This is a genomic window from Paraburkholderia sabiae, assembly GCF_030412785.1.
GTDB classification, from domain to species: Bacteria; Pseudomonadota; Gammaproteobacteria; order Burkholderiales; family Burkholderiaceae; genus Paraburkholderia; species Paraburkholderia sabiae.
Genome location: NZ_CP125295.1, coordinates 3,102,529 through 3,332,431, shown reverse-complemented (window position 1 = coordinate 3,332,431; position 229,903 = coordinate 3,102,529). Strand labels below are relative to the sequence as shown.

Genomic DNA, 229,903 nt, shown 5'->3' with positions numbered 1-229,903 from the left:
TAATGCGGCGATTATTAAATTTCAATCGGAATTAGTAAGGTACTGTGAACTATTTTCTTCAGAGGGAAGTCCGGCAACTATTGCGTGCTTAAATCACCGGGTGCCGGAAAATAGTGCCAGCGAGTGAGAATAATTATCGCGCCAGATGCCTAGTCCTTTTCCGACAAGCGATCGGCCATTCGAACTACGCGTGCACAGCGGAGAAAGCGCTTCCACACGATCATTCGAACGTACGGTCATGCTTTAAAACGTTTTACTCGTACAAAAACCGGTCGTTTGAATCACAGATAAAATCGCGTTTCAAAGATAAATGACTTCGGAGCGGCTCGAATAAATAATATTAATCATACGTGCGGGCCGCGGATTAGCCCGGGTCCGTAAAAACCACGAACTCCGGGGGTGTTGTAAAAACCCCGATTTCATCCGAAACCGCGCGGTTGCAATCAGGTCGCGTGCATCGAATACCGCCCATAAAAGCCCCGCCGTTCGCGCCCCTTCTCGTCATGGCGATTTTCTCCGTGCTATTTTTCTACCCGTCAGGCTGCGCGCGAGATGCAGCCGGCCGTTCGAACAGGCGACATCTGCAGCGGCAGAAGCTTCGCCGCCTAACAATGACAGGGCACAGGAAATGGACCGCTTCGAGGCAATGGAGATCTTCACTCGCGTGGTGGACGCGAACAGCTTTTCAAAAGTATCTGAAATGCTCGACCTGCCGCGCGCAAAAGTGAGCAGGACGATTCAGGCGCTGGAGGAGCATGTCGGCGTGCGCCTGCTGAACCGTTCGACGCGCCAGGTCAGCGTCACGGAAGACGGCGCGCTGTTTTACGAGCGATGCGTGCGCATTCTCGCCGAAGTGGCCGATGCCGAGTCGTCGCTGTCGAACAAGCGCGAGAATCCGGCGGGCACGATTCGCGTCGATACGTCGGGCACGCTGGCGCGTGCGTTGCTGCTACCTGTGCTCGACGATTTCTATCAGCGCTTCCCCGAGATCGACGTGCGCCTCGGTCTCGCGGACCGCAACATCGATCTGATCCAGGACGGCGTGGACTGCGTGATCCGCATGGGCATGCTCGAAGAGTCGAGCCTCGTGGCGAAACGCATCGGCAGTTCGCGGATCGTCACGTGCGCGTCACCCGCGTATCTGGACCGGCATGGCGTACCGAAGACGCTCGAAGAACTCAGCGAGCATCAGGCCGTGAATTACGTGTCGGCGCGCACGGGAAGAACGTTTCCGTTCGAGTACAACGTCGGCGACGAAGTGGTGAAAGTGCAGATGAAGAGCGTGCTCGCCGTCAACGATGGCTCCGTGTACATCAACGCGGGCGCGCTCGGTCACGGCATCATCCAGCCTTCGCGTTTCATGGTGGCCGAGCTGATCGAGCAGGGCGCGCTGCGTGAAATTCTCACCGACTACGACAGCCCGACGACACCGCTGTCGGTCGTTTACCCGCATCGCCGCAATCTCAGTTCGCGGCTGCGTGCGTTCGTCGACTGGGTGTCGGAGATTGCGCACAACAATCCCGATCTGCGCATCAAGGACTGACGCGCGCGCTTGCCTGCTGCGCGGATACACGCAGCAGGCGTGACCCTTCACACGCTTTTCATGGGTTCGGCGGGATGCGGCGCGTCTTCGAATGCGCCCCAGATCGACTGATCGTAGTTGACGATCGAACCCGTCATCAAGCCCGATTCAGCGCTTGCCAGAAACGCGACGGCGCGCGCCGCTTCGGCCGGATCGATCAGACGGCCGAACGGTTGCGCCGCGGCGGCCTGTTGCAGCCAGTCGTCGGCGGCACCGTGATATTCGCGCTGAATGCGATCCTCGCCGTCCGACGCCATCCAGCCCAGATTCAAGCCGTTCACGCGAATGCGATTGCGTAACAGCGCATATGCGGTGTTTTGCGTGAGCGTCGCGAGCGCGCCTTTCGACGCGCAATACGCGGAGATAAACGGCTGTCCCGCCTTCGCCGACATCGAGCCGATATTGACGATCGTGCCTTCGATACGTTCACGCAGCATCACGCGTATCGTCTCCTGCATCAGAAAGAACGGCGCGCGCACATTGGTCGCGAAGATGCTGTCGAACAGCGCGGGATCGGTGTCGAGTATCGTGCCGCGATCCGTCATCGCAGCCGCGTTCACCAGGACGTCGACACGGCCGAAGTGTTGATCGGCGGAGGCCACGACGTTGCGGCAATCGTCGACATTCGCGAGGTCCGCCTGCACGAACACGACCTTTGCGCCGTGCGCTTCACCGATCCGGCTGAGTTCGCGCGCTTTCGCTTCGCCTTTCTCTTTCGCGCGTCCGCAAATGACGATGCCGCGCGCGCCGCGCTCGACGAACAGCGCGGCTATCGCTGCGCCCAGACCTTGCGAACCGCCCGTGACGATGGCGACTTTCGAATCGAATGGCTTCATGCACTGTCTCCGTCAATGTCGTACTGCAATGGTTAGTGGATATCTCGGCTTGATGCGTCGATTGCGTCGATGCGATGATGGTTGCCATGCCGACCACAACGAATCCGACCATGTCCGATACACGCCGCCGCAAGACGAGCATGAGCGATATTGCCCGCGCTGCGGGTGTCAGCGAAGCGACGGTCGATCGGGTGTTGAACGGACGAGGTGGCGTGTCGCGCGACAAGGAAACGCGGGTGCTCGAATGGGCGCGCAAGCTGAAGATCGATCGCGCGCTGGAAGCGGTGTCGGTGCGCTGGTTGCGTATCGCGATTTTGTTGCAGCAGCCTGACGCGCAGTACTACGTGCATCTGAAGCAGGGCTTCGAGCTCGCGCAAAAGACCTTCGAAACGCAGCGTGTGATTTGCGCCGTCACGTACTTCGACAGCCTCGAACCGCAGGCTGTCGTCGAGACCATTGAACGCGCGACGCGCAAGGCCGATGCGCTCGTGATCGTCGCGTACGAGCATCCGGACATCACGGCAGCACTGCGCCACGTGAGCCACAGAATGCCTGTAATCACGCTGGCGAGCGATCTGCCCGGCACGGGCCGGCTCGCGTATGTCGGCATCGACAATCGCTGCGCAGGACGCGTAGCAGGCGAACTGATGGGCCGCTTTCTCGGCGATGCAGGGGGCAAGGTGCTCGTGATGACAGGCATGCATGACTTTCTCGGCCATGAAGAACGCGAAAGCGGATTTCGTTCGGTGCTGCGGCGGCGCTTTCCGAGTTGCGACATCGTCGAAACGGTGGAGAGCCGTGAGCAGTCGTCGCTCACGGAAAGCCTCACGCGCGATGCGTTGCGCCGTTATCCCGATCTGCGCGGCATCTATAACATTTCTGTTGGCGACGAGGGCGTCGGTACCGCGCTGCGCGCGGTCGACCGTGTGCACAAGACCGTGCTGATCGGACACGAACTCAACGACACCTCGCGGCGTTTGCTGATCGAAGGCGTGCTCGACGCCGTGCTCGACCAGAACCCGATCGGCGAAGCGTTGCATTCGATCGAAGTGATCCTGCGTCACTATCATCGCGATCCCGGCGTGACGTTGTCGCAGCAGATTCCCGTGACGGTGCTGCTGCGCGAGAATCTGCCGCTTACGGATTAGCCGCTAACGCGGGCGCGTTTTCGTGCGCGACTTCATCCCACAGATCGAGTATCCATTCGCGCATCAGCAGCGATTCGGCCCAGCGGTCGGTCGTATCGTTGCCGTCGCGCCCGATGATCGCGTATGGCTTCGGACCGAGTTCGCAGGTGAAGACGAGCGTGTCGTCGGGACCGGCTCGCTCGCGCCATGACGCGAAGCCGTCGCGCCACCAGCGCAGAAACAGATCGACCCACATGCGATGCGGCTCGAAGGAAATCTCGATCTGCACCTGCTCGCGGCTCGCGACGCGCCCATGAAACGCCCACGAATGAGCGATGATTCGTTGCATCGCGGCTTCGTTTTCTTCGTTCACCGGCCACGCGAATTCGCGGCCCACAAGGTAGTGCGACAGATCGCCGAGCAGACGCAGATCGGGGCGTTCATCGAGAAGATCGAGCGTGAAGTGCAGATCCGTCGTCATGCGGTCGCGGTGCGTTTCGATGTAGACGGGAATGTCCACCTGTTCCGCGAGCCGCTGCCAGCCGTCGATCAGTTCCAATGCATCACGGAGCCGACGCGGCCTCACGTCCGGCTGCAAGTCGATATGGTGCGCGCCGAATTCGACAGCGTGTTCGAGAATCGGGCGAAGGTCGTCGACGGTGCGCGGAAAGCATTGCGCTTCCGTTTGCAGGCCATATTGCGCGAGCATTTGCGAAAGACGCTGTGCATCTTCTCGCGATCCATACGACGTGCTCACGCCTTCAAAGCCCGCTTCCGCGATCATCGCGACGTTCTCTTCGAGCGAGCGCTCGAAGCCGTCCGTATGACGCCGCTCCATCGCCCACAACGATTGATACACCGCGAGCCGTTGCGTCATACCGCCTCCGCGGCGACGAGTCCCTTGAGCTTGACGTTGCGATCTTCGAGTTGCATCGGATCGATGCACGCGCGCTGCCCGATCAACGTCTGCGCAACGCGCACGTCGCGTGCGATCTCGGCGACCTTGCCGACGCCGCTTGCACCGACCAGCACGCCGTCGCGATCGAGTGCAAAGAAAATGCGTGACGTGTCGCCTGTTTCGCGCACGACGCTTTGCACGCCGAACGCGGGCATGCCGGCAATCTGTATCGTCATGTCGTACTGATTCGACCAGAACCAGGGCACTTCCGAATACGTTTCGCCGCGTTCGAGCATGTTACGTGCAACGATGCGCGCGTGGTCTTCCGCGTTCTTCCAGCATTCGAGCCGCATGCGGCGCCTGAAAAGACGATGCGGAAAGGAGCACACGTCGCCCGCTGCAAAGATATGCGGATCGTTCGTGCGCAACGTGTCGTCGACGGCGATGCCATCCGCGACATCGATGCCCGCCGCTTCCGCCAGTTCCGTGCGTGGCTTCACGCCGATGCCGACCACGACGCAATCGCAATCGATCTGCGTGCCGTCCTTGAGCTTCACGCCTGTTACGCGCGTGCTACCGAGCAGGCGTTCGATCTGCGCGCCGAAATGAATCTGCACGCCCATCTGCCGATGCCGGTCGATCAGATAGCCCGCGACCACTTCGGGCACGGCACGCATCAACGCACGTGATCCCGCTTCGATGACAACCACTTCGCAGCCGCGCGTCACTGCGGACGCCGCGACTTCGAGTCCGATGAAACCCGCGCCGACAATTGCAATGCGCCGTGAAGGTTGCAGTTCTTCTGCGAGCGTGTTCGCGTCGCTCGCGGTGCGCAGCAGATGCACGCCTTGCAGATGCGCGCCGGGCACGTCGAGGCGTCTCGGTTCGGCGCCCGTCGCGATCAGCAGACGCTGATAGTCGATGCTGCGTCCATCGTGCAACACGACCTTGCGCGCACCGCGATCGATGTGCTGCACGCACGCGTCGACGCGCAGATCGATACGCTTGTCGTGATAGAACGCGTCGTCGTAGAACGCGCATTGCGCCGTGCTGCGATCGCCAAGCAGCACGGCTTTCGACAGCGGTGGCCGGTCATACGGCGCTGAGCCTTCGTTGCCGAGCAGCGTGATCTCGCCTTCCCAGCCGTTCTCGCGCAGTGCGGCGGCAGTGCGCACGCCGCATTGGCCTGCGCCGACAATCACCATCGCGGGCTGTGCGCTCATGATGCGTCCTGCACGGGAAGGCCGAGCAACACTTTGTCGTTTTCGACGCGCACAGGGTAAGTCTTCAGATGCACGCATACCGGTGCGCTTTTTGCCTTGCCGCTCGGAATGTCGAAACGCCCCTGATGCAGCGGACATTCGATCTCGCGATTCACGACGAAGCCATCCGCGAGATGCGCATGTTCATGCGTACACCAGCCATCCGATGCATAGAAGCCTTCAGCGATGCGATAAACCGCGTAGCTCGCGCCGTCGTGATCGAAGCGCATCACATCTTCTTCGTCGATATCGTCGGGCGCGCAGGCGGTAATCCAGTGAATCTTTGCATTCGTTTCGACGCTCATGGCTATCTCCTCCAATTTTTTGTTCGACCGGTCAGGCAGCGGGAATGCTTCGCTCGATCACATGGGTCGCGTCCGTGCGTTGTTTCCACAGCGCAGGAAGCATCTCGCGATACGCGGCATACACGCTCGGATAAGCGGGCGGCAATTGATCCTTGATCGCTTCGTGCAAACGTGGCAGCGCATGGAACGGCACCATCGGCAGCAGATGATGTTCGAGGTGATAGTTCATGTTCAGATAAAGAAAGCGGAACACGAAGTTGGTGTGCACGGTGCGCGTGTTCAGCCGATGGTCTTTCACGTTGACGGCAAGACCGGCATGCTGCGTGAGCCCGAGCAGTTGATGCAACCAGCCGCCGTAGAAGCGCGGTGCCCAGACGAACATCAGCGGCAGGAAGCTGTGCAGCGCGATCGCGAGTGCAATCGTGCCGATCACGACGGCCAGATAGATGCGGCACGACCAGATCATTTTCGGCTTTTCGCTGGCGGGCAAGAATGCGTCGGTGGCGGCATCGACGCGGCCGAATGCATGACGCACGATCTTTTTGATTTCGAGCGTGCAGCCGACCAGCCCAAGAAAATCCGCGATGATGGGCAGCACTTTCGTCGGACGCGTCACCTGGATCTCCGGGTCGCGTGTCTGGAAGTACGTGTGCGTGTGATGGCGCGCATGGCTCCAGCGCCACCAGTAGCCTTCGCGGATCGTCATGAACGACGACAGGTGATAGAACGCCTCGTTGATCCAGCGCGTCTTGAACGGCGTGCCGTGCGACAGTTCATGCCAGCGCGCGTCGCTCGAAGAATAGATCGTCCCGTACGCGAAGAACGCGGGCACGGCCCACCATGTGCCCCATGTGAACGCCGCTATCGCGCCCGACGCGATGAGCAGCACGAACCACGGCACGAAGTTGCGCAGGCCGGCTGCGTCGTCGCGCTTCATCAGTTCCTTGAGCACCGCGCGCGGGATGCGCGGCTGATACCACTGCTCCGCAATGCGTGCGTCGAAGGATGGATCGCTGGGGCCGGGTGCTGCGGTGCTGCCGCCGTCGACGGCAGAAGTCGAGGACATGAGGCGTCTCCTTCATGCTTTGTGATTGCGGGATTTCCTTCAGCCAGAAGCCTCAGGAACACATTCCGTTTGCACAAAGATAGTTGAAGGAGGGCGAAGCCTCACGTCGAAAAATGATGGATTTCCATCAAGTCGCGCCGAGCTTCGTCTGGCTCGGAGCCAGATGGGGCTTTAAGGGCGCAGCAGATCGTATCCGCCGAACACGATGACGCCGCTCAATGCGATGAGGGCGACCGAGTGCTGGCCGAAATAGAGAAGGGCGGCGGCGGACCACGTGGTCAGACAAAAGGCGGCAATGCTTTTCATGCTGGTACTGCTCTGCTAGAGAACAACTGGGATTTACGGGTTTTCCCTGTATATCACAGTTAAGCAGAGTGCATACGCTGTGCCGCCCGACATGAAAAACGGGCGACGTGGCCCTTTCAAGCCACGTCGCCCGCGTATCGGAGTGCGTGCAATCAGAAGATGTTGCGGATCCCCACCGACACGCCCGTCTGGTTCGACGTGCCCGGCAGTTCGACCGTCGCTGCGCCCGTGACCTTGTTGAAGTCGACGGTGCCATACACTTCCGTGCGCTTCGACAACGCGTATTCCGCCACGGCCACGCCCGTGTAGCGGTTGCCGCTGCCCGTCGCGCCGCCGCCGATCGCTGCGTTCTTCATGTGGTCGTAGTAGAACGCGCCCGTCAGCAGCAGCGCGGGCGTCGCTTGCCACGTCACGCCTGCGAACGGACCGTCGTCCTTGCGGCCCGAGCCCTTCAGGATGTCGACGCCGAGCGTCAGGTCGCGCTGCGAGAGCGTGCTGTCGACAAAGCCCGTATCGTCCTTCGAATGCAGATAGCCGACGTAGATCTTGGTCGTGCTGAACGCGTAGACGGCATTCGCGTTGTAGATGGTCTGCTTGTTGTTCGAGTTGTCGCTGTTCTGCTGCACGCCGGCTGCGATGCTCAATGCGCCGAACGAGTACGACGCGGTGAAGCCATACATATTGCCCGCACCGAGGTGGCCCGGAATCTGGCCGGAGAAACCGTTCGCGCCCGTCGAAGTCGAGTTCGTGCCGAACGAGTACATCGCCTTCACGTTCAGACCGCCGAACTTGCCGTCGTACTTCACGGCGTTGTCCGCATAGAGACCCGCGCCGAGTGCAACGGGCAGCCATGCGTTTTCGAAGTAGTTGCCGACGGTCAGAGGATCGTACGTGTCGCCGAGCACGTCGAACAGCGGCGTCTTTTGACGGCCCAGCGTGACCGTACCGTACTGGCTCGACAGACCGACATAAGCCGCGCGATTGAAGAGGCGCTGGCTATCCGACTGGGCGCCGCTTTGCAGATCGATACCGCTTTCCAGCTGGAAGATTGCCTTCAGGCCATTGCCGAGATCTTCCGCGCCTTTGATGCCGAAACGGCTATTCGTGATCGCGCCGTTGGTCATGAAGAGGCGGCCGTCGTTGCTAGCATTCGAATGCGTGAGATAACGGATGCCGACGTCCGCGACGCCGTATAGCGTCACCGAGCTTTGAGCGAATGCTGTCTGGCAGGCAAGGGCGCATGCCGTCGCGCCGAATGCGGCCACTGTCCGAGTGAATTGCTTGGTCATGGGTGTTGTCTTTTCATATGTTGAGAACACTGCATGAGCTTGTTGTTTTTAACGTGTGAGCCCGTGCAAACGGGCCTCATGCAGGCAGGGCGGACTTTTATCACATCAATTTGCACTACGCCGCGAACATGACAAGAGTGTTGCATTCATGCCTAAAGCGCGATTCCCGTCGCGTTTATGCATAACGAAAGAGGGCGGCCCTAAGGCCGCCCTCCGAGAACATCGATAAAGACCTGGATCGCTTATGCGCGGTCGATCGAGTATTTGCCCGGACCTGTCACGAACAACAGCAGCAAGCCACCGATGATGCTGATGTTCTTGTAGAAGTTGATCATGTTGATGTACTGCTCCATGCCCGTTTGCGTCCAGAAGTGATGGCCGATGAACGCGGTGCCGAGCGTATAGAGCGCAAGCAGCAACGCCAGAGCGCGCGTCTTGAAGCCCACGGCGATCACCACACCGACAATCAGTTCCATCACGATCGCGATCACGGCGGCCAGTGCCGGAACGGGTGCGCCCGTCGACGCCATGTATTGCTCGGTGCCTGCAAAGCCCGTGAGCTTGCTCCAGCCAAACAGCACGAAAAGCACTACCAGCAGCACGCGTGCGACGAGCAGCAGTGCATCCTTGCGTTGTTCGATAAACGTGTTCATGTTCAATCCTCTTTCAATTCGATTCAGTTCAATCCGGCAGGTCTAAGGCGCTCTTTGCTCAGGACCACAGTTCCGACACTTCGTTGTTGCGCAGGTCGAACACGAGTACTTCCGCGTCGTTGCCTTCCGTGAATTCGAGGCGTCGCTCATTGCGAATACGCGCACCGTCGCCTTCATTCAGTTCGACGCCGTTCACCTTCACGCTGCCGCGAGCCACATGCACGTATGCATAACGATCGGCGTCGATATCGACGCCTGCCGTTTCATTGCCGTCGAAGAGGCCGGCATAGACACGCGCGTCCTGACGCAATTCGAGCGAGCCATCCTTGCCATCCGGCGACAACACGAGGCGCAACGTGCCGCGCTTCGCTTCCGTCGAAAAGTTCTGCTGCTGATAACGCGGCGTCGCGTTCTTCACCGACGGTGCGATCCAGATTTGCAGGAAGTGCACAGGGTCGCTCGGCGAGTGATTGAACTCGCTGTGCGCGACGCCCGTGCCCGCGCTCATCAGCTGCACGTCGCCGGGGACGATCACGGAGCCCGTGCCCATCGAATCCTTGTGTTCCAGCGCGCCTTCCAGCACGTACGAGAAGATCTCCATGTCGCGGTGCGGATGCTTGCCGAAGCCACGGCCCGGGGCCACGCGGTCGTCGTTGATGACGAGCAGATCGGAGAAGCCGACCTGCTTCGGGTCGTAGTAGTTCGCAAACGAGAACGTGTGACGCGAGCTGAGCCAACCGTGTTCGGCGCGTCCGCGGTCGCTAGCCTGGCGAATGTCGATCATTTCTCTTCTCCTGTTTATTGAATTGCGTTTGCCTCTCGCGACACCGGCGACGCCGTTGTCTGAAGCAGTGATGAAAGTGTAGGTCAATCAGGGCGGCTATAATCTGCGTCAAACAGGAATCACTGTCACTATTAAGTTGACAATTGAGGCGGAAGACCATGCAGCTGGACGACCTGAGAATTTTCGTCACCACCGTCGACGCGCGCAATTTCACGGCAGCCGCCAACCGGCTGCAACTGTCGAAGCAGTTCGTCAGCCGCCGCGTGATGGCGCTCGAAGCGAGCCTGGGCGTGCGCCTGCTCGTGCGAAACACGCGCAAGCTCGCGGTGACCGACCTCGGCTACGAGTTCTATCAGCGCGCGACGCGCATCCTCGGCGAAGTGGAGGACGCGGAGCAGGCGATGACATCGGGCCGTTCGGACCCGCGCGGGCTGCTGCGCGTCAGTGCGCCGATGTCGTTCGGGATGATCCATCTGTCGCCGCTCGTCGCCGCGTTTCTGAAGGCGAATCACGATGTGCGCGTGGACATGGAACTGAGCGATCGGGTTGTCGATGTGGTTGGCGAGGGCTTCGACATGGCGCTGCGCATCGGCACGCTCGCCGACTCGACGCTGATTGCGCAAAAGCTCGCGGAAATACGCATGGTCGCGTGTTGCAGTCCCGCGTATCGCAAGGCACGCCGCCCACCTGCGACGCCCGACGATCTCGCGCGTCACGCGTGTCTGCTCTATGGACAGGAAGGGCGCAGCGGCTGGGAGTACATCGTCGATGGTACGAGCAAGACGATCGAAGTGCACGGCCCGCTGCGCGTGAACAACGGCGAGGTGATTCGCGATGCCGCTATCGCGGGGCTCGGCATTGCGCGTCTGCCGGAGTTCATCGTGGCCGATGCACTGGCGAGCGGCAAGCTCGCCGAAGTACTCGGCGATTACGTCTCGCCGCCGTTGACGCTTTACGCGGTGTATCCGCAGCATCGGCAGGCTTCCGTGACGATACGCGCGTTCACGCAGTTCCTGCGCGACCGGTTCGCCAAGGCGATAAGCCGCTAACACGGCGTAATGCACAGGCACGCAATGGCCTGTTACCGCGCCAGCAACAATGAATGTTTTCGCAGATAATGCGCGTACCTTGCGGGCGCCAGCGTAAATATGCACGCTCACGCATATTTGCGGCGCGCACCAGCAGGGCGGATTCAATCAGATAGACCAAAGAGGGACAAACGTGGAACCTACCGAACCGGCCGGCCGTTCATGGCTCTGGCTCATCCTGCTGATCCCCTATATCGCGCTGCTGTGGCTGCCTTTCTATAACGACACGCGCCCTTCATTCGCGGGCTTTCCTTTCTTCTACTGGTATCAGTTTCTGTGGGTTCCGCTCACGTCGCTGCTGATCTACGTCGTGTACCGGGGCATTAAATGAGCGATCTGAACCCTGTGAACCCGGTCGCGATGACCGTCTTCATCGCCTTCTTCGTGCTCGTCACCGTGATGGGTTTCATCGCCGCGCGCTGGAAAGCGGGCGATCTCACGCAGTTGCATGAGTGGGGCCTCGGCGGCCGTCAATTCGGCACGATCATTTCGTGGTTCCTCGTCGGCGGCGATTTCTATACGGCGTACACGGTGATCGCGGTGCCCGCGCTGGTGTACTCCGTCGGAGCATATGGCTTCTTCGCGCTGCCTTATACGATCATCGTTTATCCGTTCGTGTTCGCGGTGATGCCGAAGCTGTGGACGATCGCACATGCGAAGAACCACATCACGGCAGCGGACTACGTGCACGGCGAATACGGCGGCAAGTGGTTCCCCGCGGCCGTCGCGCTGACGGGCATCGTCGCAACGATGCCGTATATCGCGCTGCAGTTGGTCGGCATGCAGGTCGTGATCAAGGGACTCGGCGTGTCGGGCGAAGCACCGCTCGTGATCGCGTTCATCATCCTCGCGCTCTATACGTACACGAGCGGCCTGCGCGCGCCCGCGATGATCGCGTTCGTCAAGGACATCATGATCTATATCGTCGTGATCGCGGCGGTGTGGCTGATTCCTGTGAAGCTCGGCGGCTACGGTCACGTGTTCGATGCGGCCGACCAGTACTTCCAGGCGAAAGGCGGCGCGACGGGCATCATCCTGAAGCCGACGCAATTCACCGCGTATGCATCGCTCGCGCTGGGCTCGGCGCTCGCGGCCTTCATGTATCCGCACACGATGACGGCCGTGCTGTCGTCTTCGTCGGCGAAAACCGTGCGCAAGAACGCGATCTTCCTGCCCGCATACACGCTGCTGCTCGGCCTGATCGCGCTGCTCGGCTATATGGCGATTGCAGCCGGCATCCACGTGAAGTCGGCTTCCGACATCGTGCCCGCGCTGTTCGGCACGCTGTTCCCGTCGTGGTTCGTGGGCTTCGCGGCTGCGGCCATTGCGATCAGCGCACTGGTGCCTGCTGCCATCATGTCGATCGGCGCAGCGAACCTGTTCACGCGTAACCTGTGGCGCCCGATCGTGTCGCCGAACATGGCGCCTGCTCAGGAAGCATCGACGGCCAAGATCGTGTCGCTCGTCGTGAAGTTCGGCGCGTTGCTGTTTATCGTGTTCCTGCCGACGCAGTACGCGATCGATCTGCAACTGCTGGGCGGCGTGTGGATTCTGCAGATCTTCCCGGCCATCGTGTTCTCGCTGTATACGCGTCGTCTGAACACGCCGGGGCTGTTCCTCGGCTGGCTGGTCGGCATCGTGCTCGGCACGGGGCTCGCGATTTCGCAAGGCCTCAAGCCGGTGTTCGCGCTGCATGTCGGCGGCTCGACGTGGCCGCTGTATATCGGCCTGATCGCACTGGTCGTGAATATCGTCGTGACGTTTGTCGTTTCGATGGTCACACCGAAGCGCGCGCACGCCTGATAACGTCGCAGCTTTACAGTTCGGCCGAACCCGTCCGCGCAAAGCGGTGCGGCTTCGGCCGATTTCATTTGTGCATCACTTACGTGCCCGATTCTTGCAAAACGCCTGGACGTCCACGCTGTTTTGGTAGGATGCAGCCTTTTCAGCCGATGGTGCGTTAGCGTGAGACAGTCGATACTGTCGTTTTTCCAGAAAGTATCCGCCGGGGCGTGGGCCCACGCGAAGCCGCTCGTCATGAGCGCGTTGCAACGTTTGCGTCATCCGACATGGCGCGGCGTCGGGTTGTCGATTGCCGCGATTCCTGCACTCGTCGTGCTGTACGTGCTGATCCTGATTCCGTTCACGCCTGGCATCGGAGACATTCGCAAGGCGAAGATCGAGCAGCCCGCGCAGATCTATTCGGCGGACGGCAAGCTGATTGCCGAGTTCAAGCCGACCAACCGCGTGTGGATGAAGCTCTCGGACATCTCGCCGCACGTCGTCGATGCGCTGATCTCTACTGAAGATCACCGCTTCTACGAGCATCACGGCATCGACTTCAGGCGCACTGCGGGCGCCGCGTTGCATACGTTCTCGGGCGACCGTCAGGGCGGATCGACGATCACGCAGCAGCTCGCGCGCAATCTCTATCCCGACGACATCGGCCGCGCACCGACGCTCACGCGCAAGATCAAGGAAGCGATCACGGCCTTTAAGATCGAAGCGCTCTATACGAAGAGCGAGATTCTCGAAACGTATCTGAATACGGTGCCGTTTCTCTACAACGCGTACGGCATCGAAATGGCGGCGCGCACCTATTTCGACAAGTCCGCCGACAATCTCACCGTGCTCGAAAGCGCGACGCTGATCGGCATGCTGAAGGGCAACAGCTATTACAACCCGGTGATCAATCCCGAGCGCGCGCTGGACCGCCGCAATATCGTGCTTGGGCAGATGGTGAAATACCAGCGTCTTTCGCAGGCGCAATTCAATTCGCTGAAGGGCAAGCCGCTGCGCGTCGATTTCGAACGGCAGACAGAGCCGCCCGGTCCCGCGCCGCATTTCGCGCAGCAATTGAAGAAGTGGCTGATCGCATGGGCCGATGCGAACGACTACAACATCTACTCCGATGGACTCGTCGTGCGCACGACGATCGATGCGCGTCTGCAAACCATGGCGACCCAGGCGCTCACGTTCCAGGGCAATCAATTGCAGTCGATTGCGAATGCAGCGTGGAACGCGCGCAGCGCGTGTTCCGGCCATCAGGACGTGTTCAATGCGTTCATTCGCGAGACGCCCGAATACCATAGCGCGAAAGATTCGGGCATGAGCGATGCCGACGCGCTCAAGCATCTTTCTGCCGATCATGCGTTCATGAAGACGCTGTGCGAGAGCAAGACGCGTGTGCAGGCCGCGTTCGTCGCGATGGACCCGCGCAATGGCCAGATCAAGGCGTGGGTCGGCAGCCGCGATTTCACGCAGGATCCGTACGATCACGTGTCGCAGGCGCGTCGCCAGCCGGGCTCGACGTTCAAGCCGTTCGTGTATGGCGCGGCCTTCGAGCAAGGCGCGAAGCCCGACGATACGTTCCCCGATCAGGCCGTCGAAATTCCGCTGGCAGGCGGCGAAATCTGGCGTCCCAGCGACGAAGACGCGCCGAGCGGCCGTCCCATTACGCTGCGCGATGGTCTCGCGTATTCGCGCAACCGTATCACTGCGCAACTGATGGAATCGGTCGGTCCCGCGAAGGTCGCGCGGCTCGCGCGTGCGATGGGCGTGCGCGAAAGCCCGCTCGATGCGGTGCCTTCGCTGGCGTTGGGCACGAGTCCTGTGACGTTGAAGGAGATGGTGTCGTCGTACGGCACGATTGCCAATGAGGGCGTGTATATCGCGCCGATGCTCGTCACGCGGATCGAAGACCGCAAGGGCGAAGTGCTCGCCGAGTTTCAGCCGGCGCATGCCGATCGCGTGATGCCGATTGCGAGCGCGCAAACCCTGGTCGATGTGATGCGCTCTGTCGTCAACAAGGGAACGGGCTCGGCGATTCGCACGCGCTTCGGCATCCGCGCTGATGTGGCGGGCAAGACGGGCACGACGCAGGACAACGCGGACGGCTGGTTCATTCTGATGCAACCGCAACTCGTGGCGGGCGCGTGGATCGGCTTCAACGACAGCCGCGTGACGCTGCGCAGCGACTACTGGGGACAAGGCGCGCATAGTGCGCTGCCGATCGTCGGCGACTTCTTCCAGCGTTCGCTGCGCTCGCGTCTGATCGATCCGCGCGTGAAGTTCGCGGAAGAGCCGCCGCCCGGCATGTTCGACACGCTGCGTACGAAGCTGCGGGCATGGATGGGGTATCTGTTCACGTCGTCGAGCAAGCCTGAGACGACTGCGCCGGCGGCGCGCCCGAAGCCGCGTCCTGCGCCCGCAGCGCCTGCCGTGCAGAATGCTTCGCCCGTTGCTGACGCATCTGCGCCGACGGACATCGAGCCGCCGCAGATCATTTCGCCTGCCGCATCGCAGCCGCCAATCCTGCCATTGCCGGGTGAAGCCAGTGCGCCTGCTGCTGCGAGTAGCGAAGCGCAAGCGCCCGCGTTTGCGTCGACGCCTGCCGCAAGTCCCGCGAGCGTGCCTGCATCACAGCCTTAAGCCAAAGCTCATTTCTTCGCCTTGCGTTTAGGCGAAGAAGTGGGCGCAGGCGGCGCGGAAGGCTCGACGATCGGATACGTGTGCGGCGCGTAGTAGCGTCCTATCGGTTCGCGTCCATTGAACTTCTCGAAGTACTCGTGCCAATAGTTGGCGGCAGCCCATATCGCTTCCGGACATGACGCTCGCGATTCGAGCCCCGGCGTCAGGTCGAAATTCGCGGCGGCGCAGACCGTTTCGATCATGCACGTCGACGGCAAGCCGTAGTTGTCGTGCAGCGGATTGGGCGTGCGCGCTGCGCCCCACGCATACGCGAGCCAGCGCAACACGTGTTCGAGCGCATCGAGCGTCGCGCGCGACTGCTGGAAGCTCGACACTTTATCGACCACCTTCGCTTGCGCAACCGGCAGCGCGATGACGGCGATATTCGGAAAGCGCGTCGTATCATCGAAGTCTGTTAAAGGCCGCGCGACCACGCCATTCACGCGGGCTGCAAACGCAGGTCCTTCCGGCTGGTGCAGCGGCACATGCAACGCTTCGGCGTTCTTGAGCGTCGCGCCGCCGAGCCGCACGAGTATCGATTCGGACCAGAACGACGGCAGCATGTCGTGCCGCAGATGCGATTGCGCGATGCGCACGCGAAACGCCAGCGTATCGCTGCCGCCTAGCAGCACGACGTAAGTCCATTCGTCGGGCCCGCCTGCCTGCATGTCGCGCACGGCGCGTTCGCCCCATGCGGTATTGCTTTCGCCGTCATTGCGCTCGAACTGCGTGAATTGCGGATTCGATTGCGTGGTGGTCGATCGAACGATCTTCAGCATGCTTATGCCTCGTCGTAGTTACGTTCCAGTTAGCGTGCGCGCAATTCGAAGCGCGTCGTGGATACCGATTGCGAAAGCGCTTTGTCGCTGGAAATGCCGTAGTACATGACCTGCATATCGACGCCGCTGCCCACGCGCGTGAACGACAGGATCGCGACCTGATCGCCGCGTCGGCCGAATTCCGATTTCAGCGTGAAGCGATGATTCAGTCCGAAGCGATCGGGCACGTCTTCAGGATCGGCATGACGCGGCCACGCAGTGCCGCCGCCGAAAATACCTTTGACCGAATTGGCCGCTTCTTTTGCGGTGTCGAGAAACGGCGTGCGTATCAGCCGCGACGGCGACGCGATCACTTCGTAGAGCATCATGTTCGTCTGCAGGTCGTGACCCGATGCGACGCGTCCCCAATGCACGTCGCCCGTGATGTAGGCGACGGGAATGCCGTTGTCCGCAAGCCGGCCGAGAGTGGCTTGCAGCACGTCGAATTGCGCGTAGTTCGGCATTTCGGCATCGAAGGTCTTCTTGCGCCAGTTGCTTTCGGGCGGATCGATGAAGAGCGCTTGCCCGGACGCGAGCAGTCCGACTACGGGTTGCCCCGCTGCGTGTGCAGCGATGAGATCGTTTTCCCATGTCTGCATGGCGGCCACGGCTTTAGGGCCCATCAACGATGTGAACGTGCTGTCGCGATCGCATCGCATATCGACGAAGAGCATCTTCAACGGTTCGACGTCGAGCCGGATCGCGCCGCCCGCACCGCCTGGCGCACCGCCGATCTGATAGTCCTCGTAGAGCGCGCGCGCCGTGTCGCCGAGCAACTGGCGCGACGCATCCGTCCACGTGTCGGGCAACTGCTTCTGCGCAAACGGATAGTTGTTCCAGAACTCGTGATCGTCGGGAATGCACACGACGGGCGCGCGCTCCAGCACCGATTGCAACCCCGGCACGCGCAACGCGCCGGAGAGCCAGTTGAGGTAGTACTTGTTCGCAAGCAACCGCGCGCGGTCCGGGTTCTGATCGGGCACGCGCTGCGTGAGGGGCAGGTCGAGATACACCTGATCGCCCGCGAGCACGGTCAGATGCGGTTGCACCTTGATCTGCGAGACGATCGTACCCAGCAATCCGTCGATATCTTCCGGCTGCGAATAGCAAGACGACAGCAGGATATTGAAGCTGCCGTCCATCAGCGTCGGGACTTCTTTGGGTAAAGACGTGCTCGCGAATTCGAACTGTTCACCGCCTGCATCGACACGAATCTGACGTGGCCGCGATTCGTCCGGCACCTTGAAACGCAAGACGCATTGATGATTGATGGGCTGGCCCGCGTCGTCGACACTGAAATCGCGGATAGGAGAGAACTGCGGCGGGTCGAGTGGAGCCGACACTTGCCGGTCGATCGAAACCTGCGGCACGGGCGGCACCGCGACGCCGAACATGCCGACCCATAGCTGCAGCAAACCGGGCCCGCTGGCTTGCACATAAGCCGTCAATAGCATCGGCGCCCCCAGGCATTGTTATTCGTGAGCGTCATCGTCTTTATCGTCGTATGAAAGCCGTTTGTATGATTCGAATAAGACGAGGCTAGTCGATACAAACTGAATTGCAACCGGAAAACAGCGAGGCGTCGTCGTGCCTGGCGACCCTGCTTATGCGAAACGCTCTTGCTGGAGAATGCGGATCATCGAATGGGCATTGCGTTGCGCCGCGTCTTCAAAGCAGTTGTTGAAGACCACATGCGTTCGCCCCGCGCGCTTTGCGATCTCGCGCACGGGCAATGCGATCTCTTCCAGCTCCCGGTCCGTGTAGTCGTAGTTGAAGCGGCCCGCTGCCGTCGTGCTGCCGCTCCATGTCTCCGCGTTGCGGCCATGCATGCGCACGATCACCAGTTCCGGCGACGTCGCCTCCCATACCGTATGCGCGCGGTTTGTCACGTCGGGCGCGTCCATCACCACATGCACGAGACCGTGTTCGCGTTCGAAAGCGAGCGTCGATTCGCGGTGTCTGTCGTCGAACCAGCTGGCGTTGCGGAATTCGAATGCCGTCAGATACGACGCCATGCGGTCGGCGCAGTGCCGCACGTGCGCGTTGTCGCGCGGCGCGGTGGAGATCCACGGCGCGAACTGAAACAGCACGGCGCCGAGCTTGCCTGCTACGCGCAGCGGTTCGAGTGCCTCGAAGAAGCGCCGCCACATCTCGTCGATGAGATCGGGCGGCATGTCGCGGTAGTAGAGATTGCGTTTGTCGTTCTGCGGGAGAAGCGGCTGGATATCCGGCGGGAAGACCTTGCGCTCCGTCTGATGTCCGGTGAAAAGCCGGAACGCCTTGACGTTGAACGTGAAGTCTCCGGGCGTGCGCTCGGCCCATAGCGCGCTGGTGGTGGCCGTGGGCATCGCGTAGTACGACGCGTCCACTTCGACCATCGGAAACTGGCTCGAATAGAAGCGCAGCCGCGCTTCAGCACTCGTGCAGCCCTTAGGATAAAAGCGCCCGGATTTGATGAGCGTCGCGTCCGTCCACGACGCCGTCCCGACTTCGATCGACATGGCCTGTTTCCCGTGCAAGTCAGTCCGGTCATCGTACTGCATGTGCGGTGGCTCCATCGGCGGGCGGCCGCGCGCCGCATTAGTGCAAACCCGGTTAAAGAAAATTTGCGCACGACCGTTATAGAAAGTGGAAGCCATTCGAAGATGCAGTCATTTCCATGCACGCGGATTGTCACGCGGCGGTCGGCGACGCAGAGTACATCCGGGCAATCGCCGTGCAGCGGAGCGCTGATTTTCGAATGGGTCCATCGGTGTGCGGCCTTCGGGCCGCGTTCCGTGCGTGTCTTCTACACGCGTCTGCAGATTGCGTCCGCTTCGTCTAACCAGATTTAAAGTGCTACGATGCCTGGGTGACGACGATGGAGGTGGAAATGGCAACCTATGCTATCGATGCCGTACGCATTAACCCTATGACAGACCGCGTCACCCACGTCCGTTGGGCTCTCGTCAATCCAAAAACGAATGAATGGCTTTCGCCGCATGAGATCGTCGAAGTCGCCGATGTCGTGACGGCAATTCATGCGGGCAATGCCGTGTGGTCGCTCTTTACGCTGGGCGGCATGAATCTGCTGGGGCCGAAGATCAAGACGGTCTCGCATGCCGACGGCCACGACGGCATCGATACCGACATACCGGATGGCCACGTCGAGAAGTTCATCGACGATCTGCCGCGCGTCTGACTGCTTCATCGCGCGATGTTCCGAGGGCATCGGCCCAACTTCCGTTAGCGCGCGAGCGCTGCGCATCCGGCATCGTGCGTTGCGGCTTTGCACAAAAGCCGTAATCGCGCGAGTCCACGCTGGTTCTGCGCCGTGCTCGTTCGGGCACTACATTCTTTTGCAACGGTCGATAATAGCGACTGCTGTTGCGCGCGATGCAATGCGCTTCGCTAAAGAAAACAACTCCGCCACCACTACCGCGCATGAGCCGGGAGACACTGTCATGACGCATATGTACGATGCGGGCCTCGCACGTCGTGAGGCCAATCATGTTCCGCTGACGCCGATCGACTTCATCGCGCGTGCCGCGGAAGTCTATGGCGACCGGCTCGCCGTCGTGCATGGCGACATCCGCCGCACGTGGCGCGAAACCTACGAGCGCGCGCGGTGTCTTGCGAGCGCGTTGCAACTTGCAGGCATCGGACGTGGCGATACCGTCGCGGCGCTGCTGCCCAATATTCCGCCGATGATCGAAGCGCATTTCGGCGTGCCGATGGCGGGCGCCGTGCTCAATACGCTAAACACGCGGCTCGATATCGCGTCGATCCTCTATATGCTGCGACATGGCGAGGCGAAGGCGCTGATCGTCGATACGGAATACGGTGAACTCGCGTTACGCGCCGCGCGCGAGTGTCCGCAATTGCGCATCATCAGCGTCAGCGATGCAATGCCCGCCGACGCTCGCTACTTTCCCAATGCGACCGACTACGAAGCGTTCCTGCAACAAGGCGATCCGCAATTCGCATGGACGCCGCCCGCCGACGAATGGGACGCCATTGCTCTGAACTACACGTCGGGCACGACGGGCGAGCCGAAGGGCGTCGTGTATCACCATCGCGGTGCGTATCTGAATGCGCTCAGCAATATCCTCGAATGGGATATGCCCAAGCATGCGGTGTATTTGTGGACGTTGCCGCTTTTCCACTGCAACGGCTGGTGTTTTCCGTGGACCGTCGCGGCGCGCGCGGGTGTCAACGTGTGTCTGCGCAAGTTCGATCCGAAGCTCGTATTCGAGCTGATTCGCCGCGAGCGCATCACGCACTATTGCGGCGCGCCCATCGTGCAGAGTGCGCTCGCGAATGCGCCTGCCGAATGGCGCGAAGGCATTGGGCATCGCGTGTCGACGATGGTCGCGGGCGCGGCGCCGTCGCCTGCCGTGATCGCCCGCATGAAGTCGATCGGCTTCGATCTGACGCACGTATATGGACTGACGGAAGTGTATGGGCCCGCGTCCGTCTGCGCGAAGCAGGACGCATGGGATGCGCTCGACGACGACGAGCGCGCGCGCCTCAACGCACGTCAAGGCGTGCGGTATCACCTGCAGGCGGCTATCGACGTGCTCGACCCCGACACGCTCGAACCCGTGCCGCGCGACGGCGAGACGATCGGCGAACTGATGTTCCGCGGCAACATCTGCATGAAGGGCTATCTGAAGAACGAGCGTGCAACGGAAGCTGCATTTCGCGGCGGCTGGTTCCATACGGGCGATCTCGGCGTGATCACGGATGACGGCTATGTGCGCATCAAGGACCGCAGCAAGGACATCATCATTTCAGGCGGCGAGAACATTTCGAGCATTGAAATCGAAGATGCGTTGTACCGGCATCCGGCTGTGTCGGTCGCGGCCGTCGTCGCGATGCCCGACCCGAAATGGGGCGAAGTGCCATGCGCATTCGTCGAACTGAAAGAGGGCATGGACGCTAACGCCGAAGAAATCATCGCGCATTGCCGTCAATTGCTCGCCGGATTCAAATTGCCTAAAGCGGTATTCTTTGGCGAATTACCGAAAACATCGACGGGTAAGATCCAGAAATTCGAATTGCGCGCACGTGTGAAGTCGTCGAGTGCGATCGATCAGGAGCCGGGAAAAACCTAGCATGCTTATGATGTGCGCGCGCAGTGCGTTCGTCGCAAACGTAGAGCCCATGCCGCTTTCCGCACATATCTGAGCGTGGCTTCGGCGCGCGATCGCGCAAAGGGATGCTAGAATCAAAGTAATTCAGGGAAGCGACCTTGGTTCTCAAGGTCGATGGCGAAATTCAGGTACGCATCGTGCGAGTTTTCGCCGCCATTCAATCCGTCGAATAGCGCCGACATCTTCTGTCGGCAGAAATGGCTGGATGCGTATTTAGGCTTCGCTGCCAGTGCGAAGCCTTTAATCTATTTAACGCGTGCTTATTGGGCAGCGTCATTCGAAACGTTATCGGCACGTTATGAAAGAGCGAGAGGAACATCGGACGCTCGACCTCGACGGTCAAGCGCGTGAGCGGCTGATCTTATGGATCCGTCGCCGTATGGAGGAATTCGGCATTACGCTCGATGCGCTCGAAGCGGCGCTTATCGCCGACGCCGCCGTGCCGAAATACCGCGATGCATTCGGCCACGAATGGGACGGCACGGGCGACCGTCCCGACTGGCTCACACGCGCCATCAACGCCGGTCAGGATATCGAGCACTTTCGCGTCTGAGCGCCGCTTACGCGAGCGCCTGTCTCTTTTGCGTTTCTGCTTTTCGTTCAGACGCCGCACGACTGTTTTCACGGAGACATCGTCATGTCCGGCACGACCATGCAGCAGACCGCTTATAGCAGCGAAGAATGGGCGACGCGGTGCGAGCTTGCCGCGCTCTATCGGCTCGTCGCGCATTTCCGCATGACGGATCTGATCGACACGCACATCACCGCGCGCGTGGCCGGTCCCGACCATCACTTTCTGATCAACCGCTATGGCGTGCTCTTTCACGAGATGCGCGCGTCGGATCTCGTGAAGATCGATCGCGACGGGCGCGTCGTCGAAGCCGCGGATAGCGTTGCTGCCGATCCGAAGCGTTATCGCGTGAATGCGGCCGGCTTCACGATTCATTCCGCGGTACACATGGCGCGTCCCGACATGCGCTTCGTGATTCATACGCATACGTCGGCGGGGTCGGCCGTGGCGGCGCAAAAGCAGGGCTTGCTGCCCATCAGCCAGCATGCGCTGAAGTTCTACGGCGTGCTCGCGTATCACGACTACGAAGGCATTGCGCTCGATCTCGGCGAGCGCGAACGGCTCGTTGCCGATCTCGGCACCTGCAATGCAATGATCCTGCGCAATCACGGCTTGCTGGCAGGCGGCAAATCGGCGGCGACGGCGTTTCAGGAAATCTACTTTCTCGAGCGCGCGTGCCAGATCCAGATCGATGCGCTCGCGGGCAATGCGGAATTGACGCTGCCGCCCGAGCACGTACGCAAGCTCACCGCGAGCCAGTTCGCGCGCGACGACGAAGAGGGCATCGCGGAACTCGCGTGGGAAGCGGCCTTGCGCCTCATCGACAATTCCGTTTCCGATTACCGCAGCTGATTGTCAAACGTCGCGCGCTAAAGCCGGAAGCGGGAGCGGGACGAAAAAAAGCCCGCGTCGAAGCGGGCATCCAAAAACTGCTCGGAGTTTCGTTGCGCGATTTGACTCGCGCAACGCATCCTAACGCTCATTTATGAACTGGCGATGAACCTTGCATAAAACGCTCGCGAGGTTCACATGCCGTGCATTGCATCACAGGTCGAAGAACACCGTTTCGTTCGGACCTTGCATGCGGATGTCGAAGCGATAGACGGCATTGCCCGCGTTCGATTCGCGCTTTGCGACGAGCGTCGCGCGGCGTTCGGCGGGCACGCTGGCGAGCACGGGGTCTTTGTCGTTCGCAGCGGCTTCGTCGTCGAAATAGACGCGCGTGAACGTATGCAGCAGCATGCCGCGCATCGTCACGATCACGTTCAGATGCGGCGCTTCGTCGGGCGACGCACGGCCCGGCTTCACCGTTTCGATGATAAATCGCTTCTGCGGATCCGTGCCCGTGCCGAAGCGCGCAAAACCGCGAAAGCCCGTCTTCGCCACTTCTTCTCGCGACGCCGGATAGCGGCCTTCGCTGTCCACCTGCTGCACTTCGATCATCGCATCGCCGATGATGGCGCCGTCGCCGTCGAACACCTGACCGACCACGGTGATGTGTTCGCCCGCTGCCTCGCGATCGGCCACAACACCCGTAAACAGGCTCTTCAGATCGAAGTTGTACTGCTGCGGGCACAGGCCATAGGCGAAGTACGGCCCGACGGTTTGCGAAGGGGTTTGCTTAAGCGTCGTCATGATTAGCGCTCCATCGGGGTTTCGTTCGGACCGCGCAGCACGATGTCGAATTCGTAGCCGAGCGCGTAGTTCTCTTGCGTCACGTCGAGCGTGAAGCGCGAAATCAGACGGTCGCGGGCGCCTTCGGGCGTGCCCTGGAAGATCGGGTCGTACTGGAGCAGCGGATCGCCGGGGAAGTACATCTGCGTGACGAGACGCGAGCCGAAATAATCGCCGAACAGCGAGAAGTGGATGTGATTCGGACGCCACGCGTTCGGGTGATTGCCCCACGGATACGCACCCGGCTTGATCGTCATGAAGCGATAACGGCCGTCGTTGTCGGTCAGGCAGCGGCCTGCGCCGAGGAAGTTCGGATCGAGCGGCGCGTCGTGCTGGTCGTTCTTGTGCACGTAACGGCCGGCGGCGTTCGCCTGCCACACTTCGACGAGCGTATTGCGTACCGGACGGCCACCTTCGTCGAGCACGCGGCCCGTCACGATGATGCGTTCGCCGAGCGGCTCGCCGTTCTTCGCGGCATTGCGCGTCAGGTCGTTATCGAGCGCGCCGAGATCTTCCGCGCCGTAGACGGGCACGCGCTGGTCGCGCAGGCGTTCTTTCAGGGGAATCAGCGGCAGCGTCGGGCCGCGCTTGACGGACGATCCATACGGCGCATGGACATAGGCGGGATGCGAGGGGAAGTCGCGCGGACTCAGAATGGAATCGTCCATCAGCTGTCTCCTTGGGGATTCGTTTATGGATAGTGGATGACGTGACTTTATAGAAGCGAAGAAGTTATGCAAAATGACGTTTTTTCGTATCTCGTATAACGATCCGTTATGCAACGAAGCCTCGCGGACAGCCGCGTCAAATTCCGGCATCTACAGTGCTTTCTGGCCGTCGCGCAGTTCGGCGGCGTGCAGAAGGCTGCGGAGAGCCTGTCGATCACGCAGCCGGCCGTCTCGAAGACGGTCGCCGAGCTTGAAGAAATATTAGGCGTGCGGCTCTTCGAGCGCGGCCGGCATGGCGCGGTGCCGACGCGCGAAGGGCAACTCTTCATGCCGCACGCGAGCGCCTGCGTGAGCGCGCTGCGCCAGGGCGTCGACCTGCTCGCGCGTGTGGAGGGCGAAACGGCTGCGACGCTCGATATCGGCGTGCTGCCGACCGTCGCCACGTCGCTCGTGCCGCCCGTGATGCGGCTCTTCGGCGAGCAGTGGCCGAACGCGATCGTGCGGTTCAAGACGGGTTCGAACACCGAGTTGCTGGAGCGCCTGAAAGCGGGCTCGATCGAATTCGCCGTCGGCCGGCTGGCCGATCCCGAGCGGATGGTCGGCCTCACGTTCGAGCAGCTGTACAGCGAGCCGCTGATCGCCGTCGTGCGCGCGGGGCATCCGCTGGCGTCGGGCGGGGCGTCGCCGGCTGCACATTTGCTCGATTTTTGCGTGGTCGTGCCGCCGTACGGCACGCTGATCCGGCAGTCGGCGGAAAGCCTGTTGCGCGCGTGGGCGGTGCCGCCGCTGTCGTCGTTCGTCGAGGTGCTGTCGGTGTCGGTCGGGCGCGCGCTCGCGCTGGAAAACGACGCCGTGTGGTTCGTGCCGCGCAGCGCAATCGAGTACGAACTGGCGCATGGCTTGCTGACGCCGTTGCCGTTGCCCGTCGCGGGCACCGAGGAACCTGTCGGTCTGATCCTGCGCTCGGATACGCAGCCGACGCCCGTTGGCCGCGCGCTGATCGAGGCCGTGCGCAAGGTTGCGCGCGAACGGCTCGCGCGCAATGCGCAGGGGCGCGCCGAAGAAGGACAGCGCGCGCGAGGAAAAACTGCGAAGGGCCGCGTGAAGGGCGGCGCGGCCAAAGAGACGAACGACAGCGCCGCGAAGCCATTGTCGGGCACATCGCGCCGATAGGTGCATCTTTGAACCGAATAGTACAAAATTGAGGGTTGCACGAGTGCCGCCGCGCGGTGTAAAACACGATGCGCGACGCCCCCGACCTGTTTGTCTGCCGAGTTGAAATCGCACGATCATGGAGATGCACATGCCCAGCGACCTGCCGACCCCTAACGACGCGCTCAAGGCCGTCGCGGACCCGGAGCACAATCCGCTCGGCACAGCCGGCATCGAGTTCGTCGAATTCGCGGCGCGCAACCCGCAAATACTTGCCGATACGTTCGTGAAGCTCGGCTTCAAGCCGATCGCGCGTCATATCAGCAAGGACGTGACGCTGTTCCGTCAGGCCGACATGAATTTCCTGCTGAATGCCGAGCCGGATTCGTTCGCCGAGCGTTACGCGGAAGAATACGGCGTCGGCATCTGCGCGATCGGCATTCGCGTCGCCGATGCCCAGCGCGCTTACGACCGCGCAACCGAACTCGGCGCGTGGTCGTTCGAAGGCGAGCGCATCGGCAAGGGCGAACTCACGATTCCCGCCATTCAGGGCATCGGCGATTCGCACATCTATTTCATCGACCGCTGGCGCGGGCGCGGCGGCCAGCAAGGCGGCCTCGGCGACATTTCCATCTTCGACATCGACTTTCGTCCGATCGAAGTCAGCACCGCGCAAGCCGATCTGAGTCACGTCGGCACGGGTCTCGTGGCCGTCGATCATCTGACGCAAACGGTCGGCGCGGGCCGCATGCAGGAGTGGATCGATTTCTATCGCGAGCTGCTCAATTTCCGCGAAATTCACGAGCTGCACGCGAACTGGCATGTGTCGGCGGAATCGCGCGTGATGGTGTCGCCGTGTGGCGCGATCCGCATTCCGCTGTACGAGGAAGGCACGCGCCGCACGAGCCTGATGCACGAGTATCTGCCCGATCATCCGGGCGAGGGCGTGCAGCACATCGCGCTCGCCACCGACGACATCTTCGCGTGCGTCGACCAGCTGCTGGCCAACGGCATCGAACTGGTCGAGCCGCCGGCTGCGTACTACGAGCAGATCGACGCGCGTTTGCCGGGGCATGGGCTCGATATCGAGCGCTTGAAGCGCGGCCGGATTCTCGTCGACGGCGAGATCGGCGCGGATGGCATGCCGCTGCTGTTCTTTCAGACGTTCGTGCGGCGCCGCGAAGGGGACATTTTCTTCGAGATCGTGCAGCGCAAAGGCCATCACGGTTTTGGCGAAGGCAATCTCAGCGCGCTCGCGCAGGCGCGTTCGACTTCATAAAAGACCCTGTTTTAGGCCTTACTTCTTCGATGTATTGCCGCCGCCCGCGTGCGGCAGATCGGCATTGGTCGCCATCCACAGCACTTCCGCGTCTTCGTCGCTCGTCGAGACGGCCGCATGACCTGTGCGGCTGTCGAAGTAGAGGCTGTCGCCCGCATTCAGATGCGTCGGCGCGTACAGCTCCGAGTACAGGCACACGCTGCCGCTAATCACATACAGAAACTCTTCGCCTTCGTGGCGGCCCCAGTCGTCGAACGCGTCAAGCGTGTGCGCCGTGATCCGGATGCGGAAGGGCAGCATCGCCTTGTGCGCGAGGTCCGTCGCCAGCAGTTCCATCTGATAGCCGCGATACGCGTGACGCTGACCGGCGTCCTTGCGCGTGAGCGCGCGCCGGCCGCTTGCATTCAGCTTCGGCGTCGAGCCGAACAGTTCGCCCAGATCGATCTTCAGTCCCACGACGATCTTTTGCAGCACGTCGAAGGTCGGCGACATCAGGCCGTTTTCGATTTTCGATAACGTCGAGCGCGACACGCCGCACAAACGGCTCGCTGTTTCGAGCGTCAGATCGTGGGCGAGCCGCGCGGCGCGCACGCGGCGGCCGAGATCGGACGTCGAGGATTCGGACGACTTGGTGAGCGAGGTATCCATGAATATGAGCGACTTGCGGGGTAAGACTTTTCGTGTTTCCGATCATAACATCCAGCATCTCGCGGACGTCCGTGCTGAAGGTGTCCGGGGCCATCCAGGCCTGCTTATTTCCGATCTGAAACGAATCTGGAGAGTGTGCCCGAAGCTGTGCTGCGCTGGGAAGTATCGCAGGCAAAAACCCGGGAAAACCCTCGTATTTTGCGATTTTTCAGGCACTGGCCGATCTCGCAAAATCATGTCGCAGCGCCGCTTGTCGACATAAATCACGGCGTGTATAGTTTCCGGACTTACTTTTGTTTCGTATCGGAAATAAGGGAATCAAGATGAACGCATCGAGCATCCTTGCCGATCTCGGCATCGCAGACGCAGCGCAAGCAGGCGATATCGCTGTCCACTCGCCCATCACGGGCGAACTCATCGGCCGCGTGGCCAGCCAGACGGCGGCGGACGTCGACGGCATTCTGTCCAACGCGAAGCAGGCCTTCGAGCAATGGCGCAACGTGCCCGCGCCGCGCCGCGGCGAACTCGTGCGTCTGCTGGGCCAGCGTCTGCGCGAGAAGAAGCAGGCGCTCGGCAGCATCATCACGCTGGAGACGGGCAAGATCCTGCAGGAAGGCCTCGGCGAAGTGCAGGAAATGATCGATATCTGCGACTTCGCGGTCGGCCTGTCGCGCCAGCTGTACGGTCTGACGATCGCCTCGGAGCGCCCGGGCCACCGGATGGCCGAATCGTGGCATCCGATGGGCACTTGCGTCGTGATCTCGGCGTTCAATTTCCCGGCGGCCGTGTGGTCGTGGAATGCGGCGCTGGCGCTCGTGTGCGGCAATGCTGTCGTATGGAAGCCGTCGGAGAAAACACCGCTGACGGCGCTCGCCGTCAACCAGATCCTCAACGAAGCACTGAAGGAATTCGGTGATGCGCCCGCGGGCCTGACAGCCGTCGTCAACGGCGGACGCGACGTCGGCGCGAAGCTGGTCGCGGACCCGCGCGCGTCGATCGTCAGTGCGACGGGCAGCACGGAAATGGGCCGCACGGTCGGCGTCGAAGTGGCGAAGCGCTTCGGCCGCTCGCTGCTCGAACTCGGCGGCAACAATGCAGGCATCGTCGCGCAGACGGCCGATCAGGAACTCGCGCTGCGCGGCATCCTGTTTTCGGCGGTCGGCACGGCGGGTCAGCGCTGCACGTCGCTGCGCCGACTTTTCGTGCACGAGAGCGTGTATGAGCAGACCGTCGAGCGTCTGAAGCAGCTGTACGCGAAGGTGCCGATCGGCAATCCGCTCGAAAAGGGCACGCTGATGGGACCGCTGATCGACAAGCAGTCGTTCGCGCGCATGCAGGAAGCGCTGCAACAGGCGGCAGCCGAAGGCGGCAAGGTGACGGGCGGCGAGCGCGTCGAAGTGAAAGGCTACGAGAACGGCTATTACGTGCGTCCGGCGCTCGTCGAAATGCCGTCGCAAACAGCCGTCGTGCTCAAAGAAACCTTCGCGCCGATTCTCTACGTGCTGCGCTACAAGGACTTCGACGATGCCGTCGCGATGAACAACGCAGCGCATCACGGCCTGTCGTCGTGCGTGTTCACGACGGACCTGCGCGAAGCCGAGCGTTTCCTGTCGGACTCGGGCAGCGACTGCGGCATCGCGAACGTGAACATCGGACCGAGCGGCGCGGAAATCGGCGGCGCGTTCGGCGGCGAGAAGGAAACGGGCGGCGGGCGCGAGTCCGGTTCGGATGCGTGGAAGGCGTACATGCGCCGCGCGACGAATACCGTCAACTACTCGTCGGCGCTGCCGCTCGCGCAGGGCATCGACTTCAACATCGGCTGATGTTTCGGCGCGGCGCGTTCGGCCTTCGTGTGCCGTAACGTGCCGCTGTCCGGTGTTCGATCCAATATCGCTTTTCAGCCCGTCGCGGACATGCGTTGTCCGCCGACCCGCTTCGTCTGAGGTGGCCTGTGAGTTCGAAAGTCGTCGTTGTCGGTGGAGGCGTGATCGGCAGTTCGATCGCGTATTTCTTGCGTCTGTCGGACCCGAGCGTCAGCGTCACGGTGATCGAACGCGATCCGACTTATGCGCGCTCGTCGTCGGCGTTGTCGGCGGCGTCGATCCGGCAGCAGTTCTCCACGCCGTTGTCGATCGAGATGTCGCTGTACGGCATCGAGTTCTTGCGGACGATCGGCGAACGGCTTGAGATCGACGGCACGAAGCCTTCCATCGATCTTCACGAAGGCGGCTATCTTTTCCTCGCGACGCCTGCGGGCGAAGCGACGCTGCGCGAGAATCACGCGCTGCAGAAGCGTCTCGGCGCGGACATCACGCTGCTCGACAGCACGGCGCTGGGCGCGCGCTTTCCGTGGCTCAACACCGACGATCTGAGCGCGGGCGCATTCGGCGAAACGGGCGAAGGCTGGTTCGACGGCTACGGTCTCGTGCAGGCGCTGCGCAAGAAGGCGCAGGCGCTGGGCGCGCGCTATGTCGCCGACGATGTGACGGCGCTGCATCGCGAAGGGCGGCGCGTTACGCACGTTTCGACCGCGAGCGGCGAGACGTTTGCGTGCGACGTCGTCGTCAACGCGGCGGGCGCGTGGTCGCGGCGCGTGGCGTCGATGGCGGGCATCGAGTTGCCCGTGTATGCGCGCCGCCGCAGCATCTTTAACGTCAGCTCACCGGCGAAGCTCGGGCCTTGTCCGCTGCTGATCGATCCGACGGGCGTGTATTTCCGCCCTGAGGGCACGTCGTTTATCTGCGGCACGTCGCCTTCGGCGGATAACGATCCCGACGATCTCCCCCTCGACGAAGTCGATCACGCATTGTTCGACGACGTGATATGGCCGACGCTCGCGCATCGCGTGCCGCAGTTCGAAGCGTTGCGGGTCGAGCATTGCTGGTCGGGCTATTACGAGTACAACGTGCTCGATCAGAACGCGATCATCGGCCACCACCCGGACATCGATAATTGCATCTTCGCCAACGGTTTCAGCGGCCACGGATTGCAGCAAGGCCCGGCGACCGGGCGCGGTGTCAGCGAACTGATTCTGCACGGCCGCTACACGACGCTCGATCTTTCGTCGCTCGGTTTTGCGCGCGTGCTGGAGAACCGGCCGATCGTCGAAAAAAACGTAGTGTGAGGCGGGCGCGTCACGTTTCGACGCGCTCTTTCGGTGCGTCGACGGCCTGCTGAACAGCGATGCGCTGTCCGGCCGTCCAGTACTCGGTGCGCACGCCGATCTGCTCCGACACGAACGGTCCGCCGCGTTTCGTCCGATAGTGCGCGAGCGCCTTGTAGACGAGCCCTTGCCCGAGCAGCACGATCGGGACATTGAGCAGCACCATCACGATGTTCATCAGATCGGACAACGCCCACAGGTTCGGCAATTCGAGCCCCGCCAGCACAGTCAGCGCGCCGAACGGCACGAACACGAGCGAACCGGCTACGCGAATGCCCGTGATGAACGTGTGGCTGCGCGAGATGAAGTTCGCCGAAATCTCCGCGAACGAAATCATGCCGAGCAGCGTGGTAAACGCGAAGAGCCCATAGCACACGCACATCACGATCTTGACGACGTGCGCAAGCGACGCGGGAACGAGCGTCTGCACGGAAGCCAGATAGACCGTGATCTTCGACGCGCGCACGGATTCCCAAGCCTGGCCGTCGATCGTGCCCGTCCACACGTGCGCCATCACGACGATGAAACCTGTCATCGTGCAGATCACCATCGTGTCGAAGAACACGCCGAGGCTTTGCACGAAGCCCTGTTCGCACGGGTGATCGTTGTCGGCGATAGCGGCGGCCATCGTAATCGTGCCTTGCCCCGCCTCGTTCGACATCAGCCCGCGCTTGACGCCTTGCGCGAGCGCCGTGCCGATCGCGCCGCCGAACAGTGCGTGCGGCGCGAACGCGCCGACGATCACCTCGTGGAAGAAGTACGGAATGAGCGGCAGGTTGATCAGGATGATGACCAGCGACATCAGGCAGAACAGGGTCGCCTTGATCGGCACGAGCACGTCGGTATAAGCGGTTACGCGCCGGATGCCGCCCATGATGATGAACGAGCACGCAACGACGAGGCTCGCGGCGATCACGTAATACACCGTCGACTGGCGCGCGAGGTGCGTGCCCGCGACGGTATCGGCGATCGTGCCGAGCGCGGTGAAGATGTTGAAGGTTTGCGGCGGCACGTTGAACAGCGCATACACGATGAACACCAGCGACAGGAATGTGCCGGCGATGCGCCGGTCGCCGAGAATGCGCCGCCCATAGAACGGCAGCCCGCCGACGAATTCGTCGTGTTTCTTTTCCTTGAAGAGCTGCGCGAGGACGGATTCCATGAAGGCCGTCGCCATGCCGAAGAACGCGGCGACCCACATCCAGAACAGCGCGCCCGGACCGCCGACGGAAATCGCGCCCGTAATGCCGACGATATTGCCGGGCCCCGCGCGCATCGCGAGACCGAGCATGAATGACGCGAGCGCGCTGACGCCCGTATTCGACGACTGACGGCGCAGCATGATGCGCACGATGCTGCCGATGTTCATCGTCTGCACGAAGCGCGTACGGATCGAAAAATAGATGCCGACGCCGACCAGCAACAGGATCGCAAACGGGAATTGTCCGAGTACGGGTATCCGCGCGTACGCGGCGAAGTTGGTCGGAAAGTCCCAGAGCAGATCCGAGATGGGGGCGATGAACGCAAAGAATGCGTTCACGGATCGGAAGAGATTCTCCACGCGGGCTTTCCTCTATCGCAGGCGTTCGAAATTCGAGATTGGCGTGAAAGGCGCGGTGGTTAAGAGTCGCGCGTACTGCCGTCGTGGGCTGCCATTATACGGATGTGTGGCACTCCTACGGACATGGCAAATGGGAGTAGGAAAAAGCGTCGTGTACGGCAGGCTAGAGTAGTTGTCTGAGCAGAGACATCGGTGCCGCGCCGTGCATCCAGACACGCGAGACGACGAACCACGCACCGGCCCACGACGCCGCGACGATGATCAGATCGCAATGCCCGCTATTCCAGAGATTCAGCGAATGACGCCCGACGAGCCACGGCACGCCGAGCGGATTCGGCCAATCGGCCAGCAGATGCATCACGCCGCCGCACGCGAAGCCGAAAGCCACGGCCGCCGCGGGATGATGCGGCATCGCGTGCCAGGAGAAGAACAGCGCCGCGAGCCAGCCGATGCCCCAATGCGTCGCCGTTCGATGCGTGATCCACAGACGTTTCCTGCGCGACCACCACGCCACTTCGAGCCAGTCCGGCGCGGTCGCGCCCGCCATGCCCGCCACGAACGCGAGCCACGCCCACATATGCAACGGACCTTGCGATCCATAGCGCGCGACGAGTGCTGCCGCGATGACGCCGGCCGCCCAGCCTGTCGCGTGATGTGCCTTGCTCGATGCCATTGAAGTCGCGCGTCGACGAGCGGCGCGATGAAACACGGGGCGGCCATCTTCGCAGAAGCACAGGCGAAAAAATAGCCCGCGAAACAGGCGGGCTATGGCTGCGGGTGTTGCTGTTACGAAGACTTACACATCAGGTCGTGCAACGTGCAATGGCAAAGCGCATTTCCTCTTCGGGCGGATCGTCGCCCGTGCCGCGCATGACCTTGATCACCGAGCCGCCGGACGAAGGCGTCAGCGTGATGAAATACGATCCGTTCGACGAAGAGCCGACGGTGAGATCGGTCACGCCGTTGTTCTTCGAGACGTGCACGCGCGACAGGCGGCTGTCGAGGCAACGCGCGATCTCCGACGCGGGCCGCGCCGACGATGCATACACCATCGGTTCGGAAGAAGCGCTGGCTCCGGGGCCGTGCGACGAACCGCACGCGGCGAGAATGGCGATGGGGGCGAGAAGAATCAGTCGTTTCATGGTCGTGTCGTCGGCGTCTGCGTGCTGCTGGGAACGTGGGCGCAAGCGAAGCGCGAGGCTTCGCGACGAAACCGCTTGCGCCGCCACGCTCATCCTTCGGATGAACTGTTAACGACTGCAAACTCGGCTTTGGCCCGAAGTATACAGACGCAAGGCTGATAAGGATGCGCATCGTGTTAGAAATTAATTCGAAGCGGATCGCCGCACACAACGACGGCTAGAAAGTATTCCTGTAGGCGAGGCCGAGCGTCGTGCCGTGCGCGTTGCGGTGATACATGATCGCCCAGTGCGTCAGCGCCGCGCCCGTCAGCGCGCCGAGCGCGTCCGCTGCAAGATCCTTGTAGGAAAAGCCATCGGTGGTGCAGGTGCCGTCGATCACTTCCTTCGCGAGGCCCGGCACGGCGCCGAGTAGCGTGCCGTAGATGACGGGATGCTGCGTGTCGCGCGCGACGTACGCGCCCAGCGCCCCGAACGGCGCGGATACGGCGAAGTGCTCGAGCTTGTCGGTGCCTGTCCAGCTGTCCGATGTCTGCATTCGCCAGCCGCTATGCGTGCCGCTGCATTCGAAAGCCGCGTGTGCGGCCGAACTCGCGGCAAGCATCAGGGCGAGCGCCCCCGCGTGTCTGATAGTCGTCATATGCTCTCCGTTGTGTTTTCTTGGTTCGCGCGCAATCTGTCAGAAAAATCCTGCACGCGTGAGCATTTAACGACAGAATGAATCGGATACTTAGTAAACCGAAAGAAAAGTGTCAACGAATGTGTCGATGGACGGCGACGTGCAGACATCGCGCAAAAAGAAACGCGCGCGTGCAAGGAGCACGCGCGCGTTTCTTTTTGCGTTGCCGGCGGCACAAGAGGCCGGACCGGATCGTCATCCGGACTGCGGCACCTCGCCGTCGTCAGGCTACGGCTTAGAAGCGGTGACGCAGGCCGACTGCGACAGCCGTCTGGTTTTGCGTCGACGACGGCGTCAGCGTGTTGATCGACGCGACGTTTGCGCCGAAGTTGCCGAGGCTACCCGAAGCGTGCTGGTAGACGCCTTCCAGGTACACGTCGGTGCGCTTGCTCAGCGAGTAGTCGCCTTGCAGCGAAACCGTGTGCCACTTCGGCGAGCCGTCGCCGTTCGAACCCGAAACCTTGCCGTCCGTGAACGTGTACGCAGCGGCCAGCGCCAGAGCCGGCGTCAGCGCGTAGCGGCCGTTGACTTCGTAGTTGTCCATGTGCAGGTTCGTGCCCGACAGACCGTTGATGAACGTGCCGCCGACATTCGCGCTCTGCAGGTTGTCGAGTTGCGTGTGCGTCCAGATCAGGCCGAGGGTCGCGGGACCGTACGTGTAGTTCGCGCCGACGCCGTACGTGCGTTGCGTCTGTGCGGCCAGTTGCGCTGCGCCGTTAGCGCCCGACGAGATCGCGCCGCCCGTGTTGTTGCTGCCTGCGTTGTTCAGTTGCAGGTAAGCCGCCGCGACGTTCAACGGACCGTTCTTGTACGATGCGCCCGCGCTCCATGCCCGGTTGTCGGAGAAGCCGTTCGCTTCGTTCGAGAAGCCGTACAGGCCGCCGAATTGCAGGCCGGCGTAGTTCGCGCTCGTGTACTTGACCGAGTTCTTGATCGAGAACGAGTTGTCGAGGTTGTCGTTGTCGAACGGGTGGCCGGCCAGGTTGTTGCCGTAGCCCGAACCTGCTGCCGACAGCGGCGCGAGGTAATCGACGACGGAGTCATATTGACGGCCGAGCGTCACCGTGCCGAACTGGTTGCTTTGCAGACCGACGTACGCCTGACGGTTGAACAGCGTGTTGCTTTCCTTGAAGCTGCCGTTGTTCAGGTTGAAGCCGTTCTCCAACGTGAAGATCGCGTGCAGGCCGTTACCCAGGTCTTCGCTGCCGCGCAGGCCGAAGTACGTGTCCGACACCGTGCCGCTGCCTTGCTGCCAGTTGCTGTGGCCAGCCTGGTTGTTCGTGTAGACGAGACCGGCGTCCAGCGTGCCGTACAGGGTGACGCTGCTTTGGGCGTTGGCCGATGCTGCGAAGGCGCCGAGAACGCCCGCGACGATAAGGGTTTTTTTCATGCTTTATAACTCCGAGACTTTGCGTGGAGATCGCAATACGGAACACGCGCTGCGATGCGTGCCGTCGATCCGGAGCGAAGTGTATTACTGATATTCCTCTGCTTACTTTCGTCTGACGCAACAATGCTTTCCAGAAAACGGAACAGATGAATTAACGCCGCTAAGTATTTTGCTTTTAAAGGATTTTTTGAAACCGGCGGCGATTGGCGAGCATGTTGTCAATCGACGGATTGTTGCAGTGGCGCGACGGTGACAGCGGAAAGTCAGGCGGGTTAACCCGCTGAAAACTGTTTTCAAGGGCTTTTGCAAGCATCTATTCATGCGATTTTTGGAAAGGTACTGTTCCAGCCGATGGTCTCGCCGAACCTGGATAGTGCTTATAGAATTCTTCTTGCCCCTTGACCAAGGGTTGTCTTTTTCATCTGTTTTTATTTAGCGGCCTCGGGCCGCTTTTTTTTGCCTTAATAAAAGCGAAGAGGTTTTGATCGAATAATCACAAAAGACTGTTTCATAAATCGATATCGAATTCGATTGAACTTTTTTATATTCGCACGGTAATGGAACTTGCCTTGTCCGTTCGTTATAGGCAGGCAGTCGGGGCGGTTCTGGCGCGGCGCGCGCGGGTAAAATGCGGTTTTTCGAGCCGCATGCGCGAGGCAGCGGCGCCAGACGAACCGTAAAGAAACGCAATGACCGACACGCTTCTCCCCGACACCGACGCAGCCAACGCGTCCGAAGCCGTACACGAAGACCGCCTGTGGCACGACAACGGCTGGACCGCGCGCGTCATCAAGAACGAAGACGACGACGGCTGGGCTGTCGAGATGATCAAGGACGGCGAGGCCGAACCCGCGCTGGTGGGCCCGTGGACGATGGGCCGCGACAAGAAGAATCCGAAGCCGCTGGATACGGGCGCGTTCAATACGCTGGTGAAGACGGCGTCGGAAGTCTTGCGCCGGCATGAGCAGCAACTGCACGCGCAGTTGCACAAGCGGATGAGCGTGGAATCCGGCGACGACACTGTCGAGGTGACGCTCGACATCGTGCCGGACGAAGACGATCCCTATGCGTTGCTCACCGCGTTCGACTCATTCGGCGAACAGCTCGCGCAAGTGAAGGTCGCGCCGAATTTCAAGCTGAGCCGGGCGAGCGCGGCGTCGTGGGTCGAGAACGAATTTCGTCGGCCCGGCTGACGCCGCTTGTTTCAACGCGACGCGTCAGGCGGACTTGTCCAGTTCCGCCTTGAGGCGCTCTGCAAGTGCGCGCAGTTCGTCGAGATCGGCGCGCTCGGCGGCGTGAATCTTGAGCGGAATGCCGTCGTGGCGCGGAATCACGTGGAAGTGCACGTGCGGCACGCTCTGGCCCGAAGCCGCGCCGTTCAGCTGCGCGACCATCATGCCCGGCGGGTTAAGGACGGCTTTGACGGCAAGCGCGACCTTGCGCGTCGTGCGGATGGCGGCGGCTGTCGCGTCTTCCGACAGTTCGAACAGTTCGGCGGCAGGCTCTTTCGGCAGAACGAGTACGTGGCCTTCCGCCTGCGGCATGATGTCCATCAACGCGACGGTGTGCTCGTCTTCGTAAATGCGGATCGACGGCAATTCGTCGCGCAGGATGCGGGCAAACGGGTTCTGCTGATCGTAGGGCATGAAGGGCTCCGGTGGTCAGATGCGATGGCCTCGTCGAAGGCCGTGCATGAAGATCCGGGGATTTTAGCCGACGCGCTTTCGCGTGGTGCGCGACTCGATGTTCCTTTCGCGGCAGGCACTTGCAAGCGCTGTGCTCAGGTTGTCCACATCCTTCTCCACGGAATCTGTGGACAACCTCGCAGTCAGTTCCGGCGCGAGAATGCGGTGTCCGGACGGAGCAAGCTTGAATGCACCGGATGCAAATCCAATCGCGTCAATGACTTGCGCTGGTCGTGCTCAGGTTGCCCACAGGCTTTTCCACGAATCTTGTGGACAACATGGCTCGCAAAACCGCACTTCGCATAGCCGTTCGACGGGCAGAAGCGCCTGCGCGTGCACGATGCACATTCCGAACGGGATCAATGACTTGCGGCGTTCATGCGCAGGATACTCACAGCCTTACCCACGAAAAGTGTTGATAACTAGCTGCGCTTGCAGAAGATCGCCGTTACGTGCGGCGCGACGTGATGGACGATGGCCGTGCTGCCCGCGGCCGTGACAGCAGTTTGCACTTTCTCGTCGCTGCCCCAGACCACCGCGCCATACGCGGATTTCGCGAGCGGCTCGCCGCTGCCGACGCGGAAGATGGGATCGTCCTGTTCATAACCGACGACGGCGAACACGCTGAAGCCGTACGCATCCAGATTCGCGCCGCGCACCGGGCGGAAGGCGTTGATCGAATTGCTTTCGACGCGCATCGGCTTCGGGTCGATCAGCTGTTGCGAGGCGAGGTCGGCGATGAACTTGTGCGCCGATTCGTCGCAGGCGAGCGCGGCATCGAGCGAGGCGGCGCGCGCAGCAAGCGGCAGCGCAGACAGCAGCATGACGATGAAAGCGGAGCGGACAAAAAGCTGTTTCATGTTTTCGACGGAGCGTGCGCGCGGGCGTTATGAGCGCGCACAGAGAAAAGCGGCAAAAAGCACGAAGAAACCGTGACGATCAGTGACGAACCAGCGAAAATAGCGTCCTTACGACCCGGTAACATCGGCATGACAGACGCGCACTCTACCTGTGTTCGGCAATTCGTGCTGTCGGGTCAACCACGACTAGGTCTTTGAAAAGCAACAGAATTGTGCGCGACTACGGCAAGAAATTGCGATCCCGTATATATTTCCGGGTTATGACTTCGCAATCACACCCTCCCCGGAACGTTCCGCCGGCCCGCATGTGGGACGCACGGCTTGCCCGGCGGCTCATCATGCCGCTCGTGGATACACCCGTCACGCCGAATCACCTGACCACCCTGCGCCTGCTGATCGGTCTCGCAGGCGGTGTGGCATTGGCTCGCGGCGGATTCGCGTGGACCAACATCGGCGCGTTGCTGATCGTGCTGTCCAACTTCGTCGATCACACCGACGGCGAACTCGCGCGCGTCAGCGGCAAGTCGAGCCGCATCGGTCATTTTTACGACCTCGCGAGCGACGCGCTCGTCACCGTGCTGCTGTTCGGCGGCATGGGTTATGGGATGACGTCTGCGCAGGTCAGCAGTCTGATCGGCGTGCATGCGTCGCCGTTCCTGCTCGGAACGATCGCGGGTATCGCGGTTGCGCTGATTTTCTTCCTGCGCATGCGCATCGAGGAAATGGCGGGCAAGGCGGGCACGAAGCAGGCGTCCGTCGGCGGATTCGAAACGGAAGACGTTCTGTATCTGTTGCCGCTCGTCACGCTGACAGGGGGCGTTGCACCATTTCTCGTGGCTGCGTCGATCGGCGCGCCGTTATTTGCTGCGTATGTGGTGATCGATTACCGGCGCGTCGTGCGCCGCACTCGCCCGGCGCAAGAAACCAGTCAGGCAGTGGCCAGCCAATGAGCGTGCCCGCAGAACAAAACGTGATGACACCCAACTCGATGGAAAGCACTGCCGGCCTCGCGCCGGCTTCTGCCGTTTCTGGAACGGCGTCTGCGCCGGCGCATGCATCGAACGGCGCGCCCGATCCGGATCGCGCCGTCGCGAGCCGCGTCCGCACCTTCGACAATGCGAAGCTGCGCAAAGACTACGACGATCAAAGCGCGTTTCTGTACCTCGAAGACTTTCTCGCGCCCGAAGTGACGGCGCAGCTGGTCGCGGCGGCGCGTGGCCTGCTGCCGGAAGTGAACCGCAACTATCTGCCGGGTCACAAGCAGGGCGGCAGCGTCAGCCGTCATACGATCGACCGGCTCGCGCCGTTCATCGCGCAGCTGTATCGCTCGAAAGAGCTGATCGGCTGGCTCGAGCAGTTGACGGGCGACAAGCTGCTGCTGTCGCCCGCCGACGATCCTCACGCCTACGCGCTCTATTACTACACGAAGCCGGGCGACCATATCGGCTGGCACTACGACACGTCTTACTACGACGGCCGCCGCTACACGCTGCTGCTCGGCGTGATCGACGAATCGTCGTGCCGTCTCGACTACGAACTGCACACGCGCAATCCCGACAAGGCCGACTTGCCCGGTTCGGTGCAGATTCCGCCGGGCGGTCTCGTGTTCTTCGACGGCGACAAGCTGCGCCATCGCATTTCGCCGGCGCTGGAAAACGAAATGCGCGTTTCGCTGACGTTCGAGTACGTCACCGATCCGAACATGCGCCCGTGGCGCCGCGTCATCTCGAACCTGAAGGACGCGATTGCGTACTTCGGTTTCCGTCAGGTGTTCAGCCAGTTCGCGCGCCGCAATGCCAAAGGAGAAGGCGTGTGACGCGTGCAGCCATGATCCTGCTGACGATCGGCGGCGGGCTGTTCGTCGCGCTGCTCGCATGGCAGGGCTTCGGCTCGGTCGTGTCGACGCTGATGGCGGCTGGCTGGGGTCTCGCGATCGTCGCGGCCTTCCATCTGCTGCCGCTCGTGCTCGATGCGGGCGCGATCTCGGTGATGTTCAACCGCAAGCAGAAGGAAGTGACCGAGCGCGACGCGGTGTTCGCGCGCTGGATCGGCGAATCGGTGAACAGCCTGCTGCCTGCCGGGCAGATCGGCGGACCCGTGATGATGGTGCGTCAGCTGTCGCAGCGCGGCTTGCGCATGCGCGACGCGGCTGCCGCGATCACCGTCAGCACCACATTGCAAGCGCTCGCTCAGATCGTTTTCGCGATGCTCGGCTTGCTGCTGTTCGGCGCGTCGGCTGCGCACGGCGCGATGCAGGATTTGCAGACGGCGGCGCTGATCGCAACGGGCGTGCTCGCGGCGATGATCGTCGGCTTCTATATGGCGCAGCGTCGCGGCCTGTTCGGCAAGGCGCTGCGCGTCGTGTCGAAAGTGTTCGGCAAGCGCGACTGGTCGGCGCTGACGACGCGCGCCGATGCCGTCGACGCCGCCGTGCGCGAACTGTACGATCAGCGTGGCAAGGTCGCGGCGAGTTTTGCGTTCAGCCTTGCGGGCTGGATCGTCGGAACGGTGGAAGTGTGGCTCGCGCTGCGCTTTCTCGGCCATCCCGTCGGCTGGGTCGATGCGCTGCTGCTCGAAAGCCTCGGGCAGGCGATACGCGGCGCGGCTTTCGCGATTCCGGGCTCGCTCGGCATCCAGGAAGGCGGCTATCTGCTGCTGGCGCCGCTCGTCGGTCTGCCGCCGGAAGCGGCGCTCGCGCTGTCGCTGGTGAAGCGCGCGCGCGAACTGCTGCTCGGCTTGCCGGGTCTGCTGTATCTGCATTTCAGCGAACGTAGCTGGCAGCGGCGGCGCGATGCGCGACTGCCGGCTGTCGATTGATTTTTTTAGAAAGGACCGCGAATGCGCGCCATCATTCTTGCTGCAGGTCTTGGCCTGCGTCTCCAGCAACCTGTTGGAGAACAGTTTCCCAAATGCCTGCTGCGTTTCGACGGCGTGACGCTGCTCGAGCGTCATCTGCAGATGCTCGACGCAGCGGGTGTCGATGACGTCGTGCTGGCGCTCGGCTTCCAGCCGGAGCTGGTCGAAGCCGAACTGGAGCGGATCGAGTGGCCGCACAAGGTCGAGATCAAGCTGAATCCGCGTTTCGATCTGGGCAGCGTGCTGACTGTTCACACTGTCGCTGACGCGATGACGGCCGGCGGCGATGTGCTGCTGATGGACGCCGATGTGCTGTATGACGAGCGCATTCTGAGCGCGCTGGTCGCTGGCGAGCATGCGAACCGTCTTTTGATCGATCGCGATTTTGAGGCAGGCGATGAGCCTGTCAAGCTGTGTCTGAAGGACGGCGTGCCTGTCGAGTTGCGCAAGCAGCTGGCTGTTGGGCTCGAGTACGACACGATCGGTGAGTCGGTTGGGTTCTTCCGTCTGCGTGAAGAGACGGCTAAGCGGTTTGCCGAGATCGTTGCGGGGTATGTCGATAGCGGGCGCGCGAATATGCCTCATGAAGAGGCTGTGCGGGATCTGCTGCTCGAACGCAGCCATGTGTTCGATACGGCGGATGTTACCGGCGCGCCGTGGATCGAGATTGATTTTCCCAACGATGTGAAGCGCGCTACCGCTGAGATTTTGCCGATGTTGCAGCCGTTGGTGGGTGCTGCGCGGTAAGGTTTGGTTTTTAGGTTTTCGCTGGCATCCGCTTTTTCGTGTCGGTTTATTAGCGTTGCCCCTGTGCGGGGCGGCACCTACTTTTCTTTGCAGCGGCAAAGAAAAGTAGGCAAAAGAAAGCCGCTTCAAACCTCCGGTGCCTGCCAGGATAACGCCACGGCGCACTTTCTTCGAGCCGTCGCGCAGCCACGCAAACACTTCGTAGAAAGCCCGCAGTCAGGCGCGCGCGGCGCGAAAGATGACATCCACCTGGGGCACATTCGGTCGGCTTGTTTTTGGTGCGTGCCGTCGATTGGTTGCGGCGGCATGTGCTCCAGACTGTGTGGGCTTTTCGCGCCGTGCGCGGTTGACTGCGGGCTTTCTACAGAGTGCGGACGTTGCTGCGCAATTGCTCAACTGCGGCATCCTGAAGCGGTATCCTGGCAGGCACCGGAGGTTTGAAGCGGCTTTCTTTTGCCTACTTTTCTTTGCCGCTGCAAAGAAAAGTAGGTGCTGCCCCGCACAGGGGCGACACTAATAGACCGAAAACATAGAGCGGATGCCAGCGCATAGGCAACCCCAACCTACCTTCCAAGTCGAAGACAAAACCAAAAACCTGCTATGCCCCTGGCCATAGGCCCCTTCCTGGTCCCCCTGATCGTCGCCTGCGCGATGTTCATGGAAAACGTCGACTCTACGGTCCTGGTAACGTCGCTACCAGTCCTCGCCCGAGATCTCGGCCACGACCCGATCACCCTCAAGCTCGCAATCACGGCCTACGTCATCGGTCTGGGCGTCTTCATCCCAGTCTGCGGCTGGGTCGCCGACCGCTACGGCCCGCGGTCCGTCTTCCGCACCGCCATCGGCATCTTCATGGCAGGCTCGCTGATGGCCGCCGCATCGACGAATCTGCCGCTCTTCGTCGCGGCGCGCTTCGTGCAGGGCGTCGGCGGCGCGATGATGGTGCCCGTTGGCCGCATCATCATCTTTCGCTCGGTGCCGAAGTCGGACTTCATTCGCGCCGTCAACTATCTGACCGTGCCCGCGCTGCTCGGACCCGTCATCGGGCCGCCGCTCGGCGGTTTCATCACGACGTATCTGCACTGGCGCCTGATTTTCATCGTCAACATTCCGATCGGGCTGTTCGGCATCTGGCTCACGAATCGCCACATCGCGAACATGCGCGAAGCGCATCCCGGTCCGCTCGACTGGACAGGCTTCATTCTGTCGGCGGGCGGCGCGTCGCTGTTCATGCTGGGGTTGTCGCTGGTCGGCGGCGAACTGGTGTCGAACAGCGTATCGACGGCCATGTGCGTGATCGGCGCCGCGCTGTTGCTGATCTACTGGCGCTACGCGAGCCGCGTCGAACGTCCCGTGCTCGATCTTAAACTGCTGCGCATTCCGAGCTTTCACGCGAGCGTCGCGGGCGGCTCGCTGTTTCGCATCGGTCTTGGCGCCGTGCCGTTCCTGTTGCCGCTCGCGTTGCAGGAAGGGCTCGGCATGACGCCGTTCGGCGCGGGCACGATCACGTGCGCGTCGGCATTCGGCTCGATTTTCATGAAGACGATCGCGTCATCGGTGCTCGCGCGCTTCGGCTTTCGACGCGTGCTGATGTTCAACGCGATCCTCGCCGGCTGCGCGATCGCGAGCTACGGGCTCTTCGGACCCGGCACGCCGCTCGTGTTGATCTGGTGCGTGGTGCTGTTCGGCGGCGTGTTCCCGTCGTTGCAGTTCACGTCGCTGAACTCGCTTGCGTATGCGGACATTCCGAGCGCCGACGTCGGACGCGCGACGAGCGTCGCAAGCGTCGTGCAGCAGATTTCGCTTGGTCTCGGCGTGACGATCGCGGGCATCGTGCTGCAGATTTCGCACAAGCTGCAAGGACATCCGACTATCGTCTGGACCGACTTCTGGCCCGCGTTCTTCGTGGTCGGTCTGTTCTCGCTCGCGTCGATTCCCGTGACGGCGAAGCTGCCGCATAACAGCGGCGAGGAACTCGCGCGCGGCGGAAGAGGACGGGCGTGACGCGAGCCTGCTAGCGCAACGTCACGCCTTCACAACTAATAAAATCAAACCGCTTCTCGAACTGCACGCAAGAACTGCTGCGTGCGCTCATGCTGCGGCGACGTGAAGAACTGCTGCGGCGGCCCTTGCTCGATGATCTTGCCTTGCGAGAAAAAGCACACACGGTCCGCGAATTCACGCGCAAAACCCATCTGGTGCGTGACCATCAGCATCGTCAGATTGTGCTCTTCGCCAAGACGTCGGATCACGTTCAACACTTCGCCGCATAGTTCGGGATCGAGCGCGGACGTCACTTCGTCGAACAGCATCACTTTCGGCCGCATCGCGAGCGCGCGTGCAATTGCGACGCGCTGCTGCTGACCGCCCGACAGTTGCGACGGATAGTGATTGCACTTGTCTTCGAGACCGACCAGCGACAGCAATTCGCGCGCGCGCTCCGTCGCTTCCTTGCGAGAGAGCCCGAGCACCTGCATCGGCGCTTCGATCGTGTTGGCGATCGCCGTCATATGCGGGAACAGATTGAAGCTCTGAAACACCATGCCGATCTTGCTGCGCACACGGCGCAGATGCGACATCGACGCAGGCACCAGCGAGCCGTTCTTGCGCATGTGAGTGAGCGGCTCGCCGTCCACTTCGATCATGCCGCCCGTCAAAGGATCGAGCGTCATCAGCACGCGCAAGAGCGTTGATTTGCCCGAGCCGCTCGGCCCGATGATCGCCACTTTCTCGTTAGGCGCGATGTCCAGATCGAGTTCGTCGAGCACGGTGAGCGCGCCATAGCGCTTCGTCACGCCGGCGAAACGGACCATCGGCTGTTCGCCTTTCGCGTTCGAGGTTTCGCTAAGTGCGGCAGCGGAATCGCGCTTCATCTCTTTCTCCATCACAGGGGACTCGGACTGCAAACGGGTATCGGTGTCGACGCGTGTTTTCATGGCAGCCTCAAGCGGTATTCAAGCCGCCGCACGAGTTGCGCGAACGTGATGCTGATGACGAGGAAGAACAGACCCGCGAGCGTGATCGGTTCGAGATAGCGGAAGGTTTCCGAACCGACGTTCTTTGCCTGCTGCATCAATTCGACCACGGTGATGGCCGACAGCACGGGCGTGTCCTTGAACATTGCGACGAGGTAATTGCCGAGCGCGGGAATGATGGGCCGCACGGCTTGCGGCAGAATCACACCGCTATACGTGCGCCACGGCGACAGCGACAACGCACACGCTGCTTCCCACTGTCCGCGCGCAACGCCGTTCAGTCCCGCGCGATACACCTCCGACGTGTAGCACGCATAGTGCAGCGCAATGCCGATCGTGCCTGCCGTGAGCGCGGACATCGTCACGCCGTAAATCGGCAGCACATAGAAGAGCACGTAGACCTGAATCAGCAGCGGCGTGCTGCGGATGAACTCGACAACGAACCCGACCGTCCGCGCGACAGGCTTGATATGACTGCGCCGCAGAATCGCGAGCACGAGGCCGAGCACGAGCGCGATCGCAAAGCCGACCAGCGTGATCAGGATCGTGTAGATCGAAGCGCGCGCCAGAGCGGGCAGGATATGCGCGGCGTACTGCAAATCGAAGAAGTTGTTCATGGCGCCGCCTTTCGCGTGGTGTGCGCGATGATGCCGTGGCTCACGCGACGTTCGAAATAACGCATCACCGTAGCGAGCAATTGTGCAAGCACGAAGTAGATGACGAGCGTGAGGCAGAAGATCTCGGCTGTCTTGAACGTCGCTTCATCGAGCTGACGTGCGCGGAACGTGAGATCCGACAGCGTGATCAGCGAAACGAGCGACGTGCCCTTCAACAGTTCGATCATCAGGTTCGTTGCGGGCGGCAATGCGTTGATCATCGCTTGCGGCAGCACGATGCGGCGCATGCGCGTGAACGCCGACATGTTCAGTGCGACGGCGGCTTCGAACTGGCCGCCCGGCACTGAACGCAGTGCGCCGCGCAGAATCTCCGAGCCATATGCGCCGTAGTGCAGACCCAGTCCGACGATAGCGACCGTGAATGGCGTCAGTTCGATCCTGAACGGCGGCAGCGGCAGCACGAAAAAGAACCAGAAGAGCTGCACGAGCAGCGACGTGCCGCGAAAGACTTCGACATACACGTTGCCGACCCAGCGCAGAGGCGCCCAGGGCGAGAGCTTGGCGGCCGTGGCGACGAAGGCCATCACGATGGCGAGCAGCGTGCCGAAGATAGCGATCTCGATCGTGACGATCGTGCCTTGCAGCAGCAGGGGAAACAGTTCACGCATGGCGGTGGCCTCGCTTGCATGATGGCGCGTCGATGCGCACGGGATTGAATGCTGGAAGCAAATCAGGTGCCTCGTTCGAGCGCACGATTCACATTGCGCGGCACATCAGCCGTGCAATGAAGCCGTGCAATGAATCGCGGCTCTGGGACGGATGCGCATGCTCATGTGCGTCGACGTGCATGCGCATCGCACCGCATCACTTGCCGCAGATATCCGCGGCCGTCTTCGTGGTCACGTTCGTCTTGTCGAAGCCGAAGGGACTGACCGTCGCGAGATGATCGGGCGTGCCGAGCCATTGATGCAGCTGCTTGTTCACGGCATCGCGCAAGTCCGTATCTTCAGGCCGGAACGCGAGCGCGCCGTAGCCCGTATGCTTCGGATCGTCCTTGAAGGTCGAGACCGTTTCGACCTGTCCCGCATCTTTCGCGGCGAGACCCTTCATAGTCAGCGCGGTGCCTGCGGCAGCATCGGCACGGCGCGTGCGCACGGCCTGCAATTGCGCCGTCGTATCGGGCACCTGCAGCAATTGCCCATCCTTCACGCCGGATTCGCGCGAATTGGCGACTTCGACCGCACCCGACATCACCGCGAGCTTGAGGTCGGGTTGCTTCGCGACATCGCCATAGCTGTGCAGATTCTTCGGATTGCCCTTCATCACGAGCAGCGTGTCCTGGATCTGATATTGCGGATCGGCGAACGCGACCTGCTTGCAGCGCTCGGGCGTGATGTACATGCCCGCTGCGATCACGTCGAAACGGCCTGCGCGCAGGCCTGGAATCAGCGAGCCCCATTCAGTCAGCACGGCATCGACTTTCTTCACGCCGAGTTTCTCGAAGATCTTTCGGGAGATTTCCGGCGACTCGCCCGTCACCTTGCCGTCCGGCTGCGTATAGGCGAACGGTGCTTCGTTCGCATAGCCGATGCGGACCTCGCCGGTACGCTGGATGCGCTGCAACGTCGTTTCAGCCGACGCGAACTGGGTGTGCATGGCGAGACCGGCTGCCGCGAGGCAGAAGGCGCCGAGCATGACTGACGTGCGCTTCGATTTCATATCGATTCCGTGTGAGGGCGAAAAAGAGTAGTAAATGGCGCGGTGCGACGTGCGCCTGAAACCCGGGAAAACCCGATGTGGCAAGCATTCCAGGCGGTTCGAGAGGCTCCGGATACGACCACGAACGCAGCATACAAAGCCATTTTTTTGTTCCGATTGCTCTAGGACAATAATTTTCGCCGCCTCTTTCGTCGCACTATGCATGTTATGAACATGCCTGTAAGGGAGAGGCAGCAGGTGATCGAACATTGGCGGGAAGCGGTCGGCGCGGTGCATGGCGTCGAGTCGAAATACAAGAGACTGGTCAAGGCCATTGCCAGCGATATCGAAAGCGAGTCACTGCGCGCGGGCGCGCGTCTGCCGCCGCAGCGCGATGTCGCGTCGGAGCTGTCCGTCAGCGTGCAGACCGTGACGAACGCGTACAAGGAACTGGAGCGTCAAGGGCTGATCCGCTGCGAAGTGGGGCGCGGCAGCTTCGTCGCCGAGCGCGTGACGGAAACGATGTCGAACTACATGCTCGATACGGCAGAGCGTTCCGTCGTCGATTTTTCGATTGCGCGCATCATCCATACGCCCGAGCACGACGCGATGTGGCGCAAGGTATGTGCGACGCTGTCGAAGATCGAAGACCAGCCGTGGATCCGTGCGTTCAGGCCGATTGCGGGCTTCGAGCATCATCGGCAGGCGGGCATTGCATGGCTCCAGTCGATGGGCATGCCTGCGTCGATGGACACGCTGCTCGTCACCAACGGCGCCGCGCACGGCATCTTTCTCGCGCTCGCGTCGCTCGTCGGTCCCGGCGATACGGTGTTGTGTGAAAGTCTGACCGATCACGGCGTGATCGGCTCCGCAAATGTCCTGGGGTTTACGTTGAAGGGACTGGAGATCGACGAATACGGCATTCATCCCGAGCACTTCGAAGAGATGTGCGACAGCGAGCGCATCACGGCGCTCGTGTGCACGCCGACGCTCAACAACCCGACCGTCGCGATGATGCCCGAGTCGCGGCGGCGCTCCATTGCACGAATAGCGGAGCGCTATGGCGTGTTCGTGATCGAAGACGATGTATATGGTCCGTTGCCGACCACGCGGCCCGCGCCGATATCGAGTCATATTCCCGATCTGTCGTTCTATTGCACGAGCATGTCGAAGTCGGTGCTCGCGGGCTTGCGCATCGGCTATATGACGACGCCGCGCCGTCTCGCGCTGCGCGCGGAAAGCGTGCTGCGTGTGAGCAGCTGGATGGCGACTTCGCCGATGGCCGAAGTAGCGACGCGCTGGATCAACGATGGCACGGCGGCGCGTCTTGTCGAAACGCAGCGCGAACGGCTTGCGATCCGTCAGGCGCTTGCGCAAAAAGTACTCGGGCAGTACGTGCTCGGTTCACATCCGCAGGCGCTGTCGGTGTGGTTGCGCGTGCCGAATCATTGGCAGGCCGATCGGCTCGCGCGCGAGTTGCGCAACCGCAATATCGCCGTGACGTCGCCCGATCCGTTTCTGGTGCGCGGCGCCGAACGTCCGAATGCCGTGCGCCTTTGCGTGGGCGCGGAAGTGAGCGACGAGGTGTATGAGGAAGCGCTCGAAACGATGCGTGACGTGTTCGAGCAATATCCGCAGGTGCACGATTTCGGTTGAGCGCGTCATGGCTGCGGACATGCTGAATCGAAATGTACCAGGACAATAGAAAACAATATTTAGAACATTAGACTGGCCTTATTGAGTCCGATGTGAAGCGCGTCGAGTACCGCGACGCGAACCGCATTGGTCGTGAATATGTGCAAGGCCTGTCAATGTCCGACCTCTCGCTTGCCGATGTCTATCGCGCCCGGCGCCGTATCGAAGGGCGCGTGCTGCGCACGCCGCTCGTCGCGTCGCCTACCTTGTCGGCGGTTGCGAATGCACCCGTCTATCTGAAACTCGAAACCGTTCAGCCGACCGGCAGCTTCAAACTGCGCGGCGCAACCAACGCGCTCGTGCGTCTTGCCGAAGCGGGTTGCACGCGTGTCGTCACGGCATCGACGGGCAATCACGGACGCGCCGTTGCGCACGCCGCGCACGCGCTCGGCATCGAGGCGGCGGTGTGCATGTCGTCGCTCGTGCCTTCAAACAAGGTCGAAGCCGTGCGCGCGCTCGGCGCGCATGCGCACATCATCGGCAAGAGTCAGGACGATGCGCAGCGCGAAGCGCAACGTCTCGTGCGCGAAGAAGGCTATGCGTATGTGCCGCCTTTCGATCATCTGGATGTGATTGCGGGGCAGGCGACCATCGGCGTCGAAATCGCCGAAGACTTGCCCGATGTCGAACATATCGTCGTGCCGCTGTCGGGCGGCGGCCTGTTCGCAGGCATCGCGTTCGCAGCAAAGCAGATCGCGCCGACAGTGCGTTTGACGGGCGTGACGATGGAACGCGGCGCGGCGATGCACGCGAGTCTCGCGGCAGGCAAGCCCGTGCTCGTCGATGAAGTGGAGACACTCGCCGATTCGCTCGGTGGCGGCATCGGCCTCGACAACCAGCATACGTTTTCACTGACACGTCAGTTAATTGATGAAGTCGTACTGCTCGACGAGGCGTCGATTGCGCGCGGGATCGTGCATGCCTATGAAGACGAGCATCTCGTGCTCGAAGGCGCCGCCGCTGTTGGCATCGCAGCGCTGCTCGCGGGACGTCTCGGCAACGCATCTGTTGCACGCGGTCCGATCGTGCTGATCGTGACGGGCGCGAACATCGATATGAAACAGCATCGCCGCATTGTCGGCGAGGCATCACAAGGAGCGACGGCATGACGGCCATTACCCTGCTCGGCGAAGCGCAACTGAGAGAACTCGTGCCGCTCGATCTGCCCGCAATCGATCAGGTCGAAGCCGCGTTTCTCTCGCTCGCCACGGAAGCCGTCGCGATGCCGCCCATTCTGCGTCTCGACTTGCCCGAGCATCGCGGCGAAGTCGATGTGAAGACAGCGTATCTGCCGCGCTTCGACAGCTTTGCGATCAAGGTGAGTCCCGGCTTCTTCGATAACCCGAAACTCGGACTGCCGAGCCTGAATGGCCTGATGCTCGTGCTGTCCGCGAAGACGGGACTCACGGAAGCTGTGCTGCTCGACAACGGCTATCTGACGGCAGTGCGCACCGCGGCTGCGGGCGCGGTCGCAGCGCGTTGGCTCGCCAAACAGCATGCGCCGAAGGTCGCCGTGATCGGCGCGGGCGAACAGGCACGTCTGCAATTGCGGGCGCTGTCGATGGTGCGAAAAGTCGAGCACATGACGGTGTGGGCGCGCAATCGCGTGAACGCCGAGCAGTTTGCAGCGGACATGTCCGCGCAATTGCGCATTACCTGCGAAGTCGCGCGCGACGTGCATCACGCGCTCGCCGAAGCCGACATCGCAATCACGACGACGCCGAGCACCGAGCCGCTGATTCAAGCAGCGGACCTGCATCCCGGCCTGCACATCACGGCGATGGGCTCGGATGCGGAGCACAAGAACGAGATCGCACCGCAAGCACTCGCTGCGACGCGCTATGTATGCGATCGCGTCACGCAAACGCGCGTGCTCGGCGAACTGCATCACGCGATCGAAGCAGGTCTCGTCGATGCACATGCGCCGCATGCCGAACTCGGACAGATCATCGCAGGACAGGCCAAAGGCCGCACGAGCGACAGCGACATCACGCTCTGCGACTTGACGGGCACGGGCGCACAGGACACGGCCATCGCGACGCTTGCCGTCGCTCGTGCGCGGGCGGCCGACGCAGGGACCATTTTCCGCAACGACATGAAGCGCTGAGAGGAGACCATGTCAGATACACCTCAACCGGCGACGCCAGGCGTGCGTCTGCCGTTCGATCGCAGCGAGTACGACGCGCGCATCGCAAAGACGCGGCGCGCCATGGAGAAGGCCGGAATCGATCTGCTGATCGTCACGGATCCGACCAATATGGCGTGGCTGACAGGCTACGACGGCTGGTCGTTCTACGTGCATCAATGCGTGCTGCTCGCGCTCGATGGCGAACCCGTCTGGTACGGCCGGGGACAGGATGCGAACGGCGCGCTGCGTACGGTGTTCATGAAACGCGAGAACATCGTCGGCTACCCGGATCATTATGTGCAGTCCACCGAGCGTCATCCGATGGACTATCTCGCGCGCGAAGTGATCGAAGCGCGCGGCTGGCAGACGCGCCGTATCGGCGTCGAAATGGACAATTACTATTTCAGCGCTGCTGCGTATGCATCTTTGCAGCGCAATCTTCCTCAAGCGACGTGGCGCGATGCGACGGCGCTCGTCAACTGGCAGCGCGCCGTGAAGTCGCCGCGCGAGATCGAGTACATGCGCATTGCCGCGCGCATCGTCGAGAAGATGCATGCGCATATCGTCGAACGTATCGAGCCCGGCATGCGCAAGAACGATCTCGTCGCCGAGATCTATTCGGCGGGCGTGACGGGTGTCGACGGATATGGCGGCGACTATCCCGCCATCGTGCCGCTGCTGCCGACGGGCGCCGATGCCGCCGCGCCGCATCTCACGTGGGACGACACGCCTTTCGAAAAGAACGCGGGTACGTTCTTCGAAATCGCGGGTTGCTTCAAGCGCTATCACTGTCCGCAGTCGCGCACGGTGTATCTCGGCAAGCCGCCGCAGCATTTCATCGATGCGGAAAAAGCCGTTGTGGAAGGCATCGAAATGGGTCTTGCGGCAGCCAAGCCTGGCAATACCTGTGAAGACATTGCGAACGCGTTCTTCGCGGTGCTGCGCAAGTCGGGTATCGAGAAGAACAGCCGCTGCGGTTATCCGATCGGCGCGAGCTATCCGCCCGACTGGGGCGAGCGGACGATGAGCCTGCGTCCCGGGGACAAGACGGTCCTCGAACCCGGCATGACGTTCCACTTCATGCCGGGCCTGTGGCTCGACGACTGGGGACTCGAAATCACGGAAAGCATCCTGATTACCGGGTCGGGCGTCGAGACCTTCTGCAACACGCCGCGCAAGTTGTTCGTTAAGGAGTAGTGCAATGCGGGCTTCACCCATTTCAGCCACGGTCGATTTCAATGCCGACGGCGAACAGCACGGCTTTTTGAAGCTGCCGTATTCGCACGACGCCTCTGCATGGGGCGCGGTGATGATCCCCATCACGGTGATCCGCAACGGTGACGGGCCGACTGCGCTATTGACGGGCGGCAATCACGGCGACGAATACGAAGGACCGATCGTACTGTCGAAACTTGCATCGACGTTGAAGACAAGCGACGTGAAGGGGCGCGTGATTATCGTGCCGTTCATGAACTATCCGGCGTTTCGCGCGGGCAGCCGCACGTCGCCGATCGATCGGGGCAATCTCAATCGCGCGTTTCCGGGCAAGCCTGACGGTACGGTCACGGAGAAGATCGCCGATTATTTTCAGCGCTATCTGTTGCCGCTCGCGGACTATGTGCTCGATCTGCACGCGGGCGGCCGCACGCTCGACTTCGTGCCGTTCGCTGCCGTTCACGTGTTGAGCGATGCAAACCAGCAGGCGCGTTGCGAAGCTGCGATGCGCGCATTCGGCGCGCCGTATTCGATGCGGATGCTCGAACTGGATAGCGTCGGCTTGTTCGACACGGCTGTCGAAGAGGCGGGCAAGGTGTTCGTATCGACGGAACTGGGCGGCGGCGGTACGGCGACTGTGGAGAGCGTCGCTGTGGCTGAACGCGGCGTGCGTGGATTTCTCGCGAATTCGGGCGTGCTGACGGTGCGTGACGACTTGAGTGCTGAGTCGCGCACGACGGTCTTGCTCGATATGCCTGACGGCAGCTGTTATACGACGAGCGAGCACGATGGTCTGCTTGAGCTATGTAAGGACCTGGGCGACAACGTCGAAGCGGGCGAGGTTATTGCGCGTGTGCATGACATGTCGCGCACGGGCATGCAGCCGATCGAGTACCGCGCGAAACGCAGTGGATTGCTCGCGGCGCGGCATTTTCCGGGGCTCGTGCATATCGGCGATACGGTGGCTGTGGTGGCCGATATCGTCGAGCGGGGCATCCCCGTTGTGGCGAGTGCGGTGAAGCACTAGATGATGAAACTCGATCGCTACGATCTCGCTATTCTTCGCATCCTCGCGCGGGACGGACGTATTACGAAGTCGCGTCTTGCCGAGGAGGTGAATCTATCTATTTCGCCTGCTTGGGAGCGTGTGCGGCGGCTGGAAGAGAGTGGCGTGATTCGTGGTTATCGGACGGATGTTGATTGGACGAAGGCTTTTTCTGGTAGCCGCATTGTGGTTGAGGTCACGCTCGCGAGGCATACCGCGCAGGATATGCGGAGGTTTGAAGAGCGCGTATCGGGTGCTTCTGAAGTGACGCAGTGTTATGCCACCGGTGGTGGGGTTGATTACGTGTTGCACGTGGTGGCGCGGGATATTGATCACTATCAGCGGTTTATTGATGGGCTGCTTACCGATGAGCTCGGGATTGAAAAGTATTTCACTTATGTGGTGACTAAAGTGGTTAAGGGTGTGCCTGAGGGTGTGCCTGAGTGGGAGGAGTGAGGTTTTTTTGTCTGCGACGCTAGTCGCCATGCTTTGGTTTTTGCTTTTTTGCTTTTGAGTGGCATCCGCGGTTTCGTATCGGTGCTTCAGGCGTTGCCCCTGTGCGGGGCGGCACCTACTTTTCTTTGCAGCGGCAAAGAAAAGTAGGCAAAAGAAAGCCGCTTCAAACCTCCGGTGCCTGCCAGGATAACGCCACGGCGCGCGTTCTTTGAGCTGTCGCGCAGCGACGCCAACACTCCGTAGAAAGCCCGCAGTCGGGCGCGCGCTGCGCGAAAGATGACATCCACCTGGGGCACATTCGGTCGGCTTGCTTTTGCGCGTTTGCCGTCGGTTTGATTGCGGCGGTATATGCTCGAGACCGTGTGGGGGGCGCCGTGCGGGGTTGACTGCGGGCTTTCTACAGAGTGCGGCCGTCGCTGCGCGATAGCTCAACCGCGGCATGCCGCAGTGCGAACCTGGCAGGCACCGGAGGTACAAAAGCGGCTTTCTTTTGCCTACTTTTCTTTGCCGCTGCAAAGAAAAGTAGGTGCCGCCCCGCACAGGGGCAACGCCTGAAGCACCAATACGAACGCGCGGATGCCAGCAAAAAAAAATAGCCAAACGAGCATAGAAAAAAACAGAAAAAACACCAACAGAGCAAACCAGAAACCAAAACAACGCGCCGCGTAGCGCACTTAAAGTATTGGAAAGGAAACTGCTTACAGGAGACGAAACATGTTGCTAGGTCATCCGGTCCTATTCAAGTCGCTGTGTTACATAAACGGCCGCTGGATCCACAGCGATACCGCCTCGACGGTAGCGGTGCAGAACCCTGCAGATCAGGAAGTCATCGGCCACGTCCCGATGCTTGAACAGCGACAGATCACAGAAGCAGTCACAGCCGCGCAAGCAGCATTCGAGTCTTGGCGCTGGGTTCCCATAGCAAAACGTGCAGCGTTACTGCTCCGCTGGCACGAACTCGTGCTGCGCCACCAGAACGATCTCGCAGGGATCCTCGCCCTCGAGCAAGGCAAGCCGCTCGCCGAAGCACAAGGCGAAATCGCCTACGGCGCCAGCTTCATCGAATGGTTTGCGCACGAAGGCAAGCGGTTGAATGGCCGCACCATTCCGACGCACATCGATGGCGCGCATCTCGGCACGATGATGGAACCCGTCGGCGTCGCCGCTTTGATCACGCCGTGGAATTTCCCTAACGCGATGATCACGCGGAAAGCAGCCGCCGCGCTGGCGGCAGGTTGCACCGTCATTGTGAAGCCCGCGCATGAAACGCCGTTCTCCGCGCTCGCACTCGCGCAACTCGCAGAAGAAGCGGGTCTCCCGCCCGGCGTGTTCAATGTCGTGCTCGGCGAGCCACAAATGACGATGGAAACGCTTGTCCGCGATCCGCGTACGCGTACCGTGAGCTTCACGGGTTCGACCCGTGTCGGTGGACTCGTCATGCAAGCCGCTGCACAAAGCGGCATCAAGAAAACAGCGCTGGAACTCGGCGGCAATGCGCCGTTCATCGTGACGGAAGATGCCGATCTCGACCAGGCAGTACGCGTCGCTGTCGCCGCGAAGTTTCAGACTTCCGGGCAGGATTGCTGCGCCGCGAATCGGATTCTCGTCGCGCGTCCCGTCTACGACACGTTCGTCGAACGCTATGCGCAAGCCGTGCGCGCGTTGAAAGTCGGCTCGGCATTCGAACCCGGCAGCGAAGTCGGTCCGCTGATGCATCAGGCCGCATTCGATTCGACGCTGCAACGCGTCGAGGATGCTCGCGCGAAAGGCGCGCGCATTCTCGTGGGTGGAACGCCGCATGCGCGCGGTGGATGGTTCTTCGAGCCGACTGTCGTCGCGGACGCAGCAAAAGGCATGCGCATCTATGACGAAGAGAACTTTGCGCCCATTTCGGCCGTGTCGCCGTTCGACACGCTGGAAGAAGCGATCTCGCGCGCCAACGACACGGAGCATGGTCTCGCCGCTTATCTCTGCGCGAAAGATCTGAACGTCGTCTTTCAGGTGATTCGCCAGCTGGAGTTCGCGATGGTCTCCGTGAACGGCGCCAAGTTCACGGGTGCGCCCATTCCATTCGGCGGCATGAAGGCGTCAGGTCTGGGCCGAGAAGGCGGACTCGAAGGCTTCGAGCCCTTCGTCGAAACGCGTTACTTCTGCCTCGGTCAGCTGGGCTTGCCCGTCGCCGATGCTGTTGCTTCTGCTCACCGGCCCATCGCCGCGTGAGCCCCTTTATTCACTATCGATCAAACGGAGTGTCCCATGACCCAGCTCGATCAACTGTTTAGCGCGGACCGCGCGCATTTCATGCACCCGTCGACGCATGCTCACGATCACGCGAGCGGCGCATTGCCCGGCCGCATCGTGACGGGCGCGAATGGCATCCGCATCGAAGATCATCAAGGCAAGTCGTTCATCGACGCATTCGCAGGCCTCTACTGCGTGAACATCGGCTACGGCCGCACGGAAGTCGCCGATGCAATCTATGAACAGGCGAAGAAGCTCGCGTATTACCACACGTACGTCGGGCATTCGACGGATACGATCATCGAATTGTCGTCGCGCATCATCGACTGGGCGCCGAAGGGCATGAAGAAGGTGTACTACGGCCTGTCCGGTTCCGATGCAAACGAAACCCAGATCAAGATCGTCTGGTACTACAACAATGTGAAGGGCCGCCCGAACAAGAAGAAGATCATTTCGCGCCAGCGCGGCTATCACGGCTCGGGCATCGTCACAGGTAGTCTGACGGGATTGCCGAGCTTCCATCAGCACTTCGATCTGCCGATCGATCGCGTCAAGCATACGGTGTGTCCGCACTGGTATCGTCAGGCGCCTGCCGGCATGAACGAAGCGCAATTCGTCGACTATTGCGTCGAAGAACTCGAGAAGCTGATTGCCAAAGAAGGCGCGGATACGATTGCTGCTTTCATCGGCGAACCGGTAATGGGCACGGGCGGCATCCTGCCGCCGCCGGCCGGTTACTGGCCCGCGATCCAGAAGGTGCTGAAGAAGCACGACATTCTGCTGATCAGCGATGAAGTCGTGTGCGGCTTTGGTCGTCTCGGCTCGAAGATGGGCGCGCAGCACTTCGGCATCGAACCGGACCTCATCACGGTCGCAAAGGGTTTGACGAGTGCCTATGCGCCGCTGTCCGCTGTGATCGTCGGCGAAAAGGTTTGGGATGTGATCGAAAAGGGTTCGCAGGAACATGGTCCGATGGGGCACGGCTGGACGTATTCCGGGCACCCCGTATGCGCTGCTGCAGCGCTCGCCAATCTCGACATCCTGGAGCGCGAGAACCTCACGCAGAATGCGGCCGATGTCGGCGGCTATCTGCTGCAGCGTTTGCATGCCGCGTTCGACTCGCATCCGCTCGTCGGCGAAGTGCGCGGCGCGGGCATGCTGGCAGCGCTCGAATTCATGGCCAACAAGGACGAGCGTCGTCCGTTCGATGCGGCGCTGAAGGTGGGCCCACGGGTGTCGGCGGCTGCATTGCAGCGCGGCTTGATTGCGCGAGCCATGCCGCACGGCGATATCCTCGGTTTTGCGCCGCCGCTTGTGACGACGCGCGACGAAGTCGATGAGATCGTCAAGCTGGCCAAGGCAGCCGTGGATGAGGTGGCCTCGCAAGTGCTCAAGGAATCCACCACTGCTTGAGCGCATTACCGCTTTAATGCAGCTTGAATAAATGAGCAATGCGGCCCTATGCAGTTTGCATGGGGCCGCTTCGCAATTGCGAGCGTTGCGTGTTATAAGCCCAAGACAAGCTGTTCGTTTGTTAATGAATGATCGTCTTGGGAGACACGTGTTGAAACTAATCGATAAAGCAAAGTTCTCTGCAACGGCACTCGCCGTTGTTGGGCTCTTCACCACTTCGGCGGGTTTTCTCGAATCCGCACCCGCTTACGCTAAAGCGCCTTCTGCACAGCAACCGGTACTCAACGCATCGGCCGTCGCTGTTGCTGACAAGTACAGCGCCGATGCCGCAGAACAGATCTTCAAGGAAGGCGGCAATGCCGTCGATGCCGCTGTCGCCATTGCGTTCACGCTGGCCGTCACCTATCCGGAAGCAGGCAATATCGGCGGCGGCGGTTTCATGACGCTGTATGTGAACGGCAAGCCGTATTTCATCGACTATCGCGAGCGCGCGCCGCAGGCGGCGACGCGCAACATGTACCTCGACGATCAGGGTAACGTGATCAAGGGTAAGAGCCTGTACGGCTATTACGCGGCAGGCGTGCCGGGCACGGTTGCGGGTATGTGGGAAGCACAGCATCGCTTCGGCAAGCTGAAATGGAAGCAGGTTCTCGCGCCCGCCATCAAGTACGCGCGCGACGGTTTCGAAGTCGATGCGCAACTCGCCAAGCGACGCGAAGATGCCGAGAAGGACTTTGCGGGCAAGACGAACTTCGACACCTATTTCGGCAATCTGAAAGAGGGCGTCAATTTCAAGCAGCCGGATCTCGCCGCTGTATTGACGCGTATCGCGAATCAGGGCGCACGCGAGTTCTATAACGGCAAGACAGCGGATCTGATTGCGTCGGCGATGAAAGGGCATGGCCTCATCACGAAGCGCGATCTGCAGGATTACAGGGCAGTGTGGCGTCAACCCGTTCAGGCCGACTGGAACGGCTATCGCGTGATCACTGCGCCGCCCCCGAGTTCGGGTGGTATCGGCCTCGTGCAGTTGCTAAAGATGAAAGCGGACCTGAAGAGCGACTTCACCAACGTCGATCTCAACTCGCCGCAGTACATTCACCTCATTTCGGAAATCGAAAAGCGCGTCTTTGCGGATCGCGCGCAATACCTCGGCGACCCGGACTTCTATAAGGTCCCCGTCGCGCAACTGACGGACGATGCCTACATCGCAAAGCGTGCTTCGGAAGTGAATCCGTCCGCACCGTCGGATACGAAGAGCGTGGTGGCAGGTCTCGGCATGTCGATGCCGGAAAAAGCGGAGACGACGCATTTTTCAGTGGTCGACAAATGGGGCAATGCCGTGTCGAACACGTACACCATCAATGGCTATTTCGGTTCGGGCGTGGTGGCGGAAGGCACGGGTATCGTGCTGAACGACGAGATGGACGACTTTGCATCGAAACCCGGCGTGCCAAACATGTTCGGTGTGGTGGGCAGCGACGCGAATTCGATCGAGCCGAAGAAGCGCCCGTTGTCGTCGATGACGCCGACCATTCTGACGAAAGACGGCAAGGTGTCGCTGGTGATCGGCACGCCGGGCGGATCGCGCATCTTCACGTCGATCTTCCAGGTGATCAACAACGTGTATGACTTCAACATGCCGTTGAAGGACGCCGTGGGCGCAATGCGTTTCCACCATCAACTGTTGCCGCCGAACACGATTTTCTGGGAGCCGTATGCGCCTATCGACGGCGAGCTTGCGAAACAGGTCGAAGCAAAGGGCTATAAGCTGAAGGCCCAGGACTTCAATGGCGACATTCAGGCGATCAAGATCGACGGCGAATCGCCGAACGCAGTATCGGATCCGCGCGGACGCGGTGTGACGCGAGTGATACCCTGAGCGGACGGCAAACCTGGGCGCCGCATTAGTTCACGCGGCGCCCGGTCGATTCGCTTTGCAGCGGGCATCGCCGATGGGCGGTGTCCGCTGTTTCACTTTCAGACGAGGGAGGAAGCGATGAGTCAGCCTCAATCAAACACCGATGCCGCCGAACCGCGATTCGAAGGACTGAGTGCCGTCACGCTTGCAACGCATGATATGGAGCGGGCCGTCGCGTTCTATCTGGCGCTGGGATTTCCGCTGTCGTACGGCGGACCGTTCGAGTCGTTCACGTCGTTCGAATTCGGCGGCACCTATCTGAATCTGATCTTGGACACGAGAGGGCCCGTGCTCTGGTGGGGACGCGTGATCGTGCACGTGTCCGACGTAGACGCCGTCTATCAGAAAGCGCTGGCAGCGGGATACAGACCAGAAGCGCCGCCCGCCGACGCGTCATGGGGCGAGCGCTACTTTCATGTCTGCGACCCTGACGGGCACGAGATCAGCATTGCAAAGAGGCTTTAAAAAGGCTTTGAAAACATGCCGTCGCGGCAGGAGAGTAATATGACTGACACCCAGAACGTCCACAATCACAAGAGCCCACGCGCAGCGTAAACCCTTTCCGTCGAACGGAAAAAACAGGAGCCACTGTGATGAAGGAATCCGAGCAGGAACTTGACGCCGCAGCATCGCTTGCCGCACGGCAGCGCCGTTTCGAAGAGGATCTCGTCGACGCATACGACGAGGAACTCGAAATGGAGGTCGACGACCGTATCCTCGACGGCTCAGAAGGCTTCTCGCCTGAAGCGCGCGAAGTGCGCAAGCACTATTTCCGCGAGCTGTTCCGTCTGCAAGGCGAACTCGTCAAGCTGCAGGACTGGATCGTCAAGACGGGGCATCGCCTCGTCGTGATCTTCGAAGGCCGCGACGCGGCCGGCAAAGGCGGTGCAATCAAGCGCATCACGCAACGTCTGAATCCCCGCGTATGCCGCGTTGCAGCGCTGCCCGCGCCGAACAACCGCGAACGCACGCAATGGTATTTCCAGCGCTATGTGAGCCATTTGCCCGCAGGCGGCGAAATGGTGCTGTTCGATCGCAGCTGGTACAACCGCGCAGGCGTCGAACGCGTGATGGGTTTCTGCACGGACGACGAATACGAAGAGTTCTTCCGCTCGGTGCCGGAGTTCGAAAAGATGCTCGTGCGCAGCGGCGTGCAGATCATCAAGTACTGGTTTTCGATCACCGACGAAGAGCAGGAAATCCGTTTCCAGGCGCGTATTCAGGATCCCCTCAAGCAATGGAAGCTGAGCCCGATGGATCTGGAAAGCCGTCGCCGCTGGGAGATGTACACGCAGGCGAAAGAGGTGATGCTTCAGCGTTCGCACATTCCCGAAGCGCCGTGGTGGGTCGTGCAGGCTGTCGACAAGAAGCGCGCGCGCCTGAACTGCATTGGCCATCTGTTGAGCCAGGTGCCGTATCACGAGATCGAGCATCCGTCGATCGTATTGCCGGAACGTGTCTTCCACGAAGAGTACATCCGTCACCCTGTGCCGGATTCGATGATCGTGCCCGACGCCTATTGAGCGCCGTTTTAACCGCTAAATGAAGGGCTGAAATGAAAAGCGCGGCAATTGCCGCGCTTTTTGTTTTACCGGCATTCGGAAACGTTCGCCCCGCATCGAGCGGAGCGAACGGCATGCCGTCAGAACATATGGCGGAACAGCCAGTAGAGACCTGCCGACAACACGATCGACACCGGCAGCGTCAGCACCCAGGCAAGCACGAGGCTGCGCACGGTGCCCCATTGCAGGCCGGAGCCGTTGGCCGCCATCGTGCCGGCGACACCCGACGACAATACGTGCGTCGTCGACACAGGCAGGCCGTACATGTCGGCCGCGCCGATCGTGACCATTGCGACGAGTTCGGCCGATGCGCCCTGGCCATACGTCAAATGCTGCTTGCCGATCTTCTCGCCGACCGTCACGACGATGCGCTTCCAGCCCACCATCGTACCGAGACCCAGTGCGATCGCGACGGCCACTTTCACCCACGTCGGAATGAACTTGGTCGCGTGATCCATCTGCTTCTTGAAGTTGTCGATCGCCTTGGCGTCGTCGGCTGCAAACGCGGGCTGCTTTGCTTTTTCCATCAGACGGATCGCTTCGGACGCAACGTACATGTTGTTGCGCACGTTATCGACCTTGTCTTGCGGCACATTCGCCATCGAACCCGATGCGCTGACCTGCTGCCCGATCTGTTCCGTCAGCTTCTGCAGAGCGGGCACCGTTGCGGGCGTCAGCTGACGCGTGCGCACGTAGTTCTCCACTTCGCTGCGCGGTGCGACGACGGGCGGCACGCCTTGCGTCGCGTACTTGCTGAGTGCAGTCGAAGCCTGTTGCGAGATGGCGAGGAAGGTTTGCGTTTCGCTGGCCGTGACGGCCTTGTTCAATGCGTACGCCGTCGGCACCGTGCCGATCAGGATCAGCATGATGAGACCCATGCCTTTCTGGCCATCATTCGAGCCGTGTGCGAACGACACGCCCGTGCACGTCAGGATCAGCAGTGCGCGAATCCAGAACGGCGGCGGTTCTTTGCCTTTCGGCTCTGCATACAGCGCGGGCACGCGTACGAGTGCCTTGAGCACCAGCAGCAGAAGCGCGGCGAGCAGAAAGCCGACCAGCGGCGAGAACAGCAGCGACTTGCCGACGCCCGCAGCCTGGCTCCAGTCGACACCGCTCGTGCCGTCGGCGCCGTGCAGCATCTGGTTCATCAGGCCGACGCCGATGATCGAGCCGATCAGCGTGTGCGAACTCGACGACGGCAGGCCGAACCACCATGTGCCGAGATTCCAGATGATCGCGGCGATCAGCAGCGCGAAAACCATCGCAAAGCCGGCGCTGCTGCCGACCTGAAGAATCAGTTCGACAGGCAGCAACTGCAGAATGCCGAATGCGACTGCGCCGCTCGACGTGAGCACGCCAAGGAAATTCCACGTGCCGGACCATACGACGGCAACGTTGGGCGCGAGCGAATGGGTATAGATAACAGTTGCCACAGCATTGGCGGTGTCGTGAAAGCCGTTGACAAATTCGAAGCCAAGCGCGATCAAAAGAGCAATGCCTAGCAGCAGGTAAGGCACGATCGAGCCCATGCGTACGGGCTCGAGGTCGCCGATCAATTGAAACGCGCAATAGATTGCGCCGGCGACGATCGCAATCAGGAAGACGGCAAGTCCCAAGTTGCGATTTTTGGCACTACCTGTGCCTGTTTGCGGGTATGAGAGTTCCGGCATGGCCTGGGCCTCGGGTTGGTCGGGGGGATTTCCGATGCTGCAAGCCCAGTATGTCGGTACGATGACAAACGCATGACGGATATGCCCCTTAACATTTGTGCTTCGCATCAATGCGTTCTTGCGGTGCTGTCTTCGCCTCGCAATCGGCACGTTGCGTGGACCAGAATGCTCGCGCGCGGACGCTAAAATGCTCGCTTGGCGTTCGTGCGCCCATCGAGAAACGAGACCAGCTTGAAAAGAAAAATGCCAGCGCTGAATGCGCTCAAAGCCTTCGAGGTTGCCGGACGCACCGGCAGCTTCACGCGTGCGGCGGAATTGCTCAACGTCACGCAAAGCGCGGTGAGCCGTCAGGTGCGGCAACTCGAGGAACAGCTAGGCGAATCGCTGCTGCAGCGCAGGCATCATCATCTGGATCTCACGGCTTCCGGCCGCGTGCTGTTGCAGGCTTTGCAGCATTCGTTCGACAAGATCGAATGGACCGTGCGTTCCATTCAGGAAAAGACGCACCTTAACCGCTTGCGGGTCAATGCGCCGCCCACGTTTGCGAGCCGCTGGTTTCTGCCGCGGCTGGGACGCCTGCATACGGAACGTCCCGAACTCGAACTGAGCCTGTCGACGCGTCTCGAAGACAATCTCGCCGAATCCAGCGTGCTCGATTGCGCAATCCGCTTTGGCAATGGCGAATGGGAAGGACTCGATAACCTTCTGCTGATGAACGAGCGACACATTGCCGTGTGTTCGCCTGCGTTGCTGGCGCGACAGGCAGGAAATGATGTCATCGATCTCAATCAATTCACGCTGCTGCATGTTTTAGCCGGCGACAACCAGCGTTATCTGACCTGGCAGCATTGGCTAAAGGCGGCGGGCATCGAAGGCGTGGATACGTCGGGCGGTTTCGAATTCGATCTGCTCGATCACGCGATTCGCGCGGCGGTCGACGGCCTGGGCATTACGATCGCCGATCGTCATATGATTGCGCACGAACTCGCGAGTGGACAACTCGTGCAGGTGCTGAACGTGCATGTCGACGGACATCAGTCTTACTGGCTCGTCACGCGTCCCGAGCAAGGCGACCTGCCGCACGTGGCCGTCTTTCGCGACTGGCTGCAACAGGAAGTGTGGCTGACGCAGCGTGGCTTCGAAATGTCGGCGGCTTCATCCGTGCCTTTGATCAGCGGGCATTGAGCACGAATGGCGCAATGATTTGCTTGCGCCGCTTTTGACTCACTTCAAATGATTCGTTTGCCTCATATCCATCAGGCAACGCGTTGGCAGTGGCACGCAAACGTTAAACGTCCATCGCGGCTTGTGTGAAAACAACGAAAAACGACAGAAGCGTTTCCACTGCGTAAATGGACTAATTGCCCCCTGCATATGCTGGTATCATTTTTATACCAATCGACAACGTTGCGCCTGCATCGAAAGCTGCAACGCTTGTTTCAAGGCTTGGCGAATATGGAGATTTCGGCGCGCGTCTTAGGTTCAGGCACGTGCCATCACTCTCGCAGTCACTTGCTCAGGGATCGATGAAGTTGGCAACGAAAAGCAGGGCCGGGCAAGGGAAAAGCTTCGTCGAGCGCATCTACCGCTTGCGCATTGCGGGTCTCGGACTCGGATTTTTCTGTGTCGCGTCCGTCTTTGCGCTCCAGCAGCGCGGCTACGTGCTGTGGTCACTGCTCGTTTTTCATGGATTCGTCTGGCCGCATGTCGCGCGGCGCGCAGCGCTTGCCTGTGAAGTGCCGTTTCGAGGCGAACGTCTGAACCTGATGGTCGATGCGATGTTCGGCGGCTTCTGGGTGGTAGCCATGCGGTTCAATGTGCTGCCCAGCGTGCTGATTCTCGCCATGCTCAGCATGAACAACATCGGCGCAGGCGGCTTGCAGACCTTTGCGCGCGGGCTGATTGCGCATGTGCTTGGCGTGCTGGTCGGACTCGTCACCGTCGGCTTCGTGTTTTCGCCGATGTCGCAAATGCCGACCATCCTCGCGTGCCTGCCATTCCTCATCATTTATCCGCTTGCGCTTGGCTTGACGAGTTATCGGCTGTCGCTGAAGCTCGCGCAGCGCACGCGCGAACTCGAGCATCTGAGCCGTACCGACGGCTTGACGCGTCTGTGGAATCGCCGTCACTGGGAAGGGCTGCTCGCCGAAGAATTCGAGCGTTGCCGTGCTAACCGCTATGCGTCCTGCCTGATGCTGATCGACCTCGATCACTTCAAGCGGATCAACGACACGATGGGCCATCCTGCCGGCGATGCGGTGCTGCAATCGTTCGCCGATCTGCTGCGCAGCCATTTCCGTGCGGGCGACGGCATCGGGCGCTATGGCGGCGAGGAGTTCGGCGTCGTCTTGCCGGGCGCGACGCTGCGCGAGGCGCACACCGTCGCGAAGGTGCTGGTGCAGCGCGTGAGGGAAAAGACCAAAGAGGCGTCGAAGGAATGCCCGTGCACGATCAGCGTCGGCATTGCCCAGCTGACCGACAATCTGCCCGACTATCACACGTGGTTGCAGGAAGTCGACCGCAGTCTGTACCAGGCGAAGGCGACGGGACGCGATCGGATCGTCGTCGGTGGCCTCGCGCCCGTTCAGGAGGCGGTGCGCGGTTGAGCGCCTGCCAGAGAGTGTCGCTTGACGTGCGCGCTTTTACAGCGCGTACACGATCCCCGCGAAAATCGAACCGAACAATACCCATTTGACGACGTAGTAAGTCGGGCGATGCCACGCCTTGAGGCGCTTGCCAACGAGTCGAATCGCGTACACGTATTTGAAGGCGCGATTCAGAAAGCCCGTGCGGTCGTCGGCTTCGTTCGGCGAACTCGCCGCGCGCATCACGACATTCGAGAACATCCCGTTCAATAGCGCGGCCCAGCCGAAGTACATCGGCCGCTCGACATCGCAGAACAGCACGATGCGCGACACGTCGGTGTCGTTCTTTGCGTAGTGAATGTAGGTCTCGTCGAACATTACGGCTTCGCCGTCGCGCCAATAGTATTGCTGGCCGTCCACGTCGATATAGCACTTCGGATCGGCCGGCGTGACGAGGCCGAGGTGATACCGCACCGACCCCGCATACGGATCGCGATGACGCACGAGACTCTAGGCAGAAATTTTTCAGTCCGCTTTAGAGGTGCACATTTGAATCGAAGAGGTATTGTCGATTAAAGAACGGTTTTAGGGGAGGTCGACACACACTGGCGTTCGGGCGTCGAATTAAGCTGAGGAAAATGGAGGCAAATAAGAGTCGACCTGGTACTTCTTTAGCTGGAGGTGACTTCTCTTGGCGCGATACCGCGCAACGTCACCCCGAACTTTTGCGCCGACGCGCGGCCTTTTTCGCGTCTGGATTGCGCGTCGGCGTTGCCTGGTCCATTGGAAGGCTCGACGGCATAGCCGCGCCGTTCCCATGCATCGAGTCCGCCTCTTAGCGCGCGAATCCGTGTAAAGCCTTTGTCGCGCATCTGCTGCGATAGCGTTTTTGCCGTGGCGTCGTCCGCGCATACGCAATAGACGACGACATCGCGCGCCAATAAAGCGGCGTCGATCGTGTCCGGCGAGCGGACGTCGAGCGGCAAGGCGCCGGGAATGGGCTGCGGCGTTTGCCGTTTCACTTCTTCAGGACGCGCGTCGAGAACGATGGGCGGTTTGTCGGGACGCATCATCGCGTCGACCTGTTCGGGCGATACAGGCGCAAGCGAGAGTGGCCGCTGCATGCGCCAGCGCTGAATGAAGCGAAACACGAGATAGATCGCTGCAATGACGAACAGCACGTCGAGGATCGTCCAGCCATGCGCTCGCACTTCGTGGATCAGCAGACTAAGCTGACGCTCGAAAATAGCGCCGCCCAGCAGCCAGAACGTTGCCCACGCGACGATGCCGACCGTGTCCCACGCAAAGAAAATGGCGATGCCCACGCGAGTCGTGCCCATCAGTGGAGGCGTGATGATTGCGAGTCCAGGCACGAACTTGGACACGGAAACGATGGCGGGCCCGAAGCGCACGAAAAGCGCTCGCGCTTTACGCATGCGCTTTTCAACGGCAGCCGACAGGCGCGCGAGTGCATGAATCAGCTTGCGGCCGAGCACGCGACCCGCTGTGAACCACACACCGTCGCCGATCAGTGCGCCTGCAAGCGCGGCGATCAACACATGCCAGAACGACAGATGTCCATTGGCGATCGCCGTGCCCGCGAGCAGCAGCACGGGAACGGCAGGAAGGGGAATGCCGAGACGCGTGAGCAGAACGTTCGCGAAAACGACCGTTGCGCCCCATGTAGAAATTGCCGACGGGTGGAAATCGACCAATTGCAATCTGCTCCTTGCGTATTGCATCGCATCGCTTCGTCGCGCGGAATCTGCTTCGATACGCGCGTCTTCATTGTTGCACGGCTAAGCCAGAGTCAATGCAATACAGGCTAATGCTCTTTCGATCCAATCAGCGTGACGGGAATGTCGGTGCAACCCATGCTGCGCGACAGTTCGAGTTCTCGCCATTCGCCGTCGTGAGATGGTGCGGAGATCAGCGGATCGAGTTGCCTGTCGGTACGCAGCACGTTGAACGGCCAGGAAGGGCGCAGCAGACGTTCGTGCACGAGCGAGCCTAGCCAGATCGGCGTGGGCGCCATGCCGTTGCGTTGCGCGACGGCATAGTTCGTGCGCCAGAAGCGCAGCACATCGCGTTCGTCGCGGCGCGCACGCTGACGGCTGAACACGAGTGCCGACGGTTCGCCGTCATTGAGCTTGGGCAGCACGGGCAAATCCATCGCGGGGACATCGGGCGAGACGAGCGAGAACAGACTGCGCGCATTGAAACGGGTGCCTTCGAGCCAGCCCCTGCTGCGCAACTGCTCGGCAATCTGCTGCCGGTCGCCCGTCCATTGCACGGTAATCGGCTCGCGCCGGTCGCCCTTCATGTCGGCGCGATAGCAGGGAAACTGCTTCCATAGCGAGTCCGTCCATTGCGTCTGACTGACGACGACGACCGGCCGCTGACGCGCCTGCGCCGCTGCATCCGGCTGACGTCCGACCGCGATCTGCACGGCGACGCTCGCGCACAGCACGATCAGCAGCACGAGGGGCATGTATTCGCGCGAAGGCGGCGTTTCGGGATGCCGCCACACGGCCGTCAGCGCGACCACGGCCACCCAGACTGCCGCGAACGCTGCGCCGCCTACTGCATCCGAGAACGCGAAGCGCCCCGAATACAGACCCGCAAATGCGACGGAAATGACGATCAGGCTCGCGAGCGCGGTCACGGCGATGCCCGTCAAGGTACTGACGCGGCGCGCGACCACGAACGCCAGAAAGCCGTACACGGTGACGCTGGCAGCGACGTGATTGCTGGGAAATGCGTAGATGTCGGACAGCGCGGCGGCGGGCGGCGCGTGATGCACGATGGCCTGCATCGCGAAGATCAGCAGTTGCGAGAAGATCACGGCGATCAGCCAATAGATGATCGTGCGCCAGCGCTTCTCGAAACCCATCATCACGATCGACGCGATCACCAGCGCGGCGAGCGTCGGAATGCTGCCGAGCGTCGATGCGCGCGCGAGCGCTTCGCCGATCCACAGCGCCTGCGCAGATTGCAGAAAGCGATAGAACGACACATCGACCTGCACGAGCGGATCGCCGGCGACGACGTCCTGCATCACGCCGAAGAAAATGCCCGCGCACAGCAGCACGAACACCGAAATGCCGATCAGCAGGCCGATCGCCGCGCGCTCGGGATCGACGATGCGGTAGATCAGCTTTCCATAGCGCGCTTCGTGATCGCGTGCCCAGTGCACGATGCCGTCGCGCGACGCACTGGCCCACGCGCGCGCGTGCGAAACCACGAGACGCATGACCCAGAAGCACAGCCATACGACTGCGACGACGATCGCGAGCGCGGCGACGAGGCGAAACGATACGGCGCCTGCCAGCTGGATCGAAGCGCCGAATACGACGCCGGGCAGGATATGTGCGGGGGCCCAGAGCAATGCCGATAGCACGTTCATTGCGTAGAAACGCACGGGCGGCATTTCGAGCATGCCGGCGACGACGGGGACAATGGCGCGCAGCGGCGCGGCAAAACGCGCGAACACCACGCTCTTCGCACCGTGCTTGTCGAAATACTTCTGACCGCTTTCAAGCAGCCCGGGATGCGTGCTGAACGGCCAGAGTCTGCTTATCCTGTCCTTATAGCGACGGCCGAACCAGTAGCTCATGCCGTCGCCCGCCACGGCGCCCACAATGGCGCTTGCAAAGAGCCAGCCGAGATTCAGTGTGCCCGTGCCGACCAGTGCGCCCGCAATGAACATTGCCGTGCTGCCCGGAATGAAGGTGCCGATGATCGCGACGGCTTCGAGAAACGCGGCAAGAAACACGACGACCAGCGTCCAGGCGGTGTGGCCCGCAAGCAGGTGCAGCAGCTGGACGTACGCGTGCTCCATCAATATCTCCAGGTGTCGAAGCGGTCTTCAGAAGAGCACGGCGAGGCGCGAAGAAGCGCAAAAGAAAAGCTCGATGAAAGTTTATCAGTGTCGTCCTGTTCAACGCAGACATGCGGCCATGCAGCAATCCGCGTGCAAAGGAATTAACGTTTGAAAGAGAGCGTCACCCATTTCGTTGCATCGAATGCGATGTCAAAAGACGTTTAAGGCATGTCGCGCGACAAACCTTATGCGTGCCTTAAGAGTTCGATGTAGCAATACGCAACGGTTTTCTTACTCAAGCTTTAAAACCATAGCGCTTCTAAGCAATTCCGTGGCATAGTCCGCGTATGTAATTCAAAGGGAGGCAATAATGGCAACATTGGAAAACATCCAGGCACGTATAAAGAAACTCCAGACGCAAGCGGAATCACTCATTGCCAAGCGGGCGCAAGGCGCGTTGGATCAGATCCGCGAACTGATGATCAGGCACGGCCTCACCACGGAAGATATCGAACAGCGTGCCAAAGCGCGGCGCGAAGCGCGTCTCGGTATCAAGGGCAGTGCTAAGGGCAAAGCGGTGAAACCGGCAACGGCTGTGAAAGGCAAATTGCCGCCCAAGTATCGCGATCCGAAGACGGGTGCAACGTGGAGCGGTCATGCTCGCCCGCCGGCATGGATCAAGGACGTGAAAGACCGTAGCAAGTTTCTGATCGATGCGACGGCGGCTGTTGCGGAATCCGCTGTGACGGTTAAAACGGCGGCAAAGAAAGCGGCCGTCAAGAAAGCAGCCGCGAAGAAGTCGGCAGGCCGCAAGGTAGCGGCCAAGAAAGCATCGGCGGCGGCAGGCGTCAAAACGGCCGCAAAGAAGGCCGCTGTGAAGACGGCGGGCAAGAAAACGGCAGCGAAGAAAGTGGCGGCCAAGTCTGCCGCGTCGACTGTCGGCAAGCGCGTTGTCGCGAAGAAGGCAGCGGCCAAAGCGCCCGCGAAAAAGGCAGCAGCTAAGAAGGCGGCAGCCAAAAGCGTAGCGCCCGTCGCCGAAGCACCCGTGACCGTGCAGACGCCGGCCGCGACGGCAGGCGAAGCCTGACACCATCACTCGACGCTGCTGTAACCGAGGTCCGGGCTTGATCTGCCGGACCTTTTTCTTTGGCGCGGCGCTTTAAACGCCGCGCCTTCATGACGCATGGCCGGTGCAACGCCGGCCTGTTCGCGGCGCTGAATCCGCCGTCGGCACGCCTGCGCACGTCCGTTTTCCCAGACGTATTTCCACAGATCGTCCGTATCTGCTGGCGCTTCGTTAGCGCACAGGTCAAATCGGCCCGAAAACATGAGTTTTTCGAATGTTTGTCGGTCGAATTACTCGCTTGCGCGTCATAAGGCCGCAGAGAAGAATCCGGTTCATGCGCCGGCTGCATGTTTCCTATAGCTGCCGGTAATCTGCTTCGCGCAGGCGTCACCAGGTAAAGATCATGCGACTCGACCGGAATTTCGTAAGCGGTCAGTTCGTCGAACCCGCAACCGACGAACTCATCTCCGTCTATAACCCTGCCACCGAGGCGCTGATTGCCCAGGTATCGGGCGCGTCCCGCGAAGAGGCCGTGGCTGCCGTACAAGCCGCCGCCGCCGCGCAAAAGAGCTGGCGCAAGCTGCCCGCCGCCGAGCGCGCCGCCTATCTGCACAAGCTCGCCGACGCGCTCACCGAATGCGCGCCCGCCATCGGCGCAGCACTCGCGCTGGAGTCCGGCAAGAGCGTCGCCGACGCCACGAACGAAGCCATCTACGCCGGCCAGATCACGCGTTATCACGCGGAATGGGCGCGCCGTATCGAAGGCGAAGTCATTCCGAGCGATACGCCTGACGAAAACCTCGTGCTGCATCGCGAGCCGATCGGCGTCGTCGCGTGCCTGATTCCGTTCAATTACCCCGTCTATACGTTCATGCGCAAGATTGCGCCGGCGTTGATCGCGGGTAATACGGTCGTCGTGCGGCCCAGCAACAACACGCCGACGTCCGCATTCGAAATCGCCAAAGCGGTGCTTCGCGCCGAATTGCCCGCTGGCGTCGTCAACATTCTCGCGATGAGCCACGCGACGGCGGAAGCCGTCTGCACGCATCCCGCCGTCGGCATGATCACGCTGACGGGCAGCGTCGGCGCGGGCCGCAAGGTGCTCGACTACTGCAAGGAAAACATCGCGAAGCCGTCGCTCGAACTGGGCGGCAAGACGCCCGCGATCATCGAGCCGGATGCGGACCTGGAAAAGGCCGCGCGCGAACTCGTCGGTTCGAAGACGACGCATTGCGGCCAGCTTTGTACTGCGATCGAGCGCGTCTACGTGCACGAGAGCATTCACGACGAGTTCGTCGCGCTGCTGAAAAAGCACATGAGCGCGGTGAAGAGCGGCGACCGCAGCGTCGATGCTTCTTTCATGGGTCCGCTCGTCAACGAAGCCTCGCGCCAGTCGATTCACGCGATGGTTCAGCGCGCGGTCGCCGATGGCGCCAAGGTCGAAACGGGCGGCGCGATCCCCGAAGGCAAGGGTTTCTTCTATCCGGCCACGTTGCTGACGAATTGCCGTCAGGACATGGAGATCATTCAGGAAGAAACCTTTGGCCCGATCATGCCCGTCGTGCGCTACAGCACGCTCGACGAAGCATTGCAGATGGCCAATGACCATCAATTCGGTCTGTCGTCGGTGATCTACACCGAGAACTATCGCAACACGATGAAGGTCGCCAACAACATCGAAGCGGGCGAACTCTACATCAACCGCACGCCCGCCGATCCTTACCAGGGCTTCCACGCAGGCTGGAAGCGCTCGGGTCTCGGCGGCGACGACGGCAAGCACGGCATGCTCGAATTCACGCAGACGCGTCTCGTCGTCATGAAGTACTGATCCTGTCGGGGCGCATTTGCATGCGATGAGCAAGCGGATGCGCTCTTTTTTTAAATGTAAAAAGCACACGCTGCATTAATAACAAAGTACAGGAGACACGAAGGCCGCGGCGCAAGCCGTGCTCCTCGCGCGTCTCTTAGGAGCACTTCAGTGGCAAGCCAACCTCTTCAAACGGACGCTTCGGCGCGCCGTTCCGCCGACGCAACCGCGCAAGCCGCCAACAAGGCGCAACGCTACGTGCAGTTACTGCTGCTCGTCATCGCAGCCGGCGCGATTTACCCGATTCTCTATCTGCGCCAGGTCTATCAGCCGACGATGCTGGAAGTTTTCCACATCAGCGAAAGTCAGCTTGGTTATCTGTATTCGATGCTCGGCACGATTTTTCTGCTGAGCTATCTGCCGAGCGGCTGGCTCGCGGACCGCATTGCGCCGCGTCTGCTGATCAGCTTCTCGCTGGTTGCTACGGGCCTGCTTGGCCTCGTGTACTCGACGGCGCCTTCGTTCAATCTGCTGCTGATGATTTTCGGCGGCTGGGGACTCTCGACGGGTCTGACGTTCTGGGCAGCCGTCATCAAGCGCGTGTCGATGATCGCGGGTACCGACGAGCAGGGCCGTTTCTTCGGCTTCCTCGACGGCGGCCGCGGCCTCGTCGAAGCGATGCTCGCGACGATCGCCATCACGCTGTTTGCGTGGCTCACGCAGACGAAGGGCGAACCGGCAGCAGTCGGCTTCCGCTTTGTCGTCTATATGTACGCGTTTCTGTGCATCGGACTCGGCGTGGTGCTCGCGCTGGTCAAGGATCCTTCGTCAAAAGCGGAAGCCGAGAGCCGCGCGCAAGCGGCCAAGCGCGGCAACGTGATCGCCGATCTGATCACGCTCGCGAAGATTCCCGAACTGTGGCTCGTCGCCGCAATCGTGTTCTGCGGCTATCAGGTGTTCTGGGCGACGTACAGCTTTTCCGCCTATCTGCATGAAGGCGAAATCGGTTTGTCGGTGGTGATGGCTGGCACGATCACGACGCTCAAGCTGTGGATGCGTCCCATCGGCGGCATTGGCGGGGGCTTTCTCGGCGACCGTTTTTCGAAGGTGACGGTGCTGATCGTCGCGCTCTTCCTCGCGTCGCTGTCGCTGCTCGGCCTGATCGCCGCGCCGCAGATCAGCAGCCACGTGTTGCTCGTGTTTCTCGTGCTGTTCATCGGCGTGCTGACGTACGCGATTCGCGGTCTCTACTGGTCGCTGCTCGACCGCTGCAACGTACCCGTGCAAACGATGGGTCTCGCGATCGGCCTGATCTCAGTGCTCGGCTATTCACCCGATGTTTTCCTGCCGCTCATCAACGGCTATCTGACCCAGAACTATCCGGGCGTGCATGGATATCAGATGTACTTCGGTTACGTGGCCGCCGTGTCCGCTGTCGGCGGCTGCGCGGGTCTCGTGCTGCGCAATATGCTTAAAAGGAAGGAAGGGTAAATGAAAGTCGTCTCGCTCGAAACGCATATCGTCGCCGTGCCGCCGCCGCATATCGGCGGCATGTACTGGATCTTCGTCAAGCTGAAGACGGATTGCGGGATTGAAGGCGTCGGCGAAATCTATTCGGCGACGTTTCATCCGGATGCGATGGGACCCATCATCGACGATGTGTTCTCGCGCTATCTGCTCGACAAGGACCCGCATCACGTCGAACGCCTGTGGCGCGAGGCCTATTCGAGCGGCTTCACGCAGCGCCCCGATCTGACGATGATGGGCGTCGTGAGCGGCCTCGAAATGGCGTGCTGGGACATCATCGGCAAGGCGGCGAACAAGCCTGTGTACGAGCTGCTGGGCGGCCGTGTGCATGAGCGTCTGCGTTCGTACACGTATCTGTATCCGAAGAACCGTCGCGGCGAGTACGACTACGACGATCCCGATCTCGCGGCGGAATGTGCGGCGGAAAACGTCAAGCGCGGCTTTACGGCGGTGAAGTTCGATCCGGCTGGTCCTTATACCGCTTACTCGGGCCATCATCTGTCGCTGGAAGTGATGGACCGTTGCGAAACGTTTTGTCGAAAGGTGCGTGAAGCAGTGGGCAGCAAGGCCGATCTGCTGTTCGGCACGCACGGTCAGATGGTGCCCGCTTCGGCGATCCGTCTTGCGAAGCGGCTCGAAAAGTACGACCCGTTGTGGTTCGAAGAGCCGGTGCCGCCGGGTCAGCATGACGCCATGGCCGAAGTCGCGAAGCACACGAGCATTCCCATTTCCGCGGGCGAGCGTCTTACCACGAAGTACGAATTCCACAAGCTGCTGGAAGCGGGCGGCGCATCGATCCTGCAACTGAACGTGGCGCGCGTCGGCGGCCTGCTTGAAGCGAAGAAGATCGCGACGCTCGCCGAGGTGTATTACGCGCAGATCGCGCCGCATCTCTACAACGGTCCGGTCGGCGCGGCGGCGAGTATTCAGCTCGCAACGTGCACGCCGAACTTCCTGATTCAGGAAAGCATCGGCACGTGGGGCGGTTTCCACGCGGAAGTGCTGAAGACGCCGATTCGCTGGGAAGACGGCTACATCATTCCGTCGACGGAACCGGGTCTCGGCGTCGAGCTGAACATGGAAGTCGTGAAGCAGCACACGCCTTACACGGGCGATCGTCTGCATCTGCAGATGGCGTCGAAGCCTTTCGACGTGAAGGATCTCGCGCCCGCCAAAGGTTAAAGCGCGAACAGCCTCAACGTATTCCACGTATTGGACGCCTGCGGGCGAATAGAGCATGAATTACGACTACATCATCGTCGGTGCGGGATCTGCGGGCTGCATTCTCGCCAACCGTCTGTCGGCGTCGGGCCAGTACTCGGTGCTGCTGCTCGAAGCAGGCAAGGCCGACGATTCGTTCTGGTTCAAGATTCCGGTCGGTTTCACGAAGACGTACTACAACGAAACCTATAACTGGATGTACTACAGCGAGCCGGAGAAGGAACTCGACAACCGCTCGCTGTATTGCCCGCGCGGCAAGGTGCAGGGCGGCTCCGGCTCGATCAATGCGATGATCTACGTGCGCGGCCAGGAGAAGGATTACGACGACTGGGCGCAGGCGGGCAACAACGGCTGGTCGTATCGCGACGTGCTGCCGTATTTCCGCAAGCTCGAAACACATCCGCTCGGCAACACCGAATATCACGGTGCGAACGGTCCGATCGGCATTTCGCCGATGAAGGATGCCGTGCATCCTATTTGCCACGTGTTCCTCAAGGGCTGCGAACAGGCAGGCTACAAGCGCACCGACGATTTCAACGGCGCGCAATTCGAAGGCGCGGGCATTTACGACGTGAATACGCGTAACGGTCAGCGTTCGTCGAGCAGCTTCGAGTACCTGCATCCCGCGCTGAATCGCAAGAACCTGACGGTCGAGCGCGAAGTGCTCGTCACGCAAGTACTGTTCGATACGAACCGGCGTGCGACGGGTGTCGTCGTCAAGCAGAACGGCAGCGCGCGACATTTCACGGCGAAGCGCGAAGTGATTCTCTCGGCAGGTGCCGTCGATACGCCGAAGCTGCTGCAACTGTCAGGTGTCGGCGACAGTACTTTGCTCGCCGAGCATCGCATTCCGCTCGTACGTCATCTGCCTGCTGTCGGTCGGAATCTGCAGGATCACCTTTGCGTGAGCTTCTACTATCGCGCGAACGTGAAGACGCTGAACGACGAGATGCGCCCGCTGCTGGGCAAGCTCAAGCTCGGTTTGCAATACCTGCTGACGCGCAAGGGTCCGCTTGCGATGAGCGTGAACCAGTCGGGCGGCTTTTTCCGGGGCAGCGAGAACGAGGCGGTGCCGAATCTGCAGCTGTATTTCAATCCGTTGTCGTACCGCATTCCGAAGAGCAACAAGGCGAGCCTCGAACCGGAACCGTATTCGGGCTTCCTGCTGTGCTTCAATCCTTGCCGTCCGACGAGCCGCGGTTCGATCGAAATCGCGTCGAATCGCGCGGAAGATCCCGCGAAGATTCGTATCAACGCGCTGACGACGCAAAAGGATATCGACGAAGCGATTCAGGGTTGCGAACTGGTGCGCAAGATCATGTCGACGGCGGCGCTCGACGAAATCACCGTCGAAGAGATTTCGCCTGGCCCGCAGGTGAGCGACCGTGAAGGCTTCCTGCAGTACTTCCGCGAGCAGTCGGGCTCGATCTATCACCTGTGCGGGTCGTGCGCGATGGGTCCGGACGATCTGACGTCGGTCGTCGACGAACGTCTGCGCGTGCATGGCATGTCGGGCTTGCGGATCGTCGATGCGTCGATCTTCCCGAACATCACGTCAGGCAATATCAATGCACCGACGATGATGGTCGCGGAAAAGGGCGCGGAGATGATTCTCGAAGACGCGCTGACAGTGGCGGGCGAGCAAGCGAAGGAATCGGCGAAGGTATTCGCTGCTGCGCATTGATCGTCTGAAGAACGCTGGCTGAAAACGGCCGCGTGCACGGAGTCCTTCTCCGGCACGCGGCCGTTTTGTTTTGCTGTTCCGCTTAACTCTTGTCAGGGAAAACGGCGCGGCCTTGCGTCATGTCGCGCAATGCTTCGCGTGCGCTGTCGATTGCGGTAACGGGCATGCGTATCGTCAATTGCACGCTCATGCCGTACGCGCTCGCTTCGAGTGCGTGATTTTCCTGTTCGATCCAGCGACGCACGCGTGCTTCGTCGGGATAGCCGATTTCGACTTCCAGCGACGCGAGCGCGATCCGCTCGACGCGCGGCGCGTCCTGCAGCGCGGTCGCGATCGCGTCGGTATAGGCGCGCACGAGGCCGCCCGCGCCGAGCTTCACGCCGCCGTAATAGCGCACAACGGCGGCCAGCACGCCGTCGAGATCGTGATGACGCAGCACTTCGAGGATCGGACGACCCGCCGTGCCCGAGGGCTCGCCGTCGTCCGACATACCGGACTGGCCGCCCGCCAGCAGCGCCCAGCAGACATGGGTGGCAGTGGAATGTTCTTCACGCAGACGCCGCAGTTCATCCATCGCGGCATCGCGGTCCGCAACGGGGATCGCGTAGGCAATGAAGCGGCTTTTGCGGATTTCGAGCTCCGCCTGGAGCGCGGAGGGGAGAGTGAAGGTCGGCAAGGCGGCGGGCGTGGTGAGGTCGTGTGAGGTCTGGGCCGCTATCTTAGCGGATGGGCTTGTGCAGCCCTATTTTGACGCATCCGGAAACAGTCTCTTGTTAACTTGCGTAATGACGCAATGGCAACCGGAGCCGAAAATGCACGGCATGGCGGATCTAGCTCTGGCTGGGGCGATGCCGGACTCCTCATCCGGCGCGATCCGTCTCTTCTTTCCATCCGATGACGCAACTGTTTGTGCATCGCGTGCGGTTATGCCCGCTGTCACACCGGGCGTACATATGGAAGCATGTCGCTAATCACGATCTCGGCACACGTAAGCCGAACGTCAAGGCCGACATTCGGCAACAGGTCGAGCTTTAGTAAACCACCCGGAATCTGCGAGAGCGACATCTCCATGATTGTCGCCTCGTCAAGCATGGCATTCACGTCGATCTCCGAAGAGCGGACATCCAGACAATCGATCACGACGATGCGATCGGGGCGACCATCAATGGGCGCCGGCCCATATCGGTTGTGGAGGACTTCGAGACGTACGTCCACTAGATCGCGTGTTCCCGGTTCGGGCAATTCGCGACCATCCACGCCGTGGCGACTCTCGCGTGTCCTTCGCATACAGAAAGAGCGGACCGCCGAATCGTGAAAGGATGAATAGCCCCCGAGGATTTTCTCCAGCACCTCGCCGTTGGTTGCCAGTTCCCATCCCCAGGTCTTTTTCAGGCTGCTCATTGCGTTTTACTCACTCACAGTTGATTGGTGACATGGGAAGGTGCGCATTGTCCCGCTTTCCATTGGAGAAATTGTGGCCGTGTGGCTCGCCGTGGCTAGCGTGGAACTGCGCGCATAGGTTTCCGTCAGAGTCGAAGTAGTCCACGTCGAGGCCGTTCGGATTGACGAGGTGGCCACCGGGTTCGTTGCCAGTCATTCCGACGCCTCTCGCGGCCAGATCCTCGACGTCACCGCTCACCTCATTGGAAACGTACTCGAATGGCGGCGCGCCAGAGAGGTCAGTTGAGGCAGAATTGGCGAGTCCAGAAAGCGGTGTCGCAATTCTGCCATCGGGCAACACATCGCCGGGACTGGCATTCCATATCGCGAGCCAATCATTCGCGGGAAGCACCGATAGAGTCGGCGCGCCGAACGAGCCCGAGCCTGCGATCCGGGATGCGCCTTTGAACAACTGCGAGGGCGTGAAGGTGGCAACCACCGGCTTTGGGTTGCTGCTTCTACGGGTAGCTGTCCCTGAATGACGGGGCGGATCAGGTAACGCCACAATGTCGCCCGTCTCAATTGCACGCTTGATCTTGAACACGGCATCCGCAGAAGACGATGCGCCATCGAGCTCTAGAAGCCCGCACAAGGCCCGCATCACCGCATCGTCACGAGTCCAACTGAACGCGTCGGAGAGAAAAGCTTTTGCGGCAGCAGTGGCGCGCTTCTTGTCGGCATTTGACAAAAAAGCATCGCGCTTCAGGCGCAAAGTCAGGGAGCGGCTAGCCAGTCTTATTTCACTTCCCACGCTTTCCTCCATGTGGTTTTCATGAAGTGATCCGGAGGAATCGTAACCACAGCGCGCGCGTGGAACGTCAACTTCTGTCAATACTTCTGGCTGAGTGTCTGTAGATAATGGGAGCGCCCGCAAGTGCCGGGAGGAACGGGATTATGGGCGGGCGTTCACCATAAAGAGGTAGTCCACAAATCATCGCCCCTTCACCCGCCCTTCGAACATAGCGGACCTACCCGCGACATCATCGACGGCGCGAGTCCGCACACCATCGACAGTCACAGCGCTGCTTCCGCCGACAATGCGTTTCATCCTTTCGGGCGTCAGCGCGGTTTCTTTCCGTTCGAGGTCGGTCGGCTCGGGTAGATCCTTGATGACGACAGTGGCTTTCATGGCAGTTCTCCTGATGCGTGTTTGACGAGCACGATTCAGCGCTCATTTTCTACGCCGCAACGCCTGTGCCGATTTGAAGCCGATATGTGCGGCATCGCACATTGCGCTTTAAAAGCGCCGCTGCACAAGGGAATAACACGCGCTGCCGAAGCGTATACGCCAGATTGGCCGCGAGCGAATGGAGAAAGTGTTGGCGATGATCGCACCGTCCGGCGCGCGGAGTTGGCGGAATAAAACAGACGCGTGAAGAGTGAATAGCGTGCGTCGCGCCATTTAAAGCAGTCAAGCAGGCAAACACACGCCGCAAGCCACCAGGCAAGCAGCGTGTGAAAGCGAAAGTACCAGCAGCCGTTATTTCCGCAAAAGGCTCTGCGGCGGTATGCGTTCGTCGACAGGCTGACGCGCTGCCGTCGGGAATCCCACCGGATAATCGACGACGCGCGTCGCTGCCGGCAACGCCTGTGCGGTCACGCCGAAGAAGCGGCCGCCCGTTCGTGCGCCGCCGACGATGGCGGTCATCGCCGCGCGATCGAGTTCGACGCTTTCGGGAAGATCCTTGATGACGAGCTTGGGCATGGCTGTTCCAGATGAAATATCGCGTGGTGCCGTCGCGAACGACGTGCGCTTCGATCGATGACGGCAACGCGTAGGACTCGAACAACCAGTATAGGTAATTCAGGCTCGATGCGGTGTGGGCAACCGAGCATTGCGGACGCTGTGCGGAGGCCCCCGATCCTCCACCACAGCGCGCCGTCAGACGACAGCGTTCGTCTCGGCCCAGAGCTTCGGGCTGACGTTGATGTTCGGCAGCTTCACGCCAGGGCCGACGATGCTGTTGTTCAACGTTTCGACGTTGATGAACTGCGCTTGCGTGATGTTCTGGTTGATGCCGATGTTGACGTTGGCGACCGGGCCGAGGCCGTTTAGCCACGAGTTGCCCGTGAGGCCGGGTGTTCCCGTACCGCCCGACACGGCGGTCATTTCGTGGCGGCCGAGTGTGCGCTCGCCGTCGATATCGCGAATCATGATGGACGACATAATCGTTCTCCAAGGAAAGAGTATTGCAGCGGTTTGCCCGGGAGCGTCGGACTAGTGACGCTCCCGGTCCCCGTGGGCTGCGTGTGGTGTCTTAGTAGACGGTGACGTTGTTGTGGGCCGTCTGCGTGGGCTTGATCGTGGTCGGCAGATGCGAGACGAACGCGTTGTTGTTGTCGCTCACGTTGTTGATGCTCAGACCTTGGTTTACAAGCTGCTGGGCGTCGACCGTCTTGCTGTTGTCGAAGTCGAACTTGAGGCTCGGGAACGACGGGTAGGCAACGAAGCCGCCGCGGACAGCCTTCATGGCCTTGCTGTCGAGTTGTTCGGCGATGGACAGGTCTTTGATCATCAGTGCGCTCATGACAGTTCTCCTAAGAGGGAAGCGAAGTTTCGCTAAAAGGGTGTTTCGGTTTAGGTTCGAGCATCTTGTCTGCTCGGGCCTTACAACGCATAGGGTGTGCCAATCTCGCTGGCCGGAGAGCAAAAAAATGCGAAAGCCTTGCTGTACAAGGCTTCGCGCAATGAGGCTCGATTGAGGCGCGGAGGTTCGGCGCGAAGCAGCACCAAAAGTCTGATGGCGGGCAGCCAACTGAACGCTCAAAGCTGTTGGATGCATCGCGACACATGACGTCCGCCGTGTCGCGGGCCAATCCTGGTTTGCGAAAGGCATACGTGCGGGCTACTATCGAACGAGCACATGTAATTGGTTACGACAGGGAAATTCTTCGACCAACGGGAGCTGCAGCGCTTTGAACACATGGCCAGTCTTGCGCACGTGATTCGGGACTTTCAGAGCGGCGCGCTCACGCAGGACGCGTTCGTCGCTCAACTCGACAGCACGCTCACGACGGAAGGTGTCGGTTCGGCTCGTCTGCTCGAAATACTCGGCGAAGCGCATGTCAGGAAGCCGCTGCCTCCTGATCTTTACGCGGAAGTGCGCCGCCGTATCGAACAGATGCCCGTTTCGCATCTCGCCGCGGCGGGCGGCGAGGAAACGCGCATGCAGACGGTGCCCGACCATCTTGTCGCGCCTCCTCCCACACGCACCAGCGAAGCCACGCCATCGAATCTCGATCAGGTAAAAGGCACGGGCGACACGCTCAACAACCGCTTCGTGCTCGAAGAGTGTCTGGGCGTGGGCGGCATGGGCACCGTGTACAAGGCGCTCGATCTGCGCAAGCTCGAAGCATCGGATCGCAAGCCCTACCTCGCGATCAAGGTGCTGAACACGCAGTTCCGCGGCAATCCGAAATCACTGATCGCACTGCAGCGCGAGGCACGCAAGGCGCAGGTGCTTGCGCACCGTAACATCGTCACGGTGTACGACTTCGACCGCGACGGCGCAATCGTCTATCTGACGATGGAGTATCTGTCCGGCAAGCCGCTCAGCCAGATACTGCGCACACAGGATTTCAAGGGCATGCCCGTTCAGTCAGCGCTGCCGATCGTGCGCGGCATGTCGAGCGCGCTCGCATACGCGCACGAACGCGGCTTCGTGCATTGCGATTTCAAACCGGCCAACGTGTTTCTCACCGACACGGGCGAGGTCAAGGTCATCGACTTCGGCATCGCGCGCGTGTTTCAGCGGCCCGAAGAAGAGAGCGATGCCACCGTGTTCGATCCGGGCAGCCTCGGCGCGTTGACGCCCGCCTATGCGAGCCCGGAGATGCTCGAACATCTAGAGCCCGATCCGCGCGACGACATCTACGCACTCGGCTGCATCACGTATGAGCTTCTGACGGGCCGTCATCCGTTCGACCGTCAATCGGCGACGCAGGCGCGCGCGTCGAATCGTCAGCCCCAGCGGCCGGACAATCTGGGCAACCGTCAGTGGCGCGCGTTACGCGCGGCGCTCGCATTCGACCGCAAGGCGCGTACGCCAACGGTGTCGCGTTTCGTCGAAGAGTTCGGCGCGCAGGAGCGTGCGTCTGCGTCGAAGTCGTCGGGACACAGCGATCGCGCCGGCATGCTGATGAAGTCGGGCGTGGTGGGGCTCGCACTCGCATGCGCAGCGGGCGGCGCGCTGTACTTCTATCGCGCGTCGCAAACGCTCGATCAGGAAAACGCAGCGCAGCAATCGAACGCCGCGTCCGATGCAGCGGGATCGCAGGTCGCCAGCGCGTCGCCAGTATTGCCCGTTACACCTGCTGCGCCGTCGTCGACCGAGGTCGCGTCCGCGCCGCCTGCCAGCACGCCAGCGCCGCCGACACTCTCGGCCGTCACCGCGGCGCTCGCATCATTGCCATGTTCGGCGCTTGCCGCGTCGATTCAGGATCGTGCGGTACAGGTACGCGGATTCGTGCCGCTGCATGGCGAGGCGCAGGTCAACGAGCGTCTGTCGACTTTGCCCGGCGTCGCGTCGACGAAGGTCGATGTGCAGCACGTGAGCAGCGACAAATGCGACGTACTCAAACAACTCGGTTCTTACTGGACGCGCAACTGGCAGGCAGGACATATCGCATCGCTGACGGCGCGCATGCCGAATGGCGTGCTGACCGAGGGCGATCCGCTTGTCGTCGATGTGAGGACGCCGGGATACGACTCGTATGTGAACATCGACTATTACGTGCTCGACGGCAGTGTCGTGCATATGGTGCCGGGGCCGCGTGTGAAGGGCAATCAGGCGCCCGCGAATTACTCGGCGACGGTGGGAAGCGGCGGCGACTGGATCATTTCGAAGCCGTTCGGTCAGGAGATGGTTGTACTGCTCATCACGCCCGCGCCGCTATTCGACGCACCGCGTCCCGAGAGCGAATCGCGTGCGGACTATCTGCGTGCACTCGATACGCGGCTCAAACAGCTTGCCGCCAAATACGGACAGGACCATATCGTCGCGGACTTCGCGCAGATCACGAGCAAGGCGCGCGCGCAATGAGAAGCCCGCGCGGGTTTCTCGTCATTTCATTTCACTTGAGTTCCTTGACGACCCGAAAGCCGTCTTGCGACTGACGTACGCTTTGGCTGTACTTGAAGCGCGTCGAACTGAGCATATAGTCGCTTCCTTCGCGCCACGAGCCGCCGCGAATCACGCGCATGTTGCAGCCCGGCGCGTCCCACGCGTGGCCATCGGCGGGAGCGCTCTGGAATGAGTTATGCCAGCAGTCGCTGACCCATTCCCACACGCCGCCGTTCATGTCGTACAAGCCGTTGGGATTGGCCGCGAATGAACCGACCGGTTCGGGTGCCTGATTGTGGTACGGATCGCCGCAGTCCTTGCAATTCGCCATCCCTTTGCGCGGTTGGTCGCCCCACCAGTACTTCGTCGTCGTGCCCCCGCGATCCGCATATTCCCATTCGGCTTCCGTCGGCAGACGATAGGTCTTGCCTGTCACCTTGCTCAGCCACTTCACGTAAGCCTGCGCGTCGTCCCAACTGAGATCGCGCGCGGGTGCGTTCTTCACGGAGTTGCTTTCGGGAGCGAGCTTCGGGCATCCGTTGACGTCGGCGCAGGCGTTCCATTGCTCGACTGTCACTTCGTATTTGCCGATCGCGAACGGCGCTGAAATGGTCACGTGATGCGGCGGCTTCTCGGACGGGTCGCCCACGTTGCTGCCCATCGTGAAGGAGCCCGCCGGCAGCGAGATCATCACCGGGCAGGCCGCGCAGTCCTTGCTCTCGCCACTGGCCGCTGCGCGCGCGGGTGCTGCGGATGCAGGCGTAGGTGCGGGGGCTGGCGTTGCGGCCGCTTTAGGCGCTGGTTGCGGAGCCGGTGCTGGCGCAGGCGTGGGAGCCGCCGCAGCAGCAGGATGCGACGGCGCGGCTGCGGGCGCTGCATGCGTCGCTGGCGGCGTTGCCTGGGAACTCGACTTGAGCCTGTCGATACGCGCCTTTGCGAGCGTCGCAAAGCGGCCGTTCGGATACGCCTTTAAATACGCTTCATAGTCGCTTGCGTAGTTGCTGTCCTTGATCGACTCCCAGAACGTCAGCTCATATTGCTCGTTGCTGTCTTTAGGCAGAATGCCGCGGCTATCCAACGCAACAACGAGGTTGGGCTGATCGTCTGCTTGCGTCGATAGAGGATTCGAAGCGAATACCCTTTCCTTTCCACTCAATGACGACGCGGACCAAGGGCTTTGCGCTCCACCCGTTTCTTCCGCGACGCGTCGCGCGACAAGGGCGAACATCGTGTCGACAGGTTCGCTCGGCGCACGGCGCATTTCACGCAGCCACGCGCCCGTGAAAATGCCGTGACGGGTGCCATCGGCGGCCTCGCCGCCTGGCGTCGTCGCGTACGCAATGAGCGTTTGCGCCGGCAAGGGCATCGTCAGACGAGAAGGCTCGAATGGTTGCGTGAGACATGCGTCCAGCACGATCAGATTGACTGCATGCGCGCGCGGGGCGGCAAGCGTTGCGAGTACATTCGACAGATCGATGCTCTCTGTCATCAACGACGCGGGCGCGCGCGCATCGGCAGTAACGGATGTCAGCTGCGTCCCCGTTCCCGCCTGCAAGCCATGGCCCGCGAAATAGAACAGCGCCGTGCCGCCCGGCTGCAAGCGACGGCCGAAGTCGGCCAGTGCATCGTGCATCTGCTCGGCGTTCGCATCGGTACGAAGCACGACATCGAAGCCTTGCGCGCGCAACATATCGGCGACGCTTTGCGCATCGCGTGCTGCATTGGGCAGCGCACCAAAACCATAACTGGCATTACCGATCACCAGCGCGACCTTGCGCGCCGCCGTTGCCGTGCGGGCATTCAGTGCGCCGTTTCCGGCAACGTTGGAAGTGGCATCGTGCGCGGCGCGGGGCAGCGTTTGCGCGTCGGCTCCTCGCATCTGGAGTGCCCCGAACATGCATACCAGCAGGAGTTTTCGCCACATTTTCAGATCCTGGTTGTTCTGGAAGTTCTGGACAGAACCTCGTCATCGGACGAAGCGGCTCGATCGAAAACCGTTGCCGTTCGCCATGCTGCCCGACACGCGCGATACCGTTGCCGGGCACCCCTTCGCGCAGATCACCCTTACAAAAGATAGCACGCAGTGAGAACGTCAGAAGGTTAACGAGCGTGGCGTATCTTTTTAACAAGTTACGTCCTAAGCTAAAGCGGAAGCAAGCAGCACTGACCCTCCCTGGGAGATGCGCAATGCAAACAAGAATAAGGCTCGCGGCTATCGGCGCGCTCTTTCTCGCTTCGGCGCAGGTGTTTGCAGGCCCGACGCCGTCGCCGCCGGGCGCCGAGGTCTACATCATCTGGCCGGCAGACGGCACCGTGATTACGGGCGGCAAGCTCTGGGTGCGAATGGGCTTGCGCAACATGGGCGTGTGTCCTAAAGGCGTCAATGTGCCGAACACGGGGCATCACCATCTGCTGATCGATACGGACCTGCCGCCGATGGATCAGGAAATTCCCTCTGACCGGAATCACCTGCATTTTGGCGCAGGCGAAACGGATGCGCGCATCGAACTGCCGCCCGGCAAGCACACGCTGCAATTGCTGCTCGGCGACTTCAATCACGTGCCGCATAACCCGCCCGTCTATTCGAAGAAGATCACCATCATCGTGAAGTGAGCACGCGTGCACGCCGCGCCGGCACGTGTGGCGCACAGCACGCAAGACGGAGAGCATCAGCCATGATCAGGATCGTTGTCGCCGCTGCGGCGCTTGCCGCTCTCGCTTCGATGAATGTGGCATTCGCCGGGCCGACGCCCGCGCCCAAGGATGCCTACGCCTATATCGGCTATCCGAACGACGGACAGGTCGTGCCCGCCAACAAGCCGTTTCGCGTGTGGTTCGGCTTGCGTTACATGGGCGTTGCGCCGAAGGGCGTCAAGTATCCGAACACGGGCCACCACCATCTGTTGATCGATACGGACTTGCCTCCGATGGATCAGGAGATTCCGTCGGATCGCCAGCATCTGCATTTCGGCGCGGGCGAAACGGAAACGACGATCACCTTGCCGCCCGGCAAGCACACCATCCAGTTGCTGATGGGCGACGAAAATCACATTCCGCACAACCCGCCTGTCTATTCGAAGAAGATCACAGTGATCGCGAAGTGAACGAACGTAAGTGCTCAATCGCGGCCTGTTTTAATGCTCTTTTTGTTCATCTTCATCGTTGCTCTTGTTGGTGTCTTTATCAATCCAACAGTTTTGCGCCATATGTTGGCCACGTGATGGCACCTGGTGGTCTGAACAAAGTACCCGGGATTCGTAAGCGCAATTGCAGTTCGACGCGTAACCCAATGGCAGCAAGGCTTTGCAGGTTTTTCGCGGCGCAGGCAGTGCAATTGGCACAGCCTATGCGTTGTAAGGCCCGAGCAGACAAGATGCTCGAACCCAAACCGAAACACCTTAGCGAATCTTCGCTTCCCTCTTAGGAGAACTGTCATGAGCGCACTGATGATCAAAGACCTGTCCGTCACCGAAGAACTCGACAGCAAGTCGATGAAGGCTGTCCGCGGCGGCTACCTCGCCTATCCGTACTTCCCGAGCATCAAGCTCGACTTCGACAACAGCAAGCATGTCGACGCACAACAACTGATCTCGCAGGAACTCAACATCAACAACATGAGCGGCAACAACAACGCCTTCGCGTCGGGCCTGAACACGACGATCAAGCCGACGCAGACGGCCAACAACAACGTCACCGTGCACTAAGCACACGGCGTTACCCGCGGAGGTTCAGACCAGCCTCCGCGGGCCTTCCGGAAAAGTACGGAAGCAAGCTGCACCACGCATCGTCAAAAAGATTCAAAAGCAATTCGTCCTGTCCACACGACCGCCGCGTCACCGCACGCACTCCACGCCGAACGAAATCCACCGACATCGATAGAGATGCCGCGCTGGACGTGCTTTACTTGAAAGGCGCGCTCTGCACGTGCAGTACAGCCGGAAAAGATCGGAGAATATCGTGTCTGCGTTGCCTGATTCGTTCGTCGCCTGCTGTTCGAACTTCGTTTCGCCGGACCGCCGTTGCGCGGATGTCCGCCGCGAAGAACAGCGCAAGCTTTCCTTTGCTGCAGTTGTGCGCACATTCAGTGCGGCTGCCGCCTGTGCGGCATTGCTGGCAGGCTGCGTCGACGTTCATATGGCCGATTACAAGCGGCCCGACACGCCCACCAAGGCAGCGTGGTCCGACAAGACGGGCTCCCTCGTCTCGCCCGCCGACACGATCGTGCCCGACTGGTGGAAAGGCTTCCAGGATCCGTATCTGAATACGCTGATCGATAAGGCAATCGCGGGCAATTTCGACATCAAGGTACTGGCCGCGCGCATCGACGTAGCCGGTGCGCAAATCGGCGAAGCGAAAGCAGGCGCGCTGCCTACGGCCGATCTCGGCGCAGGCGCCAATTTCCAGAAAGTGACGGGACAACCGCTCTCGCGTCAATACAACGTGGCGGCCCAGGTGAACTGGGACATCGACATCTGGGGCAAGGTAGAAAAGGGCGTGCAGGCGCAAAAGGCCGAGTTTCACGCGTCCGAAGCCGACTGGCGCGCGGGCTATCTGGAACTCGTGTCGAATGTGGCGACCACGTACTTCCAGATTCTCCAGTTCGACGACCAGATCGTCGCGCAACAGAAAATGGTCGACGAGAATCGCACGATTCTCTCGATCTTCGACGGCATGAGCCGCAACGGCCTGATTCCGAAGACGCAGGTGATGCGTCAACAGGCCGAGGTGAATCGTCTAACCAAGGACCTGCTCGATCTGCGCCGTTCGCGCAGTCTTGCGAATAACGCGCTGTGCACGCTGATCGGCGTGCCGGCGGGCGAATTCACCGTGCCTGTCGGACATTTGCAGCAGCGTGTGCAATTGCCGCCCGTGCCGGGCGGACTGCCTTCGCAATTGCTGTCGCGGCGGCCCGACATCGTCGCCTCCGAACTGCGCGTGCTCGAAGCGTACGACCTCGTCGGCGAAGCCAAGCTCGCGCAACTGCCGACCATCAGCCTGACGGGACATGGCGGCACCGCGAGTTTCGCGCTGTCCGATCTTCTGAAGTCGTTCACATTTGGCTTGATGCCGAGCATCAACATTCCGCTGCTCGATCCCGGTGTGCGGGCTCACGTGAAAACCACGCAAGCGCAATCCACAGTCGCCGAGCAGCAATACCGGCAAACCGTGATAGGTGCATTCGAAGAAGTCGAAAACGCGCTCGTCAATCTGGATTCGCACAGGCAGCAGCGTGTCGAATTGCAACAGGAAGTGGAACGTCTGAGCGTCGTCAACGAGCAGATGCAGTCGCAATTGCGTGAAGGCGTGGTGTCGCAACTGGACGTGTTCGAAACGGAGCGCACGCTGCTTCAGGCACAACTCGATCTGCTGACGAATCACCAGCAAATACTGTCCGACACGGTACTGCTTTACAAGGCGCTCGGCGGTGGCTGGCCCGCTGTCGATGTGCAGACGCAAGTGAAGCAATGAGACGCTGGCACGGTTCTTAAAACGAGAACGAGAGCTGCTTGCCGGATTCGATCGCATTAGCCGTACCCATAATTGACTAACACCATGCGTGACTTAAAATTCCTGATTAGCCGCTCCTATCGTCAGATGAGCGGATACGTCGAATACGCCTTGTTGCCGCGCCTGTCGAACGCTCTGTTCGTGTCCACGCTTAGTGATGCAAAGAGATGAATCCCGGCGAAGCTCCGATTGCTGAGATGCGGGCGGCTCTGGACAAGGAGTTCGATGTCCTGCTGCTGCCCGTTTCGAACGCGTCGCTCGGCCCTATCCGTATCGTCGACGACCTGTTCGCGATCGGCCGCAGCGAGGCGCCGTTCGCCGACTATCCGCGCGATCTGATCACGAAACTTTCGCGGCGTCACGCGCGCATCTTTAGCGAGCATGGCGCGGTGTATGTGGCGGATCTCGACAGCAAGAACGGCACGACTGTGAATGGCATCGCCGTGCGGCAGACACCGTCGCGCGTGCGCGCCGGCGACGAATTGTGCTTTGGCGGCGATCTCACGTATCGCGTCGCCATCGAACCGCGCCCGTTCAGCTCCGCTTCTGCGCGCGCCGTGCAGCATCTGACCGTCACGCTCGAGCCGGAGCGCATGGATCTGGGGCTGGAGCCAATCGATCTCAGCGCGTTCCCGTTCCTCGTCAGCAAGACGGACGAGATCTTCGCGCGCTATAAAGAGCGCTTTCCGCATCAGGTCAATTACATTTCGCGGCGTCACGCGCATATCTTTCTGAAGAGCGGCGAGCCGTGGATCGAAGATCTCGGCAGCACAAACGGCACGTTCGTCAATCACAAACGTCTCGGCGAATCGGCGGTCGCGCTGCAAAACGGCGACGTGATCGGTTTCGGCGGCGATCATTTCGTCTATCGCGTTGCGCTGGCGAAGTCGTTCGAAATCGAGCCTACGCTGACGCAGATGACGCCGTCTGCCGCAGCCGCGCCTGTTGCACCCGTCATGGCGATGCCGGCGGAAGATCCCGACAAGACGACCTTTGTCGGCGCGGCGCACTCGTTTCTCGACATCTTCTGCGTCGATCGCGCGTTGCAGCGCGAGGACGAAGTCAACGAAAGCGCGCCGCCTTTGACGCCGGAAGAATCGACGGAAACGCAGACGCGCCGTCCGCGCCGCCACTGGCAACTGGTGTCGCGCGAAGTGATGCGTACGTTCGCGGGCGGCGACCGCACGACGATGCGCCGCATCGGCTGGGGCGCGCTCGTCGTTCTGATCGTTGTTGCGGGCCTGGCGGTGACGCTGTACATGCGCAACGCGACCGAACGCGAAGTGAAGAACCTGCTCGCGGCAGGCGACTTCGAAGAGGCCGCGGACACGGCCACGTCGTCGCTACGGCGTCATCCCGCCAGCGACGCCATCCGTGCGCTCGCCAGCGAAGCGTTGATGAAAGCGCGCGTGCCCGGCTGGCTGGCGGCATTGCAGGCGAAGCAGTTCGATCGCGCGGCGGCGTTGATCGACGGCATGCACGCATCGAGCGGGAACAATCCCGATGCGCTCGCGCTGATCGATCAGCTGAAGTGGGTAGGCGATCTGGAGAGTTTTGTCGTCGGCCGCGGCGGTCCCGATGCGCCGATTCGCATCTATAGCGACGAAGGCCGGATCGGCGATCTGCTCAAGCGCTGGAACGACGACGCTAAAGGACATCAACGGATTCTGGATCGCATTGCGTCGTATGTGCCTGAATTTACCGAACCGTATGCGCTCGCGATGAGCCATCTGCGCAAACTGCAGAGCGACGATTCAGTGTACCTGGCTGCAATCGATCGGCTCAATTCGACCATCGCGACGGAACTCGCAAGCGATAAACCCGATGCGCTGCCCGCCGTGCTCGACGACTACGCGCAACGCTATCCGCGTCTTGCGGGCCTCGATGCGATACGAGCGGACCTGCGGCGGTACACGGACATCTTCAACGAAATGACGGCACGTCATCTCATGCCGTTGCTGCCGCTGATGAAGCAGGCGAACTTCAGGACGCCGCCGTTCCAGGCTCAGTACAAGCAGTTGGGCGCGAGCCGTCTGCCGTCCGCGGATGTGATCGCGCGACACGATGCGGCGAGTGCCGCCTGGCAAAGCGGCGACAGCCAGCAGGCGCTGGCCGCATTGCAGGCGATGCCGGCCGGTCCGTGGTCCGACGTGATGTCCGAAGAACTCGCGCACAAGAAGGCGCTGCTCGATCAGTTCGCGGATGTGCAAAAGAGCCGTGGTTCGAGCGATCGCGACGACAAGCTGCTGTCCTTTTACGCCAGCCTCGACCCCGTCGAAGACGTGTACTACGTGCGCGCCGTGCAGGGCGACGTCAACGCGCTGCGCGACAAGGCGCTCGCGCGCGCACAAGATCTGATCAATCGCGCGCAGACATTGTGGCGGCAGTATCGCGCGAACGGTTCGATCGGCGGCACGCAGCGTCTGGAGTCGGGTATCTCCGACGGCTTCCGCAATCAGGCGCGTCTGTTGGCGGGCGCGAATACGTCGGCGCAACAGGGCATGCGCGTCTATACGCAACTGAAGGCGCCGCATCCGGATGGATCGGACAAGCTGCTCGAAGACATCGACGCGGAAACGCAATTGCAGCGTCGCTCGTTGCAGGAACTTCGCATGGTGCTCGAACCGGGCTTGCTCAAATCCAAGCTCGCGTTGATTGGAGGCAGTGACGAAAGTGAAGCGCGACAATCACCCTAAGCCGCTCTACAAAGCGCTCGAAGATCATAGCGCCGAAGGCGTGGCGATCCTCGCGGCGGAACCCGTGCGTATTGCGCAGGCGCTGGTGCTGGCGATGGTCGGTCTCGTCGTCGCGGGCCTGCTGTGGTCGTTCTTCGGTCGCGCGGACGTGATCGTCACGGCTCAAGGCACGCTTGCGCCGGAGTCGGACGTGCGCCGTATTTATGCACCGATCGACGGCGAACTCACGGACCTCTATATCGCCGAAGGGCAGCCTGTTTCGAAAGGCGATGTGCTTGCGCGCCTCAATGCGCGCGGCGCAATTCAGGCTGCGACGGATGCATTGCAGGCGCAGTTGAAACTCGAAGACGCCGAGCGCGAGTGGAAAGAATTTCCGCAAAAGAAAGAGCTGATGGAGCGCAAGGCGGCTGCACTCAAGGATCAGCTCGAAGTGGAAGAGCGTCTGCACGAGAACCGCATTTCCGAAGGCACGACGAAACTCGCCGAAGGCCAGAAAGCGCAACTGGAAGAAGCGCGCAGCACGCTCGACAATGCGCGCCGCGCACGCGATGCCGCACGCCAGGAAGCGGACAAGTACTCTCGTCTGTTCGCGCAGCCGGGCGGCGGCGGCGTCGCCGAATTGCAGGTGGATGCCAAGCGCAATACGTATATGGAAGCGGAAAATGCGTACCGTGTCGCGCAATCGCGGCTCGCCGAACTCGACTTCAAGCTGAGTCACGAATACGCGGAAGCGAATGCGCAACTCGAAACGAGCGGCCAGCAGGCGACGACGCTGCAACTGCAATACGACGACCTGATCCGCGACATCACCAGCACGGAAGAGAAGCTGCGGCTGCAATTGCAGACGGCGCGCCTCGTCGCCGATGCCGCCGCACGCATCCGTTTCGAGAACATCGACAAGGACAATTTTCTGTTGATCCTTGCACCGACCTCTGGCGTCATCACCGATGTCACGTCGACGCAAACGGGCGACAAGATTCAGGCGAACGCGCCGCTCGGCGGCATTGCACCGAAAGACGCGCGCCCCGTGCTGAAGATCGAGATTGCCGAGCGCGATCGCGCGTTCCTGCACGAAGGGATGACCGTGAAGCTGAAATTCAACGCGTTTCCGTATCAGCGCTATGGGCTGATCAACGGCACGCTCGCCTATATCTCGCCGGCGACGAAACCATCGGCACAGGACAAGCAGCCTGTCTACGAAGGCCGCGTGCAACTCGACAAGAATTACTACCAGGTCGCGGAAAACCGCTATCCGTTGCGCTACGGGATGACGGCGAGCGCCGAAATCGTCGTGCGCGAGCGGCGGCTGATCGATCTGGGGCTGGACCCGTTCAGGCAACTGGCCGGATAGACGGACCGTCATCTGAACGCGCTGCATCGCAAGCTAAGCCACGAGTACAACCGCCAGCCCGCCTGTTCGTTCGGGCCACCACCAGAGGAGCGGACGAGATGACCGCGATCGTACGAATCGATGATGAAGTCGTGGATGTCGGCGAATTCATACGTCTGTTGAAACTCACGGGCCAGTTCGAAAGCCTGATCGAGCAGATGGTACGCGACAAGCTGGCCGTGCACGCCGCGAAGAAGCACGGCGTGAGCGTGAGCGCCGACGAAATCCAGGAGCGCGCCGATCAGTTCCGGCGCGTGCGTGGGCTGCATCGCGCCGCCGATATGAACCAGTATCTGGACACGCTGAAGATCAGTCTCGACGACTTCGAGGCGTTCATCACGGACGGCCTGTTTCAGGAAAAGATGCTCGACAAGGTCGGCAGCGACGGCGAAATCGAAGAGTACTTTTCGATGAATTCGCCGAAGTTCGATGCGCTCGAAGTGAGCCACATCCTGCTCGACGACGAAGGCAAGGCGAAGGAAATGATCTCGTATCTGCACGACGATCCCGATGCATTCGCCGAGATGGCGCGCGAGCATTCCATTGCCGATACGAAGGATTCGGGCGGCGTGATCGGCAAGGTGCTGCGCGGTTCGCTGAAGCCCGATATCGAGGCGAAGATCTTCAACGCGTCAGTCGGCGATCTGCTGGGGCCGTTCGCTTCGCCCGATAGATCGTGCTTCGAGATTTTCGCGGTGACGGCGAAGTATCCCGCACAACTCGACGCGGATGTCGCGTCGGAAATCAAACGGCTGTTGCGCGAACAGTGGCTGATGACGCGCGCGCAGGAACACATCATCGAAGCGCTCTGACTGACGCGCGCTGCCGACGGGGACCGCAAGCATCATGGATGCACCGCAAACCACGCCTACCACTGCCGACTTCCTGTCGACGGTCGAGATTCTTTCGCCGTTCACGCGCGAAGAACTCGAACGCATCGCGGAGCATGTGCAATCGCGTTTCTATTCGTTCGGCGAGACGGTGTGCAACGTCGGCGACGCGGCAGACGGTCTCTATGTGATCAAGACCGGCTCCGTGCGCATTTTCACCGAGGAGCACGGCAAAGAGATCAGCATGGGCGTGCGCAAGACAAGCGAAGTCTTCGCCGACATCGCGATGCTGCGTCCGTATGTGCATGAGTCGTCGGTGCGTTCTTCGGGCAAGACTGAGTTGCTGTTCATTCCGCGCGCGGCCATCGAGCCGATTATCGCGGGCAATCAGGCGGCGCTCGCGTTCGTCGCGAGCTATGTCGCGATCAACTCGGCAGGCGGATTCGTTGCGCAGCTATTCGATTTGCGCGGCAAACTCAACAAGCAGGAACTGGAAGAGTATGTGCGCAGCGTCGGCGTCAAGCGCGTCGCGGCAGGCAAGGAGATACTCAAGCAGGATGCGCGCGACGACCGGCGGCTTTACGTCGTGCGGCAAGGCGAAGTGCGTATCGTGCGTCAGGAGGACGGCAACGACTACACGCTCGCGACGCTGCGCGAAGGCGAGATATTCGGCGAGAAAGCGTGTCTGATGCGGCAGGAGCAGGCGGCATCCGCCATCGCCACGACGGATACGCGGCTGCTCGTGATTCCCGAGCGCACGGTGCATTTCATTCTCGAGCGCAATCCGAAACTGCGCGAAGTACTCGACGAACGCATCAAGTACGCGGACCGCGAACTGGACCGGCAAAAACGCATCGAGCAAAGACGCAAGCTGCCGCTGCGGCTCGACCTGCACACGAAGCCTGAGCTTGGCGAACGGGTCATCCGCCGCTTCGGCCTCGTCGAGCAGGCCGAAGAAATGGATTGCGGTGCCGCGTGTCTCGCGATGATCTGCAAGCACTACGGCATTCCGATGACGCTCGGCAAGCTGCGTGAACTCGCGAACGTGACGACGCAGGGTGCGACGCTCGACAGTCTCGCGCGTGCGGGCGAATCGCTCGGTTTCTCGGCGCGCGGTGTGCAATGCACGTTCGATTCGTTGCGCGGCTTCGACCTGCCGTTCATCGTGCACTGGGAAGGCTATCACTACATCATCGTGTACGGCGTGTCGAAAGATCACGTGTGGCTCGCCGATCCCGCGCTGGGTTTCCGCAAGCTGAGCCTCGAAGATTTCGAGCGCGGCTGGAGCGGCACGTGTCTGCTTTTCGCGCCGGGGCCGAACCTCGTGCAGCTATCCGCGTCGCGTTCACCGTGGCTGCGCTTTATCGGCTATCTGACGCCGTACAAAAAGATCCTGCTGCATCTGTTCCTCGCGACCTTCGTGATTCAGGTGCTGGGTGTGATTCCGCCATTGATCATCCAGAACATTCTCGACGGCGTGATCGTGCATCAGAACATCAGCCTGCTGCATCTGCTGATACTGGGCTTGATCATTTCGAATGTGTTTTCGCAGTTGATGTCGATGATCCGCGCGTACCTGTCGAATTTCATGGTGCGCAACATGGACTTCGCGATGATGTCGCAGTTCTTCAGGCACACCATGTCGCTGCCGTTCTCGTTCTTTGCAAAGCGCAAGACGGGCGACATTTTTGCGCGCTTCCAGGAGAACCAGACGATACGCGCGTTTCTCACCGAGTCGACGGTGACGACGGCGCTCAATCTGCTGATGGTGTTCATCTACTTTGCGATCATGTTCTTCTACAACGCGAAAATGACTTTCGTGCTGATCGCTTTCGTCATTCCGATCATGGCGCTGACGTTGGTCGCGACGCCGAAGATCAAGAACTATGCGCGCGAAACGTTCGCGGCGGCAACGGATTCGAAGTCGTTTCTGATGGAGGCGCTTTCGGGTGTCGAGACGGTGAAGGGCATGGGCATCGAGCGGCCCGTGCGCTTGCGCTGGGAAAAGAAGTACGCGAAAGCGCTGGAAGTGCAGTACCGCGCGCATGCATTCAACATTTTCATCGGCTTTATCAGCCAGCTGCTGAACGCGGCGACGACGATCGCGATTCTCTGGGTCGGCGCGAATCTCGTGCTGGCGCGCGAGATGACGATTGGTCAACTCATCGCGTTCAATGCATTCATGGGCAGTGTGCTGTCGCCGTTGATGGGACTCGTCGGCTTGTGGAGCATGCTCAACGATGCAGGCGTCGCGATGGAACGGCTCGGCGACGTGCTGGATATCGAGCCTGAGCAAAAGCCCGAAGATCTGCCGTCGCGCGTGATGCTGCCGGATCTGCAAGGCGAAATCAGCCTGAACGGCGTGTACTTCCGCTACGGCGACAACGACAGCGCCTATGTGCTGGAGAACATCAGCTTCGAGATCAAGCCGGGCGAGCTGATCGCAATTGTCGGCCGCAGCGGTTCGGGCAAGACCACGCTCGCGAAGCTACTGGTCGGTTTTTATGCGCCGAGCGACGGCAAGATGACCGTCGACGGCTACGACATGAACGTGATCGACAAGGCGTTCTATCGCGCGCAGATCGGCTATGTGATGCAAACCAACCTGCTGTTCTCCGGCACGATTGCCGAGAACATCGCGAGCGGTGACGACACGCCCGATCGCCGGCGCATCGAGGAAGTCGCGAAGATGGCCGACGCGCATGCGTTCATCGCGAAGCTGCCGCTCGGTTATGAACAGATCGTGGGTGAGCGGGGCATCGGTTTGTCGGGCGGCCAGATACAGCGTCTGTGCATTGCGCGCGCGCTGTATCACGATCCACGTCTGCTCGTATTCGACGAAGCGACGTCGGCGCTCGATACGCAATCGGAAAGCAACATCCTCAGCAATATGCACGACATCCTCAAGGGACGCACGGCCGTGATCATCGCGCATCGACTCAGCACGATCATGCGCGCCGACAAGATTCTGGTGCTCTACGAAGGGGCGATTGTCGAGCAGGGGCGTCATGAGGAACTGGTCAACCGGAAGGGCATGTACTACCAGCTCGTCCAGAAACAGCTGAGCGCATGATGAAGATACTTGACCAGCAGCCTGAAGAAAGCGGTTCACCCCTCTCGTATGCGGGCCTGATCGAGAAGATCGAGATTCTGCGCTCGACGCTGCGCTGGTCGTCGCGGCTCGAACGCGCGGACATCGAAAAACTCCTGAAACAGGCGAGTTCCTTGCGCGACGAAGTGATGCAGATGTCGCACAAGGAGCGCTTCGTGCAGGCGGCCGTCGTCGAGCCGTTGCGCGGCGGCGACCAGTCGCGTGGTGCGCGACGTCAGGCGCTGCTCGCGCGCAGCTTCATTTTCGAAGGGACGTTCGGCGATAACCCGAAACTGCTGGAAGCACTCGAAATCTCCGAAAAGGCGGCGCCCACTGATCTTCCCGTATTGATCGACGGCGAGAGCGGCACGGGCAAGGAACTGATGGCGAAGGTGATTCACGCGAACGGCAGCCGCTCGGACAAGCCGTTTATCTCCGTCAACTGCGGCGCGATTCCCGACAATCTGCTGGAGTCGGAACTGTTCGGTCATAGAAAGGGCGCTTTTACGGGCGCAACGAATGACCGCAAAGGCAAATTCGAAAGCGCACATACGGGCACGATCTTTCTCGATGAAATCGGCGAGTTACCTTTGACAGGGCAAGTGAAACTGCTGCGCGTACTGGAAGCGCATGAAATACAGCGCGTCGGATCGGATGAGCCGATCGGCGTCGATACCCGTATCGTCGCAGCCACCAACCGCAATTTGCGCAAGCTGAGCGAGCAGGGCACGTTCCGCGAAGATCTGTTTTACCGGCTGAGCGTCATTCATGTGACGCTGCCGCCGTTGCGCGAAAGGCGCGACGAAATTCCGCTGCTGATCCAGTACTTCGGCGACGAAGCAGCGGGCGCGTTAAAGCGTCGCCCCGTGAGAATCACGCCTAAATTGAGGGACTTTCTGCTGACCTATGCGTATCCCGGCAATATCCGCGAATTGCGCAACGTGATGTACCGCATCTCGTGTCTCGCGGGCGATATCGCCGATGTCGACCATCTGCCGACGGATATGCGGCCAACGTCACCCGTTGCGTCGTCGATATTCGGCGTCGCGAACGAAGCGACGAATGGCGCGGCGGCGAACGTGTCGAACCTGCTGTCGCTCAGCGATGCAAAGCGCGCCGCCAGCGACGAAGCCGAAAAGGCTTTCCTGCAACGCGGTTTGCAGGAAGTGGGCGGTACGGTCGCGGAACTGGCGCGCCGCGTCGACATGAACCGGTCGCATCTTCAGATGTTGCTGAAGAAGCACGGTCTGCATTCGAAGGATTTCCGGCGGGCGCACGCGCAAGCGAATGCGCGCAAGGAAGACGAAGAAGCGAACGACGAAGCCGATATGGGATGACGTCCCTTATGGCGCCGGGTTGAGCAGCGTTCTGTCGGACGCTTGCGGGTCTTCCGCCTGCACGACGACGGCCGTGATGTTGTCGCGGCCGCCGCGTGCGAGCGCGATATCGACAAGTTCATCGGGTGCATGAAGACAATCGACGCTTGCTAGCGTCTGCTGAATTTCTGCGTCCGTCACTTCATTGCTCAAGCCGTCGCTGCATAGCAGAAAAACGTCGCCGTCCGCGACTTCGATCGCGTCTTCGTCGAGATCGAGATGATCCGTCGCGCCGACGGCGCGCGTGATGATGTTGTGCGCGGGATGATTGCGCGCTTCTTCTTCGGTCAGATAGCCCGACTGCCGCAGTTCTTCCACCTGGCTGTGATCGCGCGTGAGCTGCCGCAATTGCCCTTGCCGCAGCAGATAAATGCGGCTGTCGCCGGCCCACAGATAGCCGCAGAAGCGATCGCACGCGAGCAGCACGACGACTGTCGTGCCGATGCGTTGAACCTGTCTGCGGGCCGCTTCTTCACGCAATTGACGGTTGGCGTTTTGCAGGCGCGTGCGCGCCTCGGCGATGCAATGCTTGATGCCTGCCTGTTCCGGCAACTGGCCGAGCGTCTCGATTACGAGCTGGCTCGCGAGATCGCCGACATCGTGCCCGCCCATGCCGTCAGCCACGGCCCATCGGCCCTGCTGAGGCTGGTCGAGGCACGCGTCCTCGTTGATCTCGCGCACGCGTCCCGTGTCGGAGCGCGCCGCCGACGCCCACCGGAATTGACTGGAACAGGTCACGGCATCTAAGCCCGGTTCGTACTGCGTTCGTCTGGAGATACATTGATGCTCGAGTTGTTGCCGGTGTTGCGAACGTCAACCGTCTGGAACTGGTTGATCATCTGGTTAGCATAGAAGTTGTTCGTGACGTCGTACAGGTTCACGACAGGTCCGACGCTCGGCGTGTCGTGAACATACGGCGTGATCCAGCCGAAAACCCAGGGCGCGCCCCCGCCGCCGCTGATCGCGGACATGGCCTTGCGATCGAGCGCGAGGTTGTGAGGAATATCGCTGATGGTGATGGATGCCATGAGGTGTCTCCGGTTGGCCGCCCGTCATGCGGCCGCAATTCAAAAGGAAGTTGCGACTTAAGTTGCAAGGGTTGTGCCAATTTCCGGCTGGCGCACGTACTTTCTCGCCGTCGCTTGCTGGGCTTGCGATAGCGGAAGCACGCACGCGCGCGCGTCACGCGCGAGAGGCGCAAGGCGTTGGCAGCCTTCCAACAGCGCATCGCGGCAAGCGATGGGATAGCCAACACATTCTTCACTCGCGCGCTGCGTGGGCAGCGAGCCGGATGTGATGGTGTGTGCGCAACACAATCGCTCGAAATTCTGTTGGTCACATCCCTACACCAAGCCGTCTCGAAGTGCCTATGAATGGTCAAATACTTAGGTAAATCATAGGTTTATGTCGCCTGGTCCGGATGATGCAAAAGAGCCTGCAACAGTGTTGGCCTTTTGAATCGGATACCGGGCAAAGCCATGAACCGCAACCTCCAACAATCAGGCAATGAACAAGGTGCAAACCGCGCGGCTGCTTATGCATCGGCCGATGTCGCGCTCGACGGTTCCAGCGACGAACCCGTCCTCGGTGCCCATCTGATCACGCAACGCCGCGGCTACGAACATCACGGCATTTATGTCGGCGGCGGCAAGGTCATTCACTACGCAGGTTTCGCCAAGTCCGCACATCGCGGCCCCGTCGAAGAAGTGGCGCTCGAAGCATTCGCCGACGGTCACGCCGTCTCCGTACGTCCGCATCCGTTCCCGAAGTATTCCGGTGAAGAAACCGTGCTGCGCGCCCGCTCGCGCCTCGGCGAAAACCGCTATCGCCTGCTGACGAACAACTGCGAGCACTTCTGCGCATGGTGCCTGCTCGGCGAAAGCCGCAGCGAACAGGTTCATGCATGCCTCACGCATCCGCGTACGGGCGTGCATGCAGTGCTGTGCCTCATCAGCGCTTTTGTCGGCAACCGGATGAAAACAGGTCGTGCCGTTGTTAGCGCAGCATGAGCAGCGGCAGCATGAGCAGCGGCAGCATGAGCAGCGGCAGCATGAGCAGCGGCAGCATGAGCAGCGGCAGCATGAGCAGCGGCAGCATGAGCAGCAGATTTGAATACTGACGATTGAAGTTCGAAGCGTCGAATGCCGTAAATGCAATCAGGAACGCGAAGGAGATCACCATGAGCCCGACCGGAAAAACCCTGCACTGGGCTGTCGACAAATGGCTCGCGCCGACACCGGCGATGCCCGCGCGCGTGGTGCGCTTCTGCCGTACGCAGATGCATCGGCGCTGCGTGTGCGTGGAGGCGGCGCATCCCAACGGGCTGCTGTCGATCTTCTTCTTCCGTCACGACGACGGATCATGGAATGTGTTTCCGCCCGCCGAAGTGCGGCCGGCGATGTCTGCGTGGAGGAATGCGTGATGAAGAACGGCAACCAGGCATCCAGCGCCCGCGGCGCGCGTATCGAACGGCTTGCGCTGTGCGGCGCGCAGTCTATCCGCCAGGCTGGCAGAAGCGCCGCCCCGGCACGTGCGACATCACGGCCTCGGCAATTTGACGAGGCGTGCTCTCGGCAGGCACGACGCGCCGGAAGGATTCAACGTCGTGTCTGAAGGTCCATTCGACGAGCCGGTACGAGCGTCCCCACGGATGCTGTATCGGCGGTGAAACGGTGCAGCTGTGAATGGCGAGTGTTTGCGCGCCGTGCAGTGCGCGCAGGTGGTCCAACACCGTGTCTTCGACCATCGTGTGTCTCCTTTACTGCAAGCGAGCGATGCAACGGTGAAAACGATTCATCCCGCGGCGGATAAAAAAATGCCGCCGATGTTCAGGCGGCTCAACAGCTTTGCATGAGACCAGAGTGAGGCGCTAAAGCGCCAACTCTGGTCGACAGCTTTGCATGGGACCAGAGTAAGGCGCTAAAGCGCCAACTCTGGTCGACAGCTTTGCATGGGACCAGAGTAAGGCGCTAAAGCGCCAACTCTGGTCGACAGGGGATGTCGAGTCGCATGGTTACAGCAAAGAATTAAACGAGACTTAAGAGACTTAAGGGCCAACGTCACTGGGCCAACGTCATTGCGTGGGCGCTGCCTTGACGGGCGCGATCGTTTTCAGCGATTCCACATGCACGGCAGGCAACTGCGCACCGTTCATCTCCGCCCGCGTAACCGTGCCATGCACGTTCACCTGCTGGTTTTGCAGCGACAGCGCCTGCTCGCGCGTCACGCCCTGGAGTTCGAACACGCCGCGCGCATCGTAGACGACGGGAACGATGAACGGCTCGTTGCCGCGTAGCGCGAACCGCCCCGACAGATCGACGGATTCGCCGCTGTGCAGCGTCGCGGCGCAGGCCGCGTGCATCAGCGCGAGTGCGGCCAGCGCGAGGTTTCGTTTGAAGGTCACGGGTAGCTTTGGCAAAGAGTTCGATTCATTGAATCACACTTGCGCGACACACATCAGTCGACCACGACGGAAAGCGTCGTTCCCACCGGCACGTGCACCGTTTCGCCATACGTGCCGCTGACATGCGAGCGCACGACCGGGAACGTGCCGAGCACGGCGAGCGTCGACGGCACGGAGGTCGGCAAATAGCGCGTCGCGCCGTTGTAGAGCGAAGTCGGATCGATGGCGGGCAACGCGAAGCCGCTCTCGCTGCGCGCCGGAAACGTGAAGCCCGTGACGTTCGACGCCAACGGAATCAGACCGCTCGCCGCCGCTGCAAAATCGCGCAGCATTGACGGCACGGTTGCGCTGGCCCGCGCGTTACCGATGACTTCGTTGAGAATATCGAGCGACGCCGTGTGATTCTTGTTGTTCAGCAGCGACTGATAGAACGACAGTCCGAGCTGACGATTCAGAAAGCCGCCGAAAGAGCCATTCACCGCATAGCTCTCGCAATCGGTTCCGTATGGCGTCCACGTCGTCAGGCCGCAGTTGTAGCTGCCGTGGCCCGCATACGTCATGTACGTGACGAAGCGTGCGTCGCGGATCGCGTTGTAGCCGGGCACGATCTCGCTGCTCGCCCAGTCTTCCATCATCATCGCCGTCATTTCTTCGAGCCACGGCTCGAACGCGTATTGCGAACCCATCAGCACCGGGCGGCGATAGAAGTTCTGCATGTGCATGCTTTCGTGCGCCATCGTCGTCAGCATCTGGTTCATGCCGTACGTGCCGCCCAGGTAGAGCGTTTCGGAGTCGAGATACAGCGAGATCGACTCGTTGCTGTACGCGAGGTCGCCCGCGCCTTTCTTGAAGTTGTTGAGCCCGTAGAAATAGCCGAGCAGGCCATAGGGCTGACCGTTGTTGTCGAAGTTCATCACGACGAGATCGATCGGCTGATGCGTGCCGTCGATCAGGCTCGACTGGCTATTCGGTCCATACAGCTTGCCGCCGACGCGCACCAGCATGTCGTAGATGCCGCCCGCCTGCGCGTATTGCGTGATCAGCGAACTGATGATTTGCGGCGAGATCTTCGACGCGCCGAGTTCGCCCGATTCGACCCACAGATTCACGGTGGTGCCGTCGGACGTGGTGGCCGTTTGCGCGAGCGTCGTCGTGCGCAGCGAGTGGTCGACGTAATAGAACGTGCGCGTGTCGCCGATCTGCCAGGTGGCGACGCTGTAGAGCGCGCTGGCCGTCGTGCCGTTCGTGGAATAGCGCGCCGTTGCCGTGGTCTGCGGGTCCGTCGCGAGCGAGGTCCAGCCGCGGTAGTTGAAATCGCGGATCGCGGCGAGCGTGGGGCTTTCGCTGCCGGTCGTCGAGGATGTCGCTGCCGCTTGCGACTGCGCGCGCATGATCGACGCCGACATGTTCGCGCTCAGCGAGATCGAGGACATGGCTTGCGTGCTCGCGCTTTCGTTCGTGAAAACGAGCGTCACGTTCTGCCCGGAGAGGCCCTTGATGCTGACGGGCACGTCGATAGCCGACGCATTCGCGTTGATCGCCTGCCAGATGCCTGCGCCGCTGCCCGCATAGGTCGAATCGTCTGTGGCCGAGCAGCCCTGGCAGGCAGCGTGCAGTTTGCCGTCGGCGGCGACGACGGGCACGCCGCTCGAGGTAGGCGTGCTTTTCGCCGCGTTCGAGGAGGGCGTGCTGCCGCCTCCGCCCCCGCATGCGGCGAGCGCTGCCGCCAGTGCACAGACAAGCGTCAGGGTCGTGACGCGTGCCGTAATCGATGTCGTGCGCTGGCTGCCCATCGCAGTGTTCCTTTCCGGCGTCGCCGGTTCATGCGGCGCGGTCATGCGGACCGCGCCGGCGTGTCAATCGGTGATGTGCGTGAAGCGGACTCGCGAGGTCGACGCACAAGGCGAGACTGACTACGTGAACGCTGGAGCAACGAGCGAGGCAATTGCCTCTGCTGGAATATCGGCGTGGCGGCGGGCGACTTTAGGTGCAGATCGCTTGAAACGAGGGGCAAATTCAACACGCATGCGTGTCGCGCGCAAAATGGGCGCGAGCGCGCCACGCGCAGAACTTGACGATAATTTACGAGGGGCCGGATCGCTCGCCACACAATGGCGAACACGGTGCGAGATTCGTGCGCCGATGCAATGCGCCACTAACTCCTGATTCGCCATCATGCTGCCCACTTTCGCTCCGCTACTGACCTTTCTTCGCCGGGCCGTCGCTGCGCAAGCGTGCGGCGATGCGCGCGCGCATTCGCTGTGGCTCGAAGCGGCGACGCATCTGCATCCACTGGATAACGCGTCGATCGACCGGCTGATGCTCGATCTGCTCGAACAGCAGCAGGTCGAGCAAGCGGTGTCGCTGGTCGAAACGGTCGCGCAACTCGAACCGCATAGCGCAGCAGCCAATGTGCGTCTCGGCTATGCATTGCAGATGGCCAACCGTCATCGCGATGCCATCGCTTCCTACCGCAGCGCGCTCGCTATCGATCCCACGTTTCCGCAGTTGCGCAAGAACCTCGCGATCGCGCTGAACCGCACGGGCGGCGATCCCGATGAAGAGCGCCGGTTGCTCGAAGCGGCCGTCGCGGCGGACCCGTCGGACTTCGCGCTGTGGCTCAACCTGATGAGCGCGCGGCGCGCGTGCTTCGATCTCGATGGATCGCTTGCGGCGGCGGCGCGCGCGGTCGAGATCGATCCTCAGAGTGCGCTCGCGCATGGCAATCTCGCGCAGGCGCTCAAGGAGTCGCGGCGCTGGGACGATGCGCTGATTCACGCAACAAAGGCCTGTGCGCTCGCGCCTGACAACGCATCGCTGCGCACGGGGCTCGGCGTGCTGCATCTGCTGCGCGGCGAATACGCGCAGGGCTGGGCCGCGCACGAAGCACGCTGGAATGATCCGGCGAGCATGCTGACGGAAGGGCGTCCGCCGTTCGACAGGCCGCAATGGCGCGGCGAATCGCTCGCGGGCAAGACCTTGCTGGTCTGGGGCGAACAGGGCATGGGCGACGTGCTGCAGTTTTGCCGCTTCATTCCGCTTCTCGCGCAGCGCGTGCATCGCGAAGGCGGGCGGATCGTGTGGAATTCGTTTGCGCAGATGGGGGCGCTGCTGCCGCGCAGTTTCGGCGAACACGTCGACGCCTATTCCGTCACGCGCGATATCGAAGCATTGCCTGCGTTCGATTTCGAATTACCGCTCGTGAGCGCGCCGTTGATGCTCGATACGCGCGTCGAATCGATCCCGCAAGCGGTGCCGTATCTGCGCGCCGACGCGGACGCGCGTGCGGCATGGCGGGCGCGTCTTGCCGGCGAGAAGCGTCTGAAGGTCGGGCTCGCGTGGACGGGCAGCCTGAATCACGGACGCAACCGCTTCCGGCGCGTCGGCTGGGAGCGTTATGCGCAGGCGTTTCGCGATATCGACGGCGTCGCGTTCTATTCGCTGCAGCCGGGCGCAACGGACGATATCGACGCGGCGCGCACGGCCGGTTTTTCGATCGCCGATTTCACGCACGAGTGGCATAGCTTCGACGATACGGCGGCGTTCGTCAGCGAACTCGATCTGGTGATCACGGTGTGCACGTCGGCGGCGCACCTTGCGGGCGCGCTCGGTCAGCGCACGTGGGTGCTGCTCGACGTGAATCCGTACTGGACGTGGATGACGGACCGGCGCGACAGCCCGTGGTATCCGACGGCCACGCTGTACCGGCAGCAGCAGTTCGGCGAATGGCAGCCGGTGATGGACGACGTGTCGCGCGACCTGCGGGCACTCGCTAAAAGCGGCGTCTAGGCACCCAGCGCCGCGCGCGACGCATTAGACATCGGGCGCATGCGTCACTTCCGAAGCAGGCGCTTTCACCGGCGCATCGGGCGGCACGCCGAGCAGTTGCAGCGAACCGCCTGTGACTGCGCTGAACACCGGCCCTGCGACCGTGCCGCCATAAAACGCGCGACCTGCGGGATCGTCGATCATCACGGCGACAACGAGCCGCGGATTGCTCATCGGCGCCATGCCGACGAACAGCGACCGGTAGCGCCCCTTCGCGTACGACGCGCCGACCTGTTTGCGCGCCGTCCCCGTCTTGCCGCCGATCCGATAACCGTCGATATTCGCCGCGCGTCCCGTGCCGCCTTCGCTGGTCGCCATTTCGAGCATCGAGCGGATTGCGGCCGCCGTCGCGGGCGTCGTGACGCGCTGGCCCTCGGACGATGCGCGCGTCGGGTCGATCAGCAACGAAGCGGGATGCAGCGTGCCGTCGCCCGCGTAGGCCGTGTACACCTGCGCGATCTGCAACAGCGATGCTGACAGGCCGTAGCCATATGCCATCGTCGCCTGCTCGATGGGACGCCAGCGCGCGAACGGACGCACGCGGCCCGCGGCGACACCCGGGAACGTCAGCTCCGGCGCGCGCCCCAGTCCGTATTCCTGGTACTTGTTCCAGATGGTTTCGGCGGGCAGGTTCAGCGCGAGCTTGGCGAGTGCGATGTTGCTCGACTTCTGCAAGGCTTCGGCGATCGTCATGCGTCCGTGGTTCGACGTGTCGTGGATCACGGCGGGGCCGATCTTGTACCAGCCGGGCGCCGTGTCGATCATCGTGCCGGGCCGCACGAGCCCGCGATCGAGCGACAGCGCGACCACGAGCGGCTTGATCGTCGAACCCGGCTCGAATGTATCGACGACGGCGCGGTTGCGCAGTTGCCGACCGGTGAGCCGCGAGCGGTCGTTCGGATCGAAGCTCGGATAGTTCGCGAGCGCGAGAATCTCGCCGTTGTGCGCATCGAGCACGACGACGCTGCCCGCTTGCGCGCTGTGCTTCGCGACGGCCGCCTTCAGCTGCGCATAGGCGAGTTGCTGGATGCGGCGGTCGATCGTCAGATGAACGGTCGCACCGTTTTGCGCGGGCGTGAGCGGGCGCGTGTCCGACACCACGCGGCCTAGGCGATCACGGATCACTTCACGCTCGCCGGGTTCGCCGGACAGCATTTCATTCGCGGCCAGCTCGATGCCTTCCTGACCGTTGTCCTCGATATCGGTGAAGCCGACCACGTGCGCCGCCGATTCACCCTCGGGATAAAAGCGCTTCGAATCCGCGATGCGCGTGATGCCCGCGAGATTGAGCTTGTCGATATGCGCGGCCGTGTCCGCGTCGACCTGGCGCTTGAGCAGCACGAAGCTCTTGTCGCCCGAAACACGATGCCTGAAGTCGGCGAGCGGCATGTCGAGCAGCTTCGCGAGCGGCGGATAGGCGGCTTCGTCGAGCAGTTTCGGCGACGCCCAGATTTCGTACGTCGCGAGACTCACGGCGAGCATCGCGCCATGACGGTCGACGATGCGCCCGCGCGTCGCGTCGAGTTCGATGGTGCGCTGGTAGCGCTTTTGCCCCTGTTCGACGTAGAAGTCCTGATTGACGACCTGCACCCAGAACGCGCGGCCGACCAGCGAAGCGAACGCCGCGAACACGAGGATCACGATCAGCTTCGAACGCCACATCGGCAGGCGCGCGACGAGGACGGGATTCTTCGCGACGGGCGCGTACGGATCGTGGTTTTTCTTGCGGAGCATGAGGGCGAAGCCGGCCGTTCTGACAACCGGTCCACAGTGAGTGTAGACGGATTGTAATAAGAACGTAATCTCGACGCGAGCTTCGCGGAAGGTTTTTGCGTGCGGGGCGACGCCGGAGAGGCGTCTACGCGGCGAAAGCGGGGCGGTTTTGAAAACGGGCGCGTGGTCGCCCGTTCAACCTATGCGTCGTCTCCGACGCGGCGTGTTGAAGAGGCGCCCTCTGTGGGGCGCCTTCTTTTTCGGTTATTGCGGTGAGAGCACAGCCCGATCAGGCGGGCAGCGAGAAGCTCGAAATCGCTTCGCGCAACACGCCGACCTGATCCTTCAGCGAATGCGCGGCGGCGGCGGCCTGTTCGACGAGCGCGGCGTTCTGCTGGGTCACCTGATCCATCTCGCCGACAGCGCGGTTCACCTGCTCGATGCCCGCGCTCTGTTCGCGCGATGCATGGCTGATTTCCTCGAGAATCTCGTTCACGCGGCGCACCGACGCGACGATCTCGCCCATCGTCGAGCCCGCGTTCGCGACGAGCGATGCGCCTTCCTCGACGCTGCCCGTCGACGTTTCGATCAGCGCCTTGATCTCTTTGGCCGCCGTCGCCGAGCGTTGCGCGAGGCTGCGCACTTCCGCCGCGACGACCGCGAAGCCGCGGCCCTGTTCGCCCGCGCGGGCCGCTTCGACGGCCGCGTTGAGCGCGAGGATGTTGGTCTGGAACGCGATGCCGTCGATCACGCCGATGATGTCGCCGATCTGCTTCGAACTATTCGTGATGTCGCCCATCGTGCGGACCACGTCGTCGACGACGCGGCTGCCGCGCTTCGCGATATCGGCGGCTTCGCTGGCGAGGCCGGCTGCCGTCGCCGCGCTATCGGCGTTCTGCTTCACGTTCGACGTCATCTCGTCCATGCTCGACGCCGTTTGCACGAGTGCGGCCGCCTGTTCTTCCGTGCGCTGCGAGAGATCCGTGTTGCCTGCGGCGATTTCGCTCGCGCCGACGTTGATGTTCTCGGTGCCGGTGCGCACGCGCGACACGGTTTCGACGAGACCCTTCTGCATTGTGTGCAGCGCGTGCAGCAGACTGCCGCGGTCGTTGTTCGCGAGCGGCACGGGCGTTGCGAGATCGCCGCGCGCAATGCGTTGCGTCGCTTCGACGGCCACTTCCAGATCGCCACCGAGCGTGCTCTTTATGCTGCGCAACACGAGCACCATCACGACGGTCGCGATGGCGCCGAGCACGAAGGTGATCGCGAGCCAGCTCAGCAGATGGGTGTAGAACGCTTTCTGCACGTCGTCCATGTACATGCCCGTGACGAGCACCCAGTCCCACGGCGCGAAGCGCATTGCGTAGCTGGTCTTGGGAACGGGCGTGTCGCTGCCCGGCTTCGACCACAGGTAATCGACGAAGCCGCCTTTGCCTTGAGCTGCGGCATTGACGATATCGACGAACAGATGATTGCCCGCCGGGTCCGTGAAGCCGGACAGGTTCTTGCCGACGAGCGCCTGTTTGAACGGATGCATCAGCATGACTGGCTGCGAGTCGTTGACGGAGAAATAGCCGTCAGTGCCGTAGCGGATTGCGGCGATCGTGTCGAGCGCCTGCTTTTTGGCATCGGCTTCGCTCATCACGTGTTCTTGCGACAGCGTGTAGTAGCGGTTGGCGATCGAATGGGCCTGCTCGACGAGTGTGGTCAGCTGATCGCGGCGGTCGGCGATCATCGACGAGCGGCTTTGCCACGCGCCGAACGCACCGATGAGGACGAGGCCGATCCAGAGGATCGCGATCATCGAGGCGAGTTTTTTGTTCAGTGTCATGGTTTGGATTTGCTTTCAGCGGGTTTTGTTGCAGCGGTGCTTGTGGCACTGCCAAGTGCGTTTACGGCGCGCTACCGTTTGCGCATAAGGCGGGGAAACCCCTAACTGACCCTTTCATTTATTTGTATGAGGGTTTGGCTTGTGGCGCGGCTCTGCCTTTTTGGGTTTTGATTTTTGGGTTTTCGCTGGCATCCGCTTTGTGTCGCTGGCATCCGCTTTGTGTCGTTGGTCTATTAGCGTTGCCCCTGTGCGGGGCGGCAGTTACTTTCTTTGCCGCGGCAAAGAAAGTAACCAAAGAAAGCCGCTTTTGAACCTCCAGTGCCTGCCAGGATAACGCTACAGCACATGTCCTTTGAGCTGTAGCGTAGCGACGCAAACACTCCGTAGACCGCCCGTAGTCAACCGCGCGCGGCGCGAAAGATGACATTCGCTTGGGGCACATTCGGTCGATTTGTTTTTGTGTGTTGCCGTCGGATTGATTGCGGCGGTATGTGCTCGAGATTGTGTGTGGGGCTTTCGCGCCGTGCGCGGTTGACTGCGGGCGTTCTACAGAGTGCGGAGGTCGCTGCGCGATAGCTCAACGGCGGCATGCCGAAGCGGTATCCAGGCAGGCACCGGAGGTTCAAGAGCGGCTTTCTTTTGCCTACTTTTCTTTGCCGCTGCAAAGAAAAGTAGGTGCCGCCCCGCACAGGGGCAACGCTAAAAGACCGACACGAAAACGCGGATGCCAGCATTCAAAAAAACCCCAAAAAACCAAATACTGAAAACTGGCGTCGCAGACAAAAAAAACCATTAAATAGCCACATTTTTCACCCTAACACCATCAATTGCCAAAACGAGTCCCTTTCAAAGGCACGTTGAAATCATTTCCGATATAGTCGCCATTTTTGTTCGTTAGAACCGCCGCCGCGCGCGCAGCGCAATAAGACAGCGACAACGGAGCCAACACAAATGAACGCACGCGAACCTTCTTTCGTCACCACCTTGTCGCGCAGCGCACGCCTGCGCCAGATGCTCATCAGCAACGAACTCGAATTCCTGATGGAAGCGCATAACGGCATCTCCGCGCGCATCGCGCGTGAAGCCGGCTTCAAAGGCATCTGGGGTTCGGGCCTCGCGATCTCCGCGCAATACGGCGTGCGCGACAACAACGAAGCAAGCTGGACGCAAGTCGTCGATACGCTCGAATTCATGGCCGATGCCAGCGATCTGCCCATCCTGCTCGACGGCGATACCGGCTACGGCAACTTCAACAACGTGCGCCGCCTCGTGCGCAAGCTGGAACAGCGCGGCATCGCGGGCGTGTGCATCGAAGACAAGGTGTTCCCGAAGACGAACAGCTTCATCAAGGGCGAAGCGCAGCCGCTCGCCGATATCGACGAGTTCTGCGGCAAGATCAAAGCGGGCAAGGACTCGCAGACGGATGAAGATTTCTCGATCGTCGCGCGCGTCGAAGCACTGATCGCAGGCTGGGGTATGGACGAAGCGCTCAAGCGCGCGGAAGCGTATCGCCAGGCAGGCGCCGATGCCATCCTGATTCACAGCAAGCTCTCGCGTCCCGACGAGATCCTCGAATTCGCGCGCGAATGGGCAGGCCGCGGTCCGCTCGTGATCGTGCCGACCAAGTACTACAGCACGCCGACGGAAGTGTTCCGCAAGGCAGGCATCAGCACCGTGATCTGGGCGAATCATCAGATTCGCGCAGCCACGTCGGCGATGCAGGCAGTGGTCAAGGAAATCTACGAGAGCCAGACGCTCGTCAACGTCGAAGATCGCATCGCGACCGTCAACGAAATCTTCCGTCTGCAAAACGCCGACGAGTACTCGGAAGCGGAAGAGCGCTATCTGTCGTCGTCGCGCGTGGCGGGCTCGGCTGTCGTGCTCGCTGCGAGCCGCGGCAAGGGCCTCGAAGCCGTCACGACGGATCGTCCGAAGGTCATGCTGCCCATCGCGGGCAAGCCGCTTCTGCGCTGGCTCGTCGATGCGTTCAAGAAGCAGGGCGTCAACGACATCACGGTCGTCGGCGGCTATCGCGCAGATGCAATCGACACGGCTGGCATCAAGCTCGTCGTCAACGAGCGTCACGAGCAGACGGGCGAACTGGCGTCGCTCGCATGCGCCGTCGACAACCTGCAGAACGACACGCTGATCTCGTACGGCGATCTGCTGTTCCGCAGCTACATCGTGCGCGATCTGGTGGAGGGCGAAGCGCCGTTCAGCGTGGTCGTCGATTCGACGACGGTCAACGAATCGGGCGCGGCAAATCAAAGCGTGCGCGATTTCGCGTGGTGCTCGGCAGGCGACGATCGCGGCCTGTTCGGCAACAAGGTGCTGCTGCGCCGCGTGTCGAACAACGAAGCCGATGTGAAGGGCGAAGCGCCGCAAGGCCGCTGGATTGGTCTGCTGAACGTGCGTGGCGCGGGCCGCGAGCGTCTGCAGGCAGTGATGAACACGCTGCGCGCGCGCCCCGATTTCGATTCGCTCGATATGCCCGCGCTGCTGAACGCGCTGCTCGAAGCCGGGGAAGAAATCGAAGTGCAATACGTGCATGGCCACTGGCGCGGTGTGAACGATCTCGAAGACTTCCGTCGTGCAGGCGACTTCGCGCATGAAGCCACGCCGCTCGCAAAGGGCGATGCAGCGGGAGGCGGCGCGCAATGATCGAGGCAGCACAGTTTGTCGAAGCGGCGCGCGAGCGTGGCTTCGACTGGTATGCGGGCGTGCCTTGCTCGTATCTGACGCCGTTCATCAACTACGTGTTGCAGGATCCGAAGCTGCACTACGTGTCGGCGGCGAACGAAGGCGATGCCGTCGCGTTCATCGCCGGCGTGACGCTCGGCGCGCAGAACGGCCGTCGCGGCGTGACGATGATGCAGAACTCGGGCCTCGGCAACGCAGTGAGTCCGCTCACGTCGCTGACGTGGACGTTCCAGTTGCCGCAGCTTCTGATCGTCACGTGGCGCGGCCAGCCCGGTGTCGCCGATGAACCGCAGCATCAGTTGATGGGGCCGATCACGCCCGCGATGCTCGACACGATGGAAATTCCGTGGGAGACGTTCCCGACGGAAGCGGACGCGATCGGTCCCGCGCTGGATCGCGCGATCGCGCATATGGATGCGACGGGTCGTCCGTATGCACTCGTGATGCAGAAGGGCAGCGTCGCGCCGTATGAACTGAAGGACGCAGGCCGCGCTGCGAAGCGCGAAGTGCGCGCTGCACGCGATGTGTCGCATGGAAAGACGCCTGATGCCTTGCCGACGCGCAACGAAGCGCTGCAACGCGTGATCGCGCATACGCCGTTGAATTCGACGGTGGTGCTCGCGTCGACGGGCTTCTGCGGACGCGAGCTTTATGCAATCGACGATCGTCCGAACCAGTTGTATATGGTCGGCTCGATGGGCTGTCTGACGCCGTTCGCGCTGGGTCTTGCGCTGACGCGGTCCGATCTGCACGTGGTCGCGCTCGATGGCGACGGCGCGGCGCTCATGCGCATGGGCGTGTTCGCGACGCTCGGCGCGTATGGTCCTTCGAACCTCACCCACATTCTGCTCGACAACGGCGCGCACGATTCGACGGGCGGACAGTCGACGGTGTCGCCGCAAGTGTCGTTTGCGGGCGTTGCGTCGGCGTGTGGCTATGCGTCCGCTGTCGAAGGCGACGACGCGAGCCTGATCGACGAACTGTTTGCGTCGCCGTTGCTCGACGGCCCGCGCTTCGTGCGCGTTGCGATTCGCCGCGGCACGCCGGACGGCCTGCCGCGCCCGACCATTACGCCGCCCGATGTGAAGACGCGCCTGATGCGCCACATCGCCACGGCTGGCTCGAACGAAGGAGCACGTTGATGCTGCTGATGAACCCTGGTCCCGTCACGCTGACGGAGCGCGTGCGTAATAGCCTGCTGCAAACGGACCTGTGCCACCGCGAAAGCGAATTCTTCGATCTGCAGGACGAAGCACGTTCGCGACTCGTCAAGCTGTACGACCTCGACCCTGCGCAATGGAGCGCCGTGCTGATGACGGGCTCGGGCACGGCGGCCGTCGAAAGCATGATCGCGGCGCTGGTGCCGGAGAACGGCAAGCTGCTGATCATCGAAAACGGCGTATACGGTGAGCGTATTTCGCAGATCGCTAAGCAGTATGGCATTGCTCATGGCATCGTGAAGCACGAATGGATGCGGGCGCCTGATCTCTCGCGCATCGCGACCGCACTCGACGATGACAAGGCCATCACGCATGTCGCCGTGATTCATCACGAGACGACGACGGGGCGTTTGAACGACCTGAAGGCGCTTGCTGAAGTCTGCAGCGCGCGTGGCGTGAAGATGCTCGTCGACGCTGTGAGCAGTTTTGGCGCGGAAGAAATTGACTTCGCGGAAGGCACGATTGCGGCGGTCGCCGCGACGGCGAACAAGTGTTTGCATGGCGTGCCGGGCGCTGCATTTGTGATCGTGCGGCGCGATGCGCTGGCCGTTGCTGCGAGCCGCACGTATTACCTCGGGCTCGTGCGACTCGCCAGTTTGCAGGATCAGCGTAATACGCCGTTTACGCCTTCTGTGCATGCGTATTACGCGCTTGTTGAGGCGCTGCGCGAGCTTGATGATGAGGGTGGCTGGAAGGCGCGGCATGCACGGTATGCTGCTCTCGCCGAGCGGGCTCGGGCTGGGCTTGCTGAGCGTGGGATTCTTTCTGTGCTGCCGGCTTCTGAGTGTTCCGTCGTGCTGCGGTCTTATCGTTTGCCCGACGGCGTTTCTTATGAGCGCTTGCATGATGCGCTCAAGGCGCGTGGGTTTGTGATTTATGCCGGGCAGGGTGGGCTATCCAAGGAGCTCTTTCGGATCTCCACGATGGGGGCTATTCATGCCGCGGATATTGAGCGGCTTTTGCGTAGTTTTGATGAGTTGATGAAGTAGGGTTTTTGTCTGCGACGCTAGTCGCCATTCCGGCTTTTGCTTTTCACTGCGCTGGCATCCGCGTTTTGCTTTCGGTTTATTAGCGTTGCCCCTGTGCGGGGCGGCACCTACTTTTCTTTGCAGCGGCAAAGAAAAGTAGGCAAAAGAAAGCCGCTTTTGAACCTCCGGTGCCCGCCAGGATAGCGCTTCAGCATGCCGTAGTTGAGCTATCGCGCAGCGACGTCCCCACTCTGTAGAAAGCCCGCGGTCAACCGCGCACGGCTGAAAACCCACACACAGTCTGGAGCACATAACGCCGCAATCAGACCGACGGCAAACACACAAAAACAAGCAAACAAGCCGACCGAACGTGCCCCAGGTGGATGTCATCTTTCGCGCCGCGCGTGCCTGACTGCGGGCTTTCTACGAAGTGTTTGCGTCACTGCGCGACCGCTCAAAGACCGTGTGCCATGGCGTTATTCTGGCAGGCACCGGAGGTTTGAAGCGGCTTTCTTTTGCCTACTTTTCTTTGCCGCTGCAAAGAAAAGTAGGTGCCGCCCCGCACAGGGGCGACGCAAGAAGCACCGTTACGAATTCGCGGATGCCAGCGAAAAACCAACCGCCCCGCCTCCACAGCCCACAACTGTTCAGCGTCACTTAACGCGTTCACCCACGAATAGCGTTCCTGAAAGCCGTCTGTCGGCATATCGTCGTGTCACCTACCTGATTTGCAGCGTTGTGATGCCTGGCCCGATCGGCCTCGATGAATTAAACGTTGCACACAGGCATCAGCATGTCTGACCGACGACTAAGCACAGGAGTCCCGCGATGAATCAACAAGCTGCCGGACCAGCCGCAGAAGGCTCGACGCGAAGGTCGGCTGCCGCATGAAAGCCGGTCTGCGGCGATCGTGGAAGGGCTTGCGAAGCTCGCCCGTTCGATGGAACTCAGCGTGACGGCCGAAGGTGTCGAAACAAATGAACAGGCCAGGTTTCTGCGCGAATGCGGAATCGACCGGATGCAGGGGTTTCTGTATAGCCGCGCAGTCGAACCCGATGATTTCATCGACGATTACACGGCACGCGCCAGCGGGCGCGTGTGACCGACGAAAAGGAGTCTGTTAGAGCACGCGTGTCATCGGCACGCATTGAAGCAGCGTAAGAAGGAGAGCAAAAGTGTTTAGAGAAAATATGTTCGATGCCGAAGCGGCCGTTACCTTGCTGAACAATTCGGTCTATGCGGCGCTGGTCGGCGAATGCGAAGGATGTCTCGATGTTCTTCGGGAAGGCAATCTTCCCTTCACATATGAACGAGGCTTCGTCGGCACGTCCGGACTCGACGACATTACGACATGCGTTGCCGAGTCGCTTTATTTCAGCGACGGTTCAAGAGCGTTGCGCGTGACATGCCCGCAAACGCCGAGCGGCTGGACTCAATGGACGGCTTTGCAGCCGCTTCCGCAAGGGCAATTGCAATAGCATTCGACTTCGAAAAAAAGACGCGTCTCACGCCTTGGACGCGAGACGCGCAAATCGCACGCAGATGGAACGCAATCAGAAGTTGTGCTTCAAACCGACAATGGCCGAAACCTGCTTGTCGGTAGTCGAATTCGGCAGATTGGGAATCTGCGCGTAATTCGCACTCTGCCCCGTCACAGGATCGGTGCCGATTCCACTTCCTGCCGCCTTCTGGAAGATGCCGACAGCGTAAAGCGTCGTGCGCTTCGACAGGCTGTACGTCGCGCCGAGGTTCACCTGATGAAACTTCGGCGAACCGCTAACGTCCGTCTTCATCGAGTTGTAGATATACGCGGCGCCGAGCGAAAGGGCGGGTGACAACGCATACGTCGCATTCACTTCGACGATATCGAAGCGCACGTCCGCACCTTGCGGCAATGCTGCGCTCGCGAAGTACTGACTATCGTCGAGCTTCGTATGCGTATACACGAGGCCAATCGTCGCCGGGCCGAATGTGTACGAACCGCCTGCGCCGAACGTCTTCAGTGAATGGGCATTCTGCAACTCGCAGTACATCGCGGTTGGATTCGAGCACGCAAAGTCGCCGATATAACCCTGCTCGCCGCCGAGCGCGGCATCGAGCGGATTGTTCAGATCGAGATAACCGATGCCGAACGAAAAGGGCGCGGTGTTGTAACTCGCAGCAACGGCCCAGCCGCGCTTTTGCGAGAAGTCGCCTGCCACGCCGCCGAGCGAGTACGTGCCGCTCACCGAAAAGCCCGCGATCGTCGGACTCACGTATTGCACTGCGTTGTTCAGATTGAGCGCGGCATTCAGGTTGTCGACGTCGCCGATATGCGAGCCGAACAGCGTGGCCCACGTGTTGCTCGACGCATACGGCGCGAGTGCATTGGTGTACGAGTCGAACTGGCGGCCGAAGGTCAGCGTGCCGTAGCGTTCGTTCGTGAGTCCGACCCACGCGTTCTGATTGAACAGCGTGCCGCCTTGCACGAAGCTGCCGCTGCCCGTGTAGAAGCTGTTTTCAAGCTTGAACGTGACGGACGTGCCGCCGCCGATGTCCTCGCTGCCCGTCAGGCCGAAACGCGAAGGCGCGGAATTACCGCCCGTGAACTGAAAGTTGTGCCCGCCGCCGACGCTGCCGTCCGCATGCGTGACCTGCTGGTTGTTCGTGTACGTGATGCCCGCATCGACATCGCCGTATAGCGTGATGCTGCTTTCCGCATGCGCAATGCCGGACGCTGTCAGCGTCGCGGCGAGCGCGGCCACCGCCGCCGCGATCTTGCGCGGCGTCGTCGGATGATTCATGTCTCTTCCCCTTTGTCTCTTGTGTGTCTGCGTTGCGGTCGCGCAGGGCGATTGCGTTGCCGACGCATCGCGCGCCGGCAACGCAACGCGCGAACCGCTTACGCGTAATTGATCATCACCGACTTGCTTTCGGTGTATTGCTCGATCACAGCACGACCCAGTTCTCGGCCGAAGCCCGATTGCTTCATGCCGCCGAACGGCATCGCGTTGTCGAGCAGCGAATGGCAGTTGACCCACACCGTGCCCGCCGCGATGCGCGGAATCAGCTTGTGAACAGCGGACATGTCGTTCGACCAAATGCTCGCGCCGAGGCCATACGGCGTGTCGTTCGCGAGTTGTACGGCGGTGTCGATATCGTCAAAGGGCATCGCGACCAGCACCGGCCCAAAGATCTCTTCGCGAACCACACGCATCGTGTGATTCGTATCGACCATCACGGTCGGTTCGACGAAGAAGCCGGGCTTGTCGAGCATCTTGCCGCCCGCTGCCGCACGCGCGCCTTCCGCGAAGCCCGAATCGATATAGCCGCACACGCGGTCGCGCTGTTTCACGGACACGAGCGGGCCGATCAGCGTCGACGGGTCCATGCCCGCGCCGACCTTCAGGCTCTTCGCGATCTGCGCGACGCCGTCGATCACCTTGTCGAACACCTGGTTGTGGATATAAACGCGCGAGCCCGCCGTGCACACCTGGCCCGAGTTGAAGAAGATTGCATTCGCGACGCCTTGCGCGGCCTTGTCGATATCGACATCGGGCAGCACGATCACGGGCGACTTGCCGCCCAGTTCGAGCGACATGCGTGTCATGTTGTCGAGCGCGGCGTGACCGATCAGCTTGCCCGTCTGCGTCGAACCCGTGAACGCGATCTTGTCGATGCGCGGATCGCGCGACAGTGCAGCGCCCGCCGTGTGTCCATAGCCCGTGACGATATTGACGACGCCTTCCGGATAGCCGGCTTCGCGAATCAGTTCACCCAGGCGCAGCGCGGAAAGCGGCGTGTCTTCAGCGGGTTTCAGCACGACGGTGCAGCCCGTCGCGAGCGCGGGCGCGAGCTTCCACGCGGCCATCAGCAGCGGGAAATTCCACGGAATGATCGCGCCGACCACGCCGACAGGCTCCTTGCGCGTGTAGCTGAACACTTCGCTATCGGGCATGTACGGCATGCCTGCATCGATCACGCTGCCTTCGATCTTCGTTGCCCAGCCCGCCATGTAGCGGAAGCACTGCGCGGTCATCGATACGTCGAGACCTTGCGCGACCATCACCGGCTTGCCGTTATCGAGCGATTCGATTTCCGCGAGTTCGCGCGCATTCGCTTCGACGAGATCGGCGAGCTTGAGCAACAGGCGTTCGCGGTCGGTGGTTTTCATCGAACGCCACGGGCCTGCGTCGAATGCGCGACGCGCGGCGGCGACGGCTTGCTGCACGTCGTGTTCGTTCGCTTCGGGCACGCGCGTGAGCACGCTGCCGTCGGCGGGATTCACGACGTCGATCGCGCAGCCCGACGTCGCGTCCGTCCATTCGCCGCCGATCAGCATCCTCTTCGGCTTTGCGAGGAAGGCTTGCGTGGCGTCGAGCAGCGGGAAGGTGTTCTTCGTCTCCATGTTCGTTTCCTTTGATGGGATGTTCAGTAGCGGTCCGCGACGCCCTTGATGCCGCGCTCGTGCAGATCGCGGATCAATCCGGCGCGCACCGTCGCGACATCGGAGAAAGCGGGGCGGCGGTGCTGAGTGATTTCGCTTGCCGTATAAGGCTTGAAGTCCGTCGGCAGCGCGTCGCGGTTCTTGGTCGTGAGGAGCCAGTTCAGCACGTCGGCGAGTTCCTGATCGGAGAGCGCCGAGTTCGATGCGCCCGGCACGCGCACCACGTATTCGCGCCCTGCGGGCAGGTGCTCGAAGTAGCCGAGCGAATTCGCGAGCGGCGGCACCTTGCCGGGAATGCCGCCGCCCGTCGCCGTGTGGCAGCCCATGCAGTTGAGTACCCAATGCTGTTGCGCGAGCGATGCATCGGCGGTGCTTTGCGCGCTTTGTGCATTGGCAGGGGAGGGCGTCACGGATGTCGCGGCGCACGCGAGCAGCAGCATCGACACGCGCCGTGCTGCGCCGATCCACTGCGTCACAACCCGCGCGCCGCGCGCGGGCTGCTGCGTGTGCACGCGATGGCCGGCACGAGACACGCGGGCGGCGTTCATAGGCCGAGTCCCTTCACGACGGCGGCGCGCTGCGTGTGAACAGCGGCGCTGTCCAGCGTTTGCGCGCGTGCGGCCTTGATGTCGGCGGCCGTGAACGGTTTCGCGTCGCCATGCTGCGCGTTGAGATCGAACACGACGTAGTTCAACACTTGAGCCAGGTCTTCGTCGCTTGCGCTCGCGAAGCTCGGCATCTTGAAGTTGTAGCTCTTGTCGTGCACCTTGATCTCGCCGAACATGCCGTGCACGACGGTCGACGTGAGTTGTGCGCGGCCTTGCGACGTCGTCGAATACTTGCCGGGGTATTCGGTGAGCGGCGGCGCGAGGCCGTCCTGACCCTTGCCGCCTGCCTGGTGGCACACCGCGCATTGCGCGTCGAACATGCTTTTGCCGGCGGGGTAGTGCACCGTCTGCGCTTGCGCGGCATCTGTCATCGCGAACGATGCAGCCGCCGCGATGCAGAAAACCGCTATTTTTCCAGCGTATTTCACTTTCATTGCTTTGCTGCTCCAAGCAGGACCGAAACCGAACAGTGATAGTTCGAATTGCCGTTCGCCATGCACCAGTTGATGTCGTTGTCGAGCGACAGCTTGTACAGCGGCTTCTCGCGTTCGTTGCGATTGCAGAAGCACTTGCCGCACGAGGTTTTGCCGCAGCAGTCGTTGTACGAGACGATGTAGTCGGAGCCGTCGTGCGGATTGCGGCAGGTGCCGATCCACGTGATCGGCGAAGGCGTCGTGCCCGGCGGACAGCTGCTCGACGTGCCGCCGCAGCAGCTGCAAAGCCATCCGTCGATTGCGCAGTACTTCCAGTAATCGCAGCTCATCGGATCGTCGCTTGCGCCCGATGCCGCCGCGCCCGATGCGCCCGATGCAGCCGAAGCCGCATCGGCTGCATAGGCGGTGCGATCGACGGGCAGCAGCGGCAGCATCGCCGAGCCGACCAGCACCTTGCCGAGCTTCGCCATCGCGCTGCGCCGCGAACTGCGCTGCGCGACGCCGCGCGCCGACTTCTCGAACCATGAATCAAAAACGCCCATGTGATTGTTCTCCGCTCAGGTTGTCAGTGGGTTCGGCGCGTCATGCATGCTGTTCGTGCTGCTCGTGGCGATGGTCGCCGTGCACGAATTCCTGCAGCGATGCGACGCCGCGTTCCTTCGCTTCGAACAGGCTTTCCAGATGCTCGCGCGTGTTGACGAGACCCTTCGAGCGGACCTTGCCGCTTTCATCGAGCAGCACGGCATACGGCAGCTTGCCGATCTGATACGCCATGCCCAGTTCCTGCGACAGCACGTACGGGAAGCGGTCGAGGTTCTGCTTCTGCGCGAAGCGTTGATGTTCGGCAACGTCACCGTCGCTCGCGAGCACGATGTTGACGGGCGTCGACTCGCTCGCTTGCAGCGAAGGCAGCAGCGGCAGCAGCTTCTTGCAGACGGGGCACGTCGGAGACAGGAAGAACAGCAGCGTGGCCTTGCCTTGCGCATCGATACCGCCGACCTTCACTTGCTGGCCGCGAATGTCGGACAGTTCGAACGTCGGTGCAATCGCGCCGACAGCGGGGCCTTTATCGATCATCAACGCGCCTGCGGGCATGATGCGTTCGTACAGAATGCCGACCTGGCGAACCAGTGCGAGACAGATCGCGCCGAGCGCGAGAACGGCGATCCACAGGAGCGCGGTCGAAACGGTGAGAGCGGTTTGCATCATGAATTCCTCAAGTGGGAGAGGCGCGGCACGTTGGCCAGCAGCACATCGAAAGTGAGCAGTGCGCAGACGATCAGCAGCACGGCGAAGAAGAGCGTCAGGTAGTCGAACCACACGATCGAACGCGTCGCCGGTTCGATGAATGCGGTGGCAGCGAGCGCCGCGAGCAGCAACGCGCGCGCGACATGGAACCAGCCGATGCCGCGCGGCGCGTTCTGCTGCGTCGAAGCTTGCGTCGCCGCGAAGCCCGAGCAGCCGCAGTCGATATCCGTGTGGCCGCGCAGGATGTTGAACGCGAGGCCCGCCGCGAATGCGAGCAGCAATGCGACCAGCACGATCGCGCCCAACACGCGCGTGTCGGGGAACAGCAGCGCGGCGGCGCCGACCGTTTCCGCTGCCGCGATCGCGAAGGCGGCGGGCGCCGTCAATGCATCGGGCAGCAGGCGGTAATCGCCGAGGGCCTGACGGAACGCGGCAGGGCGCCGCCATTTGGCGACGGCGCCGAGCAGCACGACGATCGCCGTGCTGGCTTGCGCGCCCGTCGCGAGTACAGGATCGAGCATCATGTCGGCCTCACGGATTGACGAGCAGCGACGACGTATTGCCGACCTGCTTTTCGACGTTCTGCAGCTTGCCCGTGCGCGCATCCATCACGACGAGATCCGACGTGCCCGTGATGCCGTAGAACAGCGGCTTGTCGTCTTCGCTGACCTGGATCGATGCGACTGCGTCGATCTTCTGTTGCGACAGATCCCAGCGCGCGATGCGCTTTTTCGTCTGCAGGTCGTACACCCAGATTTCCGTGCCCGGATCCTTGTGCGAGCCGTCTTCGCCCTTATGCATCGCGACGTAATAGCGATGCAGCTTCGCCTGCACGGCGGTCTGCTGCATGCCGCCCGGACGCCAGCCCTCGGCGCGCTCGGCGTCCGTCAACAGCGACCACGCCTTGCCGAACACAGGCTTGTCGCCGCGGAAATCGGCGCTGCGCACCATGCCGTGGAACGTGGTGAACAGATAGCCGCCCTGATACGGCGACGCGTTGATGTAAGCAGGATCTTTATCGACGTCGATGAATGCATCGGACATCACGCGCTTCGTTTCCTTGCCGTTCGCATCGAGCGTGACGGTGAGCGCCTTGCCGCTTTCACACAGGCCCGTGAAGCGGTCGTTGCCCGACGGATAGGCGAGCACGCACGCGGCCATGTCGACTTCGGAGAGCACCTTCTTCGATGCGACGTCGATCACCGTCACCGACGCGGCGGGCGTGATGTTGGTCACATAGAGACGCTTGCCGTCTGCGCTGAACGTCGTGTTGTACGGCGACGGTACATGCTGGCCGTGCTTCGGCGGAATGACGATTTCGCCCGTGTGATCGAGCGTCGAGTTGTCGGTGAGTTCGACGACGTCGGTGCGCGTGCCGTGCGAGCCGCGCGCGAAGTACGTGGTCGACACGTAACTTGTCTTGTGGTCCGGCGAGATCGCAAAGCCCGGTGCGAAGCCCGCGTCGATCTGGCCGAGCAGCTTCTTCGCGTCGGCGTCGTACATGTAGATGCGCGCGTCGGTCATCGACGGCATCGAAATATCGACGACGAATACTTCGTGCGGATGCCATGCGGGCAGCTTCTGCACGGTCAGTTCTTCGGGCTTTTCGATTGCGTGCGCGCTGCCGATGCAGGCAGCGGCAAATGACAGCGTCGCCGCGATCGACGCGGTTCGTCGCCTTATTCTCATGTCGCCTCCAGTTGAGATACGGATTGTGTGAGGCGACTGTAGATCGACGAAAAATCGGGCCAACGCCGAAACCGGCAACGCGTTCGTGCCGATTTGGGATATTGGTAGTCTTCGTGAAAGGGATGTAGGGCTTGTGTTGGGTTGCGCGCGGTGCGGCTGTCAGGGGTTAGGGTTTGTCTTGAGAGGCCGCAGAGGCCCGCTTCAATGCCAGGAGTCCGCTTATCCGGCCGCGGATGCCTCTGCCGCCAACGCGTCGTGCACGTCGGCAATCACGCTGTTCCAGTCGCCGAGCGCCGGCTGCCGGAACAGCCGCGCGCGCGGATACCACGGGCTGTCGGTGCGATCGAGCAGCCAGCGCCAGCAGGTATCGAAGCGGTTCATGATCCACACGGGCGTGCCCGTCGCACCGGCGAGGTGCGCGACAGCCGTGTCGACACTGATCACCAGATCGAGGTTGCATACGAAGGCGGCCGTGTCGGCGAAATCCGCGAACTCATCCGTGTAATCGACGATCCGTCCGGCGAGTTCAGGGTTGCCGCTCAGCTGCTGCGCGGCGGGCCCCTTCTGCAAGCTGTAGAACTGCACATGCGGTATGTCGAGGATCGGTGCCAGCGTGTCGAGCGCAATCGAACGCCGCGCATCGGTTTTTCGCAACTCGGCGACATGCGGACGGTTGCCGCCCGCCCACACGAGACCGACCTTCAGCGCCCGCGATACGTCGCTTGCCAGACGCTCGCTCCAACGTTTCGTGTCCGACTCATCCGGAAACAGATAGGGCGTGTCGGCAGGGATGCTCTCTACGCGCGTTCCGAACGCAAGCGGCAGACTCAGCAGGGGAGCGTGGCAATCGAAGGCGGGCAACGGTTGGCCCTGTTCGACCAGTCCGGCGACGCCATCGAGCGTCTGAAGCAAACGCATCAGCTCCTGCGGCACTTCGAGGATCACCTTCGCGCCCATCGCCGCGACGAGCGGGACATAGCGGCAGAACTGCAAGGTATCGCCAAGCCCCTGTTCCGCGTGCAGCAGGATGGTCTTGCCGTCGAGCGGAAACTGGCCGAGCCATAGCGGTTGCGCGAACTGGCGCTGCGCGCCTTGCATCCGATGACGCTGCCAGCGCCATTCGTATTCCTGCCAGCCTTCGTCGAGCCGGCCCATCTGCAGCAGACAGAGCGCGCGGTTCCAGTGCGCTTCTGCCTGGTCCGGGTTCAGCGCGAGCGCGCGCTCGTACGATTGCAGCGCATCCTCGTGCTGTTTCAGGTCGATTTGCGTGAGGCCGAGATTGCTCCATGCGTCGGCGAACGAAGGCGCGAGTTCGAGCGCGCGCTGATAGCTGGCCTGCGCATCCTGTGGACGGTTCAGGTCGCTCAATGCGTTCGCGCGATTGCTCCAGGCTTCGGCATAACCCGTCTGCAACGCGATGGCCTGATCGCAGGCGGCCAGTGCATCGTCGGGACGATCGAGGTCCCGCAGCACGCACGCGCAATTGTTCCAGGCCTGCGCGAGCGCGGGCTGCAACGCGATCGCCTTTTCAAAACTCGCGAACGCTTCAGCCGGACGTTCGAGTCCCGCGAGCGCGTTGCCGCGGTTATTCAGTGCATCGGCGAAATTGGCCTGCAATGCCAACGCGCGATTGGCGCTCGCCAGCCCTTCGTTGAAGCGGCGCTGCGCGTTATATGCATACGCGAGGTTCGAGTGAAGCGGCGCCTGCATGCCGTTGATCGCGATTGCTTTCTTCAGCAGTTCGATGCCTTCATCGAGACGCCCCGCCTGCAGCGACAGCGCACCCAGCAACTGGAGCGCGTCGAAGTGTTTGGGCCGCAAAGCGAGGATCTCGCGATAAAGCTCTTCGGCTTCCGGATGGGCGCCGTTCTGCTGCATCGCGACGGCCTGCTGCAGCATCGCGTCGATCTGGCGCTGCGGGTTTTGTGTTTTGCTCATGGGCTGCACAACTGCTGGGGCATCCGTGGCCACGCGGCGCCGGGCCGCAGGACGGGATTGAAGGTTGGACGACTTGCCGGTCCCGATTATCCCCGAAAAGCCCGGCCCGCTTTGCCGTCCACACGCTATTTGTTGTTGCCCGCGCCCGTGCCGTACAGGCCATTGTCGAAACCGCCCGCGCCCTCTGGTTTGTGCCCCGGCTTCGCTTTCGACTTGCTGCGCTGATCCGGCTTCGCTTCAGCCGCCTGCGGCGCGTTCGATTCGAGCGTGTTCGATGCGGGCGTCGCGGGGTTCGTACCCATCGGCGCGGTGCGGCTTTCCTGCGGCGGCGAGCCGCTTGGCGCGGTGATCTGCGCATCGGCAAAAGTGGACAGCGACATCGCTGCGCAGAATGCGCACGTCGACGAAACGAAGTGGCGTGAGACAGATGAAATCAGGTTCGAGTGCATGAGCGCTTGTCCTTGCAAAGTGATGGCAAGGGCAGCAGTCCGCATGCCTGCATCGTTCATTAAGTGCTCAATAAGCGCTCAATAAGCGTTCAATAAGCACGCGCCGGAATGGAGCGTGCGCTGACAGGCTTGTCCGCACGTACGTTGCGTCGCGCCGGAAGAAAGCGCCATACGAGCAGAATCAGCGCGAGCAGCGCGGGCACCCAACGGATATCGGTTGCAACGGGGATCGGATGCGCATAGCGCGGGTCCGTCAGCGGCGCGCGCAGCGAAGTCGGCGCGACGAGCCGTCGATAGCCGAAGCCGAGATGCCCCGCCACGGCTTCGAGATACGTCTCTCTGAGTTGCGACAGTTCTTCGTGGCTCTCGGCGACGGCGGGCGCGCCGGGCTCGGGACGCACCTGTCGGACATCGTCGGCCTGCCAGTAGCCGGTGCGCACGCCATCGGCATTGGTCTTCGGAATCGGCGCCGGCTGGTCGCCGCCGACGCCGATCAGCCAGCCATGCACGAGTCCCTGCGGAATGTCGCGCACGGTCGTTTCGTTCGGCGCGACGGGCGGCGCTTCCTGGCCATCGGTGATGAACACGACGTCGGTGTTGTGGCCCAGTTCCGTCGCGGCTCGGATCGCGGAATAGATGCCGCCTTGCGCGATCACGCTGCTGTTGATCCAGCGCATGTTTCCGCCGATCTGATCGAGCGACGACAGCAATGCGTCGTAGTTACTGCAAAGTTCGACAGGCGCGACGAGCAGCAGCGAACGCTGATTCGTGAACACGCTCCAGCCGATTTCCGAGCCGCACGGCAAGTGCTGCAACGCATCGCTGATCGCAGCCTTCGCGAAGTCGATACGGCTCACCGGCTTGCCACCGAGCGTGACGTCCTCCACATCCATGCTCTGCGTGATGTCGAATGTAATGACGTAGCGGAACACGGGCCGTTTGAATTCGATGGGCGGCATCAGCACGGCAGCGGCGAGCAGCAGCGCGGCAAGCGGAAGCTGCCACCAGCGTCCGTGCAGATAGCGCATCCAAGGCTGCGCGCCGCGCTTCACGGCAATTCCTCGGGCGCGGCGCCGCGCACGTTGATGTTGTGCTGCTCCTTGACGTCCTTCGTATCGTCGGCGGTGTCTTGCGCTTCGGGCGCGAGCCGCAACGCGCGCTCGAGGTTGTAGCGCGCGTCCCAGTTGCCTGCGTCGACGCGCAGCACTTCGCGATAGCGTGCCTTCGCAGTTTCGAGCATGGGTGGAGAACGTACGGGACCTTGTGCATCGTCGCCGGCGGCTTCGCGAAGATACATGTTGGCGAGGTCGTAAAGCGCGAGGCGGCCTGCTTCGCTCGACGACGCCACGCGCGACAGGTCGTAGTAGAGCTTGCCCGCTTCGGCATGCTGACCCGCGCGCGCGAGCGCGACGGCTTGCGCGAGCCGCACGGCGGGATCGTTGCTCTCCAGCGCCGACTTGCTCCACTGCGCGCGCGGCTGTGTCGCGATCGCGGTCGCTTCGCGATTCGATTGCGCGATGTGCTGAAGCCGCACCGCGTAGTAGCCGGCGACGCCCGCGCAGCACAGCGTCGCCACGCCGAACATGAGATGAACAGGCAGCCGCTTCATCGCAGGCTCCGTCTTTGCATGAACCACACGCCGACCAGCAATGCACAGCAGAACAGCGCAGTCGCGTAACACCACGCGCTGCGATCCTGCCGCGGCAATCGTTCGATGAACGACACGGGCGCGTTTTCCGTGCGGGCGATATCGCTCATCGCGCGCGCCACCTGCTGCGGACTGTCGGCCTGATACAGACGATAGGCTGTCGGCAGCGACAGGAAGAAGCGATGCAGTTCGGCTTCGGGCGAATGATCGGCGTCGACGAGTCGCACATGCAGATCGGGACTGTAGATGCCGCTGCGCAAATAGATGAAGTACAGCGCGACGCCGTTGCGCGCGAGCCCGGCGCGGATGTGTTCGCGCGCCACGTCGTCGAGCCGCGCGCCGCCATCCGACACGAGCACGATCGCGCGGCTGCTGGTGCGCGGTCTGCCGTCGAACAGTTCGACGGCAGACTGGATGCCACGGTCGAGCAAGGTATCGGGCGTGCCGCGTCCGACGCCCGTCGCGGCGATCGCGGCATCGATCACGGTGCGGTCGCGCGTGAAGGGCACGGCGAGCATCGGATGCGTGCCGAACAGCATGAACGCAAGGCGGTCGTTGGCGCGCTGGGCGACGAACGCGGTGATCGCATCGCGCGCCATCTGGTTCTTTGTTTCGCCTGCCGTGGGTGCGTCGGCGACGTTCATCGAGCCGCTGCTGATCGCCTGATTCATGCTGCCGCTGCCGTCCATCAAAATCAGAATCTCGGCACCTGTACCCGTGATTCGCGTTTGCTCGCCGGAAAACCCTGGCCCCGCGAGCCCGACGATCACAGCCGCGAGCGCGATCACGGCAGCGGCGCGCCAGATGATCGCGACGACGCGGCCCGCGCGATCGCGCGGCAGCCATGCGACCCACGAATAGGGCAGCGTGTCGATGCTCCGACGCAGCAGCGGCAGCGCGGCGAGCGGCAGCAGCACGAGCGCCCACGGATAGAGGAAGTCGGGCGGCGTGCTCATCGGTGGTGGCGCTTTTCCGCGCGATACAGCGCGCGAAACAGATCGCGCAACGAGAACGGCGACGCTACGGGAACGTCGCTGAAAAAGCGGTCGGACGAACGCTGAAAGAACTGCTCGAGTTGTGGTTGAAGCTCACGCAGATGCGGCGCTTTCTGCGCAAGCTCCGGCACTGAACGGGACAACACGACGCGTCCTGCCGCTTCATCGAGCGCGCGATGCAGGCCGCGCCACGCTTCGGGATTCGCGTCGAGCGTCGTGTCGTCTTGTCGGCCGAAGCGTGCCCACGCTTTTGCGAACGGAAGCTGCTGCGCGTCGCGTCGATTGCGCCAGAGCCACCAGCCGAGCCACGCGACGATCACCGCGACGGCCAGCGCGCTCCACACAATCAACGCACGCTGCAAGGGCGCCGTCGATTCGGCTGCGAGCAGGCGGTCGGGTTGAAGTCCTGAGAGGCGCTGTGCATCGGTAGCGGCCACTGGCGCGAGCGGACCGATCGACAGCGGGCTCTGCGCGACATCGAGCGTCTTGCCCGACGAGAGGCGCAGTTGCAGCGGCGGCGTCATCGTGACAGTCAGTGCGCGCGGCGAGTTCATCACCTGATAATCGAGCACCAGCCATCGGCGGCCGTCGGCATCCGTTCTGAACGATGGCGGACGACGTTCGAGCCATGCGTTGACGCGGCCCGTCGACGGCATCGCCGAGAGTTCGTCGTTACGTGCGCTTGAATCGAGCAACACCTGTTGAGTGGCGATATCGCCGAGCACATGGCCGAATGCGCGCGGCTGCTGCACGGTCGCGGGTGCTGCGGCAGCGTGAGCACATAGCGCCATGAGTGCAAGCGCGATGATCGGGCGTAGGCGGGCGCGCGTCATGCCGTCAACTCGAGAAAGTAGCGGCTGAGCGCTTCGGCATCGAACGCGCCTTGATTGAAGAACGGACGGATGCCGTGGCGCGCGAACAGCGTGGCGATCTGCGCACGACGCTCTGCAACGGCGCCGCGCCAGCGCTCGCGAACGGAATCGCGCATCCACATCGAGCGCATTTCGCCCGACTCGATATCGACCAGCGACATCCAGCCATTGTGCGACGGCGGCTCGACTTCGGCGCGATCCCACAGCACGACGGGCACGACCCACGCGTGCGTCAGCGTATCGAGCAAGGAAGGCAGCGCAGTGAGCGGCCAATGAAAGTCGGAGACGAGGAAGACGAGACACGCGCGGCCCGCAAGACGCGTGGCGACGTCGCGCAAACCGAGATCGCGTGACGCAGCGCGTGACGAGCGCGTCTGCTCCGGCGTACTGTCGCGCAACAGTTCAGCCATCAGCGTGCCCATACCGCGCGCGTGCCTTGCGGGGACGAAAAGGTCTTCGCGTGCTGCGTCGTCGAACGCGAGCATGCCGACAGGGTCGCCGATACGAAACGCACTATGTCCGAGCGCTTCGACGAAGGCCTCTGCCACTTCCAGCTTCGTGCTGTTCGCGCCGAAGCGCATCGACGCCGACACGTCGACGACGGCATGCACGGGCACGGCAACGCGCTGCCTGTGCACGCGCACGAGCCATTCGCGCTGCACGGTGCGCACGCTTGCACGCACATCGATCCGGCGCGGATCGGGATGATCGAACAGACGCGTGTGCGCGGCGAATTCCTGACCGATGCCGACGCTCGATCCGCGATGCCCGCCGGGCCGCGCACCCGACACGCGCACGGGCAGCCGGTATTGAAACTCCGCGAGTGTGTTCACGGCGCGGCGACTCGCGACACGATCTGTTCCATCAACGCATCGGCGAGTTGCTGGCGGCGCAACTCGTAGATCGGCGTGAAGTACACACGATGACCGAGCGTCGGCAGCAGTACGCCGTGAATGTCCTCGGGCGTCAGATACGTGCGTCCGTCGAGCCACGCGACGACGCGCGCCGCGCGCAGCAGCGCGCTCATGCCGCGTGGACTCGCGCCCGCGAGAATCAGGCGCTGCATGTCGACATCGTCGAGCGCGATATCGAACTGCGCGGGGTTTTCGGTTGCGCGCCAGATATCGAGCGCATAGCGTTCGATCGCTTCGCTCGCGTGGATCGTGCGCTGGATGCTCGCGGCAATCGTATTCAATCGTTGCCACGGCAGCACGTCCGGCGTCACGCGTGCGAGCAGCGCATCCGTGTCGTGGAAGTCGGGATCGAAGACGAGCGCGCGACGCGCGGGCGCATCGTCGGGCGTCGACATATTCAGTTCAAACATGAATCGATCGCGCGCTGCTGCCGCCAGTTCGAACGTCTCTTCCTTCTCGACCTTGTTGCGGTCGGCGAACACGGTCATATGAGGAAAGCGGTACTCGCGATCGAACGCGAACACTGAACGCTCGGCCATCGCGCGCAGCAGCAGCGATTGCACCTGCGGACGCGCGCGGTTGATCTCATTGAAGAAGAATGTCGCGAGCCGTTCGCCGTGTTTGATCAGCGGGCCCGGTTCGATCCGCGGCCTGCCTTCGGCATCGACATACGTGTGATAGACGAGATCGCCCGGCATCAGATCGATCGTGCCTTCCACGCGCTCGAAATCGCCGCCGATCGCTCGCGCGAACGCACGCAGGATCGTCGTCTTGCCGACGCCGACGCCGCCTTCGAGCAGCACGTGGCCGCGCGCGAACAGCGCAACGTTGATGAGCCGGATGGTGTCGGGCTGCCCGATGACGGCGTTCTCTACCTGATGCTCGATATCGAGCGCGAGCGTGCGCCAGTCTTCGAGTAGCTCTTCGCGGTCCATCGGATTCGCCTCTGTCGGTCGGCCAGTGTCGGAAGGGCGACACGGACGCCGGGTGATGCGACGGCTGGCGAGGCTGGGTTTGGGCGGCGTGCGTATCGGCGCAAGCGGGGCGCGCACGGTTCGTGCCAGAAATGCGCTGTGGCCTTCGGGCGGCGCGCAAACGTGACAATCGACGCCCGATGAGGGCAGTGTGTCACGCGCGCTGCTACAGAGTGCGCCAGGTTTGGCGTGCTTCTTTGCGTTTCGGAAAAGCGGATGCCCGTCGCGCGCTGGCGGACGGGCATCTTGTTACGTCAAAACCGACATCAAAACTACGTCCCGCCGATCAGCCTCCTTCAGCCGAAATACGCGCCGAGTCGCTGATGCGCGTCGACGAACCGTACGGCACTTCCAGCGACGGCTCCGAATGCTGAAGCGCGTAGGCGCGGCGCATCGGCTTGAGCACGAAGAGCGCCAGCAACGCCGCGACGGCCGCCATGCCCGACGCGAGCATGAAGACGGCGTGCCAGCTGCCCGTTGCTGCCGTGACGATGCTCGTGAACGGCACGAGCAGCGCAGCCGTGCCCTTCGCCGTGTACAGCAGGCCGGCGTTGGTGGCCGCGAACTTCGGGCCGAACGTGTCGCCGCAGGTCGCCGGGAACAGGCTGTAGATCTCGCCCCACGCGAAGAACACGATGCCCGTCAGGACGACGAACGCAACCGGGCTCTGGCCGAACTTCGACAGCGCGAGAATGCCGACCGCCTCGATCGCGAACGCGACGAACATCGTGTTCTCGCGGCCGATGCGATCCGAGATCCAGCCGAAGAACGGACGCGTCAGGCCGTTGAGCACGCGGTCGATGGTCAGCGCGAACGTCAGCGCGGGCAGCGTCAGACCGAGCAGCGACACGGGCGAATCGTGCAGGCCGAAGTCCTTCGCGATCGGCCCGAGCTGCGCCGTCGCCATCAGACCGCCTGCCGCCATCATCACGAACATCAGGTACATCACCCAGAACACCGGTGCGGAGACGACTTCGCGCGGCGTCGCGTTGTGAACGAGGCGCTTCGCCGCGTTCTTCACGGACGCGAGCATCGTGGCGGGCGGCGCGAGCAGGAACATGCCCAGCAGGAACACGACGATGCCCTGGCCGAGACCGAACCACAGGAAGGTCGCTTCGTAGCCGCTGCTCTTGATCATGTTTGCGATCGGCACGACCGTGGCCGCCGATCCCGCGCCGAAGCCGGCCGCAGTGATGCCCGCAGCGAGACCGCGACGCGTCGGGAACCACTTCAGCGCATTGCCGACGCACGTGCCGTACACCGCGCCCGCGCCGATCCCGCCGATAGCGGCGGCGAGGTACAGCAGCGGCAGCGACGAAGCCATCGAGTTGATCACCCAGGCCACCGCGCACAGCAAGCCGCCCGCGACCACAACGGGCTTAGGCCCGTACTTGTCGACGAGATAGCCTTCGATCGGCACGAGCCAGGTCTCCGTCACGACGAAGATCGTGAACGCGACCTGAATGGCCGCGCGGCCCCAGTGATACTTCTCGTCGATCGGATTGACGAACAGTGTCCAGCCGTACTGCATGTTGGCGATCATCGCCATGCAGACCACGCCGAATACGAGCTGCACCCACGGTGATGCGTACCACGACTGCGGCCCTTCCTGATGCTCTGTTTTCATCGCTGTCTCCTTTGTCGACCCGAACCGGCGCGTGGGCGCATGACCGGGTCGCGTGCACGATAGTTGCGAAACTTGCCTGCCAGGTATTTGCGGGGGCCTAAGCGGCTCTTCCGACCAGCGACTCACAAAATGCATCGCTGATAGATTCCATACGATATGTGATATATCAAGTAAGTCAAGCGAAAGCTTGGAGGGGTTTTCACCGAGTCGAATGGACTGATGAAAGGAATTTGTATGTGGCCTGCGATTAAGCGTACGCACCAAAAAAAAGCCCACCGGCTAGCACTGGTGGGCTGAGGACATGTGCGAGACAGGCGTGTTCGCGACATGCCCTGTCGTTATATATGAAAGTAAAACGTAAAGAAAGTTTTTTGTTTGTAAGTGAGGCGCCGTTGTCGGAACGCGTCAAAGAGGGGAGGAAAGGCAATGAAAGCGCATCCGCGGGAAGAGGATGCGGGATGCCGTCGCGCGTCTGGTTTCCTGAGTCTGGTCGATGAACGAGGTGTCATCCATTTCTGGTCGCGATATTTTGTCTATTTAAATAAGGTATCCGAAATATTAAAAGTTAAGTTTTGTGCCTTGTTTTGCGGGGTAAAACGCTTGGCAGGTAACGCGATGTGAAGCCGGACTGCTGCGAAAAATTGCTCACGCGTCGTCTGGATTCGCAGTTCGGAAAGTACGAGAGGCCGAGCCATCAGTAATAACCCTTCGTTGACGCTCGTCGGCGCAAAAGGCTAAAGTGTTCGCAATTTGAAAGATTGTGCGACATGCGAACAAACGCGTTCGTCGCGAAGATGAATTTCGCGCCTCGCTTCTGAGGCAATATAGAGTGACAGGCGCAGCATGTGCACTGCGCCGCGTAGCTGGAGACAGGCGATGAACCGCACTTCCGTCGTGAACGTTCAGACGTTCATCAATGAGCAGCCGTTCGGCGGCTTCCAATGGCTCGTGTTTTTCATGTGTTTCGTGATCGTCCTGCTGGACGGTTTCGATACGGCGGCGATCGGCTTCATTGCGCCGTCGCTGCTGACCGAGTGGGGCCTCTCGAAGCCGGACCTCGCGCCTGTGCTAAGCGCCGCGCTGTTCGGCCTCGCGTGCGGGGCGCTCGGTTCGGGTCCGCTGTCCGACCGTTTGGGGCGCCGCTCGCTGTTGCTCACGTCCGTCTTTCTCTTCGGCATCGCGTGCCTCGCGTCGGCGTTTTCGTCGAGCATCGGCACGTTGACCGTGCTGCGATTCATCACGGGCGTCGGTCTCGGCGCTGCGATGCCGAACGCGGTCACGATGATGGGCGAGTTCTGCCCGGACCGCCGTCGCGCGACGGTGATCAACCTGATGTTCTGCGGCTTTCCGCTCGGCGCGGCATTCGGCGGCTTCCTCGCCGCGTGGATGATTCCTCATTTCGGCTGGCGCAGCGTGCTGATGCTCGGCGGCGTGACGCCGCTGGTGCTCGGCGTAATGCTGTTGCTGAAGATGCCGGAGTCGGTGCGCTTCATGGTGGCGAATAATCAGCCTGTCGAACGGATTCGCGCGACGCTCGCGCGCATCTCGCAAGAGGCGCTGAACGCCGGTTCGTTCGTGATGACGGAGACGGCGCCGCAAACGGGCAGCAAGGGTCTGGGCGTGGTGCTGTCGCGCTCGTACATCATCGGCTCGGTGATGCTGTGGGTCACGTACTTCATGGGCCTCGTGATTTTCTACGCGTCGATCAACTGGATGCCGATCCTGCTGAAAGACGCCGGCCTCACGCCGAAGAGCGCGACGCTGATTTCGGCGCTGTTCCCGCTCGGCGGTGTCGGCGCGGTGTTGGCCGGCGTGCTGATGGACCGCTTCAACGCGAATCGTGTGATCGCCGTTTGCTATGCGCTGACGGCCGTGAGCGTGTACTTCATCGGGCAGGCGGCGGGCAACGTCGGCGCGCTCGTGGCGATCGTGTTCATCGCGGGCGTGCTGATGAACACGGCGCAATCGTCGATGCCCGCTCTCGCGGCTGCCTTCTATCCGACGGAAGGGCGCGGCACGGGTGTCGCGTGGATGCTCGGCGTCGGACGCTTCGGCGGGATTGCCGGGTCGTTCCTCGTCGCCGAATTGACGCGTCGCCACTTCACGTTCGCGGGCGTGTTCGCGACGATTGCGATTGCCGGCCTGGTCGCGTGCGTCGCGCTGCTGATCAAGCAGATGGCGAGGCCGCAGGTCAGCGACGTGGCGGCGGGCAAGCTCGAATCGCTGGGACACTGAGCAGCAATTCTCTTTTCGTCAAACAGGCGTTTTACGCGCCCACGATCTTCGAGGTCGTGGGCGCGTTGCTTTTGTGCCTTCGAATTCGAATTGTCAAACCCGCATTGTCAAACCGGTTCCGGCGGACCTGCGCGTGCCGTGCGCATCTAAAGTTTCGCGATTCTCTTGCCGTAAGCATGCTCGAGCGTTCTGCGAGACAAGAGTCATGTACAACTATCTGAGAGAAGCGGGGACGCCACGGTCCTGGCTGTTGCAACGCGTGACAGGCACGCTGTCGACCTGACCATGAAGCCGATCCGCAAGTATCTGTTCGCATGGGGCGCCGCGCTGCTTTGCCAGTTTGGCCCGCTCTGTCACGCCGCTGACACGATGCCATCGCCCGATCTGCTGCACTCCGCGGATCGCGCATCCGAACTCGTCTCGAACCAGCAGCAGACGGCCTACAAAAAAGTCCTCGACGCCTACGATGCGGCGCAGAAGCAGCATCCCGACGACGCAGCCCTTGCGATCGCTCGCTGCACTTTCATTCAACGCTATGCGTGGTCCGAGGATCTGACGTGGACGGACGTCGCGTCGAAAGATCTCGACGCGTGCCGCGCGCGCCTCGAAAAAGAGTTTCCGTCGATTGCCGACGCGTCGCTGTTCATTCTCGAGCAGCGCTTCGGCAAGGACGCCGCGAGTTTCGGCGAGCCGCTCGTCGCGCGTTCGGCCGGCTGGACGCCTTCGCAGAAGGCGCGTCTTCATGCGGCCCTTTCGCGCGCGTACGCGGCGCAGAAAGACGAGAAGCGAGCCGGCGAAGAAGCCGTCATCGCTGCGCATCTCGACAAAGACAGCCCGCAATTGCTGGACGCCGTCCGCTATTTCGGCACGCATGGCAAGGTGCAGGAAGGTGTTGCGCTGCTGGCGGCGTCGCCCGTCGCGAAGGCGGGCTGGCAGGAGGCGCGGCGGATCAACGCCGCCGTCGACACACTGACTCCCGCCGCTGCGCTCGACGAACTGCGTCGCGCCGACAAGGCGGGCGTGAAGATCGACACCTACACGCGCGCGCGCACCATGCAGCACGCGGGCGATTCCACCGCCGCGCAGTCGGTGCTGTCAGCCGACAAGACGCCCATCAGGAACGATCCGCCCGCGTTGCGCCAGTTGCGTCTGGACGTCGCCTTCGATACGCGCGATGCCAACGCCGCCGCCGCCGTCATTGCCGACGAGTATTCGCGCACGCACAACGCGGCGCGCCTCGTATCCGCATACGCGCATGTGTTGTCCTTGAAGCCGGCCGCGGCCCTCACGCGCGACCTGATGCCGATCGCCTTCAGCTGCCTGTTCACGGTCGTCATCATCGCGTGCCTGCCGGGGCTGCTGATGTTTCCCGTTCACTATCGCGGCGTGGTCCGCTTGCGCAAGGGCAAGGTGTCCGAGCCGCTCTTCGCGGGCATCGGGCTTCGGCATGCGTGGTATGCGCTGAGTCTGTTTTCAGTGGTGCTCTGGCTGGTGATGTCGTTTCATTCGGGCACCGCGCTGATCGCGCAAGTAAAGGACAAGGTAGGGCGCATCGGCTGGCAGAGCGATCTCGTGATCGCTTATCTGTGGACACTGCTGTTCGCTGCAGCCGGTCTCGCGTGGATCGTCAGGCGCATCGCGTGGCGTGGCCTGTGGGGACGTGGCGCGTGGAACCTGAAGTGGATTCTGCCCGCGGCCGCCGTTCTCAGCATCAACGTGCTGCGCTGGGCGACGGCGTCGCACGCGCCGCACGTCGCGGATACGAGCGTCGTGTCATTCGCGCAATCGATCGTGATCGGCGCGAAGGGAATGGGCTCGCTGCCGCTCGCCGTCGTCATTCTGTGCGTGGCCGTGCCCATCATCGAAGAACTCGTTTTTCGCGGCGCGCTGCTGGGCGGATTGTCGCGGCATCTGGGCTTCCGCTGGTCGAACGTGATTCAGGCGGTCGTGTTCGCGTCGATGCATCAGGATTTCCGCGCGTTCGCCTATCTGTTCCTGCTGGCGCTCGTAGCGGGCTGGCTCGCGAAGAAGACGAAGGGCCTCGCGATGCCGATGCTGCTGCACGCCGTCAACAACGCGATTTTCGTGGCGACGGTGGCGTGACGTTGCAAAGTGTGCGGATGGCGCGGATGCTCCGGCGTCGGCGAAATGAAATGAACAGCGAGAGAGAGCATCCCGTATTCGCGCAAACACCAGGTCAAGTCGGCCGTCTTTTTTGCCGTTAACCCGAATGGTTCATTTTCGCGTAGGCTCGCGAATCGTTCCGCGAGCGATCGCCTGGCCGGCGACGGCCATAGCACCCACCACCCAACGACGGGGAGCGTCACCGTGATTTACCGCGGATTCATCGGCTTGCTAGGCGCGCTCACGCTGGCGGCTGCCAGCACTTGCGCATTCGCAGGCGGCCCCGACTGCACGCGTCCGTTTACGCTCGCGCTGCACGATCATGGGCTGCTCTATTCGCAGGACACCAACGCCGGCATCGACAAGGATTTCGCCGACGAACTGGCGCGCCGCAGCGGCTGCGAAATTCGCGTGAGCCTGATGTCGCGGGCGCGCATCTGGAAGGTGATCGAATCGGGTGCGCTCGATTTCAGCCTGTCCGGCATCACCAACGAAGAGCGCGATCAGTACGCGTCGTTCGCGTATTACTTCAGCGACAAGTTCTATCTGCTCGTGCGCAAGGACGCCGGTATCCGGCAACTGTCCGATTTTGAACACAACGACAAGTTTCAGCTTGGCGTCATCCGAAGCTTCCGGTATGGTCAGTCGGCTAACGAACTGGTCGATACACTTGCCGCAGCCAATCGCGTCAGTCAGGCGGGCGGACTGGATCCGCTCTATCAGGCGCTGATGCGCGGCAGCATTCAGGGGATGATCATCGAGCCGTTCGACTATCCGGCGCTGGATGAGAAGCGCATCCGCGACATCACCACCATCATCGAATTCAACGATCCCGCCACGCCGCACGGCCTCATCATGTCGAAGAGGGCGTTGTCGCCGGAAGAGCGGGACAAGTGGCGCGCGCTCGTCGAAGAGATGCGCGCGGACGGCACGGTGCGCCGCATTTTCAGGAAGTATTTCAAACCTGAACTGGCGGATTCGATGGTCGATTTCACGCTACCGCGATGAGCCGCGCGCGCCTCGTCCTGTTGCCGCTGGTGATTCTGCTGACCGGGTTGTCGATCACCTGGTCAGTGTGGGATCACGAGCGTCAGGCGGTGCGGCGCGAACTGCTTTCCGAATTCAATTTCGCACTGGGCGATGCCGTCAGCCGCATCGAGCAGCGGATGGCCACCTACGAGCAGATGCTGCGCGGCGTGCAGGGTATGTTCGCGGCGCGCGGCTCGCTCGATCTCGACGCGTTTCACGGCTACGTCGGCGCGGTCAATGCCGACGCGAGCGTCGCGGGCATGCAGGCGCTCGGTGTCGTGCAATGGGTGCCCGCGCAACGGCACGATGCGCACATCGCCGAAATGCACGGACGCATCGGCAGACATTATTCGATCGATCCGCTTGGCGAGCGCGACGGCTACGCGCCTGTCGTCGCGCGCGAGCCCGTGTACGCCGATCCCAATGCGCTGCTCGGCTATGACTCGTGGGCGAGCCCCGTGCGCCGCCTCGCGATGGAGAAGTCACGCGACTCGGGCCTCGCCGTCGTGTCGGGCAAGGTGCAACTCGCGTCGGATTCGGACGCGCGGCCCGTGGCCGGCTTCGTGATGTATCTGCCCGTCTACGAACGCGGCGCGCCGCAAGACACCGTCGAGGATCGCCGTGCGCATCTGCTCGGCTGGGTCTACGCGGCGTTCCGCATGCGCGACGTGCTGGCCAGTCTCTATGGCGACCAGCCGCCCGGACTCTTCCTCTCGATCTACGACGGCACGCAGCCGTCGTCCGAATCGCTGCTGTACCGCTCGGCCGAGCCGAAGCAGCGCGAAGTGATTTCGGCGAACGAATACCTCGTGGTGGGCGGGCACGACTGGACGCTGTCGATGACCGCGCTGCCCGACTTCAAGGCGCGCTTCGGGCACAACGCGAAGCTGCTGATCGCCTGCACGGGCGCGGGGCTGAGCCTGCTGCTCGCCTTGCTCGCGTGGAGCCTCGCGAGCGGCCGCAGCCGCGCAATGCGGCTCGCTTCGAAGATGACGGCCGAAGTGCGCGAGAGCGAAGCCGAACTGCGCATCGCCGCCGTCGCGTTCGATTCGCTCGAAGGCATGATGGTGACGGACGCCGGCGGCACGATCCTGCGCGTCAATTCGGCGTTCACCAAATGCACGGGCTATTCCGCCGAAGACGTGATCGGCAGGAACCCGCGTCTGCTCAGTTCGGGCCGCCACGACGCCGCGTTCTTCCGCGAGATGTGGGAGACGATCCGTCGCGTCGGCGGCTGGCAGGGCGAGATCTGGGACCGTCGCAAGAACGGCGAGATCTATCCGAAGTGGCTGACCATCACGGCTGTGAAAGCCGACGACGGCCGCGTCACGCATTACATCGGCACGCACTACGACATCACGGAACGCAAGCTCGCGGAGGAACAGATCAAGGAACTCGCGTTCTTCGACGCGCTCACGCATCTGCCGAACCGCACGCTGTTGCGCGACCGGCTGAAGCAGGTGATCGCGCTGAGCGCGCAGAACCATTCGCACGGCGCGCTGCTGTTCGTCGATCTCGACAACTTCAAGACGCTCAACGACACGCTCGGCCACGACAAGGGCGACATGCTGCTGGGCCAGGTCGCGGGACGGCTGCTGGCGAGCGTGCGCGAAGGCGATACGGTGGCGCGCATGGGCGGCGACGAGTTCGTGATCGTGCTGAGCGATCTGAGCCGTAGTCGCGACGAAGCCGCGAGCGAAACCGAAGGCGCCGCCGAAAAAGTGCTGGCCGCGCTGTCCAACCCGTACTACCTCGCGGGCACCGACTTCCGCACGACGGCGAGTATCGGCGCGACGCTTTTCACAGGCCACGAAACCTCGATCGACGAACTGCTGAAGCAGTCCGATCTCGCGATGTACAAGTCGAAGGAAAGCGGGCGCAACGCGATATGCTTCTTCGATCCGGCGATGCAGACGGTCGTGATGGAGCGCGCCGCGCTCGAAGCGGCGCTGCGTCGTGCAATCGATGAAGACCAGTTGCTCGTGCATTACCAGGCGCAGGTGTTCAACGGCAACCGTGTGACGGGCGCCGAGGCGCTGGTGCGCTGGCAGCATCCGCAGCATGGACTCGTGCCGCCCGCCGAATTCATTCCGCTCGCCGAAGAGACGGGCCTGATTCTCGCGCTTGGCGACAAGGTGCTGGATAAAGCCTGCCGGCAGCTCGCGCAGTGGTCGTTGCGCGCGGACCGCGCGCATCTGTCGATTGCCGTCAACGTGAGCGCGCAGCAGCTTCGCGAGGACAGTTTCGTGACGAGCGTGCTCGACGCGCTGGCCCGCACGGGCGCCGATCCGAGCCGCCTGAAGCTCGAACTGACGGAGAGCGTGCTGGTCGACAACGTCGAAGACATCATCCGCAAGATGACCTTGCTACGTACCAAGGGTGTGGTGTTTTCGCTCGACGATTTCGGCGTCGGCTATTCGTCGCTGTCGTATCTGAAGCGCTTGCCGCTAGGGCAATTGAAGATCGACAGGTCGTTCGTGCGCGACGTGCTCGACGATCCGAACGACGCCGTGATCGCGCGCACGATCGTCGCGCTCGCGCAGAGTCTCGGCCTCGGTGTGATCGCCGAGGGCGTCGAGACGCAGGCGCAGCGCAAGTTCCTCGCCGACGCGGGTTGTCACGCGTATCAGGGCTATCTGTTCTGCCGCCCGCTGCCGATCGAAGACTTCGAAGCCTTCACCGATACCTTCGATTCGCAGGAGCCCGCGCTCGAAACGCCCTGAGCGCAGCCGCTTTCCACCTGGCCATTCGGTCTACCTGCTCTTCCCCGACGGAGTTGATACACTCTCCGGATTCAATTGCGCCCTTCACGCGTCGTGCCGTTGTACGTGAGGCGCCCGTCATCCTCAAGGAAAAGCACATGATCGATTTGCGCAGCGATACCGTGACCCGTCCGGGCAAGAACATGCTCGCCGCGATGACAGCCGCCGAAGTTGGCGACGACGTCTGGGGCGACGACCCGACGGTCCTGCGCCTGCAAGCCACGGTTGCCGAGCGTACGGGCAAGGAAGCGGGGCTGTTCTTCCCGAGCGGCACGCAGAGCAACCTCGCCGCGCTGATGGCGCATTGCGCGCGCGGCGACGAGTACATCGTCGGCCAGGCGGCGCACACGTACAAATACGAAGGCGGCGGCGCGGCCGTGCTGGGCAGCATTCAGCCGCAGCCGCTCGAAAACGCGCTGGACGGTTCGCTGCCGCTCGACAAGATCACGGCCGCGATCAAGCCCATCGACAATCACTTCGCGCGCACGCGTCTGCTGGCGCTGGAAAACACGATCGGCGGAAAGGTGCTGCTCGCGGGCTATGTCGCGGAAGCGACGCAGCTTGCGCGTGATCGCGGCCTCGCGACGCACCTCGACGGCGCGCGTGTCTGCAATGCGGCCGTCGCGTCGAAGCAGCCCGTCGAGGCGCTGTGCGCACCGTTCGATTCCGTGTCCATCTGTTTTTCGAAGGGCCTGGGCGCGCCCGTGGGTTCGGTGCTGGTCGGCAGCAAGGCGCTGATCGACGTCGCGCATCGCTGGCGCAAGGTGCTGGGCGGCGGCATGCGTCAGGCAGGCGTGCTGGCGGCGGCGTGTCTCTATGCGCTCGACTACAACGTCGAACGTCTCGCCGAAGATCACGACAACGCCGCGCATCTGGCGGCGGGACTCGCGCAGATCGATCAGGTGAAAGTGCAGTCGCAGGCTACGAACATGGTGTTCGCGCAGTTCCCGCAAGAGCACTGCGCGCCGCTCGAAGTCTGGCTCAAGGAGCGCGGCATCCTCACGCAGATGCTGTACGCGTCGCGCTTCGTCACGCACATGGACGTGTCGCGCGCGGATATCGATACGTTCGTGACGGCGGTGAAGGAGTATTTCGCGCGTTGATGTGCGTGCAATGGCGGGCTTGATGCCCGCCATTGTTGGCTACTGCTCTTTCGCCGTCACTGTCGTCACCACCGTCTGCGCCCGATGCGACGGCGCAAAGAGACGCAAGCCGCTGGCAACGCTCGCGGCGCCCGCGAACAGCGCGCCCGCTGCCAGCGAAAGCGTCGGGCCATGACGTCCGGCAATGCTAAAGCTCAGCGCGACGAGCGCCGCACCCGTCGTTTGTCCGATCAGCCGCGACGTCGCGATGATGCCGCTCGCTCCGCCGCTGCGATTGGGCGGCGCGCTTGCCATCAGCGCTTTCAGATTCGGCGACTGGAAGAAGCCGAAGCCCGCGCCGCAGATCGCCATGCGGATCGTGATGTCGATCACAGGCGGATGCGCGGGCAGCATCGCGAGCGACGCCATGCCGCCGCACAGGATCGCGAGGCCGATCGCGCCGAGCAGTCCGGGTGGATAGCGGTCGGACAGCCTGCCCGCGAACGGCGCAGCCAGCGCGACGATCACGGGCCACGGCGTCATCAGGAAGCCGGTTTCCACCTGGCTGCGATGCAAGACGTCTTCGAAATAGAACGGCAGCGAGACGAACGCGAGCCCTTGCGCGGCGAACGAGCAAACGGCCGTCACGGCAGACAGCGCGAACACGGGCAGCTTGAACAGATCGACGGGCAGCATCGGCGCCGGATGACCGGCTTCGCGGCGCATCAGCAGTGCCCCGAACACGAGCGCGACGGCGGCCGCGCCGAGCACGATCGTCGATGGCGCGCGCTGCGCTGCTTCTCCCAGTGCAAAAATCAGCGCGGCGAACGTAATCACGTTCAACAGTGCGGCGACGCGGTCGAAGTGATGTGTGCCGCGCGGCGTGCGCGGCAGTCCCGGCAACGCAAACGACAACGCCAGCACGCCAAGCGGCACGTTGACGGCAAACAGCCACGGCCAGTCGGCCACCGACAGAATCAGCGACGCAACCGTCGGCCCGACCGCAAACGACACGCCCACCACCAGCGCGTTCAGGCCGACGCCGCGCCCCAACTGATGCGGCGGATACAGATGCTTGATGAGCGCCGTATTGACGCTCATGATGGCCGCCGCGCCCAGCCCCTGCACGACGCGCGCGCCTGCCAGCCAGGGCAACGTCGGCGACAACGCGCAGGCAAGCGAAGCCGCCGTGAACACGCAGATTCCGGCGATATAAATGCGCCGGTGCCCGACGATATCGCCGAGCGCGGCGAGCGGCAGCAGCGTCGCGACCATCGCCAGCTGATACGCGTTGATGATCCACACGGACGCCGCCGGTCTTGCGTGCAGATCCGCGGCCATCGCGGGCAGTGCGGTGTTGGCGATGGCGGTATCGAGCGAGGCGAGCGCGACGGACAGCATGATCGCCGCCATCGCGAAACAATGACCGGCGGACATCGGCGCGTCGGCGACGCGGCCCGGGTTGGGTGTGTTCTCGGACAAGGACGGGCTCTGCTAGGAACGGGCGGGGCAAGCATCGGCATGGGCCGGATCGTCGGATGACCGGCGTATCCAATGCGAATGAAGCGATTGTTACAGAGTGGCGCGGATCGTGCTGAGCGCCGCGCAAAAACTCGGCGCGTGAAAGGTCGTTGCAAGCGGCCGCCAGCCGATGCCCACGGGTGCAACTAACTGTCAATCGCGCAACACGAACACAGATTGCGCGCGCATCTCGCGCATTGAACGCGAGCGAAAACTTCAGCTACAAGACGCGAGCAGAATCGACAGCTTGCGGATATGCGCCCTGAATGCTTCCGACATCTCGCGGTCGTGGCCATCGCTCAAATGCGGCGCTTCGGCCAATTCGACCTGGCCTTGAAACTCGTCGGAAACCTTGCGCCGTTCGCCGGGCGGCAGCGCGCGCACGAGCGAGACGATCAGCAATTCCTGCGCATGGATGATACCGAGCACGGATTGTGCGTTCATGTCGACCTCCATCGGAGCACGGCGAGGCTAGTGGCGCGTTAGCGGTTCCGGCGGGACGCAGCGCGACGCAGCTGTCTCCGGCCCGCCTTTTTACTCATCCATACTAGTGCAAGGAAGCAGGCCGTCTGCACCGGCATCGTGCCCGTCGAAAGAAACTCGAAGGAATACTGGCTGGCCGCATTCGCGCAAAGATGGAACTGCACGGCCGCGCGGCGTGTCTGCATGGTTGAGAGACATTTCGATAACGCTTAAGACAACGCATTGGACGCAGAGACGGGACGACGCAAAATGTCCTACTCTGCTTATTTATCCACCAGACCGGCCCGCGCCGCTCGCACTCCGCCCGCACCCAACGGGCAAACCGTTCAGCGCGCGCCGCGTCGATTTACCGGAGGCTTCGATGACAGCGGTGGATCTGGAATTCGACCAGCTCAACAGTACCGTCGACGCGCTGCGGCGCTCGATCTCCAACCGCATGATGTACGGCGTCGGCAAGGACGCCGTGACGGCGCGCCCGCAAGACTGGCTGCACGCCGCCGCGCTCGCCGTGCGCGACCGGCTCGTCGCGCGATGGATGAAAACCACGCGCCAGCAATACGAGCAGGACGTGAAGCGCGTGTATTACCTGTCGATGGAATTCCTGATCGGCCGCACGTTCACGAACGCGCTACTCGCGCTCGGCATCTACGATCAGATGAAGGAAGCGCTCGGCGGCCTCGGCGTGGATCTCGAAGCGCTCACCGATCTCGAACCCGATGCCGCGCTCGGCAACGGCGGCCTCGGACGCCTCGCCGCATGCTTTCTGGATTCGATGGCGACGCTCGGCATTCCGGGCTTCGGCTACGGTATCCGCTATGAATATGGGATGTTCAAGCAGCAGATCGTCGACGGCGAGCAGATCGAAACGCCCGACTACTGGCTGCGCGCGGGCAACCCGTGGGAATTTCCGCGTCCCGAAGTGCAATACATCGTGCATTTCGGCGGACGCACGGTGCAGCGCGACGGTCATGTCGAATGGATCGAAACGCAGCACGTGAACGCGATGGCCTACGACACCGTGATTCCCGGCTTCGCAACGAGCGCGACGAACACGCTGCGTCTGTGGTCCGCGCGCGCAACGGAAGAACTCGATCTGTCCGCGTTCAATCAGGGCGACTATCGCCGTGCCGTCGATGCGAAGAACATGTCGGAGAACGTCTCGCGTCTGCTGTATCCCGACGATTCGACACCGGCGGGCCGCGAGTTGCGTCTGCGTCAGGAGTACTTCTTCGTGTCGGCGACGATGCAGGATCTGATTCGCCGCTACCAGCGAACGCACAGCACGTTCGGCCGCTTCGCCGAAAAGGTCGCGGTGCATCTGAACGACACGCACCCCGTGCTTGCCATTCCAGAACTGATGCGTCTGCTCGTCGACGTGCATCATGTGCCGTGGGCGAAGGCATGGAAAGACATCCAGCAGATGTTCTCGTACACGAACCACACGCTGATGCCCGAAGCGCTCGAAACGTGGGACGTCGAGACGCTCGCTCGTCTGCTGCCGCGTCACCTCGAAATCATCTTCGAGATCAACGCCGAGTTTCTGAAGCACGTCAGCGAGCGTTCGGGTCATGACGTCGACATGATCCGGCGCATCTCGCTTGTCGACGAATACGGACAGCGCCGCGTGCGTATGGCGCATCTGGCGATCGTCGCGAGCCAGAAGGTGAATGGCGTGTCGAAGCTGCATTCGCAACTGATGACGCGCGACATCTTCGCGGACTTCGCGAAGATCTGGCCCGAGCGCTTCACCAACGTCACCAACGGTGTGACGCCACGACGCTGGCTCGCGCAGTCGAGTCCGTCGATGTCGAAGCTGATCGACGAACAGATTGGCACGCACTGGCGGCGCGATCTGTTCGAACTCGGCAAGCTGCGCGATCTGCGCGAAGATCCGTCGTTCGTTCACGCATTTCATGAAGCGAAGCGGCAGAACAAGCTGCGTCTGATCCATCGTCTTCAGCATCATACGAAGATGACGTTCGACCCCGACGCGATGTTCGATCTGCAGGTCAAGCGCATTCACGAGTACAAGCGGCAACTGCTCAACGCGCTGCATGTGATCGTCCGCTACAACCGCATTCGCGCGCATCCCGAGCGCGAGTGGGTGCCGCGCGTCGTGATGTTCGCGGGCAAGGCGGCGTCCGCGTACCGGATGGCGAAGACGGTCATCAAACTGATCGGCGATATCGGCAAGACCGTGAACAGCGATCCGCTGATCGGCGACAAGCTGAAGGTGGTGTTCGTGCCGAACTATGGCGTCAGCGTGGCCGAACTGATCATTCCGGCCGCGGACCTGTCCGAACAGATTTCGATGGCGGGCACGGAAGCGTCGGGCACGGGCAACATGAAGCTCGCGTTGAACGGCGCGCTGACGATCGGCACGATGGACGGCGCGAACATCGAGATCTGCGATGCCGTCGGGCGCGAGAACATTTTCATCTTCGGGCACACGGCGGATCAGGTCGACGAGTTGCGTGCGACGGGCTACAGGCCGCGCGAAATCTACGAGCACAACGCAGAGCTGAAGCTGGCGCTCGATCAGATCCGCACCGGCTTCTTCTCGCCCGACGATCCGCTGCGCTTCTCGGACATCTTTCATACGCTGGTCGATTGGGGCGATCACTACATGGTGCTCGCCGATTTCGCGGACTTCGCGAAGACGCAGGACGAAGTCGACAAGCGTTATCTCGACCGTCAAGGGTGGACGCGCAGCGCGATAGAAAATGTCGCGGGTATGGGGCAGTTCTCGTCGGACCGCACGATCGCCGAGTATGCGCGTGAGATCTGGAATGTGAAGCCGCTCGAACTCGAGTGATGTTTTCGTTTTGATAAGCCGCAAAAAAAGCCGCTGCGCGATGTGTTTGCATCGCGCGGCGGCTTTTTCTATTAGAACGCGGCTCCGGCTTAGCTGCCCATCCGCTCGATATCATGCGACGCGCGCAGTCCAAGCTGACCATGCGCGAAGTCAAACAGCAAGTCGATGTTCTGCAGCGACATCAGCCCGATCACGATCCGGTTCGCGCCGGGCGCAGCCTTCACGATGGTCGTCTGCGCGTCGTTGAAACGGTGCGCCCAGTCGCCTACGCCGAGCACCACATCGTAGTTGCCTTGCGCGAAGCTCTTGCGTTCGTCGACGTCGCCGGACCAGTCGGGCGCCTTGTCGGTTTCGACGCGGATCATGTCGGTGCCGCCCGTCGAAAACACAACGGGCGCGCAAAAGCGCATCTTGCTGCCGATCTGCACGCAACCCGTCGGCCAGCGCGCCGAGCCGTCCTTGTTCATCGCGAGCGGGACGAGCGTGAAATCCTTCGTCAGCGCGTTCGAAGGGCTCAGCACGAGAAACGGACGGTCGAGCCGCGCGCGCACCAGATAGCGTTGGCCGATGTTCGCTGGCAGCGCGCGCAGCGGCTGCGTGCAGCAGGCGTCGCGCGGATCGTCGCTGGAGGCGTCCGCTCCGACGCCGAGAATGCCCGAGAAGGCCCAGCCGAACTCGCCCGTGTAGCCGTCCTGTGCGACGCAGTGCTTGTTGATCTTCAGGCAGCTGACCTGATCGACGGCTTGCACGTCGATGTTCATCGGTTTCGTGCCGCCGATGCTCAACGGCACCGTGACGGCCGCGCCGGAAATCTGGGCGTCGGTGGCGAAGGCGAGCGTGGACCGCGCGCCCGCTGCCGGATAGTTCGAACGCGGCAACACCGACGACAACACACGCGTGCCGCGCGTGCCCGTATCGAGCATCAGATAGACGGCTTTGCCGTCCATCTGCACGGGCAGCCCGATCGACGAGCGGCCATGCGGATCGCTGCGTTCCGCCCGCAGCGGCACGAGCAGGCCGTCACGGCCCTCGTTGATGAGGCTCGCCTGCGTTTCGGGCGGGACGGGCGTGGTGATCGGCGTCGAACAGGCAGTGAGCGCGAGCGCGATCAGCGCGCCCGCAAAGCCGGCCGTGCGCCGGATGAAATGGACAGACATCGCACACACCTTTGCAGAAGTGCGTGGCCCGACGTCAGTCACGCCTGGCGCGAGGACACGCTGGATGAGAGGACCGCCGACTCTACGCGGGCGGTCTTCGCTACCTGCAAAAATGTGTGGATGCGCGATGCGCTTAGGTCAGTGCTGGTGCGCGATCGATCGAGAGACGCAGATCGCGCGCACGCGGCCGATGGTCGCGCGACGCAGTGCGCCTGCGAGCACGCCGACGACATCGCCGACGTTTTTCGCCATCACGTCGACGCGAAACGTGATGCAGTCGTTGCGTTTGTCGACGGCCATCACGAACAGGCGCGCGCCTTCGCCGAGCGCGGCGAGCAGGGCGCGGCGGCCCGATGCCGACGAGATGCCGGGCACGGTGACGTCGATGGTGACGAGCGACAGGGCGGGTTGCGTTTCGATATCGATGGAAGACGTACGGCGTGGAGCAGTGCGCGAAGAAGCGATCACGGTATGCATCGTCGATGCGCCGCCGCAATGTTGGCGGCGCGGCTGTTGAGACGCGTCCACTGTAGCGGGCGGCGCCTCAAGCGGGCGCTAAAGAAATGACGCGGGCCGTTAATTTCGTGTAAAGACGGCGAGGGATAAGGCGGTCAGCTTTTCGGCGCAGCGGCCGCACCGAGCGCGTCGCGAACCGTTTGCGCAACCCGTTCGACGAAAGAGAGATCGACGCTCGACAACGCTTCGCGCTCGCTGCCGCCCGTCTGCACCATCAGACGATGCGTGACGTCCTGCGTGATCCACGTGAGCCAGCCGACGACGACCAGCATCACGCCCGCCACGATACCCAACGACGACGAGAACACACCTCCCACGACCGCGGCCACTGCCCCGATCACCGAAATCGCCCAAGGCACGAGCTTGTTCTTCTGCACGGTGACGACGCGGACCTGCTGGATGTCGCGCAACGGAAAGATCTGGCCAGCCGCTGACAGCGCATTGCGTGTGACCGACACGCCGCGTTCGTTGAAAGGGGTTTCCATCTTGACGGATTCAGGCTGAGAGAAAGGGCGCAGGGTAACAGAAAACCCGTTCGCCCTGCCAATCAGCCCGGCAGTTGGACCCTGAGTCAGCCGAAGTCAGCTCAGGAACTCGAGCGCTCCCGTGCTCAGGTTGTACATCGCGCCGACGATCATGATCGCGTTTTGCTTCTCCATGTCCGCGAGCACGGAACTGTCGCGACGGATGTTCGCGATGGTCATCTGGACATTTGTGCGCGCGACGGCATTCACGAACGTGTAGTTCGTCGCGCTGCGTTCGCCGCTGTATTCGGTGGCTTCCACGGCAGGCTTGATCCTGTCGAGCAGGCCGGTGAGGTTACCCAGTTCGGCGTTCGCAATGGCGCCCTTGATCGCGCCGCACGACGTGTGACCCATCACGACGACGACCTTCGCGCCCATCAGCTTGCACGCAAACTCCATGCTGCCGAGGATGTCGGTGTTCTCGATGTTGCCCGCAACGCGGCAGTTGAAGATATCGCCGATACCGAGATCCATGATGACTTCGGCGGGCGCGCGCGAATCGATGCAACTCAGCAGCACAGCCGCGGGATATTGCCCCGCCGCGCTCGCACGTTGCTCGCGCAGATAGTTGCGCGGCTTGCGCTCGCCCTTCTGGAAGCGCGCATTGCCGCGTTTCATGTCGTCGATGATCTGTTGCGGCGTCATGCTGTCGCGCTGGGCTTTCGTCAGCGCATCCGCGTGCGCGGCGACAGGCATCAGCGCGGCAGGCGCGAGCGACGCCAGAGCCGCAGTGCCCGACAGCCGGAGAAATCGCCGGCGGCCCGAGTCCTTGTATTGCCGCGGATATTCATACTTATCGCACATGACGGGCTCACTCGTTTGCGATGACGCGCGACGACCCGACGGCCATGCCGGGTCCATACGCTGCATGCGTCATGCATGAGTCGAATATAGGCGATGCGCGCTTGCGTTCAAGAGAAATGAATCTGCTTTTCTCGCCGATGGCTCTATGTACAATATTGGTAACTTTAGATGAAATGTCTACCATGAAGAAAAGCGCTTTGGAGCGAGAGCAGGCGTCGCTGATCGATCAGGTCAAGCAGATGGCCGACGGTCTCGGGCAGACGTTCGCGCCGTTCTGCGAAGTCGTCGTGCACGATCTGCGCGATCCGCGTCACGCGATTCTCGCGATTCACAACAACCTGTCCGGGCGCGCAGTCGGCGATCCGGCGACGGAACTCGGACTCGCGCGAATCGCGGACGACGACTATCCGCAGTTGTTGACCAACTACCCGAACCAGTTCGGCGATGGCCGCCGTGCCAAGAGCACGTCGATCGGCATCAAGGACTCGACGGGCCGCTATATCGCCGCGTTGTGCGTGAACGTCGACCTGAATCTGTTTCGCGGCATCCAGAACATGCTCGAACAGTTTTGTACGGCGTCGGGCGTGGGCGCGAAAGAGACGCTCGATCCCGCGAATGCCGAGGCGTTGCGCGAGCGTATCGATCAGTACGCGATCTCGCTCGCCACCACGCCGCAGGCGCTGAAAACAGAGCAGCGGCGCGCGTTGATGCAGGAACTGAAGCAGGCGGGTTTTCTGGAAGTGCGCAGGTCGATGGAGATCATTGCTGCGCATCTGGGCGTTTCTCGCGCGACGGTCTACAACGATACGAAGTGACGCGACGCGAGAGCGCTTACCAGCCGTAGAACCTCGGCCACGTCGATACCGCGCCGTCGCGTGACAGTGCGTGATACTCGGGATGCTGGGCGCCCGTCGCGCACGCGTGATTGGGCAGGATGCGCAGCCGCGTGCCGACGGGAAAGCGCGCGGCGATCGCCGTGTCCGGCTCTCCGATGCAAGAGACGATGCCGTGCTCCTGATTCGCCGCGCTCATCACGTAGCCATCGACGGGCACGCCGTCTTCGGTGCATACAAGACCATAGCCGAAGTCCTGTTGCTGACGCTGCGTGCCGCGATCGCGGCTCATCGCCATCCATCCGGCGTCGACGATCGCCCAGCCCTTGTTCTCCTGATGACCGATCACCGTTGTCAACACGCTGAGCGCGATGTCATCGAGCGCGCACACGCCGACGTTGTGCATGACGAGATCGAAGAACACGTAGACGCCCGCGCGTACTTCCGTCACGCCTTCCAGATGCCGCGCTGCGAGCGCGGTCGGCGTCGAGCCGATGCTGACCGTGTCGCATGGCAGTCCCGCTGCGCGCAGCCTTTGCGCTGCGTGCACGCAACCTGCACGTTCCTGTTCCGCGATGCGCTCCAGGTCTGCCGCCGTGTTGTAGTCGTAGCTCGAACCAGCGTGAGCGAGCACGCCGCCCAGCTTCATCCCGCCTTCGTGAAGAACACGGCCGACGTCGAGCAGCAGATCGTCGTCGGGCGCGATACCCGAGCGATGTCCGTCGACATCGACTTCGATCCATACCTCGAACGATTCCGCGTGCGCGTTGCCGAACGCCACGATGGCCCGCGCCGACGACACGCTATCCGTGACGATCTTCAGATCGCAGCCGCGTCGACGCAGCGTCATGGCCTGTTCCAGCTTGTTGGGCGCCATTGCGACGGCATAGACGATGTCGCCGATTCCCGCTGCAAAGAACTGCTCGGCTTCTTTCAGCGTCGACACGGTGATCCCTTGCGCGCCGGCGTCCAGTTGCGCCTGCACCACCTGATTGCATTTCGTCGTCTTCACGTGCGGGCGGAACTTCACGCCGAGTGCATTCATCCGCGCTTGCATGCGCTGGATGTTTCGCGTCATCGCGTCGAGATCGACGATAGCGGCAGGCGTATTGAGCGAGGCGAGATTCACAGTGGTTTCCTTGAGGTGCGAAGGGTCTTCGAGCGACCTTCACTATAGGATCGATGGACTATAGTGTGGTTAATGCTTCATCAACTTTCCATTTAGCTGAATTTAATGATCGATCTCGACGACATGCGCATGTTCCGGGCGCTGGGCACCGCGCCGTCGCTCGCGGGCGCGGCACGGCTGCTCGACGTCACGCCGCCTGCATTGACCGTGCGCCTGCAAAAGCTCGAAGAGCGTCTCGGCGTGCATCTCGCGGTGCGCGAGGCGCGCGGCATTTCGTTGACGGAAGAGGGCACGCGGCTGATGCGGGAAGCCGTCGATCTCCTCGAACGTCTCGACACGCTGCCCGAACGGATCGCCGCCGAACACCAGGCCGTGTCGGGGAGCTTGCGCATCGTTGCGCCGCTGGGGTTCGGACGCGTTCACATCGCGCCGATTCTTAGGGACTTTCACCTGAGCTATCCAGGCGTAAAAGCGAGTCTGAATCTCTCCGACAATCCGCTCGCGGACAGCGCAGGCGCCGATGTCGTGATTCATATCGGCGAGATGAAGGACTCGTCGTGGGTCGCGCATGTGCTCGCTCCGAACGAACGCTTTCTGTGCGCGAGTCCGCGGCTGACGGCGCGGCTCGGTGCGCTCGAGCATCCTTCCGGGCTCGCGGATCTGCCTTGCCTGTGTCTTCGCGAGAACGACGAAGATGTGTCTCGCTGGCGTTTCGAGCCCGAACCGAAGGGCAAGGCGAAGCACGGCAAACCGGTGACGGTGCGCGTGACGGGCGCGCTGTCGTCGAACGATGGCGGTGTCATCGGCGATTGGGCGATGCGTGGACTCGGCATCATGGTGCGCTCGGAATGGGACGCGGCGGCGCTGATCGCAAGCGGCAAGCTGGAGCGACTATTGCCGCACTGGCGGATGGCGCCCGCGCCCATCGTCGCCTTGCTGCCGACGCGCAAAGGCATGCCCGCCCGCGTGCGGCTCTTTCTCGATGCCGCTCGCGCCGCGATGGATCCTCCGCCGTGGCGCAAAGGTTGATTTACAAAATGTATTGACATAGACAATATGTCTAATCAGAATGCGAAGAATCCGACGGGACAATTGCGCGCCGCTCAGCAAGCGCGCCTGTTCGTCCGCTCGCCTGCACTGTCCGACACTCGACACTTCCATGACCAAGCTCCCTTTGCCCACTTATGACGACGTCGTCGCCGCCGCGAAACGCCTCGAAGGCGTCGCGCATCGCACCCCCGTTCTGACCTCGCGAACCATCAACGAATGGTTCGGCGCCGAAGTGTTCTTTAAATGCGAAAACCTGCAGCGCATGGGCGCGTTCAAGTTTCGCGGCGCGTTCAACGCGCTGTCGAAGTTCGATGAAGCGCAGCGGCGTAACGGCGTGGTCGCGTTTTCGTCGGGTAATCATGCGCAGGCCGTCGCGCTGTCCGCGCGGCTGCTCGGCATGCCCGCGACGATCGTGATGCCGCAGGACGCGCCGCAGATGAAGGTTGAGGCGACGAAGGGCTACGGCGGCAACGTCGTTCTCTATGACCGGTACACGGAGGATCGCGAGCAGATCGGCCGCGATCTGGCGCAGAAGCATGGCCTGACGCTGATTCCGCCCTACGATCACCCCGACGTCATGGCAGGACAGGGCACCGCGGCGAAAGAACTGTTCGAGGAAGTCGGGCCGCTGGATGCGTTCTTCGTGCCGCTCGGCGGCGGCGGGCTGCTGTCGGGTTCGGCGTTGTCGACGCGCGCGCTGTCTCCCGATTGCGCGCTGTATGGCGTCGAGCCGGAAGCGGGCAACGACGGTCAGCAATCGCTCCGCTCGGGCAAGATCGTCCACATCGACACGCCGAAGACCATCGCCGATGGCGCGCAGACGCAGCATCTCGGCGAGCATACGTTCCCGATCATCCAGCGCGACGTGACCGACTTGCTCACCGCTAGCGACGCGGAACTTGTCGACTGCATGCGCTTCTTTGCTGCGCGCATGAAGATCATCGTCGAGCCGACCGGCTGCCTGGGCTTCGCGGCCGCTCGCCAGGTGAAGGACCAGTTGAAGGGCAAGCGGATCGGCGTGTTGATCAGCGGCGGCAACGTCGACGTGCAGAAGTTTGCCGAACTGGTGTCGTCGAACTGACGACGCTCTAGCTGCACAGGCCGAGAAACACGGCCATCGACGGCCCGCCCGCACGCGGCGGAAAGACGCACCAGCCGCCGTCGTGATGACGAAAGAAGAAGATGGCGCGCGCACCGCGCGTCGTCGAAGCCTCGACGTGCGCGTAGCGCGTTCCATCCATGCGGCGATGCCCGAATCCCACCACGCGGATCTGTCCTTGCGGACCGGGCGCGAGCCATTTCTCGACCTGATAGTGCAGCGATCTGTCGATGGCGTTCATGATCGACTCCTTAGGCTCGTCCCGGGCAATGCGCTGGGATGACTGAAGAGTAGGCTGGTCAAATCATTGATGATAGTTAATGTTTTTTATATTTATCATAATCGTCGACTGATCGATCTGCTGTAGCCTTCCGACGGGAAACATGCCGGGTTCACGGCAAGAATTTGCGGTTGCTCATAAAATCGCCGCGCGCCTGGCAAGGCGGGCGCGGTTTTTGGACGAACGTAACAGGCACGGCATGCGAACGTGGCTTTCCATGTGGTCGTCGCTTGAAGGATGTACCCGGCATGGAAGAGGTTTTCACATCGAAATCGGGCGCAATTGCGCGCCTGATGACTGCGCGCAAGGCGCTAATGCAGGAATCGGATGACGTCGCGCGTATGAGCGGCGGCGAAAAGACGGCGCGGATCGAGCGGCTCGAACGGCTGTTGTTCGACGTGCGCGCGGGGCGTATCTATGACTTCACGATGCCGACGGCGAATGGGGAAGTGCGGCTTTTCGTGACGGAGGATTGACGCATGTCATGGTTTGATGGTGCCAATAATGGCACCATCAAACCATGACAGAAAAGATCCTTGAGCAAATGCGTCGTGAACCCGCGAACGTCCCGTTACACGGCATTGTTCAAGGTCTGCGTAGAGTACTTCGGAACGCCTCGCCAATCGGGTTCGAGTCACGCGGTTTTTCGCATGCCCTGGATGGGCGACCCGCGCGTCAATATTCAAAACGACAAAGGAAAGGCCAAGGCATACCAGGTGCGCCAGGTGTTATTGGCCATCGATAAGCTGAAGGAGAGTCGACGTGCCCACTGATCACTACACTTACCGCGTCACATGGTCGCCCGAAGATGGCGAGCACGTGGGACTATGCGCGGAGTTTCCATCCCTGTCGTGGCTTGCCCGTTCGCCCGACGCCGCGCTCAAGGGTATTCGCGCTGCGGTCGCTGAAGCTATCGCCGACATGGTCGAACAAGGGGAGGCTGTGCCGCAGCCTCTCGCAGAGAAGCGCTATAGCGGCGAGTTCAGAGTCCGCATTCCGCCTGAGCAGCACCGTGCGCTTGCCATGCAGGCGGCAGAGCAAGGGGTCAGTCTGAACCGTCTTGTCAGCATGAAGCTGGCGGCCTGACTTTCACCACGGCTCATCCAACGCTTCCAACAAAAACGCCCTGCAAAGCAGGGCGTTTTTTTGTTCCAGTCCATCTGCATGCGTGCAGGCGAAGCGCCAGAAGCGCTTCGTCGTGCGATACAGCTTAGAACTTGTGGCGCATGCCGACGCGGAACGCCAGCTGGTTCTGCGAACCCGAACCCGACGTGTTGAAGTACGACGTTGCCGAACCGATCTGAGCCTGGATCGGTGTCGAGCCCGTCTTGCCCGATGCGTCCTGGTAGATGCCCAGCACGTACACATCGGTGCGCTTCGACAGCGCGTAGTCGACGCTCGCGTCAACCTGGTTGAAGTGGCCCGTCGTCGCGCCCGTCAGACGCGAGTACGTGTAGCCGAGGCCACCCGTCAGCGCCGGCGTGAATGCGTACTTTGCGCCGCCTTCGAAGTTGTTGAACGTCGTCGATGCACCCGTGATCGGCTCGAGGTGCGTGTTCGTCCACAGTGCGTAGAGCGTTGCCGGTCCGATGATGTAGCGGCCGCCGAGACCGAACGCGCGCAGGTCGCGCACGGTGCCCGTGCCGACGTTGGCGATCGTCGTCGAGAATGCCGGCGTTGCCTGACCCGGGAAGCGGATGTCCGTGTACGCTGCGCCGAGGCCGATCGGGCCGTTCGCGTAGTTCACGCCGAAGCTGTAAGCGCGCGACGAGCCTGCGACCGGGTTAGCCGTCGTGCCCGTTGCCGGTGCGCCGCCGAATGCGCCAGCCTGGTTCGAGAAGCCGTACATCGCGCCAAACGTCAGGCCCGAGAAGTTCGCGCTGCTGAACTTGACCGAGTTGTTGATGCGGCTCGACGTCAGCTGGTCGACGTCGTTGATGTGGTAAGCGTAGTTACCGGCAACCGTCAGGCCGCCCGTCGAGTAGTTGCCGCCGAGGTAGTCGGTCGTGAACGCGTATTGACGACCGAACGTCAGCGAACCGATGCCGTCCTTCGACACACCCACGTATGCCTGACGGCCGAACAGCGCGCCGCCCTGGCCCGATGCGCCCGTGCCGCTGTTGAAGCCGCTTTCGAGCACGAACAGTGCCTTCAGGCCGCCGCCCAGATCTTCCGTGCCGCGCATGCCCCAACGGCTGCCTTGAGCAACGCCGTCGTCATACTTGAACAGCTTGCTCGAAGCGCCCGTCGACGTCTTCGAGTGATTTGCGTAGCTGATACCTGCATCGATGATGCCGTACAGCGTGACGCTGCTTTGTGCGTGTGCGGTGCCTGCAGCTGCTGCCGAAGCGATGAGAGCGGTGGTAAGTACTTTTTTGTTCAAAACTTTCTCCGGATAGAAAAATGGCGATCGCGAGCCAAACTCTTACGGCTGGTCGCGCGACGGGCGCAAATGTAACGAGGAGAAAGGTAATGAATATGACAGCAAATATTTTTAGTGAATATGTAGTACAAATACGACAGCATTTGCTTTGTGTGCTAACGAGTTGCACGCAAATATGTGCATATGCTTCATAAACTGGCGTGTTTAGTGGCCTGTACGAAACAGACGGCGCCGGGCATTTAACGTTTGATCGGAATCAAGAAAAACGCCCGCGGAAGGCGGGCGTTTTCATTCGATGTGCGGCTGCGTGAGCCGCTAGCGATTCGGGCTTTAAGCGGAGAGCAACTGTCCCGTGCGGAACGCCTTCGCGCCGGCGATGCGCACGATCTCCATGCCCGCCTGCGCGAAGCGCGACAGGTGACGCGCATACATCACGCCCGCGACGGTCGACTTCAGCGTGATGACGCGATCCGTCAGCGGATCGATGATATCGGCGATCGGCTCGCCGGCATCGATCCACTTGCCCACTTCCTGGCGATACACGATGACGCCGCTCACGGGCGTCACGATCGGCTCGGTGCCGGCGAGCGGCGTCGCGGCGAATTCGAGCGGCGGCATCGGCGCGGCGTCACCCGCGATCACGCCGCGATGCGTCAGGTATTCGACGATGCCTTGCGCGTCGTGCTCGGCGAACTCATACGACACGTCGCGCTGGCTGCGCAATTCGACCGTCACGGAGATCGAGCCGTTCGGAATCGGGAAACGGTCGCCGACGCGCGTGCGCAGTTCCGACCAGCAGAAGCTGTGAATTTCGTCGAACGGATTGCCGACGGAATCGACCGCGAGCAGCGAGGCCTTCGAATCCAGATAGCGCGCGAGCGGCTCGACGTCGGGCCACAGGTCGGGGTTCGTGTAGATATGGAGCGCCGCTTCCCAGTCGCAATGCAGATCGAGCACGACGTCCGCGTCGAACGACAGCATCTGCAGCGCGAGACGCTGCGACTCGATTTCGGTGCGCGGCTTTTGCGCATTGAGCGCTTCGCGCATCGCCTGACGGATGATGGTGCGGTTCTGGTCGGAGTCCGTCGTCAGACGCTCTTCGATCACGGGCTCGATCAGGTCGAACAGGTTGTAGAAGTTGCGGTTGAAGTTCTGCGCAGTGTTCGTTTCGAAGCGGCCGGCGAGCAGGCCGAGCACATGCTGGTTCAGGCCGATCGGATTCGCGACGGGCACGATCACGACTTCGCCGCGCAGCTTGCCGGCAGCCTCGAGTGCTTCGAGCTTGCGGCGCAATGCCCACGACACCAGCATGCCGGGCAGTTCGTCGGCGTGAAGCGATGACTGGATATAGACCTTCTGTCCGCCGCTCGGACCGTAGTGGAAGCTCGTCAGGCTGCGAGCGGTGCCGAGGGTCGGGGAAATCAGCGGATGATTGAGGGTTTGCATGGTGGATGTTGGCGCGGCCTGGTGGCGCGCCGGGTGCCTTTTGTAGTGGCTGGGATGAGGTTTGGTGCGCGGTGTGCCCGCGCCTTTCCTTTAATCGGTCGATCTTAGCTTATTTTGGGTTTTGATTTTCCGTTTTTGGCTTCGGTGGCATCCGCGATTTCCTTCGGTGGCATCCGCGATTTCGTTTTGGTTTATTAGTGTTGCCCCTGTGCGGGGCGGCACCTACTTTTCTTTGCAGCGGCAAAGAAAAGTAGGCAAAAGAAAGCCGCTTCAAACCTCCGGTGCCCGCCAGGATAACGCCACGGCACACGGTCTCTGAGCGGTCGCGCAGCGACGCCAACACTCCGTAGAAAGCCCACAGTCAGGCGCGCGCGGCGCGAAAGATGACATCCACTCGGGGCACATTCGGTCGGCTTGTTTGCTTGCTTTTGTGTGTTTGCCGTCGGTCTGATCGCGGCGTTATGTGTTCCGGATTGTGTATGGATTTTCGCGCCGTGCGCGGTTGACCGCGGGCTCTCTACAGGGTGCGGACGTTGCTGCGCAATGGCTCAACTGCAGCATGCCGATGCGGTATCCTGGCAGGCACCGGAGGTTCAAAAGCGGCTTTCTTTTGCCTACTTTTCTTTGCCGCTGCAAAGAAAAGTAGGTGCTGCCCCGCACAGGGGCGACGCTAATAAACCAGAAGCATAGAGCGGATGCCACCAACGGAAACAAAACCGCAAAAACAAAACCGCAAAAACAAAAACGGGCCCCAAAAGGAGCCCGCCAAGATCGGCCGCGCGCAGCGCAAAACCCGCCGCGCTACGCGCAACACAAACCATCACCCACCATAAACATCGAAGTCGAAGTACTTCTTCTCGATCTTCTTGTACGTACCATCCTTGATGATATCGGCAATCGCCTTGTCGACCTTCGCCTTCAGGTCGGCATCTTCCTTACGCATGCCGATGCCTGCGCCTTCGCCGAGGATCTTCTTGTCTTCGAGATCCTTGCCGACGAACTGGAAGCCCGCGCCGCGCGGCGTCTTCAGGAAGCCGATTTCAGCCTGCACAGCGTCTTGCAGCGCTGCGTCCAGACGGCCCGAGATAAGGTCGGCGTAGACCTGGTCCTGGTTCTGGTACGGCACAACCTTCGCGCCCTTCGGTTCCCAGTAGGTCTTCGCGTACGTTTCCTGGATCGTGCCTTGCTCGACGCCGACCGTCTTGCCCGACAGCGATTCCGCCGTCGGCAGGATGTTCGAACCCTTCTTCGCGACCAGACGCGTCGGCGTGTTGAACAGCTTCGACGAGAAAGCGATCTGTTCAGCGCGTTGCGGCGTCATCGACATCGACGACAGCACGCCGTCGAACTTCTTCGCCTTCAGTGCCGGGATCATGCCGTCGAAGTCGTTTTCGACCCACACGCACTTCGCCTTCAGGCGCGTGCAGATTTCATTGCCGAGGTCGATGTCGAAGCCGACCAGCTTGCCGTCGGAGCCCTTCGATTCGAACGGCGGATAGCTGGCGTCGACGCCGAAACGAATCGTGTTCCAGTCTTTGGCGTGTGCGCCGATCGATACGGTAGCGAGCAGGGCAACCGTCAAAGCTGCAAGCAGTTTTTTCACTGATGTACTCCCGGGAGTGGTTCAAAGTGTCCCGCATGCGGTTGTGCCGCTGCGCGACGTTGCCCGGCCGTTGTGCCGGGCTTGGTCTAATGGCCGCTGGCTGGCCCCAGCCAGCAACGCGCGCCAAGCTTAACAAATCAAAATATTTGCGGTGCTAGTGAAACACCGGATGGCAGAGGAGTATTGCCTCTAAAGGGCGGTTTTGTGATATGCGGCAAGGACGTCGTTCTGAAAGCCAAACGACAGGGGATGAGGGCGGGGCGCAGAGTGAAGCAGGCGTTTGCCGCAACCTATGCGGCACTGCGGCAAACGCTTTCGGCTCAATGACTTATATGCAAAGGGCGGTGCATCAAACGATGCGCTCGCCCGCGCGATACGTCGCGCGCGGCACGGGCAATGCGTCGAGCATCGTCACGCGGACCAGATCGGCGCGCAATCCGGGCTCGATTGCGCCGCGGTCATGCAGACCGGCCGTGCGCGCCGGTTCCGCCGATACCGTCGCCATCGCGCGCGGCAGCGTCCAGCCGGCCTTGTCGACCAGTTCGAAGGCGGCCGTCAGCAGGCTGGACGGCACGTAGTCGGACGAGAGAATGTCGAGCAGATTCGCCTGCGCCAGTTCCAGCGCCGACACGTTGCCCGAGTGCGACCCGCCGCGCACGATGTTCGGCGCGCCCATGATCGTCGCGATGCCGTGACGGTGCGCGGCTTCGGCGGCGACGCGCGTGGTCGGGAATTCGGCGAGCACGATGCCTTCTTCGGCGGCCTGTTGCACGTGCTCGACCAGCGTGTCGTCGTGACTCGCGACGGGCACCCCCAGCGCCTTGCAGCGCTCGACGATCTGGCGGCGGTGCTCGTCGGCGAAACGCTGCTGTTCGTCTTCGAGCGCGACGAGCGTTGCGGCCATGTGCTCGTCCGTCATCTTGCCGTGGCGCTCCTGGAAACGGCGCCATTGTTCGCGGTCATGCCATTGACGCTGCCCCGGCGTGTGATCCATCACCGACGCGAGACGCAGCAGCGGATGATCCTTGAGCGTATCGAACACTTCGACGACATCGGACGTCGCGATTTCGCAGCGCAGATGCAGGAAGTGCTCGGCGCGCAGCAGCTTGCGTTCGGAAAAGCGCTGCAGCGCGGCGGCGCAGCGCGTTTGCGTATCGCGGCCACGCAAGCCGACGCTCGAACGCGAGCCGATCGCGAGCGCATCGAACACGGTCGTGATGCCCGCGGCGGCAACCTGCGCATCGTGAATCACGAACGCGGCATCCGTATTCCATTCGACGCCTGGACGCGGCAGCAGATGCTTCTCCAGGTTGTCGGTGTGCAACTCGATCAGGCCAGGCAACAGATAATCGCCTTCCCAGTCCTGCGCGTCGGCAGCAGACGTCGTGCCGCGCGCGACTTCGCGAATCACGCCGTCCTCGATCTGTACGACGCCGTTGAAAACTTCGTCCCGCGTGACGACGCGGGCGTTCTTGATCAGCATGTGAATGCTCCGGATCCGAAAAAATCAGAGATCGATATCAGTGTAATGCCGCCGTGTTACGCAGCGGTGGCGTCAGTTCGAGCCTGCGTGTAGCGACTTTCGTGCGCGTGTCTTCGTCGTGGAAGATGCCGACGATAGCCGCGCCGCGTTCGCGCGCCTCGACGATCAGACTGGCGACGATGTCGCGGTTTTCCGCATCGAGCGACGCTGTCGGTTCATCGAGTAGCAGCACGGGCTGTTCCGCGATCAGACCGCGCGCGATGTTCACGCGCTGCTGCTCGCCGCCCGAGAACGTCGCGGGCGCGAGATGCCACAAACGCTCCGGCACGTTCAGACGCGCGAGCAATGCAGAGGCACGCGCGCGCGCTTCGTCTTCATCGACGCCGCGCGACACGAGCGGCTCGGCGACGAGATCGAGCGTGCTCACACGCGGAATCACGCGCAGAAACTGGCTCACGTAACCGACCACGCCGCGCCGCAGACGCAGCACGTCGCGCGGCTCGGCGCCCGTGATGGGCAGATACTTCGATTCCTGCTCGTTGTCGCGGATCGCGATCGAGCCCGTGCTCGCCAGATAGTTGCCATACAGGCAGCGCAAAAACGTACTCTTGCCCGCGCCCGATGGCCCGACCAGCACGACGCATTCACTGCGTTCGACATCGAGCGACACGCCCGCGAGCGCCTCGATCTGTACGCCGCCCTGACCGTGCAGCGTGAAGGTCTTGCCGATGCCGACGGCCCGCAGCATCAGCGCGTCGTTGGCGATGAACGATGTATCGATTGACGTTGTCATCACGTGGTGGACCTCAAACGGGCAGAACGGAAGAGACGAGCGTTTGCGTGTACGGATGCTGCGGATCGTCGAGTACCTGATCGGTCAGCCCCGCTTCGACCACTTCGCCGCCTTGCATCACCATCAGCCGATGCGCGAGCAGACGCGCGACGCCGATATCGTGCGTGACGATCAGCACGGACAGATGCAGCGTCGACGTCAACGTGCGCAGCAGATCGAGCAGACGCGCCTGCACGGACACGTCGAGACCGGCCGTGGGCTCGTCCATGAACACGAGACGCGGGCCCGTCACGAGATTGCGCGCGATCTGCAGACGCTGCTGCATGCCGCCCGAAAACGCCGAAGGCAATTCGTCGATACGCGATGCATCGAGTTCGACGCGCGACATCCATTGCGTCGCGGCTTCGCGGATATTGCCGTAGTGCCGCGCGCCGACAGCCATCAACGGCTCGCCGATATTCGCGCCCGCCGACACGCTGCTGCGCAACCCGTCGCGCGGATTCTGCTGCACGAAGCCCCATTCGGTGCGCATCAACAGACGCTTGCGCGGCTCGGACAGCGCGAGCAGATCCAACGCGTCGCCGTGCGCGCTCGCATAGTGCAGCGAGCCGGAATCGGCGGGCGTGCGCAGCGCGAGCGCATTGAGCAGCGTCGATTTGCCCGAACCCGATTCGCCGACGATGCACAGCACTTCGCCCGGATACAGATCGAAGCTGACGTTGCGACAACCGTTGCGGCCGCCATACTGTTTGGTGAGCGCGCGTGCGCTCAGAAGCGGCGTCATGCGCTTTCTCCTTCCGTGTTGTCCGTGCCTTGCTGTTCGCGCCGCTCGTGGCAATAGTCGCTGTCCGAACAGACGAACATGCGCTTGCCTTGATCGTCGACGATCATTTCGTCGAGAAAACTTTCCGTCGATCCGCACAATGCGCACGCATGATCCCAGCGCTGCACTTCGAACGGATGATCGTCGAAATCGAGGCTTTTTACAGGGGTATAAGGCGGAATTGCGTGGATGCGCCGCTCGCGTCCCGCGCCGAACAGTTGCAGCGCGGGGTTCATGTGCATCTTCGGATTGTCGTACTTCGGAATCGGCGACGGCGACGCGAGATAGCGGCCGTTGACGATCACAGGATAGTCGTACGTCGTCGCGATGCTGCCGTGATGCACGATGTCCTCATAAAGCTTCACGCTGATCAAACCGTAATCAGCGAGCGCATGCAGCTTCTTGCACTCGGCGACACGCGGTTCGAGCCTGAACAACGGCTCGGGCATCGGCACCTGATAGACGAGAATCTGCTTCTCGGTAAGCGGCGTTTCGGGAATGCGGTGACGCGTCTGCACGATCGTCGCTTCGCTCGTCTTGCGCGTCGTGTTGACGCCCGCCGTGCGCGCGAAAAAGCGTCGAATGTTGACGGCGTTCGTCGTTTCGTCGGAGCCCTGGTCGATCACCTTCAACGTGTCGTCGCGTCCGATGATGGCCGACGTCACCTGAATGCCACCCGTGCCCCAACCGAACGGCAACGGCATTTCGCGCGATGCGAACGGCACCTGATAGCCGGGCACGGCCACCGCTTTCAACAGCGCGCGGCGGATCATGCGCTTGGTCTGCTCGTCGAGATACGCGAAGTTGTAGCCTTCGGTTGCGCTATCGTGCGCGGCGGTTTGCATCGTCGTGTCGGGCGCGTTCATGCCGCTTGCTCCTCAAGGTCGTTGCCGTTTGCCTGCGCGGCATGCTTTGCCCGCAAACGGCGCACCAGTTCCAGTTCCGCCTGGAAGTCGACGTAATGCGGCAATTTCAGATGCTGCACGAAGCCCGACGCTTCGACGTTATCGCTGTGCGACAGCATGAATTCGACGTCCTGTGTCGGCGAGCCGATCGTTTCGCCGAGTTCTTCCGCACGTAGCGCGCGATCGACGAGCGCCATTGCCATCGCCTTGCGTTCCGAGTGTCCGAACGCGAGACCATAGCCTTGCGTGAACGTCGGCGGCACTTCGGTACTGCCCGCGAACTGGTTGATCATCTGGCATTCCGTCACGTCGATTTCACCGATCTCCACGGCGAAGCCGAGTTCGTCCAGTTCCATTTCGACGGCCACTGTGCCGAAGCGGATTTCGCCCGCGAACGGATGCGAGTTCGCGTAGCCGCGCTGCGTTGCGTAGCCCATCGCGAGCAGGAAGCCTTCGTCGCCGCGTGCCAGATTTTGCAGGCGCGTCGCGCGGCTCGCGGGAAACGACAGCGGTTCGCGCGACAGATCGCCGGGTTCGGCTGCGTCTTCCGATACGCGTTCCTGTTCGATCAGCCCTTCCTTGTCGAGTAGCGAAACGACGCGCGGCATCGCTTCCGCTTGAGCATTTTCAGCGCGCTTAAGTGACGGCGCGCTATCGACATCGCCTTCGGCCAGCAGCGTGAAATCGAGCAGACGCTGCGTGTAGTCGTACGTTGCGCCGAGCATCTGGCCGCCGGGCACGTCCTTGAACGTCGCCGAAATGCGCCGCTCGATGTGCATGTCTTCCGTATCGACGGGCTGCGTGTAGCCGAGGCGCGGCAGCGTCGTGCGATATGCGCGCAGCAGAAAGATCGCTTCGACGAGATCGCCGGCGGCCTGCTTGATCGCGAGCGCCGCGAGTTCTTCGTCGTAGACGGAGCCTTCCGTCATCACGCGCGCGACGGCGAGCCGCAACTGCGTGCGAATCTGCGCGACGCTCAGTTCGGCGAGCTGCGTGTCGCCGCGGCGCGCCTTGTCGAGCAGGCGCCACGATGCTTCGATCGCGCGCTCTCCACCTTTGACGGCAACGTACATTAGTTGAACTCCACGTGAGTTGTGCGCGGCAGGCCGATCAGCGTGTCGCCGCAGACGAGATAGCAGTCGATGCCGCACGGAAACAGCGGTGCGAGTTCCGCGCGTTCGCGCCAGAAGCGCTCGGGCAGGCCGGCCGGCGCGATCGTGTGCGTGTGTTCGATGCCGGGGCCGCGCAGTACGACGGGCGTGCCTCGCGTGCTCGAATTCAGCGAATCGACGCGAATGATCAACGTCACCGATTGCTCCGGCGTTTCCGGCTCGCCGAGTGCGAAGCACGACAGCGGCGGCAGCGTGCTCGCATCGTGCACATACGCGAAGGCGGCGTCCTGCGGTTCGTCGACGAGCGGCGCGCCCGTATGAAAGCGCAACGCGGAGCCGAGCACGGCGTCGGGCTGCGCGAGCCACACAGGTGTCGAGTAGTCGCACAGCGCGAGTAGCGCGGCGAACGCGGCGAGATCGGCGCGTGCGTGCGGCAGTGTGTTGCGCGCGTCGCTGCGCGAAGCGGGCAGCACGTTGTCGATCGTACCGATGCGGCCCGGACGGGACAGCGCATCGAGCAGCGTGCGGAAGACGGCTTGCGTGTCGTGGACGGGATCGGCGAAACCGGGCGTCAGCGTCGACAGCGCGATCTGCGGAGATTGAGCGGATGTGTTCATCAGTCGCCTCGGACCATCGTGAAGAATTCGACGCGCGTCGATGCGGCGTCCTGTTGGCGTTCTGCGCGTTTCGCCGCGAGTTGCGATGCGAGCGGCGCGATCAGTTGCGCTTGCAAGCGTGCGTGATGCTGCGGCGTTTGCAGCAGTGCGTCTGCGATAGCAGCGAGTTCGGCGCGTCGGCGGTCGCGGCCCAGATGACATGCGACGCCGACGGTCGTGCCGTCATCCGTTGTGTCGCGCAGACGCAGCGTCGCGCGCGTCACGGTCGCCTCGCCGAAATTGAATGCGTCGCCCGTGCCGCCGATGCGTCCGCGCACCATCGCCAGTCCCGTTTCGGGCGGGCGCAGCCAGTCGAAGGCGGGAAACGGCGTGCCTTCCATCGCATGGTTCAGCGCGGCTTCGAGGTCGGCGCGCGGCGTGCGGGCCAGCACGGCCATCCATGCGCGGCGCGTGGCGTTGGCAGAAACGGGGGAGTCAGAGGAAGGAGGGGCGGCGGCACTCATCGGGGTTCCTGGCGGTTTCCTGGAAGGGGAAGATCAGTAGCGGGTCCGGACATTTGAGCATCTATTCGTCTAAACGTCTAGACGTTTAGAGCTAAAACATCGCTTGCTTGTGACAGAAGGCGCAGTTTCATATTTCCGCCACGGCTTGCGGACTACAATGCACAGAACGCTTATTTGAACCGAAGGGAATGACAGCACCATGACATCGAACGACGACGCAGCGCCGGGCGCGATGCTGGAACGTGGAGCGGGCGTCGCCGTGTGGCGGCAGATCGAACAGATCCTCGCGAAAGAGATCGCGGCCAGCGGTTTCGGCGAAGACGGACGTCTGCCGAGCGAAGGCGAACTGGCCAGGCGTTTCGATGTCAACCGCCACACGATCCGTCGTGCAATGTTGGGTCTCGCGGCTCAAGGGCTCGTCAGCGTCGAGCAGGGGCGCGGTACGTTCGTGCAGCCGGGCGCGATCGATTACACCATCGGCAGGCGCACGCGCTTCACCGAAAACTTGCGTCAGCAACATCATTCGCCGGCGGGCAAGATGCTGTCGGCGGCGCGCGTGAAGGCCGATCCGACTGTCGCGAAGGCGTTGGGTCTGCGCGCGGGCGCGTTCGTCTATCGCATCGAATCGCTGCATGAGGCGGACAGCGTGCCGCTCACGTATGCGCGCAATTTCTATCCGGCCGCGCGTTTCAGCGATCTGCCCGATGTGCTGGAGCGCGTAGGCGGCATCACGAAGGCGATGGCCGAGTACGGCGTGACCGACTATCTGCGCAAGTGGAGCCGTATCGGCAGCGTGTTGCCGGAGCCGGAAGTCGCGCGTCGTCTGGGCATCAACCGGCAGCAACCGGTGCTGTGGGTCGAGAACGTCGACGTCGACACTGAAGGCACGCCGATCAAATATGGCTTTACGCACTTCGCCGCCGATCGCGTGCAACTGATGGTCGAGCACGACGTATGAGCGCGGCCATCCAGAACGCATGGTCCGCGCAGGCGCGTTTCGCGATCTACTACGCACCGGCTCGCGCGTCGGGCTGGTGGGATGCGGGCTCGACATGGCTCGCGCGCGATGCCGAAAGCGGTGCCTCGCCCGATCCGCACGATGCGCCTGCGCTGTCGCAACCGCTCGCGCAACTGACGACTTCCCCGCGCCGTTACGGCTGGCATGGCACGCTGGTCGCGCCATTCCATCTCGCTGAGAACGTGACGATTGCCGATCTGCTCGATGCAGCCGAACGTTTTGCGCAGCAGCAGATGCCGTTTGCATTGGATGTCGAAGCGGCCACGTTGGGCGATTTCTGCGCGCTGCGTCCCGCCACGTCATCCGGCGATGAACAGATGCGCGCGCTGGCCGCAAACGCACTGCGCGCCTTCACGCCCCTGCGCGTGAAGCCTTCGGCGGCGGATATCGCAAAGCGCATGCAGGCGCCGCTGACGGAACGTCAGCGCGAACTGCTCGTCGAATGGGGATATCCGTATGTGCTCGACGAGTTTCGCTTTCACATGACGCTGTCCAATTCGCTCGATCAAGCCGACGATCGCGCCGCGATCGTCGAGCGTTGGCAAAACGAGGCGCAACGCCTCGGGCCGCTGGCGATCGACGGCGCCGCGATCTTCGTCGAGCCTTCGCCGGGCGAGCCGTTCATGCTGTGGCAACGGCTCGCATTCACGGCAGAAGAACAATCGCGGGAGAACGCATGAAAGGCCGCCTGATTTATGTGGTCGGGCCATCCGGCGCGGGCAAGGATTCGCTGCTGCATTTCGCGCGCGAGCATGTCGCGGGCACGTCCGTCGTGTTCGCGCATCGCTATATCACGCGTGAGACGGGGCACAATGAGAATCACATTGCGTTGACGCGTGAAGAGTTCACCGCGCGCTCAGCGCAAGGACTGTTCGCGCTCGAATGGTCGAGCCATGAATTGCACTACGGCATCGGCATCGAGATTGATGCGTGGCTCGAACGTGGCTGCACGGTGGTGGTCAATGGATCGCGCGCGTATCTGGCGCGCGCGTTGAAGCGCTATCAGCATCTCGAAGTCGTGCATATCCACGCCGCGCCGCATATTCTTGCGCAGCGCCTGTCGACGCGCGGACGCGAGACGGCAGAGCAGGTCGCCGCGCGCCTCGCGCGTCAGGCGCCGTTCACGCTGCCCGATGGCGCGCATCTCACGCATATCGACAATTCGGGCTCGCTCGAAGAGGCGGGTCTCGCATTCGTCGACGTTCTGAAAGGCATCGTGAGGACGCAGCACGCGCATCAGGCGCGGCTGGACGCGCACGTTTCCGGCGAAAGCGTTAAGTAAGTCTGGCGCACGGTCGTCTTAACGGAAAGATCACGCGTTGCTATAGTCTGCGGTTTAACGCTGCGCACGAGACGCAGCGAGTAAACCCGGAGTTCACCCGATGACCGACGCCATCCGCCTCACCGAAATCGCCGACCTCGAACCCGCAGCCGCCGCGCTGCGCGACATTCGCCACCACATTCACCACCATCCGGAACTCGCGTACGAGGAAGTCGCGACGGCTGCGCTCGTCGCCGACAAGCTCGAAGCGTGGGGCTGGCAGGTGACGCGCGAAGTGGGCAAGACGGGCGTGGTCGGCACGTTGAAGGTCGGCGACGGCACGCGCAGCATCGGCCTGCGCGCGGACATGGACGCGTTGCCCATCGTCGAACAGACGGGGTTGCCGTATGCGAGCGGCACGCGCGGCAAGATGCACGCATGCGGCCACGACGGCCACACGACGATGCTGCTCGGCGCCGCGCAGCATCTTGCGAAGACGCGCAATTTTTCGGGCACCGTGCATCTGTATTTTCAGCCCGCTGAAGAAAGCGGCATCGACAGCGGCGCACAGAAGATGATCGAAGACGGTCTGTTCGAGCGCTTTCCGTGCGACGCCGTGTTCGGCGTGCACAACCATCCGGGCGCGGAGCCGGGCAAGTTCCTGTTCCGCAAGGGCGCGTTCATGGCCGCGGGCGACAAGGCGACGATCACCATAGAAGGCGTCGGCGGCCACGCGGCGCGCCCGCATCTGACCGTCGATCCCATCGTGATCGCGTCGAGCATCGTGATGGCGCTGCAGACCATCGTCGCGCGCAACGTGAATCCGGCGCAGCCCGCCGTGGTGACGGTCGGCACGATGCATTCGGGCGTCGCGAACAACGTGATTCCGTCGAGCGCGACGCTCGAACTGAGCGTGCGCTCGTTCAGCCCGGAAGTGCGCGCGCTGCTGAAAGAGCGCATCACCGAACTCGCCGAAACGCAGGCGGCGAGCTACGGCGGCAAGGCACATGTCGATTATGTGGAAGGCTATCCCGTCGTCGTGAACACGGACGAGGAAACGGAGTTCGCGATTCAGGTCGCCCGCGAACTGGTCGGCGCGGAAAACGTCGAGCCGAACGCGGACATTCTGATGGGCAGCGAAGATTTCGCGTTCATGCTCGAACAGCGGCCGGGCTCGTTCCTGCGCCTTGGTAATGGCGTCGGCGAAGACGGCTGCATGGTGCACAACCCGCACTACGACTTCAACGACCGCAATCTGCCTATCGGTGCGGCGTACTGGACGCGCCTGGTGGAGCGCTTTCTTAGCCGCTGACGTGTTCTAGCCGCGCAGCGCGACCATGTCGGACACCGATTGCGCGGCTTTTTGCAGTGGTTCGAGAAACGCCTTCACCATCTGCTTCGCGGAATTGCGCTGCGCGTTGCCGCTGATGTTCATCGCGGCGATGATCTGACCGCGCCGGTTGCGAATCGGCGCGGACAGCGAAATCAGCCCGCCTTCCAGCTCCTGATCGACGACGGCCCAGCCCTGGCTGCGCACCTGCGCGATCACTTTCTTCAGCTCGTCCTTGTCGGTGATCGTGCGCGGCGTGTGCGCAGTGATGCGCGATGCGTCGAGCGTCGCGTCGAGCGTCGCTTCGTCGAGCGCGGACAGCAGCACGCGGCCCATCGACGTGCAATAGGCCGGCAAGCGGCTGCCGATCGACAGGTTGATCGTCATGATCTTGTGCGTCGGCATGCGCAGCACGTAGACGATCTCGGTCCGGTCGAGCACGGCCGCCGAGCAGCTTTCGTGGACTTCCGCCGACAGTTCTTCCATGAACGGCTCGGCGAGATTCCAGAACGGCATCGACGTCAGATAGGCGAAACCGAGATCGAGAATCTTCGGTGTCAGACGGAACAGGCGACCTTCTGCTTCGACGTAGCCGAGCGTTTGCAGCGTCAGAAGAATGCGGCGCGCGCCCGCGCGCGTCAGACCCGTCGCCGAGGCGACGTCCGTCAGCGTCTGCTCGGGCCGCTCGGCGTTGAACGCGCGAATTACCGCCAGGCCGCGCGCGAACGACTGCACGTACGAATCGCCCGGTTTGTCTGGCGTGTCCGTCTCGCTGGCGGGAACGGCTTGTGACGCGGTTGGGACTTTGCTCATGGCCTGTGTTAACTCGATGCGAAACGTTCGGACTCGAATGGGCGGCTGTCAGCCTGCGGAAAGCCGTGACGATAGCGCAAGCGCTGTTTTTCTCCAACTTTGCGGGTTTGGCGCGGCCTGTACCTCCGATGCGGCACCGATTCCTGCCGTTTTCGCCACACGCTTTTGCCAGGTTTGACGGTCTGCCGACACGGCAGCAAGCTTGACAGTCTTTCCACCACCCGCCTATTATCGAACCTGAAATGTTCGATATATGATCGTTTGTTCGAGTATAGAACAAATCTGATTCGGTCGGCACGTTTTTCTGGCGCTGCCCAATGCGCCGCCGCTGGCGCGTTCCACGATACGCCGGCCCTCGCCATTACTGGAGACATCTCATGACGGAAGCTTTCCTGTGCGACGCGATTCGCACGCCGATTGGCCGCTATGCGGGTTCGCTGTCGTCGGTGCGTGCCGACGATCTCGGCGCCGTGCCGCTCAAGGCGCTGATGGAGCGCAACAAGGAAGTCGACTGGAGCACGATCGATGACGTGATCTACGGCTGCGCGAATCAGGCCGGCGAAGATAACCGCAACGTCGCGCGCATGTCGCTGCTGCTCGCGGGCCTGCCGAAGGACGTGCCGGGCTCGACGGTCAACCGTCTGTGCGGTTCGGGCATGGACGCCGTCGGCATCGCGGCGCGCGCGATCAAGTCGGGCGAAGCCGGGCTGATGATCGCGGGCGGCGTCGAAAGCATGAGCCGCGCGCCGTTCGTGATGGGCAAGGCAACGAGCGCGTTCTCGCGTCAGGCCGACATTTACGACACGACGATTGGCTGGCGCTTCGTCAATCCGCTGATGAAGCAGCTGTACGGCGTCGACTCGATGCCCGAAACGGGCGAAAACGTCGCGACCGACTACAACATCAGCCGCGCCGATCAGGACGCGTTCGCGCTGCGCAGCCAGCAGAAGGCGGCGCGCGCGCAGCAGGACGGCACGCTCGCGCAGGAAATCGTCTCGGTGACGATTCCGCAGAAGAAGGGCGACGCGATCGTCGTGTCGAAGGACGAGCATCCGCGTGAGACGAGCCTCGAAACGCTCGCGAAGCTCAAGGGCGTCGTGCGTCCGGACGGCACGGTGACGGCGGGCAATGCGTCGGGCGTCAACGATGGCGCAGCCGCGCTGTTGCTGGCGAATGCAGAAACCGCGAAGCGTTTCGGTCTGACGCCGCGCGCACGCGTGCTCGGCATCGCGACGGCAGGCGTCGATCCGCGCGTGATGGGCATCGGTCCCGCGCCCGCGACGCAAAAGCTGCTCGCGCGTCTGAACATGAAGATGGATCAGTTCGACGTGATCGAACTGAACGAAGCGTTCGCCTCGCAAGGCATTGCCGTGCTGCGCGCACTCGGTGTCGCCGATGACGACGCTCGCGTCAATCCGAACGGCGGCGCGATTGCGCTGGGCCATCCGCTCGGCATGAGCGGCGCGCGTCTGGTGACGACGGCGATGTATCAGCTGCAACGCACGCAAGGCCGCTTCGCGCTGTGCACGATGTGCATCGGCGTCGGTCAGGGCATTGCGATCGCTATCGAGCGCGTTTGATCGACTTTCGATCGACGTGCAGAAGCATCGCGTGCCGCGCCGCTGAGCGGTTCGTCACGCGACATGCGATATGCGACACAGAAAAGCTCGTACTGCGTACGAGCTTTTTTATTACCCACGTTCAACGGGAGCGCGGCGCAAAAATATCCGCACCCAGCGAAGAACAGCGTTCGAGCAGACGCACCAGCGTGCCGCGCGATTTAACAGGGTGCGTGGTCAGCGAGAGACGCGCCGGCGTGTCGCCGTCCGCGCTGACCCACACGCGTTCGCCGCGCTGCAGACGGAACGTCTCGCCGATCTGCAGCCAGTGGTCGTACGGCGATGCCGCGCGCGTCAACCACACGCGCGCGCCCTGCACGAGAAGCTCGGTGTTCGCCTCGACGCGCCACGACATCGTCGCGCCGGGTTGCACTGCGAAGTGAACAACGACTCTGGGTAAGCGCTCCTCTTGCGTACGCGAAAAGCAGAGTGATTCGTCATCGGTGAACTGCTGGCAAGCCTTGTCCATCATGCACTCCGTCAATTGAGCCGGGGCACGGAAGGCACATACAAAACAAAAGGCCCCTTCCGTTTCCGGCGGGGCCTTGGGATCGTTTTGCCGACTGCTGCAATTTCTAACGCACACACGCTCCCATAGGCCCGCCGCGATGGCGTGCAATACGGTTTTTAACGACGTATGTCGTGGTGGTGAGCGTCAGCATGCATTCGAGTGTGTCGTGCCGTCGATGTGTTGTCAACCGGTTTTCTCGTGTGTGTTGCATCTTCATGGGATGGCCCTCGCTCTCGAAACGAATACACGTCGCACGCGCAGATAAAGCAGCGCGCAGCCGGTAACGGCGAGCGGCCACAACAGATACCAGCCCGTCGCACAACACAATCCGGCGACGGCAACGAGGGCGACGCGTGCGCATCGGTGAGGCCAACTGCCGCGCGGCAACAGACGCAGCGCAGCCGCCGTGCCGAGCGCATACACGGTGACGAACGAACCGGTGGTCAACAGCACGAGCGGCTTCGGACCCACGCCCGCCATCACCACGACGACCAGCGCAAAGGTGGCAAGCCCCGCGATCACGAACAGGCTGCGGCGCGGCACATCGCCCGCACGGCTGCCTTGCGCGAGCCACTGCGGCAGCGCGCCGTCGCGTCCGAGCGCTGCGCCGAGTTTCGCGGCGCCCGCGAAATACGCGTTCATCGTGCCGAGCGTGAGCAGCAATGCGGCGACGGCTGCAAGCATGTGCACCTTGCCGCCGAGTCCGCGTGCGAGCAGTTCCGCGAGCGGCGCGCTCGACGTACCCGCTGCCGGTCCGAGCACCATGACGCTCATCGTCGCGACGCCCATATACAGCACACCGACTACGACGACGGCAATGCCCGCAGCCAGCGGCAAGTCATGCGCGGGGCGGCGAAACTCCGCGGCCAGATGCGTGATGGCTTCCCAACCCGCGAAGCTCCAGACGAGTAACGCCGCGGCCGGAAACACGGCGAGCCAGCCATGCGGCGCGAACGGACGCAGATTCTCCATCTGCGCATGCGGCGCCGACGCGATCACCGCCGCCAGCAACAGCGCAACGAGCAACGCGGCGAGCACGAGTTGCAAGCGGCCCGATACCGTCAGTCCGAGCGCGTTGGACAGCGTCACGGTCAGTATCAGCGCGGCAGCCGTGCCGATCACTGTCCACTCGCCGCCGCCGAACGCCGCCGCGACATAGGCGCCGCCGAACATCGCCGCAGCCGGCGCGCCCGCTGGCACGGCAAAGTAAAAGCACCATCCGACGATGGCCGCTGCACGCGGACCGAATGCATTGCGCACGTACGTGGATACGCCGCCCGCATCGGGATAGCGCGCGCCGAGCGCGGCGAAGGTTGCCGCAAGCGGCGCCGAGAGCAGCACGAGCGCCAGCCACGCGACGAGCGACGCGGGGCCGGCGGCTTCAGCCGCGAGCGCAGGCAGCGCAATCACGCCCGTGCCGAGCACGGCGCCCACATAGAGCGCGGCGCCTTGCATGACGCTGAGACTGCCGCTGTGCCGCGGCATGGCCGTCGACGTGCTCATGCGCGGGCCTCGACCAGTTCGTCCGCGACGTGCGATTCGAATCGCATATCCCGCTGATCCATGCGCAACGTGCGCCATTCGGTGACTTCGCGCGGACGCACGAGCAGATCGGCGAGCGCCTCGTGATACGCACGCCGGTACGGCCTGTGAATTTGTTCTTCGTCCTCGTCTTCATGGCTTTCCCAGCTTTCGACCAGCATCAGACGGCACGCCGAGTCCGGGTCGCGATGCAGCACGGCATCACGGAAATCGGCCTCTTCGCGCATGGCGTCGAGCACGGCGTTCAGCAGCGTGAGAAAGCGTTCGAGCCGGTCGGGCAAGACCTGAAAGCGAACTACGTAGGTAACGCGCATAAGGCACATCCCAATGGATCTTTGTCTATAACTCACTTTATACTCGTCAATAACTGACAACCTATGTCATGAATTAAGAAGGGCGCAAAAAATGGCAACCAGCCGCCTCGTTTCGATGCTGTTGATGCTGCAGGTCAAAGGCCGCGTGACCGCGCAGGCGCTCGCCGACGAGTTCGACGTGTCGATCCGCACGGTCTATCGCGACATCGACCAGTTGAGCGCGGCAGGCGTGCCGATCTATGCGGATCGCGGGCCGGGCGGCGGCTTTGCGCTGCTCGACGGTTATCGCGCAAAGCTGACGGGCATCACGAAGGCGGAAGCCGAAACGCTGTCGATTGCCGGGCTGACGGGCGCGGCGTCCGATCTCGGGCTATCCGAACAGCTGCGCGCCGCGCAGCTGAAGCTCGTCACCGCGTTGCCCGACGCCGCGCCCGATTCGTCGCGCATCGGTTCCCGGCTGCATATCGATCCCGTCGGCTGGTATCAGCGGCCTTCGCCCACGCCATGGCTGACGATGCTCGCGGGCGCTGTCTGGGAACAGAAGCGCGTGTCGATGCAATACCGCACGTGGAACGGTGGCGACGACAACGAAGGGGTGCGTGTGCGCGATCCGCTCGGGCTCGTGCTAAAGGGCGGCGAGTGGTATCTGGTCACGCGCGTGCGGACACAGTTGCGGACCTATCGCGTGTCGAGCATCGCGCAGTTGACCGTGCATGACGAAACGTTCGAACGTCCGGACGGTTTCGATCTGCGCGAAGAGTGGACGGCGGCTGTCGCATCGTTCGAAAAGAGCCTGCTTCGGCATACGGCGCGGCTGCGGCTGTCGCCGGAAGGCATGACGAGGCTGCACCGGCTAGGCGCGGCCGCCGTCGAGCAGGCGCAGATCGCGTCGCCTTCGGAGCAGGACGGCTGGCAGGAAGTGACCTTGCCCGTCGAGCAACTCGGCTATGCAGCGGAGCAATTGCTGGGCTTCGCCGGACATGTCGAAGTGCTCGATCCGCCCGAATTGCGCGAGCGCCTGTGCGACCTCGGTAAACAGATTGCGGCCTTAAACGCGGGCTAAAAGCGTATTAGCCGCGATGCGGCCCGACGATCCCCAGCTTCGCAATCCGCCGATACAACGTTGCGCGCGACATGCCGAGCGCTTCGGCGGCTGCGTTCGGACGCCAGTGATGCCGCGTGAGCGCATCGACGATCCGCGCCCGTTCATCGTCTTCGCCGCCCGCGAGCGCGGGCCGTGAGGCCGCTTCATCGGGCGCAAGCAGCGCTGCCACATCGGGCGAAACATGCCGCAATTCGACGCGCGTCGAATCGCATACCGCGCATGCATAGCGCAGCACGTTGCGCAGTTGCCGGATATTGCCGGGCCACGCGAAACGCGACAGACGTTCGGCAAGACGTGTGTCTAAAGTCAGCACATGTCCCGCGCTTTGCGCTTCTTCATCGAACACGGCATGCACGACGTCGAGAATATCGGCGCGTTCGCGCAGCGGCGGCATATGCAGCGTCGCTCCGCTCAACCGGTAGTACAGGTCTTCGCGGAACGTGCCTTCATCGACCATGCGCGCGAGATCGCGGTGCGTCGCGCAGATCACGTCGATATCGACCCGCACGGGCGCATCGCCGCCGAGTGGCAGCACTTCGCCTTCAGCCAGCACGCGCAACAGCCGCGTTTGCAGATTGAGCGGCATATCGCCGATTTCATCGAGGAACAGCGTGCCGCCGTGCGCCTGCGCAATCTTGCCGCGCGCGCCGCGGCTGCGTGCGCCCGTGAATGCGCCTGGCGCGTAACCGAACAGCTCGCTTTCGATCAGCGAATCGGGAATCGCACCGCAATTGACCGCGACGAACGGCTTCGCGCGCCGCGCGCCCGACGCATGCAGCGCCTGCGCGAACACTTCCTTGCCGACACCCGTTTCACCGAGGATCAATATCGGCAGATGCTTGCCCGCGATGCGCAACGCGACGTCCGCATTGCGCGCGATACGCGAGTCGCGGCTGTGCAGGAAGCGGCTGATGGCATCGAGGTTCGTATCGGCATGTGCGTCATGAAGTGCATTGGAAGGTGACACTACAGAAGCAACCCGCGAAGCACGCTTCAACGGCGCGCGAATGCGCGCATACAAAACCGCGCCTGTTGCGCGCAGACGCAGCGGCACGATCGTATCGGTGCGCGCTACGTCGTGCAGATGCACAGCCGACGTATCGAAGATCTCATCGACGTGACGCGGCCCGCTCAGGCCCGCGATGCATTCCTGCGCCTTGCGATTCGATGCGGCGATATTGCCGCACTCATCGAAGGCGATCAGCACTTCCGGTTGCGCTTCGACGAAATTGCGGCTGGCGTGGCCGAAGATCATCCAGTGCTGCGCGGTCTGATTGAGGAAGTAGCCGTCTTCGATCAACGCCGCGCTTTGACGCACGAGTTGAAACACGAGTCGCTGGCTGTCGCGGTTGTCGGGCGACTGCACGGCGGACGCATCGAGCACGCCGATCAGTTCACCCGTCGGCGCGAAGATCGGCGACGCGCTGCACGTCAACGTAGTAAACGCCGCACGAAAATGATCGGTCTTGTGCACGGTGATGGGCGCGAGATCCGTGAGCACACTCGCGATGCCGCAGGTGCCTTCTTCGCGTTCCGACCAGCACGAGCCGATGTAAAGGCCTGCATGCTTGAAATCGCCGCGCCGCTCGCGGTCGATGCGGTAGTCGATGGTGACGCCGTGCGCGTCAGTGAGCATCACGCAGTAGTCGGCCATGCGGATCATGTCGTGCAGCCGCGCGAGGCATTGGCCGGATGCGCGCAAGAACGCTTCCTCCTTGCCCTGCACGTCGCGGAGTTCCGCCGACGTCAACACGCGCGGCCCGATCACCGAGCCGGGATCGAGCCGGTATTGCTCATACGAACGCTGCCACGACGACACGAGGCGCGACGAGTTGGCGGGCGCGGGCAGGCGTCCTTCGATGGCGCCGCGCACGCGGTCGATATGCTGCGTTTGAGAGACGTAGGGCATGGCCGGCTCCGTCGATAACGGTCGATTGAACGCGCTGGTCTCTGCGATCGGACCTTCTTGTAGCACATCCCGTCCGCGCGATCACATTGCATTGCAGCACGCGAGACGCTTGAGACGATCGTCTCACTCGTGTGTGAGACAGCAGTGAGACGCGCATCGTTCGATGCCATCGGGCATGCGCCGCGAGTCGACATGAAACGGGTTCGGCGCGCGACGCGAAGTGCGCCATGTGCGCTGCGTCATGCGACGGAGCGCGTGTTTGCAGCAGTACCGTTTCGCGACCGTGAAAGCCTTTGCGCACAAGGCGCTCCGCGTTCTCCGCGCAGCCGAAGAAAGATTGGCATAGCTGTTGCAGTAACGCTTGTCACACGAAGCGGCGTGCGTATCGCACGTAAAAAGCAACCGCTATCGACAAACACATCGGAGACAACCTCAGTGCCATCGCCCATCACAGTCGGCGTGATCGCGAACCCTGCGTCGGGGCGCGACATTCGCCGCCTTACGACGCACGCGTCCGTATTCCCGACAGCGGAAAAGGCCAACATGGTCGTGCGTCTGATCGCGGGACTCGGCGCGCTGGGCGTCGATCGCGTGCTGACCTTGCGCGATCGCACGGGCGTCGCTGCGCTGCTGCTGCGTGCGCTCGACACACATGCGGCAACGGGCAAAACCGAACGCTGGCCCGAAGTCGAATTCGTCGATCTTCCCATCACCGACTCCGTCGCCGACACGCATGCAGGCACCGCGCACATGGTGCGCGAAGGCGTCGAGCTGATCGCCGTGCTGGGCGGCGACGGCACGCATCGCGCGGTGGCTGCGCATTGTGGCGGCGTGCCGTTGCTCACGCTGTCCACGGGCACCAACAACGCGTTTCCCGACATGCGCGAAGCCACCGTCGCGGGCATGGCGGGCGCACTGGTGGCGTCAGGCGTCGTGCCGCCGGATGTCGCGTTGACGCGCAACAAGCGGCTCGTCGTGCGCTGCGTCGCGGGGCCGAATTGCGGACGCGAAGAGATCGCGCTCGTCGATGTGTGCGTGAGCCGTCAGCGCTTCGTCGGCGCGCGTGCCGTGTCGGAGCCGTCGGATATCGAGTCGTTGTTCCTCACGTTCGCATCGCCGGACGGCATCGGCCTGTCGTCGATAGGCGGCGCGTGGGCGCCTGTCGAGCGCACGGCGCCGCACGGTTTGCAGTTGACGTTCGCGCAACCCGACGAACACGGCTTCATGAATGGCGACGGTGTGCCGATCTTCGCGCCGATCGCGCCTGGTCGCATCGATCAGGTAACGATGCGCACCTGCGAGCGTTTCGAAGTCGGCGACTGGCTGCCCATCGACGCGCGGCATGGAACGCTTGCATTCGACGGCGAGCGCGAAATCGAAATCGAGCGCGACGATCGCTACGAAATCTCGCTCGACTGGAGCGGCCCGTTGACGGTCGACGTGAGCCGCACGCTGCGTTTCTCCGCATCGCGTCAGTTGATGCGAGAGATGGCGGGCGCATCGCACAAGCATATGCACATGCAAATGCACGAGAAATAGAGGGAGTTCATTCAATCACGCGGAGCCCACTCCGCACCCGTTGCAGTGAAGATCGACTTCATCAAGGAGACACACCATGTCTGTTTCGAGTCAGTTGAGCAGGGAGAAACTGCTGGACGCGTACCGGCTGATGCGCACCATTCGCGAGTTCGAAGAGCGTCTGCACGTCGAGTTCGCGACGGGCGAGATACCGGGCTTCGTGCATCTGTATGCAGGCGAGGAAGCATCGGCTGTCGGCACGATGCTGCATCTGAACGACAGGGACTATGTGGCGACCACGCACCGTGGACACGGCCATTGCATCGCGAAGGGCGTAGACGTGCACGGCATGATGGCCGAGATTTACGGTCGTCAGACGGGCGTGTGCAAAGGCAAGGGCGGCTCGATGCACATCGCGGATCTGTCGAAAGGCATGTTGGGTGCCAACGGCATCGTCGGCGCGGGCGGTCCGCTCGTGTGCGGCGCGGCGCTCGCGGCAAAGCTGAAAAAGACGGGCGGCGTGGGCGTGTGCTTCTTTGGCGATGGCGCATCGAACCAGGGCGTGATCTTCGAATCGATGAATCTGGCGAGCGTGTGGCGCTTGCCCGCGATTTTCGTCGCGGAGAACAACGGCTACGCGGAAGCGACGTCGTCGACGTGGTCCGTTTCGTCCGACAACATCGCCGACCGCGCGAGCGGCTTCGGCATGCCTGGTGTGATCGTCGACGGCTTCGATTTCTTCGCGGTGCATGAAGCGCTGGGCGAAGCGATCGAGCGCGCGCGTGGCGGCGGTGGACCGACGCTGATCGAAGTGAAGCTGTCGCGCTACTTCGGCCACTTCGAAGGCGATGCGCAGACGTATCGCGCGCCAGGCGAAGTGCAGAAGCTGCGTGACGAAAAGGATTGCCTGAAGCGTTTCGAAGAGCGCGTGGTGCGCGCGGAGATGTTGAACACCGACGATCTGCGCAAGATCGATTCGGACGTGAAAGCGCTGATCGACGATTCCGTGCTGAAAGCGAAAGCCGCGCCGCTGCCGACGGAAGCCGATCTGCTGACCGACGTGTACGTGTCGTATCCGTAATCGAACGCGATTATTTCCAGGCAAACAAGGAGACAGACATGGCACGCAAGATCACATTTTCTCAGGCGATCAACGAAGCACTGAGTCAGGAAATGGCGCGCGACGAAAGCGTCATCGTGATGGGCGAAGACAACGCGGGCGGCGCGGGCGCGCCGGGCGAAGAGGACGCATGGGGCGGCGTGCTCGGCGTCACGAAAGGGCTTTTTCACAAGTATCCGGGCCGCGTGCTCGACACGCCGATTTCGGAAGGCGGCTTCATCGGCGCAGCCGTGGGCGCGGCGGCAGCGGGCATGCGTCCCGTCGCGGAACTGATGTTCATCGACTTCATGGGCGTGTGCTTCGATCAGATCTTCAATCAGGCCGCGAAATTCCGCTACATGTTCGGCGGCAACGCGGTGACGCCCGTCGTCATTCGCACGATGCAAGGCGCGGGTTTGCGCGCGGCTGCGCAGCACTCGCAGATGCTGACGTCGCTATTCACGCATGTGCCGGGACTCAAGGTGGTGTGTCCGTCGACGCCGTATGACGCGAAGGGTTTGATGATTCAGGCGATCCGCGAAAACGATCCCGTCATTTTCTGCGAGCACAAGCTGCTGTACACACGCGAAGGCGACGTGCCCGAAGAGCTGTACGCGATTCCGTTCGGCGAAGCGAACGTCGTGCGCGAAGGCGACGACGCGACCATCGTCACGTATGGACGCATGGTGCACTACGCGACGGATGCCGCCGACCGGCTCGCGAAAGAAGGCATCAAGGCGGAAGTGATCGATTTGCGCACCACGTCGCCGCTCGACGAGGACACGATTCTGGAAAGCGTCGAACGCACGGGCCGCGTCGTTGTGGTGGACGAAGCGAATCCGCGCTGTTCGGTGGCGACGGATATTGCCGCGCTGGTTGCGTCGAAGGCATTCCATTCGCTGAAAGCGCCCGTCGAGCTTGTCACTGCGCCGCATACGCCCACGCCTTTCGCTGGCGTGCTGGAGGATATGTACATTCCTTCGGCGGACAAGATCGCAGCGGCCGTCAAGCAGACGCGACACTGACACAGCGTTTTCACTGCATCAAACGAGGAACCGAGCAATGTCGATTCACATGATCACAATGCCCAAGTGGGGCCTGTCGATGGAGCAGGGACAGGTCAACGGCTGGTTGAAGTCCATCGGCGACAAGGTCGCGAAAGGCGATGAAGTGCTCGACGTCGAGAGCGACAAGATCGCGTCGGGTGTCGAGTGCGCGTTCAACGGCACATTGCGCCGCCAGGTCGCGCAAGAGGGCGACACGCTGCCCGTCGGCGCGCTGCTAGGCGTCGTTGCCGATACGGAAGAGGCGGACGCGGACATCGACGCCGCCGTCGAAGCATTTCAGCGCGACTTCGTGCCGCTCGCCGCAGATTCGGCGGATGCAGGCCCGCAGCCCGAGAAAGCGCAGATCGGCGGACGCACGATCCGTTTCCTGAAGATCGGCGAAGGCGGCACGCCCGCTGTGCTGATTCACGGCTTCGGCGGCGATCTGAACAACTGGTTGTTCAATCACGCCGATCTCGCTGCGCATCGCACGGTGTACGCGCTGGATTTACCGGGGCATGGTGAATCGACGAAAGCGGTGGAGTCGGGTAGCGCTGATGAACTCGCCGATAGCGTAATCGCGTTTCTCGACGATCGCGGCATCGAGCAGGCGCATCTCGTCGGGCATTCGATGGGCAGTCTCGTCGCGATGACGGTGGCAGCGAAAGCGCCGCAGCGTGTGGCGTCGCTTTCGCTGATCGCCGGCGCGGGGCTGGGCGATGAAATCAACCGCGAGTACATCGACGGATTCGTGTCGGGCAACAGCCGCAATACGCTGAAGCCGCATCTGACGAAACTGTTCGCCGATGGCTCGCTCGTTACGCGGCAACTGATCGAAGACATCGTCAAATACAAGCGGCTCGAAGGCGTGAGCGAGACATTGCAGAAGATCGCGGCGTCGTCGTTCAAGGAAGGCGCGCAGCAGCGCAGTTACCGCGATCGCGTCGACAAGCTGGCGCCGCGCACGCTGGTGATCTGGGGCGAGCTGGATCAGATCATTCCATCGAGCCATGCGCAGGGACTGCCCGGCGATATCCGCGTGCATGTGCTGCCGGGCAAGGGGCATATGGTGCAGATGGAGTCGGCCTCCGAAGTGAACCGCCTGCTCAACGATTTTCTGGGAGCCTGACGATGGACGCCGCGCCGCTCGTTCCTTCATCGCACGACAGCGTCACTGCGCTCGGTCAGCACGGCTTGCGTTCGCGCGACAAGCTTGCGCGCATTCCCGTGAAGATCGTGCCGCTCGAGCGCGGCGATGCGCTGCCGAAGCCGCCATGGCTGCGTGCGCGTCCGATGATGAGCGAGACGGTGGCGGGCATGGCGTCGATCCTGCGCGAGCACAAACTGCATTCGGTGTGCGAGGAAGCGATGTGCCCGAATATCGGCGAGTGCTTTGCGCAGCGCACGGCGACGTTCATGATCATGGGTGGCATCTGCACGCGGCGTTGCGCGTTCTGCGATGTCGCGCATGGTCGTCCGTTGCCGCTCGATGATGCAGAACCGTCCCGGCTCGCCGATGCTGTTGCTGCGTTGGGATTGAAGTATGTGGTGATCACATCGGTCGATCGCGACGATCTGCGCGATGGCGGCGCGGCGCATTTCGCGCGCTGCGTGATGTTGTTGCGCGAGCGTGTGCCGGGAATACGCGTCGAAGTGCTGACGCCGGATTTTCGCGGGCGGGTGGAGCGCGCGCTCGATGCGTTATCTGCCGCGTGGCCCGATGTGTTCAATCACAACGTCGAGACCGTGCCTTCGCTGTATCGCGCAGCGCGTGCAGGGGCGGATTATCGTGGATCGCTGGAGTTGCTTCGGCGGGTGAAGCAGGCGAACGATGCCGTGGTCACGAAGTCGGGACTGATGGTGGGGCTCGGAGAAAGCGACGAAGAACTTCTGCAGACGATGCGCGATATTCGTGCGCACGATGTCGATGTGCTGACGATCGGGCAGTATCTCGCGCCTTCACGCTTTCATATGCGCGTCGCGCGCTATGTTTCGCCGGAGGCTTTTGCGGCCTTCAGGAAAGAAGGGTTGGAGATGGGGTTTCGGGAAGTCGTCGCCGGACCGCTCGTGCGCTCTTCCTATCATGCGGATCAAACATTGACGTCAGCGGCGCTTTAACTCTGTACGAACCGGCTGGCGAACTTCACTGCGTACGTGAAGTTCGCCAGCATCACCATTCGCGAACTGCGATTAAGGCTTGTACCCGTCCGTCAGCGTATTCATGAACGCGATGATGTCCTTGACCTCATCGTCGGTCATCGCAGGCTTGTCGCCCAGCTTGCGATCGAACGGCGCATCGGCCACGTCGATATTCGCCACGTACTTCGCGGGAATGTCGTCGTACTTTTGCGGCTTGCCAGCGGCATCGAGCGGATAGATCTTCTCGGGATTCGTGTTGCGCAGATTGTAGAAGTCCATCACGTGCTGCAGATCGTGATACACGCCGTTGTGAAAGAACGCGTGGCGTGTCGCGACGTTACGCAGCGTCGGCGTCAGGAACATGCCGCAATATTGCGTCAGCGAAGCCGCGTCGGTACGGAACGGGCCGCAGACGCCCATGTCGTAGAACTTCGGATCCTTGTTGATGGGCAGGTCGCGATTACGCGGCACGCCGAGCGCTTCGTACTGCGTGTCGGTGAAGAGCGGCGGCAGATGATCGGCCGTCGGCTTGCTCAGGTGACAGCCCGCACAGTTCGCCTTGTCCGGATCGTTGAAGAGACGCAAGCCGCGAAGTTCCGCCTGCGTGAGGTGCGCCTTGCCCTGCAGCCAGTAATCGTACTTGCTGGTGAATTGATGGAACGACGGGTCTTCGAACTGATAGCGTCCCACGGCGAACATCGCTTCATCGACGAGCAGATCGGGCTGCTGGATGATCCGATCACCGAACAGCTGCTTGAACTGGTCGAGGTACTTCGCGTTCATCAGCTTGTGCGCGACTTCATCCGTGCTCTTGTTGGCCATTTCGACGGGGTTCAGCATCGGCCCGATCGCCTGGTCCTGCAGCGTGCTGGCGCGGCCGTCCCAGAAGAGGCCGCCCTGCGGTACGAGCGCAGGCGCGGCAGGCGCGACACCCGCCGACTTCACCGCGCGCTGCGTGCCGCTCGCGGCCGACGCCAACTGGTCGAGCGAGACGGGCGCGGCGTCCATATCGTTCTGATCGGGGCCGATCGAGAACGGCGCCTGACGATACAGATACGCAAGCGAGGGCGGCGGCCGGTAGCCGGCGTCCGTCATATGCGGACCGCCGAGTTGCACGGAGAGGTCGTTCGGCGGCCCGTATGCGTGATCGGGACTGTGGCACGACGCGCACGATTGCTTGCCCGACGCTGACAGCGACGGGTCGTTGAAAATCTGCTTGCCGAGCAGGGCGACTGCGCTCAGCGGCTGGGTCGGCGGGACGTGCAGCACGACCGGCTGCGGATTCGCGCCGGTGAAATCTTCGACGATGGTGCCAATCGCGAGAGGCATCCGCTCCGGATAGAGCGCCGCATAGGTGGCGAACGCGACGCAGCCGGCCGCGATGACGGCAGCCGTCCAGCCGAGCACGCGCAGCAGGTGGCGTTTGGCGCCGCGCTGGGCGTCGCCGGCGGGCAGTGAGGGCGGCAAGGCAGAGTTTGGAGAGCTCATGGCGATGATGGCAAAAAAATGGTGCTGAAAAGACGCCGAGCCAGCACGTCGCCGTGCTGGCTCGACCCACTACAAGTTGTCAGGCGCCCCGCGCGTCATGCCGTGCGATGCGAGGAAAAGCCCAGGGCGCCTGTCCGGTCAGTTGGTCGCCGGCGCTGCAGCGAGCTTCGTGCCGAGACTCGGGTCGAGGAAGACCGTCGGGCTGTTGCCTGCGCCGCTCAAATTCAACATGCTGCGGATATCGCCAGCCGATGCGTCGAACGAACCGGCGCCCAGACGCTTGCCGCCGAGCCAGTTGTCTTCGATAAACCGGACAACGGAAGCCTGCGTGATCGGCGTGTGGTCGACGAAATTCACCTTCGCCCACGGCGAGATCATCAGGAACGGCGTACGCGTACCCGGACCGCAACGGCCGTTGACTGCACCGCCGTTGATGCCGAGCGGCTGCGTCGCGCCCGTGCCCGTGCACTGGCCCTGGCCCGACAGCTGGTCGGCGCCCGTGAAGGTTGCGCCCGCGATCGTCGAGACGAGCGTCGTATCGAACGACGAGCTCTTGATCGTCGGCACGACGTGGTCGTACCAGCCGTCGGAGTCGTCGTAGGCGATCACGACCAGCGTGTTCTTCCAGTCAGGCTGCTGCTGCAGGAAGTTCGTGACCTTCACGACGAAAGCCTGCTCGTCGAGCGGATCCGAGTTGCCCGGATGGCCGTCGCTGATAGCGGGCGCCTTCAGGAAGCTGACCGACGGGAAGTTGCCCGCCTGCACGGCTGCGAAGAAGTCATCGCTGTCGTACTGGTGGTGAACGGGGGTGGCCGTGTTGTCGAGCGACGGCTCCGTGAAGCCGATCATCGCGGTCGACGTCGGACGCTGGTGCGTCGGGTTAGCCGTCGACGGGTAGTACTGGAACCACGCGTGGTGCTGGACGTAGTCGATCGGCGCGCTGCCGAGCACATCCGACCACGTCGAGCGCGTGCAGCCCGTCGAGCCGTTCGCGTTGACCGTCTGCAGGTTGAAGCCGCCCATGAAGCCGCCCCACGTGATGTTCGCGGCATTCAGCAGATCGCCGATGTTCTTGCCGTTCATCATGCCCGTCGGGCCGCTCGTGGCCGATTGCGCGTTGGCCGTGCAGACGTCGGTGGTCGGGTCGAGGTCGCCGATCATCGTGAAGCTGCCCTGGCCGTCAGGAATCGCGTTGGCGCTGGTCGTCACCGTCGGGTTCTTCGGATTCGGCGTCACCGTCACGCCCTGATTCTGACCTGAGACGACTTCGATGGCGCCCGGCGTCGAGGGGCCGAACGTGTCGGTCCACGCGTTGTCGTTCATCGCGAAGTTCTGCGCGAGGTTCCAGTACGCGGTCACCGTGTTGCCGTCGAAGTAACCGAGCACCTGTGCCGACGAACCGAACTGTCCCGTGCTGCCCGAGATGATCGTGCTGGCCGACGTGAAGAGCGGGAACGCGTCCATCTTCAGGTTGTCGTCGGCGAGCTGTTCCGGCTGATAGGCGTGGTTCTGGCTCTTCGTGTTCGCTTGCGAACGGTCGAGACGGAACGGTTGCGCGGTGGTCGTCGTGAGCGCTGCGCCGAGCGTCGGCGGCGTGGTCGTCTGACCGTTGACCGTGGCGGAAACGATGTTCGGCGACGTCGCTTGCGCGTTGGGGTTGGCGGTGCCCGTCAGCCCGGCTGCAGCGAGCGTGGCGATGTCAGTTTGCGTGCCGGATGCAGCGCTGAACGACGGCTCGCCCGTCACGTTCTTCGCGCTCGGGTACGTGGCGAAGTAGTGATCGAACGATACGTTCTCACCGAAGATCACGACGAGGTGCTTGATCGGCGTTGCGGTTTGCAGTGCGTCTTGCGCGGATACCGTGGGTGCGGTCGAGGTCGTCGAACCGTTGTTATGCGAATTGCTCCCGCACGCCGCAATTGTTAACAGCGCCGCAACGGATATCGCGGTGGGCAGTATTGTTTTGTAAAACATTTGGTGAGGGCTCCAGATTGCCGCTCAGCGCTCCAAGGTCGTTACGCGTGGAGTTGCTGGGTTTTTGTAGGTTGAATTGCAAGCTCACTTCGAAGTGGGTGTAACGCAACGGGATTGAATCATTCTCATATTGCGTAACGGAGAAATATTCCTTACCGACTTATTACATACATGTGCATTACGTGATCTTTCGTTTTTATTGCTGACGTAATGACGTGTATAGCCGGCGGTAAAGAATCGTTGCGCAGTGCATGCAACGGGCACGTGCGTGCGTTCGTGGCTTTTCCTGTACCGGACGACATTGGACCAAGGTCCAATATCCATTTGCGGGCGTGAGCGATATGCTGGGTTCGACGTATTGCTATTCGCTTCGTATGCATTTCACGAAATGGAGCAACGTGATGCGCGCGCACCTCGCTCTCGTCGTCTTGCCTGTTCTCGCAGCAGGCTGCAATACACCGCCCATTCCTCCGGGCAAACCTATCGACATTCCCACTGCACTGGAGCAGGTCATGGTGGGCCTGTGCAACTTCAAGAAGGAAGAGGCTGCACGGCGTCACGACTGGGGCGCCACGATCGAAACGATTACCGTCGAACTCGACTTGACCGTGGACGGCGCGAGAAATCCACCTGTTGCGGTGGCGCCTGATATCCAGTTCATTCCGACCGTCAGTTACGGACAGATCATCACGGCGAATCGGGGAAGCAGGCTTTCCGTCACGATCAAGAGTGCCGCCGGTAGTGGTGCATCGGGTAAGTGTGATATGACCAGTACTGCGAAATAAAATATATTGAGGTGCAGTGAGATTGCGTGGAGATGATTTCCGCGCTTACTCGTGTGTCTCGAGTCGGCGCAACGGGTTATAAAGGGCAGGCTAACTGCCTATACGCCTTGCGCCGATATTGCATACTCCTTTCATGCGCTTCGCTTGGGCTTGGGCTTTTCGTCGTCGCGACACGTCGGTGTTTTCTCGCGTTACGATCGGCGGTGAAATAGCCAGCCTGGGAGACAGTATGCGAACGCTGTTAGCGGTGTTGCTTTTCGGCCTGTCCGCGACGATTGCACATGCAGCAGGCATCAAATTCCTTCTCGTGCCGCAAGATGACAACGGTCCTGCATTGAAGACGGTGGTGTGGACGCCATGTGCCGAACCGGCTCAGGACTTGTCCGAAGGACCGTATGTCTTGCGCGGCCGACGCGACTGTCCTACTGCGGGTGAACGGTTGCCCTTGATCGTGATCTCGCACGGACATGGCGGATCGTTTCTTGGGCACCACGACATCGCCGAGGTGCTCGCCGACGCCGGCTTCGTCGTTGCAGCGATCAATCATCCGGGCGATACCTTCTCGGACATGAGCCATGCAGCCGATATATCGGAGTTCATCGAGCGTCCGACTGACATCAAGCGTCTGATCGATTACATGCTCACCGCTGCGCCGGACGCGAAGTTGATCGACGGAAACCGGATAGGGTTCTTCGGTTTCTCGCGCGGTGGCTACACGGGGCTCGTGCTGGCGGGCGCGGATCCGGATTTCGCGCACGCGAACGTCCCTTGTCCAGACCCTGATTTGCCCATCTGTCAGGAGATCAGGCATTTGCAGTTGCCCGCAAAGGTTTTTACGCACGATGCGCGCATCAAGGCCTTCGTGCTGGCGGATCCGATGAACGTGTTCCCGCAGCGAAGCGACCTGGTCAATGTTCGCGCACCCATTCAGATCTGGGCATCGCAGTTCGGAGGAGATGGCGTGTTGCCTGAGACCGTGCACGCAGTTGCGGGTGCATTACCTGAGCGGCCCGACTTTCACGTTGTCGCGCGATCTGCGCATTTTGTGTTTCTCGCGCCCTGTTCTGCATCGATGCGGCAGAGGGCACCGGAGCTTTGCGTCGATGCAGGTGGTTTCGACCGCGTCGCCTTTCATGAGCAACTCGACGAGAAGGCGCTTCAGTTCTTTCGCGCGAAACTGCATTGAGTGCAACGGCCGATCTGTCTGAGCAAAAACACCTTCAAAAAATATTTTCAGAATTCGCTTGACGGCCCCCTTGGGGTTCCGCATAATTCGGCCTCTCCAAACGACGGAGACGCAAGAAAGCAGCAGGAAACAGCAGCTTTTTAGCGAATGTTCTTTAAAAACTAACAGCCGATAAGTGTGGGTGCTCGATGGCGGCGCGCGGCGATCTTCGGGTCGCTGAATAGCGAAAGTAATCGAGTCTCACACGGAAGAAATTGAGGAAGGTTTGATGGAGCCGCAAGGCTTGATCGAATCATCTGTCAGTGATTTTGAGTGAGCGACCGGGTTCGAAAGAGCCCGAAAAACAGTAACAGGTTTGAACTGAAGAGTTTGATCCTGGCTCAGATTGAACGCTGGCGGCATGCCTTACACATGCAAGTCGGACGGCAGCGCGGGGGCAACCCTGGCGGCGAGTGGCGAACGGGTGAGTAATACATCGGAACGTGTCCTGGAGTGGGGGATAGCCCGGCGAAAGCCGGATTAATACCGCATACGCTCGGGAGAGGAAAGCGGGGGATCTTCGGACCTCGCGCTCAAGGGGCGGCCGATGGCAGATTAGCTAGTTGGTGGGGTAAAGGCCTACCAAGGCGACGATCTGTAGCTGGTCTGAGAGGACGACCAGCCACACTGGGACTGAGACACGGCCCAGACTCCTACGGGAGGCAGCAGTGGGGAATTTTGGACAATGGGGGCAACCCTGATCCAGCAATGCCGCGTGTGTGAAGAAGGCCTTCGGGTTGTAAAGCACTTTTGTCCGGAAAGAAAACTTCGTTCCTAATACGGATGGAGGATGACGGTACCGGAAGAATAAGCACCGGCTAACTACGTGCCAGCAGCCGCGGTAATACGTAGGGTGCGAGCGTTAATCGGAATTACTGGGCGTAAAGCGTGCGCAGGCGGTTCGCTAAGACCGATGTGAAATCCCCGGGCTTAACCTGGGAACTGCATTGGTGACTGGCGGGCTAGAGTATGGCAGAGGGGGGTAGAATTCCACGTGTAGCAGTGAAATGCGTAGAGATGTGGAGGAATACCGATGGCGAAGGCAGCCCCCTGGGCCAATACTGACGCTCATGCACGAAAGCGTGGGGAGCAAACAGGATTAGATACCCTGGTAGTCCACGCCCTAAACGATGTCAACTAGTTGTCGGGTCTTCATTGACTTGGTAACGTAGCTAACGCGTGAAGTTGACCGCCTGGGGAGTACGGTCGCAAGATTAAAACTCAAAGGAATTGACGGGGACCCGCACAAGCGGTGGATGATGTGGATTAATTCGATGCAACGCGAAAAACCTTACCTACCCTTGACATGTACGGAATCCTGCTGAGAGGTGGGAGTGCCCGAAAGGGAGCCGTAACACAGGTGCTGCATGGCTGTCGTCAGCTCGTGTCGTGAGATGTTGGGTTAAGTCCCGCAACGAGCGCAACCCTTGTCCCTAGTTGCTACGCAAGAGCACTCTAGGGAGACTGCCGGTGACAAACCGGAGGAAGGTGGGGATGACGTCAAGTCCTCATGGCCCTTATGGGTAGGGCTTCACACGTCATACAATGGTCGGAACAGAGGGTTGCCAAGCCGCGAGGTGGAGCCAATCCCAGAAAACCGATCGTAGTCCGGATCGCAGTCTGCAACTCGACTGCGTGAAGCTGGAATCGCTAGTAATCGCGGATCAGCATGCCGCGGTGAATACGTTCCCGGGTCTTGTACACACCGCCCGTCACACCATGGGAGTGGGTTTTACCAGAAGTGGCTAGTCTAACCGCAAGGAGGACGGTCACCACGGTAGGATTCATGACTGGGGTGAAGTCGTAACAAGGTAGCCGTATCGGAAGGTGCGGCTGGATCACCTCCTTTCCAGAGCTAGCGTTTCAAAGTTGAGCGCTCACACTTGTCGGCTGTTGTTTGAAGACAGGCTCAGGGGTCTGTAGCTCAGTCGGTTAGAGCACCGTCTTGATAAGGCGGGGGTCGATGGTTCGAATCCATCCAGACCCACCAACGCCTTGTCTGGTGTGGTGATGATAACCCGCTGACATTCCTCTGTGCGCTGTATGACTGGGGGATTAGCTCAGCTGGGAGAGCACCTGCTTTGCAAGCAGGGGGTCGTCGGTTCGATCCCGTCATCCTCCACCAATTCCCAATGCACAGTGTTCTGCTGAAGCAGAAGACTTCGCATTGGCAATTGAGCCAGTCAGAGCGGTATCTGGCAGTAGCGGATATCGGCTGTCGTTCTTTAACAATCAGGAAGAAGTAGTAAAGAGATTCACGAAAGTGTACTTAGAGATGGGTGCATGAGTAGGTGAATCAGGGTTGTGATTGTATCGAAAGTATTTTTGAGTTCATCGAAAGACGAACCTGGAATACGGCACAACGCGAAAACTCAACCTGTAGCGGATGATCTTGCAGTGAGCAATCATTGGGAGACACACCCGTTATAGGGTCAAGCGAACAAGTGCATGTGGTGGATGCCTTGGCGATCACAGGCGATGAAGGACGCGGTAGCCTGCGAAAAGCGGAGGGGAGCTGGCAAACGAGCTTTGATCCTCCGATATCCGAATGGGGAAACCCGGCCCGAATGGGTCACCCGCAGCTGAATACATAGGCTGTGTGGAGCGAACGCGGTGAACTGAAACATCTAAGTAACCGCAGGAAAAGAAATCAACCGAGATTCCCAAAGTAGTGGCGAGCGAAATGGGACCAGCCTGTACTCTTTATCTTCGTTGTTAGCCAAACGCTCTGGAAAGTGCGGCCATAGTGGGTGATAGCCCCGTAGGCGAAAACAGCGAGGAAGAACTAGGTGTACGACAAGTAGGGCGGGACACGTGAAATCCTGTCTGAAGATGGGGGGACCATCCTCCAAGGCTAAATACTCGTGATCGACCGATAGTGAACCAGTACCGTGAGGGAAAGGCGAAAAGAACCCCGGGAGGGGAGTGAAACAGATCCTGAAACCGCATGCATACAAACAGTCGGAGCCTCGCAAGGGGTGACGGCGTACCTTTTGTATAATGGGTCAGCGACTTACATTCAGTGGCGAGCTTAACCGATTAGGGCAGGCGTAGCGAAAGCGAGTCCGAACAGGGCGATTCAGTCGCTGGGTGTAGACCCGAAACCAGGTGATCTATCCATGGCCAGGATGAAGGTGCGGTAACACGTACTGGAGGTCCGAACCCACTAACGTTGAAAAGTTAGGGGATGAGCTGTGGATAGGGGTGAAAGGCTAAACAAACCTGGAAATAGCTGGTTCTCTCCGAAAACTATTTAGGTAGTGCCTCGTGTATCACCTTCGGGGGTAGAGCACTGTCATGGTTGATGGGTCCATTGCGGATTACGTCGCCATAGCAAACTCCGAATACCGAAGAGTGCAATCACGGGAGACAGACATCGGGTGCTAACGTCCGGTGTCAAGAGGGAAACAACCCAGACCGCCAGCTAAGGTCCCCAAATATGGCTAAGTGGGAAACGAAGTGGGAAGGCTAAAACAGTCAGGAGGTTGGCTTAGAAGCAGCCACCCTTTAAAGAAAGCGTAATAGCTCACTGATCGAGTCGTCCTGCGCGGAAGATGTAACGGGGCTAAGCCATATACCGAAGCTGCGGATGCACATTTATGTGCATGGTAGGAGAGCGTTCCGTAAGCCTGCGAAGGTGCGTTGAAAAGCGTGCTGGAGGTATCGGAAGTGCGAATGCTGACATGAGTAGCGATAAAGGGGGTGAAAGGCCCCCTCGCCGTAAGCCCAAGGTTTCCTACGCAACGTTCATCGGCGTAGGGTGAGTCGGCCCCTAAGGCGAGGCAGAAATGCGTAGCTGATGGGAAGCAGGTCAATATTCCTGCACCAGTGTGAAATGCGATGGGGGGACGGATCGCGGAAGGTTGTCCGGGTGTTGGAAGTCCCGGTCGCTGCGTTGGAGAAGGTGCTCTGGCAAATCCGGGCACGGGATTCAAGGGCGTGGCGCGAGCTCCTTCGGGAGCGAAGCAATCGGAAGGGGTTCCAGGAAAAGCCTCTAAGCTTCAGTTTCACATTGACCGTACCGCAAACCGACACAGGTGGGCGAGATGAGTATTCTAAGGCGCTTGAGAGAACTCGGGAGAAGGAACTCGGCAAATTGGTACCGTAACTTCGGGATAAGGTACGCCCCTGTAGCTTGACGCCCCTGCGGGCGAAGGGTGAAGGGGTTGCAATAAACTGGTGGCTGCGACTGTTTAATAAAAACACAGCACTCTGCAAACACGAAAGTGGACGTATAGGGTGTGACGCCTGCCCGGTGCCGGAAGATTAAATGATGGGGTGCAAGCTCTTGATTGAAGTCCCGGTAAACGGCGGCCGTAACTATAACGGTCCTAAGGTAGCGAAATTCCTTGTCGGGTAAGTTCCGACCTGCACGAATGGCGTAACGATGGCCACACTGTCTCCTCCCGAGACTCAGCGAAGTTGAAGTGTTTGTGATGATGCAATCTCCCCGCGGCTAGACGGAAAGACCCCATGAACCTTTACTGTAGCTTTGCATTGGACTTTGAACCGATCTGTGTAGGATAGGTGGGAGGCTATGAAGCGGGAACGCCAGTTTCCGTGGAGCCGTCCTTGAAATACCACCCTGGTTTGTTTGAGGTTCTAACCTTGGCCCGTGATCCGGGTCGGGGACAGTGCATGGTGGGCAGTTTGACTGGGGCGGTCTCCTCCCAAAGTGTAACGGAGGAGTACGAAGGTACGCTAGGTACGGTCGGAAATCGTGCTGATAGTGCAATGGCATAAGCGTGCTTAACTGCGAGACCGACAAGTCGAGCAGGTGCGAAAGCAGGTCATAGTGATCCGGTGGTTCTGTATGGAAGGGCCATCGCTCAACGGATAAAAGGTACTCTGGGGATAACAGGCTGATACCGCCCAAGAGTTCATATCGACGGCGGTGTTTGGCACCTCGATGTCGGCTCATCTCATCCTGGGGCTGTAGCCGGTCCCAAGGGTATGGCTGTTCGCCATTTAAAGAGGTACGTGAGCTGGGTTTAAAACGTCGTGAGACAGTTTGGTCCCTATCTGCCGTGGGCGCTGGATATTTGAAGGGGGCTGCTCCTAGTACGAGAGGACCGGAGTGGACGAACCTCTGGTGTACCGGTTGTCACGCCAGTGGCATCGCCGGGTAGCTATGTTCGGAAGAGATAACCGCTGAAAGCATCTAAGCGGGAAACTCGCCTTAAGATGAGATATCCCCGGGGCTTCGAGCCCCTTGAAGGGTCGTTCAAGACCAGGACGTTGATAGGTCAGGTGTGGAAGCGCAGTAATGCGTTAAGCTAACTGATACTAATTGCCCGTAAGGCTTGATCCTATAACAGGTGTGTGTCGGCAGCCGTTAGTGCTTCAGCACTTATGGATGCCCCACCCTGCGCTGCGCGCAGGGTCTCGGAAGCACACTCAGGTTTGAGATCGATGTTGTGCCAACATAAACAACACATCCCACACTCTTTACGCTTCTTCCAGATTGGCTGTGGCGCCAGGTTGACTCCAACCCGCGCGACGCAGCAACCCGTCATGCCTGATGACCATAGCGAGTCGGTACCACCCCTTCCCATCCCGAACAGGACCGTGAAACGACTCCACGCCGATGATAGTGCGGATTGCCCGTGTGAAAGTAGGTAATCGTCAGGCTCCTTACCCAGACAAGACCCCGCCCTCAAAAGCGGGGTCTTGGCGTTTGTACACGCCAATTTAGCGCCACGCTCTCCAGCACCCGTCGTTCAGTTCAGGCAACGACAACCGTAAACTCAATTCCCGATTCAAAGTTCAGCGTCGTGCTCGAGAAGCGCGGACTGTCGTCGAGATATTGCTTGTATGGCCGGACAGCGTCCTCGGCGGTGTACATGTTGTCCGCGAGAACGATGGTTCCAGGGCGCAGCATGTGTTCAATGCGCTTGAACAACTTCAGGTACGTATTGGCCCACACGTCGATGAACACCATGTCGAACGTGCCCGTGAGTCCGGAAACCGTTCGGAACACATCGCCTTCCCGAATATCGACGTAGATATCCACGCTAGCCGCCCGGACATGCGCACGAAGGCGTGCGCACTTCTCAGCATCGAGTTCCGTCGCGATGACCGTGCCGCTGCCTAACGTTCGAAGCGCATCGGCGAAATAAAGTGTGGATACACCGCACGAACTGCCCAGTTCGAGGATGCGTGCAGGCTTGTGCGACAGCACCATGTTGTGCAAGAACCGTCCCGTTTCTGCCGACACGGCCAAAGACATCGCCGTGCCCTGCGACGACTCGAAATCTTCCGTAGACAGCCCAAGCGTTTCGAGAAACCGCCCGCGCAATCGAGGCGCGAGCGTGTCGTATTCGTCAGCAAGCGTCAGAAGCTCTTCGCTAGATCCTTGAAACTGCGCGCGCACGCGGGCCATCACCTCAGTCTGGCTCTGTTCGTGCAGCCGTCGTAGCAGCACTGTGGCAGTGGATGTCATACGTTCCCCCGGATGATCGTATTGAGACGTTGCATGAGACGATCGCCTTACTCGCCCGATCGCGGCGTCGAACGCGCCTGCCATGCCGCCTGGAATCGTTCGCGTTCTTCGGGCGTCATCGCGTCCCACTTGCGCCAATGCCGCCGCGCGCGCCAGCCGCCATGTCCGCGGAATCCGCCGAACAGGATGCGGCTCAGCACCAGCAAGCCGAGTGCATGTGCGAAATCGATCGTGCGCGCGCCGACGAATAGGGCCGGCATCACCCAGTTCCATAGCATCATGACGGCCCATCCGAGCACGCCGATGCCGACCAGCACCAGCAGCACTTTCCACACACATCTGATTCGATATTTCATTCATTCACCTCTTCAAATATCCAGTTCGTCATAAACGGGCTGCAACCGCGCGCGCAGATGCAAGACGGCGTAGCGTTTGCGTGCGAGCAGCGTATTGACCGTGACGCCGCTTTCCGCGGCCATTTCCTTGAAGCTCCGTCCTTCCAGTTCGTGAGCGACGAAGACGTCGCGCTGATTCGCCGGCAATTCGTCGAGCGCATCCTGCAAGGCTTTGAGCAAAACAGCGCGTGCGTAGAGCGCTTCGGGACCGGCATCGTGTGCGGGTAACGCAAGATCGAGCCGGTACTCGTCGTCAGCGCTTTCTTCATCTGCAGACAGATCCGCCAGCGGCTGTTCCTTCTTCTTCCGATAACGATCGATGATGCGATTGCGCGCGGCACGGAACAGCCACGCGCTCGCCTGTTCGATCGGCGCGGGCAGACGATACGCCTGCACGAATTCATGGAAGACGTCCTGCAGGACGTCTTCTGCATCGTCGGGATCGCGGATGCGGCGCCGGATGAAATTGCCGAGTCTCGAGCGTTCACGCACCACGGCTGCGGTGATGTCGTTGTCGCGATCGTCGTTCATCGTGTCCGAGGAGGGTGACGGTTCCATGAGGCTGAAGACGTTTCAGAAGCACGAATATTGTGGTCGGCTTAAAAAAAACTTGTCTCCAGCAGCCGGCGAGGCTTCATTACATTGATTCGCGGCGCCTTGTGCATGCCGGGAGCCTGTGACAGGATCGTAAATCGAACACGTCATTGAAGGATGAAAACGTCATGTCGACAGCATCCAATTCACGCACGATTCTGCTCATCGGTGCATCGCGCGGTCTCGGTTACGCGATGGCCGTCGAGTTTCTGAAGAAAGGCTGGAACGTGCTCGGCACGGTTCGCGGTGGAACGACGCGGACCTTGCTGCACGATCTCGCCGACGAGTACCCCGGCCGCGTCGAGATCGAAGTCCTCGATATCTGCGAGCAAGGCCAGCTTGCCGCGCTGAAGCAACGCCTGTCGGGCCGTACGTTCGATATCCTCTTCGTCAACGCGGGCACGACGAATCGCGACCCGACGCAGACCATCGGCGAAGTGTCGACGGAAGATTTCATGCATGTGATGCTCACGAACGCACTGAGCCCGATGCGCGTCGTCGAGACACTGGAGCCTCATGTCTCGCCGACGGGGATGATCGGTGTGATGTCGTCGGGGCAAGGAAGCGTCAGCAACAACGAGTCCGGTCAGCGTGAAGTGTATCGGGGGAGCAAGGCCGCGCTGAACATGTTCATGCGCAGCTTCGCCGCGCGTCATGCGGAGTCGTCGCGGTCGATGGTGCTGATGGCGCCGGGCTGGGTCCGCACGGAACTGGGCGGGCCGGAAGGGCGCTTGAGCATCGAGGAAAGCGTGCCGAATCTTGTGAACGTCCTGCTTTCGAAGCAGGGCACGTCTGGTTTGCAATATCTCGACTATCTCGGGCGCACGGTGCCCTGGTAGCGGGACCATAAACACCGAACCGTAGACGCCGCTCATTTTCTGCTCATTCGGCGCGAGCAGACTGCACGCATCGCTCATGAAGGAGGTGCAGTCATGGAAACCCATGAAAACGCGGCGTTCCGCTCGTATGTCGATGTCCTGCTCGATCAGCTAAAAGAGCACGCCGATCGCACAGTGTTGCGTTATCTCGGCGATGACGTGACGGGCCGCGAATTCCGCGCGTCGATCTATCGTCATGCCCGCGCGCTCGCGATGCTCGGTGTCAAACGCGGCTCGCTCGTCGCGCAGTTCGCGCCGAACTGCCCCGACGCGCTCGCCATTCGCTACGCCGCGAACCTGCTCGGCGCGGCGACGATGTTCCTGCCCGCGATCGCATCGGCGGAGCGTCGCGCGGCGTATATCGCCCACATTCGACCGACACTGCTGGTCGCTTTCGCACAGACCGCGCATCTCGTGCCCGAGGCCGTCGACGCGCGTGTCGTCTATGTCGGCACGGGCGCTCGCTCGCGCCTAGATCACCTCGCGCGCGTGCAGCCAGATCTGCCCGTCGAAAGCTGCGCACAGCCCGACGATCTCGCCGTGATCGCGTCTTCGGGTGGCTCGGCGGGCGTGCCGAAAGCGAGCGAGCGCAGCTTCGCCACGTACTCGATGATGGTGAGCGCACCGGGTCGCGCAGACCGTCGCCAGCTCGTCAACGGCGCGCTGGCCTACCTGTCGCAAGTGCTCGTCGACAATACATTGCTGAGCGGCGGCACAGTCGTGCTGAAGCCAAGCTACGATCCTGCCGACACGCTCGCGACGATCGAAGCCGAACGCATTACCGACCTGCTGCTGGTCGAGCCGCAGCTGTTCGAAACGATGGATCATCGCGACGCTTGCCGACGCGATCTGTCGTCGCTGCGTGCGATCACGCATATCGGCGGATCGGCGCCCGCGACCTTGCGACGCCGCGCGATCGCGCGCTTCGGCCCGGTGCTCACGCATATGTACGGCGCGAGTGAAATGGGGCTCGTGAGCGTGCTGACGCCATCGGACTATCTGTCGGACCCAGGCAAGCTGGAGAGCGCGGGAGGACGCATCCTGCCGGGCGTCGACGTGTGCATTCGCCGTGCAGATGGAACGCTTGCGCATGAAGGGCAAGCGGGCGGCATCGAAGTGAAATCGGCGACCGTGGCGCAGGGCTATCGACATCAGCCTTCCGAAGCCGCGCACAAGTTTCGCGACGGCTGGTGCATAACGGGCGAAGTGGGCTTCATCGACGCAAACGGCTATCTGCAGGTGCTCGGCCGCGCGGCCGATATCGCGGAGATCGACGGCGTCGCGAACGGTCCGGCGCAAATCGAAGAGGCGCTGTGTGCGCTCCCTGCAGTGCGCTACGCGGTGGCCGTCGCGACGGACGACCGCGCATGCGGATTCTGCTGGACCATCGTGGCGACGCCGTGGCCGGGCGAACGGATCGACATCGGCCGTTGCATGCGCGCGATCGAAGCGGCGTGCGGCGCGCCCGTGGCGAGTTCGGTCCGCATAATCGTGGCGCAGCGCGTGCCGCTCACCGAACAGGGCAAGGTGGACCGCGACGCGATCGGGAAGATGTGCGAGAAGGCCCAGGACGGGACGGAGAGCGCATCGGGTATGTCGGGTACCCACGCGGTCTCCGAGCGCCTCTACGGCGGCATACGCGCGGTGAGACTGCCGGGGCGGCAGCATCTGGTGCTTTAGAAAATCTAAACCATCCGGCACTGGCAGGCCACTATTCTTCGCTTTTTTGAGTTCCTATGCTTGACCCGTAATCGACGAACGGGCCGCGCATCCGTTCCTTTTCTAACCGTCGCCCCGGCGACGTTCTCAGACGGGAATGCTCATGAAGAAGACGCTGGTTTGCCTCGCGCTGTTGTGCGCCGCGCTGTCCACCCAGGCCAAGGAATTGACCGAGCTTCGATTCGGCGTCGATCCGACCTATGCACCGTTCGAATCGAAGGCGCCGGACGGCAAGCTCGTCGGCTTCGAGATCGATCTCGGCAACGAAATCTGCCGGCGCCTGCATACGAAATGCGTGTGGGTCGAAACGGCGTTCGACGGCATCATTCCCGCTTTGCAGGGCCGCAAGTTCGACGCGATTCTGTCCGCGATGTCGGTGACGCCGAAACGCGAGACGCAGGTCGCATTCTCGACACCGCTGTTCAACACGCCGAGCAGTCTGATCGGGCGAACAGGCGTGAGTATTCTGCCCACGGTCGATTCCCTGAAAGGCAAGAACATCGGCGTTGCACAAGGCTCGACTCAGGAGGCCTACGCGAAAGCGTACTGGGCGCCCGCGGGCATCAACGTGGTGTCGTATGGCAATCAGGAACTGGTCTACACCGATCTGCGCTCGGGACGGATCGACGCGACCTTGACCGATATGATCTCCGGCAGCGAGGGCTTTCTGAAAACGCCGCAAGGCAAGGGCTATGGATTTCTCGGCTCGCCCGTGAATGATCCGAAGACGCTCGGCAAAGGCGCGGCCATCGGTTTGCGCAAGGACGATGCCCAACTGCGCACGATGATCAATCAGGCAATCGGTGAGATGATCAAGGACGGCACGTATCAGAAGATCGAGCGTCGTTACTTCGATTTCGACGTGCTGAACGGCTGATCGCGGCGATTCGGAGCCACCTCGTCTCGCCGCCCAATCATGGAGACGCCATGTTGCAAGACATCGACGCGCGCATCGAACGCGCGGTGACGCCTGAACTGATCGACGATTTTCGCCGCGATGGTGCCGTGTGTATTCGCGGCATTTTCACAGACGACGAAGTCGCGCTGCTGCGCGAAGGCATCGAGCGCAATCTCGCGCAGCCGAGTCCGCGTGCGAAAGTGGCGAGCCGTCCCGACGATCCCGGCTGGTTCTTCGAAGATTTCTGCAACTGGCAAGACAACGATGCGTATCGGCGTTTCATCGGCGAGTCGGCGGCGCCTGCTGCTGCGGGCGCGTTGATCGGCTGCGAGACGGTGCGGCTCTATCACGACCATCTGCTCGTCAAGGAGCCGAATACGCGGCAACGCACGCCGTGGCATCAGGATCAGCCGTACTACAACATCGCCGGTTCGCAGAACGTCAGCATGTGGATTCCCGTCGATCCCGTCGCGCGCGAGTCGACGCTCGAATTCGTCGCGGGCTCGCATCTCGGACCATGGCTGATGCCGCGCACGTTCATGGATAACGAAGCGAAGTGGTTTCCCGAAGGCAGCCTCGCTGATCTGCCCGATATCGAAGCGGATCGCGCCGCGTATCCGATCGTCGGCTGGGCGCTCGAACCCGGCGACATGGTGTGCTTCAACATGCTGACCTTGCACGCGTCGGGTGGCGTAAGCGGCAACACGCGGCGACGCGCATTCTCGGTTCGCTTCATCGGCGACGACATCCGTCATGCGCCGCGCCGCTGGCGTACGTCACCGGACTTTCCGGGACTCGACGCAGAACTGCCCGAAGGCGCGCCGATGGATCATCCGCTATTCCCCGTACTCTGGCGCGCCGCGTAATTCACGCGATCACGCTGCACATCGTGTCGTTGAGTTGCTGCTGTTCCTTGCCGCGCGTCACGAGCCAGCGATGAAAACTGCGGCAATGCGGCCGGTCGAACGCGTTCGGCTTCCACGTGAGGAAGTACGGCCACGGTAACGACAGGCCGAGCGCAAACGGCATCACGAGACGGCCTGCGGCGAGATCGTCGCAGACCATCGAGCTTTGCGCGAGCACGAAGCCATAGCCGTCGATGGCTGCCTGAATCGCGACGCTCGACAGCGAGAACACCTGACGGTTCTCATCCAGCGCGCTGCAATCCACGTCATTGGCGATCAGCCACTCGCGCCATGAAGGCGGCGACGCGAACTTGGGCCGCCAGTCCACCGAGATCAGCGGATAGCGGAGCAATGCGGCGGGCGTCGCGAGCGGCGCATCGGCAAGCAGACGCGGACTGCACACAGGCACCACGCAATCGCGAAACAGCTCGACGGAATTGTCGACGTTCGCAATACGTTCGCCATAGCTGATACGAAAGTCGATGTCGTAGCCATCGGGCGACGGCTCCGTGTGCGTGCCGTCGAGATACACGCTCAGATCGGCATGCTGGCTTTGCCATTCGAGCATGCGCGGCGCGAGCCATTTCGACAGTAGCGAAGGCAGTGCGCTGACGCTGAGATTGCGCAGGTTCTTCGCGCGTTCGATTTCCGCATGCGCGACACGCAGGCTTTCGAACGCAGCCGCGCAGCTTTCGTGATACTGGCGCCCGATCGCCGTCAGACGCAGACGCTTGCCGTCTTTTTCCGTAAGGTGCAGGCCGAGTGTGTCTTCGAGCAGTTTGATCTGCTGGCTCACCGCGCCCGCGGAGATGCCGAGCCGCCGCGCCGCTTCCGTAACGCCGCCGCATCGGCCGACTGCTTCGAAGACCTGCAGCGCGCGCAAGGGAGGAAAGCTGTTCGTCGTCATCGTTAGGTGGGGAAGGGTTCGACGATTTAGAAACTCTAAACGAACAGCCAGAGTTTGACATCTGTTCTTTTGTGTTTTGGCTTTTTATCCTGTGCTGAAGATTTGGCTGCGCGTCACGATGCACGACGCGCGCGAAACGAAACGGACAACGGAGGCCGCGCAATGTTTCTGAAGAACGCATGGTACGTCGCAGCATGGGACGCAGAGGTCACGCACGCGCTGATGTCCGTGACGATTCTGGGCGAACCCGTCGTGTTGTATCGACGTGAAGACGGCACGCCTGTCGCGCTGGAAGATGCTTGTCCGCATCGCAAGCTGCCGCTGTCGATGGGGCGATTGATCGGCGATCACGTCGAATGCGGCTATCACGGTCTCACGTTCGACTGCGAAGGCGCATGCGTGCGTGCGCCCGGCAGTCCGCGCATTCCGCCCGGTGCGAAAGTGCGCAGCTATCCGCTCGCCGAGCGCTACGGTCTGCTGTGGATCTGGATGGGCAATGCGGAAGAAGCGGACCCGTCGACGATCGTCCAGATCGGCGAATGGGGCGATCCTGCATGGGGCGTGAATCGCGGCGACGTGATGACGGTCGCGTGCCACTACCTGTACGTGACGGACAATCTGCTCGATCCGTCGCATGTCGCGTGGGTGCATCCGTCGTCGTTCGGCAATGCCGCGTGCGAAGCCGAGCCGCTGAGAACAGAGGTCGCTGCGAATGGCGTCACGGTGTCGCGCTGGATGCGCGATGTGGACGTCGCGCCGTTCTACGCGCAGTTTGTGCGCTTCGATGGGCGCTGCGATCGCAAGCAGCATTACGAAGTGCGTTTCCCGTCGCACGCGATCATCAAGGCGATCTTCACGCCGTCGGGAACGGGTGGCGACGATGCGCCGCCTCATGCAGACGTGTTCCTGATGAACTCGTATAACTTCATGACGCCCGTCGACGAATCGAATACGCGCTACTACTGGTTTCAGACGCGCAACTTCGCTCCCGACGACGAGCAGGTGTCGCGCCAGTTCGACGCAGACGTGCGCCACGCATTCGAAGAGGACCGCGTCGTGTTGACGGCCGTTCACGCGGGCATGAAGAACGCACGCACGCCGAACATCGATCTCGCGATCGATGCAGGACCGCTGCGCTTCCGTCGTGCGCTTGCGCAGATGATCGAGCGCGAGCAGCAAGCGTCTGTCGCGACTGCGCCTGTGTATGTCGTCAGCCGGCAGCGCGCGGAGCATTGACATGAACGCGGTGGCGGAACAGGCAGAACGAAGCGCAGCGTCGGGCTTCAGACGCTTTCGCGTGAACGGACGCCAGCAGGAGAGTGCGTCGATCGTTTCATTCGAACTCGTGCCCGCCGATGGCGCCGCGCCGCTGCCGTTTATCGCAGGACAGTTCGTGACGTTGCGCCTTCCGATATCGTCGGGAGAAAGGCTGTTGCGCACTTACAGTCTGTCGGGCGATCCCGCCGACGCGACGCGCTGGCGCATCTCCGTCAAGCGCGAGTCCGCCCGCGACGATGCGCCCGAGGGGCGCGGATCGTCGTATCTGCACGAGCACGTCCACGTCGGCGACGAACTCGAACTGGCCGGTCCGTTGGGCGCTTTCGTGTGCGGCAGCGACACGACGCGGCCCGTCGTGCTGATGAGCGGCGGCGTCGGGCTGACACCGCTCGTCAGCATGCTGCATCGGCTGCGCGCAATGGACGGCACGCGTCGCGTGCACTTCATTCACGCATGCGAAAACGGCGCTGTGCACGCGTTTCGCCGTGAAGTGGAGGCGGTGGCGGCTGCACATCCGAACGTGCTCGCGCACTTCTGCTATCGGCAGCCTTTGGAGGAAGACCGGATCGCCGGGCATTTTCATAGCGAAGGTCTGCTGTCGCGCGAGACGTTGCAGAGCCTGTTGCCGCTCGACGACTACGAGGTCTATCTATGTGGCCCGCCCGCGTTCATGCAGGCGAACTGGCGCTTGCTGCGCAGTCTCGGCGTCGCGCGCGAACGCATCCACTATGAGTTCTTCGGTCCTGCAACGGTGCTCGATGAGGACCTCGACGTGCCCGCACCTGTGCGTCGCGTCGACACGACTGCAAGGGGCACAGCGACGGTCCGCTTCAGTCCGCAAGACGAACCTGTCGCATGGGATCCCGCCTGTGCGTCGCTGCTGGAATTCGCCGAGCAACACGGCCATGAACCGGCATTCAGCTGCCGTATCGGCATCTGCAATACGTGCGTGACGCGCCTTGTCGACGGAGAAGTTGAATACACGGAAACGCCGCTCGAACCGCCCGCGGAAGGATCGGTCTTGCTATGCTGCGCGAAGCCGTCAGGGAGCGTAACGTTGGCGCTTTCCGATGACGCGAACACGTTTGATTGATCCGAGGACTTCATGAAGATCGGCTTTCCCGTCGAACCCGGTTTCGACACGCTACGCAATCATTTCCTGCAAGCGGCGCAAGCGGCAGGCGCAACCCTCACGACTTACGCGCATCCGCTGAAAGGGCCGAAAGGCGAGACACTCGCGACGGACGTCGCGTGGCTCGGCAACCCCGACGCGCGCCGCGTGCTGATGACGCTGTCGGGCACGCATGGCGTCGAGGGCTATTACGGCTCGACGTGCCAGACGCAATGGCTGCACGAACTCGCGACGCAAAAGCTTCCCGACGACGTCGCCGTGCTGATGGTGCATCTGATCAACCCGTGGGGCACCGCGTGGGTGCGTCGCGTGAACGAAGACAACGTCGACCTGAATCGCAACTACGTCGATTTCGGCGCAGCACTGCCCGTCAATGCGCGCTACGAAGAGCTGCATGAAATCTATACGTGCCGCGATATCGACGGACCGCAACGGCAGCACGCCGATGCGCTGCTGGCGAAGCAGATCGAAGCGCTGGGCTGGTCGGGCGTGCAGTCGATCGTTGGCGCGGGGCAGTACGTTCACGCCGATGGCCTCTTCTTTGGCGGCCAGCAGGCCACCTGGTCGAACCGCACGCTGCGCGAGATCGCCGCGCGTTTTCTGAAGCCGGCGCAGGTAGCGATTGCGTTCGACCTGCATACGGGCGCGGGCGCATTCGGCCATCCGATGCTGATGTCGATTACGCAATCGGCCTATCCCGGCCTCGCCGATGCGCAGCGCCTGTATGGGTCGTGGCTCTATACGCTGCTCACGGGTGCCGATGCCGCCGTGAGCGAAACCGGTGTGGTCGCGCAAGCAACGGGCTACACGTCGCAGGCCATGTTGAATGCGCTGCCCGACACGCATCTGCTGCAACTCGTGATCGAATGTGGCACGTATCCGGAAGCGCCGATGCACACTGCGCTGCGCGACGATCACTGGCTGCATCTGTACGGCGATCCGCACGATGCGCGAGGCCGCGCGATCAGCCGCGCGCTGTTCGAGTCTTTCATGCCCGCCGACGAAGACTGGCACGAACTGGTGTGGACGCGTACGCGCCAGATCTGGACGCGGGCGCTCGCCGCATTGCCGGGTATCACGCCTACGCAACCGTAGGCGCGAGCATAGTCAGCCGGAACGAGGCCGCGCGCAAGACTCTCGCACGATCAGCGTCGCTTCGCACTCGATACTCTGCGGATCTGTCTCGCCATTGAGCTGCGCAATCAGCAGATCCGCCGTGCGTCTGCCGATCTCCGCGCTCGGTACGCGCACGGTCGTGATGGGAATCGGCAGTTCGGCCATCACTTCGAAATCGTCGAAACCGATCAGGCTCAGATGGCCGGGCACGTCATAGCCCGCTGCCATCGCTTCGAGCATCGCGCCCGTCGCGAACGATCCGTTGCCGCACACGATGGCCGTCGGCGGCTCGATCGGTGCGGCCATGATCTGGCCGAAGAGCTTGCGGCCTTCGTGCACGCCCCAATAGCCTTCCGCCATATGCGCGGGATGAATCGCGATGCCGTGTTCCGCGAGCGCGACCCGCACGCCTTCGCGACGCGCGGCGGCACGGTCGTTGGTATCGGCGTTTTGCGCGATCATCGCGATACGCCGATGACCGAGGTCGAGCAGATACTTCGTCGCGTCGTAAAACGCGCGATAGTTGTCGACGCCCACGCAGACCGATTGATGTTTCGGCGCGAACGTGAAGGTGCTGACGCACGGCACGTCGCGTTGTTCTAGTAGCGGATAGAGATCGGGATGATGTCCTTCGCCGACCACGGCAATCGCATCGACGCCGCGTTCGAGCATCTTGCGAACCTGCCGGTATTCGCGCTGCAAATCGTATTCGGAGCAGCCGAGCAGCAGCGTATAACCCTTTTCTTCGAGTTCGTCCTGCAAGACCTGAATGGCCGTCGCGAAGTGCTCGTTGGCGAGCGTGGGCACGACCGCGCCGATCGTGCCCGTGCGCTGCGTGGCGAGCGCGCGGGCGGCGGCATGCGGCACCCAGCCGAGATGATCGATGGCGACCTGAATGCGTTCGCGCACGCTCGGCGACACGATTTCCGGCGAGTTGATGAAACGCGAGACCGTCGCTTTCGACACGCAGGCAAGCTCCGCCACGTCGCGAAGCGTCGCGGCGCCGGGCCGGGCCGCAACGGATTGCGGGGCCGGCTGTTCATTTCGGGTGGGGCGCGCGGCCTTTGCCATATCGATTGCCGTAGTGTTTTCCGCTCCGATTATACCGGCCGGTTCTTTGGGCAAACGCATGTGAAGACCGTGCGCGACGCCGTTACTTCGACGAAAGCTTCTTCGCCCACTTCATGATGTGACGGCCCGCCGCCACGACTTCGCCGCGCTGGTTCACGACCTCCATGTCGGCCGTACTGCGGCGCTTCTCCTCGTCGATTTCGGCGACCTTGTAGATCACCGTGACGGTATCGCCAAGCAGCACGGGGCGAATGAAGCGAATGCGGTCGTATCCGGCCGACACGGGAAACTCGTCGATATCCGTGCGATGGATCACGTGCGCGATGCTGATGGTCGACGCCGTCGACATGTAGCCGACCAGCAGCGCGCCGTGCGCGATGCGCGTGCCGATCGACGACTTCTCCTGCATGTACTGCTCGTTGATGTGGGTATCGCTGAAGTCGCCCGTCAATCCGGCGAACAGCGTGACGTCCGCTTCGCCAACCGTCTTGGCGAACCTGAATTCCTGCCCGATCTCCACGCCCTTGATGGCCATGCTCAATGCTCCTGATTCAATGTGAAACCGGTTGCATATGCGTCCGGTGTCAATCAATGTACTCGATAAATAGGTGTTTTGCAGCACGTTTAGTGGTTTTCCCTGGAGATTAAAGAAACCGCTTTGCATCGTCAGTGTAACCGGTTACATTGAATTGACCGGACGCCAATAGCCGGTTCATTTCAACGTAGCGGGACACGTGACATGCACATCATTTCAACGACTGAAGCGGCTTCGCTGGTTCGCGACGAAGACGCCGTTCTGATCAGCGGCTCGGGCGGAGGGCATTCCGTGCCTGAGGCCTTGCTTGCTGCGCTGGAGGCACGCTTCATGAGCGCGGGCGAGCCGCGCAATCTCACGTCGATCAGCGTGGTCGGTGTCGGCGACCGCGCGGCGCTCGGCGCAAGCCACCTCGCACACGAAGGGCTGCTGCGTCGCGCGATCACGAGCGCACTGGTCGATTCGCCCGGCCTCGTGACGCTCGCTGCCGAAGACAAGATCGAGGCGTACACGTTTCCGCAAGGCGTGCTGTCGCAACTGATGCGCGACATGGCGGGCGGCCGTCCCGGCCTGATTACGAAAACGGGCCTGCATACGTTCGTCGATCCGCGTCAGCAGGGTGCGCGTCAAAGCCCGCGCACGCCCGCCGATTTCGTCGAACTGATCGAACTCGACGGCGAAGAGTGGCTGCGCTTCAAGCCCGTTCCGATCGACGTCGCGTTCCTGCGCGGCACGACGGCCGACGAAGACGGCAACATCACGATGGAGCAGGAAGCGGTGCTCGGCGAGATGCTCGCGATGGCGCAGGCGACGCGACGCGCAGGCGGCATCGTGGTCGTGCAGGTCAAGCGGATGGCGACGCGCAATACGTTGCCGCCGAAGCAGGTGAAGATTCCCGGCATCCTCGTGGACTTCGTCGTCGTCGTGCCCGAGCAGCGGCAGACCTACGCGACCGACTACGATCCGAGCTACGCAGGCGAGTTGCGCGTGCCGCTGTCGGAGATCAAGCCGCTGCCGTTCGGACCGCGCAAAGTGATCGTGCGGCGCGCGGCGCTCGAACTCTATCCGGGTGCCGTCTGCAATCTCGGCGCGGGCGTGTCGACGGGGTTGTCGACGGTCGCTGCCGAAGAGGGCCTGCTCGACAAGGTCGTGCTGACTAACGAACAAGGTCTGATCGGCGGTGCGCCGATCACGGGCCGCGATTCGGGCGGTGCGCAAAACTTCGCTGCGATGATCGAACAGCCTTCGCAATTCGACTTCTACGACGGCGGCGGACTCGATCTCGCGTTCCTCTCTTTCGCGGAAGTCGACGCGCAGGGCAACGTGAACATCAGCCGTTTCGGCGACAAGATCATCGGCGTCGGCGGCTTCATCAACATCAGCCAGAACGCGAAGTGCGTGATCTTCAGCGGCACGCTGACGGCGGGCGGTCTGGACATCGGCTGGGAAGCGGGCAAGACGATTATTCGCGAGGAAGGCCGTCACAAGAAGTTCGTGAGCAAGCTCGAGCAGGTTTGCTACAACGCGACGTTTGCACGTGAGCGCGGACAGACGGCACTGTATGTCACGGAGCGCGCGGTGTTTCGCATCGGTACGCAAGGGCTCGAACTGATCGAGGTTGCGCCTGGCATCGATCTCGAACGCGATGTCTTTGCGCAGATGGAATTCCGTCCGCACGTGTCGCCCGATCTGAAGACGATGGATGCGCGTCTCTTCAATCCGGCACGGCTCGGCATCCACGATGAAGTCGTCGCGCGCGAAAGGCGCTTCCGTTCGGCGCGCATCGCGCAATGGCTCGCGGACACGAAGACGGAGAAGCAGCGATGAACATCGACGGCGCAACGCGGCTGTACGCGATCATCGGCGATCCCATCTTGCAGGTGCGCTCGCCCGCCGTGTACACCGCGCATTTCGCGGAGCGCGGCGTGAATGCCGTGCTGTTCGCGGCGCAAGCGAGCCGCGATTCATTCGATACAGCGATGCGCGGTCTGATGGCGCTCGGCAATCTCGACGGCTTGCTGATCACGTCGCCACACAAATCCGCGGCCATGGCGTTCGCCGATGAACTGTCGACGCGCGCGAAGATCGTCGGCGCGATCAATGCGTTGCGTCGCGAAGCAGACGGCAGCTGGACGGGCGATATGTTCGACGGCGTCGGCTTCGTGAGCGCGGCGCAGAAGATCGCGGCTATCGACGGCAAGCGCGCGCTGCTGTTCGGCTGCGGCGGTGCGGGCGCGGCGATCGCTGCGGAACTCGCGGCGCATGGCGCGCGTTCTATCGCACTTGTCGATCCCGATGCAAAGCGCGCACAGACACTGCGCGATGCGTTGGCCGCGCATTTCAGCCGCTGCAACGTGAAGGTCGGGAATGATGGCGCGACACATGAAATCGTGATCAACGCGTCCATCGTCGGCATGAAAGACGGCGACGGCTTGCCCGGCGATCCCGGTGCAATCGACGCAAACTCGCTCGTCGGCGATGTCGTGTTGAGACCGCCAGAAACACCGACTGCACTCGTGCGACTCGCGCGCGAAGCCGGCGCGCACGTCGTCACCGGACAGGAGATGCACGGCGGCCAGGTCGACGCAATCTCCGCGTTTTTCAAAGGAGCCCGATGATGTCCCTGCTTGGCAACGCTGCCGTGCTGATCTGGAACGACGTGGTCGACACGGAGCGCGACGCGTTCTATCGCTGGCACGACAAGGAGCACATTCCCGAGCGTCTCGCGCTGCCAGGGTTTCTGCGCGGACGTCGCTATCGCGGCAGCGGCGTGACGGAATGGCTGACGCTCTACGAAGCGGAGGACGTCGCGGTGCTGACGAGTCCCGCCTACCTCGAACGCCTGAACAATCCGACGCCGCTCACGCAAAGCACCGTGCGCGCATTCCGCAACACGGCGCGCTCGATCTGCGTCGTCGAAAAGACGACGGGCGCGAGCACAGGCGGCCATGCGCTGACGTTGCCGCTGCCCGCCGCATTCGACGCGAAGCATCTGTTCGAAGGCGACACGCCTGCAATCACTGCGGATACCAGCGTGCTCGCCGCGCATCTGTTCACCGCCGACGACGCAGCGAGCCATCTCGACACACGCGAAGCACGCGAGCGCGCTTACGTCGTGCCGCCGCGCGTGCTGCTCGTCGAAACATCGACGCTCGAAGCGGCGCAACAGCAGTTGGCCCGCTTGCTGGCCAGCATCGACACCGCACAACGCGAAGAAGCGGCGGCAGGCGCGGGCGTTTATACGCTCGAAATCAGCCGTCTCGCCACTCCCAACCATCGACATCAGGAAACACGATGAAGCTACTCAGATTCGGACCGGAAGGCCACGAGAAACCCGGCCTGCTCGACGCACAAGGCGTGATGCGCGACGCGTCCTCGCTATGTGGCGACTACACGCCCGCGTTCTTCGCAGATGGCGGGCTCGACAGGTTGCGCAACGCGGACGTTACTCGTCTGCCAGTAGTCGAAGGCAATCCGCGCATCGGTTCGTGTATCGCGCAGCCGGGAAATTTCATCGCGATCGGCCTCAACTACGTGCAACACGCAATCGAGACCAACGCGCCCATTCCCGCCGAGCCGATCATTTTCAACAAGGCGCCGTCGTGCATCTCGGGTCCGAACGATCCTGTGATCCTGCCGCGCGCATCGACGAAGTGCGATTGGGAAGTGGAAATCGCGCTGGTGATCGGGCGACGTGCGCTGTACGTGTCCGAAGAAAATGCGCTCGACTACGTCGCGGGCTATTGCGTCTGCAACGACGTATCCGAACGCGAGATGCAACTCGAACACGGCGGCCAGTGGGTGAAGGGCAAGATGTTCCCGACCTTCGGCCCGCTCGGCCCGTGGCTCGTGACGCCTGACGAAACCGGCGATGTGCAGAATCTCGGCCTGTGGCTCGAACTCAACGGCAAGCGCATCCAGGACTCGTCGACGTCGGACATGATCTTCCGCATTGCGACGATTGTGTCGTACGTCAGCCGTCATGTGTTGCTGCAACCCGGCGATGTGATCACGACGGGCACGCCGCCCGGCGTCGGCCTCGGCATGAAACCGGAGCGCTATCTGAAACCGGGCGACGTGATGGAACTCGGCGTGCAAGGTCTGGGCACGCAAAAGCAGACCGTGATTGCTTTCGAAGATTCAGCGCTCGCGTGAAGCGCGTGGGCTCGCCGGATACGTGCGGCATGTGACTATCCGGCGCGGCATCTGATCGAAGAGACGGAAGAGACATAGGAGACCCGGAATGGACAACCGGTCAGGAGGAAGCGTGATGAAAGCCGCCGATGCAAGCGCGAATGTGTCGAGAACGATGCCCTGGTACAGGGAAATCTCATGGCCGCAGTGGCGCGTGCTAATCGCTGCATGGGGCGTGTGGGTGATGGACGCCGTCGACTTTCTGGCGATCACGTTCGTACTCAACGACATCGCGAAGCATTTCAGTGTGCCGCTCAGCACGGCGTCGTTGCTGCTGTTCGCGACGTATGGCGTGCGCTGGATCGGCGGGCTGATGTTCGGCAGTCTGAGCGATCGCATCGGCCGCAAGATTCCGCTCGTGATCACGCTTGCGTGGTTCACGGCGGGCGCAGTGCTGACGGGGTTGTCATGGAGCTTTGCGTCGCTTGCCGTGTTCCGTCTGCTGCTCGGCTTCGGCATGGCGCCCGGCTTTTCGCTCGGCGCGACGATGGTCGCCGAATCGTGGCCGGAGCGGCATCGCGCGATCGGCATCGGCATTCTCGATACGGGCTGGGGTCTCGGCGCGATCGGCGCGGCGATTGCCTACGATCTCGTCTATCCGCACTTCGGCTGGCGCGGAATGTTCTTCGTCGGTGTCATTCCGGCGTTGCTGCTGGCCGTCTTTATCCTCACATGCGTGCCGGAATCGCAGGCGTTCAGGGACGGCACCCGCAGCATTCGCACGCCGCTGCGCGACAACCCTGCTGTCGTGCTGTTCCGCCGCTATCCCGGACGCGTCGGCTACCTCGCGCTGCTGATGCTGGTGCTGTGCTTCGGTTCGTGGCCGTTTCAGGGACTGTTTCCGACGTATCTGAAGTCGCTGTCGTTCGAACCGCTGACCATCACGTGGCTCACGATGACTTCCGCCGTTGGACAGGTCTTCGGCTTCTTCGCATCGGGCTTTATCGCGGAACGGCTCGGGCGGCGCGCAGGCATCAGCCTCATGCTGTGCATCGGCGCGGTGTGCGTCGTCGCGCTCGTGTATAGCGTCAACCAGTTCTTGCTCGCGGAGTGTTTTGCGTTTTTAAGCGGCTTCTTCCTCGTCGGATCGTCGGGCATCTGGGGCACGATATTGACCGAGAATCTGCCCCGCGACGTGCGTGCGTCGGGTGTCGGCTTTCTCTACAACATCGGCGTCGTGGGCGGTGGCATTGCGCCGTATATCGTGCTGTCGACGGTCAAGGCCGCTGATATGACGATTGCGCTGGGGATCGCCGTGTTCACGATCGGCGCGGCGCTGGCGGCCATCGTGATTCTCAGATCGGTGCGCGAAACGAAGGGCATGCAGCTGAGCGAGATCGACGCAGGCGGCCACTAGCTTCGCTCGGTGGTGTTGGCGCAGAGCATGACACGCGCGGCGCGGTGTTGGGACGCAACCAACATCGCGCCGCGCCATTTGCGGCACACGACAACGCGCAAAGCCAGTGTGCGCAAGGCAACATAGCGGAAGCGATCCCGATTGGCGTGGATATTGCGGAAGTTCTCGCAGATAGCCGCAACGCCGATACCGGAGAATGCCATGCTCGCGTCGTCCAACCTTTTCAGATCGCTCATCGCCGCCGCGGTGCTTTCCATCGCGGTACTGTGCGCGACGGGCGTCGCCGCGTTCGCAGGCCTTCTGCCCGCATCGGATCATGTCGCCACGGCTGTCACGGCCACGCCGTTCGTCGACATTCAGGTCGCGGCAGCAGCTTCGGCCGAGTAAAGCCGAGGGCTTCATTTCTTCGTCCCCTTGCATGCGTGGCAAGTCTCCTTGATGGAAACTGGCGCTCAGTCTCTGTTGTTCGTTCCCGCCAGTTGTCTGTTTGCATTCGCCATCTTCGGATTCCACAAATCGCAAGGAGCTAGACATGAGCGCTGAAACAGTCGATATGAAGCTCGAAGTAGTCGTCATTCCCGTGTCGGATGTCGATCGCGCGATGCAGTTTTATGCGGGACTCGGCTGGCGGCTCGACGTCGATATTGTGAGAGGCGACGATTTTCGCGTCGTGCACTTCACGCCAGCAGGTTCGCAATGTTCGATTCTGTTCGGCAAAGGCGTCACGACAGAAGCGCCGGGCTCGGTGCAGGGACTTCACCTCATCGTGTCCGACGTCGAGGCGGCGCGCGCGCAACTCGTCAGTCGCGGCGTGGAGGTGAGCGAAATTTTTCACGACGTCGGCGGCGTATTCCATCACGCGGGTGAAGAAGGGCGCTTGAGCGGCGCGCATCCCGAGCGCAAGAGTTACGGTTCCTTCGCTTCATTCAACGATCCCGACGGCAACGGCTGGGTCTTCCAGGAAGTGACGTCGCGGCTGCCCGGAAGAGTGGATGCCGATGCCACGACCTTCGTGTCGCCCATCGAACTCGCGAGCGCGCTTCGCCGCGCAGCCGCCGCACATGGCGAGCACGAGAAGCGCACGGGGAAGCATGACGACAACTGGCCCGACTGGTACGCCGAGTACATCGTCCGCGAACAGACGGGCGGAACATTGCCGACCTGAGCAATTCACATCTGTCAGTCGCTGCATCTTTGATTGCTGACTAGTCAGTCAATTTCGCCGTTCCCGTTCGAGTTGCGGAAAGTACTCGAAGACGGGAACGGTCACGTCCGCAATGTTTCCAGCCACGCAACATCGAGTTGCTGGTTGTGCGCTTGTTTTCAAATTGAGTTGCATGTCTAATTCGCGGCCGAATGAGCATCTCGGCGAATTGAAAGCTTGTGCTAAATGGCAATTGAATGGACAACATTCCATTAAAAGAGAGCGTAAAGCGATCGTTGCTCATTTGAAATCGTTCGTAACATCACCGTCATAAAAGTAAAGAAGAATGCAGCGCCTACTGGGGTTCGATCTGTGCATCGATGCCTGCAACGGGGCGGGACATCATGCGTCCCGTGCGTTGTGCGGATCGGGGCCCGGCACGACGTACTAAAAGAATCACAAAAGCTTTTCCACGGCAATTGCGCTACGCGTGCCGGGAAAATCATTCATACCGCGACCATCGGGGCCATGAAAAATTAAATAGTGGGATCACGACGTCTTTAAGCAAGCGTATTCAAATCGAAGAGCAAACGTTTGCTTGTTATTTGGGATGTTCGGCAATCGGGAAATGGCGAATTCGTACTCGCCGGTGCATTGCGCGCACAGCGTGCGCTAAAGCACCGGGGAGCGCGTGTGCTCGTGCATCGATAACGTTGCAACGCATCGCGCGAACGCACAGCCACACTCCATTCGAAAAAGACCGGGAAGTACGACAAGGGAAACCATAATGCGCGATCGCGTTCGGTTGTTTACGGGGCAGTTAGCACGCTGTTTAGTACTACTTTGGATGATGTTGCTTTGCTCTGCGACACACGCCGTCGCGAGCGAAGCGCTTCCGCCATCCAATCACATCAGGATCAATCTCGGCGCGACGCCCTGGAAGTACATCAAGGACGCCGACGACGCCAATTCGATGCAGCCGGGTTTCAACGACTCGGCATGGAGCTCGGTCGGCGTGCCGCAGACACCGTCCGACAACGACACCTTCCTCAACTGGAAGTCGGGTGGCGATCAGGGCTACCTGTCGGGCAATATCAACTGGTATCGCAAGCACTTCTCGCTCGATCCGTCCTACGCGAACCGCAAGATCTATATCGAGTTCGAAGGCGCGCACACGGGCGCGCAGGTCTATATCAACGGGACGCTCCTTCGCGGCAATAGCCAGATCAACCGGGATGCGACGCACGTGCTCGGCTTCATTCCGTTCATCGTCGATATCACGAACTACGTGAAGTTCGACGGCACGGACAACGTGCTGGCCGTGAAGGTCGCGCGCGGCGACAAGTTCTTCGAGTCGCCGAACTTCGCGGGCGCCTTCCGTTTCGGTCAGGACGATACGGGCCTGTTCCGCCCCGTGTGGATGCACATCACGGACCGCGTGCATATCCCCGAGAACATCTACGCCGTGCTCAACACGTGGGGCACATATGTCGCGACGGTGGCGGCGAGCACGTCGTCGGCGACGATCCGCGTGCAGACCAACGTGCTGAACGAATACTCGACGGATAAGAAGGTCACGCTGACGACCCAGATCGTCGACGCGGGCGGCAACGTCGTGGCGAACGCGCAGGACACGCGCACCGTCACCGCGAACCTGTCGCCGGACCTGCATCCATCGCTGTTCGATCAGGTGCTGACGGTCGCGAATCCGAACCTCTGGTATCCGAACAACAGCATCTACGGCAAGCCGTATCTGTATCACGTGATTCACACGGTCAGCATCGACGGTGTGGTCGTCGATACGGCGGAAAGCCCGCTCGGCATCCGCACGATCACGTGGGACCAGAACTTCCCGATCATCAACGGACACCCGCATTACCTGTGGGGCGCATCGGGCCGCTACGACTATCCGGCGCTCGGCTCGGCCGTGCCGGCGGAACTGCAATGGAAGGACCTGAGCCTGCTCGCGCAGGCGGGCGGCAGTCTGTATCGTCCCGGCCACTCGAGCCAGGGACGCGAGTTCCTCGATGCCGCCGACGCCTATGGCGTGATGATGGTTCAGCCGAGCGGCGAGGGCGAAGGCGGTTTCGGCATCATCTGCAATGCGCAGACTGATCCGAAAGTCGCGTGCATGACGCAGAACAACGTCACGCTGAAGACGGAACTGCATCGCGACATGATCGTGCACGATCGCAACCATCCGTCCGTGCTCGCATGGGAAGCCGATAACGGCACGACGGATACGGCATTCGCGCAATCGCTGAAGACGGTTTCGCAGATGTGGGACCCCATCAACACGCGCGCGCAGGCGGACCGCACGCCGAACCCGAACAACGGCGACATCCTCGGCTGTAGCGGCAACGGCTGCGACATCAACGTCAAGAAGGACTTCCCGAACTCGCCCGCATGGGGCTCGGAATACTGGGGCGACGGCGTCGGCCGCTGGAAGTACGACTTCGAACTCGCGTTCGCCGTGAAGTATCTGAAGGAATGGGTGGCGAGCGTCGCCGGCAAGTCGTTCGGTATCGCGCACTGGTATCTCGCCGATACACCGGGCGAAACCAATACGCAGACAGACGGCATCGACCCGGATTCCGTGCGCGGCAACGGCGCATCGATGATGGACGCGAACCGCCTGCCGCGCCTGATCTACTACATCTATCAGGCGGTGTGGACGCCGTTCGAGATCAAGCCCGTCGTCAAGCTCGCGCATACGTGGAACCGTTCCGGCTCCGTGACCGTCAACGCGTTCAGCAACTGCCCGGCAGTGCGTCTGCGGTTGAACGGCGAACTGGTCGGCGGCGATCAGGCGCCGAATCCGACGTCGTCTGACCCGAGCGCCGACATGACGCAGAACACGACGCTGCTGCCCGGCCAGGTGCACTGGGACAACGTGAAGTGGGCGCCCGGCACGCTGACGGCAGAGTGTCTCGACAACAACCGTCAGGTCGCGGCCAGCGATTCGCTCGTCACGGCCGGTCCCGCCGATCACATTCTGCTGACCGTCGAGCCCGAACTCGTCAAGCCGAACGGCGAGTCGTTCGCGCTCACCGCAAACGGCACGGATGCCGCCATCATTACGGCGACCGTCGTCGACGCGATCAACGTGCGCGTGCCCGATGCATCGCAGACGCTGACGTTCGCCGTCAGCGGCCCCGGCACGTATCGCGGTGGCTCCGATCACGACGTGACGCCGAACCAGCCGCTGTCGTATCACGCACCTGGCGATCCGAACCTGTCGGTCGAAGGCGGCATGACGCGCATCGCCGTCAAGACGCAGTTCGCGCCCGGCACGGTGACGGTGACGGCGACGTCGCCCGGTCTAGGCAGCGGCACGACGTCGTTCAACGTCGTGCCGACGGCCGACCAGCAGGTCTTCAACGGCAATGGACTCGTGGTCGGTCCGCAACCGCCGAGCGCGTTGCGCATCGTCACGCAGCCCGCCGATCAGATCGTCACGCAAGGACAGAGCGGGCAGTTCTCGGTGCTGTCGGCGGGCGCGGCGCCCATCGCGTATCAATGGATGAAGAACGGCGCGGCCATTCCCGGCGCAACCGGCTACGCGTACATGACGCCCGCCGTCGCATCGGGCGACAACGGCGCGACGTACAGCGTCGCCGTGACCAACGCCAACAGCAGCGTCACGTCGCGTACGGCGAGCCTGACGGTCGTGCAGCCCGCTGCGCCGACCATCGTCACGCAGCCGCTGTCGCTCAGCATCACGAGCGGGCAGAGCGCGGAATTCTCCGTGGTCGCAGCCGGCTCGCCCGTGCTGTCGTATCAGTGGACGAAGAACGGCGAGTCCGTTCCGGGCGCGAACCAGCCCGTGTACGACACGCCCGCGACGCAGACGTCGGACAGCGGCTCGGTGTACAGAGCCGTCGTGACCAACAGCGCAGGCACGGTCACGTCGCAGGACGCGACGCTGACGGTGAGCGTGGCGACACCGCCCGTCATCGTGTCGCAGCCACACAGCCAGAGCGTGCCGTTCGGCCAGAGCGTGACGTTCAACGTGCTCGCAAGCGGCTCGACACCGCTGAAGTATCAGTGGACGAAGGACGGCAAGCCGTACGGCACGAACGCGGCGAGTATCGCGATCGTGTCGGCGCAGGGCAGCGACGCCGGCGACTATGCCGTGACGATCAGCAACAGCGCAGGCAGCATCACGAGCGATCACGTCACGCTGACGGTGAGCGGCGCCGACAACAGCAACCTCGCGCTCGGCGCGAAGGCCACCTCGAGCAGCGACCAGAACGGCGGCCTGACCGCGCAGAACGCGATCGACGGTTCGGTTGCGTCGCGCTGGTCGTCGGCCCCGCAAATCGATCCGTCGTGGATCACGGTCGATCTCGGTTCGATACAGACCTTCAACAAGGTCGTGCTGATGTGGGAAAACGCGGCGGCGTCGGCGTACAAGATCCAGGTGTCGAACGACAACGGCCAGTGGACCAACGTGCTGCCCAACGATCAGGTGATCGCGGGTCACGGCGGTACGGAAACGACGGTGTTCCCGAGCACGTCGGCGCGCTATGTGCGCATGCTCGGCCTGCAGCGCACGACGCAGTACGGCTATTCGCTGTTCGAGTTCCAGGTATTCGACGCACCGCAATGCGGCAGCGAGGCGGAGCGCTTCACGCTGCTGGGCGCGAAGCCCGGCACGTGGAACTCGACCATCGCCGGTCTGCCGTCGGGCCCGTATGTGCCGACCGTGAAGGACAACGTGAGCGGTCTCGTGTGGCAGCAGTACTACACGACGTTCCCGAATCAGGGCGCGCAGTTCACGCAGTCGGTTGCGAAACAGTATTGCGCGGCAATCGGCATGCGCCTGCCGACACAGAACGAAGCGTTGACGGTGGCGCGCGCGAACTTCGCGTCGTGCGCATTCCCCGGCTCGTGGGGTACGTGGACGACGACGGGCGTGCCCGGTGTGCCGACGCAGGCATATCTCGTGTTCTCGTCGGGCGAGTCCGCGGGCGGCATCATCGACAACACGCCGGGCTGGTCGCTGTGCGTATCCGGCAATGCCGCCGATGTGCCCGTGATCTCGGCGCATCCGGCGAGCGTGACGGTGAGCGAAGGGCAGGTCGCGCAGTTCTCGGTCGGTGTGACGGGAACGGGTCCGTTCTCGTTCCAGTGGCTGCGCAACAACGCAGTGGTCGCGATCACGACCAACCCGACGTACACGACGCCGCCCACGACGATCGCCGCCGACAACGGCGCGACGTATAGCGTGATCGTCACCAACGGCGGCGGCAGCGTCACCAGCGGGAAGGCTACGCTGACCGTGACGGCTGCTACGGGTGGTAACGGTGGCGACGGCGGTGACGGTAACAACGGCAATAACGGCGGCAATGGCGGTGACGGTGGTGACGGAGGCAACGGCGGCTTGCCGAGCGCCAATCTCGCGCGCGGCAAGGTCGCGACGTCGAGCGGCGTGCAGGACGAAGGCTATGCGCCCGCCAATGCTGTCGACGGCAACACGGGTTCGCGCTGGTCGTCGGATTTCAACGACGACGCCTGGATCACGATCGATCTCGGCACGCCGACGCAGTTCGACCGCATCGTGCTGAACTGGGAAAACGCTTACGGCAAGGCCTATCTGCTGCAGTCGTCGAGCAATGGCCAGGACTGGAACAACATCGTTCCGCAACGCGCGGGCGCAGGCGGCGTCGAGGACATCTCGCTGCCCGTCACGACAGCGCGCTATGTCCGTATGCAGGGCGTCAAGCGGGCGTCGCAGTATGGCTATTCGCTGTTCGAGTTCGAGATCTACAACTCGGCGGCGACGCCGAAGCTGACGGTCACGGCGACGGCGGGCGCGAACGGCGCGATCAGCCCGTCGGGTGAAGTCGGCGTGATTCAGGGCGGCTCGCAGACTTTCACGGCGCAACCGGCAGCCGGTTACGGCGTGGGCTCGATGACGGTGGACGGCCAGAACCTAGGCGTGCAATCGACGTACACGTTCACCAACGTCACCGCGAAGCACAGCATCAGCGTGACCTTCGTGCCGCTGTCGGCGAGCGTGAATCTGGCGCTCAACCGGCCGGCGACGTCGAGCGGCGACGAGAACGGCAACACGCCGCCTGCGGCAGCCGTCGACGGCAACACGGGCACGCGCTGGTCGTCGAAGTTCATCGACCCGTCGTGGATCACGATCGATCTCGGTTCGGAGCAGACCTTCAACCGCGTGGTGCTGAACTGGGAGAACGCGCACGGTATCGCGTATCAGATCCAGACGTCGCACGACAACGTCGACTGGTCGAACACCGTCTACAACCAGACGGACGGCAAGGGCGGCGTGGAAGACCTGTCGTTCGCGAGCACGACGGCGCGCTACGTGCGCCTGTACGGCACGAAGCGTTCGACGGACTACGGCTACTCGCTGTTCGAGTTCGGCGTGTACAACAACGTAACGTCGACGCAGCAGGCACTCAAGTAGTACACGCCATTTGCTGAACGTGGGTTGACCACAGTGCACGGACGCTCGCCTCGCGGGCGTCCGATTTTTTGAAGGACGTATCGATGCAGTCAGTCACACAACGCCGCGCACTTGCAAAACACAGCGCGTGGCGCACGAAACACAAGGGCTTCACGCTGCTCGAACTGCTCGTGGTGCTCGTCATCATCGGCATGCTGGCGGCGCTCGTTGGGCCGCGCTATTTCTCGCAACTCGGCAAGTCGCAGGCGACGATCGCGCGTGCGCAGATCGATGTCTTCACCAAGTCAGTCGATAACTTCCGGCTCGACGTCGGCCGTTATCCCGCCGCCGACGAAAGCCTCAATGCGCTCGTCGTCAAACCGGCGAACGCGGACAAATGGGCTGGTCCGTATCTGAAGAAGGAAGTGCCGCTCGATCCGTGGGGCCACGCGTATGTGTATCAGGTGCCGGGTACGAAGAGCGACTACGCGGTGATCTCGTACGGACGCGACGGCCAGCCGGGCGGCACGGGCGAAGACGCCGACATCAGCAGCGAATGACGCCGCACACGCGAGCCAACATCGAGAGCCAGTAGCAAGATGCCGTACGAAGTGAGGGCGCTGTCGCCCGACAACCAGATCGTCGCGCTCGTCGTCGATGCGCAGGACGAGAGTGACGCGCGACGCCAGGTCGAAGCGCGCGGCCTGCACGCAACGCAGGTTCGCGCGCAGCGCACGTTGCGTTCGTCGAAGGCGGCGCGCGGCGGCATCTCGCTCGTGCTGTTCAGCCAGGAACTGCTGGCGCTGCTGACGGCGGGGCTGTCGATCGTCGAAGGGCTTGAGGCTTTAGTGGAGCGCGAAGGTAATGCGCGACTGCGCGGCATCCTCGAACGGCTGCTCGCGGGGCTGCGCGAGGGCAAGCGCTTTTCGAGTCTTCTCGCGATGCAGCCCGATGTGTTTCCGCCGCTTTATGTCGGCATCGTGCGCGCAGCGGAAGGGACGAGCGATTTGCCGCGCTCGTTGCAACGTTACGTCGATTATCAGGCGCGCATCGACACGGTGCGCAACAAGCTCGTCAGTTCGGCGATCTATCCGAGCATCCTGCTCGTCGTGGGCGGCGGCGTGGCGACGTTTCTGATCGCGTATGTGGTGCCGCGTTTCGCGACCATCTACGAAGGAACGGGCCGCAGCTTGCCGTGGATGTCGCAGGTGCTGCTCGACTGGGGCAAGTTCGCGTCGGCGCATGGACTGCCGCTGTTTGCGGCGGCCGTCGCTGTTGCATTGGCGGGCGGCGCGGCTGTGCGCTCGGTGATTGCGCGGCTCGGGCTCGTCGGTTTGCTCGGCCGGATTCCGCTTCTCGGGCCGCATCTGCGTATCTATCAACTGTCGCGGCTTTATCTGACGCTCGGCATGTTGCTCGAAGGCGGCATTCCGATTGTCGCTGCAATGGAAACAGCGGGCGGCACGATCTCGCCCGCGTTGCGCGATGGTCTCGTGCGTGCGCGCGCCGCCGTTCAGGCGGGCGCGCCGCTGTCCGCGTCGTTTCATGCCGAAGATCTCACCACGCCGATTTCGCTGCGCATGTTGCGCGTCGGCGAACGTTCGGGCGAACTCGGCACGATGCTCACGCAATCGGCGGCGTTTTATGACGGCGAAATCAGCCGATGGATCGACCGCTTCACGCGCATGTTCGAACCGCTGCTGATGTCGGCGATCGGAATCGTCGTCGGCACGATCGTCGTGCTGCTCTACATGCCGATCTTCGATCTCGCGGAAGGACTGTCATGACCGCGCGTGAATCCATCGCGCCGCTGCTCGACGCCGAACTGCTGGCGCGTGCTCGCGCGGCGGCGTCCGCGACGCAGCGCCATATCGTCGCGGAACTGGAGACGTTGACGGGCATCGAGCCACGCCTCGTGCTGCAAGCGCTCGCGCGGTTGCTTGACATGCGCGTGATCGAAACGTCGGACATGCTCGCGCTCAAGCCCGCATTCGATCGCGTCCCGCTGTCGCGCGCGATGCAGCGACGCTGCGTATTGCTGCGCGATGACGACGAGCGTTTCGTCGGCGTCGTGACGAGTCCGTTCGATCTCGATCTGCAAACGTGGCTCGCCGCGCAAGCGGGTGCGTCGATCGACATTCGTCTCACGCTGCCGTCGGATTTGCAGGCGTATCACGCGCGCATGGAGGAATCGACGCGCGCGATCGACAGCCTCGTGACGGGCGGCGGCGAAGCGCAGGCCGAGGGGCGCACCGCCCAGGTGCTGTCGTTCGAGACCGTCAGCGAGGCGGCGAGCCCCGCCGTGAAGCTGGTGAATTCGACGCTTTACGATGCGCTGAAAGCAGGTGCATCCGACATCCACCTCGAAAGCACGCCGAACGGGCTCGCGCTGAAGTATCGCGTGGACGGCGTGCTCGATGCGGCGGCGACGCTGAACGGCGTCGAAACCGCCGAGCAGGTGATCTCGCGCCTGAAGGTGCTCGCCGAACTCGACATTGCCGAGCGGCGCGTGCCGCAGGACGGCAGCTTCCGCGTTGCGGCGGGCGGGCGCGACATCGACTTGCGCGTGTCGATCATGCCGAGCATTCACGGCGAGGACGCCGTGATCCGGATTCTCGACAAGCGCGCGATGATCGAAGCGTATGGATCGCTGACGCTCGAAGCGTTGGGCTACGACAGCGAATCGCTGGTGGCGCTGCGCGCGCTGGCTGAAGAGCCGTACGGCATGCTGCTCGTGACGGGCCCGACGGGTTCGGGCAAAACGACGACGCTCTACGCCGCGCTCACCGAAATCCACAACGGACGCGACAAGATCATCACGATCGAAGATCCCGTCGAATATCAGTTGCCGGGCATTCTGCAGATTCCCGTCAACGAGAAGAAAGGGCTGACGTTCGCGCGCGGCTTGCGTTCCATTCTTCGTCACGACCCGGACAAGATCATGGTCGGCGAAATCCGCGATCGCGAAACGGCCGAGATCGCCGTGCAATCCGCACTGACGGGCCACCTTGTGCTGACGACCGTGCACGCGAACAATGTGTTCGACGTGTTCGGCCGCTTCAGTCATATGGGCATCGATCCGTATGCGTTCGTGTCGGCGCTCAACGGCATCTGGGCGCAGCGTCTGTTGCGCGTGAACTGTACGCATTGCGCTGCGCCGTATGTGCCGACGGACGCCGAACTCGCGCGTCTCGCACTGAGCCGCGCCGATGTCGCCGATTTCGATTTTCGACAGGGTACGGGTTGCGGCGATTGCCGAGGCACGGGTTATCGAGGACGTCGCGCGATTGCGGAGATCCTGATTCTCGACGACGAAATCCGTGACATGGTCGTCGAAAAGCAGCCGATTCGCGCGATCAAGGACGTCGCGCGCAAGAACGGCACGCGACGTTTGCGCGACGTCGCGCTGAATGTGGTGAAGCGCGGCGAGACGACGCTCGCGGAAGTGAAACGGGTGACGCTCAATGCGTGATCGGTTGATGAAGATGTGGCCGCGCGGGCAATGCCGTCTTGAGGTGTCGCGCGAGAGGGTGTCGGTGGTGCGCTTGAATCGCTCGCGCAAAGCCGCGCCTGTGGTGGTGAATCAGCCGTTGTTAGCCGATGCGCCGCCCGATACGCTTGCTGCACAGATTGCGGCAGCGCTGGATGCAGCGGGCGTTCATCGCATGGCGGTTCATGCAACGCTAGGCGACGATCTCGTGCGCTATTTCATCGTTACGCCGCCTGCCAACGGCGCGAGCATGCAGGACTTGCGCGCTGCGGCTTCGGTGCGTTTTCAGCTGCTGTACGGCGACCCGCTGTCGGACTGGCAACTGGCGGCAGACTGGCAAGCCGCCGAGCCGTTTCTCGCCTGTGCGGTGCCGAAGCGTCTGCACGTGGCATTGCAACTCGCCGTGACGGCACAACGCGGATGCCTCGTTTCCGCGACACCGAATTTCATCGCGGCATGGAATCGCTCGCGTAGACGTCTGGGCGCGGATGCGTGGCTTGCGACGCAGCGCGATGGCGCGCTGACGCTTGGGCTCGTCGCGCGCGCAAAGAAGCCGCGTCTTGCTGCCGTGCGTACGATTGCATTGCCGGATGGGCTTCCATCGAAAGCCTGGCTGCACGAGCAGATTGCGCGCGCCGCGCTGCTCGACAATCTGCCTGCACCGTCTGCGCTGCACATGCATGGCGAGCCGTCCGACGCGTGGCAAACACATGCAACCGCATCGGGCGAAACGAGCCTGACTGTTCACTGGCATCCGCAACGCGAGCACCGCGCGATACGATGAAACGTCTTCACATCGATCTCGCGCCGTTCAGCTGGCGACGCATGCTGGATCGGACGCGGCCTGTCGTGCGCGTGCTGTCGCTGGCCGCGCTGTTGGCATGCGCGTTCGCGGGCTATCGCGCGTATGGATTGCTGGCAAATCTCGATTCGCTCGATCGTGAAGCGGCGCGCCTCGCTGCACGTGCTGCGCGAACAACGGCTACGCGGGCAAGCGCGCCCATCGACGCGAAACAGGCGGCCGCCGTCAACGCCGCCGTCGCGCGTCTGAATCTGCCGTGGGGCGAGATGCTCGATGCCGTCGAAGCCGCGACGCCCTCACAGATCGCGTTGCTGTCGATCACGCCGGAACCCGGGCGAGCGCTGCTGAAACTCGAAGCGGAGTGCGCCAACGCGAAGGACATGATCGACTATCTGACGCAACTGGAGCAGCAGCCGCTGTTCGAGCGCGTCACGCTCGTCAGGCACGAACGCACGAAGGACGGCATGGATGGCGTGATCCGCTTTCAGATCGAAGCGCAATGGCGGAGGGCCGCGTCATGACACTGCCGACTATTGCGCGAGCGCTGCTGCGTGTACGTCTGATGCTGGGTCTCGCGTCCGCGCGCGCGGGTGCGGGCATCGTGCTCGCGGGCGCGCTCGCGCTGTGTGCCGCGACGTTGTGGCTCGTGGTGATGCCGACGCTTGCGGCACGCGTCGATATGCAGTCGCGCGATATCGCGCGTGCCCGCAAAGCGCCGCCGCCGAAGCCTGTTGTGACCACGCCTGCGATGGCCGCCGCGCGTTTGAGCGCGTTCTACGAAGCATTGGGCGATGCGTCGCACAGCGAGCAGATCGTCGCGCAACTGTTCGACGCCGCCGACTCAACCGGCGTTACGCTCGATAAAGCCGAGTACAAGCCGGCTCGCGATGCTAACGGTCGCTTCGAGACCTACACCATCATCCTGCCCGTGAAGGGCGACTATGCGCATCTGCGGCGCTTCTCCGAAAAGGTGCTGCTGGCCGTTCCGTACGCAGCGCTCGACGATATGCGCTTCAGGCGCAGCTCGGCCAGCGAGCAGAACATCGAGGCGAATCTGCGCTTCACCGTTTTTCTGCGCGCCGATTCAGGCGAGGTCCGCCGATGAAACGCAAGCACGCGATTCTCGCGTTGCTCTTCGTGTCGAGCGCAGGTCTGCTTGCATTCGGGCGCACGAAGCCTGTGGATCAGGTTGTCGAAGCGGTGCCGCGCGCTGCGATTGCAGCCGTGCGAGCCGATCGCACAGTTGTCGTCGATTCAGGCATCGCGGCGCTGCGCGCTCGCAGCGAACTCATTGCATCGGCGGACGCGAAGGAGCATGCGCTGTTCGGCAGCCGTTCGCTCGCGCCGCCGCTGCCGTCCGCCGCGCCCGCCGGCGCCGGGATACCGCCGCTGCCGCCGGAGCCTGCTGTGCCCAGCCTGCCGTTCACCTATCTCGGCAAGCAGGGCGCGGATGGCAACTGGGAGGTGTATCTGGCGCGCGGCGACGAGACGGTGATCGCGCGCGACCAGATGGTGATCGACGGAACGTATCGCGTCGATGCGATCAGCCCGCCGACCATGACGCTCGTCTACTTGCCTCTGAAGCTGGTTCAAACCCTCGATATCGGCAGCGCCGACTGATGAAAGCAAAAACAGAAACACAACCGTTGGCTACGCCATTTGCAACATTAAGGGCAGCGCTGTCCCGCTTCGCGATGCGCCACGCGCGGACCCTCGCGCTGTGCGTGATCGTGCCCGTCGTCGTGAGCGGCTGTGCGGCGCAGATGGCGTATCGCGACGGCAAGAACCTGATGGCCGAAGGCAAGGTCGATGAAGGGCTCGCGAAGCTGCAGCAGGCCGTCACGCAAGATCCGCGCGATCCGCATTACCGCGCGACATGGCTTGCGGAGCGCGCGAACGCCGTCGCGCGCTTCGACGAAGAAGGCGACCGGCTCGCGGCAAGCGGCGCACGCGCGGCGGCGCGCAAGTCGTATCAGCACGCGCTCGCCATCGATCCCGCGAACGAGCGCGCGCATTCCGGCCTCGCTGCGCTCGAGAGTTCGGCGCGGATCGACGGCCTCGTCGATCGGGCGGAAGCGTTGGCCACGAAGCAGGACGTCGACGGCGCGCGCGGCCTGATCGCGAAGGTGCTGACGGAAGCGCCCGCGCATCCGCGTGCGCTGGCGTTACAGCGCCGGCTCGGCGCGGACGCGGGCTTCATGCGCGTCGAGGCCGCGCTTGCGAGCGCGTATCGCAAGCCGGTTCGCATCGACTTCAAGGATGCACCGCTCAAGCAGGTGTTCGACGTCATCTCGCGCAGCGCAGGGCTGAATTTTCTGTTCGACAAGGACGTGAAGACCGATCAGCGCACGTCGATCTATCTGCGTAACAGCACGATCGAAGCGGCCGTGCGCTACGTGCTCGCGACGAATCAGCTGTCGCAGCAGGTGCTCGACGAGAACACGGTGCTGATCTATCCGAACACGCCCGCGAAGCTCAAGGATTATCAGGAACTCGCGGTGCGCACGTTCTTCCTGTCGAATGCGGATGCGAAGACGGTGGCGAATACGCTGAAGACGATCGTCAAGTCACACGATGTCGTCGCCGACGAGAAGCTCAATGTCGTGATCGTGCGCGACACACCCGATGCGATCCGGATGGCCGAAAAGCTCGTCGCGCTCGAAGACGTGCCCGAGCCCGAAGTGATGCTCGAAGTCGAAGTGCTCGAAGTGCAGCGCAACAGCATGCAGGATCTCGGTATTGCATGGCCGTCGTCGGTCACGTTCACGCCGACGGCGGCGGGCAGCGCGTTCAACGCGATTACATCGGGCGGCGGGTCGTCGGGCTCGTCGTATGGTTCTTCGTATTCGTCGAGCGGCTCGGGCACGTCGCCTGCGCTGTCGCTGCACGATCTGCTGAATCAGACTTCGCGCACGGTCGGCGTGTCGACGATTCAGGCGACCGTCAACGCGAACCGCCAGGATTCGAATGCGAAGCTGCTGACCAATCCGCGCATCCGCGTGCGCAATCACGAGAAGGCGAAGATCCTGATCGGCGAGCGCGTGCCGAACATCACGTCGACGGCGACGTCCACCGGCTTCGTCTCGCAGTCGATCAACTATCTCGACATCGGTCTGACGCTGAACGTCGAGCCGACCATTTATCTCGACGACACGGTCGGCATCAAGGTGTCGCTCGAAGTCAGCAGTCTGCTGAATCAGATCACCGGTTCGTCGGGCACGACGGCGTATGAAATCGGCACGCGCACGGCGAGCACCGTGCTGCAGCTGAAGAACGGCGAGACGGACGTGCTGGCGGGGCTGATCGACAGCCAGGAGCGCACGTCGGGCAACAAGATTCCGGGGCTTGGACAACTGCCCGTGCTGGGTCGCCTGTTCGGCGCAACGACCGACGACGACAAGAACACGGAAATCGTTTTGTCGATCACGCCGCACCTGGTGCGCAATATCCGGCATCCGGACGCGTCGCTCGCGTACTTCACGTCGGGCACCGAGACGAACATGCAGAGCATGATCAAGTCGAACGGGATCGTGACTCCCGCGCCTTTGACGGCTTCTTCGGGAGCGTCGCAAACGGTGGATTCGAGCGCGACGGGACAGCGCGGCGGATCGGGATTTCCGCAGACGGGAGTGAATGGTTCGAGTGGCGCGTATGGCGGCGGCACGGGTTCATACGGCGCAGGCGCGGGCGCGTATCTGGGCGGCGAGACGACGCCTCTGGTTGGCGGCGGTGGCGGTGCGCCGGGCACTGCCGAAATGTCGATACAAGGTCCGCCGCAGGTCAAGACGGGCGACTCGGTCACCGTCGCGCTGCTGATGCAAGCCGATCAGCCCGTGACGAGCGCATCGGCGACGGTCAGCTACGACGTGTCCAAGCTGCAGTTCACAGGCGTGACGGAAGGCGATTTCCTCAAGCAGGGCGGCGCGCAGACGAGCTTCTCGAATCGCGTCGCGCAAGGCGGCCAGCTGATTCTCGCCGACTCCGCGCCGGGCGGCACAGGCGGGTCCGCGCAAGCGACCTTCGCCGTGCTCAGCTTCCGCGCACTGGCGCCCGCGGCGCAGACATCGATCCAGGTTCAGCCCGGCTCCGTGCAAGGCGTGGCGGGCTTGCCCGTCACGATGACGCCGCCGTCCGCGTACAGCCTCAGCGTGGGCGCGCGATGACGAGAGCGATCTCGCGCATTTCATCGACGCGTGCGGCGGCCGGTTTCACGCTGATCGAACTGCTCGTCACGCTCGCGATTCTCGGCGTGCTCGCCTGCATGACGGTGCCCGTCGCGCAGGTCATGCGTCAGCGGGAACGCGAGCAGGAATTGCGCGTCGCGCTGCACGAGATACGCAGCGCGATCGATGCGTACAAGGTCGCGAGCAAGGACGGGCGCATTGCGAAAGAGGCGGGCGCGACGGGCTATCCGCCCGGTCTCGACGTGCTCGTCGACGGCGTGAAGGACCAGACCGACCCGAAGGGACACAAGCTGTTTTTTCTGCGCCGCATACCGCGCGATCCGATGAATCCCGACTCGCAATCCGGCGATGCCGCGACGTGGGGCAAGCGCAGCTATGCGAGCGAGGCCGACGATCCGCAGGAAGGCGACGACGTGTACGACGTCTATTCGATGTCGGCGGGCACTGGACTCAATGGCGTTCCCTACCGGAAATGGTGATGGTCACGACGACAGGACGCAGGCGCGCAAGCGGCTTCACGCTGATCGAATTGCTGATCGTGCTGTCGATCATTGCGCTGATGATGACGATCGCTTTGCCGAACTACTTCCACTCGATCGACGCGTCGAAGGAAAAAATCCTCGCGCAGAATCTGCACGCGACACGCGATGCGATCGACCGGTTTTACGGCGATGTCGGGCGCTACCCGGAGTCGCTGGAAGAACTTGTCGACAAGCGCTATTTGCGCACGCTGCCCATCGATCCCATCACCGACAGCGCGACGACCTGGCACATCGTGCCGCCCGACGAGCCGTTTCCCGGCAAGGTCTACGACATCAAAAGCGGCGCGCAGGGCGCGGACAGCAACGGCAAACCGTATGAAGCGCTTTAACGCCATGCGTAGCGGCACAACACGGCGCAAGGCACAGGCGCGCGGTTATGCGTATCTCGCGCTGCTGATCCTGATCGCGATTATCGGCGTGGCGGCGGCCGCGACGATGCAACTCGGCGCGATCTATCAGCGGCGCGAGGCGGAGAAGGAACTGTTGATAACAGGCGGCGAGTTTCAGCGCGCGCTATTGAGCTATGCGCTCGCGACGCCCGTCGGTCAGCCGAATCAGCCGCGCACGCTGGACGATCTGTTGCGCGATCCGCGCTATCCGAATGTCGTGCGGCATCTGCGCAAGCTCTATGCAGATCCAATGACAGGCAAGGCCGATTGGGAAATGGTCAGATCGCCCGATGGACAGACGATCGTGGGCATACACAGCGCATCGAAAGCGCATCCCATTCAGGTTGCGCGTTTCGCGGGGGAATTTGCAGGGTTCGAGAGCGCGAAAAGCTATCTCGACTGGGTGTTCGTCGCGCGTCTTCCTGTGGCCGTCCGCTGATCTCAACTTGCGCGAGCTTCAACGGACATAGAGCCAGCCGAGCAGCGCACAGATAGCGACCAGCAACACCTTCGCGAACACGGTCGGCGCGAGAGCCGCGAGCACGAGAAAGCAGAAGAGCCAGATGAATTCGGGTGTCGACGCCGGCCGTTTCTTCACGCCATCTCCTTGGTTCGGCAACGCGCAATGCATCGATCTATTCGATACATTGGCAACGCATTGCGATGCATTACGGATCAGACGCTAGCCTACACGAACGGCAACGGCTTGCCTTTGCAGGTCCGCACGGGCGTTTTCTCCGCGCACGATGTCGCCACAGGAAGAGGCGCGTTCAGCCCGTCGCGCCGATGCCGAACTGGCCTTCGTCGCCCTCGTCGCCTTCCTCGTCTTCGGCGTCGGGATCGCCGCCCAGCGAGCGGATGCAGTCGTCGATGAAGTCCATCGTGACCGCTTCGTATTCGATCGTACCGGGCGTGCAATCTTCCGGATTCAGCTTACCGCGCGCCTTGCGGATCGCGCGCACGCAGCCTTCGATCGCCTGTGCGACGTTCCACATCGGATCTTCGGGAAAGCGCTTGTCAAGTTCATTTTCATTCATGCACCGGATATCGGCGTGCGTGATCGAAGCTTGAGTACCGAATGATGCTTTATGCGCGATGTGTGTTGAAACCGAATAGCGCTTCTAATTCGCCTTAATTAGCGCCTGAATACGCGCATTCAGTTCGACGCGGCGCGCAAACGATTTCCGGCATCGCGGGCGAGCTTCACGTAGCCGTACACCGATGCAATCGTCACCACGCCTGCGCACAGAAACGCGAAGCGGAAGTCGCCGAGCGTGAAGACGTGCGCGTGATCGCCGCCATTGCCATTAGCGTTGCCATTGCCGTTCACCGCCGATGCCGCACGCAGCGCCACCGCGCCGAACGCGATGCCGAGGCCGATGCTCATCTGCGCTGCTGCATTCCACAGCGTGTTGGCTGCGCTCGTCTGTTCGGAGGGAACGTCCGCGTAGGCCAGCGTCGCCAGCGTGGAGAACTGCAGCGAACGCCCGAGCCCGTAGACGAACACGACGAGCAGAATCCACGCGAGCGGCGAGTCGGGCGTAAGCATGCCGCACACGATCGTGAACATGCCGCATATCGTGCTGGCCGCGATGGCGACACGCCGGAAGCCGTAACGCGTGAGGATGCGCGTCGTGAGCGCTTTCATGCCGAGATTGCCCGTTGCGCTGACGAGCAGCAGCAGGCCCGACTTGAACGCCGACAGCCCGAAGCCGATCTGGAACAGCAGCGGCATCAGATACGGCACCGCGCCGATGCCGATGCGCGTGATCGTCCCTGTGACGACGGTGACGGAGAACGTCGGGATTTTCAGCGTGCTCACGTCGATCAGCGGATGCCGCTGGCGGCGCGCCTGATAAAACGCCACACAGCCGATGGCCAGTCCGATCACGACGACGCCGAGTCCAACGAACGGATTGGTGTCCGGCTGGCTCGCCATATCGGCGCCGTACAGGATCGCCGTCAACGTCATTGCGCTGAGCACGAGGCCGAGCGCGTCGAACGGGCGACGTTCCGCGCTGCGCAGATTCGGCACCCACTTGAGCACGGCAATCAGCACGACGAGGCAGACGGGCAGGTTGAGCAGGAAGATCCAGCGCCACGACGCATACGTGGTGATAAAGCCGCCGATGGGCGGTCCGACGACGGGCGCGACGATGCCGGGCCAGGTGATCGTCGAAATGGCCTGCATCAACTGCTTCTTGTCGATGCTGCGCACGACGGTGAGCCGTCCCACGGGCACCATCAGCGCACCGCCGATGCCTTGCAGCACGCGCGCAGCGGTAAATTCGACCACGTTCTGCGACACGCCGCACAACAGCGAAGCGAGCGTGAACGTGACGATGGCCGAGAAGAACACACTGCGCGAGCCGAAGCGGTCGGCGACCCAGCCGCTCGCCGGAATGAAGATCGCGAGCGCGATCATGTAGGCGCTCATGCCGAGGCTGAGTGCATTCGGACTCGTGCCGAACGACTGCGCCATCTGCGGCAAGGCCGTCGCGATGATCGTCGTGTCGAGATACTCCATGAAGAAGGTTGCCGCGACGACGTAGGGCAACGGCCCGAGTGAACCAGAGCGTGATGAATCTTTCATGAGTCGGGGGGAATGGATACTGGGGCGGTATGCATCGTACGCCGAGTTGCGACTGCCTCGCAAAAAAGGGCATGCTCGCGGCAGGGCCAAGGCTCGAACTAGAATGGCCGGACTGCTGGTTTGCCGATCAGCATCGACGGAGCCGCAGATGCCCAGAATCGATATTGCCGACGTCCCCGAAATCCCAGGCACGG

General features: G+C 62.0%; 206 protein-coding genes, 2 tRNA genes, 3 rRNA genes and 1 pseudogene (1 of these 212 cut by a window edge). 113 read left to right on the top strand and 99 right to left on the bottom strand.

Annotated features, from left to right (window positions below; genetic code table 11):
• Positions 1-628 precede the first annotated feature (628 nt).
• Positions 629-1,543 carry a LysR family transcriptional regulator gene (locus tag QEN71_RS14945; RefSeq protein WP_201651194.1) on the top strand — a complete coding sequence of 305 codons (915 nt, stop codon included), beginning with the start codon at positions 629-631 and terminating at the stop codon, positions 1,541-1,543.
• 47 nt (positions 1,544-1,590) lie between these two features.
• On the opposite strand, the gene QEN71_RS14940 is transcribed toward QEN71_RS14945, so the two are convergent.
• Positions 1,591-2,418: an SDR family oxidoreductase gene (locus QEN71_RS14940; RefSeq protein WP_201651193.1), complete on the bottom strand. Its 828-nt coding sequence runs from the start codon at positions 2,416-2,418 to the stop codon at positions 1,591-1,593.
• 110 nt (positions 2,419-2,528) lie between these two features.
• Here QEN71_RS14940 and QEN71_RS14935 point away from each other — a divergent pair, with 110 nt between their 5' ends.
• A complete protein-coding gene (locus QEN71_RS14935) occupies positions 2,529-3,566 on the top strand; it encodes a LacI family DNA-binding transcriptional regulator (protein ID WP_201651192.1) in 1,038 nt (345 codons plus the stop codon).
• On the opposite strand, the gene QEN71_RS14930 is transcribed toward QEN71_RS14935, so the two are convergent.
• From QEN71_RS14930 to QEN71_RS14895, 8 genes are all read right to left on the bottom strand, one after another.
• A complete protein-coding gene (locus QEN71_RS14930; protein ID WP_201651191.1) occupies positions 3,556-4,422 on the bottom strand; it encodes a sugar phosphate isomerase/epimerase family protein in 867 nt (288 codons plus the stop codon). The two genes, QEN71_RS14935 and QEN71_RS14930, sit on opposite strands and share 11 nt — an antisense overlap.
• Positions 4,419-5,666, bottom strand: a complete 1,248-nt coding sequence (locus QEN71_RS14925; protein WP_201651190.1) for an NAD(P)/FAD-dependent oxidoreductase — start codon at positions 5,664-5,666, stop codon at positions 4,419-4,421. Before QEN71_RS14925 ends, QEN71_RS14930 begins: the two co-directional genes overlap by 4 nt.
• A complete protein-coding gene (locus QEN71_RS14920; RefSeq protein WP_201651189.1) occupies positions 5,663-6,010 on the bottom strand; it encodes a non-heme iron oxygenase ferredoxin subunit in 348 nt (115 codons plus the stop codon). The genes QEN71_RS14925 and QEN71_RS14920 overlap by 4 nt, the downstream gene beginning before the upstream one ends.
• Before the next feature lie 31 nt (positions 6,011-6,041).
• Positions 6,042-7,076 (bottom strand): fatty acid desaturase, encoded by a 1,035-nt coding sequence (locus tag QEN71_RS14915; RefSeq protein WP_201651188.1) that lies wholly within the window; start codon positions 7,074-7,076, stop codon positions 6,042-6,044.
• 171 nt (positions 7,077-7,247) lie between these two features.
• Positions 7,248-7,382: a hypothetical protein gene (locus QEN71_RS14910; RefSeq protein WP_267909721.1), complete on the bottom strand. Its 135-nt coding sequence runs from the start codon at positions 7,380-7,382 to the stop codon at positions 7,248-7,250.
• A 152-nt stretch (positions 7,383-7,534) separates the two neighbouring features.
• A complete protein-coding gene (locus QEN71_RS14905) occupies positions 7,535-8,671 on the bottom strand; it encodes a porin (RefSeq protein WP_201651187.1) in 1,137 nt (378 codons plus the stop codon).
• A gap of 242 nt (positions 8,672-8,913) precedes the next feature.
• Positions 8,914-9,324 carry a DoxX family protein gene (locus tag QEN71_RS14900; protein ID WP_201651186.1) on the bottom strand — a complete coding sequence of 137 codons (411 nt, stop codon included), beginning with the start codon at positions 9,322-9,324 and terminating at the stop codon, positions 8,914-8,916.
• 58 nt (positions 9,325-9,382) lie between these two features.
• Positions 9,383-10,108, bottom strand: coding sequence for a pirin family protein (locus QEN71_RS14895; protein ID WP_201651185.1), 726 nt, complete (start codon positions 10,106-10,108; stop codon positions 9,383-9,385).
• Between the two features lie 158 nt (positions 10,109-10,266).
• Here QEN71_RS14895 and QEN71_RS14890 point away from each other — a divergent pair, with 158 nt between their 5' ends.
• The 4 genes from QEN71_RS14890 (at position 10,267) to QEN71_RS14875 (ending at position 15,627) form a co-directional block, all read left to right on the top strand.
• On the top strand, positions 10,267-11,157 hold the full coding sequence (locus QEN71_RS14890; RefSeq protein ID WP_201651184.1) for a LysR family transcriptional regulator: 891 nt from the start codon (positions 10,267-10,269) through the stop codon (positions 11,155-11,157).
• Between the two features lie 172 nt (positions 11,158-11,329).
• Positions 11,330-11,527 carry a DUF3311 domain-containing protein gene (locus QEN71_RS14885; RefSeq protein ID WP_007731907.1) on the top strand — a complete coding sequence of 66 codons (198 nt, stop codon included), beginning with the start codon at positions 11,330-11,332 and terminating at the stop codon, positions 11,525-11,527.
• The gene (mctP, locus tag QEN71_RS14880) at positions 11,524-12,999 is read left to right on the top strand and encodes a monocarboxylate uptake permease MctP (RefSeq protein WP_201651183.1); all 1,476 of its coding nucleotides are present in this window, start codon (positions 11,524-11,526) and stop codon (positions 12,997-12,999) included. Before QEN71_RS14885 ends, mctP begins: the two co-directional genes overlap by 4 nt.
• Positions 13,000-13,161: 162 nt before the next feature.
• Positions 13,162-15,627, top strand: coding sequence for a penicillin-binding protein 1A (locus tag QEN71_RS14875; RefSeq protein WP_201651182.1), 2,466 nt, complete (start codon positions 13,162-13,164; stop codon positions 15,625-15,627).
• Positions 15,628-15,635: 8 nt separating this feature from the next.
• On the opposite strand, the gene QEN71_RS14870 is transcribed toward QEN71_RS14875, so the two are convergent.
• The 3 genes from QEN71_RS14870 to QEN71_RS14860 form a co-directional block, all read right to left on the bottom strand.
• On the bottom strand, positions 15,636-16,445 hold the full coding sequence (locus QEN71_RS14870) for a hypothetical protein (protein WP_201651181.1): 810 nt from the start codon (positions 16,443-16,445) through the stop codon (positions 15,636-15,638).
• A gap of 29 nt (positions 16,446-16,474) precedes the next feature.
• Complete coding sequence (locus QEN71_RS14865; protein WP_201651180.1) at positions 16,475-17,938, bottom strand: metallophosphoesterase family protein; 1,464 nt, start codon at positions 17,936-17,938, stop codon at positions 16,475-16,477.
• Positions 17,939-18,088: 150 nt separating this feature from the next.
• A complete protein-coding gene (locus QEN71_RS14860; RefSeq protein WP_201651179.1) occupies positions 18,089-18,985 on the bottom strand; it encodes a DUF72 domain-containing protein in 897 nt (298 codons plus the stop codon).
• Between the two features lie 371 nt (positions 18,986-19,356).
• On the opposite strand from QEN71_RS14860, the gene QEN71_RS14855 reads away from it, so the two are divergent.
• From QEN71_RS14855 to QEN71_RS14840, 4 genes are all read left to right on the top strand, one after another.
• Positions 19,357-19,665, top strand: a complete 309-nt coding sequence (locus QEN71_RS14855) for a hypothetical protein (RefSeq protein ID WP_201651178.1) — start codon at positions 19,357-19,359, stop codon at positions 19,663-19,665.
• Between the two features lie 262 nt (positions 19,666-19,927).
• Positions 19,928-21,580 (top strand): acyl-CoA synthetase, encoded by a 1,653-nt coding sequence (locus QEN71_RS14850; RefSeq protein ID WP_201651177.1) that lies wholly within the window; start codon positions 19,928-19,930, stop codon positions 21,578-21,580.
• Between the two features lie 337 nt (positions 21,581-21,917).
• Positions 21,918-22,172, top strand: a complete 255-nt coding sequence (locus QEN71_RS14845) for an H-NS family nucleoid-associated regulatory protein (RefSeq protein WP_201651176.1) — start codon at positions 21,918-21,920, stop codon at positions 22,170-22,172.
• Positions 22,173-22,271: 99 nt separating this feature from the next.
• The gene (locus tag QEN71_RS14840) at positions 22,272-23,042 is read left to right on the top strand and encodes a class II aldolase/adducin family protein (protein ID WP_201651255.1); all 771 of its coding nucleotides are present in this window, start codon (positions 22,272-22,274) and stop codon (positions 23,040-23,042) included.
• A 192-nt stretch (positions 23,043-23,234) separates the two neighbouring features.
• On the opposite strand, the gene pcaG is transcribed toward QEN71_RS14840, so the two are convergent.
• Both pcaG and pcaH read right to left on the bottom strand, forming a co-directional pair.
• Entirely contained in the window at positions 23,235-23,825 is a 591-nt protein-coding gene (gene pcaG / locus QEN71_RS14835) for a protocatechuate 3,4-dioxygenase subunit alpha (RefSeq protein WP_201651175.1), read from the bottom strand.
• 2 nt (positions 23,826-23,827) lie between these two features.
• Entirely contained in the window at positions 23,828-24,532 is a 705-nt protein-coding gene (gene pcaH, locus QEN71_RS14830) for a protocatechuate 3,4-dioxygenase subunit beta (RefSeq protein WP_201651174.1), read from the bottom strand.
• Between the two features lie 108 nt (positions 24,533-24,640).
• On the opposite strand from pcaH, the gene pcaQ reads away from it, so the two are divergent.
• Both pcaQ and QEN71_RS14820 read left to right on the top strand, forming a co-directional pair.
• On the top strand, positions 24,641-25,705 hold the full coding sequence (gene pcaQ / locus QEN71_RS14825) for a pca operon transcription factor PcaQ (protein WP_223957114.1): 1,065 nt from the start codon (positions 24,641-24,643) through the stop codon (positions 25,703-25,705).
• A 130-nt stretch (positions 25,706-25,835) separates the two neighbouring features.
• Positions 25,836-26,963 (top strand): 4-hydroxyphenylpyruvate dioxygenase family protein, encoded by a 1,128-nt coding sequence (locus tag QEN71_RS14820; RefSeq protein WP_201651173.1) that lies wholly within the window; start codon positions 25,836-25,838, stop codon positions 26,961-26,963.
• Between the two features lie 18 nt (positions 26,964-26,981).
• On the opposite strand, the gene QEN71_RS14815 is transcribed toward QEN71_RS14820, so the two are convergent.
• Positions 26,982-27,611 (bottom strand): helix-turn-helix domain-containing protein, encoded by a 630-nt coding sequence (locus QEN71_RS14815; protein WP_201651172.1) that lies wholly within the window; start codon positions 27,609-27,611, stop codon positions 26,982-26,984.
• 323 nt (positions 27,612-27,934) lie between these two features.
• Here QEN71_RS14815 and amaB point away from each other — a divergent pair, with 323 nt between their 5' ends.
• Both amaB and QEN71_RS14805 read left to right on the top strand, forming a co-directional pair.
• Positions 27,935-29,434, top strand: a complete 1,500-nt coding sequence (gene amaB, locus QEN71_RS14810) for an L-piperidine-6-carboxylate dehydrogenase (protein ID WP_201651171.1) — start codon at positions 27,935-27,937, stop codon at positions 29,432-29,434.
• Between the two features lie 128 nt (positions 29,435-29,562).
• Positions 29,563-30,735, top strand: a complete 1,173-nt coding sequence (locus QEN71_RS14805; protein ID WP_201651170.1) for an NAD(P)/FAD-dependent oxidoreductase — start codon at positions 29,563-29,565, stop codon at positions 30,733-30,735.
• Positions 30,736-30,745: 10 nt separating this feature from the next.
• Here QEN71_RS14805 and QEN71_RS14800 read toward each other — a convergent pair whose 3' ends face one another.
• The 5 genes from QEN71_RS14800 to QEN71_RS14780 form a co-directional block, all read right to left on the bottom strand.
• Complete coding sequence (locus tag QEN71_RS14800) at positions 30,746-32,335, bottom strand: alanine/glycine:cation symporter family protein (RefSeq protein ID WP_201651169.1); 1,590 nt, start codon at positions 32,333-32,335, stop codon at positions 30,746-30,748.
• Between the two features lie 163 nt (positions 32,336-32,498).
• Complete coding sequence (locus QEN71_RS14795; protein ID WP_201651168.1) at positions 32,499-33,008, bottom strand: metal-dependent hydrolase; 510 nt, start codon at positions 33,006-33,008, stop codon at positions 32,499-32,501.
• Between the two features lie 130 nt (positions 33,009-33,138).
• Complete coding sequence (locus tag QEN71_RS14790; protein ID WP_201651167.1) at positions 33,139-33,477, bottom strand: sugar ABC transporter ATPase; 339 nt, start codon at positions 33,475-33,477, stop codon at positions 33,139-33,141.
• A 217-nt stretch (positions 33,478-33,694) separates the two neighbouring features.
• Positions 33,695-34,114, bottom strand: a complete 420-nt coding sequence (locus QEN71_RS14785; RefSeq protein WP_201651166.1) for a hypothetical protein — start codon at positions 34,112-34,114, stop codon at positions 33,695-33,697.
• 274 nt (positions 34,115-34,388) lie between these two features.
• On the bottom strand, positions 34,389-35,543 hold the full coding sequence (locus tag QEN71_RS14780; protein ID WP_201651165.1) for a porin: 1,155 nt from the start codon (positions 35,541-35,543) through the stop codon (positions 34,389-34,391).
• A gap of 689 nt (positions 35,544-36,232) precedes the next feature.
• On the opposite strand from QEN71_RS14780, the gene QEN71_RS14775 reads away from it, so the two are divergent.
• The gene (locus QEN71_RS14775; RefSeq protein WP_201651164.1) at positions 36,233-36,736 is read left to right on the top strand and encodes a hypothetical protein; all 504 of its coding nucleotides are present in this window, start codon (positions 36,233-36,235) and stop codon (positions 36,734-36,736) included.
• A 24-nt stretch (positions 36,737-36,760) separates the two neighbouring features.
• Here QEN71_RS14775 and QEN71_RS14770 read toward each other — a convergent pair whose 3' ends face one another.
• Positions 36,761-37,189 (bottom strand): HIT family protein, encoded by a 429-nt coding sequence (locus tag QEN71_RS14770; protein WP_201651163.1) that lies wholly within the window; start codon positions 37,187-37,189, stop codon positions 36,761-36,763.
• A 461-nt stretch (positions 37,190-37,650) separates the two neighbouring features.
• Positions 37,651-38,088 carry a hypothetical protein gene (locus QEN71_RS14765; RefSeq protein WP_201651162.1) on the bottom strand — a complete coding sequence of 146 codons (438 nt, stop codon included), beginning with the start codon at positions 38,086-38,088 and terminating at the stop codon, positions 37,651-37,653.
• 260 nt (positions 38,089-38,348) lie between these two features.
• On the opposite strand from QEN71_RS14765, the gene QEN71_RS14760 reads away from it, so the two are divergent.
• The 5 genes from QEN71_RS14760 to QEN71_RS14740 all read left to right on the top strand — a co-directional run bounded on the left by QEN71_RS14760 (position 38,349) and on the right by QEN71_RS14740 (position 43,695).
• Positions 38,349-39,038, top strand: a complete 690-nt coding sequence (locus tag QEN71_RS14760) for a CDP-alcohol phosphatidyltransferase family protein (protein ID WP_201651161.1) — start codon at positions 38,349-38,351, stop codon at positions 39,036-39,038.
• On the top strand, positions 39,035-39,904 hold the full coding sequence (locus QEN71_RS14755) for a HalD/BesD family halogenase (protein ID WP_201651160.1): 870 nt from the start codon (positions 39,035-39,037) through the stop codon (positions 39,902-39,904). The genes QEN71_RS14760 and QEN71_RS14755 overlap by 4 nt, the downstream gene beginning before the upstream one ends.
• Positions 39,901-40,905: a flippase-like domain-containing protein gene (locus QEN71_RS14750; protein ID WP_201651159.1), complete on the top strand. Its 1,005-nt coding sequence runs from the start codon at positions 39,901-39,903 to the stop codon at positions 40,903-40,905. The genes QEN71_RS14755 and QEN71_RS14750 overlap by 4 nt, the downstream gene beginning before the upstream one ends.
• 21 nt (positions 40,906-40,926) lie before the next feature.
• Positions 40,927-41,691: a phosphocholine cytidylyltransferase family protein gene (locus tag QEN71_RS14745; RefSeq protein WP_201651158.1), complete on the top strand. Its 765-nt coding sequence runs from the start codon at positions 40,927-40,929 to the stop codon at positions 41,689-41,691.
• A 600-nt stretch (positions 41,692-42,291) separates the two neighbouring features.
• Positions 42,292-43,695 carry an MFS transporter gene (locus QEN71_RS14740; protein WP_201651157.1) on the top strand — a complete coding sequence of 468 codons (1,404 nt, stop codon included), beginning with the start codon at positions 42,292-42,294 and terminating at the stop codon, positions 43,693-43,695.
• Positions 43,696-43,739: 44 nt separating this feature from the next.
• On the opposite strand, the gene ehuA is transcribed toward QEN71_RS14740, so the two are convergent.
• The 4 genes from ehuA to ehuB form a co-directional block, all read right to left on the bottom strand.
• The gene (gene ehuA / locus QEN71_RS14735) at positions 43,740-44,627 is read right to left on the bottom strand and encodes an ectoine/hydroxyectoine ABC transporter ATP-binding protein EhuA (protein ID WP_377791129.1); all 888 of its coding nucleotides are present in this window, start codon (positions 44,625-44,627) and stop codon (positions 43,740-43,742) included.
• The gene (gene ehuD, locus QEN71_RS14730; RefSeq protein WP_201651156.1) at positions 44,624-45,283 is read right to left on the bottom strand and encodes an ectoine/hydroxyectoine ABC transporter permease subunit EhuD; all 660 of its coding nucleotides are present in this window, start codon (positions 45,281-45,283) and stop codon (positions 44,624-44,626) included. The genes ehuA and ehuD overlap by 4 nt, the downstream gene beginning before the upstream one ends.
• Entirely contained in the window at positions 45,280-45,951 is a 672-nt protein-coding gene (gene ehuC, locus QEN71_RS14725; protein ID WP_201651155.1) for an ectoine/hydroxyectoine ABC transporter permease subunit EhuC, read from the bottom strand. The genes ehuD and ehuC overlap by 4 nt, the downstream gene beginning before the upstream one ends.
• Before the next feature lie 196 nt (positions 45,952-46,147).
• A complete protein-coding gene (gene ehuB / locus QEN71_RS14720; protein WP_201651154.1) occupies positions 46,148-47,002 on the bottom strand; it encodes an ectoine/hydroxyectoine ABC transporter substrate-binding protein EhuB in 855 nt (284 codons plus the stop codon).
• 237 nt (positions 47,003-47,239) lie between these two features.
• Between ehuB and ehuR the strand changes: the two genes are divergently transcribed.
• From ehuR to ppk2, 11 genes are all read left to right on the top strand, one after another.
• Positions 47,240-48,637 (top strand): MocR-like ectoine utilization transcription factor EhuR, encoded by a 1,398-nt coding sequence (gene ehuR, locus QEN71_RS14715; protein WP_407675467.1) that lies wholly within the window; start codon positions 47,240-47,242, stop codon positions 48,635-48,637.
• 155 nt (positions 48,638-48,792) lie between these two features.
• Entirely contained in the window at positions 48,793-49,785 is a 993-nt protein-coding gene (eutB, locus tag QEN71_RS14710) for a hydroxyectoine utilization dehydratase EutB (RefSeq protein ID WP_201651152.1), read from the top strand.
• The gene (locus QEN71_RS14705; RefSeq protein ID WP_201651151.1) at positions 49,782-50,783 is read left to right on the top strand and encodes a cyclodeaminase; all 1,002 of its coding nucleotides are present in this window, start codon (positions 49,782-49,784) and stop codon (positions 50,781-50,783) included. The genes eutB and QEN71_RS14705 overlap by 4 nt, the downstream gene beginning before the upstream one ends.
• A 9-nt stretch (positions 50,784-50,792) precedes the next feature.
• On the top strand, positions 50,793-52,001 hold the full coding sequence (gene doeA / locus QEN71_RS14700; RefSeq protein WP_201651150.1) for an ectoine hydrolase DoeA: 1,209 nt from the start codon (positions 50,793-50,795) through the stop codon (positions 51,999-52,001).
• 4 nt (positions 52,002-52,005) lie between these two features.
• The gene (gene doeB / locus QEN71_RS14695) at positions 52,006-53,046 is read left to right on the top strand and encodes a N(2)-acetyl-L-2,4-diaminobutanoate deacetylase DoeB (protein ID WP_201651149.1); all 1,041 of its coding nucleotides are present in this window, start codon (positions 52,006-52,008) and stop codon (positions 53,044-53,046) included.
• Between the two features lie 3 nt (positions 53,047-53,049).
• The gene (locus QEN71_RS14690; RefSeq protein ID WP_201651253.1) at positions 53,050-53,520 is read left to right on the top strand and encodes an Lrp/AsnC family transcriptional regulator; all 471 of its coding nucleotides are present in this window, start codon (positions 53,050-53,052) and stop codon (positions 53,518-53,520) included.
• 714 nt (positions 53,521-54,234) lie between these two features.
• The gene (locus QEN71_RS14685; protein WP_201651148.1) at positions 54,235-55,740 is read left to right on the top strand and encodes an NAD-dependent succinate-semialdehyde dehydrogenase; all 1,506 of its coding nucleotides are present in this window, start codon (positions 54,235-54,237) and stop codon (positions 55,738-55,740) included.
• A 36-nt stretch (positions 55,741-55,776) separates the two neighbouring features.
• Entirely contained in the window at positions 55,777-57,174 is a 1,398-nt protein-coding gene (locus QEN71_RS14680) for an aspartate aminotransferase family protein (protein WP_201651147.1), read from the top strand.
• 124 nt (positions 57,175-57,298) lie between these two features.
• The gene (ggt, locus tag QEN71_RS14675) at positions 57,299-59,056 is read left to right on the top strand and encodes a gamma-glutamyltransferase (RefSeq protein WP_377791132.1); all 1,758 of its coding nucleotides are present in this window, start codon (positions 57,299-57,301) and stop codon (positions 59,054-59,056) included.
• Between the two features lie 117 nt (positions 59,057-59,173).
• Entirely contained in the window at positions 59,174-59,560 is a 387-nt protein-coding gene (locus tag QEN71_RS14670) for a VOC family protein (RefSeq protein ID WP_201651145.1), read from the top strand.
• A gap of 128 nt (positions 59,561-59,688) precedes the next feature.
• Positions 59,689-60,618, top strand: coding sequence for a polyphosphate kinase 2 (gene ppk2 / locus QEN71_RS14665; protein WP_201651144.1), 930 nt, complete (start codon positions 59,689-59,691; stop codon positions 60,616-60,618).
• A gap of 119 nt (positions 60,619-60,737) precedes the next feature.
• Here the strand turns inward: ppk2 and QEN71_RS14660 are convergent, their stop codons facing one another.
• A complete protein-coding gene (locus QEN71_RS14660; RefSeq protein ID WP_201651143.1) occupies positions 60,738-62,327 on the bottom strand; it encodes an inorganic phosphate transporter in 1,590 nt (529 codons plus the stop codon).
• A gap of 243 nt (positions 62,328-62,570) precedes the next feature.
• Here QEN71_RS14660 and QEN71_RS14655 point away from each other — a divergent pair, with 243 nt between their 5' ends.
• Both QEN71_RS14655 and QEN71_RS14650 read left to right on the top strand, forming a co-directional pair.
• A complete protein-coding gene (locus tag QEN71_RS14655) occupies positions 62,571-63,512 on the top strand; it encodes a LysR substrate-binding domain-containing protein (protein ID WP_201651142.1) in 942 nt (313 codons plus the stop codon).
• A gap of 341 nt (positions 63,513-63,853) precedes the next feature.
• Positions 63,854-64,933 carry a diguanylate cyclase gene (locus tag QEN71_RS14650; RefSeq protein WP_223957732.1) on the top strand — a complete coding sequence of 360 codons (1,080 nt, stop codon included), beginning with the start codon at positions 63,854-63,856 and terminating at the stop codon, positions 64,931-64,933.
• A gap of 36 nt (positions 64,934-64,969) precedes the next feature.
• On the opposite strand, the pseudogene QEN71_RS14645 reads toward QEN71_RS14650, so the two are convergent.
• The 3 genes and pseudogenes from QEN71_RS14645 to QEN71_RS14635 form a co-directional block, all read right to left on the bottom strand.
• Positions 64,970-65,410, bottom strand: a pseudogene (locus QEN71_RS14645) (aspartyl/asparaginyl beta-hydroxylase domain-containing protein); the annotation flags it as partial.
• Between the two features lie 173 nt (positions 65,411-65,583).
• Positions 65,584-66,627 (bottom strand): VTT domain-containing protein, encoded by a 1,044-nt coding sequence (locus QEN71_RS14640; RefSeq protein WP_290468253.1) that lies wholly within the window; start codon positions 66,625-66,627, stop codon positions 65,584-65,586.
• Positions 66,628-66,737: 110 nt separating this feature from the next.
• A complete protein-coding gene (locus tag QEN71_RS14635) occupies positions 66,738-68,753 on the bottom strand; it encodes a bifunctional DedA family/phosphatase PAP2 family protein (protein WP_201651138.1) in 2,016 nt (671 codons plus the stop codon).
• Between the two features lie 352 nt (positions 68,754-69,105).
• On the opposite strand from QEN71_RS14635, the gene QEN71_RS14630 reads away from it, so the two are divergent.
• Complete coding sequence (locus QEN71_RS14630) at positions 69,106-69,822, top strand: H-NS histone family protein (RefSeq protein WP_201651137.1); 717 nt, start codon at positions 69,106-69,108, stop codon at positions 69,820-69,822.
• A 5-nt stretch (positions 69,823-69,827) separates the two neighbouring features.
• Here the strand turns inward: QEN71_RS14630 and QEN71_RS14625 are convergent, their stop codons facing one another.
• Complete coding sequence (locus QEN71_RS14625; protein ID WP_233471824.1) at positions 69,828-70,064, bottom strand: hypothetical protein; 237 nt, start codon at positions 70,062-70,064, stop codon at positions 69,828-69,830.
• Positions 70,065-70,204: 140 nt separating this feature from the next.
• On the opposite strand from QEN71_RS14625, the gene aldA reads away from it, so the two are divergent.
• From aldA to QEN71_RS14605, 4 genes are all read left to right on the top strand, one after another.
• Positions 70,205-71,629, top strand: a complete 1,425-nt coding sequence (gene aldA / locus QEN71_RS14620; protein ID WP_201651136.1) for an aldehyde dehydrogenase — start codon at positions 70,205-70,207, stop codon at positions 71,627-71,629.
• Positions 71,630-71,779: 150 nt separating this feature from the next.
• Entirely contained in the window at positions 71,780-73,099 is a 1,320-nt protein-coding gene (locus QEN71_RS14615) for an MFS transporter (RefSeq protein ID WP_201651135.1), read from the top strand.
• The gene (locus tag QEN71_RS14610; protein WP_201651134.1) at positions 73,100-74,317 is read left to right on the top strand and encodes a mandelate racemase/muconate lactonizing enzyme family protein; all 1,218 of its coding nucleotides are present in this window, start codon (positions 73,100-73,102) and stop codon (positions 74,315-74,317) included.
• Between the two features lie 55 nt (positions 74,318-74,372).
• Positions 74,373-76,040 carry a GMC family oxidoreductase gene (locus QEN71_RS14605; protein ID WP_201651133.1) on the top strand — a complete coding sequence of 556 codons (1,668 nt, stop codon included), beginning with the start codon at positions 74,373-74,375 and terminating at the stop codon, positions 76,038-76,040.
• An 82-nt stretch (positions 76,041-76,122) separates the two neighbouring features.
• Here QEN71_RS14605 and QEN71_RS14600 read toward each other — a convergent pair whose 3' ends face one another.
• From QEN71_RS14600 to QEN71_RS14570, 7 genes are all read right to left on the bottom strand, one after another.
• Positions 76,123-76,716, bottom strand: coding sequence for an IMPACT family protein (locus tag QEN71_RS14600; RefSeq protein ID WP_201651132.1), 594 nt, complete (start codon positions 76,714-76,716; stop codon positions 76,123-76,125).
• 260 nt (positions 76,717-76,976) lie between these two features.
• Positions 76,977-77,441, bottom strand: coding sequence for a hypothetical protein (locus QEN71_RS14595; protein ID WP_201651131.1), 465 nt, complete (start codon positions 77,439-77,441; stop codon positions 76,977-76,979).
• Positions 77,442-77,451: 10 nt separating this feature from the next.
• Entirely contained in the window at positions 77,452-78,243 is a 792-nt protein-coding gene (locus tag QEN71_RS14590; RefSeq protein ID WP_201651130.1) for a hypothetical protein, read from the bottom strand.
• 168 nt (positions 78,244-78,411) lie between these two features.
• Entirely contained in the window at positions 78,412-78,609 is a 198-nt protein-coding gene (locus QEN71_RS14585; RefSeq protein WP_201651129.1) for a hypothetical protein, read from the bottom strand.
• Positions 78,610-78,960: 351 nt separating this feature from the next.
• On the bottom strand, positions 78,961-79,185 hold the full coding sequence (locus tag QEN71_RS14580; RefSeq protein ID WP_012403150.1) for a hypothetical protein: 225 nt from the start codon (positions 79,183-79,185) through the stop codon (positions 78,961-78,963).
• 177 nt (positions 79,186-79,362) lie between these two features.
• Positions 79,363-79,647, bottom strand: coding sequence for a hypothetical protein (locus QEN71_RS14575; RefSeq protein ID WP_201651128.1), 285 nt, complete (start codon positions 79,645-79,647; stop codon positions 79,363-79,365).
• Between the two features lie 91 nt (positions 79,648-79,738).
• On the bottom strand, positions 79,739-80,008 hold the full coding sequence (locus tag QEN71_RS14570) for a hypothetical protein (RefSeq protein ID WP_201651127.1): 270 nt from the start codon (positions 80,006-80,008) through the stop codon (positions 79,739-79,741).
• 396 nt (positions 80,009-80,404) lie between these two features.
• Here QEN71_RS14570 and QEN71_RS14565 point away from each other — a divergent pair, with 396 nt between their 5' ends.
• On the top strand, positions 80,405-82,522 hold the full coding sequence (locus tag QEN71_RS14565) for a serine/threonine protein kinase (protein WP_201651126.1): 2,118 nt from the start codon (positions 80,405-80,407) through the stop codon (positions 82,520-82,522).
• Between the two features lie 31 nt (positions 82,523-82,553).
• On the opposite strand, the gene QEN71_RS14560 is transcribed toward QEN71_RS14565, so the two are convergent.
• Positions 82,554-84,467 carry an SUMF1/EgtB/PvdO family nonheme iron enzyme gene (locus QEN71_RS14560; protein WP_201651125.1) on the bottom strand — a complete coding sequence of 638 codons (1,914 nt, stop codon included), beginning with the start codon at positions 84,465-84,467 and terminating at the stop codon, positions 82,554-82,556.
• A 263-nt stretch (positions 84,468-84,730) separates the two neighbouring features.
• On the opposite strand from QEN71_RS14560, the gene QEN71_RS14555 reads away from it, so the two are divergent.
• The 9 genes from QEN71_RS14555 to QEN71_RS14515 all read left to right on the top strand — a co-directional run bounded on the left by QEN71_RS14555 (position 84,731) and on the right by QEN71_RS14515 (position 97,395).
• Complete coding sequence (locus tag QEN71_RS14555) at positions 84,731-85,156, top strand: DUF4399 domain-containing protein (protein WP_201651124.1); 426 nt, start codon at positions 84,731-84,733, stop codon at positions 85,154-85,156.
• A gap of 62 nt (positions 85,157-85,218) precedes the next feature.
• Positions 85,219-85,647 carry a DUF4399 domain-containing protein gene (locus QEN71_RS14550; RefSeq protein ID WP_201651123.1) on the top strand — a complete coding sequence of 143 codons (429 nt, stop codon included), beginning with the start codon at positions 85,219-85,221 and terminating at the stop codon, positions 85,645-85,647.
• A gap of 330 nt (positions 85,648-85,977) precedes the next feature.
• The gene (locus QEN71_RS14545) at positions 85,978-86,247 is read left to right on the top strand and encodes a hypothetical protein (RefSeq protein WP_201651122.1); all 270 of its coding nucleotides are present in this window, start codon (positions 85,978-85,980) and stop codon (positions 86,245-86,247) included.
• Positions 86,248-86,614: 367 nt separating this feature from the next.
• The gene (locus QEN71_RS14540; protein WP_201651252.1) at positions 86,615-88,012 is read left to right on the top strand and encodes an efflux transporter outer membrane subunit; all 1,398 of its coding nucleotides are present in this window, start codon (positions 86,615-86,617) and stop codon (positions 88,010-88,012) included.
• Positions 88,013-88,218: 206 nt separating this feature from the next.
• A complete protein-coding gene (locus QEN71_RS14535) occupies positions 88,219-90,747 on the top strand; it encodes an FHA domain-containing protein (protein WP_201651121.1) in 2,529 nt (842 codons plus the stop codon).
• Positions 90,725-92,098 (top strand): HlyD family efflux transporter periplasmic adaptor subunit, encoded by a 1,374-nt coding sequence (locus QEN71_RS14530; RefSeq protein ID WP_201651251.1) that lies wholly within the window; start codon positions 90,725-90,727, stop codon positions 92,096-92,098. Before QEN71_RS14535 ends, QEN71_RS14530 begins: the two co-directional genes overlap by 23 nt.
• A gap of 98 nt (positions 92,099-92,196) precedes the next feature.
• Positions 92,197-92,949: a peptidylprolyl isomerase gene (locus tag QEN71_RS14525; RefSeq protein ID WP_201651120.1), complete on the top strand. Its 753-nt coding sequence runs from the start codon at positions 92,197-92,199 to the stop codon at positions 92,947-92,949.
• A 34-nt stretch (positions 92,950-92,983) separates the two neighbouring features.
• Positions 92,984-96,040, top strand: a complete 3,057-nt coding sequence (locus QEN71_RS14520; RefSeq protein WP_201651119.1) for a peptidase domain-containing ABC transporter — start codon at positions 92,984-92,986, stop codon at positions 96,038-96,040.
• Positions 96,037-97,395 (top strand): sigma-54 interaction domain-containing protein, encoded by a 1,359-nt coding sequence (locus tag QEN71_RS14515; RefSeq protein WP_201651118.1) that lies wholly within the window; start codon positions 96,037-96,039, stop codon positions 97,393-97,395. The genes QEN71_RS14520 and QEN71_RS14515 overlap by 4 nt, the downstream gene beginning before the upstream one ends.
• 6 nt (positions 97,396-97,401) lie before the next feature.
• On the opposite strand, the gene QEN71_RS14510 is transcribed toward QEN71_RS14515, so the two are convergent.
• Together QEN71_RS14510 and QEN71_RS14505 are read right to left on the bottom strand one after the other, a co-directional pair.
• Positions 97,402-98,172 carry a PP2C family protein-serine/threonine phosphatase gene (locus tag QEN71_RS14510; RefSeq protein ID WP_201651117.1) on the bottom strand — a complete coding sequence of 257 codons (771 nt, stop codon included), beginning with the start codon at positions 98,170-98,172 and terminating at the stop codon, positions 97,402-97,404.
• A 5-nt stretch (positions 98,173-98,177) separates the two neighbouring features.
• A complete protein-coding gene (locus tag QEN71_RS14505) occupies positions 98,178-98,462 on the bottom strand; it encodes a hypothetical protein (protein ID WP_201651116.1) in 285 nt (94 codons plus the stop codon).
• 450 nt (positions 98,463-98,912) lie between these two features.
• Here QEN71_RS14505 and QEN71_RS14500 point away from each other — a divergent pair, with 450 nt between their 5' ends.
• Positions 98,913-99,443, top strand: coding sequence for a lecithin retinol acyltransferase family protein (locus tag QEN71_RS14500; RefSeq protein ID WP_201651115.1), 531 nt, complete (start codon positions 98,913-98,915; stop codon positions 99,441-99,443).
• Here QEN71_RS14500 and QEN71_RS14495 read toward each other — a convergent pair.
• Positions 99,430-99,615 carry a hypothetical protein gene (locus QEN71_RS14495; RefSeq protein ID WP_201651114.1) on the bottom strand — a complete coding sequence of 62 codons (186 nt, stop codon included), beginning with the start codon at positions 99,613-99,615 and terminating at the stop codon, positions 99,430-99,432. The genes QEN71_RS14500 and QEN71_RS14495 overlap by 14 nt on opposite strands.
• On the opposite strand from QEN71_RS14495, the gene QEN71_RS14490 reads away from it, so the two are divergent.
• Entirely contained in the window at positions 99,614-99,856 is a 243-nt protein-coding gene (locus QEN71_RS14490) for a hypothetical protein (RefSeq protein ID WP_201651113.1), read from the top strand. The genes QEN71_RS14495 and QEN71_RS14490 overlap by 2 nt on opposite strands.
• 72 nt (positions 99,857-99,928) lie before the next feature.
• Here QEN71_RS14490 and QEN71_RS14485 read toward each other — a convergent pair whose 3' ends face one another.
• The 3 genes from QEN71_RS14485 to QEN71_RS14475 form a co-directional block, all read right to left on the bottom strand.
• On the bottom strand, positions 99,929-100,180 hold the full coding sequence (locus QEN71_RS14485; protein ID WP_201651112.1) for a DUF2866 domain-containing protein: 252 nt from the start codon (positions 100,178-100,180) through the stop codon (positions 99,929-99,931).
• A 327-nt stretch (positions 100,181-100,507) separates the two neighbouring features.
• Positions 100,508-100,837 (bottom strand): hypothetical protein, encoded by a 330-nt coding sequence (locus tag QEN71_RS14480; RefSeq protein WP_201651111.1) that lies wholly within the window; start codon positions 100,835-100,837, stop codon positions 100,508-100,510.
• 53 nt (positions 100,838-100,890) lie between these two features.
• A complete protein-coding gene (locus tag QEN71_RS14475; protein ID WP_233471823.1) occupies positions 100,891-102,675 on the bottom strand; it encodes a M30 family zinc metallopeptidase in 1,785 nt (594 codons plus the stop codon).
• 337 nt (positions 102,676-103,012) lie between these two features.
• Between QEN71_RS14475 and QEN71_RS14470 the strand changes: the two genes are divergently transcribed.
• Positions 103,013-104,626, top strand: coding sequence for a tetratricopeptide repeat protein (locus QEN71_RS14470; RefSeq protein ID WP_201651110.1), 1,614 nt, complete (start codon positions 103,013-103,015; stop codon positions 104,624-104,626).
• A gap of 24 nt (positions 104,627-104,650) precedes the next feature.
• Here the strand turns inward: QEN71_RS14470 and QEN71_RS14465 are convergent, their stop codons facing one another.
• Both QEN71_RS14465 and QEN71_RS14460 read right to left on the bottom strand, forming a co-directional pair.
• A complete protein-coding gene (locus tag QEN71_RS14465) occupies positions 104,651-106,399 on the bottom strand; it encodes a peptidoglycan D,D-transpeptidase FtsI family protein (protein ID WP_201651109.1) in 1,749 nt (582 codons plus the stop codon).
• A 268-nt stretch (positions 106,400-106,667) separates the two neighbouring features.
• Positions 106,668-108,209, bottom strand: a complete 1,542-nt coding sequence (locus QEN71_RS14460) for a methyl-accepting chemotaxis protein (RefSeq protein ID WP_201651108.1) — start codon at positions 108,207-108,209, stop codon at positions 106,668-106,670.
• Between the two features lie 951 nt (positions 108,210-109,160).
• Between QEN71_RS14460 and aepX the strand changes: the two genes are divergently transcribed.
• From aepX to QEN71_RS14435, 5 genes are all read left to right on the top strand, one after another.
• Entirely contained in the window at positions 109,161-110,870 is a 1,710-nt protein-coding gene (gene aepX / locus QEN71_RS14455; protein WP_201651107.1) for a phosphoenolpyruvate mutase, read from the top strand.
• Positions 110,867-112,051 (top strand): phosphonopyruvate decarboxylase, encoded by a 1,185-nt coding sequence (gene aepY / locus QEN71_RS14450; RefSeq protein ID WP_201651106.1) that lies wholly within the window; start codon positions 110,867-110,869, stop codon positions 112,049-112,051. The genes aepX and aepY overlap by 4 nt, the downstream gene beginning before the upstream one ends.
• A complete protein-coding gene (locus QEN71_RS14445; protein ID WP_201651105.1) occupies positions 112,051-113,118 on the top strand; it encodes a 2-aminoethylphosphonate aminotransferase in 1,068 nt (355 codons plus the stop codon). The genes aepY and QEN71_RS14445 overlap by 1 nt, the downstream gene beginning before the upstream one ends.
• Positions 113,119-114,007: 889 nt before the next feature.
• On the top strand, positions 114,008-114,199 hold the full coding sequence (locus tag QEN71_RS14440) for an EAL domain-containing protein (protein WP_233471822.1): 192 nt from the start codon (positions 114,008-114,010) through the stop codon (positions 114,197-114,199).
• Positions 114,200-114,272: 73 nt separating this feature from the next.
• Complete coding sequence (locus tag QEN71_RS14435; RefSeq protein WP_233471821.1) at positions 114,273-114,575, top strand: hypothetical protein; 303 nt, start codon at positions 114,273-114,275, stop codon at positions 114,573-114,575.
• Between the two features lie 75 nt (positions 114,576-114,650).
• Here QEN71_RS14435 and QEN71_RS14430 read toward each other — a convergent pair whose 3' ends face one another.
• The 17 genes from QEN71_RS14430 to oxlT form a co-directional block, all read right to left on the bottom strand.
• A complete protein-coding gene (locus QEN71_RS14430) occupies positions 114,651-115,880 on the bottom strand; it encodes a porin (RefSeq protein WP_201651104.1) in 1,230 nt (409 codons plus the stop codon).
• Positions 115,881-115,978: 98 nt separating this feature from the next.
• On the bottom strand, positions 115,979-117,484 hold the full coding sequence (locus tag QEN71_RS14425) for an aldehyde dehydrogenase family protein (RefSeq protein WP_201651103.1): 1,506 nt from the start codon (positions 117,482-117,484) through the stop codon (positions 115,979-115,981).
• A gap of 23 nt (positions 117,485-117,507) precedes the next feature.
• Positions 117,508-118,071 carry a c-type cytochrome gene (locus tag QEN71_RS14420; protein ID WP_201651102.1) on the bottom strand — a complete coding sequence of 188 codons (564 nt, stop codon included), beginning with the start codon at positions 118,069-118,071 and terminating at the stop codon, positions 117,508-117,510.
• Positions 118,068-118,565, bottom strand: coding sequence for a c-type cytochrome (locus tag QEN71_RS14415; protein WP_201651101.1), 498 nt, complete (start codon positions 118,563-118,565; stop codon positions 118,068-118,070). The genes QEN71_RS14420 and QEN71_RS14415 overlap by 4 nt, the downstream gene beginning before the upstream one ends.
• Positions 118,562-119,107, bottom strand: coding sequence for a methylamine dehydrogenase light chain (locus QEN71_RS14410; protein WP_028369511.1), 546 nt, complete (start codon positions 119,105-119,107; stop codon positions 118,562-118,564). The genes QEN71_RS14415 and QEN71_RS14410 overlap by 4 nt, the downstream gene beginning before the upstream one ends.
• 40 nt (positions 119,108-119,147) lie before the next feature.
• Entirely contained in the window at positions 119,148-119,774 is a 627-nt protein-coding gene (gene mauD / locus QEN71_RS14405; RefSeq protein ID WP_201651100.1) for a methylamine dehydrogenase accessory protein MauD, read from the bottom strand.
• On the bottom strand, positions 119,771-120,337 hold the full coding sequence (locus QEN71_RS14400; RefSeq protein ID WP_201651099.1) for a MauE/DoxX family redox-associated membrane protein: 567 nt from the start codon (positions 120,335-120,337) through the stop codon (positions 119,771-119,773). The genes mauD and QEN71_RS14400 overlap by 4 nt, the downstream gene beginning before the upstream one ends.
• A gap of 7 nt (positions 120,338-120,344) precedes the next feature.
• Positions 120,345-121,502, bottom strand: coding sequence for an amine dehydrogenase large subunit (locus QEN71_RS14395; protein WP_201651098.1), 1,158 nt, complete (start codon positions 121,500-121,502; stop codon positions 120,345-120,347).
• Positions 121,503-121,721: 219 nt separating this feature from the next.
• Positions 121,722-123,440, bottom strand: coding sequence for a tetratricopeptide repeat protein (locus QEN71_RS14390; RefSeq protein WP_201651097.1), 1,719 nt, complete (start codon positions 123,438-123,440; stop codon positions 121,722-121,724).
• A 125-nt stretch (positions 123,441-123,565) separates the two neighbouring features.
• Entirely contained in the window at positions 123,566-123,889 is a 324-nt protein-coding gene (locus QEN71_RS14385) for a hypothetical protein (RefSeq protein ID WP_201651096.1), read from the bottom strand.
• An 89-nt stretch (positions 123,890-123,978) separates the two neighbouring features.
• Positions 123,979-124,941, bottom strand: coding sequence for a vWA domain-containing protein (locus QEN71_RS14380; protein WP_201651095.1), 963 nt, complete (start codon positions 124,939-124,941; stop codon positions 123,979-123,981).
• The gene (locus QEN71_RS14375) at positions 124,938-125,498 is read right to left on the bottom strand and encodes an MxaK protein (protein ID WP_201651094.1); all 561 of its coding nucleotides are present in this window, start codon (positions 125,496-125,498) and stop codon (positions 124,938-124,940) included. Before QEN71_RS14375 ends, QEN71_RS14380 begins: the two co-directional genes overlap by 4 nt.
• Positions 125,495-126,493, bottom strand: coding sequence for a vWA domain-containing protein (locus tag QEN71_RS14370; protein ID WP_201651093.1), 999 nt, complete (start codon positions 126,491-126,493; stop codon positions 125,495-125,497). Before QEN71_RS14370 ends, QEN71_RS14375 begins: the two co-directional genes overlap by 4 nt.
• Positions 126,490-127,365, bottom strand: coding sequence for a hypothetical protein (locus QEN71_RS14365; RefSeq protein WP_233471820.1), 876 nt, complete (start codon positions 127,363-127,365; stop codon positions 126,490-126,492). Before QEN71_RS14365 ends, QEN71_RS14370 begins: the two co-directional genes overlap by 4 nt.
• Positions 127,362-128,237 (bottom strand): DUF58 domain-containing protein, encoded by an 876-nt coding sequence (locus QEN71_RS14360; protein ID WP_201651092.1) that lies wholly within the window; start codon positions 128,235-128,237, stop codon positions 127,362-127,364. The genes QEN71_RS14365 and QEN71_RS14360 overlap by 4 nt, the downstream gene beginning before the upstream one ends.
• Positions 128,234-129,253, bottom strand: coding sequence for an AAA family ATPase (locus tag QEN71_RS14355; protein ID WP_201651091.1), 1,020 nt, complete (start codon positions 129,251-129,253; stop codon positions 128,234-128,236). The genes QEN71_RS14360 and QEN71_RS14355 overlap by 4 nt, the downstream gene beginning before the upstream one ends.
• A 325-nt stretch (positions 129,254-129,578) precedes the next feature.
• Complete coding sequence (oxlT, locus tag QEN71_RS14350; protein WP_201651090.1) at positions 129,579-130,919, bottom strand: oxalate/formate MFS antiporter; 1,341 nt, start codon at positions 130,917-130,919, stop codon at positions 129,579-129,581.
• A 426-nt stretch (positions 130,920-131,345) separates the two neighbouring features.
• Between oxlT and QEN71_RS14345 the strand changes: the two genes are divergently transcribed.
• From QEN71_RS14345 to ltaE, 6 genes are all read left to right on the top strand, one after another.
• Positions 131,346-131,540 carry a hypothetical protein gene (locus QEN71_RS14345; protein WP_201651089.1) on the top strand — a complete coding sequence of 65 codons (195 nt, stop codon included), beginning with the start codon at positions 131,346-131,348 and terminating at the stop codon, positions 131,538-131,540.
• A gap of 255 nt (positions 131,541-131,795) precedes the next feature.
• Positions 131,796-133,154 (top strand): MFS transporter, encoded by a 1,359-nt coding sequence (locus QEN71_RS14340; RefSeq protein ID WP_201651088.1) that lies wholly within the window; start codon positions 131,796-131,798, stop codon positions 133,152-133,154.
• Positions 133,155-133,439: 285 nt separating this feature from the next.
• Positions 133,440-135,257 (top strand): CPBP family intramembrane glutamic endopeptidase, encoded by a 1,818-nt coding sequence (locus QEN71_RS14335; RefSeq protein ID WP_201651087.1) that lies wholly within the window; start codon positions 133,440-133,442, stop codon positions 135,255-135,257.
• 225 nt (positions 135,258-135,482) lie between these two features.
• The gene (locus tag QEN71_RS14330) at positions 135,483-136,286 is read left to right on the top strand and encodes a substrate-binding periplasmic protein (RefSeq protein ID WP_201651086.1); all 804 of its coding nucleotides are present in this window, start codon (positions 135,483-135,485) and stop codon (positions 136,284-136,286) included.
• A complete protein-coding gene (locus QEN71_RS14325) occupies positions 136,283-139,030 on the top strand; it encodes a bifunctional diguanylate cyclase/phosphodiesterase (protein ID WP_201651085.1) in 2,748 nt (915 codons plus the stop codon). Before QEN71_RS14330 ends, QEN71_RS14325 begins: the two co-directional genes overlap by 4 nt.
• Positions 139,031-139,167: 137 nt before the next feature.
• On the top strand, positions 139,168-140,172 hold the full coding sequence (ltaE, locus tag QEN71_RS14320) for a low-specificity L-threonine aldolase (RefSeq protein ID WP_201651084.1): 1,005 nt from the start codon (positions 139,168-139,170) through the stop codon (positions 140,170-140,172).
• A 39-nt stretch (positions 140,173-140,211) separates the two neighbouring features.
• Here the strand turns inward: ltaE and QEN71_RS14315 are convergent, their stop codons facing one another.
• Together QEN71_RS14315 and QEN71_RS14310 are read right to left on the bottom strand one after the other, a co-directional pair.
• The gene (locus QEN71_RS14315) at positions 140,212-141,588 is read right to left on the bottom strand and encodes an MFS transporter (RefSeq protein ID WP_201651247.1); all 1,377 of its coding nucleotides are present in this window, start codon (positions 141,586-141,588) and stop codon (positions 140,212-140,214) included.
• 300 nt (positions 141,589-141,888) lie between these two features.
• Positions 141,889-142,116 carry a hypothetical protein gene (locus tag QEN71_RS14310; RefSeq protein ID WP_201651083.1) on the bottom strand — a complete coding sequence of 76 codons (228 nt, stop codon included), beginning with the start codon at positions 142,114-142,116 and terminating at the stop codon, positions 141,889-141,891.
• Positions 142,117-142,516: 400 nt separating this feature from the next.
• Here QEN71_RS14310 and QEN71_RS14305 point away from each other — a divergent pair, with 400 nt between their 5' ends.
• The gene (locus tag QEN71_RS14305; protein WP_201651082.1) at positions 142,517-144,970 is read left to right on the top strand and encodes a glycogen/starch/alpha-glucan phosphorylase; all 2,454 of its coding nucleotides are present in this window, start codon (positions 142,517-142,519) and stop codon (positions 144,968-144,970) included.
• A gap of 89 nt (positions 144,971-145,059) precedes the next feature.
• Here QEN71_RS14305 and QEN71_RS14300 read toward each other — a convergent pair whose 3' ends face one another.
• The 4 genes from QEN71_RS14300 to QEN71_RS14285 form a co-directional block, all read right to left on the bottom strand.
• The gene (locus tag QEN71_RS14300; protein WP_201651081.1) at positions 145,060-146,127 is read right to left on the bottom strand and encodes a DUF3443 family protein; all 1,068 of its coding nucleotides are present in this window, start codon (positions 146,125-146,127) and stop codon (positions 145,060-145,062) included.
• Between the two features lie 138 nt (positions 146,128-146,265).
• Positions 146,266-146,604, bottom strand: coding sequence for a hypothetical protein (locus QEN71_RS14295; RefSeq protein WP_201651080.1), 339 nt, complete (start codon positions 146,602-146,604; stop codon positions 146,266-146,268).
• Positions 146,605-146,738: 134 nt separating this feature from the next.
• Positions 146,739-147,128: a DUF6232 family protein gene (locus tag QEN71_RS14290; protein WP_201651079.1), complete on the bottom strand. Its 390-nt coding sequence runs from the start codon at positions 147,126-147,128 to the stop codon at positions 146,739-146,741.
• Between the two features lie 96 nt (positions 147,129-147,224).
• Complete coding sequence (locus tag QEN71_RS14285) at positions 147,225-147,971, bottom strand: carbonic anhydrase family protein (RefSeq protein WP_201651078.1); 747 nt, start codon at positions 147,969-147,971, stop codon at positions 147,225-147,227.
• 173 nt (positions 147,972-148,144) lie between these two features.
• Here QEN71_RS14285 and QEN71_RS14280 point away from each other — a divergent pair, with 173 nt between their 5' ends.
• On the top strand, positions 148,145-148,786 hold the full coding sequence (locus QEN71_RS14280) for a helix-turn-helix transcriptional regulator (RefSeq protein ID WP_201651077.1): 642 nt from the start codon (positions 148,145-148,147) through the stop codon (positions 148,784-148,786).
• Between the two features lie 16 nt (positions 148,787-148,802).
• Here the strand turns inward: QEN71_RS14280 and QEN71_RS14275 are convergent, their stop codons facing one another.
• Positions 148,803-149,933 (bottom strand): DSD1 family PLP-dependent enzyme, encoded by a 1,131-nt coding sequence (locus QEN71_RS14275; RefSeq protein ID WP_201651076.1) that lies wholly within the window; start codon positions 149,931-149,933, stop codon positions 148,803-148,805.
• A gap of 105 nt (positions 149,934-150,038) precedes the next feature.
• On the opposite strand from QEN71_RS14275, the gene QEN71_RS14270 reads away from it, so the two are divergent.
• Positions 150,039-150,962, top strand: coding sequence for a LysR family transcriptional regulator (locus QEN71_RS14270; RefSeq protein WP_201651075.1), 924 nt, complete (start codon positions 150,039-150,041; stop codon positions 150,960-150,962).
• A 130-nt stretch (positions 150,963-151,092) separates the two neighbouring features.
• Positions 151,093-152,064, top strand: coding sequence for a threo-3-hydroxy-L-aspartate ammonia-lyase (locus QEN71_RS14265; RefSeq protein ID WP_201651074.1), 972 nt, complete (start codon positions 151,093-151,095; stop codon positions 152,062-152,064).
• Positions 152,065-152,071: 7 nt separating this feature from the next.
• On the opposite strand, the gene QEN71_RS14260 is transcribed toward QEN71_RS14265, so the two are convergent.
• A complete protein-coding gene (locus QEN71_RS14260; protein ID WP_201651073.1) occupies positions 152,072-152,323 on the bottom strand; it encodes a hypothetical protein in 252 nt (83 codons plus the stop codon).
• 287 nt (positions 152,324-152,610) lie between these two features.
• Between QEN71_RS14260 and QEN71_RS14255 the strand changes: the two genes are divergently transcribed.
• Positions 152,611-152,838 carry a hypothetical protein gene (locus tag QEN71_RS14255; RefSeq protein ID WP_201651072.1) on the top strand — a complete coding sequence of 76 codons (228 nt, stop codon included), beginning with the start codon at positions 152,611-152,613 and terminating at the stop codon, positions 152,836-152,838.
• Between the two features lie 286 nt (positions 152,839-153,124).
• Positions 153,125-153,448: a type II toxin-antitoxin system HicB family antitoxin gene (locus QEN71_RS14250; protein ID WP_201651071.1), complete on the top strand. Its 324-nt coding sequence runs from the start codon at positions 153,125-153,127 to the stop codon at positions 153,446-153,448.
• Positions 153,449-153,572: 124 nt separating this feature from the next.
• Here QEN71_RS14250 and QEN71_RS14245 read toward each other — a convergent pair whose 3' ends face one another.
• The 10 genes from QEN71_RS14245 to phnG all read right to left on the bottom strand — a co-directional run bounded on the left by QEN71_RS14245 (position 153,573) and on the right by phnG (position 164,030).
• Entirely contained in the window at positions 153,573-154,745 is a 1,173-nt protein-coding gene (locus QEN71_RS14245; RefSeq protein WP_201651070.1) for a porin, read from the bottom strand.
• Positions 154,746-155,075: 330 nt separating this feature from the next.
• Positions 155,076-156,191 carry a succinylglutamate desuccinylase/aspartoacylase domain-containing protein gene (locus QEN71_RS14240; RefSeq protein ID WP_201651069.1) on the bottom strand — a complete coding sequence of 372 codons (1,116 nt, stop codon included), beginning with the start codon at positions 156,189-156,191 and terminating at the stop codon, positions 155,076-155,078.
• An 820-nt stretch (positions 156,192-157,011) separates the two neighbouring features.
• Positions 157,012-157,794 (bottom strand): ABC transporter substrate-binding protein, encoded by a 783-nt coding sequence (locus QEN71_RS14235; protein ID WP_201651068.1) that lies wholly within the window; start codon positions 157,792-157,794, stop codon positions 157,012-157,014.
• Positions 157,795-158,143: 349 nt separating this feature from the next.
• Positions 158,144-159,277, bottom strand: coding sequence for an alpha-D-ribose 1-methylphosphonate 5-triphosphate diphosphatase (locus QEN71_RS14230; protein ID WP_201651067.1), 1,134 nt, complete (start codon positions 159,275-159,277; stop codon positions 158,144-158,146).
• Positions 159,278-159,314: 37 nt separating this feature from the next.
• Complete coding sequence (gene phnL, locus QEN71_RS14225) at positions 159,315-160,070, bottom strand: phosphonate C-P lyase system protein PhnL (RefSeq protein WP_201651066.1); 756 nt, start codon at positions 160,068-160,070, stop codon at positions 159,315-159,317.
• 13 nt (positions 160,071-160,083) lie between these two features.
• On the bottom strand, positions 160,084-160,854 hold the full coding sequence (phnK, locus tag QEN71_RS14220) for a phosphonate C-P lyase system protein PhnK (RefSeq protein WP_201651065.1): 771 nt from the start codon (positions 160,852-160,854) through the stop codon (positions 160,084-160,086).
• On the bottom strand, positions 160,851-161,759 hold the full coding sequence (locus QEN71_RS14215) for an alpha-D-ribose 1-methylphosphonate 5-phosphate C-P-lyase PhnJ (protein ID WP_201651064.1): 909 nt from the start codon (positions 161,757-161,759) through the stop codon (positions 160,851-160,853). Before QEN71_RS14215 ends, phnK begins: the two co-directional genes overlap by 4 nt.
• Positions 161,756-162,871, bottom strand: coding sequence for a carbon-phosphorus lyase complex subunit PhnI (locus tag QEN71_RS14210; RefSeq protein ID WP_201651063.1), 1,116 nt, complete (start codon positions 162,869-162,871; stop codon positions 161,756-161,758). The genes QEN71_RS14215 and QEN71_RS14210 overlap by 4 nt, the downstream gene beginning before the upstream one ends.
• Positions 162,871-163,527 carry a phosphonate C-P lyase system protein PhnH gene (phnH, locus tag QEN71_RS14205; RefSeq protein WP_201651062.1) on the bottom strand — a complete coding sequence of 219 codons (657 nt, stop codon included), beginning with the start codon at positions 163,525-163,527 and terminating at the stop codon, positions 162,871-162,873. Before phnH ends, QEN71_RS14210 begins: the two co-directional genes overlap by 1 nt.
• Entirely contained in the window at positions 163,527-164,030 is a 504-nt protein-coding gene (gene phnG / locus QEN71_RS14200; protein ID WP_201651061.1) for a phosphonate C-P lyase system protein PhnG, read from the bottom strand. The genes phnH and phnG overlap by 1 nt, the downstream gene beginning before the upstream one ends.
• A 199-nt stretch (positions 164,031-164,229) precedes the next feature.
• On the opposite strand from phnG, the gene phnF reads away from it, so the two are divergent.
• The 4 genes from phnF to QEN71_RS14180 all read left to right on the top strand — a co-directional run bounded on the left by phnF (position 164,230) and on the right by QEN71_RS14180 (position 167,621).
• Entirely contained in the window at positions 164,230-164,988 is a 759-nt protein-coding gene (gene phnF / locus QEN71_RS14195; protein ID WP_201651060.1) for a phosphonate metabolism transcriptional regulator PhnF, read from the top strand.
• Positions 164,985-165,728: a DUF1045 domain-containing protein gene (locus QEN71_RS14190; protein WP_201651059.1), complete on the top strand. Its 744-nt coding sequence runs from the start codon at positions 164,985-164,987 to the stop codon at positions 165,726-165,728. The genes phnF and QEN71_RS14190 overlap by 4 nt, the downstream gene beginning before the upstream one ends.
• Entirely contained in the window at positions 165,725-166,330 is a 606-nt protein-coding gene (gene phnN, locus QEN71_RS14185; protein WP_201651058.1) for a phosphonate metabolism protein/1,5-bisphosphokinase (PRPP-forming) PhnN, read from the top strand. The genes QEN71_RS14190 and phnN overlap by 4 nt, the downstream gene beginning before the upstream one ends.
• Positions 166,331-166,430: 100 nt before the next feature.
• A complete protein-coding gene (locus QEN71_RS14180) occupies positions 166,431-167,621 on the top strand; it encodes a M20 aminoacylase family protein (protein ID WP_201651057.1) in 1,191 nt (396 codons plus the stop codon).
• 6 nt (positions 167,622-167,627) lie between these two features.
• Here QEN71_RS14180 and QEN71_RS14175 read toward each other — a convergent pair whose 3' ends face one another.
• Positions 167,628-168,452 carry an IclR family transcriptional regulator gene (locus QEN71_RS14175; protein ID WP_201651056.1) on the bottom strand — a complete coding sequence of 275 codons (825 nt, stop codon included), beginning with the start codon at positions 168,450-168,452 and terminating at the stop codon, positions 167,628-167,630.
• 377 nt (positions 168,453-168,829) lie between these two features.
• Here QEN71_RS14175 and pcaF point away from each other — a divergent pair, with 377 nt between their 5' ends.
• A complete protein-coding gene (pcaF, locus tag QEN71_RS14170; RefSeq protein WP_201651055.1) occupies positions 168,830-170,032 on the top strand; it encodes a 3-oxoadipyl-CoA thiolase in 1,203 nt (400 codons plus the stop codon).
• A 121-nt stretch (positions 170,033-170,153) separates the two neighbouring features.
• Here pcaF and QEN71_RS14165 read toward each other — a convergent pair whose 3' ends face one another.
• The 3 genes from QEN71_RS14165 to QEN71_RS14155 all read right to left on the bottom strand — a co-directional run bounded on the left by QEN71_RS14165 (position 170,154) and on the right by QEN71_RS14155 (position 172,438).
• On the bottom strand, positions 170,154-170,540 hold the full coding sequence (locus QEN71_RS14165) for a DUF2917 domain-containing protein (protein WP_201651246.1): 387 nt from the start codon (positions 170,538-170,540) through the stop codon (positions 170,154-170,156).
• A gap of 255 nt (positions 170,541-170,795) precedes the next feature.
• Positions 170,796-172,085 carry an APC family permease gene (locus tag QEN71_RS14160; RefSeq protein ID WP_201651054.1) on the bottom strand — a complete coding sequence of 430 codons (1,290 nt, stop codon included), beginning with the start codon at positions 172,083-172,085 and terminating at the stop codon, positions 170,796-170,798.
• Positions 172,082-172,438 carry a putative quinol monooxygenase gene (locus QEN71_RS14155; RefSeq protein WP_201651053.1) on the bottom strand — a complete coding sequence of 119 codons (357 nt, stop codon included), beginning with the start codon at positions 172,436-172,438 and terminating at the stop codon, positions 172,082-172,084. Before QEN71_RS14155 ends, QEN71_RS14160 begins: the two co-directional genes overlap by 4 nt.
• A 91-nt stretch (positions 172,439-172,529) precedes the next feature.
• Here QEN71_RS14155 and QEN71_RS14150 point away from each other — a divergent pair, with 91 nt between their 5' ends.
• A complete protein-coding gene (locus tag QEN71_RS14150) occupies positions 172,530-173,501 on the top strand; it encodes a helix-turn-helix transcriptional regulator (protein ID WP_201651052.1) in 972 nt (323 codons plus the stop codon).
• Between the two features lie 7 nt (positions 173,502-173,508).
• On the opposite strand, the gene QEN71_RS14145 is transcribed toward QEN71_RS14150, so the two are convergent.
• A complete protein-coding gene (locus tag QEN71_RS14145) occupies positions 173,509-175,452 on the bottom strand; it encodes a sigma-54-dependent Fis family transcriptional regulator (RefSeq protein ID WP_201651051.1) in 1,944 nt (647 codons plus the stop codon).
• 435 nt (positions 175,453-175,887) lie between these two features.
• Between QEN71_RS14145 and QEN71_RS14140 the strand changes: the two genes are divergently transcribed.
• The 5 genes from QEN71_RS14140 (at position 175,888) to lipA (ending at position 181,233) form a co-directional block, all read left to right on the top strand.
• Positions 175,888-176,991 carry an ATP-NAD kinase family protein gene (locus QEN71_RS14140; RefSeq protein WP_201651050.1) on the top strand — a complete coding sequence of 368 codons (1,104 nt, stop codon included), beginning with the start codon at positions 175,888-175,890 and terminating at the stop codon, positions 176,989-176,991.
• A 76-nt stretch (positions 176,992-177,067) separates the two neighbouring features.
• Positions 177,068-178,051, top strand: a complete 984-nt coding sequence (locus tag QEN71_RS14135) for a thiamine pyrophosphate-dependent dehydrogenase E1 component subunit alpha (RefSeq protein WP_201651049.1) — start codon at positions 177,068-177,070, stop codon at positions 178,049-178,051.
• Between the two features lie 38 nt (positions 178,052-178,089).
• Positions 178,090-179,094 carry an alpha-ketoacid dehydrogenase subunit beta gene (locus QEN71_RS14130; protein ID WP_201651048.1) on the top strand — a complete coding sequence of 335 codons (1,005 nt, stop codon included), beginning with the start codon at positions 178,090-178,092 and terminating at the stop codon, positions 179,092-179,094.
• 37 nt (positions 179,095-179,131) lie between these two features.
• Positions 179,132-180,244 carry an acetoin dehydrogenase dihydrolipoyllysine-residue acetyltransferase subunit gene (locus QEN71_RS14125; protein WP_201651047.1) on the top strand — a complete coding sequence of 371 codons (1,113 nt, stop codon included), beginning with the start codon at positions 179,132-179,134 and terminating at the stop codon, positions 180,242-180,244.
• 2 nt (positions 180,245-180,246) lie between these two features.
• Positions 180,247-181,233 (top strand): lipoyl synthase, encoded by a 987-nt coding sequence (lipA, locus tag QEN71_RS14120; protein WP_201651046.1) that lies wholly within the window; start codon positions 180,247-180,249, stop codon positions 181,231-181,233.
• 72 nt (positions 181,234-181,305) lie between these two features.
• Here the strand turns inward: lipA and QEN71_RS14115 are convergent, their stop codons facing one another.
• Both QEN71_RS14115 and QEN71_RS14110 read right to left on the bottom strand, forming a co-directional pair.
• Positions 181,306-182,742: a cytochrome-c peroxidase gene (locus tag QEN71_RS14115; protein ID WP_201651045.1), complete on the bottom strand. Its 1,437-nt coding sequence runs from the start codon at positions 182,740-182,742 to the stop codon at positions 181,306-181,308.
• 138 nt (positions 182,743-182,880) lie between these two features.
• The gene (locus tag QEN71_RS14110; protein WP_201651044.1) at positions 182,881-184,716 is read right to left on the bottom strand and encodes a phospholipase C; all 1,836 of its coding nucleotides are present in this window, start codon (positions 184,714-184,716) and stop codon (positions 182,881-182,883) included.
• Positions 184,717-185,117: 401 nt separating this feature from the next.
• On the opposite strand from QEN71_RS14110, the gene QEN71_RS14105 reads away from it, so the two are divergent.
• The 7 genes from QEN71_RS14105 (at position 185,118) to rrf (ending at position 192,357) form a co-directional block, all read left to right on the top strand.
• The gene (locus QEN71_RS14105; protein WP_201651043.1) at positions 185,118-185,501 is read left to right on the top strand and encodes a hypothetical protein; all 384 of its coding nucleotides are present in this window, start codon (positions 185,118-185,120) and stop codon (positions 185,499-185,501) included.
• Between the two features lie 229 nt (positions 185,502-185,730).
• Positions 185,731-186,687 carry an alpha/beta hydrolase family protein gene (locus QEN71_RS14100; protein ID WP_201651042.1) on the top strand — a complete coding sequence of 319 codons (957 nt, stop codon included), beginning with the start codon at positions 185,731-185,733 and terminating at the stop codon, positions 186,685-186,687.
• A 357-nt stretch (positions 186,688-187,044) separates the two neighbouring features.
• A 16S ribosomal RNA gene (locus QEN71_RS14095) occupies positions 187,045-188,575 on the top strand.
• Between the two features lie 64 nt (positions 188,576-188,639).
• Positions 188,640-188,716: transfer RNA gene (locus QEN71_RS14090), tRNA-Ile, on the top strand.
• A gap of 59 nt (positions 188,717-188,775) precedes the next feature.
• Positions 188,776-188,851 (top strand) — tRNA-Ala (locus QEN71_RS14085).
• Positions 188,852-189,156: 305 nt separating this feature from the next.
• A 23S ribosomal RNA gene (locus QEN71_RS14080) occupies positions 189,157-192,037 on the top strand.
• A gap of 206 nt (positions 192,038-192,243) precedes the next feature.
• Positions 192,244-192,357 (top strand): 5S ribosomal RNA (gene rrf / locus QEN71_RS14075).
• The 16S, 23S and 5S rRNA genes sit together here with 2 tRNA genes alongside, the layout of an rRNA operon.
• Before the next feature lie 94 nt (positions 192,358-192,451).
• On the opposite strand, the gene QEN71_RS14070 is transcribed toward rrf, so the two are convergent.
• Genes QEN71_RS14070 through QEN71_RS14060 form a run of 3 tightly spaced genes read right to left on the bottom strand, consistent with a single transcriptional unit; the run spans position 192,452 to position 194,121 of the window.
• The gene (locus tag QEN71_RS14070) at positions 192,452-193,168 is read right to left on the bottom strand and encodes an O-methyltransferase (protein WP_201651735.1); all 717 of its coding nucleotides are present in this window, start codon (positions 193,166-193,168) and stop codon (positions 192,452-192,454) included.
• A gap of 47 nt (positions 193,169-193,215) precedes the next feature.
• Positions 193,216-193,524: a hypothetical protein gene (locus tag QEN71_RS14065; protein WP_201651704.1), complete on the bottom strand. Its 309-nt coding sequence runs from the start codon at positions 193,522-193,524 to the stop codon at positions 193,216-193,218.
• Between the two features lie 12 nt (positions 193,525-193,536).
• Positions 193,537-194,121 carry an RNA polymerase sigma factor gene (locus tag QEN71_RS14060; RefSeq protein WP_201651702.1) on the bottom strand — a complete coding sequence of 195 codons (585 nt, stop codon included), beginning with the start codon at positions 194,119-194,121 and terminating at the stop codon, positions 193,537-193,539.
• Positions 194,122-194,285: 164 nt separating this feature from the next.
• Here QEN71_RS14060 and QEN71_RS14055 point away from each other — a divergent pair, with 164 nt between their 5' ends.
• The 4 genes from QEN71_RS14055 (at position 194,286) to QEN71_RS14040 (ending at position 198,518) form a co-directional block, all read left to right on the top strand.
• Positions 194,286-194,996 carry an SDR family NAD(P)-dependent oxidoreductase gene (locus QEN71_RS14055; protein ID WP_201651700.1) on the top strand — a complete coding sequence of 237 codons (711 nt, stop codon included), beginning with the start codon at positions 194,286-194,288 and terminating at the stop codon, positions 194,994-194,996.
• 93 nt (positions 194,997-195,089) lie between these two features.
• Positions 195,090-196,715, top strand: a complete 1,626-nt coding sequence (locus QEN71_RS14050) for a class I adenylate-forming enzyme family protein (RefSeq protein WP_201651698.1) — start codon at positions 195,090-195,092, stop codon at positions 196,713-196,715.
• A gap of 142 nt (positions 196,716-196,857) precedes the next feature.
• The gene (locus QEN71_RS14045; protein WP_201651696.1) at positions 196,858-197,631 is read left to right on the top strand and encodes an ABC transporter substrate-binding protein; all 774 of its coding nucleotides are present in this window, start codon (positions 196,858-196,860) and stop codon (positions 197,629-197,631) included.
• A gap of 50 nt (positions 197,632-197,681) precedes the next feature.
• Entirely contained in the window at positions 197,682-198,518 is an 837-nt protein-coding gene (locus QEN71_RS14040; RefSeq protein ID WP_201651694.1) for a phytanoyl-CoA dioxygenase family protein, read from the top strand.
• 1 nt (position 198,519) lies between these two features.
• Here QEN71_RS14040 and QEN71_RS14035 read toward each other — a convergent pair whose 3' ends face one another.
• Entirely contained in the window at positions 198,520-199,464 is a 945-nt protein-coding gene (locus QEN71_RS14035; protein ID WP_201651692.1) for a LysR substrate-binding domain-containing protein, read from the bottom strand.
• A gap of 162 nt (positions 199,465-199,626) precedes the next feature.
• Between QEN71_RS14035 and QEN71_RS14030 the strand changes: the two genes are divergently transcribed.
• Genes QEN71_RS14030 through QEN71_RS14020 form a run of 3 tightly spaced genes read left to right on the top strand, consistent with a single transcriptional unit; the run spans position 199,627 to position 202,969 of the window.
• Positions 199,627-200,700: an aromatic ring-hydroxylating dioxygenase subunit alpha gene (locus tag QEN71_RS14030; protein WP_201651690.1), complete on the top strand. Its 1,074-nt coding sequence runs from the start codon at positions 199,627-199,629 to the stop codon at positions 200,698-200,700.
• Position 200,701: 1 nt separating this feature from the next.
• Positions 200,702-201,835, top strand: coding sequence for an FAD-binding oxidoreductase (locus tag QEN71_RS14025; RefSeq protein ID WP_201651688.1), 1,134 nt, complete (start codon positions 200,702-200,704; stop codon positions 201,833-201,835).
• 12 nt (positions 201,836-201,847) lie between these two features.
• Positions 201,848-202,969, top strand: coding sequence for a DUF2817 domain-containing protein (locus QEN71_RS14020; RefSeq protein ID WP_201651686.1), 1,122 nt, complete (start codon positions 201,848-201,850; stop codon positions 202,967-202,969).
• A 12-nt stretch (positions 202,970-202,981) separates the two neighbouring features.
• On the opposite strand, the gene QEN71_RS14015 is transcribed toward QEN71_RS14020, so the two are convergent.
• Together QEN71_RS14015 and QEN71_RS14010 are read right to left on the bottom strand one after the other, a co-directional pair.
• Positions 202,982-203,956, bottom strand: a complete 975-nt coding sequence (locus QEN71_RS14015; protein WP_233471880.1) for a LacI family DNA-binding transcriptional regulator — start codon at positions 203,954-203,956, stop codon at positions 202,982-202,984.
• A 187-nt stretch (positions 203,957-204,143) separates the two neighbouring features.
• The gene (locus tag QEN71_RS14010; protein ID WP_028366068.1) at positions 204,144-204,596 is read right to left on the bottom strand and encodes a MaoC family dehydratase; all 453 of its coding nucleotides are present in this window, start codon (positions 204,594-204,596) and stop codon (positions 204,144-204,146) included.
• 204 nt (positions 204,597-204,800) lie between these two features.
• On the opposite strand from QEN71_RS14010, the gene QEN71_RS14005 reads away from it, so the two are divergent.
• The 5 genes from QEN71_RS14005 to QEN71_RS13985 all read left to right on the top strand — a co-directional run bounded on the left by QEN71_RS14005 (position 204,801) and on the right by QEN71_RS13985 (position 210,147).
• A complete protein-coding gene (locus QEN71_RS14005) occupies positions 204,801-206,423 on the top strand; it encodes an acyl CoA:acetate/3-ketoacid CoA transferase (RefSeq protein ID WP_201651682.1) in 1,623 nt (540 codons plus the stop codon).
• A complete protein-coding gene (locus tag QEN71_RS14000) occupies positions 206,420-207,214 on the top strand; it encodes a shikimate dehydrogenase family protein (protein ID WP_201651680.1) in 795 nt (264 codons plus the stop codon). The genes QEN71_RS14005 and QEN71_RS14000 overlap by 4 nt, the downstream gene beginning before the upstream one ends.
• A complete protein-coding gene (locus QEN71_RS13995) occupies positions 207,211-207,894 on the top strand; it encodes a hypothetical protein (RefSeq protein ID WP_233471878.1) in 684 nt (227 codons plus the stop codon). The genes QEN71_RS14000 and QEN71_RS13995 overlap by 4 nt, the downstream gene beginning before the upstream one ends.
• Positions 207,891-208,751: a fumarylacetoacetate hydrolase family protein gene (locus tag QEN71_RS13990; protein ID WP_201651678.1), complete on the top strand. Its 861-nt coding sequence runs from the start codon at positions 207,891-207,893 to the stop codon at positions 208,749-208,751. Before QEN71_RS13995 ends, QEN71_RS13990 begins: the two co-directional genes overlap by 4 nt.
• Before the next feature lie 115 nt (positions 208,752-208,866).
• Positions 208,867-210,147, top strand: coding sequence for an MFS transporter (locus tag QEN71_RS13985; RefSeq protein WP_201651676.1), 1,281 nt, complete (start codon positions 208,867-208,869; stop codon positions 210,145-210,147).
• Here the strand turns inward: QEN71_RS13985 and QEN71_RS13980 are convergent.
• Complete coding sequence (locus QEN71_RS13980) at positions 210,144-210,350, bottom strand: hypothetical protein (protein WP_201651675.1); 207 nt, start codon at positions 210,348-210,350, stop codon at positions 210,144-210,146. The genes QEN71_RS13985 and QEN71_RS13980 overlap by 4 nt on opposite strands.
• On the opposite strand from QEN71_RS13980, the gene QEN71_RS13975 reads away from it, so the two are divergent.
• The 14 genes from QEN71_RS13975 to QEN71_RS13910 all read left to right on the top strand — a co-directional run bounded on the left by QEN71_RS13975 (position 210,349) and on the right by QEN71_RS13910 (position 227,555).
• A complete protein-coding gene (locus QEN71_RS13975; protein ID WP_201651673.1) occupies positions 210,349-210,534 on the top strand; it encodes a hypothetical protein in 186 nt (61 codons plus the stop codon). The two genes, QEN71_RS13980 and QEN71_RS13975, sit on opposite strands and share 2 nt — an antisense overlap.
• 145 nt (positions 210,535-210,679) lie before the next feature.
• Positions 210,680-211,312 carry a VOC family protein gene (locus QEN71_RS13970; protein WP_201651671.1) on the top strand — a complete coding sequence of 211 codons (633 nt, stop codon included), beginning with the start codon at positions 210,680-210,682 and terminating at the stop codon, positions 211,310-211,312.
• Positions 211,313-212,138: 826 nt separating this feature from the next.
• Entirely contained in the window at positions 212,139-217,730 is a 5,592-nt protein-coding gene (locus QEN71_RS13965; RefSeq protein ID WP_233471877.1) for a discoidin domain-containing protein, read from the top strand.
• A gap of 83 nt (positions 217,731-217,813) precedes the next feature.
• Complete coding sequence (gene gspG, locus QEN71_RS13960; protein ID WP_201651667.1) at positions 217,814-218,269, top strand: type II secretion system major pseudopilin GspG; 456 nt, start codon at positions 217,814-217,816, stop codon at positions 218,267-218,269.
• Positions 218,270-218,308: 39 nt separating this feature from the next.
• Positions 218,309-219,496: a type II secretion system F family protein gene (locus tag QEN71_RS13955; protein ID WP_201651665.1), complete on the top strand. Its 1,188-nt coding sequence runs from the start codon at positions 218,309-218,311 to the stop codon at positions 219,494-219,496.
• Complete coding sequence (locus QEN71_RS13950) at positions 219,493-221,181, top strand: GspE/PulE family protein (protein WP_201651663.1); 1,689 nt, start codon at positions 219,493-219,495, stop codon at positions 221,179-221,181. Before QEN71_RS13955 ends, QEN71_RS13950 begins: the two co-directional genes overlap by 4 nt.
• Positions 221,174-221,983, top strand: coding sequence for a hypothetical protein (locus QEN71_RS13945; protein WP_201651661.1), 810 nt, complete (start codon positions 221,174-221,176; stop codon positions 221,981-221,983). The genes QEN71_RS13950 and QEN71_RS13945 overlap by 8 nt, the downstream gene beginning before the upstream one ends.
• Positions 221,980-222,522 carry a PilN domain-containing protein gene (locus QEN71_RS13940; protein WP_201651659.1) on the top strand — a complete coding sequence of 181 codons (543 nt, stop codon included), beginning with the start codon at positions 221,980-221,982 and terminating at the stop codon, positions 222,520-222,522. Before QEN71_RS13945 ends, QEN71_RS13940 begins: the two co-directional genes overlap by 4 nt.
• The gene (locus tag QEN71_RS13935; protein WP_201651657.1) at positions 222,519-223,106 is read left to right on the top strand and encodes a hypothetical protein; all 588 of its coding nucleotides are present in this window, start codon (positions 222,519-222,521) and stop codon (positions 223,104-223,106) included. Before QEN71_RS13940 ends, QEN71_RS13935 begins: the two co-directional genes overlap by 4 nt.
• Complete coding sequence (locus tag QEN71_RS13930) at positions 223,103-223,621, top strand: hypothetical protein (protein ID WP_201651655.1); 519 nt, start codon at positions 223,103-223,105, stop codon at positions 223,619-223,621. The genes QEN71_RS13935 and QEN71_RS13930 overlap by 4 nt, the downstream gene beginning before the upstream one ends.
• Positions 223,622-223,647: 26 nt before the next feature.
• A complete protein-coding gene (locus QEN71_RS13925) occupies positions 223,648-226,164 on the top strand; it encodes a secretin N-terminal domain-containing protein (RefSeq protein WP_233471875.1) in 2,517 nt (838 codons plus the stop codon).
• Entirely contained in the window at positions 226,161-226,664 is a 504-nt protein-coding gene (locus tag QEN71_RS13920; protein WP_201651651.1) for a type II secretion system protein, read from the top strand. Before QEN71_RS13925 ends, QEN71_RS13920 begins: the two co-directional genes overlap by 4 nt.
• Positions 226,664-227,056: a type II secretion system protein gene (locus QEN71_RS13915; protein WP_377789841.1), complete on the top strand. Its 393-nt coding sequence runs from the start codon at positions 226,664-226,666 to the stop codon at positions 227,054-227,056. Before QEN71_RS13920 ends, QEN71_RS13915 begins: the two co-directional genes overlap by 1 nt.
• Entirely contained in the window at positions 227,043-227,555 is a 513-nt protein-coding gene (locus QEN71_RS13910) for a type II secretion system protein (protein ID WP_233471873.1), read from the top strand. The genes QEN71_RS13915 and QEN71_RS13910 overlap by 14 nt, the downstream gene beginning before the upstream one ends.
• 18 nt (positions 227,556-227,573) lie before the next feature.
• On the opposite strand, the gene QEN71_RS13905 is transcribed toward QEN71_RS13910, so the two are convergent.
• The 3 genes from QEN71_RS13905 to QEN71_RS13895 all read right to left on the bottom strand — a co-directional run bounded on the left by QEN71_RS13905 (position 227,574) and on the right by QEN71_RS13895 (position 229,709).
• On the bottom strand, positions 227,574-227,714 hold the full coding sequence (locus tag QEN71_RS13905; protein WP_201651647.1) for a hypothetical protein: 141 nt from the start codon (positions 227,712-227,714) through the stop codon (positions 227,574-227,576).
• 172 nt (positions 227,715-227,886) lie between these two features.
• Positions 227,887-228,153: a nucleoside-diphosphate kinase gene (locus QEN71_RS13900; protein WP_201651645.1), complete on the bottom strand. Its 267-nt coding sequence runs from the start codon at positions 228,151-228,153 to the stop codon at positions 227,887-227,889.
• A gap of 119 nt (positions 228,154-228,272) precedes the next feature.
• The gene (locus tag QEN71_RS13895) at positions 228,273-229,709 is read right to left on the bottom strand and encodes a DHA2 family efflux MFS transporter permease subunit (protein WP_201651643.1); all 1,437 of its coding nucleotides are present in this window, start codon (positions 229,707-229,709) and stop codon (positions 228,273-228,275) included.
• A gap of 148 nt (positions 229,710-229,857) precedes the next feature.
• On the opposite strand from QEN71_RS13895, the gene QEN71_RS13890 reads away from it, so the two are divergent.
• On the top strand, positions 229,858-229,903 hold the 5' portion of the coding sequence (locus tag QEN71_RS13890; protein WP_201651640.1) for a cupin domain-containing protein. The gene runs 416 nt beyond the window's last position; 46 of the gene's 462 nt are visible here — the first part of the coding sequence; the start codon lies at positions 229,858-229,860; the stop codon falls past the right edge of the window.

What these genes read in the sequence shown, in the direction of transcription:
- QEN71_RS14425 (WP_201651103.1), bottom strand. Translation starts at nt 117,484, where the DNA reads ATGGAGACGAAGAACACCTTCCCGCTGCTCGACGCCACGCAAGCCTTC.
- QEN71_RS14490 (WP_201651113.1), top strand. Translation starts at nt 99,614, where the DNA reads ATGAGCCCGACCGGAAAAACCCTGCACTGGGCTGTCGACAAATGGCTC.
- QEN71_RS14400 (WP_201651099.1), bottom strand. Translation starts at nt 120,337, where the DNA reads ATGATGCTCGATCCTGTACTCGCGACGGGCGCGCAAGCCAGCACGGCG.
- QEN71_RS14625 (WP_233471824.1), bottom strand. Translation starts at nt 70,064, where the DNA reads ATGTTTTCGGGCCGATTTGACCTGTGCGCTAACGAAGCGCCAGCAGAT.
- QEN71_RS14545 (WP_201651122.1), top strand. Translation starts at nt 85,978, where the DNA reads ATGAGCGCACTGATGATCAAAGACCTGTCCGTCACCGAAGAACTCGAC.
- aepY (WP_201651106.1), top strand. Translation starts at nt 110,867, where the DNA reads ATGATCGAGGCAGCACAGTTTGTCGAAGCGGCGCGCGAGCGTGGCTTC.
- QEN71_RS14365 (WP_233471820.1), bottom strand. Translation starts at nt 127,365, where the DNA reads ATGACGCGCGCCCGCCTACGCCCGATCATCGCGCTTGCACTCATGGCG.
- QEN71_RS14135 (WP_201651049.1), top strand. Translation starts at nt 177,068, where the DNA reads ATGTCTGTTTCGAGTCAGTTGAGCAGGGAGAAACTGCTGGACGCGTAC.
- QEN71_RS14190 (WP_201651059.1), top strand. Translation starts at nt 164,985, where the DNA reads ATGAGCGCGGCCATCCAGAACGCATGGTCCGCGCAGGCGCGTTTCGCG.
- lipA (WP_201651046.1), top strand. Translation starts at nt 180,247, where the DNA reads ATGGACGCCGCGCCGCTCGTTCCTTCATCGCACGACAGCGTCACTGCG.
- QEN71_RS14920 (WP_201651189.1), bottom strand. Translation starts at nt 6,010, where the DNA reads ATGAGCGTCGAAACGAATGCAAAGATTCACTGGATTACCGCCTGCGCG.
- QEN71_RS14100 (WP_201651042.1), top strand. Translation starts at nt 185,731, where the DNA reads ATGCGAACGCTGTTAGCGGTGTTGCTTTTCGGCCTGTCCGCGACGATT.
- QEN71_RS14520 (WP_201651119.1), top strand. Translation starts at nt 92,984, where the DNA reads ATGGATGCACCGCAAACCACGCCTACCACTGCCGACTTCCTGTCGACG.
- QEN71_RS14290 (WP_201651079.1), bottom strand. Translation starts at nt 147,128, where the DNA reads ATGGAAACCCCTTTCAACGAACGCGGCGTGTCGGTCACACGCAATGCG.
- QEN71_RS14845 (WP_201651176.1), top strand. Translation starts at nt 21,918, where the DNA reads ATGAAAGAGCGAGAGGAACATCGGACGCTCGACCTCGACGGTCAAGCG.
- QEN71_RS14535 (WP_201651121.1), top strand. Translation starts at nt 88,219, where the DNA reads ATGAATCCCGGCGAAGCTCCGATTGCTGAGATGCGGGCGGCTCTGGAC.
- QEN71_RS14580 (WP_012403150.1), bottom strand. Translation starts at nt 79,185, where the DNA reads ATGCCCAAGCTCGTCATCAAGGATCTTCCCGAAAGCGTCGAACTCGAT.
- QEN71_RS14255 (WP_201651072.1), top strand. Translation starts at nt 152,611, where the DNA reads ATGGAAGAGGTTTTCACATCGAAATCGGGCGCAATTGCGCGCCTGATG.
- QEN71_RS14795 (WP_201651168.1), bottom strand. Translation starts at nt 33,008, where the DNA reads ATGGCATCGAGCAAGGCACATCACGCGACAGGCTGGGCGGCCGGCGTC.
- pcaH (WP_201651174.1), bottom strand. Translation starts at nt 24,532, where the DNA reads ATGGACGATTCCATTCTGAGTCCGCGCGACTTCCCCTCGCATCCCGCC.
- QEN71_RS14305 (WP_201651082.1), top strand. Translation starts at nt 142,517, where the DNA reads ATGACAGCGGTGGATCTGGAATTCGACCAGCTCAACAGTACCGTCGAC.
- QEN71_RS14865 (WP_201651180.1), bottom strand. Translation starts at nt 17,938, where the DNA reads ATGCTATTGACGGCTTATGTGCAAGCCAGCGGGCCCGGTTTGCTGCAG.
- QEN71_RS14130 (WP_201651048.1), top strand. Translation starts at nt 178,090, where the DNA reads ATGGCACGCAAGATCACATTTTCTCAGGCGATCAACGAAGCACTGAGT.
- QEN71_RS13940 (WP_201651659.1), top strand. Translation starts at nt 221,980, where the DNA reads ATGAAACGTCTTCACATCGATCTCGCGCCGTTCAGCTGGCGACGCATG.
- QEN71_RS14500 (WP_201651115.1), top strand. Translation starts at nt 98,913, where the DNA reads ATGAACCGCAACCTCCAACAATCAGGCAATGAACAAGGTGCAAACCGC.
- QEN71_RS14060 (WP_201651702.1), bottom strand. Translation starts at nt 194,121, where the DNA reads ATGGAACCGTCACCCTCCTCGGACACGATGAACGACGATCGCGACAAC.
- QEN71_RS14000 (WP_201651680.1), top strand. Translation starts at nt 206,420, where the DNA reads ATGAACATCGACGGCGCAACGCGGCTGTACGCGATCATCGGCGATCCC.
- QEN71_RS14150 (WP_201651052.1), top strand. Translation starts at nt 172,530, where the DNA reads ATGGCAACCAGCCGCCTCGTTTCGATGCTGTTGATGCTGCAGGTCAAA.
- ehuB (WP_201651154.1), bottom strand. Translation starts at nt 47,002, where the DNA reads ATGAAATCGAAGCGCACGTCAGTCATGCTCGGCGCCTTCTGCCTCGCG.
- QEN71_RS14525 (WP_201651120.1), top strand. Translation starts at nt 92,197, where the DNA reads ATGACCGCGATCGTACGAATCGATGATGAAGTCGTGGATGTCGGCGAA.
- QEN71_RS14020 (WP_201651686.1), top strand. Translation starts at nt 201,848, where the DNA reads ATGAAGATCGGCTTTCCCGTCGAACCCGGTTTCGACACGCTACGCAAT.
- QEN71_RS14475 (WP_233471823.1), bottom strand. Translation starts at nt 102,675, where the DNA reads ATGACCGCGCCGCATGAACCGGCGACGCCGGAAAGGAACACTGCGATG.
- QEN71_RS13995 (WP_233471878.1), top strand. Translation starts at nt 207,211, where the DNA reads ATGATGTCCCTGCTTGGCAACGCTGCCGTGCTGATCTGGAACGACGTG.
- QEN71_RS13910 (WP_233471873.1), top strand. Translation starts at nt 227,043, where the DNA reads ATGAAGCGCTTTAACGCCATGCGTAGCGGCACAACACGGCGCAAGGCA.
- QEN71_RS14860 (WP_201651179.1), bottom strand. Translation starts at nt 18,985, where the DNA reads ATGTCGATCGAAGTCGGGACGGCGTCGTGGACGGACGCGACGCTCATC.
- QEN71_RS14280 (WP_201651077.1), top strand. Translation starts at nt 148,145, where the DNA reads ATGTCTACCATGAAGAAAAGCGCTTTGGAGCGAGAGCAGGCGTCGCTG.
- eutB (WP_201651152.1), top strand. Translation starts at nt 48,793, where the DNA reads ATGTCCGACCTCTCGCTTGCCGATGTCTATCGCGCCCGGCGCCGTATC.
- QEN71_RS14115 (WP_201651045.1), bottom strand. Translation starts at nt 182,742, where the DNA reads ATGAGCTCTCCAAACTCTGCCTTGCCGCCCTCACTGCCCGCCGGCGAC.
- QEN71_RS14760 (WP_201651161.1), top strand. Translation starts at nt 38,349, where the DNA reads ATGACTTCGCAATCACACCCTCCCCGGAACGTTCCGCCGGCCCGCATG.
- QEN71_RS13935 (WP_201651657.1), top strand. Translation starts at nt 222,519, where the DNA reads ATGACACTGCCGACTATTGCGCGAGCGCTGCTGCGTGTACGTCTGATG.
- QEN71_RS14345 (WP_201651089.1), top strand. Translation starts at nt 131,346, where the DNA reads ATGAAAGCGCATCCGCGGGAAGAGGATGCGGGATGCCGTCGCGCGTCT.
- aldA (WP_201651136.1), top strand. Translation starts at nt 70,205, where the DNA reads ATGCGACTCGACCGGAATTTCGTAAGCGGTCAGTTCGTCGAACCCGCA.
- ehuD (WP_201651156.1), bottom strand. Translation starts at nt 45,283, where the DNA reads ATGAACAACTTCTTCGATTTGCAGTACGCCGCGCATATCCTGCCCGCT.
- QEN71_RS14045 (WP_201651696.1), top strand. Translation starts at nt 196,858, where the DNA reads ATGAAGAAGACGCTGGTTTGCCTCGCGCTGTTGTGCGCCGCGCTGTCC.
- QEN71_RS14230 (WP_201651067.1), bottom strand. Translation starts at nt 159,277, where the DNA reads ATGCTGATCAAGAACGCCCGCGTCGTCACGCGGGACGAAGTTTTCAAC.
- QEN71_RS14775 (WP_201651164.1), top strand. Translation starts at nt 36,233, where the DNA reads ATGACCGACACGCTTCTCCCCGACACCGACGCAGCCAACGCGTCCGAA.
- QEN71_RS14850 (WP_201651177.1), top strand. Translation starts at nt 19,928, where the DNA reads ATGACGCATATGTACGATGCGGGCCTCGCACGTCGTGAGGCCAATCAT.
- QEN71_RS14310 (WP_201651083.1), bottom strand. Translation starts at nt 142,116, where the DNA reads ATGAACGCACAATCCGTGCTCGGTATCATCCATGCGCAGGAATTGCTG.
- mctP (WP_201651183.1), top strand. Translation starts at nt 11,524, where the DNA reads ATGAGCGATCTGAACCCTGTGAACCCGGTCGCGATGACCGTCTTCATC.
- QEN71_RS14930 (WP_201651191.1), bottom strand. Translation starts at nt 4,422, where the DNA reads ATGACGCAACGGCTCGCGGTGTATCAATCGTTGTGGGCGATGGAGCGG.
- QEN71_RS14785 (WP_201651166.1), bottom strand. Translation starts at nt 34,114, where the DNA reads ATGACGACTATCAGACACGCGGGGGCGCTCGCCCTGATGCTTGCCGCG.
- QEN71_RS14025 (WP_201651688.1), top strand. Translation starts at nt 200,702, where the DNA reads ATGAACGCGGTGGCGGAACAGGCAGAACGAAGCGCAGCGTCGGGCTTC.
- QEN71_RS14745 (WP_201651158.1), top strand. Translation starts at nt 40,927, where the DNA reads ATGCGCGCCATCATTCTTGCTGCAGGTCTTGGCCTGCGTCTCCAGCAA.
- ppk2 (WP_201651144.1), top strand. Translation starts at nt 59,689, where the DNA reads ATGAAGGAATCCGAGCAGGAACTTGACGCCGCAGCATCGCTTGCCGCA.
- ehuA (WP_377791129.1), bottom strand. Translation starts at nt 44,627, where the DNA reads ATGAAAACACGCGTCGACACCGATACCCGTTTGCAGTCCGAGTCCCCT.
- QEN71_RS14385 (WP_201651096.1), bottom strand. Translation starts at nt 123,889, where the DNA reads ATGCACTCGAACCTGATTTCATCTGTCTCACGCCACTTCGTTTCGTCG.
- QEN71_RS14270 (WP_201651075.1), top strand. Translation starts at nt 150,039, where the DNA reads ATGATCGATCTCGACGACATGCGCATGTTCCGGGCGCTGGGCACCGCG.
- QEN71_RS14295 (WP_201651080.1), bottom strand. Translation starts at nt 146,604, where the DNA reads ATGCATACCGTGATCGCTTCTTCGCGCACTGCTCCACGCCGTACGTCT.
- QEN71_RS14515 (WP_201651118.1), top strand. Translation starts at nt 96,037, where the DNA reads ATGATGAAGATACTTGACCAGCAGCCTGAAGAAAGCGGTTCACCCCTC.
- QEN71_RS14940 (WP_201651193.1), bottom strand. Translation starts at nt 2,418, where the DNA reads ATGAAGCCATTCGATTCGAAAGTCGCCATCGTCACGGGCGGTTCGCAA.
- QEN71_RS14680 (WP_201651147.1), top strand. Translation starts at nt 55,777, where the DNA reads ATGACCCAGCTCGATCAACTGTTTAGCGCGGACCGCGCGCATTTCATG.
- QEN71_RS14105 (WP_201651043.1), top strand. Translation starts at nt 185,118, where the DNA reads ATGCGCGCGCACCTCGCTCTCGTCGTCTTGCCTGTTCTCGCAGCAGGC.
- QEN71_RS14145 (WP_201651051.1), bottom strand. Translation starts at nt 175,452, where the DNA reads ATGCCCTACGTCTCTCAAACGCAGCATATCGACCGCGTGCGCGGCGCC.
- QEN71_RS14460 (WP_201651108.1), bottom strand. Translation starts at nt 108,209, where the DNA reads ATGACACTGAACAAAAAACTCGCCTCGATGATCGCGATCCTCTGGATC.
- QEN71_RS14910 (WP_267909721.1), bottom strand. Translation starts at nt 7,382, where the DNA reads ATGAAAAGCATTGCCGCCTTTTGTCTGACCACGTGGTCCGCCGCCGCC.
- QEN71_RS14570 (WP_201651127.1), bottom strand. Translation starts at nt 80,008, where the DNA reads ATGAGCGCACTGATGATCAAAGACCTGTCCATCGCCGAACAACTCGAC.
- QEN71_RS14900 (WP_201651186.1), bottom strand. Translation starts at nt 9,324, where the DNA reads ATGAACACGTTTATCGAACAACGCAAGGATGCACTGCTGCTCGTCGCA.
- QEN71_RS14415 (WP_201651101.1), bottom strand. Translation starts at nt 118,565, where the DNA reads ATGAAAGTGAAATACGCTGGAAAAATAGCGGTTTTCTGCATCGCGGCG.
- QEN71_RS14820 (WP_201651173.1), top strand. Translation starts at nt 25,836, where the DNA reads ATGCCCAGCGACCTGCCGACCCCTAACGACGCGCTCAAGGCCGTCGCG.
- QEN71_RS14635 (WP_201651138.1), bottom strand. Translation starts at nt 68,753, where the DNA reads ATGGAGCACGCGTACGTCCAGCTGCTGCACCTGCTTGCGGGCCACACC.
- ehuC (WP_201651155.1), bottom strand. Translation starts at nt 45,951, where the DNA reads ATGCGTGAACTGTTTCCCCTGCTGCTGCAAGGCACGATCGTCACGATC.
- QEN71_RS14670 (WP_201651145.1), top strand. Translation starts at nt 59,174, where the DNA reads ATGAGTCAGCCTCAATCAAACACCGATGCCGCCGAACCGCGATTCGAA.
- QEN71_RS14040 (WP_201651694.1), top strand. Translation starts at nt 197,682, where the DNA reads ATGTTGCAAGACATCGACGCGCGCATCGAACGCGCGGTGACGCCTGAA.
- QEN71_RS14005 (WP_201651682.1), top strand. Translation starts at nt 204,801, where the DNA reads ATGCACATCATTTCAACGACTGAAGCGGCTTCGCTGGTTCGCGACGAA.
- QEN71_RS14285 (WP_201651078.1), bottom strand. Translation starts at nt 147,971, where the DNA reads ATGTGCGATAAGTATGAATATCCGCGGCAATACAAGGACTCGGGCCGC.
- QEN71_RS14585 (WP_201651129.1), bottom strand. Translation starts at nt 78,609, where the DNA reads ATGAAAGCCACTGTCGTCATCAAGGATCTACCCGAGCCGACCGACCTC.
- QEN71_RS14030 (WP_201651690.1), top strand. Translation starts at nt 199,627, where the DNA reads ATGTTTCTGAAGAACGCATGGTACGTCGCAGCATGGGACGCAGAGGTC.
- QEN71_RS14740 (WP_201651157.1), top strand. Translation starts at nt 42,292, where the DNA reads ATGCCCCTGGCCATAGGCCCCTTCCTGGTCCCCCTGATCGTCGCCTGC.
- QEN71_RS14210 (WP_201651063.1), bottom strand. Translation starts at nt 162,871, where the DNA reads ATGTACGTTGCCGTCAAAGGTGGAGAGCGCGCGATCGAAGCATCGTGG.
- QEN71_RS14335 (WP_201651087.1), top strand. Translation starts at nt 133,440, where the DNA reads ATGAAGCCGATCCGCAAGTATCTGTTCGCATGGGGCGCCGCGCTGCTT.
- QEN71_RS13915 (WP_377789841.1), top strand. Translation starts at nt 226,664, where the DNA reads ATGGTCACGACGACAGGACGCAGGCGCGCAAGCGGCTTCACGCTGATC.
- QEN71_RS14160 (WP_201651054.1), bottom strand. Translation starts at nt 172,085, where the DNA reads ATGAGCACGTCGACGGCCATGCCGCGGCACAGCGGCAGTCTCAGCGTC.
- QEN71_RS14355 (WP_201651091.1), bottom strand. Translation starts at nt 129,253, where the DNA reads ATGGACCGCGAAGAGCTACTCGAAGACTGGCGCACGCTCGCGCTCGAT.
- QEN71_RS14705 (WP_201651151.1), top strand. Translation starts at nt 49,782, where the DNA reads ATGACGGCCATTACCCTGCTCGGCGAAGCGCAACTGAGAGAACTCGTG.
- QEN71_RS14560 (WP_201651125.1), bottom strand. Translation starts at nt 84,467, where the DNA reads ATGTGGCGAAAACTCCTGCTGGTATGCATGTTCGGGGCACTCCAGATG.
- QEN71_RS14370 (WP_201651093.1), bottom strand. Translation starts at nt 126,493, where the DNA reads ATGAGCACGCCGCCCGACTTCCTCTATCCGTGGGCGCTCGTGCTGCTG.
- QEN71_RS14945 (WP_201651194.1), top strand. Translation starts at nt 629, where the DNA reads ATGGACCGCTTCGAGGCAATGGAGATCTTCACTCGCGTGGTGGACGCG.
- QEN71_RS13930 (WP_201651655.1), top strand. Translation starts at nt 223,103, where the DNA reads ATGAAACGCAAGCACGCGATTCTCGCGTTGCTCTTCGTGTCGAGCGCA.
- QEN71_RS13945 (WP_201651661.1), top strand. Translation starts at nt 221,174, where the DNA reads ATGCGTGATCGGTTGATGAAGATGTGGCCGCGCGGGCAATGCCGTCTT.
- QEN71_RS14265 (WP_201651074.1), top strand. Translation starts at nt 151,093, where the DNA reads ATGACCAAGCTCCCTTTGCCCACTTATGACGACGTCGTCGCCGCCGCG.
- oxlT (WP_201651090.1), bottom strand. Translation starts at nt 130,919, where the DNA reads ATGAAAACAGAGCATCAGGAAGGGCCGCAGTCGTGGTACGCATCACCG.
- doeA (WP_201651150.1), top strand. Translation starts at nt 50,793, where the DNA reads ATGTCAGATACACCTCAACCGGCGACGCCAGGCGTGCGTCTGCCGTTC.
- QEN71_RS14895 (WP_201651185.1), bottom strand. Translation starts at nt 10,108, where the DNA reads ATGATCGACATTCGCCAGGCTAGCGACCGCGGACGCGCCGAACACGGT.
- QEN71_RS14470 (WP_201651110.1), top strand. Translation starts at nt 103,013, where the DNA reads ATGCTGCCCACTTTCGCTCCGCTACTGACCTTTCTTCGCCGGGCCGTC.
- QEN71_RS13920 (WP_201651651.1), top strand. Translation starts at nt 226,161, where the DNA reads ATGACGAGAGCGATCTCGCGCATTTCATCGACGCGTGCGGCGGCCGGT.
- QEN71_RS14375 (WP_201651094.1), bottom strand. Translation starts at nt 125,498, where the DNA reads ATGAAGCGGCTGCCTGTTCATCTCATGTTCGGCGTGGCGACGCTGTGC.
- QEN71_RS14395 (WP_201651098.1), bottom strand. Translation starts at nt 121,502, where the DNA reads ATGAGAATAAGGCGACGAACCGCGTCGATCGCGGCGACGCTGTCATTT.
- QEN71_RS14260 (WP_201651073.1), bottom strand. Translation starts at nt 152,323, where the DNA reads ATGAACGCCATCGACAGATCGCTGCACTATCAGGTCGAGAAATGGCTC.
- QEN71_RS14935 (WP_201651192.1), top strand. Translation starts at nt 2,529, where the DNA reads ATGTCCGATACACGCCGCCGCAAGACGAGCATGAGCGATATTGCCCGC.
- QEN71_RS14780 (WP_201651165.1), bottom strand. Translation starts at nt 35,543, where the DNA reads ATGAAAAAAACCCTTATCGTCGCGGGCGTTCTCGGCGCCTTCGCAGCA.
- gspG (WP_201651667.1), top strand. Translation starts at nt 217,814, where the DNA reads ATGCAGTCAGTCACACAACGCCGCGCACTTGCAAAACACAGCGCGTGG.
- pcaF (WP_201651055.1), top strand. Translation starts at nt 168,830, where the DNA reads ATGACGGAAGCTTTCCTGTGCGACGCGATTCGCACGCCGATTGGCCGC.
- QEN71_RS14035 (WP_201651692.1), bottom strand. Translation starts at nt 199,464, where the DNA reads ATGACGACGAACAGCTTTCCTCCCTTGCGCGCGCTGCAGGTCTTCGAA.
- QEN71_RS14905 (WP_201651187.1), bottom strand. Translation starts at nt 8,671, where the DNA reads ATGACCAAGCAATTCACTCGGACAGTGGCCGCATTCGGCGCGACGGCA.
- QEN71_RS14605 (WP_201651133.1), top strand. Translation starts at nt 74,373, where the DNA reads ATGAATTACGACTACATCATCGTCGGTGCGGGATCTGCGGGCTGCATT.
- QEN71_RS14650 (WP_223957732.1), top strand. Translation starts at nt 63,854, where the DNA reads ATGAAGTTGGCAACGAAAAGCAGGGCCGGGCAAGGGAAAAGCTTCGTC.
- QEN71_RS14155 (WP_201651053.1), bottom strand. Translation starts at nt 172,438, where the DNA reads ATGCGCGTTACCTACGTAGTTCGCTTTCAGGTCTTGCCCGACCGGCTC.
- QEN71_RS14050 (WP_201651698.1), top strand. Translation starts at nt 195,090, where the DNA reads ATGGAAACCCATGAAAACGCGGCGTTCCGCTCGTATGTCGATGTCCTG.
- phnG (WP_201651061.1), bottom strand. Translation starts at nt 164,030, where the DNA reads ATGAGTGCCGCCGCCCCTCCTTCCTCTGACTCCCCCGTTTCTGCCAAC.
- QEN71_RS14925 (WP_201651190.1), bottom strand. Translation starts at nt 5,666, where the DNA reads ATGAGCGCACAGCCCGCGATGGTGATTGTCGGCGCAGGCCAATGCGGC.
- QEN71_RS13980 (WP_201651675.1), bottom strand. Translation starts at nt 210,350, where the DNA reads ATGGCATTCTCCGGTATCGGCGTTGCGGCTATCTGCGAGAACTTCCGC.
- QEN71_RS13895 (WP_201651643.1), bottom strand. Translation starts at nt 229,709, where the DNA reads ATGAAAGATTCATCACGCTCTGGTTCACTCGGGCCGTTGCCCTACGTC.
- QEN71_RS14390 (WP_201651097.1), bottom strand. Translation starts at nt 123,440, where the DNA reads ATGAGCAAAACACAAAACCCGCAGCGCCAGATCGACGCGATGCTGCAG.
- QEN71_RS14315 (WP_201651247.1), bottom strand. Translation starts at nt 141,588, where the DNA reads ATGTCCGCCGGTCATTGTTTCGCGATGGCGGCGATCATGCTGTCCGTC.
- QEN71_RS14550 (WP_201651123.1), top strand. Translation starts at nt 85,219, where the DNA reads ATGATCAGGATCGTTGTCGCCGCTGCGGCGCTTGCCGCTCTCGCTTCG.
- ltaE (WP_201651084.1), top strand. Translation starts at nt 139,168, where the DNA reads ATGATCGATTTGCGCAGCGATACCGTGACCCGTCCGGGCAAGAACATG.
- QEN71_RS14070 (WP_201651735.1), bottom strand. Translation starts at nt 193,168, where the DNA reads ATGACATCCACTGCCACAGTGCTGCTACGACGGCTGCACGAACAGAGC.
- QEN71_RS14890 (WP_201651184.1), top strand. Translation starts at nt 10,267, where the DNA reads ATGCAGCTGGACGACCTGAGAATTTTCGTCACCACCGTCGACGCGCGC.
- QEN71_RS14790 (WP_201651167.1), bottom strand. Translation starts at nt 33,477, where the DNA reads ATGAAACGACTGATTCTTCTCGCCCCCATCGCCATTCTCGCCGCGTGC.
- ggt (WP_377791132.1), top strand. Translation starts at nt 57,299, where the DNA reads ATGAATGATCGTCTTGGGAGACACGTGTTGAAACTAATCGATAAAGCA.
- pcaQ (WP_223957114.1), top strand. Translation starts at nt 24,641, where the DNA reads ATGCAACGAAGCCTCGCGGACAGCCGCGTCAAATTCCGGCATCTACAG.
- phnF (WP_201651060.1), top strand. Translation starts at nt 164,230, where the DNA reads ATGACATCGAACGACGACGCAGCGCCGGGCGCGATGCTGGAACGTGGA.
- QEN71_RS14755 (WP_201651160.1), top strand. Translation starts at nt 39,035, where the DNA reads ATGAGCGTGCCCGCAGAACAAAACGTGATGACACCCAACTCGATGGAA.
- QEN71_RS14065 (WP_201651704.1), bottom strand. Translation starts at nt 193,524, where the DNA reads ATGAAATATCGAATCAGATGTGTGTGGAAAGTGCTGCTGGTGCTGGTC.
- QEN71_RS13955 (WP_201651665.1), top strand. Translation starts at nt 218,309, where the DNA reads ATGCCGTACGAAGTGAGGGCGCTGTCGCCCGACAACCAGATCGTCGCG.
- amaB (WP_201651171.1), top strand. Translation starts at nt 27,935, where the DNA reads ATGAACGCATCGAGCATCCTTGCCGATCTCGGCATCGCAGACGCAGCG.
- phnL (WP_201651066.1), bottom strand. Translation starts at nt 160,070, where the DNA reads ATGACAACGTCAATCGATACATCGTTCATCGCCAACGACGCGCTGATG.
- QEN71_RS14420 (WP_201651102.1), bottom strand. Translation starts at nt 118,071, where the DNA reads ATGAACGCCGCCCGCGTGTCTCGTGCCGGCCATCGCGTGCACACGCAG.
- QEN71_RS14300 (WP_201651081.1), bottom strand. Translation starts at nt 146,127, where the DNA reads ATGTCTGTCCATTTCATCCGGCGCACGGCCGGCTTTGCGGGCGCGCTG.
- QEN71_RS14655 (WP_201651142.1), top strand. Translation starts at nt 62,571, where the DNA reads ATGCCAGCGCTGAATGCGCTCAAAGCCTTCGAGGTTGCCGGACGCACC.
- phnK (WP_201651065.1), bottom strand. Translation starts at nt 160,854, where the DNA reads ATGACGCCGCTTCTGAGCGCACGCGCGCTCACCAAACAGTATGGCGGC.
- QEN71_RS14410 (WP_028369511.1), bottom strand. Translation starts at nt 119,107, where the DNA reads ATGGGCGTTTTTGATTCATGGTTCGAGAAGTCGGCGCGCGGCGTCGCG.
- QEN71_RS14685 (WP_201651148.1), top strand. Translation starts at nt 54,235, where the DNA reads ATGTTGCTAGGTCATCCGGTCCTATTCAAGTCGCTGTGTTACATAAAC.
- QEN71_RS14495 (WP_201651114.1), bottom strand. Translation starts at nt 99,615, where the DNA reads ATGGTGATCTCCTTCGCGTTCCTGATTGCATTTACGGCATTCGACGCT.
- QEN71_RS14855 (WP_201651178.1), top strand. Translation starts at nt 19,357, where the DNA reads ATGGCAACCTATGCTATCGATGCCGTACGCATTAACCCTATGACAGAC.
- phnH (WP_201651062.1), bottom strand. Translation starts at nt 163,527, where the DNA reads ATGAACACATCCGCTCAATCTCCGCAGATCGCGCTGTCGACGCTGACG.
- QEN71_RS14165 (WP_201651246.1), bottom strand. Translation starts at nt 170,540, where the DNA reads ATGGACAAGGCTTGCCAGCAGTTCACCGATGACGAATCACTCTGCTTT.
- QEN71_RS14690 (WP_201651253.1), top strand. Translation starts at nt 53,050, where the DNA reads ATGAAACTCGATCGCTACGATCTCGCTATTCTTCGCATCCTCGCGCGG.
- pcaG (WP_201651175.1), bottom strand. Translation starts at nt 23,825, where the DNA reads ATGACGACGCTTAAGCAAACCCCTTCGCAAACCGTCGGGCCGTACTTC.
- QEN71_RS14240 (WP_201651069.1), bottom strand. Translation starts at nt 156,191, where the DNA reads ATGCAAACCCTCAATCATCCGCTGATTTCCCCGACCCTCGGCACCGCT.
- QEN71_RS14870 (WP_201651181.1), bottom strand. Translation starts at nt 16,445, where the DNA reads ATGCTGAAGATCGTTCGATCGACCACCACGCAATCGAATCCGCAATTC.
- QEN71_RS14770 (WP_201651163.1), bottom strand. Translation starts at nt 37,189, where the DNA reads ATGCCCTACGATCAGCAGAACCCGTTTGCCCGCATCCTGCGCGACGAA.
- QEN71_RS14505 (WP_201651116.1), bottom strand. Translation starts at nt 98,462, where the DNA reads ATGGCATCCATCACCATCAGCGATATTCCTCACAACCTCGCGCTCGAT.
- QEN71_RS14430 (WP_201651104.1), bottom strand. Translation starts at nt 115,880, where the DNA reads ATGAATCATCCGACGACGCCGCGCAAGATCGCGGCGGCGGTGGCCGCG.
- QEN71_RS13985 (WP_201651676.1), top strand. Translation starts at nt 208,867, where the DNA reads ATGAAAGCCGCCGATGCAAGCGCGAATGTGTCGAGAACGATGCCCTGG.
- QEN71_RS14575 (WP_201651128.1), bottom strand. Translation starts at nt 79,647, where the DNA reads ATGTCGTCCATCATGATTCGCGATATCGACGGCGAGCGCACACTCGGC.
- QEN71_RS14325 (WP_201651085.1), top strand. Translation starts at nt 136,283, where the DNA reads ATGAGCCGCGCGCGCCTCGTCCTGTTGCCGCTGGTGATTCTGCTGACC.
- QEN71_RS13900 (WP_201651645.1), bottom strand. Translation starts at nt 228,153, where the DNA reads ATGAATGAAAATGAACTTGACAAGCGCTTTCCCGAAGATCCGATGTGG.
- QEN71_RS13990 (WP_201651678.1), top strand. Translation starts at nt 207,891, where the DNA reads ATGAAGCTACTCAGATTCGGACCGGAAGGCCACGAGAAACCCGGCCTG.
- QEN71_RS14485 (WP_201651112.1), bottom strand. Translation starts at nt 100,180, where the DNA reads ATGGTCGAAGACACGGTGTTGGACCACCTGCGCGCACTGCACGGCGCG.
- QEN71_RS14590 (WP_201651130.1), bottom strand. Translation starts at nt 78,243, where the DNA reads ATGGAGGAAAGCGTGGGAAGTGAAATAAGACTGGCTAGCCGCTCCCTG.
- QEN71_RS13975 (WP_201651673.1), top strand. Translation starts at nt 210,349, where the DNA reads ATGCTCGCGTCGTCCAACCTTTTCAGATCGCTCATCGCCGCCGCGGTG.
- QEN71_RS14010 (WP_028366068.1), bottom strand. Translation starts at nt 204,596, where the DNA reads ATGGCCATCAAGGGCGTGGAGATCGGGCAGGAATTCAGGTTCGCCAAG.
- QEN71_RS14125 (WP_201651047.1), top strand. Translation starts at nt 179,132, where the DNA reads ATGTCGATTCACATGATCACAATGCCCAAGTGGGGCCTGTCGATGGAG.
- QEN71_RS14840 (WP_201651255.1), top strand. Translation starts at nt 22,272, where the DNA reads ATGCAGCAGACCGCTTATAGCAGCGAAGAATGGGCGACGCGGTGCGAG.
- QEN71_RS13965 (WP_233471877.1), top strand. Translation starts at nt 212,139, where the DNA reads ATGATGTTGCTTTGCTCTGCGACACACGCCGTCGCGAGCGAAGCGCTT.
- phnN (WP_201651058.1), top strand. Translation starts at nt 165,725, where the DNA reads ATGAAAGGCCGCCTGATTTATGTGGTCGGGCCATCCGGCGCGGGCAAG.
- QEN71_RS14445 (WP_201651105.1), top strand. Translation starts at nt 112,051, where the DNA reads ATGCTGCTGATGAACCCTGGTCCCGTCACGCTGACGGAGCGCGTGCGT.
- doeB (WP_201651149.1), top strand. Translation starts at nt 52,006, where the DNA reads ATGCGGGCTTCACCCATTTCAGCCACGGTCGATTTCAATGCCGACGGC.
- QEN71_RS14915 (WP_201651188.1), bottom strand. Translation starts at nt 7,076, where the DNA reads ATGTCCTCGACTTCTGCCGTCGACGGCGGCAGCACCGCAGCACCCGGC.
- QEN71_RS14175 (WP_201651056.1), bottom strand. Translation starts at nt 168,452, where the DNA reads ATGAGCAAAGTCCCAACCGCGTCACAAGCCGTTCCCGCCAGCGAGACG.
- QEN71_RS14340 (WP_201651088.1), top strand. Translation starts at nt 131,796, where the DNA reads ATGAACCGCACTTCCGTCGTGAACGTTCAGACGTTCATCAATGAGCAG.
- QEN71_RS14465 (WP_201651109.1), bottom strand. Translation starts at nt 106,399, where the DNA reads ATGCTCCGCAAGAAAAACCACGATCCGTACGCGCCCGTCGCGAAGAAT.
- mauD (WP_201651100.1), bottom strand. Translation starts at nt 119,774, where the DNA reads ATGATGCAAACCGCTCTCACCGTTTCGACCGCGCTCCTGTGGATCGCC.
- QEN71_RS14555 (WP_201651124.1), top strand. Translation starts at nt 84,731, where the DNA reads ATGCAAACAAGAATAAGGCTCGCGGCTATCGGCGCGCTCTTTCTCGCT.
- aepX (WP_201651107.1), top strand. Translation starts at nt 109,161, where the DNA reads ATGAACGCACGCGAACCTTCTTTCGTCACCACCTTGTCGCGCAGCGCA.
- QEN71_RS14595 (WP_201651131.1), bottom strand. Translation starts at nt 77,441, where the DNA reads ATGAGCAGCCTGAAAAAGACCTGGGGATGGGAACTGGCAACCAACGGC.
- QEN71_RS14815 (WP_201651172.1), bottom strand. Translation starts at nt 27,611, where the DNA reads ATGGATACCTCGCTCACCAAGTCGTCCGAATCCTCGACGTCCGATCTC.
- QEN71_RS14180 (WP_201651057.1), top strand. Translation starts at nt 166,431, where the DNA reads ATGACCGACGCCATCCGCCTCACCGAAATCGCCGACCTCGAACCCGCA.
- QEN71_RS14610 (WP_201651134.1), top strand. Translation starts at nt 73,100, where the DNA reads ATGAAAGTCGTCTCGCTCGAAACGCATATCGTCGCCGTGCCGCCGCCG.
- QEN71_RS14215 (WP_201651064.1), bottom strand. Translation starts at nt 161,759, where the DNA reads ATGAACGCGCCCGACACGACGATGCAAACCGCCGCGCACGATAGCGCA.
- QEN71_RS13970 (WP_201651671.1), top strand. Translation starts at nt 210,680, where the DNA reads ATGAGCGCTGAAACAGTCGATATGAAGCTCGAAGTAGTCGTCATTCCC.
- QEN71_RS14565 (WP_201651126.1), top strand. Translation starts at nt 80,405, where the DNA reads ATGGCCAGTCTTGCGCACGTGATTCGGGACTTTCAGAGCGGCGCGCTC.
- QEN71_RS14660 (WP_201651143.1), bottom strand. Translation starts at nt 62,327, where the DNA reads ATGCCGGAACTCTCATACCCGCAAACAGGCACAGGTAGTGCCAAAAAT.
- QEN71_RS14765 (WP_201651162.1), bottom strand. Translation starts at nt 38,088, where the DNA reads ATGAAACAGCTTTTTGTCCGCTCCGCTTTCATCGTCATGCTGCTGTCT.
- QEN71_RS13950 (WP_201651663.1), top strand. Translation starts at nt 219,493, where the DNA reads ATGACCGCGCGTGAATCCATCGCGCCGCTGCTCGACGCCGAACTGCTG.
- QEN71_RS14055 (WP_201651700.1), top strand. Translation starts at nt 194,286, where the DNA reads ATGTCGACAGCATCCAATTCACGCACGATTCTGCTCATCGGTGCATCG.
- QEN71_RS14630 (WP_201651137.1), top strand. Translation starts at nt 69,106, where the DNA reads ATGGCAACATTGGAAAACATCCAGGCACGTATAAAGAAACTCCAGACG.
- QEN71_RS14110 (WP_201651044.1), bottom strand. Translation starts at nt 184,716, where the DNA reads ATGTTTTACAAAACAATACTGCCCACCGCGATATCCGTTGCGGCGCTG.